The sequence below is a fragment of the Myroides odoratimimus genome (assembly GCF_038039805.1).
Taxonomy (GTDB): Bacteria; Bacteroidota; Bacteroidia; order Flavobacteriales; family Flavobacteriaceae; genus Flavobacterium; species Flavobacterium odoratimimum_B.
The window spans coordinates 1-230,686 of record NZ_JBBPHK010000001.1 but is presented as its reverse complement, the minus strand read 5'-3'; the positions used below and the strand labels follow the sequence as shown (position 1 = coordinate 230,686).

205 protein-coding genes and 2 tRNA genes (1 of these 207 cut by a window edge) are annotated in these 230,686 nt (G+C 35.7%); 98 read left to right on the top strand and 109 right to left on the bottom strand.

Features of this window, described 5'->3' with window-relative positions; translation table 11 throughout:
• Positions 1-406: the 3' end of an AI-2E family transporter gene (locus AABL85_RS01035; RefSeq protein ID WP_341308862.1), read on the top strand. Its footprint begins 686 nt before the window's first position; the window shows 406 of its 1,092 coding nt (coding positions 687-1,092); its start codon lies beyond the left edge, outside the window; its stop codon occupies positions 404-406.
• A gap of 52 nt (positions 407-458) precedes the next feature.
• On the opposite strand, the gene AABL85_RS01030 is transcribed toward AABL85_RS01035, so the two are convergent.
• Positions 459-1,298, bottom strand: a complete 840-nt coding sequence (locus AABL85_RS01030; protein ID WP_341308861.1) for a universal stress protein — start codon at positions 1,296-1,298, stop codon at positions 459-461.
• 142 nt (positions 1,299-1,440) lie between these two features.
• Positions 1,441-2,232 (bottom strand): NAD-dependent epimerase/dehydratase family protein, encoded by a 792-nt coding sequence (locus AABL85_RS01025; protein ID WP_341308860.1) that lies wholly within the window; start codon positions 2,230-2,232, stop codon positions 1,441-1,443.
• A gap of 98 nt (positions 2,233-2,330) precedes the next feature.
• On the opposite strand from AABL85_RS01025, the gene AABL85_RS01020 reads away from it, so the two are divergent.
• Entirely contained in the window at positions 2,331-3,602 is a 1,272-nt protein-coding gene (locus AABL85_RS01020) for an ectonucleotide pyrophosphatase/phosphodiesterase (RefSeq protein WP_341308859.1), read from the top strand.
• Positions 3,603-3,686: 84 nt separating this feature from the next.
• Here AABL85_RS01020 and AABL85_RS01015 read toward each other — a convergent pair whose 3' ends face one another.
• From AABL85_RS01015 to AABL85_RS00995, 5 genes are all read right to left on the bottom strand, one after another.
• Complete coding sequence (locus AABL85_RS01015) at positions 3,687-4,481, bottom strand: porin family protein (protein ID WP_341308858.1); 795 nt, start codon at positions 4,479-4,481, stop codon at positions 3,687-3,689.
• A gap of 28 nt (positions 4,482-4,509) precedes the next feature.
• Complete coding sequence (locus AABL85_RS01010; RefSeq protein WP_341308857.1) at positions 4,510-5,649, bottom strand: PCMD domain-containing protein; 1,140 nt, start codon at positions 5,647-5,649, stop codon at positions 4,510-4,512.
• A 318-nt stretch (positions 5,650-5,967) separates the two neighbouring features.
• Positions 5,968-6,756 carry a porin family protein gene (locus tag AABL85_RS01005; protein WP_341308938.1) on the bottom strand — a complete coding sequence of 263 codons (789 nt, stop codon included), beginning with the start codon at positions 6,754-6,756 and terminating at the stop codon, positions 5,968-5,970.
• 1 nt (position 6,757) lies between these two features.
• Positions 6,758-7,852, bottom strand: a complete 1,095-nt coding sequence (locus tag AABL85_RS01000; RefSeq protein WP_286414895.1) for a PCMD domain-containing protein — start codon at positions 7,850-7,852, stop codon at positions 6,758-6,760.
• A 232-nt stretch (positions 7,853-8,084) separates the two neighbouring features.
• Positions 8,085-9,611 carry a bifunctional GNAT family N-acetyltransferase/carbon-nitrogen hydrolase family protein gene (locus AABL85_RS00995; protein WP_006257814.1) on the bottom strand — a complete coding sequence of 509 codons (1,527 nt, stop codon included), beginning with the start codon at positions 9,609-9,611 and terminating at the stop codon, positions 8,085-8,087.
• A 162-nt stretch (positions 9,612-9,773) separates the two neighbouring features.
• Here AABL85_RS00995 and AABL85_RS00990 point away from each other — a divergent pair, with 162 nt between their 5' ends.
• From AABL85_RS00990 to AABL85_RS00950, 9 genes are all read left to right on the top strand, one after another.
• Complete coding sequence (locus AABL85_RS00990; RefSeq protein ID WP_006262518.1) at positions 9,774-10,109, top strand: single-stranded DNA-binding protein; 336 nt, start codon at positions 9,774-9,776, stop codon at positions 10,107-10,109.
• A 170-nt stretch (positions 10,110-10,279) separates the two neighbouring features.
• On the top strand, positions 10,280-10,999 hold the full coding sequence (locus tag AABL85_RS00985; RefSeq protein ID WP_131540437.1) for a response regulator transcription factor: 720 nt from the start codon (positions 10,280-10,282) through the stop codon (positions 10,997-10,999).
• Positions 10,989-12,347 carry a HAMP domain-containing sensor histidine kinase gene (locus tag AABL85_RS00980; protein ID WP_131540438.1) on the top strand — a complete coding sequence of 453 codons (1,359 nt, stop codon included), beginning with the start codon at positions 10,989-10,991 and terminating at the stop codon, positions 12,345-12,347. Before AABL85_RS00985 ends, AABL85_RS00980 begins: the two co-directional genes overlap by 11 nt.
• Positions 12,348-12,852: 505 nt before the next feature.
• Positions 12,853-13,548, top strand: a complete 696-nt coding sequence (locus tag AABL85_RS00975) for an MgtC/SapB family protein (RefSeq protein WP_006257810.1) — start codon at positions 12,853-12,855, stop codon at positions 13,546-13,548.
• 21 nt (positions 13,549-13,569) lie between these two features.
• Positions 13,570-14,967 carry a magnesium transporter gene (mgtE, locus tag AABL85_RS00970; protein WP_006262522.1) on the top strand — a complete coding sequence of 466 codons (1,398 nt, stop codon included), beginning with the start codon at positions 13,570-13,572 and terminating at the stop codon, positions 14,965-14,967.
• A gap of 214 nt (positions 14,968-15,181) precedes the next feature.
• On the top strand, positions 15,182-16,300 hold the full coding sequence (locus AABL85_RS00965) for an efflux RND transporter periplasmic adaptor subunit (RefSeq protein ID WP_341308856.1): 1,119 nt from the start codon (positions 15,182-15,184) through the stop codon (positions 16,298-16,300).
• Between the two features lie 17 nt (positions 16,301-16,317).
• Positions 16,318-19,428: a CusA/CzcA family heavy metal efflux RND transporter gene (locus tag AABL85_RS00960; protein WP_341308855.1), complete on the top strand. Its 3,111-nt coding sequence runs from the start codon at positions 16,318-16,320 to the stop codon at positions 19,426-19,428.
• Between the two features lie 8 nt (positions 19,429-19,436).
• Complete coding sequence (locus tag AABL85_RS00955) at positions 19,437-20,732, top strand: TolC family protein (RefSeq protein ID WP_341308854.1); 1,296 nt, start codon at positions 19,437-19,439, stop codon at positions 20,730-20,732.
• Between the two features lie 11 nt (positions 20,733-20,743).
• Positions 20,744-21,454, top strand: coding sequence for an outer membrane beta-barrel protein (locus AABL85_RS00950; protein ID WP_006262525.1), 711 nt, complete (start codon positions 20,744-20,746; stop codon positions 21,452-21,454).
• Between the two features lie 66 nt (positions 21,455-21,520).
• Here AABL85_RS00950 and AABL85_RS00945 read toward each other — a convergent pair whose 3' ends face one another.
• Positions 21,521-22,213, bottom strand: coding sequence for an HAD family hydrolase (locus AABL85_RS00945; protein ID WP_341308853.1), 693 nt, complete (start codon positions 22,211-22,213; stop codon positions 21,521-21,523).
• A gap of 276 nt (positions 22,214-22,489) precedes the next feature.
• Between AABL85_RS00945 and pafA the strand changes: the two genes are divergently transcribed.
• Together pafA and AABL85_RS00935 are read left to right on the top strand one after the other, a co-directional pair.
• Positions 22,490-24,139, top strand: a complete 1,650-nt coding sequence (gene pafA, locus AABL85_RS00940) for an alkaline phosphatase PafA (protein ID WP_341308852.1) — start codon at positions 22,490-22,492, stop codon at positions 24,137-24,139.
• Positions 24,140-24,281: 142 nt separating this feature from the next.
• The gene (locus AABL85_RS00935) at positions 24,282-27,206 is read left to right on the top strand and encodes a M16 family metallopeptidase (RefSeq protein WP_286414880.1); all 2,925 of its coding nucleotides are present in this window, start codon (positions 24,282-24,284) and stop codon (positions 27,204-27,206) included.
• Between the two features lie 205 nt (positions 27,207-27,411).
• On the opposite strand, the gene mfd is transcribed toward AABL85_RS00935, so the two are convergent.
• Complete coding sequence (gene mfd / locus AABL85_RS00930; RefSeq protein ID WP_341308851.1) at positions 27,412-30,774, bottom strand: transcription-repair coupling factor; 3,363 nt, start codon at positions 30,772-30,774, stop codon at positions 27,412-27,414.
• 3 nt (positions 30,775-30,777) lie between these two features.
• Positions 30,778-31,377, bottom strand: coding sequence for a hypothetical protein (locus AABL85_RS00925; RefSeq protein ID WP_131540447.1), 600 nt, complete (start codon positions 31,375-31,377; stop codon positions 30,778-30,780).
• Positions 31,378-31,542: 165 nt separating this feature from the next.
• Between AABL85_RS00925 and AABL85_RS00920 the strand changes: the two genes are divergently transcribed.
• Both AABL85_RS00920 and AABL85_RS00915 read left to right on the top strand, forming a co-directional pair.
• Positions 31,543-32,496, top strand: coding sequence for an NAD-dependent epimerase/dehydratase family protein (locus AABL85_RS00920; protein WP_073143943.1), 954 nt, complete (start codon positions 31,543-31,545; stop codon positions 32,494-32,496).
• Between the two features lie 111 nt (positions 32,497-32,607).
• On the top strand, positions 32,608-32,805 hold the full coding sequence (locus AABL85_RS00915) for a PLD nuclease N-terminal domain-containing protein (protein ID WP_286436589.1): 198 nt from the start codon (positions 32,608-32,610) through the stop codon (positions 32,803-32,805).
• 10 nt (positions 32,806-32,815) lie between these two features.
• On the opposite strand, the gene AABL85_RS00910 is transcribed toward AABL85_RS00915, so the two are convergent.
• Complete coding sequence (locus AABL85_RS00910; protein ID WP_006257795.1) at positions 32,816-32,989, bottom strand: hypothetical protein; 174 nt, start codon at positions 32,987-32,989, stop codon at positions 32,816-32,818.
• Positions 32,990-33,017: 28 nt separating this feature from the next.
• Positions 33,018-33,188 (bottom strand): hypothetical protein, encoded by a 171-nt coding sequence (locus AABL85_RS00905; RefSeq protein WP_165868443.1) that lies wholly within the window; start codon positions 33,186-33,188, stop codon positions 33,018-33,020.
• 124 nt (positions 33,189-33,312) lie between these two features.
• Here AABL85_RS00905 and AABL85_RS00900 point away from each other — a divergent pair, with 124 nt between their 5' ends.
• The 4 genes from AABL85_RS00900 (at position 33,313) to AABL85_RS00885 (ending at position 35,881) form a co-directional block, all read left to right on the top strand.
• Positions 33,313-34,605, top strand: a complete 1,293-nt coding sequence (locus AABL85_RS00900; RefSeq protein WP_341308850.1) for an aldehyde dehydrogenase family protein — start codon at positions 33,313-33,315, stop codon at positions 34,603-34,605.
• A 29-nt stretch (positions 34,606-34,634) separates the two neighbouring features.
• Positions 34,635-35,276 (top strand): trimeric intracellular cation channel family protein, encoded by a 642-nt coding sequence (locus AABL85_RS00895; RefSeq protein ID WP_131540449.1) that lies wholly within the window; start codon positions 34,635-34,637, stop codon positions 35,274-35,276.
• A gap of 85 nt (positions 35,277-35,361) precedes the next feature.
• Positions 35,362-35,435, top strand: a tRNA-Asn gene (locus tag AABL85_RS00890).
• Between the two features lie 372 nt (positions 35,436-35,807).
• Positions 35,808-35,881, top strand: a tRNA-Asn gene (locus AABL85_RS00885).
• A 614-nt stretch (positions 35,882-36,495) separates the two neighbouring features.
• Here the strand turns inward: AABL85_RS00885 and AABL85_RS00880 are convergent.
• The gene (locus AABL85_RS00880) at positions 36,496-36,930 is read right to left on the bottom strand and encodes a VOC family protein (protein ID WP_341308849.1); all 435 of its coding nucleotides are present in this window, start codon (positions 36,928-36,930) and stop codon (positions 36,496-36,498) included.
• 288 nt (positions 36,931-37,218) lie between these two features.
• Between AABL85_RS00880 and AABL85_RS00875 the strand changes: the two genes are divergently transcribed.
• Positions 37,219-37,635, top strand: a complete 417-nt coding sequence (locus AABL85_RS00875; protein ID WP_006257790.1) for a CBS domain-containing protein — start codon at positions 37,219-37,221, stop codon at positions 37,633-37,635.
• Between the two features lie 164 nt (positions 37,636-37,799).
• Here the strand turns inward: AABL85_RS00875 and AABL85_RS00870 are convergent, their stop codons facing one another.
• Genes AABL85_RS00870 through panC form a run of 3 tightly spaced genes read right to left on the bottom strand, consistent with a single transcriptional unit; the run spans position 37,800 to position 39,987 of the window.
• The gene (locus AABL85_RS00870; RefSeq protein WP_341308848.1) at positions 37,800-38,768 is read right to left on the bottom strand and encodes a lysylphosphatidylglycerol synthase transmembrane domain-containing protein; all 969 of its coding nucleotides are present in this window, start codon (positions 38,766-38,768) and stop codon (positions 37,800-37,802) included.
• 7 nt (positions 38,769-38,775) lie between these two features.
• Positions 38,776-39,126: an aspartate 1-decarboxylase gene (gene panD, locus AABL85_RS00865; protein ID WP_006257788.1), complete on the bottom strand. Its 351-nt coding sequence runs from the start codon at positions 39,124-39,126 to the stop codon at positions 38,776-38,778.
• A gap of 12 nt (positions 39,127-39,138) precedes the next feature.
• Positions 39,139-39,987, bottom strand: coding sequence for a pantoate--beta-alanine ligase (gene panC, locus AABL85_RS00860; protein ID WP_286436586.1), 849 nt, complete (start codon positions 39,985-39,987; stop codon positions 39,139-39,141).
• Between the two features lie 110 nt (positions 39,988-40,097).
• Here panC and AABL85_RS00855 point away from each other — a divergent pair, with 110 nt between their 5' ends.
• The 5 genes from AABL85_RS00855 to AABL85_RS00835 all read left to right on the top strand — a co-directional run bounded on the left by AABL85_RS00855 (position 40,098) and on the right by AABL85_RS00835 (position 46,420).
• Positions 40,098-40,901, top strand: coding sequence for a glycogen/starch synthase (locus AABL85_RS00855; protein ID WP_341308847.1), 804 nt, complete (start codon positions 40,098-40,100; stop codon positions 40,899-40,901).
• Positions 40,902-40,952: 51 nt separating this feature from the next.
• A complete protein-coding gene (locus AABL85_RS00850) occupies positions 40,953-42,596 on the top strand; it encodes a DUF4270 domain-containing protein (protein ID WP_341308846.1) in 1,644 nt (547 codons plus the stop codon).
• 6 nt (positions 42,597-42,602) lie between these two features.
• A complete protein-coding gene (gene glmS / locus AABL85_RS00845) occupies positions 42,603-44,447 on the top strand; it encodes a glutamine--fructose-6-phosphate transaminase (isomerizing) (RefSeq protein ID WP_041888359.1) in 1,845 nt (614 codons plus the stop codon).
• A gap of 153 nt (positions 44,448-44,600) precedes the next feature.
• Positions 44,601-46,112 carry a F0F1 ATP synthase subunit beta gene (atpD, locus tag AABL85_RS00840; RefSeq protein WP_006257781.1) on the top strand — a complete coding sequence of 504 codons (1,512 nt, stop codon included), beginning with the start codon at positions 44,601-44,603 and terminating at the stop codon, positions 46,110-46,112.
• A 26-nt stretch (positions 46,113-46,138) separates the two neighbouring features.
• Positions 46,139-46,420, top strand: coding sequence for a F0F1 ATP synthase subunit epsilon (locus AABL85_RS00835; RefSeq protein ID WP_006266097.1), 282 nt, complete (start codon positions 46,139-46,141; stop codon positions 46,418-46,420).
• 62 nt (positions 46,421-46,482) lie between these two features.
• On the opposite strand, the gene AABL85_RS00830 is transcribed toward AABL85_RS00835, so the two are convergent.
• Positions 46,483-47,043 (bottom strand): hypothetical protein, encoded by a 561-nt coding sequence (locus AABL85_RS00830; protein WP_341308845.1) that lies wholly within the window; start codon positions 47,041-47,043, stop codon positions 46,483-46,485.
• Between the two features lie 188 nt (positions 47,044-47,231).
• Here AABL85_RS00830 and radA point away from each other — a divergent pair, with 188 nt between their 5' ends.
• Positions 47,232-48,602, top strand: coding sequence for a DNA repair protein RadA (gene radA / locus AABL85_RS00825; RefSeq protein WP_006257778.1), 1,371 nt, complete (start codon positions 47,232-47,234; stop codon positions 48,600-48,602).
• Between the two features lie 16 nt (positions 48,603-48,618).
• On the top strand, positions 48,619-50,259 hold the full coding sequence (locus AABL85_RS00820; RefSeq protein ID WP_341308844.1) for a DUF4139 domain-containing protein: 1,641 nt from the start codon (positions 48,619-48,621) through the stop codon (positions 50,257-50,259).
• A gap of 68 nt (positions 50,260-50,327) precedes the next feature.
• Here the strand turns inward: AABL85_RS00820 and AABL85_RS00815 are convergent, their stop codons facing one another.
• Both AABL85_RS00815 and AABL85_RS00810 read right to left on the bottom strand, forming a co-directional pair.
• Complete coding sequence (locus tag AABL85_RS00815; protein ID WP_341308843.1) at positions 50,328-50,747, bottom strand: hypothetical protein; 420 nt, start codon at positions 50,745-50,747, stop codon at positions 50,328-50,330.
• A gap of 28 nt (positions 50,748-50,775) precedes the next feature.
• Positions 50,776-51,207 carry a hypothetical protein gene (locus AABL85_RS00810; RefSeq protein ID WP_341308842.1) on the bottom strand — a complete coding sequence of 144 codons (432 nt, stop codon included), beginning with the start codon at positions 51,205-51,207 and terminating at the stop codon, positions 50,776-50,778.
• 350 nt (positions 51,208-51,557) lie between these two features.
• On the opposite strand from AABL85_RS00810, the gene AABL85_RS00805 reads away from it, so the two are divergent.
• Both AABL85_RS00805 and AABL85_RS00800 read left to right on the top strand, forming a co-directional pair.
• The gene (locus AABL85_RS00805; RefSeq protein WP_341308841.1) at positions 51,558-53,306 is read left to right on the top strand and encodes an alkaline phosphatase D family protein; all 1,749 of its coding nucleotides are present in this window, start codon (positions 51,558-51,560) and stop codon (positions 53,304-53,306) included.
• A 243-nt stretch (positions 53,307-53,549) separates the two neighbouring features.
• Entirely contained in the window at positions 53,550-54,347 is a 798-nt protein-coding gene (locus AABL85_RS00800; protein ID WP_131540462.1) for a M48 family metallopeptidase, read from the top strand.
• A 1,002-nt stretch (positions 54,348-55,349) separates the two neighbouring features.
• Here AABL85_RS00800 and AABL85_RS00795 read toward each other — a convergent pair.
• The 3 genes from AABL85_RS00795 to AABL85_RS00785 all read right to left on the bottom strand — a co-directional run bounded on the left by AABL85_RS00795 (position 55,350) and on the right by AABL85_RS00785 (position 58,385).
• Positions 55,350-56,033 carry a hypothetical protein gene (locus tag AABL85_RS00795; protein WP_341308840.1) on the bottom strand — a complete coding sequence of 228 codons (684 nt, stop codon included), beginning with the start codon at positions 56,031-56,033 and terminating at the stop codon, positions 55,350-55,352.
• An 85-nt stretch (positions 56,034-56,118) separates the two neighbouring features.
• Positions 56,119-57,576 (bottom strand): oligosaccharide flippase family protein, encoded by a 1,458-nt coding sequence (locus AABL85_RS00790; RefSeq protein WP_131540464.1) that lies wholly within the window; start codon positions 57,574-57,576, stop codon positions 56,119-56,121.
• A 29-nt stretch (positions 57,577-57,605) separates the two neighbouring features.
• Complete coding sequence (locus AABL85_RS00785; RefSeq protein WP_131540465.1) at positions 57,606-58,385, bottom strand: PdaC/SigV domain-containing protein; 780 nt, start codon at positions 58,383-58,385, stop codon at positions 57,606-57,608.
• 238 nt (positions 58,386-58,623) lie between these two features.
• Between AABL85_RS00785 and recO the strand changes: the two genes are divergently transcribed.
• The 4 genes from recO to AABL85_RS00765 all read left to right on the top strand — a co-directional run bounded on the left by recO (position 58,624) and on the right by AABL85_RS00765 (position 63,915).
• Positions 58,624-59,340: a DNA repair protein RecO gene (recO, locus tag AABL85_RS00780; protein WP_286414829.1), complete on the top strand. Its 717-nt coding sequence runs from the start codon at positions 58,624-58,626 to the stop codon at positions 59,338-59,340.
• Between the two features lie 95 nt (positions 59,341-59,435).
• A complete protein-coding gene (ileS, locus tag AABL85_RS00775) occupies positions 59,436-62,837 on the top strand; it encodes an isoleucine--tRNA ligase (protein WP_341308839.1) in 3,402 nt (1,133 codons plus the stop codon).
• Between the two features lie 8 nt (positions 62,838-62,845).
• Positions 62,846-63,232: a TraR/DksA family transcriptional regulator gene (locus AABL85_RS00770; RefSeq protein ID WP_006257765.1), complete on the top strand. Its 387-nt coding sequence runs from the start codon at positions 62,846-62,848 to the stop codon at positions 63,230-63,232.
• A gap of 86 nt (positions 63,233-63,318) precedes the next feature.
• Positions 63,319-63,915 carry a lipoprotein signal peptidase gene (locus AABL85_RS00765; protein ID WP_006257764.1) on the top strand — a complete coding sequence of 199 codons (597 nt, stop codon included), beginning with the start codon at positions 63,319-63,321 and terminating at the stop codon, positions 63,913-63,915.
• Positions 63,916-64,079: 164 nt separating this feature from the next.
• Here the strand turns inward: AABL85_RS00765 and AABL85_RS00760 are convergent, their stop codons facing one another.
• The 3 genes from AABL85_RS00760 to AABL85_RS00750 all read right to left on the bottom strand — a co-directional run bounded on the left by AABL85_RS00760 (position 64,080) and on the right by AABL85_RS00750 (position 68,893).
• A complete protein-coding gene (locus AABL85_RS00760) occupies positions 64,080-67,223 on the bottom strand; it encodes a S41 family peptidase (protein ID WP_341308838.1) in 3,144 nt (1,047 codons plus the stop codon).
• A 159-nt stretch (positions 67,224-67,382) separates the two neighbouring features.
• Entirely contained in the window at positions 67,383-67,946 is a 564-nt protein-coding gene (locus AABL85_RS00755; protein WP_131540469.1) for a 5-formyltetrahydrofolate cyclo-ligase, read from the bottom strand.
• Positions 67,943-68,893, bottom strand: coding sequence for a succinylglutamate desuccinylase/aspartoacylase family protein (locus tag AABL85_RS00750; RefSeq protein ID WP_006257760.1), 951 nt, complete (start codon positions 68,891-68,893; stop codon positions 67,943-67,945). The genes AABL85_RS00755 and AABL85_RS00750 overlap by 4 nt, the downstream gene beginning before the upstream one ends.
• Positions 68,894-69,609: 716 nt before the next feature.
• Between AABL85_RS00750 and AABL85_RS00745 the strand changes: the two genes are divergently transcribed.
• From AABL85_RS00745 to AABL85_RS00695, 11 genes are all read left to right on the top strand, one after another.
• On the top strand, positions 69,610-70,161 hold the full coding sequence (locus tag AABL85_RS00745; RefSeq protein ID WP_341308837.1) for an REP-associated tyrosine transposase: 552 nt from the start codon (positions 69,610-69,612) through the stop codon (positions 70,159-70,161).
• 241 nt (positions 70,162-70,402) lie between these two features.
• Entirely contained in the window at positions 70,403-72,199 is a 1,797-nt protein-coding gene (gene uvrC / locus AABL85_RS00740) for an excinuclease ABC subunit UvrC (RefSeq protein WP_341308836.1), read from the top strand.
• Positions 72,200-72,218: 19 nt separating this feature from the next.
• Entirely contained in the window at positions 72,219-74,456 is a 2,238-nt protein-coding gene (locus AABL85_RS00735; protein ID WP_341308835.1) for a patatin-like phospholipase family protein, read from the top strand.
• Positions 74,457-74,960: 504 nt separating this feature from the next.
• The gene (locus AABL85_RS00730) at positions 74,961-76,127 is read left to right on the top strand and encodes a homogentisate 1,2-dioxygenase (protein ID WP_286414816.1); all 1,167 of its coding nucleotides are present in this window, start codon (positions 74,961-74,963) and stop codon (positions 76,125-76,127) included.
• A 33-nt stretch (positions 76,128-76,160) separates the two neighbouring features.
• Positions 76,161-77,321, top strand: coding sequence for a 4-hydroxyphenylpyruvate dioxygenase (gene hppD, locus AABL85_RS00725; RefSeq protein WP_286414815.1), 1,161 nt, complete (start codon positions 76,161-76,163; stop codon positions 77,319-77,321).
• A 258-nt stretch (positions 77,322-77,579) separates the two neighbouring features.
• A complete protein-coding gene (locus AABL85_RS00720) occupies positions 77,580-78,359 on the top strand; it encodes a DUF3108 domain-containing protein (RefSeq protein WP_286414814.1) in 780 nt (259 codons plus the stop codon).
• A 15-nt stretch (positions 78,360-78,374) separates the two neighbouring features.
• Entirely contained in the window at positions 78,375-79,295 is a 921-nt protein-coding gene (locus AABL85_RS00715) for a tryptophan 2,3-dioxygenase family protein (RefSeq protein WP_341308834.1), read from the top strand.
• Between the two features lie 39 nt (positions 79,296-79,334).
• The gene (locus AABL85_RS00710) at positions 79,335-80,576 is read left to right on the top strand and encodes a M23 family metallopeptidase (protein WP_286414808.1); all 1,242 of its coding nucleotides are present in this window, start codon (positions 79,335-79,337) and stop codon (positions 80,574-80,576) included.
• 19 nt (positions 80,577-80,595) lie between these two features.
• Positions 80,596-82,221, top strand: a complete 1,626-nt coding sequence (gene pgi, locus AABL85_RS00705; protein WP_341308833.1) for a glucose-6-phosphate isomerase — start codon at positions 80,596-80,598, stop codon at positions 82,219-82,221.
• A 104-nt stretch (positions 82,222-82,325) separates the two neighbouring features.
• Positions 82,326-85,100 (top strand): TonB-dependent receptor, encoded by a 2,775-nt coding sequence (locus AABL85_RS00700; RefSeq protein WP_341308832.1) that lies wholly within the window; start codon positions 82,326-82,328, stop codon positions 85,098-85,100.
• A 94-nt stretch (positions 85,101-85,194) separates the two neighbouring features.
• Positions 85,195-86,145: an aldo/keto reductase gene (locus AABL85_RS00695; protein ID WP_341308831.1), complete on the top strand. Its 951-nt coding sequence runs from the start codon at positions 85,195-85,197 to the stop codon at positions 86,143-86,145.
• A gap of 72 nt (positions 86,146-86,217) precedes the next feature.
• On the opposite strand, the gene metG is transcribed toward AABL85_RS00695, so the two are convergent.
• The 5 genes from metG to AABL85_RS00670 all read right to left on the bottom strand — a co-directional run bounded on the left by metG (position 86,218) and on the right by AABL85_RS00670 (position 91,357).
• Positions 86,218-88,278 carry a methionine--tRNA ligase gene (gene metG / locus AABL85_RS00690; protein WP_286414799.1) on the bottom strand — a complete coding sequence of 687 codons (2,061 nt, stop codon included), beginning with the start codon at positions 88,276-88,278 and terminating at the stop codon, positions 86,218-86,220.
• Between the two features lie 194 nt (positions 88,279-88,472).
• Entirely contained in the window at positions 88,473-88,721 is a 249-nt protein-coding gene (locus tag AABL85_RS00685) for a hypothetical protein (protein ID WP_341308830.1), read from the bottom strand.
• Positions 88,722-88,752: 31 nt separating this feature from the next.
• Entirely contained in the window at positions 88,753-89,223 is a 471-nt protein-coding gene (locus tag AABL85_RS00680) for a cytochrome d ubiquinol oxidase subunit II (RefSeq protein WP_341308829.1), read from the bottom strand.
• Between the two features lie 5 nt (positions 89,224-89,228).
• Entirely contained in the window at positions 89,229-89,792 is a 564-nt protein-coding gene (locus AABL85_RS00675) for a hypothetical protein (RefSeq protein ID WP_341308828.1), read from the bottom strand.
• Positions 89,793-89,938: 146 nt separating this feature from the next.
• Positions 89,939-91,357: a DUF5074 domain-containing protein gene (locus tag AABL85_RS00670; RefSeq protein ID WP_341308827.1), complete on the bottom strand. Its 1,419-nt coding sequence runs from the start codon at positions 91,355-91,357 to the stop codon at positions 89,939-89,941.
• A 140-nt stretch (positions 91,358-91,497) separates the two neighbouring features.
• On the opposite strand from AABL85_RS00670, the gene AABL85_RS00665 reads away from it, so the two are divergent.
• Together AABL85_RS00665 and AABL85_RS00660 are read left to right on the top strand one after the other, a co-directional pair.
• Positions 91,498-92,601 carry a DUF2891 domain-containing protein gene (locus AABL85_RS00665; protein ID WP_341308826.1) on the top strand — a complete coding sequence of 368 codons (1,104 nt, stop codon included), beginning with the start codon at positions 91,498-91,500 and terminating at the stop codon, positions 92,599-92,601.
• Between the two features lie 39 nt (positions 92,602-92,640).
• Entirely contained in the window at positions 92,641-94,302 is a 1,662-nt protein-coding gene (locus tag AABL85_RS00660) for a hypothetical protein (RefSeq protein WP_286414784.1), read from the top strand.
• A 236-nt stretch (positions 94,303-94,538) separates the two neighbouring features.
• Here AABL85_RS00660 and AABL85_RS00655 read toward each other — a convergent pair whose 3' ends face one another.
• The 3 genes from AABL85_RS00655 to AABL85_RS00645 all read right to left on the bottom strand — a co-directional run bounded on the left by AABL85_RS00655 (position 94,539) and on the right by AABL85_RS00645 (position 96,149).
• Complete coding sequence (locus AABL85_RS00655; RefSeq protein ID WP_006262569.1) at positions 94,539-94,886, bottom strand: tRNA-binding protein; 348 nt, start codon at positions 94,884-94,886, stop codon at positions 94,539-94,541.
• A gap of 81 nt (positions 94,887-94,967) precedes the next feature.
• The gene (locus AABL85_RS00650) at positions 94,968-95,528 is read right to left on the bottom strand and encodes a 2'-5' RNA ligase family protein (protein WP_341308825.1); all 561 of its coding nucleotides are present in this window, start codon (positions 95,526-95,528) and stop codon (positions 94,968-94,970) included.
• A gap of 402 nt (positions 95,529-95,930) precedes the next feature.
• Positions 95,931-96,149, bottom strand: a complete 219-nt coding sequence (locus AABL85_RS00645) for a hypothetical protein (RefSeq protein WP_006257734.1) — start codon at positions 96,147-96,149, stop codon at positions 95,931-95,933.
• Positions 96,150-96,252: 103 nt separating this feature from the next.
• On the opposite strand from AABL85_RS00645, the gene AABL85_RS00640 reads away from it, so the two are divergent.
• Complete coding sequence (locus AABL85_RS00640; RefSeq protein ID WP_341308824.1) at positions 96,253-96,453, top strand: hypothetical protein; 201 nt, start codon at positions 96,253-96,255, stop codon at positions 96,451-96,453.
• A 314-nt stretch (positions 96,454-96,767) separates the two neighbouring features.
• Here the strand turns inward: AABL85_RS00640 and AABL85_RS00635 are convergent, their stop codons facing one another.
• Positions 96,768-97,217 (bottom strand): GNAT family N-acetyltransferase, encoded by a 450-nt coding sequence (locus AABL85_RS00635; RefSeq protein WP_341308823.1) that lies wholly within the window; start codon positions 97,215-97,217, stop codon positions 96,768-96,770.
• A gap of 122 nt (positions 97,218-97,339) precedes the next feature.
• Between AABL85_RS00635 and AABL85_RS00630 the strand changes: the two genes are divergently transcribed.
• Both AABL85_RS00630 and AABL85_RS00625 read left to right on the top strand, forming a co-directional pair.
• Positions 97,340-97,543: a hypothetical protein gene (locus tag AABL85_RS00630; RefSeq protein ID WP_341308822.1), complete on the top strand. Its 204-nt coding sequence runs from the start codon at positions 97,340-97,342 to the stop codon at positions 97,541-97,543.
• A 27-nt stretch (positions 97,544-97,570) separates the two neighbouring features.
• On the top strand, positions 97,571-97,702 hold the full coding sequence (locus AABL85_RS00625) for a hypothetical protein (protein WP_341308821.1): 132 nt from the start codon (positions 97,571-97,573) through the stop codon (positions 97,700-97,702).
• 80 nt (positions 97,703-97,782) lie between these two features.
• On the opposite strand, the gene AABL85_RS00620 is transcribed toward AABL85_RS00625, so the two are convergent.
• Positions 97,783-99,036, bottom strand: a complete 1,254-nt coding sequence (locus tag AABL85_RS00620) for an aspartate kinase (RefSeq protein WP_341308820.1) — start codon at positions 99,034-99,036, stop codon at positions 97,783-97,785.
• On the bottom strand, positions 99,037-99,510 hold the full coding sequence (locus tag AABL85_RS00615) for a GNAT family N-acetyltransferase (RefSeq protein ID WP_286414769.1): 474 nt from the start codon (positions 99,508-99,510) through the stop codon (positions 99,037-99,039).
• 96 nt (positions 99,511-99,606) lie between these two features.
• Here AABL85_RS00615 and fbp point away from each other — a divergent pair, with 96 nt between their 5' ends.
• The gene (gene fbp, locus AABL85_RS00610) at positions 99,607-100,611 is read left to right on the top strand and encodes a class 1 fructose-bisphosphatase (RefSeq protein ID WP_286414766.1); all 1,005 of its coding nucleotides are present in this window, start codon (positions 99,607-99,609) and stop codon (positions 100,609-100,611) included.
• Between the two features lie 55 nt (positions 100,612-100,666).
• Here fbp and AABL85_RS00605 read toward each other — a convergent pair whose 3' ends face one another.
• Positions 100,667-101,095, bottom strand: coding sequence for a TerB family tellurite resistance protein (locus AABL85_RS00605; RefSeq protein WP_286414763.1), 429 nt, complete (start codon positions 101,093-101,095; stop codon positions 100,667-100,669).
• Between the two features lie 266 nt (positions 101,096-101,361).
• Between AABL85_RS00605 and AABL85_RS00600 the strand changes: the two genes are divergently transcribed.
• Both AABL85_RS00600 and AABL85_RS00595 read left to right on the top strand, forming a co-directional pair.
• The gene (locus AABL85_RS00600) at positions 101,362-101,790 is read left to right on the top strand and encodes a deoxycytidylate deaminase (protein WP_006257722.1); all 429 of its coding nucleotides are present in this window, start codon (positions 101,362-101,364) and stop codon (positions 101,788-101,790) included.
• 12 nt (positions 101,791-101,802) lie between these two features.
• Positions 101,803-103,380, top strand: coding sequence for a S41 family peptidase (locus tag AABL85_RS00595; protein WP_341308819.1), 1,578 nt, complete (start codon positions 101,803-101,805; stop codon positions 103,378-103,380).
• A gap of 344 nt (positions 103,381-103,724) precedes the next feature.
• Here the strand turns inward: AABL85_RS00595 and AABL85_RS00590 are convergent, their stop codons facing one another.
• Positions 103,725-105,791, bottom strand: a complete 2,067-nt coding sequence (locus AABL85_RS00590; RefSeq protein WP_341308818.1) for a M13 family metallopeptidase — start codon at positions 105,789-105,791, stop codon at positions 103,725-103,727.
• Positions 105,792-105,952: 161 nt separating this feature from the next.
• On the opposite strand from AABL85_RS00590, the gene AABL85_RS00585 reads away from it, so the two are divergent.
• From AABL85_RS00585 to AABL85_RS00570, 4 genes are all read left to right on the top strand, one after another.
• A complete protein-coding gene (locus AABL85_RS00585) occupies positions 105,953-106,663 on the top strand; it encodes an SCO family protein (RefSeq protein ID WP_286414756.1) in 711 nt (236 codons plus the stop codon).
• Positions 106,664-106,872: 209 nt separating this feature from the next.
• Positions 106,873-107,103 carry a FeoA family protein gene (locus tag AABL85_RS00580; RefSeq protein ID WP_006260493.1) on the top strand — a complete coding sequence of 77 codons (231 nt, stop codon included), beginning with the start codon at positions 106,873-106,875 and terminating at the stop codon, positions 107,101-107,103.
• A 26-nt stretch (positions 107,104-107,129) separates the two neighbouring features.
• Positions 107,130-109,238, top strand: a complete 2,109-nt coding sequence (feoB, locus tag AABL85_RS00575; protein ID WP_341308817.1) for a ferrous iron transport protein B — start codon at positions 107,130-107,132, stop codon at positions 109,236-109,238.
• A gap of 7 nt (positions 109,239-109,245) precedes the next feature.
• Positions 109,246-109,377, top strand: coding sequence for a FeoB-associated Cys-rich membrane protein (locus AABL85_RS00570; RefSeq protein ID WP_006257716.1), 132 nt, complete (start codon positions 109,246-109,248; stop codon positions 109,375-109,377).
• A gap of 88 nt (positions 109,378-109,465) precedes the next feature.
• Here the strand turns inward: AABL85_RS00570 and trpA are convergent, their stop codons facing one another.
• The 30 genes from trpA to pdxA form a co-directional block, all read right to left on the bottom strand.
• Positions 109,466-110,236: a tryptophan synthase subunit alpha gene (gene trpA, locus AABL85_RS00565; RefSeq protein WP_341308816.1), complete on the bottom strand. Its 771-nt coding sequence runs from the start codon at positions 110,234-110,236 to the stop codon at positions 109,466-109,468.
• On the bottom strand, positions 110,229-111,416 hold the full coding sequence (trpB, locus tag AABL85_RS00560; protein WP_341308815.1) for a tryptophan synthase subunit beta: 1,188 nt from the start codon (positions 111,414-111,416) through the stop codon (positions 110,229-110,231). The genes trpA and trpB overlap by 8 nt, the downstream gene beginning before the upstream one ends.
• Entirely contained in the window at positions 111,403-112,038 is a 636-nt protein-coding gene (locus AABL85_RS00555; RefSeq protein WP_341308814.1) for a phosphoribosylanthranilate isomerase, read from the bottom strand. Before AABL85_RS00555 ends, trpB begins: the two co-directional genes overlap by 14 nt.
• Before the next feature lie 6 nt (positions 112,039-112,044).
• On the bottom strand, positions 112,045-112,833 hold the full coding sequence (gene trpC / locus AABL85_RS00550; RefSeq protein WP_341308813.1) for an indole-3-glycerol phosphate synthase TrpC: 789 nt from the start codon (positions 112,831-112,833) through the stop codon (positions 112,045-112,047).
• Positions 112,830-113,822: an anthranilate phosphoribosyltransferase gene (gene trpD / locus AABL85_RS00545; RefSeq protein ID WP_341308812.1), complete on the bottom strand. Its 993-nt coding sequence runs from the start codon at positions 113,820-113,822 to the stop codon at positions 112,830-112,832. The genes trpC and trpD overlap by 4 nt, the downstream gene beginning before the upstream one ends.
• Positions 113,823-113,826: 4 nt before the next feature.
• The gene (locus AABL85_RS00540; protein WP_341308811.1) at positions 113,827-114,387 is read right to left on the bottom strand and encodes an aminodeoxychorismate/anthranilate synthase component II; all 561 of its coding nucleotides are present in this window, start codon (positions 114,385-114,387) and stop codon (positions 113,827-113,829) included.
• Between the two features lie 3 nt (positions 114,388-114,390).
• A complete protein-coding gene (locus tag AABL85_RS00535; protein ID WP_341308810.1) occupies positions 114,391-115,776 on the bottom strand; it encodes an anthranilate synthase component I family protein in 1,386 nt (461 codons plus the stop codon).
• A gap of 268 nt (positions 115,777-116,044) precedes the next feature.
• The gene (locus AABL85_RS00530; RefSeq protein WP_341308809.1) at positions 116,045-117,010 is read right to left on the bottom strand and encodes a carbohydrate kinase; all 966 of its coding nucleotides are present in this window, start codon (positions 117,008-117,010) and stop codon (positions 116,045-116,047) included.
• 436 nt (positions 117,011-117,446) lie between these two features.
• Positions 117,447-118,232, bottom strand: coding sequence for a lipopolysaccharide kinase InaA family protein (locus AABL85_RS00525; RefSeq protein WP_286414733.1), 786 nt, complete (start codon positions 118,230-118,232; stop codon positions 117,447-117,449).
• Between the two features lie 493 nt (positions 118,233-118,725).
• Positions 118,726-120,099: an NADH-quinone oxidoreductase subunit N gene (locus tag AABL85_RS00520; protein ID WP_341308808.1), complete on the bottom strand. Its 1,374-nt coding sequence runs from the start codon at positions 120,097-120,099 to the stop codon at positions 118,726-118,728.
• A 54-nt stretch (positions 120,100-120,153) separates the two neighbouring features.
• A complete protein-coding gene (locus AABL85_RS00515; RefSeq protein WP_016650019.1) occupies positions 120,154-121,587 on the bottom strand; it encodes a complex I subunit 4 family protein in 1,434 nt (477 codons plus the stop codon).
• 9 nt (positions 121,588-121,596) lie between these two features.
• The gene (gene nuoL / locus AABL85_RS00510) at positions 121,597-123,489 is read right to left on the bottom strand and encodes an NADH-quinone oxidoreductase subunit L (RefSeq protein WP_259638005.1); all 1,893 of its coding nucleotides are present in this window, start codon (positions 123,487-123,489) and stop codon (positions 121,597-121,599) included.
• 6 nt (positions 123,490-123,495) lie between these two features.
• On the bottom strand, positions 123,496-123,816 hold the full coding sequence (gene nuoK, locus AABL85_RS00505; protein WP_006257701.1) for an NADH-quinone oxidoreductase subunit NuoK: 321 nt from the start codon (positions 123,814-123,816) through the stop codon (positions 123,496-123,498).
• A 2-nt stretch (positions 123,817-123,818) separates the two neighbouring features.
• Entirely contained in the window at positions 123,819-124,334 is a 516-nt protein-coding gene (locus AABL85_RS00500; RefSeq protein ID WP_286414728.1) for an NADH-quinone oxidoreductase subunit J family protein, read from the bottom strand.
• A 2-nt stretch (positions 124,335-124,336) separates the two neighbouring features.
• Complete coding sequence (locus tag AABL85_RS00495; RefSeq protein ID WP_006257699.1) at positions 124,337-124,882, bottom strand: NuoI/complex I 23 kDa subunit family protein; 546 nt, start codon at positions 124,880-124,882, stop codon at positions 124,337-124,339.
• Positions 124,883-124,884: 2 nt separating this feature from the next.
• Positions 124,885-125,919 carry an NADH-quinone oxidoreductase subunit NuoH gene (nuoH, locus tag AABL85_RS00490; protein WP_006257697.1) on the bottom strand — a complete coding sequence of 345 codons (1,035 nt, stop codon included), beginning with the start codon at positions 125,917-125,919 and terminating at the stop codon, positions 124,885-124,887.
• A gap of 12 nt (positions 125,920-125,931) precedes the next feature.
• The gene (locus AABL85_RS00485; protein ID WP_341308807.1) at positions 125,932-126,957 is read right to left on the bottom strand and encodes a 2Fe-2S iron-sulfur cluster-binding protein; all 1,026 of its coding nucleotides are present in this window, start codon (positions 126,955-126,957) and stop codon (positions 125,932-125,934) included.
• A gap of 41 nt (positions 126,958-126,998) precedes the next feature.
• Positions 126,999-128,357 carry an NADH-quinone oxidoreductase subunit NuoF gene (nuoF, locus tag AABL85_RS00480; protein ID WP_341308806.1) on the bottom strand — a complete coding sequence of 453 codons (1,359 nt, stop codon included), beginning with the start codon at positions 128,355-128,357 and terminating at the stop codon, positions 126,999-127,001.
• Between the two features lie 4 nt (positions 128,358-128,361).
• A complete protein-coding gene (gene nuoE / locus AABL85_RS00475) occupies positions 128,362-128,892 on the bottom strand; it encodes a complex I 24 kDa subunit family protein (protein WP_016650023.1) in 531 nt (176 codons plus the stop codon).
• Between the two features lie 4 nt (positions 128,893-128,896).
• Entirely contained in the window at positions 128,897-130,132 is a 1,236-nt protein-coding gene (locus AABL85_RS00470; protein WP_041888482.1) for an NADH-quinone oxidoreductase subunit D, read from the bottom strand.
• 19 nt (positions 130,133-130,151) lie between these two features.
• Positions 130,152-130,673 carry an NADH-quinone oxidoreductase subunit C gene (locus AABL85_RS00465; RefSeq protein ID WP_286414721.1) on the bottom strand — a complete coding sequence of 174 codons (522 nt, stop codon included), beginning with the start codon at positions 130,671-130,673 and terminating at the stop codon, positions 130,152-130,154.
• Between the two features lies 1 nt (position 130,674).
• On the bottom strand, positions 130,675-131,226 hold the full coding sequence (locus AABL85_RS00460) for an NADH-quinone oxidoreductase subunit B (protein ID WP_006257691.1): 552 nt from the start codon (positions 131,224-131,226) through the stop codon (positions 130,675-130,677).
• Between the two features lie 14 nt (positions 131,227-131,240).
• Positions 131,241-131,606: an NADH-quinone oxidoreductase subunit A gene (locus AABL85_RS00455; RefSeq protein WP_006257690.1), complete on the bottom strand. Its 366-nt coding sequence runs from the start codon at positions 131,604-131,606 to the stop codon at positions 131,241-131,243.
• 209 nt (positions 131,607-131,815) lie between these two features.
• On the bottom strand, positions 131,816-132,016 hold the full coding sequence (locus AABL85_RS00450) for a cold-shock protein (protein WP_006257689.1): 201 nt from the start codon (positions 132,014-132,016) through the stop codon (positions 131,816-131,818).
• A gap of 255 nt (positions 132,017-132,271) precedes the next feature.
• Positions 132,272-133,621, bottom strand: a complete 1,350-nt coding sequence (accC, locus tag AABL85_RS00445) for an acetyl-CoA carboxylase biotin carboxylase subunit (protein WP_286414719.1) — start codon at positions 133,619-133,621, stop codon at positions 132,272-132,274.
• 72 nt (positions 133,622-133,693) lie between these two features.
• Positions 133,694-134,179, bottom strand: a complete 486-nt coding sequence (gene accB, locus AABL85_RS00440; protein ID WP_286414718.1) for an acetyl-CoA carboxylase biotin carboxyl carrier protein — start codon at positions 134,177-134,179, stop codon at positions 133,694-133,696.
• A gap of 24 nt (positions 134,180-134,203) precedes the next feature.
• Positions 134,204-135,202, bottom strand: coding sequence for a beta-ketoacyl-ACP synthase III (locus AABL85_RS00435; protein WP_341308805.1), 999 nt, complete (start codon positions 135,200-135,202; stop codon positions 134,204-134,206).
• A 161-nt stretch (positions 135,203-135,363) separates the two neighbouring features.
• Entirely contained in the window at positions 135,364-135,561 is a 198-nt protein-coding gene (gene rpmF / locus AABL85_RS00430) for a 50S ribosomal protein L32 (RefSeq protein WP_006257684.1), read from the bottom strand.
• 9 nt (positions 135,562-135,570) lie between these two features.
• Positions 135,571-136,194 (bottom strand): DUF177 domain-containing protein, encoded by a 624-nt coding sequence (locus AABL85_RS00425; protein WP_341308804.1) that lies wholly within the window; start codon positions 136,192-136,194, stop codon positions 135,571-135,573.
• A 50-nt stretch (positions 136,195-136,244) separates the two neighbouring features.
• Positions 136,245-137,315 (bottom strand): 4-hydroxythreonine-4-phosphate dehydrogenase PdxA, encoded by a 1,071-nt coding sequence (gene pdxA, locus AABL85_RS00420; RefSeq protein ID WP_341308803.1) that lies wholly within the window; start codon positions 137,313-137,315, stop codon positions 136,245-136,247.
• A gap of 57 nt (positions 137,316-137,372) precedes the next feature.
• On the opposite strand from pdxA, the gene AABL85_RS00415 reads away from it, so the two are divergent.
• The 5 genes from AABL85_RS00415 to AABL85_RS00395 all read left to right on the top strand — a co-directional run bounded on the left by AABL85_RS00415 (position 137,373) and on the right by AABL85_RS00395 (position 141,037).
• The gene (locus AABL85_RS00415; RefSeq protein WP_286414713.1) at positions 137,373-137,966 is read left to right on the top strand and encodes a riboflavin synthase; all 594 of its coding nucleotides are present in this window, start codon (positions 137,373-137,375) and stop codon (positions 137,964-137,966) included.
• A gap of 68 nt (positions 137,967-138,034) precedes the next feature.
• Complete coding sequence (locus AABL85_RS00410) at positions 138,035-138,616, top strand: RNA polymerase sigma factor (RefSeq protein ID WP_286414711.1); 582 nt, start codon at positions 138,035-138,037, stop codon at positions 138,614-138,616.
• 2 nt (positions 138,617-138,618) lie between these two features.
• Entirely contained in the window at positions 138,619-138,846 is a 228-nt protein-coding gene (locus AABL85_RS00405; protein WP_286414708.1) for a hypothetical protein, read from the top strand.
• Positions 138,830-139,654, top strand: coding sequence for a mechanosensitive ion channel family protein (locus tag AABL85_RS00400; protein ID WP_286414705.1), 825 nt, complete (start codon positions 138,830-138,832; stop codon positions 139,652-139,654). The genes AABL85_RS00405 and AABL85_RS00400 overlap by 17 nt, the downstream gene beginning before the upstream one ends.
• A 372-nt stretch (positions 139,655-140,026) precedes the next feature.
• Complete coding sequence (locus tag AABL85_RS00395; RefSeq protein ID WP_341308802.1) at positions 140,027-141,037, top strand: hypothetical protein; 1,011 nt, start codon at positions 140,027-140,029, stop codon at positions 141,035-141,037.
• 393 nt (positions 141,038-141,430) lie between these two features.
• Here the strand turns inward: AABL85_RS00395 and AABL85_RS00390 are convergent, their stop codons facing one another.
• Positions 141,431-142,258, bottom strand: coding sequence for a universal stress protein (locus AABL85_RS00390; protein WP_286414696.1), 828 nt, complete (start codon positions 142,256-142,258; stop codon positions 141,431-141,433).
• Positions 142,259-142,428: 170 nt separating this feature from the next.
• Between AABL85_RS00390 and rimP the strand changes: the two genes are divergently transcribed.
• From rimP to AABL85_RS00370, 4 genes are all read left to right on the top strand, one after another.
• Entirely contained in the window at positions 142,429-142,896 is a 468-nt protein-coding gene (rimP, locus tag AABL85_RS00385; protein WP_286414694.1) for a ribosome assembly cofactor RimP, read from the top strand.
• Between the two features lie 14 nt (positions 142,897-142,910).
• On the top strand, positions 142,911-144,149 hold the full coding sequence (gene nusA / locus AABL85_RS00380) for a transcription termination factor NusA (RefSeq protein ID WP_006257671.1): 1,239 nt from the start codon (positions 142,911-142,913) through the stop codon (positions 144,147-144,149).
• Positions 144,150-144,194: 45 nt separating this feature from the next.
• On the top strand, positions 144,195-147,191 hold the full coding sequence (gene infB / locus AABL85_RS00375) for a translation initiation factor IF-2 (protein WP_286414693.1): 2,997 nt from the start codon (positions 144,195-144,197) through the stop codon (positions 147,189-147,191).
• A 123-nt stretch (positions 147,192-147,314) separates the two neighbouring features.
• Positions 147,315-147,986 carry a zinc metallopeptidase gene (locus AABL85_RS00370; protein WP_286414692.1) on the top strand — a complete coding sequence of 224 codons (672 nt, stop codon included), beginning with the start codon at positions 147,315-147,317 and terminating at the stop codon, positions 147,984-147,986.
• A gap of 33 nt (positions 147,987-148,019) precedes the next feature.
• Here AABL85_RS00370 and AABL85_RS00365 read toward each other — a convergent pair whose 3' ends face one another.
• A complete protein-coding gene (locus tag AABL85_RS00365; protein WP_341308801.1) occupies positions 148,020-148,847 on the bottom strand; it encodes an endonuclease/exonuclease/phosphatase family protein in 828 nt (275 codons plus the stop codon).
• Between the two features lie 152 nt (positions 148,848-148,999).
• Here AABL85_RS00365 and AABL85_RS00360 point away from each other — a divergent pair, with 152 nt between their 5' ends.
• Together AABL85_RS00360 and AABL85_RS00355 are read left to right on the top strand one after the other, a co-directional pair.
• Positions 149,000-149,959, top strand: coding sequence for a bifunctional riboflavin kinase/FAD synthetase (locus AABL85_RS00360; RefSeq protein ID WP_341308800.1), 960 nt, complete (start codon positions 149,000-149,002; stop codon positions 149,957-149,959).
• Positions 149,928-151,250, top strand: a complete 1,323-nt coding sequence (locus AABL85_RS00355; protein ID WP_341308799.1) for an HTTM domain-containing protein — start codon at positions 149,928-149,930, stop codon at positions 151,248-151,250. Before AABL85_RS00360 ends, AABL85_RS00355 begins: the two co-directional genes overlap by 32 nt.
• Positions 151,251-151,295: 45 nt before the next feature.
• Here the strand turns inward: AABL85_RS00355 and AABL85_RS00350 are convergent, their stop codons facing one another.
• The 5 genes from AABL85_RS00350 to AABL85_RS00330 all read right to left on the bottom strand — a co-directional run bounded on the left by AABL85_RS00350 (position 151,296) and on the right by AABL85_RS00330 (position 155,395).
• On the bottom strand, positions 151,296-152,078 hold the full coding sequence (locus tag AABL85_RS00350) for a UDP-2,3-diacylglucosamine diphosphatase (RefSeq protein WP_041888502.1): 783 nt from the start codon (positions 152,076-152,078) through the stop codon (positions 151,296-151,298).
• A 3-nt stretch (positions 152,079-152,081) separates the two neighbouring features.
• Positions 152,082-152,534: a 6-pyruvoyl trahydropterin synthase family protein gene (locus AABL85_RS00345; RefSeq protein WP_286414685.1), complete on the bottom strand. Its 453-nt coding sequence runs from the start codon at positions 152,532-152,534 to the stop codon at positions 152,082-152,084.
• Positions 152,535-152,627: 93 nt separating this feature from the next.
• Positions 152,628-153,602, bottom strand: a complete 975-nt coding sequence (locus tag AABL85_RS00340; protein WP_341308798.1) for a hypothetical protein — start codon at positions 153,600-153,602, stop codon at positions 152,628-152,630.
• Positions 153,603-153,608: 6 nt separating this feature from the next.
• Positions 153,609-154,418: a hypothetical protein gene (locus tag AABL85_RS00335; protein WP_286414681.1), complete on the bottom strand. Its 810-nt coding sequence runs from the start codon at positions 154,416-154,418 to the stop codon at positions 153,609-153,611.
• Positions 154,419-154,624: 206 nt separating this feature from the next.
• Positions 154,625-155,395: an enoyl-CoA hydratase/isomerase family protein gene (locus tag AABL85_RS00330; protein WP_286414680.1), complete on the bottom strand. Its 771-nt coding sequence runs from the start codon at positions 155,393-155,395 to the stop codon at positions 154,625-154,627.
• Between the two features lie 727 nt (positions 155,396-156,122).
• Between AABL85_RS00330 and AABL85_RS00325 the strand changes: the two genes are divergently transcribed.
• The 4 genes from AABL85_RS00325 to AABL85_RS00310 all read left to right on the top strand — a co-directional run bounded on the left by AABL85_RS00325 (position 156,123) and on the right by AABL85_RS00310 (position 163,592).
• The gene (locus tag AABL85_RS00325; protein WP_341308797.1) at positions 156,123-159,869 is read left to right on the top strand and encodes a lectin-like domain-containing protein; all 3,747 of its coding nucleotides are present in this window, start codon (positions 156,123-156,125) and stop codon (positions 159,867-159,869) included.
• Between the two features lie 35 nt (positions 159,870-159,904).
• A complete protein-coding gene (locus AABL85_RS00320; protein WP_341308796.1) occupies positions 159,905-161,602 on the top strand; it encodes a hypothetical protein in 1,698 nt (565 codons plus the stop codon).
• A gap of 107 nt (positions 161,603-161,709) precedes the next feature.
• On the top strand, positions 161,710-162,327 hold the full coding sequence (locus AABL85_RS00315) for a hypothetical protein (protein WP_286414676.1): 618 nt from the start codon (positions 161,710-161,712) through the stop codon (positions 162,325-162,327).
• A gap of 17 nt (positions 162,328-162,344) precedes the next feature.
• Positions 162,345-163,592 carry a gliding motility-associated C-terminal domain-containing protein gene (locus AABL85_RS00310; RefSeq protein WP_341308795.1) on the top strand — a complete coding sequence of 416 codons (1,248 nt, stop codon included), beginning with the start codon at positions 162,345-162,347 and terminating at the stop codon, positions 163,590-163,592.
• Positions 163,593-163,862: 270 nt separating this feature from the next.
• Here the strand turns inward: AABL85_RS00310 and AABL85_RS00305 are convergent, their stop codons facing one another.
• Complete coding sequence (locus AABL85_RS00305; protein WP_286414672.1) at positions 163,863-164,225, bottom strand: hypothetical protein; 363 nt, start codon at positions 164,223-164,225, stop codon at positions 163,863-163,865.
• A gap of 81 nt (positions 164,226-164,306) precedes the next feature.
• On the opposite strand from AABL85_RS00305, the gene AABL85_RS00300 reads away from it, so the two are divergent.
• The gene (locus tag AABL85_RS00300; RefSeq protein WP_341308794.1) at positions 164,307-164,786 is read left to right on the top strand and encodes a GNAT family N-acetyltransferase; all 480 of its coding nucleotides are present in this window, start codon (positions 164,307-164,309) and stop codon (positions 164,784-164,786) included.
• A gap of 3 nt (positions 164,787-164,789) precedes the next feature.
• Here the strand turns inward: AABL85_RS00300 and AABL85_RS00295 are convergent, their stop codons facing one another.
• Together AABL85_RS00295 and AABL85_RS00290 are read right to left on the bottom strand one after the other, a co-directional pair.
• Positions 164,790-166,016 carry an MDR family MFS transporter gene (locus AABL85_RS00295; protein WP_286414668.1) on the bottom strand — a complete coding sequence of 409 codons (1,227 nt, stop codon included), beginning with the start codon at positions 166,014-166,016 and terminating at the stop codon, positions 164,790-164,792.
• A 22-nt stretch (positions 166,017-166,038) separates the two neighbouring features.
• The gene (locus tag AABL85_RS00290) at positions 166,039-166,671 is read right to left on the bottom strand and encodes a thymidine kinase (protein ID WP_341308793.1); all 633 of its coding nucleotides are present in this window, start codon (positions 166,669-166,671) and stop codon (positions 166,039-166,041) included.
• Between the two features lie 102 nt (positions 166,672-166,773).
• Here AABL85_RS00290 and AABL85_RS00285 point away from each other — a divergent pair, with 102 nt between their 5' ends.
• From AABL85_RS00285 to AABL85_RS00245, 9 genes are all read left to right on the top strand, one after another.
• Positions 166,774-168,162 carry a hypothetical protein gene (locus AABL85_RS00285; RefSeq protein ID WP_341308792.1) on the top strand — a complete coding sequence of 463 codons (1,389 nt, stop codon included), beginning with the start codon at positions 166,774-166,776 and terminating at the stop codon, positions 168,160-168,162.
• 2 nt (positions 168,163-168,164) lie between these two features.
• Positions 168,165-168,839, top strand: coding sequence for a 16S rRNA (cytidine(1402)-2'-O)-methyltransferase (gene rsmI / locus AABL85_RS00280; protein ID WP_286414664.1), 675 nt, complete (start codon positions 168,165-168,167; stop codon positions 168,837-168,839).
• Positions 168,840-169,619: 780 nt separating this feature from the next.
• Positions 169,620-170,042 (top strand): OsmC family protein, encoded by a 423-nt coding sequence (locus tag AABL85_RS00275; RefSeq protein WP_341308791.1) that lies wholly within the window; start codon positions 169,620-169,622, stop codon positions 170,040-170,042.
• 3 nt (positions 170,043-170,045) lie between these two features.
• Positions 170,046-171,749 (top strand): single-stranded-DNA-specific exonuclease RecJ, encoded by a 1,704-nt coding sequence (gene recJ / locus AABL85_RS00270; RefSeq protein ID WP_341308790.1) that lies wholly within the window; start codon positions 170,046-170,048, stop codon positions 171,747-171,749.
• Positions 171,750-171,811: 62 nt separating this feature from the next.
• Complete coding sequence (locus AABL85_RS00265; RefSeq protein ID WP_286414658.1) at positions 171,812-172,801, top strand: aspartate-semialdehyde dehydrogenase; 990 nt, start codon at positions 171,812-171,814, stop codon at positions 172,799-172,801.
• A 195-nt stretch (positions 172,802-172,996) separates the two neighbouring features.
• Positions 172,997-173,656, top strand: a complete 660-nt coding sequence (locus AABL85_RS00260; RefSeq protein WP_286414656.1) for a response regulator — start codon at positions 172,997-172,999, stop codon at positions 173,654-173,656.
• Between the two features lie 148 nt (positions 173,657-173,804).
• The gene (locus AABL85_RS00255) at positions 173,805-175,223 is read left to right on the top strand and encodes an MBL fold metallo-hydrolase (protein ID WP_341308789.1); all 1,419 of its coding nucleotides are present in this window, start codon (positions 173,805-173,807) and stop codon (positions 175,221-175,223) included.
• Positions 175,224-175,385: 162 nt separating this feature from the next.
• Positions 175,386-176,237 carry a prephenate dehydrogenase gene (locus tag AABL85_RS00250; RefSeq protein WP_286414653.1) on the top strand — a complete coding sequence of 284 codons (852 nt, stop codon included), beginning with the start codon at positions 175,386-175,388 and terminating at the stop codon, positions 176,235-176,237.
• Positions 176,238-176,300: 63 nt separating this feature from the next.
• Positions 176,301-176,588: a Dabb family protein gene (locus AABL85_RS00245; protein WP_286414652.1), complete on the top strand. Its 288-nt coding sequence runs from the start codon at positions 176,301-176,303 to the stop codon at positions 176,586-176,588.
• A 182-nt stretch (positions 176,589-176,770) separates the two neighbouring features.
• Here AABL85_RS00245 and AABL85_RS00240 read toward each other — a convergent pair whose 3' ends face one another.
• From AABL85_RS00240 to AABL85_RS00230, 3 genes are read right to left on the bottom strand one after another with little or no spacing between them, the layout of a single operon-like run.
• Positions 176,771-177,799: an asparaginase gene (locus tag AABL85_RS00240; protein WP_286414650.1), complete on the bottom strand. Its 1,029-nt coding sequence runs from the start codon at positions 177,797-177,799 to the stop codon at positions 176,771-176,773.
• Positions 177,789-178,925 carry a 1-acyl-sn-glycerol-3-phosphate acyltransferase gene (locus AABL85_RS00235; RefSeq protein WP_286414649.1) on the bottom strand — a complete coding sequence of 379 codons (1,137 nt, stop codon included), beginning with the start codon at positions 178,923-178,925 and terminating at the stop codon, positions 177,789-177,791. The genes AABL85_RS00240 and AABL85_RS00235 overlap by 11 nt, the downstream gene beginning before the upstream one ends.
• Before the next feature lie 44 nt (positions 178,926-178,969).
• Entirely contained in the window at positions 178,970-179,740 is a 771-nt protein-coding gene (locus AABL85_RS00230) for a TatD family hydrolase (RefSeq protein WP_286414648.1), read from the bottom strand.
• An 80-nt stretch (positions 179,741-179,820) separates the two neighbouring features.
• On the opposite strand from AABL85_RS00230, the gene AABL85_RS00225 reads away from it, so the two are divergent.
• Positions 179,821-180,258, top strand: coding sequence for a retropepsin-like aspartic protease (locus AABL85_RS00225; protein WP_341308788.1), 438 nt, complete (start codon positions 179,821-179,823; stop codon positions 180,256-180,258).
• Positions 180,259-180,260: 2 nt separating this feature from the next.
• Here AABL85_RS00225 and AABL85_RS00220 read toward each other — a convergent pair whose 3' ends face one another.
• The gene (locus tag AABL85_RS00220) at positions 180,261-180,836 is read right to left on the bottom strand and encodes a DUF3109 family protein (protein WP_286414645.1); all 576 of its coding nucleotides are present in this window, start codon (positions 180,834-180,836) and stop codon (positions 180,261-180,263) included.
• Positions 180,837-181,220: 384 nt separating this feature from the next.
• Here AABL85_RS00220 and AABL85_RS00215 point away from each other — a divergent pair, with 384 nt between their 5' ends.
• Both AABL85_RS00215 and AABL85_RS00210 read left to right on the top strand, forming a co-directional pair.
• Positions 181,221-181,415 carry a hypothetical protein gene (locus AABL85_RS00215; RefSeq protein WP_286414644.1) on the top strand — a complete coding sequence of 65 codons (195 nt, stop codon included), beginning with the start codon at positions 181,221-181,223 and terminating at the stop codon, positions 181,413-181,415.
• A gap of 5 nt (positions 181,416-181,420) precedes the next feature.
• A complete protein-coding gene (locus AABL85_RS00210; protein ID WP_286414642.1) occupies positions 181,421-182,035 on the top strand; it encodes an FAD-dependent oxidoreductase in 615 nt (204 codons plus the stop codon).
• Between the two features lie 64 nt (positions 182,036-182,099).
• Here the strand turns inward: AABL85_RS00210 and AABL85_RS00205 are convergent, their stop codons facing one another.
• The 4 genes from AABL85_RS00205 to AABL85_RS00190 all read right to left on the bottom strand — a co-directional run bounded on the left by AABL85_RS00205 (position 182,100) and on the right by AABL85_RS00190 (position 187,296).
• Positions 182,100-183,065, bottom strand: coding sequence for a PCMD domain-containing protein (locus tag AABL85_RS00205; RefSeq protein ID WP_341308787.1), 966 nt, complete (start codon positions 183,063-183,065; stop codon positions 182,100-182,102).
• Between the two features lie 11 nt (positions 183,066-183,076).
• The gene (locus AABL85_RS00200) at positions 183,077-184,801 is read right to left on the bottom strand and encodes a phosphoethanolamine transferase (RefSeq protein ID WP_341308786.1); all 1,725 of its coding nucleotides are present in this window, start codon (positions 184,799-184,801) and stop codon (positions 183,077-183,079) included.
• An 8-nt stretch (positions 184,802-184,809) separates the two neighbouring features.
• Positions 184,810-185,982, bottom strand: a complete 1,173-nt coding sequence (locus AABL85_RS00195) for a BamA/TamA family outer membrane protein (protein ID WP_341308785.1) — start codon at positions 185,980-185,982, stop codon at positions 184,810-184,812.
• Positions 185,983-186,105: 123 nt separating this feature from the next.
• On the bottom strand, positions 186,106-187,296 hold the full coding sequence (locus AABL85_RS00190) for an aromatic amino acid transporter (RefSeq protein WP_341308784.1): 1,191 nt from the start codon (positions 187,294-187,296) through the stop codon (positions 186,106-186,108).
• Between the two features lie 544 nt (positions 187,297-187,840).
• Here AABL85_RS00190 and AABL85_RS00185 point away from each other — a divergent pair.
• The 6 genes from AABL85_RS00185 to AABL85_RS00160 all read left to right on the top strand — a co-directional run bounded on the left by AABL85_RS00185 (position 187,841) and on the right by AABL85_RS00160 (position 194,571).
• Positions 187,841-188,215 carry a hypothetical protein gene (locus AABL85_RS00185; protein ID WP_341308783.1) on the top strand — a complete coding sequence of 125 codons (375 nt, stop codon included), beginning with the start codon at positions 187,841-187,843 and terminating at the stop codon, positions 188,213-188,215.
• 74 nt (positions 188,216-188,289) lie between these two features.
• A complete protein-coding gene (locus AABL85_RS00180) occupies positions 188,290-190,656 on the top strand; it encodes a TonB-dependent receptor (RefSeq protein ID WP_286414630.1) in 2,367 nt (788 codons plus the stop codon).
• A 1-nt stretch (position 190,657) separates the two neighbouring features.
• On the top strand, positions 190,658-191,020 hold the full coding sequence (locus AABL85_RS00175) for a hypothetical protein (protein ID WP_341308782.1): 363 nt from the start codon (positions 190,658-190,660) through the stop codon (positions 191,018-191,020).
• A gap of 65 nt (positions 191,021-191,085) precedes the next feature.
• Complete coding sequence (locus tag AABL85_RS00170) at positions 191,086-191,622, top strand: DUF4625 domain-containing protein (protein ID WP_341308781.1); 537 nt, start codon at positions 191,086-191,088, stop codon at positions 191,620-191,622.
• A 133-nt stretch (positions 191,623-191,755) separates the two neighbouring features.
• Entirely contained in the window at positions 191,756-193,861 is a 2,106-nt protein-coding gene (locus tag AABL85_RS00165) for a prolyl oligopeptidase family serine peptidase (protein WP_341308937.1), read from the top strand.
• A 350-nt stretch (positions 193,862-194,211) separates the two neighbouring features.
• Entirely contained in the window at positions 194,212-194,571 is a 360-nt protein-coding gene (locus tag AABL85_RS00160; protein WP_341308780.1) for a hypothetical protein, read from the top strand.
• Between the two features lie 255 nt (positions 194,572-194,826).
• Here the strand turns inward: AABL85_RS00160 and AABL85_RS00155 are convergent, their stop codons facing one another.
• The 8 genes from AABL85_RS00155 to AABL85_RS00120 form a co-directional block, all read right to left on the bottom strand.
• Entirely contained in the window at positions 194,827-195,582 is a 756-nt protein-coding gene (locus AABL85_RS00155) for an SDR family oxidoreductase (RefSeq protein WP_341308779.1), read from the bottom strand.
• A 70-nt stretch (positions 195,583-195,652) separates the two neighbouring features.
• Complete coding sequence (locus AABL85_RS00150) at positions 195,653-196,243, bottom strand: DUF1684 domain-containing protein (RefSeq protein WP_341308936.1); 591 nt, start codon at positions 196,241-196,243, stop codon at positions 195,653-195,655.
• A gap of 98 nt (positions 196,244-196,341) precedes the next feature.
• A complete protein-coding gene (locus tag AABL85_RS00145) occupies positions 196,342-196,815 on the bottom strand; it encodes a Dps family protein (protein ID WP_006257622.1) in 474 nt (157 codons plus the stop codon).
• Between the two features lie 177 nt (positions 196,816-196,992).
• Positions 196,993-197,469, bottom strand: a complete 477-nt coding sequence (locus AABL85_RS00140; RefSeq protein ID WP_341308778.1) for a hypothetical protein — start codon at positions 197,467-197,469, stop codon at positions 196,993-196,995.
• A gap of 75 nt (positions 197,470-197,544) precedes the next feature.
• Positions 197,545-198,264, bottom strand: coding sequence for a monofunctional biosynthetic peptidoglycan transglycosylase (mtgA, locus tag AABL85_RS00135; protein WP_341308777.1), 720 nt, complete (start codon positions 198,262-198,264; stop codon positions 197,545-197,547).
• A 155-nt stretch (positions 198,265-198,419) separates the two neighbouring features.
• Positions 198,420-199,136 (bottom strand): 3-ketoacyl-ACP reductase, encoded by a 717-nt coding sequence (locus tag AABL85_RS00130; protein WP_006257619.1) that lies wholly within the window; start codon positions 199,134-199,136, stop codon positions 198,420-198,422.
• 66 nt (positions 199,137-199,202) lie between these two features.
• Complete coding sequence (locus AABL85_RS00125) at positions 199,203-199,973, bottom strand: DUF3050 domain-containing protein (protein WP_286414618.1); 771 nt, start codon at positions 199,971-199,973, stop codon at positions 199,203-199,205.
• A gap of 84 nt (positions 199,974-200,057) precedes the next feature.
• Positions 200,058-201,236, bottom strand: a complete 1,179-nt coding sequence (locus tag AABL85_RS00120) for an acyl-CoA dehydrogenase family protein (protein ID WP_006262638.1) — start codon at positions 201,234-201,236, stop codon at positions 200,058-200,060.
• A 446-nt stretch (positions 201,237-201,682) separates the two neighbouring features.
• Between AABL85_RS00120 and AABL85_RS00115 the strand changes: the two genes are divergently transcribed.
• From AABL85_RS00115 to AABL85_RS00095, 5 genes are all read left to right on the top strand, one after another.
• Positions 201,683-202,777, top strand: coding sequence for a redoxin family protein (locus tag AABL85_RS00115; protein WP_286414616.1), 1,095 nt, complete (start codon positions 201,683-201,685; stop codon positions 202,775-202,777).
• A 90-nt stretch (positions 202,778-202,867) separates the two neighbouring features.
• Positions 202,868-203,989: a TlpA family protein disulfide reductase gene (locus AABL85_RS00110; RefSeq protein WP_286414614.1), complete on the top strand. Its 1,122-nt coding sequence runs from the start codon at positions 202,868-202,870 to the stop codon at positions 203,987-203,989.
• 96 nt (positions 203,990-204,085) lie between these two features.
• Positions 204,086-204,712: a chloramphenicol acetyltransferase gene (locus AABL85_RS00105; protein ID WP_341308776.1), complete on the top strand. Its 627-nt coding sequence runs from the start codon at positions 204,086-204,088 to the stop codon at positions 204,710-204,712.
• Position 204,713: 1 nt separating this feature from the next.
• Positions 204,714-205,217, top strand: coding sequence for an NUDIX hydrolase (locus tag AABL85_RS00100; protein ID WP_286413287.1), 504 nt, complete (start codon positions 204,714-204,716; stop codon positions 205,215-205,217).
• Between the two features lie 196 nt (positions 205,218-205,413).
• Positions 205,414-205,965 (top strand): hypothetical protein, encoded by a 552-nt coding sequence (locus tag AABL85_RS00095; RefSeq protein ID WP_341308775.1) that lies wholly within the window; start codon positions 205,414-205,416, stop codon positions 205,963-205,965.
• 195 nt (positions 205,966-206,160) lie between these two features.
• On the opposite strand, the gene AABL85_RS00090 is transcribed toward AABL85_RS00095, so the two are convergent.
• The 15 genes from AABL85_RS00090 to AABL85_RS00020 form a co-directional block, all read right to left on the bottom strand.
• Complete coding sequence (locus AABL85_RS00090; RefSeq protein WP_341308774.1) at positions 206,161-207,000, bottom strand: DUF4349 domain-containing protein; 840 nt, start codon at positions 206,998-207,000, stop codon at positions 206,161-206,163.
• Positions 207,001-207,527: 527 nt separating this feature from the next.
• Entirely contained in the window at positions 207,528-208,487 is a 960-nt protein-coding gene (metF, locus tag AABL85_RS00085) for a methylenetetrahydrofolate reductase [NAD(P)H] (RefSeq protein WP_341308773.1), read from the bottom strand.
• On the bottom strand, positions 208,484-212,215 hold the full coding sequence (metH, locus tag AABL85_RS00080; RefSeq protein ID WP_341308772.1) for a methionine synthase: 3,732 nt from the start codon (positions 212,213-212,215) through the stop codon (positions 208,484-208,486). Before metH ends, metF begins: the two co-directional genes overlap by 4 nt.
• 45 nt (positions 212,216-212,260) lie before the next feature.
• Entirely contained in the window at positions 212,261-213,457 is a 1,197-nt protein-coding gene (locus AABL85_RS00075) for a trans-sulfuration enzyme family protein (RefSeq protein ID WP_341308771.1), read from the bottom strand.
• Positions 213,458-213,743: 286 nt separating this feature from the next.
• Positions 213,744-216,146 (bottom strand): bifunctional aspartate kinase/homoserine dehydrogenase I, encoded by a 2,403-nt coding sequence (thrA, locus tag AABL85_RS00070; protein ID WP_341308770.1) that lies wholly within the window; start codon positions 216,144-216,146, stop codon positions 213,744-213,746.
• 12 nt (positions 216,147-216,158) lie between these two features.
• Positions 216,159-217,124 (bottom strand): alpha/beta fold hydrolase, encoded by a 966-nt coding sequence (locus AABL85_RS00065; protein WP_341308769.1) that lies wholly within the window; start codon positions 217,122-217,124, stop codon positions 216,159-216,161.
• A 16-nt stretch (positions 217,125-217,140) separates the two neighbouring features.
• A complete protein-coding gene (locus tag AABL85_RS00060) occupies positions 217,141-218,280 on the bottom strand; it encodes a trans-sulfuration enzyme family protein (RefSeq protein ID WP_286413293.1) in 1,140 nt (379 codons plus the stop codon).
• Position 218,281: 1 nt separating this feature from the next.
• The gene (locus AABL85_RS00055) at positions 218,282-219,556 is read right to left on the bottom strand and encodes an O-acetylhomoserine aminocarboxypropyltransferase/cysteine synthase family protein (protein WP_155090840.1); all 1,275 of its coding nucleotides are present in this window, start codon (positions 219,554-219,556) and stop codon (positions 218,282-218,284) included.
• A 468-nt stretch (positions 219,557-220,024) separates the two neighbouring features.
• Complete coding sequence (locus AABL85_RS00050; RefSeq protein WP_006266183.1) at positions 220,025-220,732, bottom strand: tRNA1(Val) (adenine(37)-N6)-methyltransferase; 708 nt, start codon at positions 220,730-220,732, stop codon at positions 220,025-220,027.
• Between the two features lie 92 nt (positions 220,733-220,824).
• Positions 220,825-221,154 (bottom strand): GLPGLI family protein, encoded by a 330-nt coding sequence (locus AABL85_RS00045; protein WP_341308768.1) that lies wholly within the window; start codon positions 221,152-221,154, stop codon positions 220,825-220,827.
• Positions 221,085-221,567 (bottom strand): hypothetical protein, encoded by a 483-nt coding sequence (locus AABL85_RS00040; RefSeq protein ID WP_341308767.1) that lies wholly within the window; start codon positions 221,565-221,567, stop codon positions 221,085-221,087. The genes AABL85_RS00045 and AABL85_RS00040 overlap by 70 nt, the downstream gene beginning before the upstream one ends.
• A gap of 279 nt (positions 221,568-221,846) precedes the next feature.
• Entirely contained in the window at positions 221,847-221,990 is a 144-nt protein-coding gene (locus AABL85_RS00035) for a hypothetical protein (protein WP_341308766.1), read from the bottom strand.
• Positions 221,991-222,095: 105 nt separating this feature from the next.
• Positions 222,096-222,377 carry a hypothetical protein gene (locus tag AABL85_RS00030; protein ID WP_341308765.1) on the bottom strand — a complete coding sequence of 94 codons (282 nt, stop codon included), beginning with the start codon at positions 222,375-222,377 and terminating at the stop codon, positions 222,096-222,098.
• Positions 222,378-222,441: 64 nt separating this feature from the next.
• A complete protein-coding gene (rimM, locus tag AABL85_RS00025) occupies positions 222,442-222,972 on the bottom strand; it encodes a ribosome maturation factor RimM (RefSeq protein WP_006257597.1) in 531 nt (176 codons plus the stop codon).
• Positions 222,973-222,984: 12 nt separating this feature from the next.
• Positions 222,985-223,512: a 30S ribosomal protein S16 gene (locus AABL85_RS00020; protein ID WP_286413300.1), complete on the bottom strand. Its 528-nt coding sequence runs from the start codon at positions 223,510-223,512 to the stop codon at positions 222,985-222,987.
• A 581-nt stretch (positions 223,513-224,093) separates the two neighbouring features.
• Between AABL85_RS00020 and AABL85_RS00015 the strand changes: the two genes are divergently transcribed.
• From AABL85_RS00015 to trxA, 3 genes are all read left to right on the top strand, one after another.
• Positions 224,094-224,699 (top strand): hypothetical protein, encoded by a 606-nt coding sequence (locus tag AABL85_RS00015; protein WP_341308764.1) that lies wholly within the window; start codon positions 224,094-224,096, stop codon positions 224,697-224,699.
• Between the two features lie 323 nt (positions 224,700-225,022).
• The gene (gene dnaE, locus AABL85_RS00010) at positions 225,023-229,549 is read left to right on the top strand and encodes a DNA polymerase III subunit alpha (RefSeq protein WP_341308763.1); all 4,527 of its coding nucleotides are present in this window, start codon (positions 225,023-225,025) and stop codon (positions 229,547-229,549) included.
• Between the two features lie 111 nt (positions 229,550-229,660).
• Positions 229,661-229,978, top strand: coding sequence for a thioredoxin (trxA, locus tag AABL85_RS00005; protein WP_006257591.1), 318 nt, complete (start codon positions 229,661-229,663; stop codon positions 229,976-229,978).
• The last annotated feature ends 708 nt before the right edge of the window (positions 229,979-230,686 follow it).

Genomic DNA, 230,686 nt, shown 5'->3' with positions numbered 1-230,686 from the left:
GTATTCATTTATGCTAGCATTGATTACGGGGGTACTGAATGTATTACCTTATATCGGTATTCTAATAGCTTTAATTATTACTATTCTAGTCACATTTGCATCTGCTTCTGGAGCCAAGGTATTATTTGTATTAATTGCCTTTGTAGTTATCCATGCTATTGATGGTAATATTGTGATGCCGAGAATAGTTGGATCTAAAGTTAAAGTCAATTCCTTAGCCGTGATAGTAGGGCTTATTTTAGGAGAGATGGCATGGGGTATATCTGGGATGTTATTAGCTATACCTACTTTAGCAATTATCAAGATTATATGTGATCGTGTAGATAGTTTAAGACCTTGGGGTTATTTACTGGGAGAAGAAACTTATCCTGAGAAGATTAGTATAGAAGAAGAAAATAAAGAATAAGTATAAAAGTAAAGAGGTTAGCCATTGGCTAACCTCTTTTATATTAAGCTATCTATTTCTTAGACTTATAAACAAAGAAAGGAACTTTTAAGCGTTTAGCTAAGTGCTGTGTAACGCTCTTAGATAAGATATTCTCTATAAAAGTTTTATTTCTTTTGATTGTTGCTACCATATCTACAGGTTCGTGTTCTATAAAGTCAAGTAGTGTCTTTTCTATATTTTCTGCATTGAAGATATGGAAACTTACAGGAGCATCTTTATACTTCTCTTTCCATTTATTATAAACTTCTTCACATGAGATACATCCTTTTGATTTAACATGTACTATTTTTAAATGTGCTTTATTAGTTTTGACACCTTGAATAATATCATCCAATGTAGCTTCTTCTTCCTCTTCAAAGCGTGAAGTAAAGATGATATTGTTTAGATCTCTAAAACGAGCTTCTTTAGGTATGCTTAGTACAGGGATATCTACTTTAGTAATCGTATTTATCGTATTAGAGCCTAATAACTTCTTGTGAAAACTGGCATTAGCACCATCAGTACCCATTACTAGAAAATCAATATGATTTTCTTCAATAGCATTCAGTATTTCAGGAATAAGCAATCCCTCTTTTACTTTAAAGAATACAGGCACGTGTTCTAAGTTTAGTTCAGCTCTCATGTCTATAAGAGCAGGACTATTAGCATGTAATTGCTCTAGTTTCTCGAAGTCATTTTTCTTAATGACGTTTTCTACTAGATGTGGACTAATCCCTCCTGATATGATAGGCGGATCATAAACATGTAATACATAGAGCTCGGCTTCTCTATAGTTAGCTAACTGCAATGCGTATTTAAAAGCATTGTTTGCAGTCTCTGAATAATCTGTCGGGAATAATATCTTTTTCATAATAGAAGACTTTCTTGTAGCATACAAGGTACTAAAAAAAACGATGATAAATTATTTTTACATCAATAGAGTTTATGATACAATTCTATTGATTAACTTGAAATATCTAGGATATATCTTTGAATAATTATTCTTTTTTTACCTAAAATTTATATGATAAATCAGTGGTTATAGCTATCTTATTTCCACTAATTTTTTTGTAAAAATCGCTATTATTCTCTCCTAGTGGAGGTAAAGTCAGACTGTGTTTAGTCGCCTCTTGTGTGTAATAATCTAGTCTGTTTTTATATTTAGGAGATACGATATTGTAGATGTGCTTACCTGTGAATCCCTTTTCTATAATAGCAGTAGATAACGTGATGATATCATTAAGGTGAATCATATTGATAGGTAACTCAGGGTTCTCTAATATATTTCTCCTAATGATATAGTCTATAGGTTTTCTTTCTTCACTGAATAAGCCTCCTAGGCGTAGGATACAAGTGTTTATACCTTCTTCATTTAATAGAACATCTTCAGCTTCTCTAATTTGTACTGCTGTAGGTTCATTTGAGAATAGTTGATTGTCTTCTGTAATCTCTTCCCTTTGTGGTGCATATACAGACACAGAACTCATCATGATGACATTCTTGATATTGTGTTTGCGAATATAAGGAAGGAGTTTTTTAAAGTTCTCAGCATACGTTGGTTGAGGCTCATCTCTAATAGGAGGGATAGTAATGATAAGAAGTTCAGCATTGCCAATGAATGAATCTAAAAACTGAACATTATCTTCATATAGATTGATATGATAAGGCTTGATTTGATGTTCCTCTAAGATATTCATTTTAGCTAGAGTTGTCGTCGAGCCCTTGACGTGATAGCCTTTTTCTATTAAATTTTCGGCTAATGGTGTACCTAACCATCCACTGCCGAGTATGCTTATATGTTTCATATTAAGTGGTGTAATTTTTAAAATAGTTATAAAAATAAGAATTTACTTTGTAAGGATAAATTTATCTACGGATATTTGGTCGAGAAAAACAAAACAACATGAAGAAAATACTATTCCCCCTATTAACTTTCGGGTTGTGTTTGACAATGTCTAGCACTGTTTCTGCTCAAGAAGTACAAAAACAAATCGTAGTAGAAAATCGAGTAAACGATAGTAAACAAGTTGATAAGCCTTATGTTATCTTAATCTCTATCGATGGTTTCCGTTACGATTATATTGAGAAGTTTGGAACTAAGTTTTTAGAGAAGTTTGGAAAAGAAGGTGTGAGAGCAGAGTCTATGCAACCATCTTATCCATCAGTTACTTTCCCTAACCATTATACGATAGCAACAGGACTTTATCCTTCGCACCATGGTTTAGTTGGGAACAATATGTATGACCCAAAGATAGAAGAGAGATACTCACTTAGAAATGCTAAAGCAGTACACGATCCAGCTTGGTATGGAGGTACACCATTATGGGTATTAGCAGAACAACAAGGAATGTTGAGTGCATGTTACTATTGGCCAGGCTCAGAAGCACCTATTAAAGGAACTTTACCATCATATTACTATGCTTACTCTGAGAAGTTTGACATGGATGGACGTATTAATGAAGTAGTGAATTGGTTGACATTACCAGAAGAGAAAAGACCTCACTTCATTACCTTCTATTTACCAGAAGTAGATCATGCAGGTCATGGATTCGGACCAGATGCAGAAGAGACAAAAGAAGCAGTTCATTATGCTGACCAATCTATAGAGAAACTTGTAACAGCAGTAGATAAGCTAAACTTACCTGTGAACTATGTGATTGTCTCTGATCACGGAATGCTAGCACTTGACCAAGAAACGTTATTGAGCTTTCCTTTAAAGTTAAAAGGAGATGAGATGAAACTAGCGAGTAATGGTACTTATATAAGCGCTTTTATCAATGATAAGACTCAGATAGACAAGTACTATAAGAAGATTAAAAAAGCGAGTAACCCTAAGCACATGAAAGTGTATAAGGCTGAAGATCTACCTAAAGAGTTTCATTTTAGCAAAGAGCATGATCGTTTTGGTAGAATAGGAGATATCGTTGTGACAGCAGAAGCTCCATACTATTTTACTAACAGAAAATTAGCAGGTAGTCACGGTTTTGATCCTATTGCTGTGAAAGAAATGCACGCTATATTCTTAGCTAAAGGACCACAGTTCCAATCAGGGAAGACGATAGGAACATTTGAGAACATTGATGTATATCCTGTTATCGCTAAAATACTTGGATTAGAGATTACAGAAGAAATAGATGGTACAGATAAAGTAGCTAAAGAAGTATTAGTAAAATAATCAGAATAATCTATTCTATTGAAATAAGAAAAGGCTTGTAGAAAACTCTACAAGCCTTTTTATTTGCGTTTTAAGACACTTCAATTAGAATTGGTACCCAAATCCTAAGTTTAAGTATATATTGTGCATAGAGAATGATATAGCGTCAAAATCACTATTTAATACTCCATTAAATCCATAAGATAATTCTCCTAGTAAAAAGAAGTGTTTATTCATCTTCCACTCAGCACCTACTTGAGTACCCCATTGGAATTTACGTACTTCATCAGAGAAGTCATAAGGAGCACTACTATCATCTTCGAAAGTTAATTTAATACCGTTAGGATCAGTTTGTCTTAGATGACCATTCGATACATATCCATCAAATGTTTTGTCTATTAAAGCTGAGAAGTATAAACCTCCATAGATATTCCAGTTATCATTGATAGAGTACACCACATTTACAGGAACTGTTAGATAAGTATTTCTTACCTTCGTTTTTACATCTCCTGTGAAGTAACCTCTTACTTTAGAGTTGTCTTGTATAATCTCTGTTAAGTAACCTTTTACATTGGCCTTTGTTGTCATCCCTTTACTTTCAAAGCGAAGACCTAAACGAACTCCCCATTGTTTGTCATCAGTTAACCATTTTGTAGCATTAGCTTCTAATCCTAACTGTAGACCTGGGTTATAACTATTGATTTTTCTTATTTCTTTTGGAAGACCTAGAGGAGAAGAACCACCTATACTAAAGTGTGCTCTTACTTGGTAGTCCATATTTTCTGTAAAGAATTTTTCAAAAGAATTTTTGTCTGATGCTTTTGGTTCTTCTTGATTTTGTGCAGAAGTAGCAGTCAGTACTCCTAATGATAATACTAACGTATATAATATTTTTTTCATTGTCTCTTAATTATCTATTGTACTAATATTACTTATCGAAGTCTAATTCAACTTCATCAATTTGTAGAGTACTACCAACAGCTCCATTGAAGATATCTCCTTCCACACTTGCAGAGAATACGATAGCAATCATATAGTTAGCCTTCGGATCAAAAGTTTTTCCCTCTACCATTTGGAATGGGATTTCAAATTTTGTCCATTCATCAGTTTCAACTCTGTTCTTATCGTCTAATCTTGCGATAGCAACCATCCTAGGATCTAAGAATTTGTGATCACCTGCTAAGAATTCTTTTTTAGGATTATCTCCTTTTTCAAAGATAATAGCATACGCATCCCATGCATCTTTAGTTAGTGCAGATCCTTCTTTGCTTGTGATTGTAAAGTCTTTTCCTGCTTTATATTTATAGTATCCTTTTAATGTTTTAGGCATATTAATTCCTGTACTATATGGAATACCAAATCTTGTAGATTTAATAGCTGGGAATGTGAAGTTAAAAGTACCTAAGTATAAGTTTCCTGCCGCGATAGGAGACCCCATCATACTACCAAGAGGTCCAGTACTTCTAGTTACCATTTTTACTCCTTTACCTTTGTACCCATCATTAATAGAGAAAGTCGGGTACACTGCTGGAGATAATTCTTGGTCGTCTTCTAGTAGTGTTTCAGCTAGCATATTATAACCTTGGTTACCACTAGCCCAGTCGTATTTTATCATACCATCAGGAAGTACTTCGAAGAATTCGTGGTATTGTCCATCAGGCCCTTCAGTTACTTCTGTGTGTACATTCTCAAAATCATAATGTGTGATAAACGTATTTGTCAAGAAGCTTACATTGTATGCTTTTTTCCATTTACCATCTTGTGATGTAATAACGTATTGTATTGGTCCTTTAGAGAAGTTTTGTTTTGATCCATTTTCAGGAGTAATAGTTGCTCCGTCCGATAATTTAAATAGTGGTGCGAACTCTCTTTCGTCTACGTCAGGAAGAAGTCTAAAGAATACATTATTATTAGTAATTGTTGGAGTAGTAAGTAAGAACTTATTTGCATCTTCAATTGTTGCAGAAGTAATGTCTGATTCCATTGTGTCTGCCTCATCTTTTATACAAGACGAGAACGTGATCCCTATGGTTGTTAATAGGGCGAATAATAAGTAGTTTATTCTCATAAGTATTGTATTATTTATGTTATATAAAATTATTGCTTGCTATTTAATGATAACTTAATGTTTAATTAACGGTCAAATAACAAATGAACGTACAAAGATAAGGATTATCACTCCAATAGCCGTTTCCTTTAAATACGTTAAGGATATGAGAACAACTGTCTTTTTTGATATTAATATAATCAATTCGTTTTTTTGTAGTCTTAAAGTTTACCTATTCATTGAGAAAACGAAAGACACTATGAGAATGTTTCAAATGGTTTTTAAATAATAAAGGTCAATCTATACGATTGACCTTCATAGTTTAATGTTTTTTTAACGTTAGAACGTATACCCAAAACCGAGATTTAAGTAAATATTATACATTTTAAAGGAGATAGCATCAAAGTCTTTTTTAAATACACCATTCAACCCCCAGTTTAGATCTGAGAATATGCGGAAATGGGTATTTAGTTTGTATTCACCTCCTACTTGTACTCCATATTGAAATCTGTTGAGGTTCTCCGAGAAGTCATAGTCTCCTTTAGCATCTCCTTCAAATTCTACAGGTGTACCGATAGGCGTACCTTCTCTTAATACTCCATCATACACATATCCTGTAAAGTCCTTGTCTATTAAGCCTGATAGATACAGTCCTCCATAGGCATTCCAGTTATCAGACGCATTATAGGCTACTAATACAGGGAAGGTGATATAAGAGTTTTTCATAGTAGTTTTTACATTTCCTGTGAAGTACCCTTTGGTTTGTTTCCCATCACCACCATCTATCTGAGTATAATAGTTCTTTACACGAGCATCTGTTTTCATACCTCTACCTTCCATGCGCAGTCCTGTACGGACTCCCCATTTATGGTCATTACTCAGCCATTTAGTTACATTTAGTTCTAGTCCTAATTGCAATGTAGGGTTATAACTATTGATCTCTCGTATCTCAGCAGGCATACCGAGTGGAGTACTTCCTCCTATGCTGAATTGTCCTCTTAGTTGATATTCTATATTTTCCTTAAAGAAAGCTTTAAATCCTGTTGTGTCTTTTGTTTGAGCGAAAGACACTGTGTTTAATCCTATCAATAGGATTAAACAAATACTATATCTCTGTAGTAATCCCATCTTATTCCTTATTATCTTTTTCATAAACTAACTCTATCTCGTCTACTAGCAGTGTACTGCCTACTGCGCCCTTAAAGTCCGCTCCATCTATACTAGATGTCATCACGATAGCGAGTATATAATCTTTCTGTGGATCATAGGTCTTACCAGGTACTAGCACAAACGGAACATTAAACTCCGTCCACAAGTTCGTCTCTATTCTATCTTTAGCTTCTATTCTAGCGATAGCTACATTTCTAGGGTCTTTAAAAGCGTGATCACCTGCTAGGAAGTTGTTTTTCTTTTGTGTCTCAAATAAGATTGCATAGATATCAAAAGTGTCTTTAGCACCTGGTATCTCGTTATAATTACTATCTGTCACGATCTTACCAGCAGTGTATTTAAACGAACCTCTTAGACTAGTAGGTAGCTCACCTGTGTAGGGCAGCCCAAACTTGGTAGACTTAATAGGAAATAGAGGATTGAGCTTAAAGGTTCCAAGGAATAAGTTACCCGCAGCTATAGGGTTACCAGCTATCTGACCCGTTTTAGAAGTATAGACCGTCTGCATCTTTACAGACAGACCACCTCTTCTACCAGGCGCTATTGTAGTAGGGTATCCTTCTGGAGGAGTGTTTCCAGCCACAGTAGAGTATCCCTCATTACCACTATCCCAGTCGTGTATTTTATCTCCATTAGAGCCTATTTCGTAGAATCTATAATACCTGTTTTTATTTGTAAGCTCTGCATTGTTAAAGGTGTATAATGTACTTAGCTCATCACTCGTGAAACTAACGATATACTTCTTTTTCCAACTTTGATCTTGTGCAGTTATGATGACTTCCTGACTATTTCTGAAATCCCTTGTTGTGCCATTAGGTGGATCCATAGTAGCATTAGGCGAAATGATAAAGAATGGCGTTTGTTTTTCTAAATCAACATTCGCTTTTACTCTAAACTCTACAGACGTATTCGTGATAATAGGATCTGTCTTTAGATACTCAGAAGGAATATATGCCTCTAGAATGTCTGCATTCGTATCTAGTTCCTCATCCTTGATACATGATGAGAAGATTAGTGGGGTTAGCAGTAAGAAGGCTTTAATGTACTGATTCATATAAGTCTTTTTTTATTGGGATAACAATATTCTTGCCACAGTTAGTTTTAGTATGATGTCTTCTTCATTTAGATACCCTATATTCTCTGTCATAATCGAGATAAAAATAAATATATTGTTCTGATTATTTATCTAAAAGATGATTTTTTAGTGGTTTGATTATTAGTTTTTTGTACAATAAAAAAGGGATGACCATTCAGATCATCCCTTAGTTAGTATATATTGGATTGTATTATTTCAGAGCTCTAGTTTGATATAGATCCGTACGTCTATCTTTTTTGATACGTACACTACCGTGCTCGTGTAGTTCTTTTAGTAAGTCTACATCCACATCTACGATAAGTGTCATTTCTGTATTAGGTGTTGCTTCTGCTTTTACTCCATTTGTTGGGAAGGCAAAGTCAGAAGGAGTAAGTACAGCTGCCTGAGCGAACTGAATATCCATATTATTCACCTTCGGTAGGTTACCCACACATCCAGCTATCGCTACATAACACTCATTCTCGATCGCTCTAGCAGCAGCACAGTTTCTCACACGAGTATATCCATTCTGCGTATCTGTAAGGAATGGAACGAATAAGATATCCATCCCTTGATCTGCTAGTAATCTAGACAATTCTGGGAACTCCACATCATAACATATCATGATACCAATCTTACCACAGTCTGTATCGAAGGTCTGTATCTTAGATCCTCCTCTCATACCCCAGTAGTGTACTTCGTTAGGAGTGATATGAATCTTAGAATACATCTCATATGTACCATCTCGCTTACATAAGAATCCTACGTTATATAAGATACCATCTACTAGGTACGGCATACTTCCTGTGATGATATTGATATTATACGAGATAGCAAACTCCTGAAACTTTTTGCGTATAGAGTCAGTATATCTCGCTAATTCACGTATTGCATCTGCCTCAGATAAGTGGTTATAGTCAGCCATAAGTGGTGCTGTGAATAACTCTGGGAACATAGCGAAGTCACTCTCATAGTCAGATACTGCATTGATAAAGAATTCTGCCTGATCGAAGAACTCTTGTAGATCGTTTAGCGGTCTCATTTGCCACTGTATCAGACCTAGTCTGATCACACTTTTTTTAGCATTGATCAGCTGTACATCTTTCTCATAGTAGATATTATTCCACTCTAGAAGCACTGCATATTCCTTAGAGCTCGTGTCTCCCTCTAGGTAATTGCGCATTAGGCGTACCATGTGGAAGTCGTTAGCCATCTGGAATGACATCACTGGATCGTGTATTTCTTTTGTTTTTACTTTTTCTAGATATTGCTTAGGCGTTAGCTCATCTGCATATTTAGAGTATTTAGGGATACGCCCTGCGAATACGATAGATTTTAGGTTTAATTGTTCACACATTTCTTTACGTGCATCATATAACCTTCTTCCTAATCTAAGTCCTCTATACTTAGGATGGATGAATACGTCTATACCGTATAGTACATTTCCTTCCGGATTATGTGTGCTAAAAGTAGAATATCCTGTAATCTGCTCATAGGTATGTGCAGACATTGCCTGTTTTTCATCTATAATAAGTGACAAAGCTGACCCTACTACAACACCATCTACTAAAACGACAAGCTGTCCTTCTGGAAAGACTTCTAATAATTGTTCGATTTCATCTTTGTTCCAGTACGAATCTTCTAGCCCTTGGTATGATTCGAGCATTGATTTTTTTAGCTCTAAATAATCGTCAATTAATAAATTTCTTAATTCTACTTTATTGATAGTAGTTTCCATAATGAATTTTTTTGTTTGCAATTTACGAATAAAAGAAAACAAAGTAAATGAGAAGTTTGGTTAAATATTCAAATAAGTGTTAAAAAATGGGGCTATTTTTGATATTGTTTTTATTGAATAAAGCTATATGTAATAAAATATTAACTATTAAAAAAAACAGTTATGAGTTCAATAAAAAACAAAGTGCAATTAATTGGCAGGGTTGGACAAGATCCAGAAGTGAAAATGTATGAATCAAATAAAAAGCGTGCTACCTTCTCACTTGCTATAAATGATGTGTATTATAACGATGCAGGAGAACGAGTAGAATCTTGTAATTGGCATAATATTACTGTGTGGGGGAAGCTAGCTGACATTGTTGAAAAGTTTGTTAATAAAGGAAAAGAAATTGCTGTCGAAGGTAAGTTAGTTAATCGTAGCTTTGAAGATAAAGATGGTAATCAGCGCTATGTTACCGAAATTGCTGTTTCAGAATTAGTTTTTCTAGGCAGTAAGTAAAGTTTTATTATTTCTGTTGTCGCTCAAAATTCTTGTGAATATTGAGCGACTTTTTTTGGTATTAATCCTTTGTAGATAGCTCTTAGAAAGGAATTGAATAACTATTTAGTACAGTGTTATTTAACTTTATAATTAAAGTCTTACATCTCATTTTTTAAAAAAGCCTTACCTTGCTACAGGATAATTTAAGTAGTAATACAGTGGATAAAATATTAGTTATCGAAGATGATATTCGCGTAGCAGAATTACTTCAGCGCAGTCTAGAGGAACAAAACTTTGAAGTAGATGTAGCTTATGACGGATACTTAGGGAAAAAACTTGCCTTTCAGAAACCGTATGCTCTAATCATAACAGACGTAATCTTACCTAAAATAAATGGTATAGATCTGTGTAAGGACATTAAGGCTACCTTACCTCATATCCCTATCATTATGCTGACAGCACTAGGTACTACAGATGATAAGGTAGAGGGATTCGATGCAGGGGCAGATGATTATTTAGTCAAACCATTTGAGCTAAGAGAACTTTATGTACGTATACGTGCATTGCTTAAGCGCTTCGAACATATACAGTCTACTGACGCTCATCTTTTAAAATATGCAGATTTAGAATTAGACCTAAACGAAAAGGTATTTAAGAGAAACGGACAAGAGATACATCTGACTCCTAAAGAGTTTAACCTACTGCAGTATATGATGGAGAATCCTGAACGTGTACTATCTAGAACAGAGATTTCTGAGAAAGTATGGGATACACATTTCGATACAGGTACTAATTTTATCGATGTATACATCAACTATCTGCGCAAAAAGATAGAAATAGACCCTTCTAAGAAAGTGATTCATACCAAATCTGGTATGGGATTTATACTAAAGAGTAATGAGAATTAAGACTAGACTTACCTTATTGTTTACCTTACTAGTGGCATCTATATTATTAGTATTTGCTGTAGTAGTGTATTGGTCTTCGTCTAAGAATAGGGAAGTGGAGTTCTTTGAAGAGTTAGAGAAGGAAGCTATCACTAAGGCTAAGCTATATCTAGAGACAGAGGTAAAGTCATCTACACTACATAAGATATACAGATATAATAATGAAGTCATCAATGAGGTGCAGGTAGCTGTATATGATTTTGACTTTAATCTATTATATCACGATGCAGAAGAGATCGATAGTGTCAAGGAGACTAAAGAGATGATCGATCAGATCGCTTCACAAGGGCGTGTACACCTATTCCAAGATGACTGGCAGGTGATCGGTATAGTGTATAACAGTGGAGGTAAGGACTATGTAATCACAGCCATCGCTCTAGATCAGTACGGATATACGAAGTTGCACAATCTTTTTCTGACGATACTAGTGTTGAGTATTGTGTCCTTGATTGTTATTTTCTTTGTGGGAAGTTTCTTTGCAGAGCGTGTCCTACGTCCATTGAAGCTAATGAACGAAGAGATTAATAATATCACTGCTACTAATCTAGATTTGCGTGTGAGTACTAAGGCTAATCAGGATGAGCTGAGTCGATTAGGAAATACATTTAATACGATGCTAGACCGACTAGAACAGTCTTTTGATTCGCAGAAGCAGTTCGTGTCGAATATCTCACATGAGCTACGCACTCCACTAGCAGCAGTGATAGCAGAGTTAGAATTATCACTGTCTAAAGAACAAGACACCGCTAGCTATATCAGAACGATAGAGAACGCCTTATCAGATGCGAAGAAATTGGTTAGATTATCAAATAGTTTACTAGACTTTGCGAAGGCGAGTTATGATCCTACCGAGATTGTATTCAAGCCTACTAGAATAGATGAAGTAATATTAGATGCCTGCCAGAAGATACAGAGGGGTAATGCTGGATATACCTTCAGCTTTATGATAGATGAAGAGATAGACAGCGAAGAGTTAGTGACGGTACGAGCAAACCCTTACTTACTCGAAGTAGCTATTATTAACTTACTAGAGAATGCGTGTAAGTACTCTGATAATCATCACGGTAAGGTGAGTATTTCTAATCTGAATAATGCAGTAGTGATCAAGATAGCAGATGAAGGGTTAGGGATGAGTGCAGAGGATCTAGATGGGATCTTTAAGCCATTCTTTAGAGGTGAGAACGGAAAGCACTTAGACGGAAATGGTATCGGACTCTCCTTGACCAAGAAAGTTATTGACTTACATAAAGGTACTATTACAGTCACTTCAGAGATAAATAAAGGTACAGAGTTTACTATAACCTTATAGTATAACCAAATAATAGTAGAAAGCACTCCTAGTAGGGGTGCTTTTTTTTGTGGTGTTGTTTTCCATTTTTATTAGTAATTAGAAGGTATTCTATTCTTGATAAATATTTTTTCTGCTCTTTTTGGGTAGGGACGATCGGCATGTGGTCGGCTAGTGATACCATAGTGATTGCATTAAAATAGGCTAAAATTATGCGACCACTATCCCATCACTATGCGACCACTATGCGATCAGTCAATTTAGGACTGGTCAAAGCGAGAGTATCAAAGGGAGTGATGATTTTATTGTTTTTGGGATACTATATGTGGGTATTCTAATAGGATTCTAATTTTTTTCTAAAAGCTTTCTAATAGCCTCTAGGAAGGGTAATACCTACTTTTGCCAAGTCAAAAAAAAATAAGAGATGGAAACAGAATCCACATTAGTCAAACGGGAATGTTAAACCTTCTTTCTGAATATGCATGATAACAATGTAGCTCAGAAAGAGCAAAAAAAAATAGTTATCATGTTAATTACAGTATTTATAGGAAGATTAGCTCTTGCTTTTATTTTAGGAGCTCTTATCGGGGCAGAGAGACAAGTGAGACAAAAAAGTGCAGGTCTAAGAACCAATACGTTAGTGAGTATCGGTGCAGCAGGCTTTGTGTTGATGGCATATACCATCGGTGATATGGCTGTGGGTAGAGTAGCCTCTTATGTAGTGAGTGGTATCGGATTCTTAGGAGCTGGAGTGATTATGAAAGACGGATTCAGTATCCGTGGACTAAATACTGCTGCAACGATCTGGTGTTCGGCTTCAGTAGGGTCTATGTGTGCAGTAGGCTTATGGATGGAAGCGATAGCGATGACAGTATTGATTTTATTAGCACATATTTCGCTTAGACCTATTGGTAATATGATTAATAAACTCTCTTTTGAGAGTGAGACAGACTCAGCTGAGGTTCATTACGAGATTATCGTAGGATGTAAAGAACAAGTAGAGAATCACATCAGAGTAATGGTCTTAGAGAATCTGCGCGCTCAGAAAGACCTTCAGTTGCGTTCGTTAAAAAGTACAGATAATGGCAATCCTGCTTTTTCGTATCTGAAGTTTGAGATACTATGCATCGGTAAGAAAGATGATATTCTAGAACAGATTACTAGTAAAGTTTCTTTAGAATATGGAGTATCAGAAGTGACATGGGAATTGACAGCGTATTAATCTATTAAAAACTGAGGTATTATGAGAATGCATAACAGAGATTTAAAAAATCTACAGAAGATAGCAACTGATATGAACAGTATGGAGAAGATAACGATGATGCTGCCTGTGATCAAGAAGATGCCTATTATCGACATCAGCGAGCTACTGAGCAGAGTGGCTAATGATGATTTGGTTCTTGTGTTTAATGAGTTTACAATAGCAGAGCAAGGGGAGATTTTTGCAGAATTTCCATTGGTGAAGCAGTTAGGATTCTTTCAGAGAGTGAGTAAGAAGCTATTCGCTAGGATATTCGAAGAGATGCCATCAGATGCTAGAGCAGATCTGTTTCAGCTGATGACACAGCAGGAGCAGGTAGACTTACTGCCTTATCTGACGAAGAATATACGTGAGAATGTACTAGCACTTAGTTCGTATCCTGCGCATACAGCAGGTGGTATTATGATTACAGATTTCGCTACAGTGTCTAAAGATATGACGTGCTTCGAAGCGATACAACAAGTGCGCAAAGACTCTCCTTCTAAAAAGACGATATACTATGTATATGTAGTGAATGAGGATAAGACTTTAGTAGGTTTTATTACTTTAAAAGATTTAATCATAGCTGAGCCTGATGTATTAGTTAAGGACGAATTACATACAGAGTTTGTATTTGGTTTTTTAAGTGATAGTAGTGAGTCGGTAGCAAAGAAAATAGATAAGTATCAGCTAGTAGCCTTGCCGATACTAAACGATAAGAAACAGCTAGTAGGAATAGTGACACATGATGAGGCGCTAGATGTGATACAAGCAGAACATACAGAAGATATGGAACGCTTCATGGGAATCATCGGTACGAATGAGGAGTCTGATTATAATCAGACGAGTATATTCAACCATTTTAAGAAGAGAGTGTTTTGGCTTGTGACACTAGCAGTGATTGGGATAGGTGCTGGGATGATCATCTACAGTTATGAAGCGACATTAATGCAACTGATGATTCTAGCCTTATACATGCCGATGATTGCCTCTACAGGAGGTAATGCAGGAAGTCAATCTGCGACAGTAGTGATCAGATCACTGGCATTAGGGCAGATTACAGTAAAGTCATGGCTAAAGGTATTGTGGAAAGAGCTAAGGATAGCGTTGATGTTATCTTGTTTTCTTGGTTTAGTCGCTTTTGGTATCGTAGTGTTTCTAAACTGGGGGACAGAGATTCCGACAGGTTATACACTAGCGTCCATAGGAGGAGTGATCGCGTTAGCCCTGTCGCTACAGGTGATTACCTCTACGATAATAGGAGCTTTGTTACCGATGTTGGTTCGCAGGTTTAATGGAGACCCTGCAGTAGCAGCTAGCCCAGCTATCACTACGATTGTAGACATCTCAGGGCTATTGATTTACTTTAGTATAGCAGCTCATTTTTTTAACTTAAAGTAGCACGGTTATTGTAGATTATACTTAACATAAATTATATAAAAAATAATGCAAAAATTACGCTCTCGATGCGATCTGTCAGCAGAAGGATAATAAAAATTCATAAAATGCTTCGTTATTTAATATGGAATCTCCGTATTATGAAGTAACTTTAAAGTGTTTTTAAGATAAAAACTTAGTGAAATAATAAATAAGGTATTAATTAAAAATAAACATAATGGCTAAAACATTAAAACTAGCAGGTATTTTAGGAGTTAGCATATTATTGAGCTATTGTTCTGAAAAGAAAGAGCAGGCAGCAGATAGTGCTCAGTTTACAGTAGAAAATAAGATCATCACTCTAACTGAAACTTCAAATCTAAAAGACAGAATAAAAACAAGTAAGGTATCAGAAGAGGACTTTACTTTCGATCTAGTTACTGCTGGGGTAGTGAAAGCTATTCCCAACCATTATGCAGAAATAGCATCTCCTTTCTCAGGGAGAATAGTCAAATCATTTATCAAACTTGGTCAAAAAGTGAGTGAGAACACTCCTTTATTTGAAGTGTCTTCACCTGACTACTTCGAGGCTCAAAAGGATTACTTCGATTCAAAACAAGAGTTTAAACAAGCAGCTCTAAACCTTAAAAGACAAGAAGACTTACTGAACAACGGTGTTGGGGTAAGACAGGAGTTCGAAGAGGCAGAGACAGAATACTCTATCGCTAAGGCGGCTTATGATAACGCTCGTGCAGCATTAAATATATATAGTGTAGATGCTAGCTCACTAGTACTAGGACAGGCATTGACAGTGCGTTCTCCTATAGCAGGAGAGGTCTTAGAGAACAACCTAGTGATAGGACAGTTCATTAACGATGAGGCTGACCCAGTAGTGAAGATCGCTTCACTAGGTAAAATATGGATAGTAGGTAAAGTGAAAGAAAAAGATATCAATCACTTAGCTAAACTAAATAAAGTACAAGTGGAACTTGCAGCATATCCTGATGCTCCACTATCTGGTACTATCTATCATATCAACGAGATCGTGGATGAGGAGACTAGAAGTATAGATGTACTGATAGAGGTGGATAATGAGAAGAGAATTCTAAAACCAGGTATGTATGTGAGTGTTCGTTTTATCGATCAACCAGAACCAGTAATCTTAGTGCCTTCTAGAGCAGTATTACAAGGAGAGGATAACTCATTCGTATTCGTGAAGGTAGGAGAGAATAAGTATGCTAAGAAGAGCATCGTGATCGGAGGAGTGTCTGGAGATAAGACTGTTATTCTATCAGGATTAGATAAACAAGATGAGGTAGTAAGTGAAGGAGGAATCTACTTGCCACAAGCTATTTAATAATAAACAATAATACAATGAAGAAAGGTATAATAGATACAGCTATTCACAAAAGATGGCTTGTAGCAGCGTTGTTTGCTTTGCTGTGTATATTTGGATATTATTCTTGGAAACAATTATCAATAGAAGCTTATCCAGATATAGCAGATACTACTTCTCAGGTAGTAACACAAGTGCCAGGGCTGGCAGCAGAAGAGATAGAATTACAGATTACCATTCCGATAGAGCGCGCTCTTAATGGTATGCCTGGAATGCACGTGATGCGTAGTAACAGTACATTCGGACTGTCTATGATCACGATAGTATTCGCTGATGGAGTAGATGACTACTTCGCTCGTCAACGAATCCAAGAGCGATTAAACGATGTAGAGTTGCCTTATGATGCGACTCCTGAGTTAGATCCGCTAACATCGCCTATCGGTGAGGTATATAGATATATCATAGAGGGAGATGGGTATAGTCTTAGAGAATTAACGGATTTACAAAACTTCGTGATTATCCCTAAGCTTAATCAAGTGCCTGGTGTAGCTGAGGTAACTAACTTCGGTGGAATCACTACTCAGTTTCAAATCGAACTAGATCCACATAAATTAGAACAATATGGTCTATCGCTAAGCGATGTGACAGAGACGATAGAAGAAAATAACGTTAATGCAGGAGGAAGTGTTCTAACTAGAGGAGACCTTGGGTATGTAGTGAGAGGTATCGGGTTGATTAAAGATTTAGAGGATTTAGGTAAAATTGTTGTTAAGGCAGAAGATGGTATACCTGTATTCTTAAACGATTTAGGTCGCTTAAAATATGGAAATGTAGAACGCAAAGGTATTCTTGGTTTTACAGATAGAGAAAGGGATTATTCTGATAGTATTGAGGGTATTGTACTGTTGTTAAAGCACGAAAACCCATCTGTAGTATTAGACAAGATACACCAATATGTAGATGAACTGAACAATGGTTTATTGCCAGAAGGTGTTAGAATACATACTTTCTTAGATCGTACAGATTTAGTAGATACGACATTACATACTGTGTCTACTACGCTAATCGAAGGAATTAGTTTAGTAGTGATTGTGTTGATTGTATTCTTAGGAAGTTGGAGAGGAGCGCTATTAGTAGCGATTACAATCCCTGTATCTCTGTTGTTTGCATTTATCATGATGCATTTCACAGATATACCTGCTAACTTACTTTCGTTAGGAGCGATAGACTTCGGTATTATAGTGGATGGTGCCATCGTGATGATGGAGTCCATACTGAAGAAGAGGGAGGATAATCCTGATGAGGAACTAAAAGAGAAGTCTATAGCACAGCGTACAAAAGAGGTGGCTAAGCCTATCTTCTTCGCAACAATCATTATTATCACAGCATACTTACCACTATTCGCTTTTGAACGTGTAGAGAAGAAGTTGTTTACACCGATGGCGTTTACAGTAGGATATGCCTTGATAGGTGCGTTATTAGTAGCCTTGATTTTGATACCAGGTCTTGCGTATGCGGTGTATAGAAAACCAAGAAAGATCTACCACAATAAGTGGTTAGAGAAATTAACGAATGTATATCACAATAGAATTATCAAGATTGTCAATAAGCCAAAGCAAGTATTCGTACCGCTATTAGTGGTATTAGCAATCACGGTAGGGCTTACGATGAAGGTAGGTAAGGACTTCTTACCCCCACTAGATGAAGGTTCTATCTGGCTTCAAGTAACCTTACCTCCTGGTATTTCATTAGAGAAATCAAAAGAGATGAGTGATACACTACGTGCTAGAACTATGAAGTATGATGAGGTAACGTATATCATGGTACAGTCAGGTCGTAATGATGATGGAACAGATCCATTTACTACTTCTCATTTCGAGTGTTCTATAGGCATCAAGCCTTATAAAGAATGGCCTCGTGGTAAGACTAAAGATGACTTAATCGAAGAATTAGCAGCAGAGTATGAGTCATTACCTGGATTTACAGTTGGGTTCGCTCAGCCGATGATCGATGGGGTAATGGATAAGATATCTGGAGCACATAGTGAATTAGTAGTGAAGGTATATGGAGAAGATTTTCACGAGACTAGACGTATAGCGAATGAGGTATTGGGTACGCTGCGTACAGTAGATGGAGCGGTAGATTTAGCGATAGATCAAGAGCCACCATTACCACAGCTACAGATTCACGCGAATAGAGATAAGATAGCTCAATATGGACTAAACGTATCTGATGTTGCAGAACTTATCGAGGTAGCTATAGGTGGTAAGGCTATATCACAGATATTCATCGGAAATAAAGTATATGACATCAGTGCTAGATATACTGAAGAGAGTAGAAATACACCAGAGAAGATCGCTAACTTAATGTTGACGTCTAGTACAGGTGCTAAGATTCCGCTTTCTCAGGTAGCAGATGTTAAGACGAGTACAGGAGAGAGTACGATCACTCGTGAGATGAATAGACGTCACTTAACTGTAAAACTAAACGTGCGTAATAGAGACTTAGCGTCACTATTAAAAGAAGCGCAACAAAAGATAGAAAGCAATATCACGTATGATCATGAGAAGTTCCACATCGAATGGGGTGGACAGTTCGAGAATCAGAATAGAGCGTATAGCCGTCTGGCAGTAATTGTTCCTTTGACCTTGTGTTTAATGTTTGTATTGCTATACGGAGCTTTTGGACAGTTTAGACAAGCTGGATTATTGATGATCGTTGTGCCGTTAGCTTTATTTGGAGGGATGTTAGCCTTAAACATTAGAGGGATGTCATTGAACGTATCTTCAGCAGTAGGATTTATTGCGTTGTTTGGGGTTGCGATACAGAATGGGGTGATTATGATCTCCCATATCAATGATCTCCGCAGAAGAGGTATAGCATTAAAAGAAGCAGTACTAACAGGTGCAGAAGAGCGTTTCAGACCTGTATTAATGACAGCTACAGTGGCGGTATTGGGGTTATTCCCTGCTTCGTTAGCTACAGGTATCGGTTCGGATGTACAGAGACCTCTAGCAACTGTGATCGTTTATGGTCTATTATTCGCTACTGTTCTTACACTGTTTGTATTACCTGCCTTGTATTATATGGTGGAGCGCAAATGGGGTAGTGATAGCGACTTCGTAAAAAGTGAAACAGACGAAAATTAGGATTAGGTATGAAGGTTATTAGAAAATATATACTAGTAGGATTATTAGCATTGTTCTGTAATGAAGTTGTGATAGCACAACTTCATACAGAGAATGTAAGTGATAAGACAGCATTGACATATAAGGAGTATCTTCATAAGATGTCAATGAACAACTTAGGATATGCTGCAGCAAAGTATAATATCGATATTGCAGAAGCTGAGGTACAAGCAGCTAAGATGTTCCCGGATCCTGAACTGAGCTTTGGTTGGTTTGATAATCAACAGAAGCGTATGCAGATGGGATATGGTTTTGAGGCTGAGTTGTCATGGGATTTAGAATTAGGTGGTAAGCGCAAGGCAAGAAAGAATTTAGCTGCAGATCAGAAGACATTAGCAGAATTAGAGTTGCAAGAGTTCTTCCAGACTTTACGTGCAGAGTCTACTATCTTATATTTAGAAGCATTGCAGAATAAGATGTTGTTCGATATACAACGCGATTCTTATGAGTCTATGAAGCAAGTGGCTAAATCTGATAGTATCCGTTATACATTAGGACAGATCAGTAAAGTAGATGCTATCCAAAGTAATTTAGAAGCTAAAGGGATGTATAATGAGTTACAAGATGCAGATGATGCTTGGGAGAATAGCTTGATAGAGATTAGAAACGTAATCAGTAAACAGAGAAACGATACAATCTATTTACCTCAGGGAGACTTCAATAAGTTTGATAGATTATTCTCATTAGATGACTTGATCGTGACTGCTCAGAACAATAGAGCTGACTTCCTTGTCGCTAGACAGAATAAGGTGGTAGCGAGTAAACAAGTCTCTTTAGCTAAAGCAGAACGTGCGATAGATTTAGGACTTAACTTTGGGGTAGAGAACAACTCTTTTGTAAAGAATGCAATCGCTCCTACACCTGGTAATACGGTGGTGAAAGCAGGTTTTTCTATTCCACTGAAGTTCTCTAATAGAAAAGAATCAGGATTAAAAACTGCATTATACGAGGAACGTCAAGCTCATCTAGAATACGACTTTATAGAGCTAGAGTTAGAGAAAGAGATCACTCAAGCATATCGTAACTATCTAACGAAACAAAAGCAGATCAATAGGTTTGAAAAAGGAATGTTAGAAGAGGCTAAACAGGTATATGAAGGTATCAAATATAGCTATCAGAGAGGGGCGAGTAGTCTATTAGAAGTGTTGGATGCACAACGTACTTATAACGAAACACAACAAGCTTATGCAGAGACGCTATTTGGTTATGCATCTGCTCTAGTGGAGTTAGAGAACGCAGTGGGTATTTGGGATATTGATTTTTAAGAATGAGAGGTATGAAAAACTTATTACTAAGTGTATGCTCTGTGTTAGCAGTATCTGGTACAGCGATAGCACAAGATGTAAATCACGATTTAAAAGGGAATACTACTTTTAGTGTAAAAGGAGGTTGGATACAGTCTACGCTTAAAGGAGATGATCTAGAGTATTTAGCTATAGACGGTAAAGTGAGTAACCGCAATAACTTCTTCGTGGGAGTGAGTGTGGATAATAGCTTAGGAAAATATTTTGGTCTGAAACACGAGTTGTTTTATCAACAGTATGGTGGTCGCTTTGATAGAGAGACTGAGGATGGAGTAACACTAGATGCTAAATTGCAAATGCATAGTCTACGTCTTAATCCAATCAGTGCTGTATTTAAAGTAGGAGGGCTACAGGTATATGCTGGTCCTTATGTGAATATGTTATTATATTCTTCTATTACAGCAGTAGATGAAGAGGGAAATACATATAAGGATCACGGTATTTTCGGTAGTATAGAAGATGATCAAGAAGATGGACAATATCTACAGAAGATGGACTACGGTATCGTAGTGGGTGCTGAGTACCAGTTTAACTGTGGGTTCTTAGTAGGAGCTAACTACAGTAGAGGATTTGCTAGTATTTTCGACAACTCGAATACATTTGGGTTAGAAGAAAATCCTGGTGTGAAGGATCTGAAGATATATAATCAGAGTTTTAATGTATTCGTAGGATATAGATTCTAATCAAAGAATACATTGTTTATAAGTTTAAGTGAGAGGCTAGTTGATCATCAACTAGCCTCTTTTTATTTATAGTAGAATCTCTTTGATCTCTGATAGTTTTTTAATAGAAGTAAAGTTCGGATGTACTATTTCGTGATCGACATGCTCGTGTAACCATGTAGTATGGAAAGGGACGTGTACTGCGTGACCACCTAGTTCTAATACAGGGAGTACATCAGATCTTAGAGAATTGCCTATCATAATAAACTCTTCAGGCTTGATATCTAAACGACCTAATAACTTCTGATAGTCTATTTCTTCTTTATCTGTCATGACTTCTATATGATGGAAGTATGTTCCTAAACCAGACTTGTGCAGTTTGCGGTGTTGGTCTTTTAAGTCCCCTTTGGTTGCGACTACTAGTTTATATTTTCCTTGAAGTTCTTTTAGCACTTGCTCTACGTCATCTAATAGTTCCACAGGTTTAGTTAGTAAGTCCTTTCCTATAGCGATTACTCTATTGATTACTTTTGGGCTTACAGTCTCCTTTGAGATTATGTTAGCCGCTTCTACCATGGATAGGGTAAAGCCTTTTATTCCATATCCGTATAGTGGTAGGTTGTCTATTTGTGTTTTGAATAGTATCTGTGAGATACTTTGATGTGTTAGGTAATCTTCCATTAAGATACAGAAGGCTTTCTCAGCTTCATTAAAGAAAGGTTCATTCACCCATAGGGTATCATCCGCATCAAAAGCAACAACTTTAAATGGTTTTGTCATGTTGTTTATTTTAGTATGTTATGTAAAGGTACGGGATAATGCTTGGTTTTAATACTATTAATAGTATTTTGTAAAGATACCTGTATTGTGTGTTTGAATTATTAATTAAAATAATAACACTCTCTTAATCTTGGAATTAAGAAGTAAGTTTACTTTTGAGAGAAATAACTTTAAATGTTAATATTGAAGTTTTTTGTCTATTAAATGTTTGTGAAGTCTCATAGTTTAATAGTTTTGTAGACAGAGACCTTATTAAACAAAACTAATCTTAGATAAATGAAATTTAAAACAACCTTATTTGCAGCAGTAGGCTGTATGTTTTCACTTTCTGCCTTAGCAGGTGAAACATTACCAAAACCAAAGTTAGTAGTAGGAGTAGTGGTAGACCAGATGAGATGGGATTACCTTTATAAATACTACGATCGCTATTCAGATAATGGATTTAAACGCTTATTAAACGAAGGTTTTTCAAGTGAAAACACGCTTATAGATTATATCCCAACTTATACAGCTATAGGACACAGTACTATTTATACAGGAAGTGTACCTGCTGTACATGGAATAGCGGGTAATGATTTTATCATTCAGGCAACAGGGGAAAGTATGTACTGTACTCAAGATGATAGTGTAGAAGCGGTAGGAGGAGTAGGTAAAGTAGGAAAACAATCTCCTAAGAATTTATTAGTATCTACTGTGACAGATCAGTTAAAACTAGCTACTAATTTTCAATCTAAAGTAGTAGGTATCGCTATAAAAGATAGAGGAGGTATACTGCCTGCAGGTCATTTCGCTAATGCTGCTTATTGGTTAGATGGAGCATCAGGTGACTGGATAACAAGTACTTTTTATATGAATGATTTACCAAAATGGGTGAAGTCATTTAATAAAGAGAAGTTAGCTGACAAATACTTTAAGAAAGGATGGAATACTATGTATCCTATAGATACGTACGTATTAAGTACTGCTGATGACAATGAGTATGAAGAAACATATAAAGGTGAAGCAAAGCCTGTATTCCCTCGTGATTTAGTTAAACTAAAGAAAGACAATGGGTATGATTTAATTAAAGCTACACCATTTGGTAATTCATTAACTCTAGACTTTGCAAAAGTTGCGATTGATAGTGAATCATTAGGAGCTAATCCGGCTGGAGTTACAGATTTCTTAGCAGTAAGTTTATCTTCTACGGATTATGTAGGACACCAATTCGCTATTAATTCAATAGAAATAGAAGATACATATTTAAGACTTGATGCTGATTTAGCAGAGTTCTTAACTTATTTAGATAAGAAAGTTGGAAAAGGTAACTATACTTTCTTTTTAACTGCAGACCATGGAGCTGCTCATAATCCTAAGTATTTTGCTGATCAAAAAGGTAACTCAGGTTACTTTAATACTGCAGAAGCGAAGAAAGTATTGAACGAAAAGTTAGAGAAAAAGTTCGGTGAGAAAGAAATCATCAGGAGCTTAACGAACTACCAAGTTCACCTAAACAATACTTTGGTACAAGAGAAAGATTTAGAAGAAGATGATATCCGTGAGTTTATCGTTAAAGAGATGAGGAAGCTAGAAGGTATTGCTTTTGTAACTGATATGGATAAAGCTGCTACAGCAGCTATTCCTGCTAAGATACGTGAGCGTATAGTTAATGGATATAATATCAAGAGAAGTGGAGTGATTCAGTATATATTAGAACCACAATGGTATAGTGGAAGAAAAGATGCTAAAGGAACAACTCATGGAACTTGGGGGTCTTATGATGCTCATATACCAGCTGTATTTATGGGATGGGGAGTTAAGCCAGGTAAGACTATCCGCGAGACTCATATGACTGATATAGCACCAACTATTGCAGAGATCTTAAAAATAGAAGCACCTAATGGAAATATAGGTACACCTATTCACGAAGCAGTAGATGTAAAATAAACATATTTTTAAAATATATATAGAGGTCAGTTGTGATATTACAGCTGACCTTTTTTTGTGTTTATAATTTAGATTGAATTTTAATAAAGGAGTGTGAAATTTATTTTATAGCTTTGGGAAATAGACACAAAAACACCGACAAATGAAAAAAAGGTATTTACTGTTCGGTTTTATTTTCTCTGTAAGTGCTTCAATGCATGCGCAGTATAAAACTGTTACTACAAAAGATGCTAATGGATTCACTTACGAATATGTAGAGAATGATCCAGCTAAGGCAAGAGTGTATACTTTAGGAAATGGGTTAAAAGTATATTTAGCTCAGAACCATGATGAACCACGTATACAAACGTATATTCCTGTTCGTACAGGATCTAATAATGATCCAGAGGATAGTACAGGACTAGCTCATTATCTTGAGCATATGGTGTTTAAAGGAACTTCTAAATTGGGAACTGTTAATTGGGCTAAGGAAAAAGAGCTAATTAAACAAATCTCTGATCTATATGAACAACATAAAGCTGAGAAAGACGTAGAGAAAAAGAAAGCTATTTATAAAAAAATAGACGAAATCTCTAAAGTTGCATCTCAGTACGCTGTTGCAAATGAGTATGATAAAGCTGTTGCTTCTATCGGAGCTACAGGAACTAATGCGCATACTTGGTTTGATGAGACAGTTTATAAGAATGTAATTCCTTCTAATGAGTTAGAGAAATTCTTATTGATAGAAAGCGAGCGTTTCTCAGAATTAGTATTGCGTCTATTCCATACCGAGTTAGAAGCAGTATATGAAGAGTTTAATAGAGGGCAGGATAATGACTATTGGGCTTCCCATGAAGCAATGATGAAGTTACTTTTCCCAACTACTCACTATGGAACTCAGACTACGATAGGTACTTCAGATCACTTGAAGAACCCTTCTATGGTAGCTATTAATAATTACTTCAATGAATACTATGTACCAAATAATATAGCAGTTGTATTAGTTGGTGATTTAGAGTTTGAACCTACTATTAAGTTAGTTAACGCTTACTTCGGTTCAATGAAGAAAGCGAATCAACCTAAAGAATATATTGCTCAAGAAGCACCTCTAACTAAGATACAAGTTAAGGACATTTATAGCCCACAAGCAGAGCGTGTAGAAATAGGTTTCCGTTTAGGAGGGGTTAAGACAAAAGATGCTATTTATCTTAACTTGATCGATATGTTGTTAAGCAATGGCCAGGCAGGTATTATAGATCTAGATGTAAATCAACAACAAAAAGCGTTGTATGCAGCTAGTTCTCCTATGGTAATGAAAGACTATTCTGTACACCAATTGACTGGTATGCCTAATGAAGGACAAACTGTTGAGGAAGTTAAAGATCTATTACTAGCTCAAATAGAGAAGCTTAAAAAAGGCGAATTTGATGAGTGGTTATTAAACGCAGTTGTCAATGAATTCCGTAAAAACTCTATGGAAGCTTTAGAAAGTAATGATGCAATGGCTACAGAAATGTATGAAGCGTTTATTCATGGGCGTACTTGGGAACAGGCTGTTTCTGATTTAGAGCGCATGTCTAAAGTGACTAAGCAAGAGTTAATCGACTTCGTGAACGCAAATTATAAAGATAATTATGTTGTTATTTATAAACGTCAAGGAGAGAATAAAGACTTAGTACGTGTAGAGAATCCTGGTATTACACCTATCGACATCAATAGAGATAGCGAATCAGAATTCTATAAACGTTTAAAAGGAATAGAAGTTGAAGAAATTGCTCCTGTATTTGTTGATTTCAATAGCGCTATTCAAAAAGAAAAAATCGGTAAAGGAAATAGCCAATTATATTCTATTAACAATACGACTAATGATTTAGCAACTGTAACTTATATTACAGAGGTAGGTTCTGATAACGACAATAAATTATCTTTGGCTATCAGTTATTTAGATTATTTAGGAACTAGTAAATACTCTGCTGCTGATATTAAGAAAGAGTTCTATAAGTTAGGTATTTCTTATGGTATTAGTACAGGTACAGATAAGACTTATATCACTGTAAAAGGACTGAAAGAAAACATCCCTGCAGGTATCAAATTATTAGAACACTTAGTAACAGATGCTAAGGCAGATGATACTGCTTATGCTAATATGGTAGATCAGATATTAAAAGGACGTTTAGATGCTAAATCAAGCAAGGGAGGAATTCAAAGAGCATTGAATAGTTATATCGTTTCTAATGGAGAGTTAAGCCGTTTTAAAGACATCTTAAGTGAGAATGAATTAAAGACTATTAAACCAACAGAATTAGTTGGATTAATTCATAATTTTTTCGATTATAATAATGATGTTTTCTACTATGGTAATGATAAGGAAACAGCAAAGAAAGCAATCGTAGAGCACCATAACTTAGGAAAAGGTAAGAAAATACCTGCTGCTAAAGTATATCCAGAACCAGCTACTGATGGAACATTGTACTTTGCTCCTTATGATATGGTTCAAGCAGAAATTACGTATAGAGCAAGAGAAGGTAAGTTTAATAAAGACTTATTAGCGACTAGTTCTGTATTTAATAACTACTTTGGAGGAGGAATGGCTTCAGTGGTGTTCCAAGAAATTCGCGAGTCTAAATCATTAGCATACTCAGCTTATGCATACTATATGAATGCTGCAAAAGCAGATAAGCATAACTATGTAATGGCTTATGTAGGTACACAAGCGAATAAATTACCACAAGCTGTAGAAGCAATGATGGAATTAATGAATGCTATGCCTCAAGGAGAAAGTCAATTCCAAAATGCTAAAAATACTGTTCTTAAGAATATCGCTACACAACGTTATACTAAAGCACAGATATTCTCTTACTGGTTAAGCTTAAAAGAGAAAGGAATTGACTATGATATTAATAAAGATATCTACTCTCAAGTACAAAATATGCAGATGACTGACTTAGTTAACTATTTCGATAAATACGTAAAAGGAAAAACTTTCAACGTAGGATTATTAGGTAAGAAAGAGAACTTAGATTGGGAAGCTGTTAAGAAAATGGGTAAAGTAAAAGAACTTAGCCTAGAAGACTTATTCGGTTATTAATAGTAAGTTTTAAATTATATACTAAAGGAGCTTTGCACATAGTGCAAAGCTCCTTTTTCTTTTATTACAGAGAGAATTAGCTGTGTGCAGTAACTTATTGTATCAGAATAAGATTAATGACTGTAAATGTCTCTATTTGAGTTTTGATTATAGATTATATAGGAACGCCTGATATTAATACAATATCAGGCGTTATAAGTTTATGTTAAGCCTCAGCTGAATCTAAAAGTTCAATGTATTCTAAACCTTGTTTGATAGACTTTACATTTTTAAAAGTAAGTAATAGTCTCAGTCCATTCTTTGTCTGTTTCTCTTTCATTTCACAGATATTAGAACGGTGTTGAACAAAGATTAGTACCTTTCTAAACTTAGCTGATTGATAGAAGTCAGACTGTTGATCTCCTAAGAAGTAACAAATCATCTTTCCTTGTTTCATCACGATCTTTTCTATTCCCATATTAGCTGCATGCCATTTGATGCGCAAGCTATTTAATAAAGCAATAGCCTGACGTGGCAGTGCGCCGAATCGATCTATTAATCGTTGTTCATACTGTTGCAAGACTTCTTCATTTGTTATCAAGCTCAGTTCGTTATACAAGTTTAGTCGCTCTGTGATATTATTGATATACTCATCAGGGAACAATATTTCGAAGTCAGTATCTATCTGAGTATCTTTTACGAATACCTTATTTTCTTCTTTATTCTCTTCTTCGTATAAGTCTTTAAACTCGTTTGCCTTAAGTTCTTCGATAGCCTCTTGCATGATCTTTTGATACGTCTCGAATCCTATTTCATTGATGAAACCACTCTGTTCACCTCCTAAGATATCACCAGCCCCTCTGATCTCTAAGTCTTTCATAGCGATGTTTAGACCACTACCTAAGTCGCTAAACTGTTCTAGTGCCTGTATTCTCTTTCTCGCTTCTTCTGTCATAACAGAATAAGGAGGACAAATAAAGTAACAGAATGCTTTTTTATTACTTCGACCTACACGACCTCTCATCTGATGTAAGTCAGATAGCCCGAAGTTATTAGCGTTATTAATTAATATGGTATTGGCATTAGGTACATCTAATCCACTCTCGATAATGGTAGTAGCAACGAGTACATCGAACTCCCCATTCATAAACGCAAGCATAAGTTCTTCTAGCTTTTTACCATCCATCTGACCATGGCCGATACCCACTTTAGCATCAGGGACTAGACGTTGTATCATACCTGCTACTTCTCTAATATTCTCTATACGATTATTGATGAAGTAGACCTGACCACCTCGCTCTATCTCATAAGACACAGCATCTCTAATCACCTCTTCATTAAATCCTACCACATTCGTCTCGATAGGATATCTATTAGGAGGCGGAGTACTTATCACAGATAAGTCACGTGCTGCCATCAGAGAGAACTGTAGTGTACGTGGGATAGGTGTAGCAGTAAGTGTCAGCGTATCTACATTCTCTGATATCGTTTTCAACTTATCTTTTACAGCTACTCCGAATTTTTGTTCTTCATCTATAATTAATAACCCTAGGTCTTTAAACACAATGCCTTTATTCACTAACTGATGTGTACCGATAAGGATATCTATCTTTCCAGCTTCTAGGTCTTTAAGTATCTCTGCTTTTTGTTTAGCAGTTCTAAACCTGTTGATATAAGACACGCGTACAGGCATGTCTTTTAGACGTTCTGTGAAAGTCTGATAATGCTGGAAGGCTAGGATAGTCGTAGGGACTAGTACAGCTACTTGTTTGCCATTATCGACCATTTTAAAGGCTGCTCTAATAGCTACTTCAGTCTTCCCAAAACCAACATCCCCACATACCAAGCGATCCATTGGTCTTTCTTGTTCCATATCCGCCTTTACCTCTTGTGTCGCTTTTAGCTGATCAGGAGTGTCTTCATAGATAAACGAACTTTCTAGCTCATGTTGTAAATAGCTATCAGGAGCACATTGGAACCCTTTCTGTAAACGGCGTTTTGCATATAGTTGAATAAGGTTAAAGGCAATGTGCTTTACACGAGCCTTTGTTTTATTCTTCAAGGTTTTCCATGCAGCCGAACCTAATTTATGGATCTTAGGTACAGCCCCATCTTTACCATTGTATTTTGATATTTTGTGTAGAGAGTGAATACTTACATAGACGATATCATTATCAGCATATACTAGCTTGATAGCCTCTTGTGTTTTTCCTTCTACTTGTATTTTTTGTAACCCTCCGAACTTACCGATACCATGATCTATGTGCGTTACGTAATCACCTACCGAAAGAGAGTTTAGCTCTTTTAGTGTGATCGTTTGCTTTTTAGTATACCCATTCTTGATACTAAACTTGTGATAGCGTTCGAAGATTTGATGGTCAGTATAACAGACGATTTGCTTCTCCTCATCGATAAACCCTTCGAAGATTGGCATTACGATCGTCTTGAATGATTGTACTACCTTGTGATTGTCATCTTCTTTAAGAGATTCAAATATATCTTTGAAACGCTTAGCCTGATTCTCATTAGAGCAGAATAGGTAGTTATAGAACCCATTGTCTGTATTGTCATTCAGGTTACGAGCTAGTAAGTCAAACTGTTTGTTAAACGAAGGCTGAGGTTTGATGTGAAACTCAACGGTCTTATTGACATCCATCAGTTTGGTATCATTTAGCTCCAGTAGCGTAAATAGCGCTAACTTATGTAAGAAAGATTGTCCGTCTAAGAACATATCTTTTGGTTCCTTGTGCTTTAAATCTTTATTTAGCTTAGAGAAGGTATCTACAGCCCTATCGAATTGACGGTCTAGCTGTTCTACTGTCATAGCAGTATGCTGCGTTAGTACAATAGTCTTCTCAGAGATATAGTCTAAGAAACTCTCTCTTACCTCTGCAGAGAACTTGTTCTCTACGTTGGGAATGATAGTGATTTTCTTTTGTTTATCTACAGATAACTGAGTTTCTACGTCGAAGGTACGGATACTATCTATTTCGTCTCCAAAGAACTCTATACGGTACGGATTGTCATTAGAGAAAGAGAATACGTCTATAATCCCTCCTCTAACAGAGAACTCTCCCGGTTCAGCTACGAAATCAACTCGTTTAAAATTGTATTCAAACAAAACCTCATTGATGTAGTCTATAGATAGTTTATCTCCTTGTTGTACTTTAAGTGTATTCTTTTCTAATACCTTTTTAGTAACCACTTTTTCGAATATAGCCTCTGTATAAGATACAATGATAGCTGGCTTCTTACGAGAACTAATCCTATTCAATACCTCTGCGCGTAGTAGTACATTAGCATTATCCGTTTCTTCTATCTGATAAGGCCTTCTATAAGAACCTGGATAAAAGAGAACATCAGTTTTATTTACTAGTGTTTCTAAATCGTTTAGGTAATAAGCAGCTTCTTCTTTATCATTAAAGATTAATAGAAAAGGAGCATCAGCATCTAGGAATAAGGCTTCTATCTGAAATGAGATAGCCGAACCTATTAATCCTTTTAGATATATTTTATTACCTCTAGATTGTAGGTCTTGGAGGAGTTGTTTTGTTTTTGAAGACTCTTGAAAGCGTTGTTTAATATCCATGCTCTATTCGTTTTCTGGTGTTGGGTTAGCCCTTCTTTCTTCGTTAATAGCCTCTAGCATTTCAGCCTCACCTTCTTCTTGTGGTAATTTTGCTTTGACAATGTTTTCATCCATCTGTGCTAGAAGTAATCTTAGCGCAGTGTTGGTATGTTTCAGATTTTGATCCAACTTTTCTATACTTATCGGCGTCACTTCTAAGAACATATTTAAGTTATTTAGAGAAGTTTGTAACAGTGCCATTCTAGATTTGATATCCGGCAAATCTAATTCTTTTGGATACTGTTGATAAGTAAGGCTTTGCAGCAATTCTGATAGTCTATTAGCTCTCTTCTGAAAAGCCCCTATAGTAGATACAGGTTTTAAACTTACCTCTTGCACAAATTCTTGCCAAGGTTTCCAGTCTTTTAGGATAACGCCTAACTCTGCAGAAGCTGCAGGAACACGTAGATTCCAGTTCTTCGTTAGATAATCATACACACTATCATTGTGTTGCGCTATTTTTAATTCTTGTTCTTTCACAAATTTCTCTTCGTCTTTACATGAGAATGATATGATAGATACTAAGAATAAAAGAGGTAAAAGTATATATAAATTGCTTTTCATTGTTCTTAAGTTTTAGAGGTCAAATTTACAAAGTTCTGTGCTATTTTATACCACTTAGATTGTCAGATTGTTATATAAGTTATAAAGTTATTGGAATGTTGATGATGAAAATTGATTTGTAAAGGGACTTAAACTATATTTGTGTACTTTTTAAATACACAAACAATGGGAACCAAAATTCTTATAATCGGAGCTTGCGGACAGATAGGTTCTGAGCTAACGCTTAAATTAAGAGATGTTTATGGAAGTGAGAATGTTATCGCTTCTGATATTAGAGAAGGAAATGAAGCTCTTATGAGTTCTGGACCTTTCGAGACATTAAATGCTATGGAGTTTGACGCTGTTGCGGCAGTTATAGAAAAACATCAAGTAGAGGAAGTTTATTTAATGGCTGCATTGTTATCAGCAACTGCAGAGAAAAACCCAGCTTTTGCTTGGGACTTAAATATGAACTCGTTGTTCCACGTATTAAACCTTGCTAAAGAAGGTAAAATTAAAAAGATATTCTGGCCATCATCAATAGCTGTTTTTGGCCCTACTACACCTAGACATAACACACCTCAGTATACTGTGATGGAGCCAAGTACAGTATATGGTATTTCTAAGCAGACTGGAGAGCGCTGGTGTGAGTACTACTATAACAAATTTGGAGTAGATGTACGCAGTATCCGTTACCCTGGGTTAATCTCTTGGACTACACCTCCAGGTGGTGGTACTACAGATTACGCAGTTGACATTTTCTATAAGGCAATCGAAGATAAACATTATAACTGTTTCTTATCTGAGGGATCAGCTCTTCCGATGATGTATATGGAAGACGCACTGAATGCAACTGTAGGTATTATGCAAGCGAAGAAAGAAGATGTGAAGATTCGTTCTTCTTATAATTTAGGAGGTATCTCATTCACGCCAGAAGAGATAGCAGCTGAGATTACGAAGCATATCCCTGACTTTACGATAGAGTATAATCCAGACTTTAGACAGGCTATCGCTGATAGCTGGCCAGCGAGTATAGATGATACTTCTGCACAGCAAGACTGGGGATGGAATCATAAGTATGACTTATCTTCTATGACAGAAGTAATGTTAGAAAACTTGACAAGAGAATTAAAGAAATAGAACTTTAAATATTCTGAGGAGCCAGCTTATAGCTGGCTTTTTTTGTACTTTAGCTTTTAGTATAGAAAGAAAAGTTCTTTGTGATATATAACTAAACTACATAATAATAAAATGATTCTTTATGTTTGGCAGTTTTTCTTACTTTCACTTATTGGGCTAATAATTTATAGCTTGTATAAAGTAGGAAGATCAACGTTAGAATATAATTATAAGGTGATATGGTGCCTCATCATTATATTCGCTCCAGTATTAGGCGCTATAGCCTATCTGTTAGTAGGAAATAAAGATAAAAAAGTAAGCCAGCTATAAACTGGCTTTTTTATTTGCGTAGTTTTTTAAAGACTAGTTTATACAGTGGTACTACTACGATGACTAGCGATATTATAGCTAATGCTAAGATAACGCTACTACTGATAGCTGTCATAGAACGAAGTACTATAGTGATTATAAAAAGGAAAGCCCCTAAGAGCAATAACTTTACATTTTTATCCATCTTTGTTTTTTTTGACAAAAGTAAAACTTTAGTTTAACTTATTAAATAGATAGATCACTAATGGGCTAATGATCATAACAAAAGATATCAGAAGCACAAAGTAAGCTAACTGAGCGCCTATTACATTTAAGTAAAACAAGGTAAATGACAGGGCAAATAATGCGATGCCGATTAGAAAAATTAGTTGATTTCTACTCATGGTCATTTCATTTTAGGATGATACTAATTTAGTTATTTTAACCGAGTTGTCAAATTTTATCTCGATGCTGAAGGAGGATTGTAAAACAATTATTAATTTTAGAGAAAATGTAAACATTCAAACTATGGACAAAGTAGTAACAGATATTTTAGACAATGCAAACAATGCATTTCTAAATTGGAAGAAACTTAAAGTGAGTGACAGAGTAACTTATCTTCAGAAAGTTAAGCAGAACTTACTTACTAATGTAGAGGAGTATGGAAAATGTATGACATTGGATATGCATAAACCTATTAAGCAAGCTGTAGCTGAAGCAGAGAAGAGTGCGAGGTTAATAGATTATTATATAGAGCATGGAGAAGAGATTCTAAAAGGGAGAACTATACAGACAGACTGGACAGAGACTTATACGGTGAATGATCCTTTAGGTGTCATTTTAGGAGTGATGCCTTGGAATTTCCCTTTCTGGCAAGTGTTTAGATTTGCTATTCCGACTTTATTAGCGGGTAATACTGTAGTCGTGAAGCATGCAAGTAATGTACCTCTTAGTGCCAAGGCATTAGAAGACTGCTTTAGAGTAGAGGGGTATGAGCAAGTGTACTTTAATATAACTGTACCAGGTAGAGAAGTAGATGCGATCATAGAATCACCTATTATTAAGGGTGTATCGCTTACAGGGAGTGAATCAGCAGGTAGTTCTGTAGGGAAGAAAGCAGGAGAATTAATTAAACCTACTGTATTAGAACTAGGAGGAAGTAATGCCTTTATCGTAAGAGAAGATGTGGATATAGACGCTCTTATTCCCACGGCTATCAATGCTAGATTTCAGAATACTGGGCAGAGCTGTATAGCAGGAAAGCGATTTTTGATCCACAATGCTATTATTAAAGAATTTACAGATAAGTTTGTAGCAGCAGTTAGAGAGATCAGATTCGGTGATTTAATGGATCATAATACAGGTATCGGATTGATGGCTAGAGAAGATTTAGCGATAGAACTAGAGACTATTATGAATGATTCTGTACAGATGGGAGCGAAGATAGTAGTAGGCGGTAAGCGCGATGGAGCAAAGTTCGAGCCAACTGTGATTACAGATGTCACATCAGATATGCCTGCATTTAAGCTAGAGACTTTTGGACCACTAGCGGTTATCGTAGGATATGATACATTCAATGAAGCAATAGAGATGAGTAACGATTCTCGCTTCGGACTAGGCGTAGCGATGTTTAGTAAAGATGTAGAATTCTTAAAATCTAAAATTCACGAGTTTGATGAAGGTGCTGTTTTTATTAATGAAATGGTCATTTCTGATCCTAGAGTACCATTCGGAGGCAATAAATTCTCTGGTATAGGGAGAGAAATGGCAGAAGAAGGATTATTATCATTCGTAAATAAGAAGTCAGTGGTAATTAAATAGGGCGGTTTTTATACATATATTGTCGTGTTATGCTAGATAAATTTATTGATTTTTGGACTACAATACACTTTGTAGATATTATTGAATTCTTTGGAACTTGTGCATTTGCTATTTCAGGTATTCGTATGGCATCAGCGAAGAGCCTAGATTGGTTTGGTGCTTTAGTAGTAGGATTTGTCACTGCTACAGGTGGTGGTACTCTGCGTGATTTACTACTGGGAGTTACGCCATTCTGGATGTTGAATAGTGTGTATGTATGGTGTACTGTACTAGCATTATTCTTTGTGGTAGTCTTTAGAAAACAATTAGTGCATCTAAACAATACCTTCTTATGGTTTGACAGTATAGGTCTAGGCTTATTTGTTGTTGTAGGTACAGAGAAGACCATGTCTCTGGGGTATCCGTTTTGGGTAGTAGTGATTATGGCTACTATTACAGGAGTAGTAGGAGGTATCGTTAGAGATATCATGATTAATGAGATTCCAGCTATTTTTAAACAAGAGTGGTATGCACTGACCTGTATATTCGGGGTGATGATATACTATTTGCTAGATTATTTCAGTGTGGGTATCATTTTTTCACAAATATTCTGTGCTGCATCTGTATTTGTAATACGCTTAATAGCAAACCGTTATAAACTGGGGCTTCCCACCTTAAAAAGTGAAGAATAAAAAAGTTTTATTTTTTTAAATTAATTATTTGCAGATACTAAAAATCGTTATATATTTGCACCGCAATAAAGGTAAAATATAACCTTCCTCCTTAGCTCAGTTGGTTAGAGCATCTGACTGTTAATCAGAGGGTCCTTGGTTCGAGCCCAAGAGGGGGAGCAAAACAAAAGCCAGTCATAAGACTGGCTTTTTTATTTTGAATCTATTTATATTTTTACTGTCTACTATTAGTATGTTTTTTAATTAGATTTAGTACCTGAATTTTTTAGCGATATCAGAATAGTCTAATCAATTTGTTCTGAGATTACGTTAGAGGCTTTTTACAAGCTATAAAAAGAGTGATAAGTAGTATTTAGAATCAGTAGCGTTATTTTTTTTTAAAAAAAGTAATACTACTTCTATCTCATAATCAGATAGTTTTAATTATAGGCTAATTTTTTTTGACATAAAATGCTCAAAAAGCCTATAAACATTGAGATATTTGATTAAAAATATATATATTTGCAGTGCAATAAAGGTAAAATATAACCTTCCTCCTTAGCTCAGTTGGTTAGAGCATCTGACTGTTAATCAGAGGGTCCTTGGTTCGAGCCCAAGAGGGGGAGCAAAACAAAAGCCAGTCTTATGACTGGCTTTTTTATTTGATATCTCTCTCATTTGTGTCTTGAGGGGTGTTACATACATGTATTCTTTTATCTGTTCGTATTCTAGGACATGACCTTCTCTTTGTTTTGTATTTTATTGATATAAAACTTATTATCTCTTGACTTCCAAATTTTTCAAACAATTAATAATTGCTTACTATAAGCTAGAGCTAGTATATTTTGTTCTTTTTACAGAAGTGATCGCATAGTGGTCGCATAGTGATTGGATAGTGATCGCATAAAAAAAGGCAAAAAGTATGCGACCACTATGCTATTAGTTTTCTATCACAAGCTGACCATCTAAAAAATGAATTAAAAATCAGCAATAAAAAGGGCGATATGCTTGGTCTTAGTTGACTAGAGGAGGATATAAGGTGTCTAAGGTGGATAAAAAGAAAATCCCCTTATAAATCTGCTTACTAGGGGATTGATAGTTGTGTAGTGTCTACAACAGCAACGCTGGATAACAATAGTTAGTTATATTGTAGGTTAGTCTTCTATGAGCTGGGGTAATTAAAAAAAAATCCCAATAGAAGGTTAGTATTGATAAGGTGTAGTCCTAGTTAAAGATTGCATTAGTACTGCGCGTCTTTACTGAAGTTGACCATCCATTGGATGCCAAATTTGTCTAATACCATTCCGAAATAGTCACCCCAAAACATGTCTTCTATCGGCATAATTACCGTGCCTCCTGCTGCTATCTTAACGAATAGATCATCAGCTTCTGCTTGGCTATCTGTGGATATTGATATAGAGAAATTGTTCCCTTGTACTACAGGTGTTGGATCGGCAGATGAAGTATCACTACCCATTAGTATAGACTTGCCGATAGGAAGTGAGACGTGCATGATTTTATTTTTATCTTCTTCGGATACTACAAATTCTGGACTATCGGGGATACTATCGAATCTAACGAGGTAAGTATATTCTCCTCCAAATACAGATTTATAAAAATTAAATGCTTCTTCACAATTGCCATCGAAGGTTAGATAAGTGTTCGTTGTTGCCATAGATATATTGTTTAAGTGGTTGATTATGAAGCAATTTAGGTAAAAATCAGGTTTTTGGATAAACTGATTTGAGATAAATTATCACAATTTTCATTTTTTGAGTATTGGCAAGGGATTGAAGAATTTTTGGGATATGATATATTCACTAATGGTGAATAATGTGTTCTAAAAATACGATTATGCTATATAAATTACGACATTATTATTTAGTAAAACCTGCTTTTTATCATGTATTATGAGGTATGTAAGTGCAATCTTTGTATTAGAACAATAAAACACTATAGCACTATGAAACAAAGAGTACCAGTATCTCAGATTATGTCTAAAGCACTTATAGCTGTGCCAACGAATAAAAAGTTAAGTGAAGTAAATCAGTTATTAGTAGAATATAATATTAGACATATCCCTGTTATAGAAGCAGAGAATGTAGTGGGAATCATCAGTAGCAACGATATCCTAAAAATAGGATATGGTGCAAATGATTTAGACCAAAGTGCATTAGACGCTATTTATGACGCTTATAAGTTAGAGGATGTAATGACGAAGAACCCAATCGTGGTGATGGATGATACTAATATCAAAGATGTGGCAGAGATCTTCTCTAAACAACAGTTTCACTCTCTTCCGGTAGTAGATAAGGATAATGTACTACAAGGAATAGTGACAACTACAGATATGATCAATTACTTGATAGCACAATATTAAAACAACAAAACAGATCCCCACAAAGTAACCTATAAAGAGATAATGATTTATAACTGATAGCGCTGTTTATACCGTCATTATACCAATTTACTGGTTTGTACTATTAAAGAGTGCCTGTCTAATTTTTTAGATAGGTACTTTTTTTATGATGAGGTAGTGTGAGATTAGTTCTTCTTTTGGTTATAGTACAGGGGTAATACTAAAAATGATAGTGCTCCAAATATGACCACAATCGCTGTCTGAGTAGTCCATAATATCCATCCAAAGGCTGTTCCTGCAACAGTGGAGATGCTATAGATAGACAATAGTTCTGCGATAATCAAGGGAAATGCTCCAAATCCGCCATTGGTAAAAGATACAGCAAAACTACCTGCTACAAAGGCTGACATAACGATAGGTATGCTGAGCGAACTAGTGGCTTCTATGGCATGTGTACCGAAGTAGAATGTGGCGATATAACCAAACCAAATAAGAAAAGTGTGAAATAAGAAGCCAACTTTATAAGGCATCTTAAAAATGCTACTGACTCCCTCTGTAAGTCCTTTGATTTTATTTTTAATAAATAGAATCACTTTCCATTTACTGTAATAGAACAGGGCTATCGTAGCTATTAGCCCAATCACAGCGATGATGACTAATATACTAAGTTTCTCTACTGGAACCTTGGCTAATAAAAAGTCTTTTAGTACTTCATACTGTAAAATTAAAGCTAAAAATACGCAAAGCAATAAACATACAAGATCAATGATGCGTTCTGAAACGATAGATCCAAAGCCTTTGTCAAAAGGGACTTTCTCATATTTTTGTAATACGATTGCTCTAGATACTTCTCCTGATCTAGGAACCGTTAGGTTTAGAAGATAACCGATAGAGATAGCCATAAAGTTAGTGAAAGTGGATACAGGATATCCCATATAACGCAAGGCATACTTCCATCTATAAGCACGTGCCCATAGACTTAAAATAGAAAAGAAAGAGGAGATGATAATGTAATTATAATTAGCATCTCTAAACTGAGATTTCATCTCCTTTATCTGATCTTCAGTAAATTGATTATAGGCGTAATAAACCAAAAAAACTCCCAACGCAAGTGGGAGTAATATATTCAATAATTTACTGATATTTTTTTTCAATAAGAGGCTATGTTAAGGTGTTGGTCTCTTCATTAGGGAACACGATAGAAGGCTTGAATGTCTTCGCTTCTTCGAAATCCATAATTCCATAAGTAATAATGATAATGATATCCCCCTTGTGTACTTTACGTGCAGCAGGACCATTTAAGCAGATTTCTCCGCTGTTACGAGGGCCAGGGATAGCATAAGTTTCAAAACGTTCTCCATTGTTAATATTAACAATCGAAACTTTTTCTCCTTCTATGATGTTAGAAGCTTCCATTAAAACTTCGTCAATCGTAATACTTCCGATGTAGTGTAGGTCTGCTCCAGTTACAGTTACACGGTGAATTTTTGATTTTACTACTTCAACTTGCATTTCGCGTGAGTTTTAGTTAAAAGATATATTGTCAATTAGTCGAATGCCTTCAATATGAGCTACTAAGAAACCTCTGTATCTACGACCTTCATCTTTAGATGTGGCTGTTTTTAAAGTGTCCTCTTCGGCTATAGTGAAGTATTCGAGTTCAAAGTTAGGATTATTTTTAAATTCATTCTCAACAAAAGCGTTAACTTTAGAAATACTTTCACTTTTGAATAAATCCTTGGCTTTCAACAGTACTTGATATAAGAAAGTTGATTTTTTTAATCCTTCTGTAGATACTCGTTCGTTACGAGAGCTCATGGCTAATCCGTCCGTAGCTCTGAAGATAGGCACTCCGATAACCTGTACAGGTATATGAAGTTTGTCTACCATCTTGCGGATGATCTGTAATTGTTGGAAATCTTTTTCTCCAAAATAAGCTTTGTTAGGCGTAACAAGCTCAAAAAGTTTACTCACGATAGTTCCTACTCCATCAAAATGGCCAGGGCGCGAAGCACCTTCCATTTCGTTTTCTAGTCCATCAAAATCAAATGATTGGGCTACAGTATTTCCACCGTAAATCTCATCAACAGACGGTGCAAATATTACAATTTTTTCAGAAAGAGACTTTATAATCTCCTGATCTCTTTCTAAAGTACGAGGGTATTTTTCTAAATCCTCCGCATTGTTAAATTGCGTAGGATTAACGAAAATACTGACTACAGTACATTCATTTTCATTTAATGATTGTTCCATTAATGAAAGGTGCCCATTGTGTATGGCCCCCATTGTTGGTACAAGACCAATTGCCTTATTAGCGTCGCGAAATGGTTTTAAATACGCTTGTAATTCGGCTTTTGTACTAAAAAGAAACATTAGCTTCGTGTTTAAAATAATGGCAAAATTAGTTATTTAGAAAATAACTGCATAAATTTTTGTAAATTTGCAATGTTTATTTGTTTCAAACACAGAAATTATAATTGAAGATGAAAGAAAAGAGGATATTATATGTATCATCTGAAGTGGTACCTTATTTAGCAGAAAATGAAGTTTCATTAATGTCTTATGATGCTCCAAAAATGATTAACGATCAAGGAGGACAGATAAGAATTTTTATGCCTAGATACGGTAGCATAAATGAAAGAAGACATCAATTACACGAAGTTATTAGATTGTCAGGTATGAATCTAGTCGTAAATGATATGGATATGCCATTAATCATTAAGGTAGCTTCTATCCCGAAAGAGCGTATCCAAGTTTACTTTATAGATAATGACGAGTATTTTAAAAGAAAATCTACTTTCTCAGATGAGGATGGAACACTATATCCTGATAATGATGAAAGAGCTATCTTCTTTACAAAGGGTGTAATCGAAACCGTTAAGAAACTTAACTGGGTTCCTGATGTTATACATGTACAAGGTTGGATGGCATCATTGTTACCAACTTATTTAAAACATTATTATAAAGACGAAGCTATTTTCTCAGATACAAAAGTAGTTACTTCTATTTTTGGTGAAGGCTTTAGTGGTGTTTTAGATGCTACTATGAAAGAAAAGATTGCATTCGATGGCTTGCCAGAAGACGTAGTGAATGACTTCGAGAATCCTACTTATGAGAATATAATGATTAATGCTATCAAGAATTCGGATGGTGTTATCGTTGCTTCAGAAGAGGTAAGTTTAAATTTAACAAAATTTATAGAGTCTTCTGAAAAACCTTTTTTACCTTTCGTAGCTAAAGATGAGTTTGCTAAAGCTTATACTGAATTTTATCAGAAGTTTTTTTAATAACTATATCAGAATAGAATAGTAATAACCCAAATAGATTGGATTGACTAGATGAACCAAAAGAATATATTAAAAGGAATATCTCTTGTATTAGGCTTTATGGCCTTACAAGCTTGTGAAAGTGATTTTACAGAAACGGGAAGCGATATAATAGGAGGAGGAAACTTCGATATCGAATCGTATAACGTAAAGGATATAAAAGCTTATAACCAAGCTTATGGTGCAGTAGATGGAAGTAGATTAGGAGAAGTCCCTTTTGGGTATTTAGACAATGGATTATTTGGTGCTACTAGTAGTGATTTAGTTGTTCAGTTAGCTAATGCTACATCAACTGTAGGAGATATTGGCGAAAATGTAAAGGTAGACTCTGTATATGTGTATATACCATACTTTTCTCAATTTGATAAAGTTGACGATAAAGTTAATTACTATAAACTTAAGAACGTATACGGTGAGGGATCTCTAGACTTAAAAGTATATCAGAATAACTATCACCTAATGGATGTGGACTTAACAGATGGTTCTGCATCAAAATATTATACTGACCAGACTGCTGCTTTAATCGATAAGAACAAGATTAATACACAGTTAAACACTTCAGGACTATCTTCTCAGAATACTAATTTTGTCTTTGCAAATAGAGAAATTGTTATCTATAAAACAGATGAAAATGGTAATCCACTTAAAGATCCAAATACAGGAGATAATGAAATAAAAGAACGTCTTATCCCTGGGATGTGGTTAGACCTAGATAAGCAATACTTTGAAAAATTCATTAATGATAATAAAACTAAGTTATCAGAGACTAATGGATTCAGTGAGTTGTTTAAAGGACTGTATTTCAAAACTGAAGGAAACGGGAGTAAAGGTGCTGCTGGATTATTAGATATTGCTAAAGGTAAAATAGTAGTTATATTCAAAGTTGATAAGAAGACAACAGGTGAGGATGGGAAAGAAGAGACTACACGCGAAAGAAAAGAAATCACTCTTGCCTTAAGTGGTAATACTGTAGGGACTAAGAAATTCAGTGTGAATATGTTTAGTACACTTATGGATGGAACGTATCAATCAGAAGTAGCTAACGCGAATAAAGTGCAAGGTGATCAAAGTCTTTATCTAAAAGGAGGACAAGGTAGCTTAGCAGTTATTGATTTTCTAAAATCTAATAATCTTGAAGAGTTAAAAGCTCTTAAGGAGAAAGATGCATTATTGAATGAAGCATATTTAACTATCTATGTGGATAAGGAACGTATGCAAGGGCAACCTATTCCTGAGCGTCTATTCTTATATGATTATGATAATAGTATTGCACTGTCAGACTTTGCAAATGATGCTGTAAGTACATCTCAGTATATTAAACAAGGGTATAATGGTATCTTCGTAAAAGAGGACAAAGAGAATAATAAAGAAGGGTATTACTATAAGTTCAAAATCACTGACCACATTAGAGGTCTTCTGAAAAGTAAAAATGATGTGAGCCCTAAATTAGCGTTGACTGTTGCAAATAATTTTGCTGTAGGAGGATACACTAATCAAAAATTGAAAAACGAAATAAACAACGAACCTACTAACGTGAATGTTGTGCCTGCTTACGCTGTTAGCTGTCCATTAGGAGTTGTACTTCATGGAGCTAATACTACACAGGACAATAAGAAGATGAAGTTAGAGATTTTTTATACTAAAGCTAAAAAGTAAACAAGTATGTGTGGAATAGTTGGATACATAGGTCATCGCGATGCGTTTCCTGTTATTATTAAAGGTTTAACGAGATTAGAATATAGAGGCTATGACTCTGCTGGTCTTGCTATATTTGATGGAGAGACAATCAATCTTTGTAAAACGAAAGGTAAAGTTGTTGATTTAGAAGAAAAAAGTACAGATACAATAAAAAAAGGAACAGTAGGTATAGGACATACTAGATGGGCTACACACGGTGTTCCAAATGATGTGAACTCACACCCTCACTTTTCTAACTCTGGTGAATTAGTTTTAATTCACAATGGTATTATAGAGAACTACGATTCTCTTAAGCAAGAGTTAATTAAAAGAGGATATACATTTAAGTCAGAAACAGATACTGAGGTATTAATTAACTTAATAGAGGATGTACAGAAGACTCAAGGTGTTAAGTTAGGGAAAGCTGTTCAGATTGCTTTAAATCAAGTAGTGGGAGCATATGCTATCGCTGTAATGGATATCAAAAAACCAGACGAAATAATAGCTGCTAGACTTGGTAGCCCATTAGCTATCGGAATCGGTGAGAATGAATACTTCATTACATCTGATGCTTCACCTTTTATCGAATACACGAATAATGCTATTTATCTTGAAGATGAAGAGATGGCTATTATTAGACTGCACAAGCCATTGCGCATTCGCAAGATTAAGGATGATTCATTAGTTACACACTACGTTCAAGAGTTACAATTAAACTTAGAGCAGATCGAGAAAAATGGTTATGACCATTTTATGCTAAAAGAGATTTACGAGCAACCAGAAGTAATTAAAGATACTTTTAGAGGTCGTTTATTAGCTGATCAAGGTCTGATCAGAATGGCAGGTATCGAAGATAATATCGATAAGTTCCTGAATGCGAAGAGAATTATTATAGCTGCTTGTGGTACATCTTGGCATGCTGCTTTAGTCGCTGAATATGTAATCGAAGAGTTTGCAAGAATACCAGTAGAAGTAGAGTACGCTTCTGAATTTAGATATAGAAACCCAATTATTGACTCTAGTGACGTTCTGATTGCTATTTCTCAATCTGGAGAGACTGCAGATACTCTTGCTGCTATTAAATTAGCAAAAGAAAAAGGAGCATTCGTATTCGGAGTTTGTAATGTGGTGGGATCTTCTATTTCTAGAGAGACACATGCAGGAGCTTATACACATGCAGGACCTGAGATCGGTGTTGCTTCTACAAAAGCATTTACAACTCAGATTACAGTATTGACTTTAATCGCTCTTCGTTTAGCAAAAGCAAAAGGAACATTAGCTAATTCTGAATATTTAAAATATTTGCACGAATTAGAGCTTGTACCTGAGCGCGTAGAAGAAGCGTTAACTCAAAATGAAGAAATATTAAAAATCTCTCAGGTTTATAAAGACTCGACAAACTGTTTATATTTAGGTAGAGGATATAACTACCCAGTGGCACTAGAAGGAGCTCTAAAACTGAAAGAAATTTCTTATATACATGCAGAAGGGTATCCTGCTGCAGAGATGAAGCACGGCCCAATTGCTTTAATTGACGAACACATGCCAGTTATTGTAATTGCACCTAATCAAGATCACTACGATAAAGTAGTGAGTAATATCCAAGAGATTAAAGCAAGAAATGGAAAAATCATAGCTGTGGTAACGAAAGGAGATAAGCAAGTAAGAGAGCTAGCTGATCACGTTATCGAAGTGCCAGGTATTTCTGAGGCTCTAACTCCAATATTAACGACAATTCCATTACAACTATTGTCTTATCACATCGCTGTTTTAAGAGAGTGTAATGTTGACCAACCGAGAAACTTGGCTAAGTCAGTGACGGTTGAATAATAGTAGAAAAGTGAGTCTTTTTAAGACTCGCTTTTTTTTTATTTAAAATAAAATTTCAAAGTTTTAATATTCAGAGAAAAAAACTATCTTTGCACTCTGAAAAAGTAGAATTTTTCGATAAACGTAAATAGCTGTTAAATAAATACATAAGCAATGTCTAAAGTTACAGGAAAAGTTGCGCAAGTTATCGGGCCAGTAGTTGACGTAGTATTCAACACTGCAAATGCCGAGCTTCCAAAGATTTATGATTCATTAGAAATCACAAAACCAGATGGTACTAAATTAATCCTAGAGGTACAATCTCATATTGGAGAAGATACAGTAAGAACAATTTCAATGGACTCTACAGACGGTTTAAGTAGAGGATATGAAGTAGCATCTACAGGATCTCCAATCCAAGTACCAATTGGTAAAGATGTATTTGGTAGATTGTTTAATGTTGTAGGAGACGCTATTGATGGTCTTGGAAACTTACCAAAAGAAGGTTCAAATGGTTTGCCAATTCACCGTTCTGCTCCAAAATTTGAGGATTTATCTACTTCAACTGAAGTATTATTCACAGGTATCAAAGTAATTGACTTAATTGAGCCTTACGCAAAAGGGGGTAAAATTGGTTTATTCGGAGGTGCTGGAGTAGGAAAAACAGTATTGATTCAGGAATTAATTAATAATATCGCTAAAGGACACGGTGGACTTTCAGTATTCGCTGGAGTTGGAGAGCGTACTCGTGAGGGTAATGACTTACTACGTGAGATGTTAGAGTCAGGTATTATTAAATATGGAGATGACTTCATGCACTCTATGGAAAATGGAGGATGGGATTTATCTAAAGTAGATAAACCAGGTATGAAAGAATCTAAAGCTACATTCGTATTCGGTCAGATGAATGAGCCACCAGGAGCACGTGCACGTGTTGCATTATCAGGATTAACTATTGCTGAGTTCTTCCGTGATGGAGCTGGTGATGACCAAGGAAAAGACGTATTATTCTTCGTAGATAATATCTTCCGTTTTACTCAAGCTGGTTCTGAGGTATCTGCATTATTAGGACGTATGCCTTCAGCAGTAGGATACCAACCAACATTAGCTACTGAGATGGGAGCTATGCAAGAGCGTATTACTTCGACTAAAAAAGGATCTATTACTTCTGTACAGGCGGTTTACGTTCCTGCGGATGACTTAACTGACCCTGCACCAGCAACAACGTTTGCTCACTTAGATGCTACTACAGTATTATCTCGTAAGATTGCAGAGTTAGGTATTTATCCAGCAGTTGATCCACTAGAGTCTTCTTCTCGTATTTTGACTCCAGAGATCTTAGGAAAAGACCACTATGCTTGTGCTCAAAGAGTAAAAGAGATCTTACAGAAATATAAACAATTACAAGATATCATTGCGATCTTAGGTATGGAAGAGTTGTCTGAAGAGGATAAACAAGCTGTATACAGAGCTCGTCGTGTTCAACGTTTCTTATCTCAACCATTCCACGTAGCTGAGCAGTTTACTGGTATCCCAGGTGTATTAGTTGATATTAAAGATACTATCAAAGGATTTAATATGATTATAGATGGTGAGTTAGACCACTTACCAGAGGCAGCTTTCAACTTAAAAGGTTCAATCGAAGAAGCGATTGCAGCTGGAGAGAAAATGCTTGCAGAAATATAATCTAATTAATATTTAAAGAGATCAACATGAGATTAGAAATTGTATCACCTGAGGCTACTTTATTTTCTGGAGAAGTTACTTCAGTTTCAGTTCCAGGAGCAAATGGAGAGTTTCAGATGTTAAATAATCACGCTCCTATTGTTTCTATCCTAACAAAAGGAAGTGTAAAGTTCACAGGGCAAAACATTTCTATTGCACCAGAGTTTAGTTCTAAATTCGAGAAAGTAAGTAATGATACTTATCATTTACCTATCAATCTTGGAACTATCGAATTAAGCGATAATAAGATTATTATATTAGCTAACTAATTAGCTGATTAGAAATATAAAAAGACCTACTCAGTGAGTAGGTCTTTTTTTGTTATAAGTGGTTAAAAGTTGTAACCAATACTTAATCTTAACGCTAGGCCTGTTTCTTTTTCAGTTGGTCTATAGTCATAATGTATTCTATAGAAATCAAGACCTATACCAGCTTCGTAAGTAAAATTAGATTGACCTATATTCCGTCTTATATTCCACATAGGAGATAGATGAGATGATTTTTCTACTTTAATGTTGTCTTTCGAATCTGTACTTGTAAGTGCATCTGGCATATAATCAAAGCCTAAAGAAAGAAAGTTAGCTGAGTTATTTTTTGTGTTTTTACCTTTTCTAACTCTTTTATTATAGTTGTAGTAGTATCTAGATTCTACTCCTAAGGACAAGGAAGCAATGTAATCTACATAGTCAGAGTTGCCAAAGAAGCCAACATTGTATTGTACTTTTCCTAGTATAGTTAATTGATCCACTATTGGGTATTCATAATTAACTCCAACTCCTAATAAGTGTATTCCTGCTTCAAAACGTTTCTCTAGTTTTTGTTCTTGTGCATGCACAGCGTTAAAGCTTAATGTTAGTGTAGCTATTAAAGCTGTGTAAATTAATTTTTTCATGTGTTAATAGTGTGTTTTATTAAAGTAAATGTAATTGTTATTTAACAATATATTTTCTACTTCGGTTTAAATTGTTTGATTATTGTTGTTTTTTTTTATTCTTATTTGTTTTTATAATAGTTCTTTTGATATTATTATTGTCTAATGATAACATCGTATCTTCGTAAGAAGATTTTAAAGAGAAAGTAATGGCAAAGGTAAAGACGGCTTTTTTCTGTCAGAGTTGTGGTACACAATACGCTAAATGGCAAGGACAATGTAATGCTTGTAAAGAATGGAATACACTTGTAGAAGAGGTGATCCAAAAAGAAGAAAAGACAGCGTGGAAAGCAGTAAGTAGTTCTCCTAATACCATGAAGAAGGTAGCGAAGCCTCTAAAGGTACGAGAGATTGACAGTACAGAGGAGATTCGTATGAATACTATGGATGGTGAACTTAATCGCGTTTTAGGTGGTGGATTAGTTCCTGGCTCTATGGTGCTTTTGGGTGGTGAGCCTGGGATAGGAAAAAGTACATTATTATTACAGATATCTTTGCGCTTACCTTTTAAAACTCTATATGTATCAGGAGAGGAGAGTCAGAAACAGATAAAGATGAGAGCAGAGCGTATTAATCCTGCTAATGACAACTGTTATATCCTCACAGAAACCAATACACAGAATATCTTTCGTCAAATAGAGGAGATACAACCTGATGTGTTAATCATTGACTCTATTCAAACTTTGCATACCGAGTATATTGAATCTTCTGCTGGGACAGTGTCTCAGATAAAAGAGTGTACTGCAGAACTTACCAAATTTGCTAAAGAAACTGGAACTCCAGTGTTGATTATTGGACATATTACAAAGGATGGAAGTATAGCAGGGCCAAAAATGCTAGAGCATATGGTAGATACTGTACTACAGTTTGAAGGAGATAGAAATCATGTGTATAGAATACTAAGAGCGAATAAGAATCGTTTTGGTTCTACAGCAGAACTTGGTATTTATGAGATGCAAGGAAGTGGTCTTAGAGAGGTGTCTAATCCTTCTGAAATACTAATATCGCATAAGGAAGAAGAGTTGTCAGGTACAGCCATCGCAGCTACTTTAGAAGGAATGCGTCCACTGATGGTAGAGGTGCAGGCTTTAGTGAGTACTGCTGTATATGGTACTCCGCAGCGTAGCGCAACAGGATATAATCTGAAACGACTGAATATGATCTTAGCAGTATTAGAAAAAAGAGCTGGATTTAGATTAGGGCAGAAAGACGTATTCTTAAATATCACAGGTGGTATTACTGTAGATGATCCTGCTATTGACTTAGGGGTAGTAGCTGCTATTCTATCTTCTGATCAAGATATGTCTATTGGTAAGGACTTCACATTCGCTGGAGAGGTAGGACTGTCTGGTGAGATAAGACCTGTAAATAGAGTAGATCAACGCATACAAGAAGCAGAGAAGCTTGGTTTCTCTACTATTTTTGTTTCAAAATATAATAAGATTAGTCATACAGGAAGAGGAATTAAGGTTGTTCTAGTGACTAAGATTGAAGATGTAGTCGAATACCTCTTCGGATAACTTAAAATTGAATACTATGAAAAAGAACTTAACGATTGTTGCATTAGCTTTGACTACGGTTATGACATGGGCACAGAAGCCTGTATTTACTCCTGCTAAGCTAGAGAGTGCTCGAGTGTACTTTAACAGTGCAGAATTAACACATAAGGCTAAAGTGAAGCTGCCTAAGGGAACTTCAGAAGTGGTGATCACCAATGTAGCTGATTATCTAAACGAATCTACTATACAGATCGGATCTATATCTGAGGTTACAGTAATGGCTATACAGTATAGTAATCGCTATGTAGAAGAATATGATAGTGCAGTAGACTCTCCATTGTTGAAGCCTGTAAGAGATAGTATTAAATTAGTTCAAACTGAATTAAAGAAGGTGAATAATGCTATTGATGTAGAAAGTAGAACAATTGCTCTATTAGATTTTAACCAAAAAGTAGGCGGAGAACAAGGAACGACTACTGCAGAAGTAATGAAGATGGTAGACTATTATAGAACGAAGAGATTACAGCTGAGTACAGAGTTAGATAAGTTAAACGAGAAGAAGGAAGACCTTAATACTCGACTAACCAATTTACAAGATAAGCTTGCTTTTAACGAAGGGAAAAGTGAGAAATCTAGTAAGGGGAAGCTGATTGTACAAGTAATGAATGACAGAGAGGGTGAAGTGCCTTTTCAGATTAAGTATTTAACTAATGCCGCGTCATGGAAGCCTTTTTATGACCTAAGAGTAGAGAAGATTAACGCTCCTGTAAAAGTAGTGTATAAAGCAGATGTAAAACAGAGTTCTGGTATTGACTGGAGAGGTGTGAATCTTAGCTTGACAAGTGGTGTAGCGAATCAGAGTAATGTTATCCCTACTTGGAGAACGTGGTTCCTTGATTATAATACTTATGTAACGACTTCAGGATATAATAGAAATGCAAATAAAAAATTAAATGTAATGGCAGATATGTCTGCTAAAATGAGTTATGAAGCAGAGTCATCTTCTATGCTAAAGGATGCTGTAGTATATGAAGAGAGTACAATGAGTACTTTTACCCAAGTCAATGAATCACAGTTAAACGTATCATTTGATATAAATATTCCATACACGGTGATGTCTAATAATAAGTCACATAGTGTTACACTTAACGACTTTTCTATTCCTGCGGAGTATAAATATTATGTAGCTCCTAAGCTTGACCTAAATGCTTATTTAGTAGCAACGATTAAGGATTATGGTAATTATAACTTATTAGCAGGGGAGGCAAACGTAATCTTTGATGGAGTATATGTTGGTAAGACAACCTTGAACCCTGCAAACACAGAAGAGGAAATGAAACTAAACATGGGTAAAGACCCTAAAGTAGCAGTTACTCGTATCTTATTAAAAGATAAATCAGGTACTAAGATGTTATCTTCTAAAAAGTCTCAAAACTTCGTATACGATATTACTGTCCGCAACAACAAAGCTGAGCAGATAGATATACAAGTAGAAGACCAATACCCTATCAGTTCTAATAAAGACATAGAAGTAGAATTAACAGAGACTTCATCAGGAAAGCTTAATGAAGAGAAAGGACTTGTGAAGTGGGATCTTAGATTGAAAGGAAATGACAGTAAATCACTTCGTTTTGGATACCAAGTGAGATATGATAAGAGTCAAAATTTAAACTTATAAGATTATAGCAAGTGAATAAAAAGCAGGAGTGATAGATTCTATCACTCCTGCTTTTTTATAAGGCTATTCTAATGCCTATATCTAAGTGAGCGGTCTTTAGCTGTCCATATATCTTCTAGGTAATCTATTGTTAGCACAGTGTCTTTCTTGATAATTTCTAGTCTTGTAGAATTTTGTTTAGTGATTAGCGTATCTCCTATCTCTATTACCTTATGGAGGTATTCTCTCTCATAGAACCGCATATCATTGTCTAGTATGTAATAAGACCCTGCTCTAGATCCTTTATTAGCTTCTTGACTGATGACAACAGCCTTAAACTCTTTAAGTGTATTTTCTTTTAGTTGTCTATCATTCTCTGTGTAGGCATTTTCTCCTCCGCATTTATAAGCGATTAAGACGATAAGACATAATACAGCTAGCATAGGTATAAATGGGTTTATACTTATGTTTTCGAAGTCAAGACCATCTTTAAACCAATTGTTTTTCATAGAAGTGTAGAGTAGTGATGGTAAGCTGTTATTTATAAAAGTTAGAACTTCTCGGTAATCTTGCCCAAATATCTGTCTTATAGTCTACATAGATGATAGTATCTTGTTTTCTGATTTCTAATGTAGAAGAATCTTTCTTAGTGATCAGGTTATCTCCTACATCTATTAAGTTAAAGATAGGGTGATATTTATAGAACTTCATATTGTTATCTAGCTGATAGTACTCCGTATTTCTATTATTTTTTTCAATGCCTTTATAGATTACAGAAGCATTAAACTCTCTTTTTATGTTTTCTTCTAATTCTTTATCATTGAGAGTATACACATTTTCGTTGCTTTGTAAGTACATACCTACACCAAATATAGTCATTACTAGTAATGCCAATAACATAGGATATTTAGGAGTTTCTCCTTCGTTGAATAAATAATCAAACATTAGTCTAGTTGCTTTTGATAACATCTAAGGTACGTGTTATTGTTGAATTGGACTAATGATATTGTCTTTGAGGTCATCCTTCTATTTTAGTGTATAGAAGGATGAAATAGTCTAGAAGTTGTATTTTTTGTATTTAGCTTTTGTTTAAAAGCAAATAAAATTAGCAACATTAGAAATCAACGGAAGCATCAGTATCATCGCTAAAGCTAACACGGGGGGCAGTATAGAGAACCTTTTCATAAGTACAACGGAAAACACCAAACAGTCTAAGCACCATAAATTAACATATCGCGCTTAATGATTACGGATTGTTAACCTGGTTTTAATTCTCTGATAATGCGAGAAGAGTTGTTTTGTGATAAAGTTTTTAAAGTATGGATAATTCACAATTCAATAGAAGGAAGTTCTTGCGCACTTCTTTATTAGCATCAGGAAGTCTTTTTTTAGCACCTATAATTATTAGTTGTTCTAATGATGATTCTAGTATTCCAGACACAGATGGTGTGGATGGACAATTTCAGATCAAAAACTTTGACTATGGTGTAGCTAGTTTTGACCCAACTGCTACTAGTGTGATCATCTGGACTCGCTATGCTAATGCAAATACAGAAATAGTATGGGAAATAGCAAAAGACCTTCATTTTAAAGATATTGTTCGTCAAGGCAAGGTTACTGTTGCCTCTCTTTCAGATAATACGATCGCTATAGAGATACAAGACTTACCTTCTAATAGTAAGTTCTATTATAGATTTTATAATGCTTTAGCTAAAGATACCTCTGTGATAGGGGAGACTATCACACTACCTGCTACATCAGATCAGGTAAGTAATGTGAAGCTAGCCATAGCGTCGTGTTCTAATTATCCAGCGGGTCTATTTCACGTCTATGGTGAGATGGCTAAGTCAGACGCGGATGTCATTATCCACTTAGGAGATTACATCTATGAGTACGCTCCTGGGCAGTACGGTACTAATGCGAGTACTATTGCCTTTAATAGAGCTCATAAACCGAATAAAGAGATCGTTACTTTAGAGGATTATAGAGAACGATATAAACAGTACAGAAGTGATGCTAACCTTCAGTTGGCACATCAGAAGAAGCCTTTTATCTGCGTGTGGGATGATCACGAGATAGCTAATGATACCTATAAAGACGGTGCAGAGAATCATCAGCCAGATACAGAAGGTAGTTTTGAAACAAGAAAAAGAGCAGCATTACAGGCGTATAGTGAGTTTATACCACTAAAGACTGGTAAAGACGCTCGTATCTATAGAAGTTTTGACTTCGGTAATATTCTTTCCTTACACATGTTAGATACTCGTGTTATTGCTAGAGATAAACAGTTGAGTTACGGTAATTATATGACTGCTGAGGGCTTTGATCAAGCTAAGTTTATGCAAGATTATATGAATCCTAACCGTCAATTATTAGGGAAAGAACAGTTAGGGTGGTTAGCAGGTCAGATGAACTCTAGTGGGGCTACATGGCAGGTGTTAGGACAACAGATCTTAATGGCGAAGATGCTTGTTCCTGCTGAGTTTTTAATGATTGTTAATCAGATTATGGCTGAGATAGAGGCTGGAGGAAGCGCTTCTGCTAATTCGATGCTTGCGTTACAAAAGGCTGTAGGAGAATTAGTAGTGATTAAAACTCGTTTATTAAAAGGTGATCCTACGCTTACAGCACAAGAGAAGGCTAGAGTGACTACCGTGTTGCCATATAATTTAGATGCATGGGATGGGTATGCGGTGGAGCGAGAGATGCTGTATAGCTTGTGCAAAGGAAAAAAGGTGATGACCCTAGCAGGAGATACACATAATGCATGGTATAGTCAGATGAAGACACAGACTGGAGAGGTAGTAGGATATGAGTTAGCGACTAGTTCTGTTAGTTCTCCTGGTATGGAGACATATTTAGGGATATCGAATGATCCGAGTCAGGCTAGACAATTAGAACAAGTAATGCCATTGCTAATAGATGAGCTAGACTATGTAAATCTAACAGATAGAGGATATTTATATATTGACTATACTACATCTGGCGCGAAGGCAGAGTGGAGATTTGTAGATACCGTATTGAATGCTAATTATACAGTACAAACTAAAAAAACAGTTGTGATATAATAAGTTGTTGTGTGTCATAATATTTAAGAGCTCTTAGGAGCTCTTTTTTATTTGGTAAAAGCGTTTTCATAGTGAGATACAGAAAACTTTATTTTTAGCCTTTTAGTGGAATAATAAGAGATTTTTTAGCTCTTTCTGAGAATATAATATGCCTGTTAAGCGTTGAATATGAGTATTTAATGTTCGATTAGCGAATTTAAAATAAAATAGTACATTTGTTATTGTAAAAAAAATATTAACATTATGAAAAAAGTTTTATTATCTGCATGTTTAGTGTGTTTTGCAATAGGAACGGCTAATGCTCAGTTTGGTAAATTAAACCCAAAGAAGATCGAAGCTGGTCTAAAAGCAGCTCAGGCATTTACAGTAAGTGATGAAGAAGTAGCTCAGTCTGCTGCCGCTGCTGTTAAGTGGATGGATGAGAATAACCCTGTGTGTACAGTGAAGGATAAAGATCCTAAAATGAAGGCATACGCAGAGCGTTTAGAGCGTATCTTCGGACCATATAAGAACTATGATGGTCTAGATCTAAACTATAAAGTATACTACGTTACAGACGTGAACGCTTTTGCTTGTCCTGATGGAAGTGTACGTGTATTTTCTTCATTGATGGATATTATGACAGATGATGAGCTATTAGGTATCATCGGTCACGAGATCGGACACGTAAAATTAAAGCACTCTTTAAACGGATATAGAAAAGTACTTCTTGCAGAAGCTGCTGTACAATTTGCTGGTACTACACAAGGTACAGTAGGTGACTTAATGAAAGGTGACCTAGGGGCTTTAACAGAGAAACTTATTGGAGCTCAGTTCTCTCAAGGACAAGAGACTGACTCGGATGATTACTCTTATAAATTCTTAGTAGCGAATGGTAAGAACCCACAAGCATTAGCAGATGGATTCCAAAAGTTTGCTGATATGGAGAAAGAGTATGGAGCTGATAAATCTACTAAAGCTAAAATATTCTCTACTCACCCTGATAGTGAGAAACGTGTAAAGCGCATCGAAGGTAAAATCAAAAAAGACGCTAAGAAATAGTCGTCTAAATGTCAATATGAAGAGCCACTTCTGTATAGAAGTGGCTTTTTTTTGTTTCTATGTATAAGTATGTAATCCTATTTTGAAGGAATACTTATACTAGCTTTTCCGTATGTATTAAAAAACACACTTCACTTTTTTAAAAAAATGCTGTTTTAGGCGTATTGATCAGGTGTATTTTAGAGTTATTCTCTCACTTTTTTTAGAAAAACATTGGTTTTGGGTATTAATGAAGTTTTATTCTAAAAAAAAGGATATGTTTTTTTGAATAGGTAATTATTGTAAGCTATTGTTATTTAGTTGTTTATGTTGTTATTGTGTTTTTCCTCTTCTCGGTGTATCTGTCTCTATCCTAGAGTATATCTATCTTCATTTTGAGTTGCTCGACAATCGGTGGAGAATAGGTCGTAAATAGTGGACTAGAGAATTATTAGTCGAAGAATGCTTCTACTATTGATCATGTATTGTCCAAGAAGAAAGAATGGGGAAAGAAATGGCAGAGGTTCTATGCTATTTTAAGAAATAGATGGATGGGGTAGCATTTGATTATAGCAATACAGTTTGTAGCGCTTGATGTGAAGTGTTTAAGCAAATGGTGTTGGAGATCTGTTGCTTAGAGTTAAGTGCTAATCAGCAGAAAAATTTATGTTGTCTGGAGATTGAGAGTAGCTAAGAGAGAGCTTTGATATGCGGTTATTCTTATCTTTTCTTTTTTTTCCTCTTTTTCTTTTGATTGGGGTTTTTTACGATAAGGAGATGCTTTATATAAGCATTTAGTAAGATAAATATAAGTGCATCCACGAATATAAGGATGCTATACGCATTCCTAAGACTAATGTGATAGATAAACAGACCTACTAGCGCTATTTGGCATAGTGCTAGTATTCTCATTTGTGTGGTTATCTTATTATGAGGCTTTGTACTCATGGTGTATTTAGAGCTTAGATAATACTATATTCCCTTAGTGACAAGAGAGATGTGTTGTCGTTATCTAAGAAGGAATTATTGGTTTATAATGAATAAAATAGCTATGATTATAAGGGAGATGAAGAAGTAGACTATGTAAGAATTACTCTTTTGGTTCGAATTAGGATTTTGGACACGTTTATTTCTTTGTCTTCTATCATCCGCTTGTTTATAGCTGTCTAATTCTTTAAAATCAAGGTTATCTATCGAAGTAAAACCTGTGCCTCCATTGATTAAGTCTATTGGGGTTAAGTACTTTATACCCAAGAGATCTTGTTCTTGTATAGCAGTTATTTCTTTGTTTATACTGTTGATGAATTCTTGTGGAGTATCATATAGACAGATATATTCTAATAGTTCTATATTAATAACACCCCCTAGAGAAAGATGATTAGCTATACAAGCTATAAAATCATCATATAATGGCAATGCAGGATCGAGATGTTTCTCTATAAAAGTTCTTGCTAATGAGGCATTGGTATTAAAACTTTCGTTGGAGATAGTGATAACACATAAGGAATCATCTATGTCATTTTTGATATCTTCCTCCTCGTCCTTAAAGTCTATATTGATAAAAGAGGACTCCCAATAAGATTGTTTACTACTGATCATTTCATGATCTAGTAGACAAATCCAAAAGAAAGGGAGAGTGTTCTTTCCTTCAAATAAAAATGTATTTTCCTCATCTTTCTTAATGCTTAAGTAGGTGTAGTTAGCCATAACGTATTTTTTAAAGTATTAAATATAAGACAATTAAGTACATGTTAAAAAAAAATCCATTACTAACTAGTAATGGATTCTATATTTATCGTTTGATCATTTTTTTGATAACGGTATTTTCAAATTTGTATATAACACCTAAGAATACGAGTATAAAGGCAATTCCAACGAAATAGTTTTCTCTAAAACAGTAGAAGTATACAAAGCTTAGGAGTATAGATATGCCTAGATATCCTCCTATAGCCTTTTTGTCATAAGGGATAGGGTACTGTTTCTGTCCCATCACATAAGAGACTAGCATCATAGATGCATAGGCTATCAGCGTAGCTATCGCTGATCCCATATAACCCCATATAGGGATAAGTATAAAGTTAAAGATCAGTGTGAATACAGCTCCCATAATAGAGATATAGGCTCCTATGGCAGTCTTGTCCCTTAGTTTATACCATACGGATAAGTTTGTATAGATTCCCATACATAAGTTGGCTAAGATGATTAGTGGAACGACAATCATCGCATCCCAATAAGATTCATTTCTAATAAACAGGACTTTCAATACATCTGCAAATACGATAACGCCTAACATAATCATACTACCAAAAATGGTGAAGTACTTAGTAATGGTAGCGTATTTAGTAGGTGCGTCATCATTCTTGGCATAGTTAAAGAAGAACGGTTCTATACCTAGTGTATAAGCTTGTCTAAATAGAACCATAAATAGACCTAACTTATAACACGCTGCATACTTTCCTACCTCTGATAATGCGATATCAGCTGGTAATAGTCGTTCAAGAAGTATCTTGTCAAAACCTTCATTGATAGCAAATGCTAGCCCACCTACCATAATAGGAAAACTATATTTAAGCATCTGTTTATTCAGTTCTTTATTAAACTTAAATTTAATACTGAAGTAGTCTTTATAGAAGACTAAGAAAGTGAATAAACTAGCGACAAGGTTAGCAATGAATATGTAGACTACTTGATTTCCTTCTTTATAGATAGAATGAAAGAAACTATCAGGATAGGCGGTGCTCAGCTTAGGTAGGTAGTATAAGAAGAATATATTAAGTGCTGTATAAATACAGACATTGGCTATTCTGATAGCACTGTAGTATAGAGGTCTCTGATCTGCTCTAAGTTTAGCAAAAGGGACGATGACTAAGGCGTCTAGTACTAAGATAGAGAGTACATAATATAGTAGTTCTGCTGAGACATCTAATAAGGATGCCCAATAGTGTATCGTAAGTAGACTGAATACAGCAAAGAGCAGAGAAGTAAAGCCTAAGAATAATAAGCTATTATTAATAACCTCTTTCTTATCCTCTTGTTTATTATAGAATCTAAAAAAAGCTGTTTCCATCCCAAATGATAGAATAACATTTAGAAACATCATGATAGAGAAAATAACGCTATACTGTCCGTAAGCATTATTTTGCATTAAATCTGTATGGAAAGGAACCAGAAAAAATCCGATTACTTTTGGAAACACTGCTGCTAATCCGTAGATCGCTGTTTGTTTAAATATTTTTTTATAAATGCTCACTACTTCGAGATTCTATATTAATTGGATACTTACTTATTTGATTTGTTAGGGATCAGTAGGAAGTTTAAAAAAGGTTCTATTTCTTCCTTTGAAAAGGTAATGCGTACTGGTTCGTCAGAGAATGCTGTAATATCATAGCTGTTGTAATAGGCTATGACAGATTCTTCATAGAAGAAGATATTTTCGGGCATTTTAAATACATCTTCATCGAATAATAAACCATGCGAATTAATATTGTCTTCTTTGTCTATTCCTCTTTGTTCTCTCAGTTTAGATTCTAACAATTTAGAAAAACCTTCCCAATCTTTAAACAATTCTTGATTGTTGTACTGTTCTCCTGTTAGTGGATTATAGTGTACTGCTTTCTCTCCCTTGTATCCATGAGCCCCTCCTGTGAATGTATAGTATTCTATGGCAAAACTTAACAGGTGATTATTATAAAAGGTAACAGTATTCTGTGTAGTGCCTTTCCATGGGAATGAGTCTTTAGGGAACTTTTTAGCCATTTCTGTAAATGAGTTGATAAAAGAACTCACTATTTCGTCATAAGAACTCACATCATGAGGATTTTCGTCAAATGAAAGGATGTCGTTAATAATGACTAAGTTGTTTTGATTTATCTTAGTAGTGATGTCATTTACAGGGTCTATTATCTCTGCTGTATTTATCTTCACTTCTGTACAGTCATCTTCTATACAACTTTCCAGTAGAATCTTTTGGTAAACTTTTTCTTCAAAAGAGAATTCCTTATCCTTTTTACAACTTATAAAAGTGATGAAAAGGCATAAGAATAAAAGGCTTTTTTTCATAGTGGTTTTTTTCATAGGTCTTTGCAAAGCTATGAAAATTGTTATGATTATGATTAGTTTATGTTAGATTTAGTGTTTTAAGTTTACTACCTTTTTTGAGGTATAAGAGGTTGTAAAACAGATTTTAAATAAGCTTGGAAGTTCTTTTTTTAATCTGTAAAACATATTATTTTGATACTTTTGCCCTATGTCTAAACAGCAGTGTTTTAGAAAAGAGATTTTTAAAAAGAAGAGGATTATGCAGATCAAGAGTAAAGCTATTGTACTTAGTGCTTTAAAATATCAAGAGAAAAGCTTGATCGTAAAGTGTTTTACAGAGGAACAGGGTGTTGTTAGTTTCTTTGTTCGCAATGCTTTTGCTAAAGGTAAGTCTGCTCAGAAAATGGCTTATTTTCAACCATTGACAATATTAGAGATTGATTTTATTTATAAGAATAAAGGAGGTCTAGAGTACTTTAAGGAGGTTAAAACAGCTCATGTATATCAAGATATCTATTATAATTATAGTAAGAATTGTATTGCTATTTTTATAGGTGAAGTACTACATTCAGTATTTAGAGAACCTGTTGTGGATAAAGACTTCTTTACTTTTTTAGAAGCAGCTTTACTATGGTTTGACACACATGATGAGGTCGCTAATTTTCACTTGATTCTAATGATAGAATTGACGAAGTACTTTGGATTTTATCCTGCATTAGAGGGTAGAAGTAAGCTTTATTTTAACTGGGAAGAGGGAGTGTTTACAGATCATTTTTCTCCCTGTTGTTTTGATGAAGAACCGACATTTTTGTTTAGAAAATTGATAGAATTAGGCTTCTCTAGTGACCAAAAAGTCTTTAATAATAAGGATCGAAAGAGGCTGTTAACCATGTTGATTAGCTATTATGAGCAGCATTTAAGTGAGTTCAGAAAGCCGAATTCTCTAGAGGTTTTAAAAGAAGTATTCTCTAACTAAATATTTTAATGTTTTTCCTACCAATTAATTAGGGAGATATTGGAGTAATTTGTTTAAATTCGCAAAATTGATTAAAAAATATTATAATAATAACGATGAGCACTAAATTTACAGAATATAAGAATCTTGACATGTCAGGGGTAGCATCGGAGATGCTAGAGTTTTGGAAAGAACAATCAATATTCGAAAAAAGTATTAGTACTAGAGAGGATAATAAACCTTTCGTGTTTTTCGAAGGCCCACCTTCAGCTAATGGTAAACCAGGAATTCACCACGTGATGGCTCGTGCTATTAAGGATATTTTTTGTCGTTATAAAACTCAGAAGGGGTTCCAAGTAAAGCGTAAAGCTGGATGGGATACGCATGGACTACCTGTAGAGTTAGGTACAGAGAAAGAACTTGGAATCACGAAAGAGGATATCGGAACTAAAATTACAATAGAAGAATATAATCAAGCTTGTAAACGTACTGTAATGCGTTATACAGATCTATGGAATGACCTTACTGAAAAGATGGGTTATTGGGTAGATATGAACGATCCTTATGTGACTTACAAGTCTAAATATATGGAATCAGTATGGTGGTTGTTAAAACAGATCTATGATAAAGATTTGTTATACAAAGGATATACTATCCAACCTTATTCTCCTAAAGCTGGTACAGGTCTATCATCACATGAGATTAACCAGCCAGGAGCATATAAAGATATCACTGATACAACTATCGTAGCACAGTTTAAAGCTATTGATGAGACATTACCAGAGTTTTTAAAAGGATTTGGTACTATTCATTTCTTAGCTTGGACGACTACTCCATGGACGTTGCCATCAAATACGGCATTGACTGTAGGACCTAAGATTGACTATGTATTAGTGAAGTCGTTTAACCAATATACTGGTGAGGCGATTAATGTGGTATTAGGTAAACCACTAGTTGGTAAGCAGTTTGCAGGGAAGTTTGCAGCTGTAGAAACTGAAGAAGAATTAAACGCATATAAAGAAGGTGATAAAAAGATTCCTTACTTAGTAGTTAAGGAATTTAAAGGTGCTGACTTAGTAGGTACTAAATATGAGCAGTTATTGCCTTATGTATTGCCATACCAAAATCCTGAGAACGCATTCAGAGTGATCTCTGGAGACTTCGTAACTACAGAAGATGGTACTGGTATCGTACATACAGCTCCTACTTTTGGAGCAGATGATGCTAAGGTAGCTAAAGAAGCTACACCAGAAGTACCACCTATGCTTATCCTTGACGCTGATGAGAACCCAGTTCCATTAGTAGACTTACAAGGTCGTTTCGTTAAAGAGATGGGAGACTTAGGAGGTAAATATGTGAAGAATGAATATTACGATGAAGGGCAAGCGCCTGAGCGCTCTGTAGACGTAGAAATAGCTATTCGTTTAAAAGAAGAAAACAAAGCGTTCAAAGTAGAGAAGTATGTTCACAGTTACCCACATTGTTGGAGAACGAACAAGCCTGTATTGTACTACCCATTAGACTCTTGGTTTATCAAGATCACTGAGGTAAAAGAGCGTATGTTCGAATTAAACGAAGAAGTGAACTGGAAGCCTAAAGCGACTGGAGAGGGACGTTTTGGTAACTGGATTAAGAATGCAAATGACTGGAACTTATCTCGTTCTCGTTTCTGGGGTATTCCATTACCTATCTGGAGATCTGAGGATAAGACAGAAGAGCTTGTAGTAGGATCTGTAGAAGAGTTAATGAATGAGATTAATAAATCTATGGCTGCTGGTATCCAAACAGCTAATCCTTTTGAAGGATTCGTAGTAGGAGATATGAGTGAAGAGAACTATGATAAAGTTGACTTACATAAGAATGTAGTTGATAATATCGTATTAGTATCTCCTTCTGGTAAGCCTATGCTTCGTGAGTCAGACTTAATTGACGTTTGGTTTGATTCTGGATCTATGCCTTATGCACAATGGCATTATCCGTTTGAGAATAAAGACTTAATAGATAATAATAAATCATATCCAGCAGACTTTATCGCTGAGGGAGTTGACCAGACACGTGGATGGTTCTATACATTACATGCTATTGCTACATTAGTATTCGATACTAAAGCATATAAGAATGTAGTGTCTAACGGATTAGTGTTAGATAAGAACGGATTAAAGATGTCTAAGAGTTTAGGTAATACTGTAGATCCATTCGATACATTAGCTGAGCACGGACCAGATGCTACGCGTTGGTATATGATTTCGAATGCGAATCCATGGGATAACTTGAAGTTTGACCTTGATGGTATTACAGAAGTAAGAAGAAAGTTCTTCGGGACATTATATAATACTTATAACTTCTTTGCGTTATATGCTAATATTGATGGATTTAAATATGAAGAGAAAGACATTCCATTAGCAGAAAGACCTGAGATAGATAGATGGATCTTATCAGAGTTAAATACTTTAGTACAACGTGTAGACGAATTCTATGCAGAGTATGAGCCAACGAAAGCAGCTCGTGCGATTACAGATTTCGTTACAGAGAACTTGAGTAACTGGTATGTTCGTCTATGTAGAAGAAGATTCTGGAAAGGTGAATATGCACAAGATAAGATAGCAGCTTACCAAACATTGTATACCTGTTTATTAACAGTAGCTAAACTAGGATCTCCTATTGCTCCGTTCTTTATGGATAAACTTTACAGAGACTTAACTTTAGCTACACATGGAGAAAGTTTCGAATCTGTACATTTGGCTAATTTCCCAGAATTCAAGGAAGAGTTCGTTGATAAAGCATTAGAAAGCAGAATGCAAAAAGCTCAAATCATTTCTTCATTAGTGTTATCACTTCGTAAGAAAGAGATGATTAAGGTACGTCAACCATTACAGAGAGTTATGATTCCTGTACTTGATGAGAACCAAAGAAATGAGATATTAGCTATTGCTGATCTAATCAAAGCTGAGGTTAATGTGAAAGAAATCGAGTTGCTAGATGATGCTTCAGGTATCTTAGTAAAACAGATCAAGCCTAACTTTAAAACATTAGGGCCACGATTTGGAAAGGATATGGGGCTGATTGCGAATAAGATACAAGGTTTTGGACAAGAAGAAATCGCATTAATTGAAAGAAATGGTGAGATTACGCTAGAACTATCAGAAAAAAGTGTTACTTTAACAGTAGCAGATGTTGAGATTACTTCTCAAGATATTGAAGGATGGCTAGTTGCTAATGAAGCTGGACTAACAGTAGCATTAGACATCACTATCAGTCCTGAATTGAGAAAAGAAGGTATCTCAAGAGAGTTAGTAAATAGAATTCAGAACATCAGAAAAGACTCTGGATTTGAAGTTACAGACAAGATTGTAGTAAAAATACTAGAAGAAAAAGAAATAAAAGAGGCTGTTTTAGCGAATGAAGACTATATTAAGTCTGAAACACTAACACACACATTAGAATTCGTGACTGAGTTGAGCGAGGGTGTAGATGTAGAGTTTGATGAGCTAAAAACGCGAGTGTTAATTTTAAAATAATTAAAATTATGAAAGAAGTAGGTGAAATTGTACGTTATTCTGATGCAGATTTAGCTGAATTTAAGGTGTTAATATCGGCTAAGATTGAGAAAGCTCAAGCAGATTTAGAATTAATTAAAAGCGCCTATATGAATGATTTGAATAATGGTACAGATGATACATCACCTACATTCAAAGCGTTTGAAGAAGGAAGCGAAACAATGTCTAAAGAAGCGAATGCTCAGTTAGCAATACGTCAAGAGAAGTTTATTCGCGATTTAAAAAATGCATTAATCCGTATTGAAAACAAGACTTACGGTATATGTAAAGTAACAGGGAAACTAATCGATAAAGAAAGATTGAAATTAGTTCCGCATGCTACTATGAGTATCGAGGCAAAGAATCTGCAACGTTAATCTTTAATAAATTTAAAAACGCTCCATTAGGAGCGTTTTTTTTATGTGATAAAATAACTACATTTGTTCCTTGTAAATAAAGAAAAATGTCGTTAAAGAGAGCTTACCTACTTGTTTTGATAGTATTGATACTAGATCAGCTATTGAAGATATATATTAAAACTAATTTTTTATTAAATGATGAGATAGTCGTTTTTGATTGGTTTCGCATTCATTTTATAGAGAATGAGGGTATGGCCTGGGGGGTAGAGTTGCCTGGTGATTACGGTAAACTTGCTTTGACATTATTTAGAATAGTAGCTGTATGCGGTATCGCATGGTGGTTAAATGATTCTTTCAAGAAGAAAGCTTCTAATTATCTTATCGTAGCGATTGCTTTAATTATGGCAGGAGCTTTAGGTAATATTATTGATTCTATATTCTATGGAGTTATTTTTAATGAGAGTACACCAGGGCAGATAGCAACGATGTTCTCCGATCAACCTTATGGTAGTTGGTTTCACGGTAAGGTAGTAGATATGTTCTATTTCCCTATCTGGAAAGGATATCTACCTGAGTGGTTACCTATCTGGGGAGGAAACTACTTTACTTTCTTCAATGCTATTTTTAATATTGCGGATGTAGCTATATCAGTAGGAGTAGGTATCTTAATCGTATTTAGTAAAAAAGTTTTTAAAAACTAACAATATGGCTCTCTTTTAGGGAGCCTTTTTTTATATGTAGAGATTGGGCTAGATATAGATGATTCGTTGCTTAAATCACCTCGTATGAAGGTGGTGGAGTAGGAGGTGAATTATAGCCTAAGATATAAAAGTATAAAGGCTTCCTTCAGGAAGCCTTTACTGTATTATTTAATGTCATTCAAGATTTCTTGAACAGCTCTCTCTAGTTGAGGATCATTGTCATTTAATCTATCTACGAATGTGTTTTTAACATAGATATCAGGTGCAACACCTGTTTTCTCTAGGTTCTGCCCATCCAGTGTATAAGTACCCCATGATGGTAATCTATATGATGAGCCGTCTACTAAGCTCTTACCAGAAGTGAAGATAATCCATCTATAGGTCTCTTGACCGATGATTTTACCTAGTTTTAAAGCTTTAAATCCTGCGGCAGTCATCTCGGCATCACTCAGAGACGATTCATTGATAAGTAGGACTATTGGCTTACCACTAGGGGTGAAGTTACTCTGTACTGTTAGTTTACCTTCTCTATACTTCCATTGTAGATAGGGTCTTTGAGATAAGAAGTTCAGTACCTTATCATGTACATTCCCTCCTGTATTATAACGCAAGTCTAAGATCACACCTTCTTTATTAGCCTCTTGTTCTACCATATCGAGTAAGAATCTGTCTAACTCAGGTGAAGTCATATTCTTCATATATGTATATGCGATACGATTATCACTAAGCTTGTTTACGCGTTGTTTATTTGTATAAATCCATTCGTCATAGAGTAGTGACTTCATGTCTCCAAAAGAGATAGGATGTAGCTTCGTATTAATCTCTTTTCCTCCTCTATTGAATGTTAAGCTTATTTCTTCTTGACGATTAGGGAAAGCGAAATAAGTATCTCTATTCGCCTTCTCATCTACTTTCTGCCCATTCACTTTGGTTAATACATCCCCTGGTTTAATGTCTATGTCTGTTGCATAAGCAGGAGATTTACGTACGATGCGCTCTACTTGATAAGGCTTATCCGTATTGAATACGATACCAGTCTCATAAGATCTGTAGTTTAGTTTTGTCTTTTCTTCATTTCCAGACGAATTAAACCCTAAATGAGAAGAACCTAATTCTCCTAACATATCGTTCAGTAAGATACGCAGGTCATTTCTGCTATTAACATCAGGTAGATATTGAGCGAATTGCTCTTTCATATTATCCCAATCTATACCGTGGAAAGTTTCGTCATAAAAATTCTCCTCTACACCAGCCCATGTCTCATAATACATTTGGTTGAACTCATCTGCCAAGTTTTTAGTAAAGCTGTGTTTGATTTTAATCTGCTCAGGCTTACCTTTGCTTAACTCAAAGCTATAGATATTACCACTGATTAGTGCATATACTTTTTTGTCACGTTGAAGTAATTGATTCGCGCGTTTATCGAATACTTTCTCGCTTTTATTATCTTCGAAGTCTTCGTAAACTGTTTTGTATAAATTGCCTTTTCCGTTTTCTTGATTCGTGTTATAGAACACTACCTCTTTTTTATCATCAGCGAATACGATAGGATTATATTGGTTACCAAAACGGTCACTTACCTGTTCTATACGGTCAAGTAGTCCCTCTGTGTTTATCTTAATAGATTTCACTTTTGGGGTGTCGTCTTGTTTTTTCTTTTTGTCCTTTTTCTTAGTGTCTTTTGTATCCTCCTCTTTCTTCTCTACGAATAGTTTGTCAAACTGATCAGACTTAAATGCATCTGTCTGCCAATCCACAGAGAATCGGTAGATACTAGGATTTTGCATCCCTAGAGGATAAGAAGGATTAAGTCTATCACTCATAAAGTAGATATACTTCCCACTAGGAGACCAGTAAGGGCTAGACTCTGCTACACCTGTATTCGTTAAGTTAATGGTCTCATTCTTTGCGATATGATGAACAAAGATGTCCTCTTCGAAATTGCGCTTAGCGGTGAATAGTACATATTCGCCATTAGGAGAGAAAGAAGGTGTAGAGTTTTGGAATGCCCATATCTCGTCTTTCACTATTACTTTAGAAGTATAAGTTGTCAAGTCTAATAATCTCACTTCATCTCTACCACTTAGGTATACAGCTTTAGTCATTTCTTTATTTAAAGTAATGTCTCTGTTGTTGCGATTATCAGAAGTTAATTGAGTAACTGTTCCCTTGCCATCAGCAGATCTTTTAAACCAATTTTGGTATCCTTTATACGTCTGACTGTATAGTAGTGTCTTGTTGTCCTTTAACCATTTTACTTCCATTACACGTTCTTTACCATCCGATATCGCTTGTACGAATTTTCCTTCGATATCAGATACGAATAATATCCCACGACTAACGAATGCAATCTTCTTGGCATCGGGAGACACATCGAAGTATTCCATATTCTCTTCTACAACATAAGACTGCTCTTTCTCGATAGCTTTATTCGTGTTTACTGAAGTAGCTAGAGGTGTTATAGACTTAGTAGCTGTGTCAAGTACATAAATCATATAATCTTTCTCAAAAACGACTTTGCTACCATCTGCTGACACATAAGGTTTCTTGATAGAGGTATCGAAGTTCGTCAAGGCTACTTTCTTTCCATTGTCGAAGGTGTATAAGTTATAGTTACCATTGTTCTCGTCTGAGATGAAGTATATCTTTCCATTCTTATCTACTGTAGGGTTAAAATCCTTTCCTTCATAATCTGTATAAGATTTGAATGCCTTAGTCGTAGGATTATAACCTAGTATATCTGGGTTGTTCTCTCCTTTATAACGCTTACGAGTAGTCTGACTAGCACTCTCCATAGAGCTAGTGAATAAGTACTCACCAGCAGGAGTAACTACTAATCCATTTGTATTATTAAAGTAGTTTGTGAACAGTGGTTTAGGAGTACCACCATTGATATCTATAGCATAAGAACCAAAGTTATTATTCGCGTTAGAAGTGAAGTAAATCGTCTTACTATCCCAACTCCAGCTCTCTACATCTTCAGAAGCTTGGTGATAAGTAAGTTGTGTGATTTGTCCTCCTGTTAGAGGCATTAAGAATACATCTCTGTTGCCGTATTGGTCAGATGAGAATGCAAGCCATTTTCCATCAGGAGATACACGAGGGTTAGTCTCGTTGCCTTCTAAGGCAGTTATTCTTAGAGCTTCTCCACCAGCTGTTGGAGCTTGCCATATATCGCCATTATAGCTAAAGTAAGTAGTCTTTCCATCAGGGCTTAGTGATGGGGTAGAAGCAAATTTAGGTGATTGCTGTCCCCATGCTAAACTTACAAGAGAAAGTGTAAGTAAGGTGATAGTGTTTTTGATCATTGGTTAATATTTTTAATAAACATAAAAATATTTTCCCTAACTCACTAATCCTAATTTAGTTTTAACTGTTGACAGATGCCTAACAGCAAGGTGCCTGTATTCAAATAGATCTATAAAAAGAATGAGACAATACCTCAATATTGTCTCGTTCTATATGTATTAAAATCGATATACTTCTGTGGGTGTGATGCAATAGTCAAGAGGGATATCTCCCTCTCTTACATCACTGATATGGTCTTCTGGTGGGAAGAAACTTAGTCCTACTTTGATCACATCGGGCTTGCATTCTGCCAAGAATCTGTCGTAAAACCCCTTGCCATAGCCTATTCTATTTCCTTGTTTGTCATAAGCTAATAAGGGAATAAAGACTACATCAAGCTGTTTTTCGCTTACTTGAATGCCGTCTATAGGTTCAGGAATACCATAACTATTGACTTTAATCGTAGTGTTATCCGTCAAGAGGTAATGTGACAATGTCCCCTCCTTGAAGTCAGATTTAGATAAGATAGTATTCTTATCCTTACCCGCTAGTATCTGCAGTAGGTATTCTGTATCTATTTCTTTTTTATTTCGAATACTTAGAAACAGGTGGTAGTTCACCTTATCCCAGATCGGTAACTGTAGTGCTTGATTTGCGATTTCTAAACTGAGGTCATCTATTCTATCTAAGTCTAAGTTATCGCGAAGAGCTTTATATTTTAATCTTAATTCTTCTTTATTCATTTTTTTAATGTTTTTGAGATGTGAAATACTGCATCTCCTTGATAGACTATAGGAGCATCATTTACATTGATTACATAGCCTGCATTCGGTGCTTTGATTGTTGTGTTTTCTTTTCCATACGGGTCAGATACCTCTGCTAATACAGCTCCTTTCTCTACGTATGAACCTATTTTTACTTGATCGTGTAATAATCCAGAACGCTTAGCACGTACCCAAATAGAGTTGGTGATGATGGTCATATCTTCTTTAGGAGGGCAGATGCTAAACTCATCTTTCAACATATCAAAAGAGTGTAAGAATCGCTTCGTACCTTCTACTCCCATTTCAGATACATCAGAGTTAATATCTAAGGACTTTCCTCCTTCGAATAATAGCATTTTGATACCTTTCTTAGCACACGCATTTCTAAAAGAACCAGCTATCTGTGCTGAGTACAATAAGAAAGGTGGGTGAAAGATTGTCGCTAACTCTTCTAACTCTAGGTTTTCTGGAGCGATTCTGATTTGAGGAGCGTTAAATCTACTTGCACCTCCTGCGTGAAAGTCGATAGCATAATCTACATGAGGCAAGATATAGTTCACGAGATAATGGGCAAAGCGCCCTGCTAGTGAACCAGTCTTACTACCAGGGAATACCCTGTTCATATCTCTACCATCAGGGAACTCTCTAGATTGGTTAATAAAACCAAATATATTAATCACAGGGATACAAATAATCGTACCTCGCTTAGGAACATTCATCCCACGATGTACTATCTGACGTACGATATCCACCCCATTCAACTCATCACCATGTAGCCCAGCAGAGAGTAATACGGTAGGACCGTCTAGTCTAGCTCTAGATACGATAACAGGTATTTTAAGTTTAGTAGCTGTGTGTAATCTTGCGATTTCAAGGTTTAAAGTCTTGGTTTCGCCAGGATGGATTGTTTCATCTAGTATAGTCATCTTTCTAACAATTTTGGAACTGTGAAGATATTAAAAGTTTCGCATTAGTGTTTTACTCGAAAGAGACAAATCGTTACTAGTGGTATTTTTAGTGCGGAGTATGTAAGTATAGTGTTTAAGTAATGTAATGTCACGGATTGCAAATCCGCGACAACGCACTACGACAACAGGTATTGCGTCAGGTAGTTCGTTTAGTTTAGCAGTTCGCGCGGATTTGTAATCCGTGCGGAGTATGTAATTATAGTGCTTAAGTAATGTAATGTCACGGATTGCAAATCCGCGACAACGCACCACGACAACAAGTATTGCGTGAGGCAGTTCGTTTAGTTTAAAAGTTCGCGCGGATTTGCAATCCGTGCGAAGCATGTAAGTATAGCGTTTAAGTGATGTCACGGATTGCAAATCCGCGACAACGAATCCGAGATAGCAAGTATTGCGTGAGGTAGTTTGTTTAGTTTAGCAGTTTGCGCGGATTTGTAATCCGTGCGAAGCATGTAAGTATAGTGTTTAAGTAATGTCACGGATTGCAAATCCGCGACAACGAATCCGCGATAGTAAGTATTGCGTCAGTAGTTCGTTTAGTTTAGCAGTTCGCGCGGATTTGTAATCCGTGCGGAGTATTATAAACCATGAAAATTGCTTTGATTAGTATTATTCTTTTTTATTTCTAGTGTTTAACTTTAGGTGTTATTTCTAATTTTAAAAATAGTGCCATAATGTCTACGAAGTACAAAGCTCTTGAATTAGATAAAGCTTATTTTATAACTATTACTACTGTGGGATGGGTAGATGTGTTCACTCGTTTAAGTCAGAAATATGTTATTATTGATGCTTTGAGATACTGTCAAAAGAATAAAGGATTAGAGATTTATGCTTACGTTTTAATGCATAGCCATCTACATATGTTTTGTAGAAGTAATGGTAAACTTACAATTGCTGAAATAATGCGTGATTTTAAAAAATTCACAAGTAAGAAAATTATTGAAACGATAAATGAAGAGCCAGAGAGTAGACGCGAATGGTTATTAGGATATTTTGAACAGAGTTGTGTTTATCTTAAAAGAAACCAACAGTATAAAGTATGGCAAGATGGGTATCATGCTGAAGAGATATATTCAAACAAGTTTATAAGACAAAAGATTAATTATATACATCAGAATCCTGTGGAGGAAAAGATTGTGGTTAAAGCAGAGGATTATTATTTTAGTTCTGCTCGTAACTATAATAGATTAGAAAACGAATTGGATATTGTAGAGGTATTTATATAGTTTATAATGTCACGGATTGCAAATCCGCGAAAACGAATCCACGACAATAAGTATTGCGTGAGGTCGTTCGTTTAGTTTAGCAGTTCGCGCGGATTTGTAATCCGTGCGGAGTATAAATAGTGTTAGTATAATGTCACGGATTGCAAATCTGCGACAACGAAGCATAGCGTCTTGTATAAACTGAACAGTTTTTTTAGCAAAGGAAATAGTTTTAGTATTTTTGTGAGTATAATATTTACTTATGCAGGTTTCACCTTCTTTAGCGGTACAGATACAGACATTACCAGATCAGCCAGGAGTATATCAATACTATGATAAGGATGATAAGATACTGTATGTAGGTAAGGCTAAAAACTTAAAGAAAAGGGTTAGTTCGTACTTTAATAAAATACATGATAACGCCAAGACAAATGTGTTGGTGAAGAAGATTGTGACGATAAAGCATATCGTTGTGCCTACGGAGACAGATGCATTACTGCTAGAAAATAACTTGATTAAGCAGTTACAGCCACGTTATAATGTATTGCTAAAGGACGATAAGAGTTATCCATGGATATGTATTAAGAAAGAACCTTTTCCGAGAGTGTTTACTACACGTCGTATGGTGAAGGATGGGTCAGAGTACTTCGGGCCTTATACGAGTATCAAGACTGTGCATACATTGATTGATTTAATTAAAGAATTATATCCGTTGCGCACGTGTAATCTAGATTTGACGACTAGTAATGTGCGCAGTGGGAAGTATAAGGTGTGTCTAGAGTATCATATTGGCAACTGTGGTGGGCCATGTGAAGAGCGTGAGAGTGATAAGCAATACGACAATAAGATCAGAGCTATCCGAGACATCTTGAAAGGGAATTTTAAAGAGAGTCTAAAGGAGTTTAAGGATTATATGATGGAGTTGGCTTCTAATATGGAATTTGAAGAGGCACAAAAGGTAAAAGATAAAATAGATCTGTTAGAGAATTATCAGTCTAAGTCTACTATTGTTAGTTCTAAGATTAGCAATGTGGATGTGTTCTCTATCATCTCGGATGAAGGAGCTGCTTATGTTAACTTTCTACAAGTGTCTTATGGTGCGATCATTCGTTCGCATACGATGGAGTTGAAGAAGAAGTTAGACGAGACAGATGAGGAGTTATTAGAGCTTGCGATAACGGAATTAAGAGAGCGCTTTCACTTGAATTCTAAAGAGATTATTGTTCCTTTTGATGTTGAGGTGCAAGAAGGGATACATGTGACTGTTCCTAAGCTTGGAGACAAGAAGAAATTACTAGACTTATCAGAGCGCAATGCTAAGTATTATAGAATAGATCAGCTTAAACAGATTAAGATAGTGGATCCAGAGCGTCATGTGAACCGTATCATGACACAGATGAAGAAGGACTTGCGTATGCATGTAGAGCCACGCCATATAGAGTGTTTTGATAACTCGAATATACAGGGGACTAATCCCGTGTCTGCTTGTGTTGTCTTTAAAGACGGAAAACCTAGTAAGAAAGATTACCGCCACTTCAATGTGAAGACTGTAGAAGGACCTAATGACTATGATACGATGGAAGAGATCGTGTATAGACGTTATAAGCGTGTGATAGAAGAAGGACAACCATTACCTGATCTTATTGTGATAGATGGAGGTAAGGGACAGTTAGGTGTAGCAGTTAATTGCCTTGAGCGATTAGGGATTAGAGGGAAGGTGTCTATTATCAGTTTGGCAGAGCGATTAGAAGAAATCTTCTATCCAGGAGATAGTGTTCCCTTGTATTTAGATAAGCGATCTGAGACGATGAAGGTGATCATACACCTTAGAGATGAAGCACACCGATTTGGGTTGACATTTCATAGAAACCAACGCAGTAAGAACGCGATAACAAGTGAGCTTGATGGGATCAGTGGTGTTGGAGAGAAAACAAAAACGACACTGATGAATCATTTTAAATCAACGAAGAGAATCAAAGAAGCTAGCTTAGAAGACTTAGAAAAAGTAATAGGAAAGTCAAAAGGGAAGCTTGTATTTGATTTTTTTCAAGTAAATTAGAGGAAAAATTAACATAGTGATGTATAGAATAATATTACTAATATTTTGCTCTATCCTTTTAGTATCAAATAGTTATGCTTCAGAGGGAGAGAAAGATAGACCAAAAGTAGGTTTAGTACTGAGTGGAGGTGGTGCTAAGGGATTAGCTCATATCGGAGTGCTAAAAGTATTAGAAGAAGAAGGTGTGAAGGTGGATTATATAGCCGGTACGAGTATGGGAGCTATCGTAGGAGGGTTATACGCTTCAGGATATACTGCTACAGAGTTGGATTCTATTTTTAATAGTATTGATGTTTCGGCTTTGATTAAGGATTATATCCCTCGTATATCTAAATCGTTTTATGAGAAGAAGAATGATGAGATCTATGCACTGACATTGCCTTTCGATAAGTTTAGAATTGGGTTTCCTAAAGCTTTATCAAGAGGAATGTACAACTATAACTTGATGAATAAGCTATTAGCTCACGTTCGTCATGTTAGAGATTTTAGTGAGCTACAGATTCCGTTTTTATGTATAGCGACTGATTTAGAGACAGGAGAAGGAGTTGTTTTAAAAGAGGGGTATTTACCACAGGTTATTTTAGCTAGTGGGGCGTTTCCTTCATTATTTGCTCCAGTGAAGATAGATGGCAAGCATTTAATAGATGGTGGGGTGGTTAATAACTATCCAATTGATCAGTTAAGAGCTATGGGGGCTGATATCGTTATCGGGGTAGATGTACAAGATGACCTTAAAACAATAGAACAGATAGAAGGAGCGCCTGATTTACTATTGCAGATATCAAATTACTCTACGATTAATCAGATGAAGAGTAAACTTCCTAAGACAGATGTATACATTAAGCCTGATATTGTTGGTTATACTGTGGTATCATTTGACGAAGGAAAGCCGATTATAGAAAGAGGGGTAGATGCTGCGAATAAAGTTATCGTTGATTTAAAATTATTAGGAGGAAATAAGGATGTTGCTAAAGATCATTTCTTACCTAAACAATCGGATTCTATTGCGATAACAGACATTGATATTAAAGGGCTGAATAAGTATACAAGAAGATACGTACACGGTAAATTAGGGTTTAAGCCGAATAGTAAGATTTCTTTTGACCAGTTAGCAGAGGGTATTACACAGCTAAATGGTACTGAAAACTTTAGTAGTATGACCTATAAGTTCGAAGCTGATGGGGATAAGGATAAGATGAAGATGGAACTAGTAGAGAATCCTGTTAACCGTTATCTGAAACTAGGAGTGCACTATGATGGGTTATATAAGGCAGCAGCATTAGTCAACGTTACTCAGAAGCACCTTTTCACGAAGAGTGATGTGGCGTCATTAGATTTGGCATTAGGGGATAATGTACGTTATAACTTTAATTACTTTGTCGATAATGGATTTTACTGGAGTGTAGGTGTTTCTTCTAGGTATAATCAGTTTAGTCGAGATCTACCTTATGCAATGTTAGTAGGGACAAGTGGAGGCGAAATAAACATAGAGAATGCGCCTGCTAAGTTCGGAGTGGATTATGCAGATTTAGAAAACAAGTTATACTTCCAGACTTTTTATCAGCAGAAGTATTTGTTGAATATCGGTTTTGAACATCGTTTCTTAGATATTAGAAGTAAGACATTAAACTTGCCTAATTCAAGGTTTGATAGGAATCACTACTTAGGAGGATTTGCGAATGTGACGATGGATACTTATGATAACAGATATTTCCCACGCAAAGGATTCTTGTTTAAAGGAGAGTATAAGAACTATTTTTATTCAACAGAAAATGCGAATTATGTTCCACATGACTTTGATAACTTTTCGACACTGACAGGACAGATAGGATATGCTACGCGTATCACAGATAAGTTAGCAGTGGATATCAAATCTAGATTAGGAACTGTGATAGGAAGTACTCCAAGTCTTGGATTTGGATATGCTTTAGGAGGCTATGGATTTGCGGATAGAGATAATGTTATTCCTTTCTTTGGATATGAATTATTAGGTATCGGAGGAGACTCTTTCATTATGGGAGGTATTACTTTTGATTATGAAATATTTAAGAAGCACCATATTAATTTTACTGCTAATTATGCGAATGCTGGAGAGAAGATCTTCTCGAGCTCTGATTGGTTCACTAAGGCGAAGTATTCTGGATATGCAGTAGGATATGGGATGCAAACGATGATAGGGCCTATAGAAGCTAAGTTTACTTATTCTCCAGAGACAGGTAGTACTTATACTATATTCTCAGTAGGATTCTGGTTCTAGATGTATTAGATCATATCAAAGCGGGTATGTTAAAACGCACAGTTTTAATATACCCGCTTTTTATTCTTTACTATGTAGTAGTACTGCTATTTGCTGATATGTGTGTTTAATTTGTGTTTTGTTAGGGATATGTAAAATATTTTTGGACAAAAAATTGTATAATTCATTTTTATTTCGATATTTGTGTTATTATGAAAACACAATGGGACGGTTTATTGGCTTATTTAAAGTTTCTCATCAAGCGCAAGCCTGAATGAATACTTTTATTTTTATATTATTCCTAATTAAACATTAGCCAAATGTTATAATGTACCCTAGTGTATGTAAAGTAGTAGCTTATTATGACTTTTATAGCTACACCTTTCTATACATTTTGACCTGGCAGCTCTGTTGAGGTTGACTTCACAAGATATCTTTAGATGCATTGCCTTGTATGTTTGACGTTGTCTATTCTTTTATGTTTAATCAGGAATCTGAATCACCAACCAAAAATATTAAGTAATTATGCCTTTATATCATCACTTAGGGAGTATTCCCCCTAAACGTCACACCGTATTCCGAAAGGAAAATGGGGACTTATATTATGAGCAATTGTTTGGTACAATTGGCTTCGATGGTATGTATACCAATATGTATCACGAGCACCGACCTACTCAGGTAAAGAAGATTCTAGGACAGTATAGTGTTGCGCCTAAAATAGCAAAGTCTAATCATATTCAATCTTATCGTTTACGTGGTTTTCAGGTAGCTCCTGAGAATGATTATTTAGAAAGCCGAAAAGCAGTTTTGACCAATAGTGACTGTACCATTGTATTAGCGGCACCTAAACAATCATTAAGAGACTACTTTTATAAAAACACGGATTCTGATGAATTAATTTTTATTCATAAGGGGACAGGTACATTGCGTACGATGTTAGGTAACCTTACTTTTAAGTATGGAGATTATCTATTGATTCCTCGTGGTATTATTTATCAGATCGATTTTGATACAGAAGATAACAGACTATTTATCGTAGAGTCTAAACGTCCTATCTATACACCTAAGCGTTATCGCAACTGGTTTGGACAGTTATTAGAACATTCTCCATTCTGTGAGCGTGATATCAGACGTCCTGATGTATTAGAAACTTTTAATGAGACAGGAGATTTTCTTATTAAAGTAAGAAAGCAAGATGAGATATTTGAGATGGTCTATGCTACACATCCTTTTGATGTTGTAGGATATGATGGCTATAATTATCCTTATGCGTTCTCTATTCATGACTTCGAACCAATAACAGGTAGGATTCATCAACCACCACCAGTGCATCAAACATTTGAGACAGATGCATTCGTAGTGTGTTCTTTTGTACCTCGCTTATATGACTATCATCCAGATTCTATTCCAGCACCTTATAATCACAGCAATATTGACAGTGATGAGGTATTGTATTATGTAGATGGAGACTTTATGAGTCGTAATGATATTGCTCCAGGTCATATCTCTTTGCATCCTGCAGGTATACCTCATGGACCACATCCTGGTGCTGCAGAGCGTTCGATAGGTAAGACTGAGACACAAGAGTTAGCAGTGATGGTAGATACTTTTAAACCTCTTATGGTAACAGAGGAGGCGATGAAGATAGCAGATGAACAATATTATCAATCATGGTTAGAACCTGAGAAATAACAATCAAACAACAACCTATAAAAACTATATATTATGAGTAAAGAAGTAAAGTCAGTTGAATTTGGCTTAGAAAAAATATTTGAAGGAGCGCAAGATTTTTTGCCTCTATTAGGAACAGATTACGTAGAATTTATTGTTGGGAATGCTAAGCAAGCAGCTCACTTTTATAAAACAGCTTTTGGTTTTCAATCTTTAGCTTATGCAGGATTAGAGACAGGAGTAAGAGATAGAGCTTCTTATGTATTAGTACAGGATAAAATCAGAATAGTATTGACTACACCTTTAACGGCAGAGTCAGAATTAAATAACCATATCGTACAGCATGGTGATGGTGTAAAAGTGGTAGCGTTATGGGTAGAAGATGCTCGCAAAGCGTATGAAGAGACTACTAGTCGCGGTGCTAAGTCATTTATGGCACCTACTGTAGAGAAAGATGAGTACGGTGAAGTAGTACGTGCAGGTATCTATACGTATGGAGAGACAGTACATATGTTCGTAGAGCGCAAAAATTATACAGGTACATTCTTACCAGGGTTTAAAACATGGGAGAGCGATTATAACCCTACTCCTGTTGGATTAAAATACGTAGATCACATGGTAGGTAATGTGGGATGGAATGAGATGAATACTTGGGTAAAGTGGTATGAGGATGTGATGGGATTCGTAAACTTCTTATCTTTCGATGATAAACAAATCAATACGGAGTATTCTGCCTTAATGAGTAAGGTTATGTCTAACGGGAATGGTCGTATTAAATTCCCTATTAATGAGCCTGCGGAAGGAGCGAAAAGATCACAAGTAGAAGAATATTTAGATTTCTATAATGGTCCTGGAGTACAACATATCGCGGTAGCTACTGATGATATCATCAAGACTGTAGCTGCTATGAAAGAAAGAGGTGTTGAGTTTTTATCTGCTCCACCACAAGCATATTATGATATGATTCCTGCTCGACTAGGGGTACATATGGATATGATGAAAGAAGATATCAAAGAACTTCAGAAGCTCGGTATCATGATTGATGCAGATGAAGAAGGATATTTATTACAGATATTTACGAAGCCTGTAGAGGATAGGCCGACTTTATTCTTCGAAATTATTCAAAGAATGGGAGCTAGAGGATTTGGTGCAGGTAACTTTAAAGCCTTATTTGAGTCAATAGAACGTGAACAAGAGAAAAGAGGAACGCTTTAAGATTCAGTTAATTAAATATTAAAACAGGTCTTTTGGAGACTTGTTTGGTTAAATAAAAGTTAAAAACCAATCAAGGTAGTAATAGTCCGTAAAAAGCTATACATTTGCACTCGCAAAAATAAGGTCGTCATAAGCTTTATTTGAGTGTAATAAATTTTTCATAATTTATAGTTTTTTGGTTGGTTAATAGCATAAAAACTCAGTCATTTCTTTGGCTGGGTTTTTTTGTTTGCTATTTTTGAATAAAAAACAACCAATATGAAAAAGAATCTTCTAATATTACTTGTGTTTATATTTTCCACAAGTTTTCTGTACTCACAATCTTCTGTGAGGGCTTTTGATAAAGGTGAATTCCTAAAATTTAGAATTAGTTATGGGTTGTTAAATGCTGGTATTGCTACTTTGCGTTTGACAGATACTGTGCATAATGGTATTCCTGTCTATCATGCTAAAGGGATAGGCTATACTACAGGTGTGCCTAAAATGTTTTTTAAAGTATATGATAACTACGAGAGTTATTTTGAAAAGAAAGAAGTAATTCCTCATCGTTTTATTCGAAAAATAGATGAAGGGGGGTATACGAAGGACCAAGAAGGGTGGTTTAACTACAAGAATATGAAAGTCACTGTAAAGGATTATGAAAAGAAGACAGAGAAGCAATATACAGTTACTAAAAGCGTGCAAGATATCGTATCTTCTTTCTATTATTTACGTAAGTATCCTGGGTTAAATGACCTTAAAGTAGGTGAGTCCGTAGAGATAGATATGTTCTTCGATGGAGAAATATTTAAATTTAAATTAAAATATCTAGGAGAGGAAGTTTTAAAGACAAATTTTGGTAAATTGAAAACTTTAAAATTTCGTCCTTATGTGATGGCTGGTCGTGTGTTTAAAGAAAAAGAAAGTTTGACAGTTTGGGTAAGTGCTGATGCTAATAAAGTGCCAGTACGTATCAAAGCTAGTCTAGCAGTAGGTTCTCTTAAAGCTGATTTAGAGGATTATAAGAATTTAGTGACGAAGCTAGAATTCGTAAAATAATTAGTTAATAAAAGTATGATCGATAAAAAATTCTCTGAGGTAGTGGATCGCTTTAATGATTTAGGAATTAAAGCAGAAACTCAAATAGAAGGCATGTTATATGCTAAACCTATTACGTATTGGGATTATATCCAAACAGATGCATTGCTAAATCTCCAGACTCAGAGAACCGTCTTGCCCGATGAGATGGTGTTTATTATGTATCATCAAGTAAATGAGCTATTATTTAAAATGATATTGTGGGAGCTGAATCAAGTAAGTGAGTGTAATGATGAGAGCTTAACGGTAGAGTTTTTTAAAGAACGGTTAGCTAGAATAAGTCGTTACTTTGATATGCTTACGTCTTCGTTTACGATTATGAAAGATGGTATGGAGGTAGAACAGTATTTGAAATTTAGAAATACTTTAGCTCCTGCAAGTGGATTTCAGAGTAGTCAGTATCGATTAATTGAGTTTGGTTGTACAGATTGGATTAATTTAATCGATAAGAGATTTGTAAATGATTTAGCACAAAATATTTCTGAAAAAGAGGCGTTAGAATATATGTATTGGCAGGCAGCAGGTAAAGACTATAAGACAGGAGAGAAGTCATATCTATTGAAGGAGTTCGAAAACAGATATTGTGAAATTTTTGTTAAAGCCATGAAAGATTATGAAAAAACAAATTTATGGCAGAAATTTGTGAAATTACCCCTAGAAGCCAAATCAGATAAGGGGTTGGTAGAAGCAATGCGTCATTTTGATAAAACAGTTAATGTTGTGTGGGTAATGGGGCATTATGAAGCTGCACTTAAGTATCTTGAAAGTAATCCAGGAGAAACAAAAGAAGCTACTGGAGGAAGCGATTGGAAAAAGTATATGTTGCCACAATATCAGAAGCGTATATTCTTTCCAGAGTTATGGAGTGAGGAAGAAAAAGCGAATTGGGGAAAATAGTAAAGGAGAAGAAGTTGAAAATAAAGATATTTTAGAGTTTTGAAGCAATTTATTTATAGTGTACTAATCGCTACAGCACTTATCTCATGTAAAAAAACGGAAGAGGTTACTATAGAAGCCCAACCAGAAAAAGAGCATGTAGAAGAGATTGTAGGAGAATTATATGGTTTTGATTTAAAAGATTACATTTTAGTAGAAGATACTATTCGAAGTGGAGATAATATTGGAAAGATCTTTGGAGATAATAATATTGGTTCTACTGAAGTCCACAATATAGTTACGCAAGTAAAAGATACATTCAATGTACGTAATATTCGTGTTGGTCAGCCTTATGCTCTAGTTAAGTATAGAAAGGAACAAGAGAAATTAGCGGCATTTATATACCATCCTAATATCTCTGGATATCAAGTGATAGATTTGCGTGACTCTGTGAGTGCATATACAATAACATATCCAGTAACTATAAAACGCAGAACAGTTGCGTCAGAGATAGAGGGATCCCTTTCGTTAAGCTTAAGTAAAGAAGGAGTAGATCAGTCATTAGCAACTAAAATGTCACAAATCTTTGCATGGTCTATTGACTTCTTTAAATTGCAACCAGAAGATAGATTTGCTTTTACAATAGAGGAGAAGTATATTAACGATACTATTTATTTAGGAGTGTCTAAGATAGACGCGGCTTATTTTAGATATCGAGGTAAGGATTTATATTCTTTTCCTTATAAAAGACAAGATTCTAAATCTACTGAATATTTTGATGAAGAAGGGCGACCAATGAAAGCTATGTTTTTGAAGGCGCCACTTAAATTTTTTAGAATCACATCTAAGTATTCTAAAAATCGTTTTCACCCTGTGCAAAAGAGATGGAAATCACATAACGGGACTGATTATGCTGCTCCTACAGGAACACCAATTATGACTACGGCATCTGGTGTCGTAGAAAGAGCTGGATATACGGCAGGAAATGGTAACTTTGTAAAAGTAAAACACAATGGGACATATTCTACTCAATATCTACATATGTCAAAGATACTTGTGAAAGTAGGACAAAGAGTAGATCAGGGACAGACAATTGGACTGGTAGGAAGTACAGGTCTAGCTACTGGGCCACACGTATGTTATCGCTTTTGGAAAAATGGGGTACAGGTTGATCCTTTGAGTCAATCTTTGCCTAACTCTGTGCCAATGGAAAAGAAAGATTTACCAGCATTTAAAGAATATATTACACCGCTTAAAGCTGAATTAGATAAAGCATTAAACGAAAAATTTAAAGGAGAATAAAAGTTAGTTAGTTGTAGAGATGTTAGAGAGTATAAATCCTTCTGGAACTTTAGCTTGGAAGAAGCTTAGGGAGCATTACGGTCAAATGGAGTTTGTTCAGATGCAAGAGTTGTTTGCCAAAGACCCTGAAAGAGCTAATAAAATGAATATTCAGTGGGAAGATTTTCTATTAGACTATTCAAAGAATAAGATTACAGAGGAAACAATAGAAATGTTGTTGGGACTTGCTAATGAATTGAATCTAAAAGATGCAATTCAGGCAATGTATAAGGGAGATATTATTAACGCAACTGAGAAAAGAGCTGTATTACATACAGCGCTTAGAGATTTGTCTGATAAATCCGCTGTTATAGTAAATGGTGAAAATGTTATAACAGAGATACAAGAGACACGTGAGCGTATTAAAGAGTTTACGGCTAAAGTATTGAACGGCAGTTATACATCTTATTCTGGTAAGAAATTTACGGATGTAATTAATGTAGGTATTGGGGGGTCTGACTTAGGACCTAAGATGGTCGTGCATGCATTGGCAAATTATCGTACAGAATTAGGAATGCATTATATTTCTAATGTTGATGATGATTATCTACAGTCTGTATTGAATAAACTTAATCCAGAAACTACTTTAGTTCTTATTGTTTCTAAGACATTTACTACTCAAGAAACTATAGAAAATGCAAAGAAAATTAAGTATTGGTTAGAGAGTAGTTTAGGCGATGTAGATTTAAGTTCACATTATGTTGGTGTATCTGTTGCTATTCAAGAAGCAATGAGTTTCGGTGTAAAGCGTGAGAATATTTATCCTATGTGGGACTTTGTAGGTGGAAGGTTTTCTCTGTGGAGTGCTGTTGGGATTTCGATTGCTTTAGCTGTCGGTTATGATCATTTTGAACAACTTCTACAAGGAGCTCATACAATGGATAGGCATTTTAAAGAAGCTGATTTTAAAGAGAACCTACCTGTGTTAATGGCTCTTCTAAGTATATGGTATAATAATTTTTATGGATATGAGACTGAAGCAGTCGTTCCTTATAGCCAGTTGCTTGGTAAATTACCAGCTCACTTACAGCAGATGATTATGGAAAGTAACGGAAAGAATAAAGACAGGAGTGGTAATCCTGTTAACTATCAAACTGGGACTTTAATTTGGGGAGAGGTAGGAGTTTCTGCTCAACATGCCTTTTTTCAATTGTTTCATCAAGGTACTAAAGTGATTCCTATTGATTTTATTGGTTTTGTAAATCCCCATTTTAAAGAGAGTACTAATCACGATATATTGATGTCTAACTTCTTTGGTCAAAGTGAGGCTTTATTGAATGGAAAGATAGGAGAAGAGTATGAAAGTGATGGAGGATCTTTTTTAAGTAACTTTAGAGAGTTTTGTGGTAATAAACCATCAAATACAATTTTAATAGACAAATTAACTCCTAAAAGTTTAGGTGAGTTAATTGCATTATATGAACATAAGACGTTCGTTCAAGGAGTAATTTGGAATATTTATAGCTTTGATCAATTCGGCGTAGAGTATGGAAAGATTTTGGCAAAGAATATACAAAATGAAATTAAATCTAAAAATATATGTGAACATGATAGTTCTACAGCTTTTTTATTGCATTATTTTGTAAAAAATAGAGTTGTAGAATAAGTCTAAATAGTGATAAAACGTTAATTTTAATGTTTTGGTAACATTGAGTATGGATGTTTTTGTACATTTGTTGCGAAAATAATTTTATCACTTACACTTACAAAATGAAAAACTTGAAGAACTGGATGCTGATGATGGCAATGGTATTTACCTCAGTATCTGCACTTTCACAAAACAAAATCACTGGTATAGTTGTGGATGGTGAATTCCAATCGGGATTACCTGGAGCAACAGTGATAGTAAAGGGGACTCAAAACGGTACGTCATCTGATATGGATGGTAAATTCGAATTGACGGTTTCTGGAGATAAAGGAGAGGTGGTTATCTCTTTTATTGGTTATCAATCTAAAACTGTAGCTTTCAAAGTTGGCGCTGATAAGAAAGCTGATCTTGGATCTGTAGTACTTGCTGCAGACGAAAACTTGTTAGATGACATCGTTATTATGGGTGTTGCTGACGTAGCGAAAGATCGTAAAACTCCAGTAGCAGTTTCTACAATTAAAGCTGCTGAAATTCAAGAAAAACTTGGTTCTCAAGAGTTTCCTGAAATTTTAAACACAACTCCATCTGTTTATGCTTCTCAAGGAGGAGGAGGATTTGGAGATTCTAAAATGAATATTCGTGGATTTGATCAAAAGAACATCGCTGTATTAGTTAACGGTATGCCTGTTAATGATATGGAAGGTGGTTCTGTGTATTGGTCAAACTGGGCTGGTGCACAAGACGTTGCTTCTGCTGTTCAAGTTCAAAGAGGTTTAGGATCTTCTAAAATCGCTATTTCTTCTGTAGGAGGAACTATGAACATCTTAACGAAAACTTCTGACATGAGAGAAGGAGGTTCGTTATCTGCTGGTGTTGGAAATAATGATTATTTTAAAGGATCGGCATCTTATAATACTGGTATTTTAGATAGCGGTTTATCTGCATCTTTATTAATGTCTTATACTAGAGGTAATGGGTATGTAGAAGGGACAGACTTCGAAAGTGTAGCTTATTTCTTAGGATTAGGTTACCGTTCAAAAGATAGTCGTCACAACGTACAGTTTACTTTTACAGGGGCTAATCAATGGCATAACCAAAGAAGTACTAATCCAACTATTGCTGACTACATGAAGTATAGCGAAGATGGTAAACCAAATAGAAAATACAATCCTGATTATGGAATGTATCAAGGTGAAGGTTACTCATGGGCTAGAAACTTCTATAATAAACCAATCGCTTCATTAAACTGGGATTATAAAATCAATGATATCTTCACATTAAACACAGTTGCTTACGGTTCTTGGGGACGTGGTGGTGGTAACGGTGCTCTTGGAAAGATTAATGGAAAAGACCAAAGACACGAAATGTTTAAAGACCAAAATGGTCACATTCGTTTTGATGATATAGCTGCTTGGAACTCAGGAAAACATGTTGCTGATTTTGGAGCAGATAAGAAAATGATAAATGGTGAGTACTATTCAGACAAGAATAGTGGATTTGTTCGTCGTGCAAGTATTAACTCACACGATTGGTATGGTACAGTAATGAACTTAAATGCTAAAGTTAATGAGAATTGGAACTTCGATATTGGAGTTGATGCTCGTACTTATGTAGGATACCATTTCCAAGTATTAGATGATTTATTAGGTGCTCCTGGATTTGTAGATGCTTCAAATAAAACTGCAGGTTCAAGAGTTATTACTCAAACTTATACTAGTAAAGCTCCTGCTAATCCATGGGCTGATTGGGGAGATCGTCAGAAAGTAGCTTACGATAATGATGGTAACGTAAAATGGTTAGGTGGATTCGGACAAGTTGAGTATTCTAAAAATGATTTAACTGTTTTCGTTCAAGGATCGATCTCTAATCAATGGTTCAGAAGAATTGATTATATGACTTATAATCGTAATACTGAAAGTGGCGCTGAAGAATATAAAACTTCTTGGAAGAGTTTATCAGGAGGAAGTATTAAAGGAGGTTTTAATTATAATATTAATGAGAACCACAATGTTTTTGTTAACTCTGGATATTTCTCTCGTCAACCATTCATGAATAATGGTGTATATATCAATAATAGAAATGATATTAACCCTAATCTTAAAAATGAAAAAATATTCGGATTAGAGTTAGGATATGGTTTACGCCTTGACAACTTTAGAGCAAACGTGAACTTATACCGTACTTCTTGGAAAGATAGAATTCAACGTATTTTCGAAAGAGATGTGTTTGGTGTAGGATCTAATGGAACACAAACTCCTGGTTATGCTAACTTATATGGAATTGAACAAATCCATATGGGATTAGAAATGGACTTTGTTTATAATCCTATTGATCGTTTAGACATTACAGGATCTTTATCATGGGGAGATTGGAATTATAAAGGAAATGTTACTGCTGATTTCTTAGATGAAGCAACTAATGCTCCAATTAATGACCCAAATACTAATAAGCCAATGCAAAAAACTTTATATTTAGATGGAGTTAAGGTTGGTGATGCGCCTCAGTTTATTGTTAACTTAGGAGCTGCTTATGAAGTATTGCCTGGATTAAAAGTTGATGGTAACTTCCGTTACAATGATAAGTTCTATGCTGCAATTAATCCAAATGATTTTGGAAAAGCAGATCATAATGGATCTATTTCATTACCTTCTTTCAACTTATTTGATGCTGGATTATCATACAAAATGCATGTTGGAAAAGAAAAGAAAAATAGTGTAACAATGCGTGCTAACGTTAATAACGTATTTGATACAACTTACATTTCTTATTCTAGAACTAATATCCACAACGGAGATAGTAAAGCTAATAATGTAAATTGGAAAGGTGTTGATACTGCAAACGAAGTTTACTTCGGAAACGGTAGAACTTGGAACTTTACATTGCGTTATAACTTCTAATAAGTTATTATAAAATATATCATAAAAAAGGAGATCATTACTGGTCTCCTTTTTTTATTGCTTAACTTTAGAGTTATAATAGAAATGTATAAATATGACAAAATATAAATTTGGAAAGTCGGAATTGTATGTTCCTGCTTTGTCTTTTGGAGGAAATGTCTTTGGATGGACTTTAGATGAGAAAGAATCATTTAAGATGTTGGATGAGCTGTATGATAATGGACTAACTTTTATAGATACAGCGAACAACTATTCTCATTGGGCACCAGGTAATGTAGGTGGTGAATCAGAAGCAATAATAGGGAAGTGGTTTAAAGAGAGTAAAAAGCGTCACGATATCGTTCTCTCTACTAAAGTTGGTGGTCGTATGGGAGATGGAACAAAAGGACTTAAGAGAGAATATATTGAAGGATGTGTGGATGCCTCACTGAAGAGATTGAATACAGATTATATTGATTTATACTTCTCTCACTATGATGACTTAGACACTTTGCAAGAAGAAACGATGGAGACTTTTAATAATTTAGTGAAGGCTGGTAAAGTAAGATATTTAGGAGCATCTAATTTAGAGGTTGAACGCATTGAATCAAGTAATGCTATCGCACGAGAAAAGGGATGGGCTCAGTATATAGCTATACAGCCTCTTTATAACCTATATGATAGAGAGAAGTATGAGCATGAGTACTTGCCTTTAGTAGAAGAAGAGAAGTTAGCTGTAATGAGTTATTTTGCTTTAGCAAGTGGCTTTTTAAGTGGTAAGTATAGAAACTTAGAAGATATAGAAGGTAGTTCTAGAAAGGATATGGTGAAAGGGTATATTAATGAAAGAGGAATGCGTATTATAGATCAACTAGAAATATTTGCGAAACAGCACAATGCTACTATTGCAGAGATTGCTATAGCATGGCAAGTGCACAAACCGTCTATTAGTACTCCTATCGTTAGTGCTACATCGAGCTCTCAGTTAAAAAGTTTAATACGTTCTACTGAGATTAAGTTATCAGTAGAAGAGATAGCTCTATTAGATAAAGTGAGCGAATATTAGAGGATAGTAAACTAAAAGCAAAAGGCAGACTCTTTTAAAGGTCTGCCTTTTCTGTTATTTTTAAAGCTTCGATTAATTAATCGTAGCTCCGTTTTTTACATTTTGTTCGTCTGGATTCACGAATACTAACTTACCATCTTGGTCTTCAGTCATTAGTATCATACCTTGACTCTCCACACCTCTTAGGGCACGAGGAGCAAGGTTCGCTAATACCGTCACTCTCTTGCCGATGATATCCTCAGGTTTGAAGTGTTCAGCAATACCTGATACGATAGTACGGACATCCATACCAGTATCTACTTTTAGTACTAAAAGCTTATTTGCTTTTGGCATTTTTTCAGCCTCTACGATAGTACCTACACGTAAGTCTAACTTAGCGAAGTCTTCATAAGTAGCTGTCTCTTTTTGAGGCTCTACTACTTTTGCAGCAGCAGCATTAGCTTTTTTAGAAGCTTCTAGACGGTCTAATTGTTTCTGTACTTCTTCGTCTTCTATCTTAGCAAATAGTAGTTCAGCTTGTCCGATAGTGTGTCCTGCAGGTAATAATACTTTATCTTCAGCTATAGTACTCCAGTTAATAGGATTCTCTAACTTAAGCATAGATTTAAGTTTATTCGCACTAAATGGCAAGAAAGGTTCAGCAAGAGTACTTAGTGCAGCAGCTATTTGTAGTGCTACATACATTTGTGTTTTCACTCTTTCTGGGTTCTCTTTGATTAGTTTCCAAGGTTCTTCATCAGCCAAGTACTTATTACCAAGACGAGCTACATTCATCATTTCTGACAATGCCTCTCTGAATCTATAGCGCTCTACAGAACTTTCAATAACACTAGGGTAAGCTCTTAACTCAGTTAATGTAGCGATATCAACATCAGAGAATTCATTAGGGTGAGGCACTACACCTTCATAATATTTATTAGTTAATACTACTACGCGGTTAATGAAGTTACCGAATATAGCTACTAACTCATTGTTATTTCTAGCTTGGAAGTCTTTCCAAGTAAAGTCGTTGTCTTTTGTCTCAGGAGCATTAGAAGTTAAGGCATAACGCAATACATCTTGTTTACCAGGGAAATCTTCTAAGTACTCGTGAAGCCATACTGCCCAATTTTTAGACGTAGATAGTTTGTTCCCTTCTAAGTTTAAGAACTCATTAGCAGGTACATTATCAGGTAAGATATAGCTTCCTTCTGCTTTTAACATTGCAGGGAATATCACACAGTGGAATACAATATTATCCTTACCGATGAAGTGTACTAACTTCGTATCATCAGACTTCCAATACGGTTCCCAGTCTTTACCTTCTCTTGCAGCCCATTCTTTAGTAGAAGAGATGTATCCGATAGGAGCATCAAACCACACATAAAGAACTTTTCCTTCCGCACCTTCTACAGGTACAGGGATACCCCAGTCTAAGTCACGAGTTACAGCACGAGGCTTTAATCCATCTTCTAACCAAGATTTAACTTGTCCGTATACATTAGGTTTCCAGTCATTTTTATGACCTTCTAAGATCCACTCACGTAAGAATGTATCATATTGGTCTAATGGTAAGAACCAATGTTTTGTTGACTTTAAGATTGGTTTAGTCCCAGTGATAGTAGATTTAGGATTGATTAAATCTGTTGCATTTAATGAAGTACCACATTTTTCACATTGGTCTCCATAAGCCTCTTCATTAGCACATTTAGGACAAGTACCTGTCACGAAACGGTCAGCTAAGAACTGATCAGCTTTCTCATCGTATAATTGTTCTGTAACTTCTTCTATGAATTTACCTTCATTGTATAGCTTCTTGAAGAATTCAGAAGCTGTCTGATGGTGAATAGAAGATGAAGTACGAGAGTAATTGTCTAAAGAGATACCGAAGTCCATAAAAGATTGCTTGATAATACCATTGTATTTATCAATTACTTGTTGAGGAGTAATTCCCTCTTTTTTAGCTTTCATAGAAATAGCTACTCCGTGCTCATCACTTCCACATATAAACGCTACGTCCTTTCCTTGCAAACGCAAGAATCTTGCATAAATATCAGCAGGTACATATACACCAGCTAAGTGCCCGATATGGATAGGTCCATTCGTGTAAGGCAATGCTGCTGTAATAGTATATCTTTTAGGTTCTTGTATCATATATCAATTACTGTTAATATCAAACGAATTTAATAAGAATGCAAAAATAAACAATAGTAACGGATTACGACTATTTATTTTTGAGCTTAATTCGCGATAGGTTATCTATTGCTCTATTTAAATTAAATAAAAAGACCTTAGAACTAGTCAAATAATTCTAAGGTCATACTAATTTATCAAATGAAGAAAGCTTTTTACTCCTGAGCTTTCTGTTCTTGAATATTTTTTTTCATACTCTCATCCATTTTGAAACTTCCATTAGTAGCAGAAGAACTATTCTCTCCAGTACCGTGCATAGGTATAGCCATTGTACCATTGTCATCATTTGTTTTCGTAGTAGAAGACTTTATAGATGTTGATTCGGCAGGAGTACTTGCTTTGTTTTCTTTGCAGCCTACGGTCATTATAGCCATAGCAGCCATTAGTATAATGTGTTTATTCATGGTGTGAGTAGTATTGTTGTTTTTATATAACCTAATCTATCTTAGGTTGAATGTCAGATTGATCTAATTCAGTTGTTGATAAAGGTAAGGCTTTTCTTTTACCTTTTAAACAAAAGAAGAATAGACAACTGAAGATCCAGTTAAACCAAAACATATAACCTCCTAGATGGAAGTAAAACTTCATGTGCTTATGAGAAGTTCTCGTAAAGTCGATATACGTATAGTAAGCGCCTATAACTCCTATGATAAGTAAAACTACTGTAACCATATTAGCAATCGGTCTTGAAGAGAAATACTTAAATAGAGCTAAGATGATAATTAGTGCTACCTGAATACCAAATATAATTAATGCAGTCTTCCAAGGCGTTTTAAATACAGTGTATTGTTTATACATTAGCGAAATACCTATTCTTCCTAAGAAAGACATCTTAGAGATAAGTACAGCAGATATTATCGCTAGACTAAGCTGTATAAATACTAAAATAGTAATATTCTTTCCCATTATTTCTAGTTAATAGACCATCCGTTTTCTTCACTATAGCGAAACTTGTACTTCTTAGTAATAAACTTTGTGTTCGGGTTTTTGTCTTTTGAGAACACAATAAAAGGAGTATACTGTTTAGATAGCATAACAGAGGCAGTAGCAGATTTTTTACTTCTGTTATTCAGTTGTAGATTATTGCTTTTATCTAATGCATACACTATTGTTTTGACAGTTACTTTATCGCTCTTTTGATTGATGACATAAGGATGTGCTTTCTCAGTTAGCTTTACCGTTACATTCCAGATAGAATCTTTAGACAACCATTTTTTCTTAGCAGACTCATTCTCAAATTCTATATAACCTTCTTTTTCCAATACTTTGTATTGATTGATCTGTAGGCTGTCTTTTTTCTTTCTAAATTTCTTAGTTCCTAGTTGAATTGTTGTACTCTCAAACTCAGGTTTATCTTCTAAGTGAGCTTCTATAGTATCAAGAGCTTTAGAAGAAGTAATATCCTTATTGTTACAACTACTCAATAATACCACTAAAAATAGTGATAATGTAGTAAGCATTGTTCTTGTTTTCATAGCTTAAATTTTAACCAAAAGTACAAAAAAAGAGATTATATGGATAACTATTTTTAAAATGTTTACAACTTGAATATTAGGTATTTATGTATATTGAAAGAGGTCGCTGTATAGCGACCTCTAGTTTATTTATACTTAAGTAATATTTAGTTTCTTACCCAGATTTCAACATCTTTTTGAAGTTTCTTTCCATTAGAACTAACCTTCATATTCATTGATGTTTTTCCTGTTTTTTCATTTGTTTTGATGACTAATTCATCTCCTTCTATAGTAGCATAACCAAACTCATTTTCTAAGTTCTTTACAGACTTTTCGATTAAGTTATATGGGCTATCTTGATCTACTACGATATCTTTAAGCGCTACTCTGAACTCTTTGTTTGGTTTTAATACTATTTGGTTCACTAAGATTTCAGGAGCATTATTATCTTGGAAGAAAGGTACAGAAGGGAACCAAAAATAACCATTAACGTCATTATAAGAAGAAGATTCTTGATTTCCACCTTCCATGAAGGCTTGACCTTTTAGAGCACCTGTATTAGATACTATTCTAGTCCAGTTATAACTTCCATTACTCCCCCATCCTGGTCTTTTTATTAGTAATACTAAATCATCTTTGATAGGATCTACTCTAAGTCCAGCTCCATAGAAGGCTAACTTATTGTTCATATCATCTAGACCTAGTTCATAGAACTCATCATTAAGTTCTCCAGTCTTGGTATTAAACTTTACAACCTTATTCCCTTTTGTCCAATAAATAGCATCCTCTTTCATACTTGGAGACATAGAACCAGGATTCCATGCACCCCATGAACCATTTATTGGAGCAGCTGCAATATTATAAGCTTTAGTGTCTTGTGTGTCTTTAGGGTTGATACGTTCTATTTCACTGCCTTTACCTGCCCATACGATACCATTTTTGTCTAGAGTTACTTGTGTGTATCCTCCTGCCTTTGTATCAATTACAGTATCCGTATCTGTATTGATGATAACTAAGCCTTTCCCTTGAACGACAGCATATACTTTGCTATCTACATACACCATATTACCCGTTTGTCCATTGATACCATCTACTTTAGTACCGATAGTTTGAGAGTTAATATGATAGATGGTGATACCGTTTCCCGTTGAGATATATCCTTTAGTATCTGATACTCCAACGAATGATCTACCATCTCCTTGAATATCTTCAAAAGTCTTGATTATCTTAAAATCTTTATCAGTTACAGCAAATCTATTATCTTGTTTTGAAACTAGATAATAATTCTCACCGAACGCTACCCCCATTGTAGTTGTTGCGCCTAATTTTTTACCATTATTAGCCTCTCTATAGATTCTATATTTTCTATTTAAACCATAGTCTAAGAAATTCACAGTTCCCTTATCTGTTCCATACCAGTCTTCATTAGCGATATAGAAACCACTAGGTTGTATCAGAGGAGTAGGAGCAGAAGGCGGGATGATTCTAAAACCATCTTCATTTTGATTATTATCGTCAGAGCTACAAGCAAAGGTTAATGCCAGAAGCGAAAGCGTTAAAGAACGTGTAATAAATTTAGTATTCATAAATGTTTTTTGTGTTTTTTATGTTGCTTACAAAAATAGGACTTCGCAAATTGAATCAAAGCTATTTTAGATTTCTTTTTTAAAGAACACTTATAGATTGGAGTATTTTACTATTTTAGAGGAATAAAGAATAGAGTAATATGAGAAAAATAGGAAGTTTGTTATTTGCGAGTGTATTGTTGTTTTCGTGTACAGAGAAACAACAGCCTTCAAATAATCCCATCAATACAGAAGACCAACCAGCATTAACACTTACAGTAGCTGAGGCGAAGAAGATTATAGAGTTGCCCTTGCACTGTATAGAATTAGAATATCCTAACCGATTAGGACAAACACTAGGCAGTAATGACGATCTAAAGAATCCTAAGGCATTGCGTCCTATATTTTATGGATGTTTTGACTGGCATTCTTCAGTACATGGCTTTTGGTCTATTGTTACTTTATTACAGAAGTTCCCTGAGTTAGATGCAGATGGGCAGATACGCACTAGACTAAATAATCTGATTACAGATGAGAATGTAGCAGTGGAGTTAGCTTTTTTCCATGACCCTAATAATAAAAACTTTGAACGTACGTATGGTTGGGCATGGCTGTTTCAGCTTCATGGAGCTTTATCCCAATGGCAAGATGCTGATGCACAACGTTGGGCAAAGACGATAGAGCCATTAGCGAAGATTATGGAAGAACGTTATGCAGAATATTTGCCTAAACTATTATACCCAATACGCACAGGTACACATGACAATACTGCTTTTGGGCTATCACTATCACTAGACTATGCACGTCAGATGGGGAATAAAGCATTTGAGCAATTAATAGTAAGCAACGCTAAACGCCTGTATGGTGAGGATAAGGGGTGTAATATTGCCTTCGAACCTAGTGGACATGACTTTTTATCACCATGTCTAGAAGAAGCTCGCCTGATGAGTAAAGTAATGAATCAAGATGAGTATCGCACGTGGACCAAGGCGTTCTTACCACAACTATTTGATCAGAACTTTACCATAGAAGTAGCTAAGGTATCTGATCGATCAGACGGACATTTAGTACACTTAGATGGATTGAACTTTAGTAGAGCTACTTGTTTTAAAGAAATAGGGAAGGCATTACCAGAGTTAGCACCTAATCTGAATGCTTTGTCAGTTCAACACTTTAATAATTCGTTTGGCAATATTACAGGAGACGATTATATGGGTAGCCACTGGTTAGGTACTTTTGCCTTGTACACATTAATACACCAGTAACCCTAAATCAGGTAAATAAGAAAACACAATAGAAGTAGTATGACATTAAGAGAAATGTTTAGCATCGAGGATAAGGATAGAGACCTATCCGTAGAGGCAGTAAGGAATATATTCAGCTTATCTATTGTACAGAGTTTATATTATAATAGATGGCTTTTATTAAGAGATGATGAGAATGTAGGAGATTTTTTAGAAGCTTTTGATGTACTAGGCAAGGATAAGGAAACGAGTAATCAGTTTGCTATATATTTTCAAGAAGACGAGTTTAATACTCGCATTGTTATCTCACGAGATTATATTAATAGGGAAGGAGAGAAGGATGCAGAGATGTATCACTACTTTATTCGTAGAGTAGGGATGGATGTAAGTGATGTACTTGTATTCTATCAAGAGCACAATGCTTATAATGATCAGTTATCATTGCTCACCCCTAAAAATGAGATGCATAAGAGTAGAGCAGTAGATTGGTTTAGTAGTGTATGTGATCTATTGTATTCTGTTAATCACTTTTTTGAGTTTGATGACAAGATTGCTAATATGGTAGAGCACGCACAGATGTTTAGCATAGAGGCTATTAATCAAGAGCCAGAGATAGAATCCATATTCTACAATGGGATTATGTATCGCGTAGTCAGTATACGCAATGGACTAGATCTACTTAAAGGGCTAAAAGGAGTACATGATCAGAACGAAGAGTTATTTACATTAGACAATTTAGTGTATGACTTAAGCGATGAGAGTTCTTTCTTCTTAGTAGTAGATAATGATGCAGAAATAGAAGAACTAGAAGTGCTTAACTTTATAGAAGATTATGAGATAGATATACAGGGATATATATTCTTAGGAGATCTAAAGGTAACGGATTCTTTGTTCTGTCAGGAGCTAGACTTTTCACCGATGTTGGTAGTGATGGGGGACTTAGTTGTGAAGAATGCCTATTTCTGTGGAAACACACATTATATAGGCGGGAGTGTCTATGGAGAGGTGGTGTATGCTAAGTATAACCATGGTGAACTGCACGTGAAGGGAACTTTAGATGTGAGATGTATTGTCTCTATGGATATGCCATGTTATATTAATAAGATTCGTATTACTAGCATTATTTCAGACAACTCAGTTCACGCTCTAGATCAAGTAAAGGGCGAAGACGGACTGCCTTTCTTTATGCTTAATGTATATCCGACTACACACCGTACACGAGATGTGTTTATAGACGAGATAAAAGAAGAATATACATGGGGTGAATATTTTCCAGATGACGATGATATCATAGAAGCGATGCGCATGGGAAAAACGTTACTAAAAGAGACTGTGTTCTCTGTCTATAAAGACTTCAGTGATACTGTAGCAGAGCGCTTTAATAGACTGTTTATAGAATTAATAGATAGTAATGGAATGGCTTCAAAGCGTATAGATGGAGGATATGTGAGTGATTATTTCTTTAATGTATATATGTATAATGATCAGAAGTATAGAGAACTCGGTAGAAAAGATAAGACGAGTAACTATCAAGCACGTATTCTACATAATATAGATACTGGTGAATATACGGCTATAGTTGATTTTTTTAAAGAAGATGGTAAGACACAGTATAGTGCTTTTAGATCTAAGCTGACGGATAACTTTACCTCTACTCACTCAGCTATGTATGCTTTTAATCTAGCAGAAGAAGCCTTTTTAAAGAAATTAGGTAAGATATAATGAAGTTAATATTTGACGGTTTACAGTTCACAGACTGTAAACCGTTATTTTTTATTGTTATAGGATTGAGGGATGCAAAACATTGATATCTCTGAAAAACCGTCAACTGTCCATATTCAATATATGATATATCATAGGTAAATACTGTCAACTACTAACTGTTAACCATAAACTGTCAATTATTCGCCATCAATATACTGTAGGTAAATACTGTCAACTGTAAACCGTTAACTAAATTATCCTATTCTTAAGCCATTTTTAGTAGGCTTATCCATTGTCATTAACGTAACCTCTTTTCCTTCTACAGCTCCCATTACTAGGCATTCACTCATTAGATTAGCTATCTGTTTAGGGGGGAAGTTTACTACAGCTACTACTTGTTTACCGATCAGCTCTTCAGGTGTATATAGTTTAGTAATCTGAGCAGAAGACTTTCTCTTTCCGATCTCTTCTCCGAAGTCCACTACTAACTTATAAGCAGGGTTTCTCACTTCAGCGAATACTTCCGCTTCAACGATAGTACCTACTCTCATTTCTACTTTAGAAAACTCATCCCAAGTCAATGTATTGTTGTTATTTTCCATGTTTTAGGTTTGTGATTAATTCCAAAAATAGGGAAAATAAAATAAAATCGATTGGCTCATCTGTCTTTAACATGAATAGTTTTAAAACAACGACAATTGCTCTGGTTCATTAGATGGCAAGCCTAAGAAAGGGAAGGTAGCGATGATGTCGTATTGTCTTCTGTCAGGGTTAAACTGGCGTAGGGCGATATGATTACACAGACAAGAGATAGCAGGTTTCTGAAAATAAACTAATGCACGCTCTAATCGCTCAGGGTCTAGCTTGCGCGCGATAGACATATGAGGTTCATTACTCTTATAGATTTCGGGCAAAACGACTTTGCGCATTACCTTTTTTGCATATTCTTGAAGAATAGGTTTAGAGAACTCATCTACTGCTAAGAAGAACGCTCCGTTAGGATATTGACCATAGTCGTTAAATAGTACTTGTACAGGAGTGAATGTACTACATTGTGCTCTGACTAATTCGGCTATTTTTTTGATACCATTCAGGTCAGTTTTAAACTTAGAGATAGTGATATGTGCTAAGGAATTCTTACTGTTATACCACCCTATCTCATCGGCTAGCTTTAGCTTCATTTGCTTTACTAGTTCAAGTGTAGCATCATCAGGTTGAAAACAAAGGGAGTATTTAGAAATCATAGCATAAGTTTTAAAGAGTAAAAATAAACAATATCAAGCGTATTTATCTCTTTTTATGTTATGAATACTGTGTTATTTCACTACTCATATTGCCTTATTCTGCCTCTATTTGGAGATATTGATCAGATATGGTCTTTTTGATTTAATATGGAGTGTCTTATTTATTGTAAGTGATTGTTGTCTAGTTTATTGTGTTTTTTTGATTTGATTTTGTGTGGGAGTTATTCGGAAATAACCTGTGTTTACTAGGGATTAGAGGTTGTTTTGCGAATGAGATTTAGACTGTATCCGAAGGATCTCTAATGAAGGATTGTATGGAGAAAGTAAGATGTATCTAATAAAACAAGGAGACCTTCTCTTGATAGGTCTCCTTGCTTTATAGAAGTATAAATAACATTCTAATTATCGTATAACCACTCTTCCTCTAAATGGAACATCGGTAGCTATATCTATATTATGAGCTTTAGAGATAAATATCTTACAAGGCTTCACTTGATAGACAAATTCATCTATAATCTCAGATACCTGTACAATAGGGTTCTCTATTTGGTGGTCTTTAAAGTCAACAACTAGTATGTCATTGTCAAAATCTAAGGCTGAAAATTCTTTTACGTATTTCATGATTGTGTTGTTTTTGAAATTATATATTAAGTTACGGATAATAAAGTAGATAGAAAAATAGAGTTGATAAAATATTTTATATCAGTGCTTTATTTCCCTTAACATGATCTTGTTTGATGGAGCTATGATATGGGCATTATTTGATGTTAAGGACAAACCGCTTTGGGTTAATACACTCTTAGTGTTTTTTAGTTTGGTACTGACATTAGCTATTTGGAGTTATCTAAAGAATATGGGGATGAATAGAAAGGGAATAAGAAGAGTAGATAACGCTAGGTTTGGGAATACAACGAGAAGGAGATAAGTAGGTGTCTAGGTGTGAATTAGATGTTTGGTTTTTAATGCTTTCTTTTTATAAAGTATCTTTTTTCTATTAGATAGTATATTCCTAATGCTAGAAATATAAATAGACTATACTGCAAAGAGCTAATAAGGCCTTTTCTGTCAATTAGCAAAGACCAAAGTAGGTTAATAACTAGCAAAACCCATAAAAAGTAATATATCTTTTTATTCATAATTATTTGTTTTATACTAAGTTATGGTTTTTGTGCTACATAGAGTTGTTAATTTCAAAGAGAAGAAAGAGATAAGTATAATTATCAAATAAATGCGTTGGAGTTACAACACCTTCTCAAAACACAGGCTACTCTCTACACCTTTATACTGACCGTAGTTAGGGATAATAGTATAGTTATTCTTTCTATATAATATCTCTGCTTGTGTCTGTAGCTTACCCATCTCTAAGATACAGCGTGTATAACCTAGCTCTAGACTCCACTTTTCTAATTCAGCTAGTACAATAGAGGCGACGCCCTTACCTCTAGCGATAGGGGAAGTGTACATACGCTTAACTTCCATAGTATGTGAGTCATATTCTTTGATAGCTCCACAGGCTATAGCACGACTATTTTCGTAGATAACCACAACGTGGTTGATATGATCTACTTTATTGTATTGGTCAAAGAAGTCATGTTCATCACCATCAGTTGTTTTGAGGTATTTGTCTAGTTCTATGATGAGGTTTAAAAAGTCTTTATTGTCAGAATTGGTTCTTGTGATGGTCAGCATAGTTTGATGTTTTGTGGGTTAAAAATACTGTTTTTTAAAGAGCTATTTATGGACTGAAGAAAAACTATTCGTTAAAGTTTACGTATCTTTATAGAACGTGATTATTAAAAGCAAGTGTAGATATGGACTTAGATTATGAAAGTAGATTTTATATGGTATGGATACTATCGAGTATTGTGATAGGTGTCTTTGGCGCTATATTGTATAAAGTGATACAGGATATTAAAAAGAAAGAAGTAACTAAAGTGCAGTATATCATGGCTTTTATAGGTAGCTTTATCATCGCTTTAGCCTTTGAGTGGGTGTTATTCTATCTTGCTTTATAGCTAATATCTGGTCTTAATGAATAGCTTATGAAGAAAGTCTTAATGGGTATAGTCTATATACATGGGTTGTTATTATGGGGTATCTATATCCTGATTTATGCAGTGGCTAAGTTCTTTTTAAACACCTGTAGATTAGGTAAAAAGAAGATTAGACAATGAATATTAGGGCAATGATCAATATATAGTTGTTTAGTATAGAGTATTAAAAAGGCCGTCTTCGTGAGACAGCCTTTGTGATGTTATTCTTTAGTGACAATCTGCATTGTCTCTCTATTCACTTGTTTTAATAATAATGTTTTATCGCCAAGTATCTTCTGTGCAGAGTGATCGTCGAAGTGTCTTATGGTATATAGAGACACATTCTCATTATAGCTCACCTTAAACTTATCTGTAAGCAATAGTCTTACATCTTCGAAGTGATTAAACTTATCTTCTACACATACAGAGAAGCTAATAGCAGAGTTCTGTATTACATTCACCTTAATATTATACTCTCCGAAGAGTTTAAAAATATCACTGATATTTTGTTCCATGATAAAAGAGAAATCCTTAGAAGAAAGTGATATTAATAATTGGTTCTTCTTCACAATAAAACAAGGAACATGAGGAGTCAATGGTGCTCCTTTAGATACATTCGTTCCTGGTAATAATGGATTTAAGAATGACTTTACATATAGTGGTATTTCTTTTTGACGCAACGGTTGTAAGGTCTTTGGGTGGATGACTGACGCACCGTAGAACGCTAGTTCTATTGCTTCTTGATAAGAAATATGTTGTAGTAGAGTAGTATCTTCAAAATAACGTGGATCAGCATTCAGTACCCCTGGTACGTCTTTCCATATCGTTACACTCTCTGCGTCTAAGGCATAAGCAAAGATAGCAGCAGAGTAGTCAGACCCCTCTCGTCCTAATGTGGTAGAGAAACCGTTATAGTCAGACCCAATAAATCCTTGTACAATGAATAATTGCTTAGTACAAATCTCTTTTTTGATATTCTCTATCGTGATATCCCAGTTCACATCAGCGTCTCTATAGACTGTATCTGTTTTGATTAAGTTTCTTGAGTCTAGCCAAGTGTTGTCTATATCTGACTCTAGTAGGTAATAGTGTAAGATAGTCGTAGAGATAATCTCTCCATAGCTTACGATTTGGTCATAAACGAAGTTATAATTAGGAGATTTATTGTTCAGTAAGAAGTAAGTAATAGAATCAAATAGCTCTTTTAGCGCTGCATAGATATCGTGATCTTCATTAGGGAATAATTCTCTAACGATCGTGTAGTGATAATCTTTAACTACATCAACAGACTCTGCTAAGTCAAATCTATTCTGAAAATAGTTGTGTACGACTACCTCTAAGGCATTCGTCGTTTTACCCATTGCAGAAGCAATGATTAGGCTATCTTCATAGCCTACTGTTTTTAATACGTTACAAACGTTTTTTACATTTTCTGCGTCTCTTACTGAGGCTCCTCCAAATTTGAATACTCTCATTTACTTAGATTGACTAAATTGTTCTATTCCGTTTTGATCCATTTGTACAGTATACCAATCTTCTAATACTGTCGCTCCGGATTTTTTATAAAAGTTAATAGCCGGTTCATTCCAGTTCAGAACTACCCATTCTACTCTTCGCACACCTTCTTTCTTTGCGATATTCATAACCTCTGCATACAGTGCATATCCTGCTCCTGTACCTCTAGCTGCTTCTGTGACGATAAGATCTTCTAAGTGAATCGTCTTACCCTTCCAGGTAGAATATCTATTGTAGAATAAAGCCATGCCGATGATTTTAGTGTCTAGCTCAGCAACAATAACATGAAATAAAGGATTTGCTCCAAAACCATCTCTGATTAGGTCTTCAGCAGTAACTACGACAGCATCAGGTTCTTTTTCGAAAGTTGCTAGTTCTTGTATTAATGCTAATACATCAGGCATGTCTTGAGGGGTTGCAGGTCTAATATTCATTTTAGTTATTGATTTAATGGTTAATGTCTTCGGTTAGACAACAAAATTAACGATATTTGCACTGTAAAATACACAACTTAAGAATCATTTTTGAAAATGACAACAGAAAGATCTCAAACTTTAGGAGAGTTTATCATTGAAAAACAAGAAGACTTTAAATACTCTTCTGGTGAGTTATCAAGATTAATTAACTCTCTTAGACTAGCTGCTAAAGTAGTAAGTCACCAAGTTAACCAAGCAGGTTTAGTTGACATCGTAGGTGCTTTTGGAAAACAAAATGTACAAGGTGAGCAACAGCAGAAACTTGATGTTTTTGCAAACGAAGTATTCATTAAAACACTTATCAATAGAGAAATCGTATGTGGTATCGCTTCTGAAGAAGAGGATGATTTTATTTCTATCCACGGTAGAGATAACAGCAACGAGAATAAGTATGTAGTGCTAATGGATCCACTAGACGGTTCGTCTAATATCGATGTGAATGTATCAGTAGGTACTATCTTTTCTATCTATAGACGTGTGACTCCTATCGGAACTCCTGTAACAAAAGAAGACTTCTTACAAAAAGGAGAGAATCAAGTAGCAGCAGGATATATTGTATACGGTTCTTCTACGATGTTAGTTTACACTACAGGTAATGGAGTACACGGGTTTACATTAAATCCAGCGATCGGTACATTCTTCTTATCTCACCCGAATATGAAGATTAATGAGGATGGGCATATCTACTCTATCAATGAGGGGAACTATGTACACTTCCCTCAAGGGGTAAAAGATTACTTAAAGTACTGTCAAGCAGAAGAGAATGATAGACCATATACTTCTAGATACATCGGTAGTTTAGTATCTGATATTCATCGTAATATTCTAAAAGGAGGTATCTACATCTACCCTACTAGTACGAAAGCTCCGAAAGGAAAACTAAGATTGTTATATGAGTGTAATCCTATTGCATTCATCATTGAGCAAGCTGGAGGTAAAGCATCTGATGGATATACTCGTATCATGGAGATAGAGCCAACGGAGTTACACCAACGTGTTCCTTTCTTCTGTGGTAGTAAAAACATGGTAGAAAAGGCTGAAGAGTTTATGAAGAAATAAGAAGTATTTCTATAAAATAACAAGTGAGCTAATCTGTATGATTAGCTCACTTTTTTTATTTTTTAAGGTTGTGAATTTCTTCTATGAAGGTATCTATATCAACATTTAGGACTAGTAACGATAGAGATTTATCTACTAGATAATCGATATTATTAGTGAAACCTAATGCAACAGCAAATTTCTTTAATATCTCTTTTTGTTTTGGTCCTAATACGTGATTTACATATACCATTCTTGCCAGATCATATAATCGTTCTATACGATTGGTCTCTAAATAGGGAGGGTTGACAGGATAGCTCTCAGGGTTTTTTAATATACTTGCATAGTCCTCATCACTGATTTCTAAGCGAACAGCTAGTTCATCTAAGAAAGCTTTTTCTTCTGTGCTATAATGTCCATTCGCTAACGCCACACGTACTATCGAAGCAAAGTGGCCTTTGTTTCTCTCTCTAAATCCTAAATCAAATAATTCTGAGTATGACATTTTTGTTTGTTTTTTGGTTAGTAAATTGGTTCAGTTTATTATCTCTAATATAATGATAAATTATGGAGTCCGTAGTTTTTTTATGATATTTTTATGCTTATCATAATGATGTGTGTTTTTAGTAGTGGGTTTATAATAGATTATTCGTTTAGATAGTAAATTAGATAAACGAAATAAGTTCCTATTCTAAGATTGGTGAATTAACAAAAAGGTTTGTGTATTTTTGTTAGATCAAAGGGATAGAGAACTTTGTAAATATTTCTGATATGAATGAATCAAAAATAACTAAATATGATAAGGCTTATTTGCGCATGGCACGCGAATGGGGACAACTATCGTATTGTAAACGAAAAAAGGTAGGGGCTATTATTGTAAAAGATAGGATGATTATTTCTGACGGATATAATGGTACACCCACCGGTTTTGAGAACTGTTGTGAAGACGAAAACGACACTACGCATTGGTATGTGCTACATGCTGAGGCTAACGCTATCTTGAAGGTTGCTAGCTCTACACAGAGTTGTCAAGGGGCTACACTTTATATCACGATGTCTCCATGTAGAGACTGTAGTAAGCTTATCCATCAGGCAGGTATTACTAGAGTGGTGTACAGTGAAGGTTATCGTGACACAGAAGGAGTAGACTTCTTAGAAAAAGCAGGGGTGGATGTCGTATTTCTTCCTGACCTTGATTAATATCCACTGTAGATGAAAAAGTTTTTTTGGCCTCTGATTATATCGATTTCTTTATCCTTAGGTATCTTACTAGGGGGCTTTCTTGTATCTGCTTCTTATCGTGGAAAAACTGGTTTTTATACCAATCACAATAAGCTTAAATTAAATAGGCTAATTGATTTTATAGAGAAGGAGTATGTAGATAATGTAGATACTGACTCTATCGTAGATAGAACGGTGACTACTATTTTAGAACAACTAGATCCTCATTCTATCTATATCGGCAAGAGTGAGCTACAGTCTGTGACAGAGTCTATGCAAGGTAGTTTCGTAGGAATAGGAGTGAACTACTATTACTATAAAGATAGTGTCGCTGTAATCAAAGATATCGTAGATGGACCCGCTTTTAAAGCTGGAATACAGCCAGGTGACCGTATCATAAGTGCTGATGGACAACATCTGTATGGAAAGGAGATGACCTCTGATAGTATCGCTAAATACTTAAGAGGAGAAAAAGATACTGATGTAAAGTTAGAAGTCTATCGAAAGACTATAGGTAAGAAGCTAAACATCGTAGTCAATAGACAGCCTATTCCTATCAAGAGTGTAGATGCCGCATTTAAGTTGTCAGACGGGAGAGGATATATTAAGCTCAATAGATTCTCTAGTACGACTTACGAAGAGTTTAAAAAGGCGTTAGAGGATCTGATCACACAAGATATTTCTAGCCTAGTCCTTGATTTGAGAGATAATGGGGGAGGGTATATGGATCAGGCAGTAAATATGCTAAATGATTTATTAAAGAAAGATCAGGTAATTGTAAAAACTGTAAATAAGGGCGGTCAAGAGAGAGTCACGAAGTCTAAAGGAAGTGGTCTCTTTACAGATAAGCCTCTTTATGTGCTGATTAATGAGAATTCTGCTTCTGCTAGTGAAATTATAGCTGGAGCAATACAAGATAATGACAGAGGAACTATCGTAGGGCGTAGAAGCTTCGGTAAAGGACTTGTACAACGAGAATTGATGCTTGGTGATGGTTCTGCTATTAGATTGACTACAGCGCGTTATTTCACTCCATCTGGACGATCTATACAGAAGCCTTATACGATGGGTGTAGAAGAGTATAATAACGATTTTAGAACGAGATACGCACACGGTGAGTTATATGCTGCTGATAGTATAAAAGTAGCCGATAGCCTACAGTATAAGACCTTAAAAGGGCGTGTAGTCTATGGAGGTGGTGGTATAGTACCAGATATCTTTGTTCCGATAGGGAATAAGCATGGAGATGACACTGTGGTACTTCTGATGAAATCGGGTATTGTGAGTTTCTTTGTATTCCAAGAGATCGATAAAGAAAGAGCGAAGTTTACTAATATGTCTAAAGAAGAGGTGATAGACTATGTGATGTCTTCTGATAAAGTATTTAAAGCTTATATTAAACATCTAGAAGGTAATAAGCTATTCTTTAAACTAGATAAGCGAAAGCAGATCGTGAAGCGATTCTTAGTCGGGGAGTTTTTAAGTCAATTATACACTAGTGAGGATTACTATCTATGGATGTTAGAAGTAGATCCTATGATTAAGAAGATAGATGAGAAAACTTTATAGTTAAGAAGTGCTCAATATAATAATAGTAAAGCATTGTGATTACCACAATGCTTTTTTTTGTGTGATATAGCATTTCTATCGCTTATGATAGAGTAGTGAAAGGATAATAATAGGATAGTGGTCGCATAATTTTCATAGTTAATTATGCGAGCAGTATCCGATAACTATGCGACCACTATGCGACCAGTCAATTTAGGGTTGATATGGTGAAGTGCTTTTTGTGTATTTATCATATTGAAAATGAGGTTTTTGTTTGGGTTTTGTGTAGGATTGGTCTTATCGGATGTATAAAAAAATAAAGGAGCCTCATCGAGACTCCTTTATCGTTATTTATTGTGTTCTGATTACCAGATTTTAACTCTTTCTTCAGGTTTGATGTATAATTTATCACCTTCTTTAATATCAAATGCTTTGTAGAAAGCATCTACGTTTTGAAGAGGTACATACGCTCTGTAGTGTCCAGGAGCGTGAGGGTCAGTTTTCACTTGGTTTTTAATCGCCTCATCACGAGCTTTAGTTCTCCAGATAGTTCCCCAAGAGATAAAGAAACGTTGCTCAGGTGTGAATCCGTCGATTAGACCTGGATCACCATTTTCTTTTAAATAGATTTGTAATCCGTCATAAGCAGCATTAACACCACCTAAGTCTCCGATATTCTCACCTAAAGTGAATTTACCGTCTACGAATACACCTGGTAGAGGCTCTAATGCGCTGTACTGAGCAGCTAAAGCATCTCCTAATTTAGTAAAACTAGTTAAGTCAGCGTCAGTCCACCAGTTGTTTAAGTTTCCGTTTTTATCATAACGAGCTCCTGAGTCATCAAAACTGTGAGAGATCTCGTGTCCGATTACAGCTCCGATACCACCATAGTTAATCGCTTCGTCAGCTTTATAATCATAGAATGGAGGTTGTAAGATAGCAGCAGGGAATACGATTTCGTTATAGATAGGGTTGAAGTATGCGTTCACTGTCTGTGGAGCCATTCCCCAACGAGATTTATCTACAGGTTTACCGAAGTCTTCTATGTTTTTAGCAAAGTTCCATTTAGTAGCATTTTTCATGTTTTCGAAGTGATTACCACCATCTTTAGGAGCTTTAATATCCATAGCAGAGTAATCTTCCCATTTGTCAGGGTAACCGATTTTCACTGTTGTAGTTGCTAATTTTTCTAAAGCACCTTTTTTAGTCTCTTCAGCCATCCATGGTAATGCTTTGATACGATCACCGAAAGCTGTAAGTACGTTTTTAATCATCGCCTGAGCTTTTGCTTTCGCTTCAGCAGGGAATTTTTTAGCAACGTATAATTGTCCTAAAGCTTCTCCTACAGTACCGTTAACTACAGCTAATGCTCTTTCGTCAACAGGTCTTTGTTCTTTAGCACCTTCTAATGTTTTAGAGTAGAACTCCCAGTTCGCTTTCTCCATTTCAGTAGATAAGTAACTAGCATTTTTGTTCACTAAAGTCCATTTCATATATGCTTTGATATCCTCGATATTTTTAGCAGAAAGGATTTCGTTAAGCGCTTTCATGTATTTCGGTTGAGATACAATTAGCTTTTCAACGTTCTTTAATCCTGTAGCAGCGATATAAGCATTCCAATCAACAGCAGGTGTTAATTTTTGAAGCTCAGCTACTGTCATAGGGTTATAAGTAAGACGGCTATCTCTACGCTCTACTCTAGTAAGACGAGGTTCAGCCATTTTAGTTTCGATCGCTAATACACGTTTAGAATCTGTAGTAGCCTCTTCTTTAGGCTCACCAGCTAATTCTAACATACGTGCTACGTGTGCTACGTATTGGTCACGTTTTTCAGTGATGTCTTTATCTTTTAATACATAATAGTCACGATCAGGTAAACCTAAAGAACCTAAACTGATGTATACTGTATTCTCCTGAGAGCTTTTTGCATCTGCATATACGTAGATAGAATATAATCCTAATCCTCCTTCAGCTACTAATTCGTTGATTAGTTTAGTCGCATCTTCTGGAGTTTTGATTGCATTGATTTTATCTAAGTAAGGTTTAAGAGGAGCTACTCCTAATTCATTTCTCTTAGCTTCATCTAAGTAAGTTTGGAATACAGCTACAGCTTTAGCTTGATCAGATTTAGGATCAAGTTTAGAGTCTTCAGCAGCCTCTCTAAGGATCGCAAGGGCATCCTTATCTGTGTTTTGTCTTAATTCATCAAAACTTCCCCAACGTGTTCTGTCATTTGGAATTTCTGTTTTGTCATACCAAGCACCGTTTACATAACGGAAAAAGTCATCACCAGGCTTTACATTTTTATCCATGTATTCTAGGTTGATTCCATGAGCTACTTGATCTTCTTGCTCTGTTGTATTTTTAGCATCTTTACAAGCTACTAATGATACTACAGCGAAGGCAGAGGTTAATAAAACTCTTTTGTTCATAGTATATAATTAATTTTGTTCCTATTGATATTCTAACAAAAATAGAAAATATCTTTTATAATCGTATTTTTCTATACTTTAAATAAGACATCTTGTATTTATCATGTCTTTAACCTTCAGGTTAAAAGGGATTTTGTAAGTTTGTCGAAACTCTATTTAAAATGTTACACTTTTTCAAGAAATATAAATACTTTTTTATTTTCTTCTTCCTTTTATGTGCAGGAATCATGGTGATGTTCTACAATGCACTGAAGTATAGAAAATCACTACCAGTATATACACCAGCGATGGTGAATCCTGAGATGGTAGATAGTTTAATCCAACATGAGGCCAATAAACAGAAGCACAAGATAGCTGCTTTTAAGTTCTTAAACCAGAATGGTGATACAATAACGAATAAAGATTATGAAGGACATATTTATGTCGCTGATTTCTTCTTTACGACATGTACTACTATTTGTCCTATCATGAGTGATAATATGGTTTGGCTTCAAGATAAGATTAAGACTCTGCCAGGCGTTAAATTATTATCACACTCAGTGACTCCAGATATTGATAGCGTACCTGTGCTAAAAGAATATGCACTACGCAAAGGCGCTGATGATAAGATATGGAACTTAGTAACGGGGGATAAAAGAGATATCTATTATATCGCTCGTAACTCTTACTTAGCTGTGAAGACAGGGTCTCCAGAAGAGATGTACGATATGGTACACACCGAAAACTTTATTCTAGTAGATGGCAATGGCCGTATCCGTGGGTTCTATGATGGTACTAATCTAGATACTCCTGATAAAGAAGCTAAGAATATGCAACAGCTATGGGAAGACATCCAATGGCTGTATGAACATGAGAAGAATAAGACTGAATAGTCAAGTTATTACATAGTAAAATCCCTCTACATTTGTTAGATAATGTAGAGGGATTTTTGGTATTAGCGTATTTGTATATTATTGTGAATTCGTTAAATGGACTAGTAATGAAAAGGTTGTAGTAGTATTTATACTGATATTTATTAGGAATATAGTTCTATAATCTTTTTAATTGACTAAATTTGCAATATGAATTAAATCTAAATAAGGTGAGTACAACTTTAGACTTATTAAAAAGAAATGAAAAAGGAGTGATAGCAGATTTTGATATGCACAAGGTTCCTTTAAAACTATTAGAAATGGGATGTCTACCAGGTAATGCTGTAGAACTTTTAGAGGTAGCCCCTCTAGGTGACCCCATATATCTGTGTATTAATGATACACATTTATCTATTCGAAAAGAATTAGCTAAAGAGATACAAGTAGAATTAATTGGCTAATTAGATTAAGATATTACATATAGTTGATGAAAAAAGATATAAAAGTTGCCCTAATAGGTAATCCTAATGTAGGGAAAACCTCTGTATTCAATGCCCTGACAGGCCTTAACCATAAGATAGGAAATTATCCTGGTATTACTGTAGATAAAAAGTCTGGAGTAGCGAAGTTAGATGATAAAGTAAACGCTACTATTATCGACTTACCAGGAACATATAGTATTAATGCGAGTTCTGAAGATGAGCGCATTGTATTAGACTTATTATTTGATCCTACTAATGATGACTTTCCAGATGTTACTGTTGTAGTAGCTGATATAGAAAATCTAAAGCGTAACTTATTACTATTTACTCAAGTAAAAGAACTTGGTGTTCCTGCGATATTGGCTGTTAATATGGCTGATCATATGGAGGAGAAGGGGATTAGTCTTAAGATAGCCGAATTAGAAAAGAAATTAAATACAAAGATTGTTTTAATTAGTGCGAAGAAAAAACTTGGTATTCAAGAGTTAAAACAAGCAATATTAAATTATAGAACGTATTCTATAGAACCATGTGTGAATGCTACTGCAGTAGACACAGAGTTCTTTAGTAAACTTGCTTTGACGTTCCCTAACCTTTCTGTATTCAAATTGTGGATGATCTATTCACAAGACATCAAAATCGGGAATATAGGAAAGAAAGAGATAGAGGCGAAGGGAGTTCATTTGTCAGAGAGTGAAATCAAAAAGCTTCAACACAAAAAGACAATCAAGAGGTATCAGTTTATTAACGAGGTACTAAAAGAAACGTACTCACGTGATGTCAATAAAGCTAAGGATCTTCGTTCTAAAGTAGATAGAATACTTACACATAAAGTGTATGGATATCTAATCTTCTTTGCGATTATGATGTTGGTCTTCCAGGCTATCTTTGAGTGGTCAAGTATTCCGATGGATTGGATAGATGAGCAGTTTGCTAATCTTAGTTCTTGGGTACACGATACGATGGAGCCAGGTAAGCTTACAGATTTGATAGCGGATGGTATCGTACCAGGTATCGGAGGGGTTATGCCTTTCATTCCTCAGATTGCTATTCTATTTATGTTTATTTCTATCTTAGAAGAGACAGGGTATATGAGTAGAGTGGTGTTCTTAATGGATAGGTTAATGCGTCCATTCGGATTAAGTGGTAAATCAGTAGTGCCACTTATCTCTGGTAATGCATGTGCTATTCCGGCGATTATGTCTGCTCGTAATATCGAGAACCCTAAAGAAAGATTGATTACAATACTTGTAACACCGTTTACTACATGTTCTGCTCGTATCCCAGTATATATTATCATTATTGCTTTAGTAATTCCTGATACACGCATATTTGGATTCTTAAGTATACAAGGATTAACATTGACGTTATTCTATCTAGTAGGATTCTTAGCAGCTTTGTTATCCTCTTGGGCATTGAGTAAATACATCAAGAGCGAGCGCAAGTCATACTTCGTAATCGAGATGCCGAACTACCGTACTCCGATTATTAAGAACGTAGTGGTGAATATGTATGAGAAGACTAAAGCATTCGTAGTAGGTGCAGGTAAGATTATATTCGTATTATCAATTATCATTTGGTTCTTAGGTGCTCATGGACCTGGAGAACGCTTTGAGAACGCTGAGAAACATATTACAGAAGTATATCAAGATAAAGAAGTAAGTGAAGAAGAGTTAAGCGAGCATATCGCTAGTTATAAACTAGAGAATTCTTATATCGGTATTCTAGGTAAAACAATAGAGCCTGTAATCAAACCTCTAGGGTATGACTGGAAAGTAGGTATTGCCGTATTGTCTTCTTTCGTAGGACGTGAAATCTTTGTCGGAGTACTTGGAACTATTTATAATGTAGGATCTGGGGATGAGAATGATGAAGATGGACGTATTAAACAAAAAATGGCAGCTGAGATATGGCCTGATACAGGACAACCAGTCTTCACGCTAGCCAGTGGGGTTTCACTAATGTTCTTTTATGCTTTTGCGATGCAGTGTACAGCTACAGTAGCAATCGTGAAAAGAGAGACTAAGTCTTGGAAATGGACTATCTACCAATTAGTGTTTATGACTGTTCTTGCGTATGTCGCAGCTTTAATAGCATATCAACTTTTAAAATAAAGTAATTATGGGTTACCAAGAAATAATTGCCTATGCAATTGTAATTATTGCATTGGGGTACATCATTAAAAAAGGCTTTTGGAAGAATAAAACGAATAAGAAAGGTTCTTGTGGCGGAGGTAGCTGCGGATGTTCTTAATCACCATTCTTTAAAATAACAAAATAGGCAACTCATGCGAGTTGCCTATTTTGTTTAGTATATATTGTCAAAAGTATTAGGGCTATACTTACCTAATGCTCTTGACGAAGTTAAGAATGCTATCCTCACTAATACCATGTTCATTAATATGCTTCATAAAGGCTGTACCTATAATCGCCCCTGAGCTGTATTGATTCGTGAGATTATACGTGTGTTTATCTCTTACCCCAAAGCCGATAAGAGCAGGGTTTTTAAGTTTTAAATCTTGAATGTGTTTATAGTATGCTTGTTGTTCTTCTAAAGACTTGTTAGAGCCTGTAGTTCCGTTAGAAGAGACTAGATAGATAAAACTATCTGTCTGCTCATCTATATGGCGCACGCGTTCTGTTGAAGTATCATTACTTATCAACATAATATTACAGACGTTGTGTTGATCACAGTGTTTCTTGAAATGAGATAAGTAATAGTCCATAGGTAAGTCTGGTAGGATAATACCATCTACACCTACTTCTGCGCATTTCACTATGAATGCCTCTACACCATATCTTAGTACTGGATTTAGATACCCCATTAAGACAACAGGGATAGTAATGTGCTGTCTCATTTCTTTTAATTGTTCGAATAGCTTAGAGATTGTGATGCCATTTAGTAACGCCTGTTCACTGCTATGCTGTATAACTGGCCCGTCTGCTAGTGGATCTGAGAATGGCATGCCTATTTCTACTAAATCCACACCTGCGTTATCTAGGTTTTTTAAGATGGTCATCGTGTCTTCTATAGCAGGATAGCCTGCTGTGAAGTAGATCGAAAGTATATTGGATTTCTTCTCTGTGAAGAGTGTGTTGATTCTGTTATTCATGGTTGAAGTATTTAGAGTAAGTAATCATGTCTTTATCGCCTCGTCCTGATAAGTTTACCACTACGATATCGCTTTCTTTTAGCTCCATTTTATTTAGGTAAGCTAAGGCGTGTGCTGATTCTAGAGCAGTTATAATCCCATCGATACGCGTTAATTCAAAAGCAGCTTTGATAGCCTCGTCATCAGTGATACTACCCACCGTGATCTTACCAGTATCACTTAGATAAGCGTGTGCAGGCCCTATACCAGGATAATCTAATCCGGCAGAGATAGAATAAGGCTCTATAATCTGTCCATCCTCCGTCTGTATAAGGTAAGTCTTGCTACCGTGGATAATACCTTGTTTTCCTAAGGCGATAGTAGCCGCAGTCTGTCCAGTTTCTACTCCTAAACCTGCCGCTTCTACTGCGATTAACTTTGTATGTCCATTATCTATAAAGTGGTAGAAAGCTCCCATCGCATTACTTCCTCCACCTACACATGCTACTACATAGTCTGGATTAGGAGTATTCTCTTGCTCTATGAGCTGTGCTTTTATTTCTTTACTGATGATAGATTGAAACTTCGCTACCATATCAGGATAAGGATGAGGGCCTACTACAGAGCCGATCACATAATAGGTCTCTTGTGGATTATTGATCCATTCACGTATGGCTTCATTTGTAGCGTCTTTTAAAGTCTTGCTCCCACTCTCAGCAGCTACTACTTTTGCCCCTAGCATACGCATGCGTTCTACGTTTGGCTTCTGACGTTCGATATCATGTGCTCCCATAAATACAGTACACTCTAGGTTTAACAGTGCGCAAGTAGTAGCAGTAGCTACCCCGTGCTGACCTGCACCTGTCTCAGCTATAATTCTCTTTTTGCCTAGGCGTTTGGCTAAGAGTACTTGTCCTATCGTATTGTTGATTTTATGGGCTCCTGTGTGATTTAGATCTTCTCTTTTCAGATAAATCTTTGCTTTATATTTAGCAGATAAGTTAGCAGAATAGAATAGAGGAGTAGGTCTCCCCACATAATCTTTAAGTAGCTTATTTAGTTCTTGTTGAAAATCTTCTGTCTGTATGATATCTAGGTAGCTCTCTTGTAAGTCTGATACATTCTTATACAGCATCTCAGGGATAAATGAACCTCCGTACTCTCCGTAATATCCTTGTTCGTTTGGGTTAAATTCTTTCATAGTCTCTTATTTTTTTGACTAGCTCTTTGACTAGTGTTATGTCTTTATGATGTTGGTTGTTTTCTAATTTACTGTTGAGGTCAAACCCCACTAATTTATTGTCTCGTAATAGCAAAGCGGACTGTATGTTGTGTAATCCTAATCCTCCACTTAGCAGATAAGGGGTACTACCTTGATAATGCTGTAATACATCCCAGTCAAATGATAATCCACTACCTCCATACTCTGGAGTAGGCGTGTCAAATACAAATAAGTCACAGTATGCTTCGTATTGTTCTAATTGACTTAAGTCCTCTGCTGTTCCTATAGAGAAAGCCTTGATTACTTTTATGCCTTGCTCTTTATGGTAAGCACAATCTTCTGGGCTTTCGTTACCGTGAAGTTGTATATAGTCTAGCTTATACTGCTTTATGCGTTGCGTTATTTCTTCTCTTGTAGCATTGACGAATACACCTACTTTCTGAATATGATGAGGTAGGTTATCAACAGCCTTGTTAATATCTCTACTTACATAGCGCTTTGACTTCGGATAAAAGATAAATCCCATCATGTCAATCTGCTCTTGCCCAACAGAATTAATATTGTCTATATCAAACATCCCACAAATCTTTATCTTCTTCATCGCTGTTTACAGTTTAATCTCTTGTTGTAATAACCTTAGTTGTTCAGCAGGATTAGCAGTCTTCATAAAGTACTCACCCATTAAGAACCCTGAGAATCCATTGTCCGCTAATTCTAATAGCGTATTGGCATTCTGTATACCGCTTTCTGCTATCTTTACGGCTTGCTTTGGCAATAGATTAGCTAAGGCGATACTGTGCTGAATATTGACTTCAAAGGTGTTTAGATCTCTATTGTTTATCCCGATGAGGTCAAACTCAGTATGTAAATGGTCTCGTATTTCTTGTTCAGTATGCGTTTCTAGTAATATTTGTAAGCCAAGCTGATGTGCATAATCTGTCAATACTTTGACACGCTCTATAGGAAGCATTTTAGCGATCAATAGAATGGCGTCTGCACCTAGCGCTTTAGCTTCTTCTATCTGGTACTCGTCTAGGATAAAGTCTTTCTGTAATAAGGGCAAGTCTACTGAAGCACGTGCGTTAGCAAAGTCAGAGGGTAGAGCACCGAAGAATTGACTGTCGTTTAGAATTGATAAAGCCGCAGCTCCATTTGCTTCATACCCTTTTACTATCTCAGAGACATTCGCGTTGGGATGAATGATTCCTTTAGAAGGAGACTGTCTCTTAAACTCTGCGATGATCGCTCTGTTGTTCTTAGCAAGTATAGCAGACTTAAAATCAAGCGGTGTTCTGTTGTATAATGGAGTATTTCTTAGGTCAGTAATACTCTTTACAGTTTTGCGTTGTGCTACTTCTATTTGTTTATGTGCTTTTATTTGTTCTAATATCTTCATCTCAATTCTTTTAGTATTTCAAACTTCTCTTTTGCTTTTCCTCCTAGTAGAGATTCTTCTGCTCTTGCTTTTGCCTCTAAGATGCTTAGTTCAGGATAGTAGGTATTAATAGCTAATGCGCTATTGGCAAGGACTACATTATTCTGAGCAGAGGTACCTTTACCTTTAAGTATTTGCCAGAAGATATACGCCGACTCTTCTACTGTTTTACCTCCTTTTATTTCTTCTTCACGGATGGCAGGACTATTAAAGTAAGAAGCGTCTATTAGCTTCTCTTCTTTGTTATTGACTAGCTTAGCTGATTTAGTCAAGCTACATTCATCATAGCCATCTAAGGCGTGTATAATGCTGTACTGTGTATTCTCTGCCTGCAAGAAGTATTTATACATTCTCAATAGCTCAAGATTAAACAGACCTACTAGCTGTACCTTAGGCTGAGCAGGATTAGTCAACGGGCCAAGCATATTAAAGAACGTCTTCACACCAAGTGCTTTTCTCACAGGAGCGATTCGCTTCATGGCTGGGTGAAATAAAGGTGCGTGTAGGAAACAGATATTCGCTTCTGTCAATTGTTCTTTTAGCTCTGCTTCTGTGCTTTTAAAATGTATACCCAAGTTCTCCATCACACTTGATGATCCTGAGATAGAAGACACTCCGTAGTTACCATGCTTAGCTACTGGGATACCTGCTCCTGCGGTCACAAAGGATGACAGTGTAGATATATTAAAAGTGTCTTTACCATCTCCTCCTGTACCGCATAAGTCCATAGGGTTATAGTCGGATAGATCTACCTTATTAGCGAGCTGTAACATTCCTTCTCTGAATCCTCTTAACTCCTCTAATGTGATGGGTCTCATGATGAATGTAGTCAGTAGAGAAGCCATCTGTGCATCTGTATACTTGTCATTAGCCATATTGATGACTATCTCTTTGGCTTGTTCTGTAGTAAGTGTCCTGTGTTGTATTAAGTGATTTAATATCTCTTTCATAGCATTAGTTTTTAATCCAATTTTTAATAATCTCTTTTCCATACGTAGTCAATATTGACTCTGGGTGAAACTGTACTCCTCTGACATTATGTGTTCGATGCTTCACAGCCATGATATTCTGTTGCTCGTCATAGGCTGTGACTGTTAGCTCACTGTCCTTGTCTTCTATTACCCATGAGTGATAATGTGCGATAGGGGAGTGATCTGGCATAGACTGGAACAGTTCATCAGGTGCAGCTAGCTGTATAGGTGATGATATGCCGTGTAGTGGAGTTTCTAGCCTTTTTAATTGGTGACCATAGTACTCACCTATAGCCTGATGCCCTAAGCAGATACCTAATATGTCTTTATGGTTAGCAGCATAGGCTATCACTTCCATTAGTCTGCCAGCTTCTGATGGTATACCCGGTCCTGGCGAAAGAATAATCTTATCGTACTGATCTATTTGCTCTAGTGCTATCTTATCATTCTTAATGATATCTATTGTTTCTATCCCTAGTTCTTTTAGGATGTGTATCACATTGTAGATAAAAGAATCATAATTGTCGATTACTAATACTTTCATAACTTATATGTTTTGGGCTTCACGGATAGCTAGTGTGATAGCACTTAGTTTGTTTTCTATTTCTTTTAATTCTGACAAGTCATTTGACTTCGTCACGATACCACATCCTGCCTGATAGTGTAACTCGTTCTGATAACTCAGAGCAGATCGGATAAAGATGGCATGGTTAATCTCTCCATCTAAGGTGATAAAACCTATCGTACCTCCATAGAATCCTCTGCTCTCTGGTTCGTATTGATTGATTAGTTCCATCGCTCTGTGCTTAGGTGCTCCTGATAGTGTCCCTGCTGGGAAGGTATTAGCGAATACATTAAGGCTATCTTTCTGCATATCTATGCTAGCACTAACTTTAGACACTAGATGGATGACATGAGAGTATTGCTCTACCGTTTTATACTCTTCTACTGTGACCTCTGTCCCTGTGATGCTTAGGTCATTTCTAGCAAGGTCTACAAGCATGATATGTTCTGCATTCTCTTTAGGGTCATTTAGCAGTTGTTGTGTTAGTATCTCGTTCTGAGCCTTGTCCTCTGTTTTTCTAAATGTGCCTGCTATTGGATTGACATACGCCTTATTCTCCTTAACGACTACTTGTGCTTCAGGAGAAGAACCGAATATCTTAAATGCTCCGTAGTCAAAATAGAATAGGTAAGGAGAAGGGTTAATAGAACGGAGTGCTCTATATACATTAAACTCATCTCCGGTAAACTGCTGCTTATACTTGCGTGAGAGTACTAGCTGGAATACATCTCCTCTATAGCAGTGTTCTTTTCCTTTTTTGATAATCTCAAGAAACTCTTCATCTGTATAAGGAGTCTTCGGAGTGTCTACCGTTTTGAAAGGGTAGGGAGTGATGCTATTGGTGTTTAGATAGGTATGTATCTTATTTAATTGACTTTCTTCTCCTGTAAGTGCGTATTCTACTAAGTGCATTTCATTTTTATAGTGATCATATACAATGATATACTTAAAGAAGTGGTACTGCATTAATGGAAGGCTGTTATCACTTGGTTTAAACTGTATATCATGTACTAGTGGTATGCTGTCATAACTCGTATATCCATAGATACCTGCCTTTAAGTAATCATATTGATTGGCATTTTCTACGTTGATTTCTTTGATGAACAGTTGTAGTTGATCTAGAACATTGATATCAGCTGTAGGATATGTCGTGGTGTTCTCTAAGGTCTGGACTGTAGTCGTATCTGCAGTAACGATATAAGACATCATTGGCTCAAAGCAGATGTAAGAACAACTGTTCTCTCTCGAGTGGTTGCTAGAATTCTCTAATAAAAAACTATTAGAGAACTTATCTCTTAGTTTGAGGTAGATTTCGATAGGAGTGTATAGGTCTCCAAGTATTTTTTTGTGATTGATGTGTAGTTTCATTTCTTGTAAATATTTGAGTTTAAAGCAAAAAAAAGCCTGCTAGGGGTTCCTAGCAGGCTTCATCTATATAAAATGTGTATATAATTCTATCTATAACTAATCACAATTTAAATACATAGTACGACCAACCGAACCCTGATAGGATTTAGCTAGCCACCACCAATTAGTATTTAAAAATTGTGTATTCATTTTTTGTCTTTGTTATGAATGCTAAATTATACTTTTTTTTAATATCAAAGCAGTTTTTTTAAAAAAAGCTCTTTTTTTCTTATTTTTCAGGTGTTTTCGGTTCTTCTAAGATGTTTTTACTCGTAATTAATTCATCTTTGAAGATCGTTTCATAGTAAAAAATGTCAAAATCTTCTCTTTCGTACTCTGGATTAGCTCCTGTATGAGAGGTAACAAAGGCCCCTAATGAAGCAGCTGTTTTTATAATCTGAATAGGATCATACCCGTTCAACTTAGCTGATAAGAAACCTGAAAGGTAAGAGTCTCCACTGCCTACTGTATCTCTAATCACGATATCTACTGCAGGATAACTATAAAGCATCTCCTTATTTAAATAAAGTCCTCCCTTATCTCCTTTAGAAATGATAATCTCATCACAGTCAAAGTGTTTTTGTACAAACTTAATGGCATTTTCTTCTGATGTATAGGGTTCTTCTAGATACTCTAGGATCTCTTTTAGTTCGAATTTATTCATCTTTAGTAAATCTGCTTTATGCATCAGTTCTACTACGAATTCTAATTCGTAATGAGGCGGTCTAAGGTTGACGTCGTAGACTTTATACTTTGCAGCATCTAGCAGTTTATGTAGCGTCTCTCTAGTATGAGGCGTTCTACTCGCTAAGGTACCGAATACAAAGGCATCTGACTTAGCTACTAAATCAAAATCTTCTTGTTTGAAATCAATAAAATCCCAAGCACTATTCTTTAAGAATTCATAACTAGCTTCGTTGTGATCATCGAAAGTAGCGAATACCGTTCCTGTCTTTTTTGTAGAGTCTGTTTGGATGTAAGATGTGCATGCACCTACTTCTTTTAGTCTTGAAACAATCTTTTGACCAGCATCATCAGTACCAACTTTGGTAATAATGTGTGAGGCTATACCCATCTTGTGTAGGTGATAAGCGACATTTAATGGTGCTCCACCAATCTTCTTATACGTTGGGAATATGTCCCAAAGTACTTCACCAAAACATACTACTCTAGGAGATTGTGTATTATCAGACATAAAGGATAGTTCTTATATTAAATTTAACTTTACTAAGGTACAAAAATCTTTGTTGATGTTAAATAACGTTAGTTATATTCTATTTGGTATATGTTTGATGAGAATGTTTTTGAGTTGAGGTAAAAAATGTTGTTTTTATACGTTTTAAGCGATGAGGTTTTGGGTAGTAGATGGTTCGGGTAGTGATAGGGTATGCTTTTGAAAAATGGCCTTTAACCCGTGTAGATATTGGTTGTTTCCGAATGGCTCCCGAATGATTTGTATTCTATGTGTTTTAATAGATTGATAAATAGTTGTTTATGTTTTTTTAGATGATGCAGTCTTGGGCAAAAAGAGCAAAGAAGATCAATAAAGGCATACTGAGGCATTATGAGTCAAATAATGGCGTAAGGGATATAAAAAAACACCTCTAGATGATACTGAGGTGTTTTAAACGCTATTGATAATACATTTTTTTTACTTTATTTTTTATGGATTGCTTTTTATAAAACCTGTATTGAAACTTGATAGTCTCTAACCAAAGTTTTATAAACACATCACGTGAGCTCTTACCAACAAGCTCAGCATAATGGGTAGCCATCTTCTCGATATCTTGAATGTTTGTAGTCAAGTGTGACAAGTTTTTCATTCGATGTGAGAAACTCATTTCTTGATCAAACTTCATTCTGTTGATATCTACTAGATAAAATTCATGCGAACCATCTTCTCTTACTTTTATCAAAGTGTTACCTGGTGAATGGTCTAAGAAATTAATACCATTCTCGTGTAATTTAAAAGAGAATTCAACGAACTCCTCAAGGACTCTCTCCCTGTTAGGACAATCTAGGTTCTGTGCTAGATCCCTATAAGTGATATCTGTATCAATAAATTCTGATATGTAGTATGAGTTTCTTAATGCACCTTTAGAGATGTATTCAAAATAAGCAATCGAATGTGGTGCATTGATTCCTAAATTGTTTAATCTTTCAGCGTTTTCAAATGATCTCAGACCTTTAGACTTACGTATATTTCGGTATACGTATCTATTGATAAGATTGGGTTTCTTAAAGGATTTAATAGCAACCTTCTGCCCCGTAGATAAGACTACAAGTTTGATACTATTTCTAGTTCCTTTAGCGATATAAGTATCTATTTCGTCATAGGCTTCAATGATTTCCGTTAGTTCCTTTTTAAGGTTTTGATATTGAGTGTGTATTATCGCATTTACTTTCAACTTCTTCATATAAAAAGTAATTACAATTAAGCACTAAAGATAAAGAATGCTTAGGAAACGAAATTATTGAACTAAAGATAGTAATTAATTGTAATCCAGTTGTTTGTGTTGTATTTGTGTTTGTTTTATGAAGGATTTAGCATTTGTTTTTTTTATGCTTTTTAACTGATTTAGTGCTTATAATGAGATATTGGCATAGATAAGTTTTATTAAGTCTAGCTAATTGTCACAAGTGCTGATTTAGAATAAAATAAACGTGATGAAATGCGAGTTTTTTTAGTTTTTTGAAGTTATGTGGAATTAGATAGAAATGTCTTAAAAAGATGTGCTTTTTAAAATTAAATGTCTTTTAAATGAAAATTAAGCAAAAGAATAACCACCTGTATTTTTGTAGTTTTTGGTTGTACTATTTTGATGATGATATAGGTGATAAAAAAAGGTGACGTTTTATTAATAAAACGCCACCTTTAGTGTAATCTATCGAGTTGTTATTTATTTTGTTCTAATTGAATAGGTTTAAAAGAATCGATGGACATAGACCAATAACGATATTTATAACGATCGCAGTAACTCCTACAATCTTATATGTTAATGGTACTTGGATATGTTCTGTCTCTTCTTCAGTAGAAGCATACATTCCAATGATTACTTTTAGGTAGTAATAGATACTGATAAATGAGTTAATCACCCCGAAGATAACTAATGCTATAAATCCATTACTTATCGCCTGAGAGAATAAGAAGAACTTACCAAAGAATCCAGCAAAAATAGGTATACCTCCCATAGATAATAACGCTACAGAAAGGATAATAGCAAGAAGAGGGTTCTTCTTCGCTAATCCATTGAAGTTAGATATTTGTTCGTTTTCTTTATTCTTTGTTACAATGATTAATACAGTGAATGCTGCTATACCTGCTACTGCATATGCTGATGCGTAGTAGAATAGGTTAGCTGAGGCTGTACCCAATGCTGTAAGTGCCATCATCATGAATCCTGCATGCGAGATACCTGAATAAGCTAATAGACGCTTCATATTATCTTGACGGATAGCCATGATATTACCTACCGTCATCGTTAGAATAGCGATTACTACTATTATGTTGATATACTGACTAGGCATATCTACTAATAAGTACATGCTTAGTCTGTACAGCGTAGCTACTGCAGCCACTTTAACTAATGTACTCATCAGTGCTGTCGTAAGACTAGGTGCTCCTTGGTACACGTCTGGTGCCCAGAAGTGGAATGGAACAGCTGCTATCTTAAATAACATACCTATGATAATCATCGTAGTCCCTAAAGAATACCATATCGGTAATGCTCCTGCTAGTGCTACTTCTTTTATTCTAACTACGTCAAATGACCCTGTAGCTCCATAGATTAAAGCAATACCGAATAAAACTACTCCTGAAGCAAATGATCCTAAAAGGAAATACTTCATCGCAGCTTCGTTACTCTTAATGTTCTTGCGATCTGTACCACATAGAATGTATAATGTGATAGAAAGAATCTCAAGTCCTAGGAAGAACATAGCCATATTACCAAAGCTTACCATACATATCGCTCCCATTAAAAGGAAAAGCTTTAATGAGATGTAGTCTGATATCTTTGAGAATTCTGTTTTATAAAAATCTTTACTTAATGCTACTAAGAAAATAGTTAGGGCTATAAATAAAGATGAAAATGCGGTAGAAAATTTAGTGCTTACAAACATATTGTTATAATATGCCTGTACCACATCAATATTGCATACAGTATATCCCAAGATACCTAGTAATCCTAAAAGTGTCGCAGGAATGACTACTTTGCGCAAATTGATGATTTCTAGTACAAGTACTAAAACCGCTAATACTCCAATTGCTATTAATGTATTCATTTGTTTTATTTTGGAATTAAATTCATCAGTTATGTACTGACTCCTTACTATTTATTACTTAATATAAGACATTATTTCAACCAAACTAGGTGTGATCAAGTCAGATAATGGCTGTGGGAATATACCGAAGAATATAACAGCTACTGCTAATACGCCTAAGATCACTACTTCTTTAGTATTCACATCAGCGAATACTTTAGTGTTAGTCTCTCCTAACATCGACTTTTGGAACATTCTAAGCATATAGAATGCACCTAAGATAATAGAGGTACCCCCAATGATAGCATACCATATATTCACTTGTGATAATCCTAAAAGCAAGTTGAACTCTCCAATGAAACTGAATGTTCCTGGTAATCCTATTGAAGCAAACATTAAGATCATGAATAATGAAGCGAACTTAGGAGCTTGTTGTCTAATACCTCCCATCTCACCAATCATTCTAGTCTGGTAACGTTTGTAAATAATCTCAGCTACGTAGAATAAACCTACGATTACGAATCCGTGTGCTATCATTTGTAAAACAGCTCCTCTTAATCCGTCTAATGTCAATGAATATGCTCCTGCTGCAATAAGACCTACGTGAGCTAATGAAGAATATGCAAAGAATCTTTTGATATTCGACTGTTTTAATGCTACGATAGAACCATATACTACACCAATGATACACAGTACTAAGATAGTAGGCATTACTTCTTTTGCTGCTATTGGAGAGATAGGTAATTGCCAACGGATGATAGAGTATAACCCCATCTTAAGCATGATACCAGCTAATAACATTGTTCCTACTGTAGGTGCTTTCTCATAAGTAGAAGCCTGCCATGTGTGGAATGGGAATACAGGAATCTTAATCGCATAAGCAATAAAGAATGCTAAGAAGATCCAGTACTGTTCTGTAGCTGATAATTTAGCATTATACAGGTCTATTAGCATAAAGCTACCAGCACGTTGGTATAGATAGATAAATCCAACTAACATGAATAATGAACCTGCAAATGTGTAAATAAAGAACTTAAAGATTGCTTTCTTACGTGCTTCGAAACTGTCATTACCCCATAATAAAGCAATGAAGTAAATAGGTAGTAATGATAACTCCCAGAAGATGTAATATAAGAATCCATCAGATGCTAAGAATGTCCCTGTCATAGCGAATGACATAAACATTACTAATGCATAGAATGCATTAGATTTCTCTATGTGATCTCCTAATGATGATAATATAATCACAGGAGTTAATGCTGTCGTTAATAAAACTAAAGCTAATCCTAAACCATCTGCTTTAAAAGCTAAATGAATATTAGGGTTAGTCATCCATTGCGTTACATATCCTGTGTCAACCCCAGAATTATGTGAACAGATTAGAACTAAAGTTTCTACAAAAGCAACTAGTCCGAATAACAAGGCTACTTTAGCAGCTGATTGTTTACCTACTAAGTAGGTCGCTATAGCTCCGACTAATAACGTTAATAATAATATAGTTACGTTCATCTCTCTAAGTTATCTTGCAATGAATAAATAATATAAAATCAAACAGATTCCGAATACGAAGGCAAATAAGTACAATCCGATATTACCGTTTTGAGCTTTTTTACCTTGTAGAGATAATCCGTCTGCTATCTTTCCTAAACCAAATATAGTTCCTGATAAAGCTACTTCTACTACATCTCTTAGGAATGTAGCTAGTGTGTAGATGGGATTTACAATTACTTTTTGATAGATTTCATCAATGTAGTATTTGTTGTAAAGTACTTTATGGAAACCAACGATTTGTTCGTCTTCTTGAGGTACTTCATTTTTACTAATGTACTTAGAGTAAGCAAGACCTAGCCCGATTAAGAAACCAATAGTAGCAACTCCCATTAAGATATATTCTAATGTACCTAATTCATGACTGTGTTTAGTCACTGTATTTACGATAACAGGTTTAAGATATTCGTTTAACCAAGAGTTTCCATTACCAGGTAAGCTGATAAGTCCTCCAACTACAGAAAGTACAGCTAATACTACTAATGGTGTAGTCATAGCAGCAGGGCTTTCGTGTAAGTGGTTCTTTTGTTCTTGAGTTCCTCTAAAGTTCTTTTTGAATGTCAAGAAGAATAGACGGAACATATAGAAAGCGGTCATAATAGACGCTAATGAACCAATAATGTATAATACAGTATTGTGTTTAAACGCTGTTAATAAGATCTCATCTTTAGAGAAGAAACCTGAGAAGAATGGGAATCCTGAGATAGCTAATGTAGCGATTAAGAATGTTAAGTATGTTACTTTCATGAATGGCTGTAGACCACCCATTTTACGCATATCTTGTTCTCCACCCATAGCGTGTATAACTGATCCTGATCCAAGGAATAAACAAGCTTTAAAGAAAGCGTGCGTGATCACGTGGAATACTGCAATCTCATAAGCTCCAAAACCAATAGCCATAAACATTAATCCTAACTGTGATACTGTAGAGTAAGCAAGTACTTTTTTGATATCATTTTGTACAAGACCAATAGTTGCTGCGAATAGGGCAGTGAATGCTCCAACGATAGCGATTATGTTTTGAATATGAGGTACAAGATCAAATACAAAGTTTAATCTAGTGATTAAGAATATACCTGCAGTTACCATCGTAGCAGCGTGGATTAATGCTGATACAGGAGTTGGTCCTGCCATCGCATCTGGTAACCAAGTGTACAAAGGTATCTGTGCACTCTTACCAACTGCTCCAATGAAAAGAGCTAAAGCAGCATATCCAATCCAAGTATTTACTTGGTGGTTAGTTCCGCTTAGAATAGCTTCCTTAATCGTCATATAATCTAACGACTGGAATAAGAATGCTAAAATGAATACTCCTACTAGGAAACCTAAATCTCCTATACGGTTCATGATAAATGCTTTCTTAGCTGCGTCATTATATGATTGGTTCTTATGCCAGAATCCGATAAGTAAGTATGAACAAAGTCCTACACCTTCCCAACCAATAAATGTGATTAGTAAGTTGCTTCCTGTAACTAATAAAATCATGAAGAAGATAAATAAGTTAAGGTAAGCAAAGAACTTTCCATAGTTCTCATCACCTTTCATATAGCTAGTAGAGTACCAGTGTATCAGCGTACCAATACCTGTAACAAATAATAACCATAACAATGAAAGTTGATCTAATAAGAATCCGAAAGAGATATCAAATCTCGTTGTTGACATCCAATTAAATAAGTCAACTTGTATTGGTTCACCTGTACCGTTTACTTGTACAAATGCTATTACTGTAATAATGAATGAAATTAAAACTGCAAGGGTAGCAATCATTCCAGCACTATTACCTAATTTCTTTCCGAAGAAAATATTAACTAGTGACCCTAATAAAGGAGCCAATAATAAAAGTAAAATTACGTTCGTATCCATGCGGAATTATCCTTTTAAGTTTTTTAATTTATCAATATCAATTGATCCAATATTTCTGTATATCGTTACTAATATCGCTAGTCCTACTGCAACTTCTGCTGCTGCTACCGCCATAGTAAAGAATACGAATACCTGTCCCTGTGCATCTTGATGATAAGTAGAGAACGCTACTAATAGCATATTAGCAGAGTTCAACATAATCTCGATACACATAAACATTACAATTGCGTTACGTCTATATAAAATACCAAATACTCCGATACAGAATAAAATGATCGATAAGTAAATGTATCTGTCAATACCAATTATTTCAATTACATTCTCCATAATTATGCTTCTTTATCGGTTTTGTCCTTTTTAGAGATTAGTACTGCACCTATCATAGATAATAATAATAGAACAGCTACCATTTCGAAAGGCATTACGTATTCATTTAATAATACTTTACCTAGTACTTGTACTGATTGGAAGTCTTGTCCATGAGTTGCATATTGCAATTCATAAGTTTGAGCTCCACGCATAGTAATAGAAAGCAATAATAAACCTACTAAACAGAAAGCTATTGTAGCAACAACTTTAGTGATAAAAGGTTTAGAGATTTCATGGCTTATATTTAAGTTCATTAACATGATTGTAAATAGCATTAAAATCATGATAGCACCAGAGTAAACCATAATGTGTACCATTCCTAAAAACTGTGAGTTTAATAGAATGTAGTGTCCAGCTATTGAAAAGAAACTCACCACTAACCACAGAGCACTATGAATAGGGTTTTTGCTCAATAGGGTAAGTACTGCACTTCCGAGAGTTATAGTCGAAAGAATATAAAATAATATTTCTACCATGATTAAGCTTGATTCTGTTGTTTAGTATTTTCAATTGCTACATCTAGGGGCATAACTAATTTGTCTTTTCCAAAGATGAAGTTTTCACGTGTAACATCTGCTTTAGCGATTTGTTTAGATGTAGTCAAGTAAATTGCTTGTTTTGGACAAGCCTCTTCACATAAACCACAAAATATACAACGAAGCATATTGATCTCGTATATCTCAGCGTATTTTTCCTCGCGATAAAGATGTGCTTCTTCAGGTTTGCGTTCTGCTGCTTTCATTGAAATTGCCTCTGCAGGACATGATAATGCACATAATCCACAAGCTGTACAACGCTCTCTACCTTCGTCATCACGCATTAGCATATGTCTTCCGCGATATACATCACTGAAAGGTCTTTGTTGTTCTGGATAAGCGATAGTCACTTTTTTCTTAAACATGTGTTTTAAGGTAACCATCATTCCTTTGAAGATAGCTACTAAGTAGATCTTCTCTGTCCAAGTTAGTTTCTTATTAGAAACTTCCTTTTTTCTTCCTGATAATGAATAAGTATTTGTCGACATGCTTAACTTTTTACTAGTAAGATTACAATAGCTGTAATTACTAAATTCAACAATGCTAATGGAATTAATGACTTCCATCCTAAGTTCATCAATTGGTCATAACGGAAACGTGGTAAAGTCCAACGAACCCACATATAAACAAATATGAAGAAACATATTTTAACGAATAGAGCGAAAATACCTATTACGTTTGCAATATTTACTCCCCAGTTTTCTACAGCCCATGACATACCTGGATAGTTATACGCTCCAAAGTATAGTACAGAGATGATAGCTGATGAGATAAATAAGTTTGCATATTCAGCAAAAAGGAAGAATCCCATTTTCATAGAAGAATATTCTGTGTGGAATCCTCCAATTAATTCTTGTTCACATTCTGCTAAGTCAAAAGGTGCACGATTAGTTTCAGCAAACGAACAAATCAAGAATATTAAAAAACCAACTGGTTGGTAGAATACGTTCCAGTTCATTCCTTGTTGTTGTAATGCTATTTCTCGCATGCTTAATGACTGAGTCATTAATAGTAATGATATTAGTGAAAGTCCCATTGCAATCTCATACGAAATCATTTGTGACGCAGCACGAATACCACTCATTAAAGAGTATTTATTATTTGATGCCCAAGCTCCAATCATGATACCATATACTCCTACAGAAAGTACTGCGATGATATATAGTAAGCCAACATTTAAGTCAGCAGCTTGTAATATAATATCTCTTCCAAATAAATGAAACTTATCTCCCCAAGGAATAACAGCACTAGTCATTAATGCTAATGTCATCGCAAGGAAAGGACCAAACTTAAATAAGAACTTATTTGGTGTGTTTGGTTGTGTTTCTTCTTTAGCGAATAGTTTTAAACCATCTGCTAGTGGTTGTAATATACCTCCTTTACCAGCACGGTTAGGACCTAGACGGTCTTGTATCCAGGCAGCAATTTTACGTTCTGCTAACGTGGCATACATCGCCATAAGCATCGTAACTGCAAACACAACTACAATGATAACTGCCTTATCTATAATAATAGTTTTATCCATACTTATGCCGATTTATTCTTTAGATTCATTATCTGTAAAAGGAATCTCCTTCATACTAATTTTAACGCGGTCTTGGTCACGTCCTTCTAAGATATGTTTTTCTGTTTTCATTACTACTTTATCTAATTTCTTAGTGTAGTTGTTTTGATTGATAACAGAGAATTTCTCAAACTTACGCGGTCCTTCAACAACCCAATCTTTTGTGTCTTTATGGTCAAAACGACAACTGTTACAGATAAACTCTTCTACTTCGTGGAATTCATCTTTACGAGCTGTTACTCTTTGGATTTCCTCACCGAACATCCATAATGTTACCTTACCAGAACACGTAGGGCAGTCTCTATGAGCGTTGTAAGGTTTGTTAAACCATACACGAGATTTAAAGCGGAATGTTTTATCTGTTAATGCTCCTACAGGGCATACATCTATCATATTTCCAGAGAACTCATTATCAATTGCAGCTGATATATAAGTTGATATTTGTGCATGATCACCACGTCCACATACACCGTGTACACGTGCATCTGTTAGTTGTTCTGCTGTCTTAACACATCTATAGCAAAGGATACAACGATTCATGTGAAGCTGAATATTGTCTCCGATATTTTCAGGAGCGAATGTTCTTTTCTCTTCTTTGAAACGTTTTTGTTCTTTACCGTGATTGAAAGCTAAGTTTTGTAAATCACACTCACCTGCTTGGTCACATACTGGACAGTCAAGAGGGTGGTTGATTAATAAGAATTCAGTAACTGCTTTACGTGCTTCTAGTACTCTTGGAGAAGAAATACTTTTTACCTCCATACCGTCCATAACTCCTGTTTTACAAGAAGCCATTAGTTTAGGCATAGGACGTGGATCTGCTTCACTACCTTTAGATACTTCTACTAAACATGCTCTACATTTTCCTCCTGTACCTTCTAGTTTTGAATAATAGCACATTGCAGGAGGTACTGATTCGCCTCCTATCATTCTTGCTGCTTGTAGAATGGATGTCCCTGGTTCTACTTCTATTTCATGTCCGTCTATAGTAACTTTCATAAACTGTGCTTTGTTTAAGCTGAATATTTAGTCAGCGTATATTATTTATTGATCAAGTGTTTTACTGCAGTAAAAGGTTCATTAACAAAGTGGTCTCTGTTCTTAATCTTCTCTGGGTATAAAACGTGATATTCAAACTCTTCTCTAAAATGTCTTAAGGCAGCAGCTACAGGCCATGCAGCAGCATCTCCTAAAGGACATATTGTATTTCCTTCAATATTACTTTGGATGCTCCATAGTAAATCGATGTCATCCATCGTTCCGTTACCTGTCTCTATACGGTGCAATACTTTTTCAAGCCATCCTGTACCTTCACGACATGGAGAACATTGTCCACAGCTTTCGTGAGCATAGAAACGAGCGAAGTTCCAAGTGTTTCTAACGATACATGCTGTATCATTATAAACGATGAATCCTCCAGAACCCAACATAGATCCTGTTTCGAATCCTCCATCAGATAATGATTCATACGTCATTAGACGATCTTCACCATTAGCTGTTTTATAAATTAAATGCGCTGGTAAGATGGGTACTGAAGATCCTCCAGGAACTAATGCCTTGATAGGACGTTCATCTATCATACCACCACAGTATTCCTCTGAGTTAATAAATTCATGAACAGTGATACCCATTTCGATTTCGTATACTCCAGGTTTTTTGATATGCCCAGAAGCAGAAATAAGTTTTGTACCAGCAGATCTACCTAATCCTAATTTAGAATATGCCTCTCCAGAGTTGTTTACAATCCACGGAACGTTAGCGATAGACTCTACATTATTTACCACTGTAGGATTACCCCATAGTCCACTTACAGCAGGGAATGGTGGTTTTATACGAGGATTACCTCTTTTACCTTCTAGTGATTCAATAAGAGCAGTTTCTTCTCCACAGATATATGCTCCTGCACCACAGTGTACATGTAGATCTAGTGAGTAGTCTGATCCTAAGATATTTTTACCAAGCCATCCAGCAGCATAAGCTTCTTTTATAGCTCTTTCTAGTATTTTAAAAACCCACATATATTCTCCACGAATATAGATGTAAGATAGGTTAGCTCCTAAAGCGAAACTTGATGTAATCATTCCTTCTATTAACAAGTGAGGAATATGTTCCATTAAATAACGGTCTTTAAAAGTACCTGGTTCAGATTCATCAGCATTACAAACTAAGTGTCTTGGTTTGCCTGACTTTTTATCGATGAAACTCCATTTTAATCCTACTGGGAATCCAGCACCTCCACGACCTCTTAAACCAGAAGCTTTTACCTCTTCAGTGATTTCATCAGGAGTCATAGATTTTATAGCTTTTTCTACAGAAGCATAACCACCATTTTCACGGTATACTTCATAAGACTTAATCCCTGGGATATTGATTTTATCTAATAATATTTTTGTTGCCATATTACTATTTGTCGTGAAGAATTACTTTACCAGCTTTACAATCTTCTATGATTTGATCTATTTTTTCTTTTGTCAAGTGCTCTTTATAGAAATCTCCTAATTGCATCATTGGAGCATATCCACAAGCACCTAAACATTGAACACCTGCTATAGAGAACATTCCATCAGGAGTTGTTTCTCCTGGTTTTATGCCTAGTTTTTCACAAGCGTATTCCATCATATCATCAGCACCTCTAATTCCACAACAAGATGTTAAGCAGAATTCGAACATATACTTACCTACAGGTTTTTGGTTGTACATTGTATAGAATGTAACTACCTCGTATACTTCGATAGAAGTTATGTTTAGCATTTCAGCTACCTTATCCATTAACTCTGCACTTAACCAGTTATCATGAGCATCTTGTACTTCGTGTAAGACTGGTAATAGTGCTGACTTTCTTTTATCAGCAGGGTAGTGGCTAATCAACTCATCAATGCGTTGTTGCAACTCTGGTGTGATATTTATGTTTTGTTTGTATTTTTTAACTTCCATAATCTTAAGCGTCTAATTCTCCTGCGATAATATTTAAACTTGACAGTGTAATAATAGCATCTGATAGCATACCACCTCTTACGATGTCATTATATGCTTGATAGATGATAAAACAAGGTCTTCTAAAGTGTAAACGATAAGGAGTTCTACTACCATCAGTGATTAAGTAGAAACCTAATTCTCCATTACCACCTTCTACAGGATTGTATAGTTCTGTAACTGGTACAGGTACTTCTCCCATTATTATTTTAAAGTGGTAGATAAGCGCTTCCATATTAGTATATACATCTTCTTTAGGAGGAAGGTAATAATCTGGAACATCAGCATGGTATGGACCTTCTGGCATTTTATCTAATGCCTGTCTGATGATTTTTAAACTCTCCCATATTTCAGCGTTACGTACACAGAATCTGTCATAACAGTCCCCACTTGTACCTACTGGAATATCAAAATCAAAGTCTTCATAAGAACAGTAAGGTGAAGCGATACGCACATCATAGTCAACTCCTGCAGCTCTTAGATTAGGGCCTGTGAATCCGAAGTTTATAGCTTCTTCAGCAGAAATTCCTCCAACACCAATTGTTCTGTCCATAAAGATTCTGTTACGTGTAAGTAACCCTTCAAATTCAGACCAGATAGCAGGGAATTCTTTTAAGAACTCTTCGATTAGCTGGAATACTTTTGGAGACCATTCTCTTTCGAACCCTCCGATTCTTCCCATATTAGTAGTTAAACGTGCACCACTAATTTCTTCGAATATTTCGTATATTTTTTCTCTGTATTGGAATACATATAAGAACCCTGTAAGAGCCCCTGTATCTACACCCATTACTGAGCTACAGATAATGTGGTCAGCTATACGGGCTAACTCCATTACGATAACTCTTAAATATTGAACTCTTTTAGGGATTTCAATACCTAATGCTTTTTCTACAGTTAACCACCAAGCAGTATTGTTGATTGGTGAAGAACAATAGTTTAGACGATCTGTTAATACGTTGATTTGATAAAAAGGTCTGTTCTCAGCTATTTTCTCAAATGCTCTATGTATATATCCTACTGTTCCTTCTCCATCTAGTACTTTCTCTCCATCTAGTAAGATGATATTCTGAAAGATACCATGTGTAGCAGGGTGTGTAGGTCCTAAGTTTAATATCTGTAATTCTGTCCCGTCTTCTTGAAATTTTTCTTCAATAAGTTTAGCATATCGTTGCTCAGGAGGTAATAATAAATCTGACATAGTCTCGTTCCTTTAAGTATTAAGAATTATGAACCGTTCTACCAAAGAATCTATCATCTTTGTCTGTTCTACCAGCATCTTCCATTGGGAATTCTTTTCTTAATGGGAAGGATTCCATTTGGTCCATATTTAGTATTCTCTTCAATTGAGGATGATTTTTAAAGATAATTCCATAAAAATCATACGTTTCTCTTTCTTGCCAGTTTGCACTTTTAAACAAATCTGTAGCAGACTCCACAATTGGATTTTTGATATCTAAGAAAGTTTTAAAACGAACTCTGATATTATCTGTCCAATTGTGCATGTGGTATACCACTGCTAATTGACGTTCCGAAGGTAAGTCAGCATAATGAACTCCACAAATATCTGTAAGGAAGTTAAAGTTCATCTCACTATCTTCTTTTAAAAACTTAAGAACATCGTGTGAAGCATTAGTTGCAACTTCAAAAGACAACATTCCATGTTGTTCATGAAATTCACTAACTGACATACCGAATGTTTCAATTAGTCTTTTTTGTAATGTAGTATTATCTAATGCCATACTATTTGTTTATGTTGTAAGAATTTAATAATTCATCATATTCTTTCGTACCTCTGCGATTAACAGATTCAGATTTTACTATCTCTTGTAGTCTTAGTACCCCATCTAGAATTTGTTCTGGTCTTGGAGGGCACCCAGGTACATAGACATCTACTGGGATTACTTTATCTATTCCCTGTAGTACAGAGTAAGTATCAAAAATCCCGCCAGAACAAGCACAAGCTCCAACAGCAATAACCCATTTAGGTTCAGCCATCTGTTCATATACTTGTCTTAAGATAGGAGCCATTTTTTTAGAAATAGTTCCCATAACCATTAGCATATCTGCTTGTCTAGGAGAGAAACTCATACGCTCAGAACCAAAACGAGCTACGTCATACGTAGCTGCCATTGTTGCCATGAATTCAATTCCACAACAAGAAGTTGCAAAAGGTAGAGGCCACATCGAATTAGCACGTGCTAATCCAACTACTGAACTTAATTTAGTAGCGAAGAATCCTTCTCCTACATATCCTTCCGGAGCTTCTACTGTATTATATTTTTTATCGCTCATCTCTATCTATTTTATTAATCCCACTCTAGTCCTTTTTTCTTGAATTCATATAGCAATCCGATAATGATTAGGAATAAGAAAATTCCCATTTTCATTAAACCGTCCCAACCGAACTCTTGGAAGTTTACCGCCCAAGGGTATAAGAAGATTACTTCTACATCAAATAATACGAATAATATTGCTACAAGGAAGTACTTTACATTGAATGGAATACGTGCACTACCTAGTGATTCTAATCCACATTCCCATGTACTGTCTTTAATTTTAGAAGATTTTTTGGGACCTAATTTACTAGAGACCCAAATTGTCATAGACACAAAACCAGCAGCTAGTGCTATTTGCATTAAGATTGGGATGAAATCAAGTTGACTTGCCTGCATATCTAAAGTATTTATATTAATACAACATACAAATATACATTCGAGTTCTCGTTTTACAAAGCTTTGGTACTCTAGGTGTTGCCTAGTTTGTCTCTAATGGCTTAATATGTATTTAGATTAAGTATAAATAGAATATGAGGTAATAAAAAAAGCTATCCATTTTTGAAATGAATAGCTTCTTCGTAATTGAAAATTTATATTGTAAAAAATTAATTTCCTATCACTTCTACATCTACAGCGATTAAACCTTTTTTACCTTTTTCTTCAGTATAAGAAACGCGGTCACCTTGGTTAATGCTTTTAGTTTTTAAACCTGTGATGTGAACAAAAATGTCTTGTTTAGTAGCTTCATTTGTGATAAAGCCAAATCCTTTGTCTTCATTGAAGAACTTAATTACGCCTGTATGCATTGTATTGAAATAAATAAAATTATGTTCAAATATAATGTTTGTTTCGAACTAAGTTTAGTTTTTTTTGATTTTTTTTTAAAAATTAATGTTTATTTAATTGAAGAGGAGATTTTTATTTTCAATTCTATAATAGATTTCGAATAGTTTGTGTTACTTCCGGCTCTATTTGCTTTTTGTAGTAGTAGTGGGAGAGTACTATTAAAAACAAAAAGGGCTATTCGATTAAGAATAGCCCTTTGAGATATCTGATATAGATTAATCCTCTAAAGGTTTCATTGTGAAACTTTCCATAAATGCTGTTGTATAGTTACCAGCGATATAGTTTGGATCATCCATTAATTGTCTATGGAATGGAATAGTCGTTTTGATTCCTTCGATTACGAATTCGTCTAATGCTCTTCTCATCTTGTTAATTGCCTCTTCTCTTGTTTGAGCAGTTGTGATTAACTTAGCGATCATAGAGTCATAGTTCGGAGGAATAGAGTATCCAGAATACACGTGAGTGTCTAGACGTACACCGTGTCCACCAGGAGTGTGAAGAGTTGTAATCTTCCCTGGAGATGGGCGGAAGTCATTGAATGGATCTTCTGCATTGATACGACATTCTATTGAGTGCATTTTAGGTAAGTAGTTTTTACCAGAAATTGGTGTACCTGCTGCAACTAAAATTTGCTCTCTGATTAAGTCATAATCGATTACTTGTTCAGTGATAGGGTGTTCTACTTGGATACGAGTATTCATTTCCATGAAGTAGAAGTTTCTGTCTCTGTCTACTAAGAATTCGATAGTACCAGCACCTTCATATTTAATGAATTCAGCAGCTTTTACAGCAGCTTCACCCATTTTTTGTCTCAATTCATCTGTCATGAATGGAGAAGGTGTTTCTTCTGTTAACTTTTGGTGACGTCTTTGGATAGAACAGTCACGCTCAGAAAGGTGACATGCTTTACCATAAGAGTCTCCTACTACTTGAATCTCGATGTGACGTGGGTCAAGGATTAGTTTCTCCATGTACATACCATCGTTACCGAAAGCAGCAGAAGCTTCTTGACGTGCACTTTCCCATGCTCTGTCTAGCTCTTCTTCTTTGAAGATTTCTCGCATACCTTTACCACCACCACCAGCAGTAGCTTTCATCATTACTGGGTAACCGATAGCTTTAGCTGTTTTTTTAGCGTGTTCTAAAGATTCTAGTAATCCGTCAGAACCTGGAACAGTAGGTACTCCAGCTAATTTCATTGTTTCTTTAGCTGTAGCTTTATCTCCCATTTTTTCAATCATCTCTGGGCCAGCACCGATGAACTTCACACCGTGCTCTTGACAGATTTTAGAAAATTTAGCGTTTTCTGATAAGAAACCGTAACCAGGGTGTATAGCATCTGCGTTTGTAATCTCAGCAGCAGCTATTATGTTTGAAATCTTTAAATACGATAAGTTACTTGGAGCAGGTCCAATACAAACAGCTTCATCCGCAAAACGAACGTGTAAACTATCTGCATCCGCAGTAGAGTAAACTGCTACAGTTTTAATGCCCATTTCTTTACATGTTCTGATAACACGTAAGGCAATTTCACCTCTATTAGCGATTAATATTTTTTTAAACATCTCTTGAAACTTTAATTTAACTTTAGTGAGTTTACTTCGTTAGAAAGTAAAAATTGGTGTGTTATAAATTTCTTAAGATGGATCAACTAAGAATAATGGTTGATCAAATTCTACTGGAGAAGCATCGTCAACTAATACTTTAACGATTTTTCCTGAAATTTCAGATTCGATTTCGTTGAATAATTTCATTGCCTCAATTACACATACCACATCTCCTGCTTTTATAGTTTTTCCTACTTCAGCAAATGGTTCTTTGTCTGGAGCTGGTTTTCTGTAGAATGTACCGATGATTGGAGATTTTACAGTGATGTATTTAGAATCTTCGCTTGTTGCAGTTTCAGTTGCAGCAGCTGGTGCAGCTGGAGTTGCAGCTTGTTGAGCAACTGGCGTTTGAGATAAAGCAGAAGCTACTGGTACTTGTTGGATGTAAGTAGTTTCAGTATTACCTGTTTCAGTTGTTTTAATGGTGATTTTAAAATCATCCATTTCTAATTTTACTTCTGTAGCTCCTGATTTTGCTACGAATTTAATTAAGTTTTGAATCTCTTTAATGTCCATACCTAATGTATTGGTTAGTTGTTTTTATTTCGCTGTGTACGCCCACTTTAGATACATTGCACCCCACGTGAAACCGCCTCCAAAAGTAGCAAAAATTATATTATCACCCTTTTTAAGTTGTTTTTCATAATCGCAAAGTAGTAATGGTAAAGTGGCAGACGTTGTATTTCCGTATCTTTCGATATTCATTAATACCTTAGAATCATCTAAGCCCATTCTGTGAGCTGTAGCATCAATGATTCGTTTATTCGCTTGGTGTGCAGCTAACCAAGTCACATCTTCATGAGAAAGATTGTTGCGTTGCATAACTTTTTCACTCACATCAGCCATGTTCGATACAGCATATTTAAATACTGTTTTTCCATCTTGGAATACATAATGTTGTTTGTTTGCAACAGTTTCTGCACTTGCAGGTAATATAGATCCACCTGCTTCGATCTTTAAGAACTCGCGGCCTACACCGTCACTTCTTAAGTATTCATCTTGTACTCCATAACCTTCTGTGTTAGGTTCGAATAATACTGCTCCAGCAGCATCTCCGAAGATAATACAAGTTGCACGATCTGTATAATCGATTATTGAAGACATCTTATCTGACCCGATCAACAATACTTTTTTATATCTACCTGATTCTATATATGCAGAAGCTACTGACATACCATATAAAAAGCTAGAACAAGCTGCTTGTAAATCAAATGAAAATGCATTCGTTGCTCCAATTTTTGTTGCAACATAAACTCCTGTAGAAGCTACAGGCATATCAGGTGTCGCTGTTGATAAGATTATACAATCAATATCTTTAGGATCTGTACCTGATTTGCTTAATAGATCTTCTGCGGCTTTAATAGCCATGTAAGAAGCTCCTTCACCAGGTTCTTTAAGAATTCTTCTTTCTTTAATTCCTGTACGGCTAGTTATCCATTCGTCGTTTGTGTCTACCATTGTTTCTAAGTCCGCATTGGTTAACTTAGTCTCTGGTAGGTAGCATCCGATTGCTGTAATGGCTGCGTGTATTTTTGTCATATGGTGTTGCTTTACTTTATAAAAACATTCCAAAAAGAAGCGAAAATTACAAAAAAAAAACGAATTAACGGTTCTTTGGAGGCGTAAAGTACATCTTTTGGGTTATATACCAAAAAAAAACTCTCACACATTGTGAGAGTTGATTTGTACTTTGTCTAAAGTTATGCCTCTACTTCAGCTGTTTTGTCGATTACAACTTGCCCTCTGTAGTACATTTTTCCTTCATGCCAGTAAGCTCTGTGATATAAGTGAGCTTCTCCTGTTACAGGACATGTAGCGATTGTTGGAGCTACAGCTTTGTAATGAGTTCTTCTCTTATCTCTTCTTGTTTTCGAGGTTTTTCTCTTAGGATGTGCCATTTTACTATATTATTTATCCGTTAATAGTTTCTTTAATTCTGCCCATCTAGGGTCAATATCTTTATTCGTATTTTCTTCTTCCTCTTCTACATCATCGTCTTCTAGGTCGTCTATTAAATCAAAGATTTCTTCGTCTTCATCATCGAATAGATTGTCGAATTCGTCTTCATCTTCTTCATTGACATAGCCTAAATAGTCTAATGCTGCAGAATCTAATGTCCCATCTTTTACCCCAGGGTGTACCCTTTTTTGAGGTATAGCTAGAACAATCATTTCGTATATGTATTGAGCTACATTTATTTGATGTTCAGTATATGGGATAATTAATATCTCATCGTGATCATCGTTAAAAGAGTCCCCAAATTTAACTACCAAATCAATTTCACTCTCTACTGGCATGTCAAAGTCTTGGTTCGTCACATCACATGGTACATTTGCTATACCTTTTGCAGTGAAGTGTAACTCAAATAGATTAATTTTCTTGTCTAAAAGAACGTTTATGTCAGCATTAATATGATTGAAATCACTGTAGTTATAGTTCTCGAAAAAACTGTCATCTACCTTAAAATCAAACGAATGCTTCCCGTTTTTTAATCCTGTGAAAGGAATTAAAAAGTCTTTTTCAATATTCATGGAATACATGATTTGAGCGTGCAAAGATAAAAAATTATTATAATTACAAGCTAGTTATCAAATTTTTTTGTGCTAAAATCTTTTTCTTGAGGCTGTAAAGGGTTTGCTGCAGCTTCGATATTTCTACTTCTGTTGTTATAAATATCAATGGCTAGATACAATGCTTCTTTAAAAGATGTTTCATCTGCAATGCCTTTTCCAGCTATTTCATAAGCAGTTCCGTGATCTGGAGAAGTTCTAATTTTATCTAGACCAGCGGTATAGTTCACACCATGACTAAATGAAATTGCTTTGAAAGGAGCTAAACCTTGATCGTGGTAGCATGCTACTACAGCATCAAAGTGTTTATATGTTCCTGATCCGAAAAAACCATCAGCAGGAAACGGACCTGAGATTAGAATGCCTTTATCATTAAGTTTTTCTACTGTCGGTTTTATGATTGTTAATTCTTCATTGCCTATGACACCGCCGTCACCAGCGTGTGGATTTAATCCTAGGATAGCAATACGTGGTTTAAAGATATTGAAATCTTGAATTAAAGTATCGTTTATGGTCTTTACCTTTTGTTCTATTAATTCTGGAGTAATCGCCTTTGCTACATCTTGTATAGGCAAGTGGTCTGTGAGTAGTCCTATTTTTAGATCCTCGCTTACAAGTAGCATCAATGCTTGTCCTTCTAACTGATCATTTAGGTAATCAGTATGTCCAGGATATTTAAATTCTTCGTCTACACTATTGTATTTATTGATAGGAGCAGTTACCAGTACATCTATTTCTCCGTTTTTCAAAGCCTCTGTTGCAGCAACAAATGATTTTATAGCATATTTACCAATGATCGGGTCATTTTTACCAAAAGAAATATTGACATTTTCTTTCCATAGATTTAGTACGTTTAATCTATTTGGTACTATTTGACTTAGATTATCTATTCCTTGTATTGCGGTATTATTATCAATCGTTTTTTTTATATATGATAGAGGCTTTGAATTTCCGAATATAACAGGAGTGCAGATTTCTAGCATTCTACTGTCTTCGAAACATTTGAGTATAACTTCACTGCCTATCCCATTTAGGTCCCCTATGGAGATACCTACTTTTATAATTTCTTCTTTCTGGCTCATAGTTTCGTCTAAATTATTCCTACTTTTGAAAGCAAATTTAATAAAATAAATGGAGTTATGTTTACAGGTATAGTTGAAAACATCGGAAATATCAAAAGAATAGAGAAAGAGCAAGAAAACTTACATATCACAGTGGAATCTGCATTCGCTAGTGAATTGCAGATTGATCAGAGTGTTCTACATAACGGTATCTGTCTGACGGTAGTAGCGCTAGCTGATGGTGAGTATACAGTAACTGCTATTAAAGAAACAATAGATGTGACGAGTATAGCACAGTGGCAAGTAGGTCAAGAACTGAATCTAGAAAGAGCTATGCTGATGAATGGTCGTTTAGATGGGCATATCGTGCAGGGACATGTAGATCATATCGCCACTTGTGTAAGTATAGAAGAAGTGGGGGGTAGTACATATTTTGGATTTGAGTACAAGACTACATCACAGCATGTGACGATAGAGAAAGGATCTATTACTATAGATGGGACGAGTCTAACAGTTGTAGATTCGGGTATTAATACTTTTAAAGTTGCGATTATTCCATATACTTTAGAACATACTATTTTTAAACATTATCAAGTAGGGACAGTGGTTAATCTAGAGTTTGATGTAGTAGGTAAGTACGTTGCTAAGTTGGTGCAATTGAGAAGTTTGTAGTAAATATTTAGTATTTTTATAAAACTATTGGTGTAAAAGACTTTACTTTGCACCTGAAAAAAAAGTATATGAAGTTTAATTCGCAAAATAGTAATTTTGCTGCAATGACGGATGAAGAGTTAGTACAATTCATCGTTCAAAGTAGTAATACTAACTTGTTTGGGATACTTTATGATCGGTACGCACAGAAAGTTTATGCGAAGTGTATTGGTTTTGCAGAGTCTAGAGATGTAGCAGAAGACCTTACACAAGATATTTTTGTGAAGTTGTATTTAAACCTAAAGAACTTTAGAGGTGATTCTAAATTTTCTACTTGGTTGTATTCTTTTGCGTATAATCATTGTGTCAATTATTCTAGGTTAGTTCTTAAGAAGAAGAGAAATGAAGAAACATTGGATGATGAGAATCAATACGCATTATCTGTAGAAGACGAGATTTCGGATGAGGAGATATTCTCATTGAGTGTCGATAAGTTACAAGAGTCATTAGTTAGGTTAGATCCGGAGGATAAGATTGTTTTGTTGATGAAGTATCAGGATGACAAGTCTATTAAGGAGATTTCCTCCCTGTTGGATTTAGGAGAGAGTGCGGTGAAAATGCGACTCCATAGGGCTAAGAAAAAAATTGTTGAAATTTATAACTCGTTGTAATTATGGATAATCCGTTTAAAAAAATACTTCAAGACGAAAAATTACCAGATTACTTAAAAGATAGGGTAATAGATAATCTCAACTTTATTAAGTTATCACTAGATGTGTCAGAACTTTATACAGTTAAGGTTCCTCAGGCATTAGGTAGTCTGCTAGGGGAAAAAGATGTGAAAAAAGAAAATGAAATAATCAATAAAATTAAAAATAGTAAGGATGATGGAACGTTATAACTTTGAGTATCCTAGCCAAATGATAAACTCTGTAATGAGCTCGTTATTACAAGGATTGATAGGATTTGTTTTTTTAGTAGGCTATATTTTAATTTCTTGGTTAATAATTAAGGTATGTTCTTATGTGTTAAAGAAGCTGTTTAAAGTTATTCGCTTAGAGAAAATACAAAATCTATTAAGTGAAAATGACTTTTTGAATAAGGTGAATATTAAGATCAGTGTGTCTGATATTCTAATCTTCTTTGTAAAAGTGTTTTTAATCTTCTTAATGGTAGTAGTAGGAGCTGAGTTATTTGGTCTAGCTATTGTCTCTCGTGAGATTGGAAACCTGATGTCGTATATTCCTAAAGTGTTTGTAGCACTACTGATCTTCGTAGGAGGATTGTATTTTGCTACATGGGTAAAGAAAGCTATTGTAGAAGTGCTAAAGGCTGTTGACTTTAGTGGAGCACGTATGATAGGGAATATATTATTCTATCTAATCTTAGTTTTTGTGTTCATCACTACATTAAATCAGATGGGTATAAACACAGATATTATTACTAACAATATCTCTATTATCGTAGGAGCTATCCTATTGACTGTAGCATTATCATTAGGATTAGGAGCTAAAGATGTGGTGACTAGATTATTGTTCTCTTTTTACGCTCGTAAGAATCTAGAATTAGGACAGCTAGTACGTATCGACGGACTAGAAGGATATGTGATTTCTATAGATAATATCTACTTGTGTCTATTAGTAGAAGGGAAGAAACACTACTTGCCAATAGCTAAAGTATCAGAGAGTCATATCGAGATAATAAAATAAACTATAAGTAGCAGTAGAGCTATGTAGTTGTAAGAAAAGGCGAATGTTCTATAGAGCATTCGCCTTTTTTATACCCTTTAGTTGAGGAGTGTTATTTAGATATAAGTTATCTTATAATATAATTATCTGTCATACGTTGTGTTGATTTGTTTTTTAGGGAGTTGTATTTATGTTGAGACTGTTTGCTGAAAGCTAGTGGGGGATATATTTTTCATTATTTCAGTAGTTTTTTTTAATAGAATGTGTAGTGCTTATTTGTTATTTAGATAATATGTTAGTTTTACTATCCTTTTTGTTATTTATAATGTAATAATTGTATCGGGTGTGTTATATGTTGTGTTTGTTAATTAATTTTAACATAAAATTATTGCTATGAAAAAGTTTTTATTGTTTGCAGGTATTCTTGCATTTATGGGGTGTTCATCAGATGATTCTAATAGTGGAAATACTGATGGAGGACAGGCTGTGTTGCCTCCTACTACTAAAAATGTACTTTTAGTGGGACATGATTACATGTCGCAGATAGATATTCGTACTGGAGAGGTTCGTGATATAGATGTTAAAGGAGCTCACTTTGAATTCCCTTACTATGACGAGGGTAGTAAGAAGCTTTATGATTTGACACAAAATGAAATTTTGACATTGGACTTTAGTTCTAATTCCAATTCTAAGAATGTATTCAAGAGAGAGTTTACTCCTGGTTTTGTAGAGTATATGGAAGGGAATACATTATTAGACAACAGTGGTAACTTATGGACTTATTTTTATAGAGGGTATGAACATGGTGAATATAGTAGTTTCTATAAGATTAATCTGACTGAGGCGACTAATAGAATAGAGAATGGTAGTCAGCAGTTAAATAAACTACTAAGCACAGATAAGAAGAGCATTTTCTCATACACATTTAACAATAAGAAAGATAAATTGTATGCTTTGTTAAGAGAAATGACAGGGGAAAATACAGCTAAATATTCTCTGCTAGTCTTAAATCCGAATGATTTAGAGGATTATGATGAGAATACAGCGCAAAAGACAATTGCATTACCAACTTCATTTGGAAGTGATAAGAATGGGTATGGCTTTTTTGTAGATAAGAATGAGAATGTCGTATTTATTACTTCAAGTAATAAATTAGTTCAATTCGATCTTATGACTAGAAAAGAAACACTATTGTATCAGTTCTCAGATGCATTTATAGGGGATGTTGTTTACGAGAAGAAAACTCACAATATCTATTATTTAGAGTTAGATAAGGACAGAAAGAAATATGTTAGATTAGTGATTGTGAACTTGGATAATAAGGCATCTGTCGTAAAAGAATTAAAGTTTAAGAATCAAGAAGAAATAGAGCTTACTTCATTGTTAATGGTTGATCCATTTTAATATAAAGTAGGATTGTTATGATAGGTAAAGTAAGGAATAGTTAGGTGATTAATCGCCTAACTATTTTTTTATTCTTTTTCAGCTCTTTTTGACTAGATATGGAGTTTGTGACCTCGGTTGCGCTTTTTGTTTTATTATGAAGGGTTGAAGTTATTATAGTGTATTGATTTTTAATGATGTATTGTATCTGGGCTTGGGGTTCTTCGGGTATTCTAGGGGTTTTCTTCGAGTTTACTTGCCCAGAGAGGGGTTTTCTCGAAGGAAACTGCAAGGATACTCGAAGGGATGTACTAGGAACTAAAAGCAAAGAAGATAGTAAATGAGTAAAATAGGAGAAATAAAAAAGCTGATTGCTATTCGCAATCAGCTTTTTATATTATATAAGGATAGTGCTTAGTCTATCTTGATAGTCAATACTGAGATAGGAGAGTGATTTACTAGATCTTCACTGATACTTCCGTTGAAGAAATGAGCTAATCCTGTACGTCCATGTGTAGCGATCGTGATTAGGTCTGCATTTGTTTTCTTAGAGAAGTTAAGAATTCCTTTTTCTACTGTTAGATCATTATAGATAGACAAGTCGTATTCTGTGTCTGTGATGTCTTCTAAGAAGTCTTCTAATACTTGTTCTGCTACATGTGTAGGTTTAAAACTATTAGGGGTGTTTACCATCAGCAGGTGTAACTTCGTGTCGAACATCTGGTGTAGACGTAGAATCTTCTTAAAAGGCTCTTTCATATTATCAGTAAAGTCAGACGCGAAGACAAGATCATTTACATTGAAGTTATCACCTTCTCCTTTAATTACTAATACTGGCGCGTCAGATGTTCTTACTACTTTCTGGGTGTTAGAACCTACGAAGTACTCTTTCGCTCCACTCACTCCATGAGATCCCATTACGATAAGGTCTACTTTATTAGTCTCTGCAGTTTTGGTTACTCCATAGGCAGTTCTTTCTAAGATAAGACTAGTAGATACTTTTACGCCTTCGAATAGGTTAGATAAAGCTAACTCTCTAAGTTTTTCTTCAGCAGCGTTTTTAAAGAACATTACTTCGGGTGCAGGAGTACCTTTGTTGATACTATCATTTCCTTGTTGTGGCAAGTCCAAGATGTGTAATAGTAGTATTTCTGCATCTCCTTTTTTAGCTATACAAGCAGCTACCTTGATAGCGTTATAAGCTTGTGTAGAAAAATCTGTTGGGACTAGTATTTTTTTCATAGTGATATTTGTTGTTTTATTTCGATTTAATTACATGATTTAAAGTTAAGAATATAATTATCAATAGGCAAAAGTTTTATTTGTAATAAAAAAATTAATATCTTTGCACAGTTATTTATTAAAAAAGTTAAATAATGAGGGGACAAAGTAGTCCCCTCTTTTTATAGCATATGACATTAAAAAGTAAAGTACAAGAATTAATAGATAAGGCTTTAGAAGAGCATACATCTATATTTATTATAGATTTTACGGTGTCTGCTGACAATAAAATCACTCTAACTATAGATGGTGATGAAGGTGTGACATTACAAGATTGTATAAATTTTAGTAGAGCTATAGAGCATAATTTAGATAGAGAAGAGCAAGATTTCTCACTAGAGGTAGCATCAGCAGGTGCAACAGCGCCTTTAAAATTACTTCGTCAATACCATAAGAACATTGGTAGAAAACTGAAAGTAGTGACGCTAGATCAAGAGAAATACGAGGCTACTCTAGATAATGTGATCGATAATCAGATTGTCCTAAAGTGGAAGGCTAGAGAGCCTAAAGCTGTAGGAAAAGGGAAGGTAACAGTAGAAAAAGAAGCTGTGATTCCTTTTGAGAATATTAAAGAAGCGAATGTTATAATTTCATTTTAAAATAAAAAAAGCACATGGAGAATAGAGATTTAGTAGATTCATTCTCAGAATTTAAAGACGAAAAAGATATTGAGCGTGTAACGCTGATGGCCATCTTAGAAGATGTATTTAGAAATGCATTGAAAAAAAGATTTGGTAACGATGATAACTTTGATATCATTGTTAATCCAGATAAAGGAGATTGCCAGATATTCAGAAACCGTGTAGTAGTAAATGATGGAGAAGTAGAGAATGATAACTATGAAATTTCATTATCTCAAGCACGCAAGATCGAACCAGATTTTGAAGTAGGAGAAGAAGTTTCAGAAGAGGTTAAATTAGAGGAGTTAGGAAGACGTGCTATTTTAGCATTGCGCCAAAACTTAAACTCTAAAGTGACTGAGCACGATAATACTACTTTATACAAACAGTTCAAAGATATTATTGGAGAAGTTTATTCAGCAGAAGTGCACCACATCCGCCCAAAAGTTGTAATTTTGATGGATGAGGAAGGAAATGAAATCGTTTTACCAAAAGATAAACAGATTCCATCTGACTTCTTTAGAAAAGGTGATACTGTAAAAGGAATCATCGAAGCAGTAGAATTAAAAGGATCTAAACCTCAAATCATCATGTCTAGAACTGCTACTGAGTTCTTAGAAAGATTATTCGAGCAAGAAATTCCTGAGATCGCTGATGGACATATCACGATTAAGAAAGTGGTACGTATCCCTGGAGAAAAAGCAAAAGTGGCAGTAGATACTTTTGATGATCGTATCGATCCAGTAGGAGCGTGTGTAGGTATGAAAGGATCTCGTATCCATGGTATCGTTCGCGAATTAGGAAATGAGAATATAGATGTAATTAATTTTACTAATAATACAGAGTTATTCGTTAAGCGTGCTTTAGCACCTGCTAACGTAAATAAAGTAGTTCTGAATGAAGAGACTAAAAAAGCAAATGTTTATTTAGCTCTAGAAGAGGTATCACGTGCGATAGGACGTGGTGGACAAAACATCAAATTAGCTGGTATGTTAACTGGATATGATATTGATGTTATGCGTGAATTAAACCCAGAAGACGATGACGTAGAATTAAAAGAATTCAAAGACGAAATCGATGAGTGGGTAATTGAAGAATTTGCAAGAATCGGTTTAGATACGGCTAAGAGCGTTTTAAGCCTAAGTGTTGAAGAGTTAATGAAACGTACTGATCTTGAAGATGAAACAATTGAGAATGTACTTAGAATCTTGAAAGAAGAATTCGAGGATTAATTACAAGTTAACAACACAACACATTTAATACACTAAAAGGATAATATGTCTGAAGAAAGAGCAATAAGAATTAATAAAGTTTTAAGGGAATTGAATATTTCTCTCGATAGAGCCGTTGACTTTTTAAAAGGAAAAGGTTTCGATATCGACGCAACACCTAATGCTAAAATTTCTGATCAAGAATATAGTGTTTTGTGTAAACAATTTTCTGCTGATAAAGGTAAGAAAGAGGCATCTATTGAAGTAAGTGAAGAGAAAAAGAAAGAGAAAGAGGCCTTGAAAATTGAGCGTGATAAAGAATTAGAGGAGAAGAAAAAACAAGAGGAAGCACGTATTAAACGTGAACAAGAAATTATCCGAGCTAAAGCTGAAGAAATTGCAGCTATTAAAACTGTGGGTAAAATTGACCTTGAGCCTAAAAAAACTAAAGCTTCTTCAGACGATTCTAATAAAGAAAATAAATCTTTTGAAAAAGATGCCAAAGCTCCTGCTAAAGTGAGTAAGCAAAAACAAGCTAATGAGGTTATAGAGGATAAGAAAGAGACTGTCGCTAAACCTGTAGTTGATAAGGAAGCATCTAAAGTAACGAACTCAAATAAACAAGTGGAAGCTAAAAAAGAGGTGGAAAAACCAAAACAGAAAGAATCTGTAGCAGGAAGTAAGGATGCTTCATCTAACAAAGTGGATTCTAAAAAAGTAGAGTCTAACAATGCAGAAGAGGCTGCTAAAACAGAAGACAATGCAGGAGAGGAGATAATTAAAACTAATTATCAAAAACTGTCAGGAACTACTTTTACTGGACAGACTATCGATTTATCTCAATTCGATAAGCCTAAAAAGAAAAAAGAAGAGCCTAAAAAAGGTGGTAACAACGCTGGTAACAATGCGAAACCAGGTGCCGGTAATGCCGCTAATAAGAATAAGAGAAAACGTATAGCTAAACCAGGTACTGCTGAAGGTGGTAATACTACTAATAACAATAGCAATAATGCTAATGGTGGTAATAACAACAACAATAACAGAAACCAAGGTGGCGGGCAAAGAAATAACAACAATAATAACAATGCTGGTGGAAACAAATTTGGTAATAGAAACCAAAGACGTAACCAACAAGCTCCTGTAGTTAAGGCTGAGCCAACAGAAGAAGAAGTTAAAAACCAAATCAAGGAGACTCTAGAACGTCTTCAAGGTAAAGGTAATAAGTCTAAATCTGCTAAATACCGTCGTGATAAACGTGATGTACACCGTAAGAAAACGGATGACGAACAAAAAGCATTAGAAGCTGGAAGTAAAATATTAAAAGTTACTGAGTTCGTTACTGTAGGTGAGATCGCTACTATGATGGATGTGCCTATTACTAAAGTTATCGGTACATGTATGTCATTAGGTATCATGGTAACAATGAATCAACGTCTAGATGCTGAGACATTGACTATCGTGGCAGACGAGTTCGGATATGAAGTAGACTTTACTACTGCAGCTATTGAAGAGGCTATCGAAGAAACTCCAGATAGACCAGAAGATTTACAATCTCGTGCTCCTATCGTTACTGTAATGGGACACGTTGACCACGGTAAGACATCGTTACTTGACTACGTTCGTAAAGCTAACGTTATCGCTGGTGAGTCTGGAGGTATTACTCAGCACATCGGTGCTTATGGGGTAACTTTAGAAAATGGTCAAAAGATTACTTTCTTAGATACACCAGGTCACGAGGCGTTTACTGCGATGCGTGCACGTGGTGCGCAAGTAACGGATATCGTTATTATCGTAATCGCTGCGGATGATGACATCATGCCACAAACGAAAGAGGCTATTAGCCACGCTCAAGCGGCAGGTGTACCTATTATCTTCGCGATCAATAAGGTAGATAAGCCAACGGCTAACCCTGATAAAATTAAAGAAAAGTTAGCATCTATGAACTTGCTAGTAGAAGAGTGGGGTGGTACTTACCAATCTCAAGATATCTCTGCTAAACAAGGTATTGGTATGACTGAATTACTTGAGAAAGTATTATTAGAAGCTGAAATGTTAGAGCTGAAAGCTAACCCAGATAAGTTAGCAGTAGGTACTGTAGTAGAGGCATTCTTAGATAAAGGTAGAGGATATGTATCTACTGTATTAGTACAAGCTGGTACTCTTCGCGTAGGAGATTATTTATTAGCAGGATGTAACCATGGTAAAGTACGTGCTATGCACGATGAGCGTGGTAAGTCTATTAAAGTAGCTGGTCCTTCAACTCCAATCTCTGTATTAGGTCTTGATGGTGCGCCAACTGCGGGTGATAAATTCAACGTATTCGAAGAAGAAAAAGAAGCAAAACAAATTGCATCTAAACGTACTCAGCTGATCCGTGAACAATCTGTACGTGCTCAACGTCATATTACGTTAGCAGAGATTGGACGTCGTATTGCATTAGGAGATTTCAAAGAGTTGAACATTATCTTAAAAGGGGACGTGGATGGTTCTGTTGAGGCATTATCTGATTCATTCTCTAAATTATCTACAGAAGAAATTCAAATCAACATTATCCACAAAGGAGTTGGTGCGATTACAGAATCTGACGTATTGTTAGCATCTGCTTCTGACGCGATCATTATCGGATTTAACGTTCGTCCTATGGCATCTGCTAAAGTATTAGCTGATAAAGAAGAGATCGATATCCGTAACTATTCAATCATCTATGCTGCTATCGATGACCTTAAAGATGCAATGGAAGGTATGTTATCTCCAGAGCTTAAAGAAGAGGTTACTGGTACTGCTGAGATCCGTGAGTTGTTCAAAATCTCTAAAGTGGGAACTATCGCTGGATGTATGGTTACAGATGGTAAGATATTCCGTAGCTCTAGAATCCGCTTAATCCGTGAAGGTGTAGTAATCTACACTGGAGAGTTAACTGCTCTTAAACGTTTCAAAGATGACGTTAAAGAAGTTTCTAAAGGATATGATTGTGGTATTCAGATTAAAAACTACAACGACATTAAGGAGTATGACGTAATCGAAGCTTTCCAAGAAGTAGAGGTTAAAAAGAAACTTAAATAGTATAAAATATAGTTAATAAGAGAGGGTTACGGTTATGTAACCCTTTTTTTTATGTCAAAATGTCTTATTTTTAGTTTGGCTTATAATTTGTAGATTTAAGTAAAAAAAGAAAAACGTCTAAGTATGATTTGGATTTTTATGATTGCGATAATGGGTGCTAGTTGGTTAGTAGGTTATCGCTTAAAAAGTAAATTTGAGAAATATTCTAAAGTACAACTTCAGAATGGGATGAGTGGTGCTGAGATAGCACAGAAGATGTTGTTTGATCATGGGATCAGAGACGTAAGAGTTATTTCTACTCCTGGTAGACTTACCGATCACTATAATCCAATGGATAAAACAGTCAACTTAAGTGAGGCTGTGTATAACGAACGCAATGCTGCGGCTGCAGCTGTTGCTGCCCATGAGGTGGGACACGCAGTACAACACGCTGAGGCATATCACTGGCTGACTATGCGTTCTAAGTTAGTTCCTATTGTTAGTTTTTCGTCTAATATTGTGACATGGGTATTGTTAGGAGGGGTGTTAATGATTAATACATTTCCGCAGTTGTTATTAATAGGGATTATTTTGTTTGCGATGACTACTATATTCTCTTTTGTAACGTTGCCTGTAGAATACGATGCTAGTAATCGAGCATTAAAATGGTTACAAGCAAAGAATATAGTGACTCAAGGTGAATTCGCTGGAGCTAAGGACTCGCTGAAATGGGCTGCACGTACGTATGTAGTGGCTGCAATAAGTTCGCTAGGTACGTTACTGTATTATGTAATGATTTATATGAATAGAAGATAATAAAGAAGACCTCTGCTAAAGGGGTCTTTTTGGTTATAATATATTCAATGTGATAATTAGAGGGATGTGATCTGACACTTTTCTAGCCATATTTATTTCTTCAAAGTCTTCAAAGAAATAGATAGGTTTAGCACTGATTAGCTCATTCTTATCAGGGTGATAAAAGATGTTATCATACTCTGAAGCTAGACAGTCACCTTTAAGACATTTCTGTCTAAGGCTCGTCTTCTGTGTAGAGAAGCTAGGTAGATATCCTTGTTTTTTTAAAGGATTAAATACACTATGAGTTTCACTTAAATTAAAGTCTCCTAAGAAGATAAGGTTGTGCTCAGGATAGAGTTCTGGAAAGAATTTGAGGTACTTGATTTCTTTCTCAGGCTGATGTTTAGTGGGTAGTGCATGTAGGCTACTTATCGTTATTTCTTTTCCTTTATAAATAAATGTTGCCATATAAGGTTCTCTTTCTATTTCTTCTTGATAAGTTGGCTCTAGGAACGGTTTGCCTTTTAGCTTGACTTTACTAGTTTTCCATAGGTAAGCATAGCGTTCTGATCGGTATGGAGAGCTAACAGTAGGTTCGCTTATCGCATAGTCCCATTTGGCTCCTGAAGATCTGTTTAATTCTTCATGTATTTTTGCGATAGTTTGTGCTCCTGTAGGATTAGTAACTATTTCTTGTATGGCTACGATGTCAGTTTGTTTAATCGTTTTAGCGATGTATTCTATATTTTCTTGAGACTTACTCTTTCCTACGTTAAGTAAATTCCAAGTCATTATTTTGACTTGGGCATTCATTGAGAAAGGTATAAAAAGAATGATTATACATAAAGTTAAGGCTTTTAAAAATCTAGTGTTAGGCATATTGAATTTTGTTAAAAGGCGTTAGATTATAGTCATTTTATAAAGAGGCATTTATAAAAATGACGTATTTTTACGCAGTTTTATTATCTACCCATCCATTGACGGATAAAGGGGGACAAAAATAGTAATGTAACTGATATAAACTTTAAAAATTGAAAACATTTTCTTCTATAGCTGATTTTAATTGCGATAAAAAAGTAGTTGCTACATTAGGTACTTTTGATGGCGTACACGTAGGGCATCAGATGATTATCAAAAAGCTTGTTGATTCTGCTAAAGCTAATGGTGGCGAGAGTTTGGTGTTGACCTTCTTTCCTCATCCTCGCATGGTTTTAAAGCAGGATAACAGTATTCGATTACTGAATACTATAGAAGAGAAGAAAGAGCTTTTAAAAGGCTTAGGATTAGATAATCTAGTCATTCAAAAGTTTGACTTAGAGTTTGCTCAGTTATCAGCAGAAGAGTTTGTGAAACAGGTATTAGTAGATAAATTTAATATCTCTAAAATTATCATTGGTTATGACCATCGCTTCGGAAAGAATAGAACGGCTGATATTCATGATTTAAAAGCATTCGGTGAGAAATATGGCTTTGAAGTAGAAGAAATCTCTGCTCAAGAGATAGATCACGTGTCTATTAGTTCTACTAAGATACGCGTAGCTCTAGAAGAAGAAGGCAATATGATGCTGGCGAATGAGTTCTTAGGGTATGAGTATTATTTCTCTGGTACAGTAGTACACGGTAAGAAATTAGGTCGTAAGCTAGGTTTCCCAACAGCGAATATCGTTGTGGACGAAGATTATAAATTGATTCCTGAGAACGGCGTTTATGTGGTAGAATCTGAGTTAAATGGAGTGAAAGTAATGGGAATGATGAGTGTAGGTATTAATCCTACCTTTGCAGACCACCCTTATACGATAGAAGTAAATTATTTAGATTGGGATGGTGATTTATACGACCAAAAGTTAAAAGTTCGTATCTTAGACAGAATAAGAGATGAATTAAAATTTAGTGGACTTGATGAGTTAGTCGCAAAGTTAAAAGATGACGAACGCGTGACTCGAGAGTTCTTCAGTCGTTATGAAGGAAAAACTGTACCGTCAGATAGATAATTCTCCGTTAATTATCTTTCGTATATTCTTTGGTTTCTTGTTCGCTTGTGAGTCATTCGGTGCGATTGCTACAGGTTGGGTAAGAGATAATCTAGTAGATGTAAAGATTACATTTTCTCATATCTATATGGAGTTTCTACAATTGCTAGTAGGGCCTCAGATGTATGCCTATTTTTTTGTGATGGGTTGTGTGTCAGTGGCTGTCATGCTGGGATACCGATATAAGTGGACTATGCCACTATTAACGATATTATGGGCAGGTGCTTATTTTATACAGAAGACATCTTATAATAATCACTACTATATGCTATTAGTGATCTGTGTGTATATGTGCTTCGTACCTGCTAATCGATATGCCTCTCTTGATGTAAAAAGTAATAGAGTAGCAGAAGAATACTCCATGCCTTATTACATCTCTTGGCTATTTATCTTTCAGGTATTTATGCTTTATATTTATGGTACGGTAGCTAAGTTCTATCCTGATTGGTTAGATGGTACGTTTACAAAGTTGATGTATCAAGGAGCTAATATTCCTGAGGTATTTAAACAGGTATTTACACAGGATTGGTTCTATGTCTCTATTGCTTATTTAGGGATTATATTTGATGGGTTAGTAGTGTTCTTATTGTTGTATAAACGCACACGTACTTTAGCCGTTATAGCCTCATTGGTATTTCACTTGTTTAATTCTATAACCTTACATATCGGTATATTTCCTTATTTTGCTTTGAGTTTTGCTGTGTTCTTCTATGAACCAGAGCAAGTGAGAAGTTGGTTCTTTAAGAAGAAAACTTCTTTAGATGAGGATACTTTAAAAGAGGAACAAGTAGTAGCAAGACATTTCTCTCCTCAAGTGAAATATTTCTTATTGGTATTTATGTTTGTACAATTAGTACTTCCTTTGAGACATTATTTTATTAAGGGTGATGTATTGTGGACAGATGAAGGACATCGTCTTAGCTGGCGTATGATGCTTAGATCGAGGGGTGGTTATACGAATTATATCGTAGAGAATAAAAAGACAGGGGATAGAAAGTATTACGATATAGAGGATGTATTAACAAATAAACAGATGGCTCGCCTATCTTCTCCAGATATGATCTGGCAGATGGCACAATATATCAAAAAAGAATATGAAGCAAAAGGAGAGGACGTAGCAGTATATGCTGAAAGTTACGTGTCCATCAATCAACGTGACTTAAGTCAATTCGTAGATCCTAAAGTGGACTTAGGAGCTGTAGGTTGGAATTATTTTACGCACTGTGAGTGGATATTAGAAAAGCCTTTCTAGAATAAGAAATAGAAAAAACGCATACTGATCAGTATGCGTTTTTTGTTATTGTTTAGCTTCTGCAAGCTCTTTTTTATATTCTATTAAATGTAGACTAGTATCGTACTTACCATAGGTGAAGTAGTTAATCCAATCCCCTAAGTTAATATACTTAGACTGATCATTTAAATCAATAATCATGGGTAAATGACGGTGCCCAAAAACGAAGTAGTCGTAATGAGTGGTTTCTAATTTGCGTTTAGCATATAGGATTAACCATTCATTATCTTCTCCTAAGAATTTAATGTCTTCATCTCCTGATATCAGTTTATTCTTAACTGATAGGTAAGAGCCAAGTCTAACGCCGATGTCTGGATGTAACCATCTGAACAGCCATTTAGAGAAAGGATTGGTAAAGACTTTTTTCATTCTCTTATATCCCATATCTCCAGGGCCTAGTCCATCTCCATGTCCGATAAAGAACTTCTTACCATTAATGTCAAAGACTTTAGGCTCGTGATATACTGGTATTCCTAGTTCTGTTTGGAAGTAATCATCCATCCATAAGTCGTGGTTTCCTACAAAGAAGAAAACAGGAATGCCTCTATCTTTGATTTCAGCCAATTTACCAAGTATTCTTACAAAACCTTTAGGTACTACAGTCTTGTACTCAAACCAGAAGTCAAATAAATCTCCTAGTATGAATAAGGCGCCCATATCATCTTCTTTCTCGCGTAGCCACTGTAAGAATAATTCTTCCCTAGGAAGGCTTTTCTCTCGAGTGGGTGCTCCGAAGTGTTGATCAGAAGCAAAGTATATACTCTTATCTGTATTAATTGTAAAACTCAAGTCCTATAAATTATCTGATTGATGCCATTCAGCGTATGATGATTCTGTCTCTTGTAATCTTAATGAGTATAGTTCTATCCCTTTAGGTAATTTGCTTTTTATCTTCTGAGCGAAGTCAATAACCATGTTTTCGCTAGTTGGTTGATAATCGACAAGAATAACGTGGTGTCCGCGCTCTTCTAGTTCTTTTGCTAATTCTATATGAGGGGTATTTTTATTGAAAACAGTAGCGTGATCGAATACATCTACGATATCTCCTTTCACTATTTTTTTTAAGTCTCCAAAATCTATAACCATACCATACTTCACATTACTAGTATCCTCTATCGGAGTACCAATAACTGTAACAGCTAGCTTATAACTATGACCGTGTACGTTACGACATTTACCATCATAACCATATAAGGCATGTCCTGTTTCAAATGTGAATTGTTTTGTAATTCTAATCTTAGGCATAACTAAAAATTTTGGCAAAGGTACACAAAAATATAGTTGACCCCCTATATTTAGCGTAGCCTTTTCTCTTTATCCTTAAAGAGATGACCTTGTTTAGAACAATCGATATCTAACTTGGAAGGATACTTTAGGCCACCATTTAATTCGATTTAACCATTTCTCTCCTTTTTCGTTGTATTCAAAGTCGTTATCAAGATCGAAGAGTACTTTGCTTCCATCCTGTTTTAGTTCATAGTCCCCTTGGTACATCATCCCTAGTTCAAATGAGAAACCTAGTTTTTTATTCGTTACCACTCTTCCTATTCCTATCCCTAGATAAGGTTTGATAATACTACCAAGTGTAACATCAGCTTCCATATTTCCTTCATTTAACTTGATTTGGTTCCCTTGAAAGTCTAAATCAGGCCATTCGGCATATTGTTTTTTTAATTCTGCTCTATCACCAAAGATGTCAATTAAATATCCGTCTAACGCTGTTTTGTTTTGCCCAAAGTAGAAACCCCCTGAAAGGAAGAATAGACCATCAGGTACAGGATAAAAGTCAACTAAGGTGTGAGCATGTATCATGTGATTTTTACCTTTAATTCTTAAGTTAGGTTTACCTTTTTCTAGATATTGCCCTATGTTATTAGGGTCATCAATACCAACTTCATAATGCTTAGAATTATAGAAGAACAGGTCTATACCTCCTCTAAGTTTTAGATAGTTGTTGATAGGAGTTAATGCCTCTAGTGTTAGCCCCATCGTAGATACTCCTGCACTTAATGTCCATTCATAAAAGCGTTGGTCAGAGTAGTGCTTCGCTATATTATCTCTCACGAATTCGTCTTCACCTATATGTAATAAGTAAGCTGTTGAATTGTTGGGAGGTAAGGTAGGAGGTCCTGACTTCTTTTTCTTCTTTTTGTCTTCCTTAGGTTGTTGTTCATCTGTTGTTTTCTCTTGACTTACTTCTTCTACAGTATTCACTGCTGTACTCTCCATAGTTGGTTCTTCTTGTGCGTAAGAGTTTGTAGAGTAGATGAATAAGCACGATATAAGGATGGTTGATATATACTTTAATTTCATAATGTTTTAGAATATGCGGTAATTAAGTTGAAAGTTTACCATAGGCCATAGTTTTAGCCATTTGGTCACTTTATCTGCATCCTCTACTGAGGCATTTAGGTCACTCGTAGAAGCAACTGTTCTACCATTTTGTTTTAATGTATAATCTCCTTGATATAATACACCTAGTTCAAACTTAACACCTATACGTCTTTTAGAAACAGCCCGTCCTAATCCGATACCAACGTATGGCTTGATCACCTGACCTAATGTTAGTTCTGCGTCTATCTTACCATCTATTACTGCTAGTTCGTTACCATCGAAGTCTATTGTAGGCCATTCATAACCTGGTTTAAGTTCAGCAGGGGTACCATTACCATCTGTTAATAGTCCATTCGCTTTCAGTTTAGTACTACCTAAGTAGAAACCTGCTGTAAGATGAAATATTCCTTTTTTGAAAGGATAATAATCTACTAGTGCGTGTCCGTGAATAGCTTTAAGGCTACCATGCATCTCATAAGTAGGGGTGTAACCAAAGGCCTCATACAAGTATCCATCTTGATCATCAAAATCTACATCATACTTTTTAGAATTGAATTTAAAGTAATCTAATCCAGCTCTTAGTTTTAAACTTGAATTAATCGGAGTAGATGCCTCTAGAGTGAATCCTAATGTAGAAACTCCTGCCGAAATATTTAAATGACTTAGAAAGCCACCTTCATAATGTGAGGTGCTATACCTACCACTATCTCTATAGTCTGATACCTTTAGTGGCTCTGATGCAAGGGCTTTAAAGGAGATTAAAAGTATTGGTAGTAAGTACTTTAGTGATTTCATAGTTTTATATTTTTTAGCAAATATACCACAATGAGTTAATTTAAGTTAACATTAATATTAAATAGATGCTTATTCTGTGTAAATATTTTTTATACTGTTTAGTTTGACTAAATATGTCTTTGTTGTTTTATGTTTTTTAATAATAGTTGTAAGATATGTGTAATAAAATACCCCTTCTGAGTATGCGAGCTTAGAAGGGGTATATATTATTTTGCTTTAAATTGGTTAAGCGCATTTATTGTAAATTCTGATAATACTAGTCTACCTGATATTTCAGCACGTTGATGTAATAGTTCTGTCCAATGGTCTGTTCCTTCCCAGAATATTTTCTTCATTTCGCATAGAGCTTCTGGGTTATATGAACTTATCTTCGTAGCAAAGGTCTCTACTTCTAAGTCGAGTCTGTCTACAGTATCATATACCTCGCTATACAATCCGTGATTCTGTGCCCAAGTAGCCGTTTTCCATTCGTGAGCTGCAAGAGACATTTCTGTGAAGGCCGTTTTACCTATTTTACGAGATACAGCTGGTTCTATTACAAAAGGTCCAATACCTATAGCTAGTTCTGATAATTTAATAGATGCATTCGTTGTAGCAAAACAATAATCACATGCAGCAGCTAGTCCTACTCCTCCTCCTACAGTTTTGCCGTGGATACGACCAATAAATATCTTCGGACTTTTGCGCATTGCATTAATGACATTTGCAAAGCCAGAGAAAAAGGCTTGACCTGTAGCAGTATCTTTAATAGAAAGTAGTTCGTCAAAAGAAGCTCCTGCACAGAATGCGCCTGTTCCTTCACTTTTTAGAATTATTGTATTAATATGTGGGTGATCACTAAGTTTAGTAATTATACTAGTTAATTTTTCTAATTGCGAACTAGGAAAAGAGTTACTAGCTGGGCTATAGAATGATATAGTAGCTACTTTGTCTTGAATAGATTCAGTTATAAAAGGTTTATTATGGTCTTGATTCATGGTTAATAATTTTATTTTAAAAATAGTAAATAAAGATTAGAAAGCCTTGATTTTATAACTTTCCTTTCTTTGATATAACTTTAACAGTCACATTATGTGAAGATTAGGTGTTGTAATTTTGTATCAAAAACCGCTTATGGATAATGATACCTTGTTCACTTTCTTATTATTTAGTTATAAAATCATATTTTATCAAAAAATAGTATTTTTTCACTTCATTTTAAGGAATTATATTCTTCATTGTGTTGTAGTATGTGTTAGGATGATGAATTGTTTTGAGTAAATTTGCACAAAAATAGTTGGTTTTTTCACAGTATGTAATAAGCATTAATACAATTAGTTAGTGAGTTCTTGAGAAATTAATATATCACAATAGGTGATTTTTTTTAGTAAAAAAACAAACATGGCCTAATATTTGTTTTTAGTTATAATGAAGAGTTAATCATTACTTGTTTAGATGTCTTAAGTCTTCGAATTGAATAATGATTTTGAGTGTATGTTCTCAAATAAAAAGAGTAATAAAGGAAAAAGAGTAAGAGTATCATAAAAGTAGCAACTGTTTCTTAGTTGTAGATCACTAAAAAGTTTAATGGGATTTTAAACACCTTGTATTTGGTGTAGACTTCTATTTTCTAAATGTCTGATATCTCACATGATATGAGCAGAGGGATCTTTGTCTAAAATAAGTTAGAGGTTGTTTTTTTATAGTATTGTAAATGTGTTTGTTATGAAAGTTTTGATAAGTAAATATAGATATGTTTTAGCGTTTGTACTATGTGTTTTAGTAGGACAGTTATCTCCTTTATATGCACAGTTTACTATACAAGAAAGTTTTACTCATAGATCAGTGAATAGTAAAGTAGTATTAGGGGATAATGCTATACTAACGGCTTCACAAGGGCTAGATGATTATGGTACTGGGTGGTTAAGACTTACTTCTGATGGAATGAATCAAAAGGGGTATGCTATTATAGAAGAGAGTTTTCCTTCAGATAGAGGAGTATTGATTGACTTTGAATATAAAGCATGGCGTAAGAAAGATGGAAAGATTAGTGGTGGAGCTGATGGTATCTCTGTATTTCTATACGATGGAAGTATACCTAAAGGGAAGTTTAGACTAGGTAGTTATGGCGGGTCATTAGGATATGGACCAGGTGATAATACTTATGGTGTTACAGGTGGTTATATTGCCGTTGGACTTGATGAATATGGAAACTTTACTAGTGGAGCTGTAGGAAGACCTAATACAAGAGGTTCTTTTGCTCAGAGTGTTGTCTTAAGAGGAAAGGTTATAAATGACCTAAATAAGACTGCTAGATATCTAACACATGTAAAAGAACCAGGAGGTAAAACGATAGATTATGGATTTACTTATTCTAGGCCAGATGACTATAGTTTTTATAGGAGAGTGCAGATCGAGATGAAACCTATCTTAGAAGAAGATAGAAGTAAGAAGAAGCCTGATGGGACTTACGCTCTTAAAAAGAAGTTTCATATCAAAGTACGTATACAGCCTGTGTATAGTGGTCGATTCGTAGAAATATTAGACTATAAATACGATGAGTTACCTTACGAAACATTGAAGATTGGTTTTGCAGCTTCAACAGGGATGGCGGTTAATATTCACGAGATTAAAGATTTAAATGTCACAACTCCAGAAGGGTTAATGATTAATAAATCTGTCAACTTACTAGAAGCAAAAAAAGGAGATAAGTTAAGTTACACATTAGAGATGTCTAACCACTCATCTGATTTGTATAAAGACTTCAAACTAAACGATTATTTATCAACGATAAAAGAATTCTTTAGAGTAGACGAGATCTTTTTTGATAATAGAGGTAATAATAAAAACACATTGACACCTCCTTCTAATATTCCTAGTATATATAGTGCAAAGAGTATTGAGAATTGGAAAGTGAGTTTAGATGCTCACTCTTCTTCTAGAGTCATTATTAACGGAACAGTGATTGGCTACCCAGGTTTAGGAGTGTTATCTAATGAAGCTTATCTAGATGTAAGTAACCTAAAACTGCCGTATGTAGATCCTACGAAGATTCGTTCTATAGCACATACTAGCATTGTAGGTAAGCCACATCCTCAGCCTTCTATTTCATCAGATGTGAGTGTAATATGTGAAGGAGACGAGGCAATATTGACTGCTAAAAAGCCATTGACTACTATAGGTACTGTAGAATCTTACCGCTGGTTTAAAGACGGTAATTTATTTAAGGTACGCGAAGTAGGAGGTGATCTAGAAGATAGAGTAATCGAAGAACTATTACCTACAGAGAGTATTAGAGTAACAGAGCCAGGAGAATATAGTGTCGTTTATGTTATTAACGGTGTTAGTTCAGAAGAGTCCGCTAAGGTAAAGATTAATGTTAATCCTATTCCTAAGTTAAAATTGAAGAATACCTCTGATGCTTTAAGCTATACATTGAATGTAGGAGATTCTTTTGTACTGCCAGTTATGATAACAGATCGTGCTAGTGATATGATTACTTGGTATGGAGTGAATGGAGAAGAAATTATTGATAGGACGAGTCCTAAGGTCTTTAACCAAGCAGGAGTTTATAACTATACTGTAGTTGCTGAGAATGCTAATGGATGTTCGGATATCAAGAATATTCAAGTCAATGTATTTAATAATGAAGATTGTCCTCCAACTTATGAACGATATTGGGCAACGGACTATACAGCGTGGTATTCTGCTCTGACAGGAGGAGTATCTAATAAAGGTAATGCTATTGATGGACGACCAGACACATATTCTACTATAACAGTAGGATTAGGACTATTAGGATTAGGGACTACATGGCAGAATATTTACTTCAAAGAAGATCAAGCAGCAGGAACACCTGTGACAGTGAAGCTCGGTAAAGAATATAGTGGCTTAGTTGCATTGGGTGGTGTTACAGTAGTAGGCCTTGATGCTAATGGAAAGAAAATAGGAACGTTACAAGGTGTAGATGGAGGATTAGTAGATCTGTTAGCAGCAGACAATGTGTTGGAATATACATTCGTACCATCGAATAAGAAAGGACCACAGAAATATAGAGGAGTACAAGTAGTCTTAGGATCTACAGTAGGTGTAGCTCAGAATGCTAAGGTTTATGGGGCTTATGTGACTAAGCAAGTGGAGAATCCAAGTTGTGCAGCTGTACTACCTAATATTAATCCCAATGTGTTAGATGTACTCCATGGAGTAGAAGATGTGGGACTAGGAGCATTAAGTGCCACAGCATCTGTTAGTCTCCCTTGGAATGCTGTTGATGATGATCCTAATAGTTATGCAATAATAGCAAGAGGGGTAGCAGTAGCGAATATGGCAAGCCTAACCGTAGTGTTTAAACAAACTGCCCTACCAGGGGATGAGTTGCATATTACAGCAGAGAATAAGAACCCAGGAGTATTGAGTTTAGAATTAGTCAAAGGCTTTAAGATTCAACGCTATTTAGGTGATAAGAAAGTAGGAGAACCACTTACAGAATCTAATGGAGCACTTCGCTTGAGATTATTAGGGATAGGAGGTAGAGATAGATACAGAATTATAGTAGCGCCTTCTACAGAACCTTTTGATAGAGTGAAGATATCGTATGGTTCAGTTGTAGGAGTATTAGGAGATTTTACTCATATCTATAACGTTGATCTAGTTCCTAGAGTAGAAGTCGGTATGGAGATAGAGACAGATCAGTACGGTTATGAACTAGAACAAGTTCTTCAGTTATGTGAAGGAGAACCGTTGAGGATACAACCACAGAATAGCCATTGTACTAGTTATGAAGTGTACACTTCAGAGAAAGGAATGACTAGACTACCTGCTTTGGATGATATGTTTACGATAGACTTGTCTAAGCATTATAAGGTAGGAGATGAGTTTACAGTATATGTACAGGCTGTTAGAAATGGATGTACGATAGGCTCTAGAACGCCAATTAAGATTAAAATAAATAGTCTGCCTTCTGTAGAACGTGTAATCGCTAAGGATAGCAAAGGAAAGCAGACTACGGTAGTAGATCAAGTAAATATTAAAGGGGGACAGCCATTACAGCTTAGCCCTGTAGTGATAGGAGATATACAGCGATATGACTGGGAATATTTATTAGATATAGAGAATGAGTGGAAGGCGTTTCCTTTCGCTACTGTGGATAATCCAGAAGTAGAGATAAGAAAAACTATTGTAGAACGAGATAGCAAAGGCAATGTATTGTTTGATGCTAACGACAAACCGATTATTAGACAGCAGGGAGGAGTATTTATCATCAAGCCAGGAACAGGAGCGCTGACGATAACCTTTCCTAAAGATGCCAAAGTCAATGGAGAGAACTGGCATAATAAAAAAGGTAAAGTGAGATTAACCATAACTAATTTGACAGGATGTAGTACATCTGTAATCTATGATCTGGCTTTTCTAAGAGGATTTAGAGAAGGAATATTCTCTAACCCTATGTTACCAAGTAAAAAGACAAAATAACAAAACAATACAGATATTAAATAGAGTTTATAATCATGAAGAAAATTATCATTTTAGCCGCTTTCTTAGGAACTTTTTATACAGCATCAGCACAGGTAGGTATTGGTACTCCAGAACCTGAAACATCAGCTGAACTTGAAATTCTTTCTAATCACAGAGGGGTATTGATTCCACGTGTAAGTTTGTCAGACTTAAAAGTTTTTGCACCGATAGATGGAACACAAGTAGAGAGTTTATTGATTTATAACCTTAATGAGGATATTTCTAAAGAGATATTAAAAGGATTCTATTACTGGACATTAGAGAATGGAGGACAGTGGAATAGAATAGTAAGCAAAACGGAGCTAACTACTGTGATCAATGGATTACATAATAATGTAACTAAATTAGAAGGAGACGTAAAGAATATTCAGAATGTAATTAACTATATCGTACCGACTAATCCTGACAATAAAGATGCTGATAAAGAAGGGCATTCTACTATTGTGTTTGACCCAGTGAAGAATGAGTTTAAGTATGTGGTTTATAACACAGTTAGTAATAAATATGAGACAGCGAATGTAGACTTCGAAGATCTAGTATTAAAAGAAGAGACTAAGACCTTCTTCCGCATATTAGAAGCTTCTGGTGATAACAAAACAAAGAAATTCCTTTTCTTCTCAGAGACAACTATTCAGAATTGGTTAGCTCAGAAAGGAAATGAAGGGAAGACTGAGAACGATGTACCTAATGATGCAGAAGGTGTAGTAGTAATAGATGTAGTAGGAGAAATCGCTTCTAATGTATCTAACTTCTTTAATAGTAAAACGACTGTGCTAAAAGAAGGAAGTACTAGCGAGTACTATACTATAGAAGAGTTAATCAAGAATATCTCTACGAAGGTAGATGGTAACGTAATCTATAAGAATACTGGGGATGGTACGAATGCTAATTGGGAGTTCCAATTCTATAATAATGGCAAGTATGAGACCATTAACCTTAAAGATTTAGTAGCAGATACAGAGACGACTACAGTAGTAGTACCAGTAGTGAAAAATGGTAAGACTGTAGGATATAAATATTTCAATGAAGAAGCTGTAAAAGCATTCTTGGCAAACAATGCAGGTAAGACTGTTGCTGATATTACAGGAGGTACTACAGGAGGTACAGAAGTAAATGTAGTAGGTGATATCGTAAACAACTTTAGTGATATTCTAAACCAAGAGGTAAAAGAAGGTGATGTTACTTATAAAGTAGGGGATCTAATCTCTAAGTTTATTAATAAAGGAGGTAATGTGTATTACGGAAAGGTAGCAGACGATAAAGAAGAAGTATTCTATACGATAGAAGATAATGGAACGAAGAAAGAAATCAGCTTTGACTTTATCACGAATTATATTACTAATAATGTGGATAAGATCAAGAATATCTTAGGTGATCATATCGATGTTGCTAATAGTAAAGTAATCTTTACAGGGAATACGATTAATAATAAGAAGGTTTATAAGTTCATAGGGACTACTAATATCGCTAAAGTTAACTCAGCTAAAACATCAGGAGTAAGTATTCCTTCAGGCGCTACAGTAGGGTCAGTAGTAAGTATCCAAGTATTACAAGGAGAGATGCTGAAGACTACAGCTACTACTGACATTGAGGTAAAAGGAGGCAAACTTAACTTCAATATCGGATCAGGTAACCAGTACATCATGATTGGAGAAGGTGACTATAATGTAATCGTAGAGTTTACAGAATAGTTATGTAAAATATAGACAAGCAAACAAACAATAATCAAACAACTCACACCACACTGTGCGAGTCTTGTATTGAGACTCGCACTTTTTTTTCAATTACTTAAAGAGAAATGATGAAGCAATTATATTTCGCAATGCTTGCTGTGCTATTCAGCGCTCTAAGTTTTGCACAAACTAAGATTGGTACATCACCTGATATAAATGCAGATGCAATGTTTGAGGTAGAGTCTACAAACAAGGGGCTATTGTTGCCACGTGTAGAGCTTACATCAACTGACAAGTCTGCTCCAATGAGTGCCCACGTAGCTGGAATGACTGTGTACAACACTAAAGCGCAAAATGACGTGCTTGTAGGGTTTTATTACAATGACGGAAATAAGTGGCAACAGATGGTAACCAAAGATTATAAGGCAGTAAAGTTTTTCTATATGCCTTCTATTTTATTCGATACCTCAGAAGACCGCACAGGTGTAAAAATCAATTTATTTGAAGAATACAAAAAGCAATTCTCTTTGCAGAATAGTAATCACTTTGTCAGCGAAGGAGCTCCTACTACAGGTATTCCTTATTTTGAGAAGCCGACAGACTTATACTATTATGTGACGAGTTATGATAAAGATGTCTTTACGATAAAGTCAATATCTAAAGAAGGAGTGATGACTTATGATGTAAAGGCTGCAGCAACAGACTGTACGATTATGAATATCATATTCGTAGTGAAAGACTAATACTAACTATAGAAGGGATGAAGATATATTTGAGATTACTACTGTGTACAGTGATGCTGCCGACTATAATTTATAGTCAAGCAGTGAATAAGGGTATGTTTTATATCAAACCGGGTTCTATGGTCTCTGTGTATTATACGTTAGAGAATCAAGGAGAAGGTGATTTTAGAAATAACGGGGAGCTTTACTTACATCATGACCTTGTTAATAATGGTAAAATGTTTGATTATAAAGGCAATACTCCTCAAGGTAGTACATTTCTTATCGGAACTGCTAAACAAACCATAGAAGGACAGACAGAAACTCATTTCAATAATTTGATTTTAAATAATCCTGTACGCGATAGGGCCTTTGATATCAAGACTTCTGTGAGTATTGCAGGTGCAGTAGAATTTACTCAAGGTATCGCAAAGGTGGATTCTCTTCAGGGTGCTTTTACGTTCTTAAATAAATCTAATGTTCTTCACGTCAGTGATATCTCTCATATCGAAGGAGAAGTAGAAAAAGAAGGAAATGAAGATTTTACCTATCCAAAAGGGGATAAAGGATTCTATAGACAAGCTACTATCTCGGCTCCTAAGCATCAGAAAGATATTTTTGTAGGCAGGTATAGTTTAGACGATAAACAATTCTTTAAAGTCAGACAAGCAGGTTCTGGTGTTGTAGATAAGATTAATACAAGAGAATATTGGCTAATAGAGCGTGCACAGACTACAGCGAGTCCCATCGTTCTTACCTTGACTTGGGATGAGCGTACTACACCTAAAGAGATTTATGAACAAGCTTTAGATAATCTGCATATCCTCAGATGGGATGCTGTAGAACAGCTATGGGTAGATGAAGGGGGTATAGTAGACATTGAGAATAAGACTGTGACTACGCCTACTACATTAGAGAAGTACGGTTTCTTTACACTAGGTACAGTGAAAACTGATAAAATGCTGAAGGGAGATGTAGTGATCTATAACTTCGTCAGTGCGAATGGTGATGGAGATAATGATTTCTTCAGAATAGATAATATTCAGCGATATCCAAATAATCGTGTCGAAATATTTAATCGTTGGGGAGTTAAGGTGTATGAGACTGCTAATTATAACAGTAGTGGTAATGCATTTAGAGGTTACTCAGATGGTAGGGTAACAGTAAGGAAGAATGAACTATTACCGACAGGTACCTATTTCTATATTGTCTCTTATGAGTATAAAGATGATAGAGGATCTAGTATGATTAAGAAAACAGGATATCTACATTTAGAAACAAACTAGCTCAATGAAGAAGACTTTTCTTGTTGAGATTTTTATATACTTTACCGTAGTTAAAGAGAGCTAAGACAGTGTTTTGGCTCTTTTTTTTGTAGTATCAATAAGAGGATAGATATGTAACAAAACAAATAATATCAGAAAGGATACTATATGTTAAATATTTGAATATTGTACTAAATCATTAAGAAAAAGTATCTTTTTAATCTATTTATACAGGTCTATCTTTGTATAGTATATGATAGTGTAGTAAGCTAGATATAAGAATAAAGAACACTATACTATAGGAGGGGGATCTACTAAGGGTATATATGGTGTTGAATGGATGACATGTTTATAATAAAAAGGACTGTAATTATAAGTAACTTTTTGTTTCGTATAGATTGCTGATTCTATTTGATTGATAAAGAAAGTTTCACAAGCTATCGTAGTTACTTTATGTGTATCAGTATCCTTTGTATCAGGATTAGACGAACGCGAAGTGTTTTTATACACAGTATACACATACATATTAGCAGTAGGGCAATACATTAACTTTTTGTCACAGGTCTGTTCCACAGAGAAGTTAATCTTCTCTGCGCCAAATAAGGCAAAAATGATAATGAGTAGCCAGGCTATATGTCTGTTGTAATGATTCATCTAGTCACAAATATATTTGTTTCTATAGAACTTTATAGCGCAGTTGTTAAATAAGAAAGGTTTTTTAACATATTTTGAATAATGAAAGAGAAAGTTTTATTTTTTGAAGTCCTAACACAAGAGGAGGCCATAGAAATAGCTTATAATTGGAAGTATGAAGGAATATTAAGCTTTTATAATATGACTTCAGATTTAGAGGATTTACATGATTTTTTAGATGAGAACGTGAGAGGCCAGAATACCTTCAGTGTACGTACACCAAGAGAGAAGGATATTATAGCTTATTTTTATTACGATTTAGTAGACAATAATACAGCAGAAATCGTATTAGGAATTAACCCTATCCATCTTAATAAAGGGTATGGTAAGGAAATCATACAATATGCAGAAGAAGCTCTACACGAGCGAAAAGCTGTGGAGAAAATAACTGTAGCTGTAGCGAAGTTTAATACCTTAGGAGTTGACTTCTATCAAAATCTTGGGTATTCTAGTGTAGGTGAATTTGAGAACCATACTAATGGTGGACTGTACACATTCTTAAAAATGGAGAAGAAACTATAACGTTTATTCCTCAGCCATTTTTTTGACTGAGTAGTTCAGACCTAGTGCCGCTATGATGACTAAGGCAGCTGTGCCTAGCCATAAGATATCATACCCTAGAGTAGAAGCTACTTTTGTCCCCAGGATAGGTGAGATAATAAATCCGATAGCGAAGGTTAGCCCATTCACTCCCATATATGCACCTTTATTCTTACTACCAGCGCGCATAGCCGTCACTGTAGAGGTAAATGGCATCGCTAGCATCTCAGATACACATAAGATAGTCATCGATATATAGATAGCGATATAACTATAGTCAAAGGCAAGCATACCATACCCTAAAGCACTTATCATTACCCCGTAGAAGATAGTCTGTCTGATCGTAAAGTATTTCTCTGCTACATGCACTAATAGCATCTCTGTTAAGAAGATTAATAGACCACTGTATCCTAAGATAAGCCCTATCTCTACTTCATCTAGCCCTACAGCTTTCTCATAGAATATAGGTAGTGTACTTAATAGCTGTAAGAATGCGATAGAGTATAACGTACAGAATACACTGTATATTAAGAACATCTTATCCTTATATGGAGACTTATTAGACACATCCTCTACCTCGTTTAACTCAGTGATATCTTCTTGTTCTAATAATAATTCTTTGTTTGTCTTTCTATTTCTAAAGAAGTAGATGAACACGACAGCGGCTAGAAACGCAGCAGTAGCATTCACGTAGAATAATAACGCATACGAGATCGCAGCTAGAATACCTCCCATAGCTGGACCAATAGAGAATCCTAAGTTCACTGCCATTCTATTTAGAGAGAAGGCACGTGTGATATTCTCTGGTTTTGCATACATGGTGATGGCTACAGAGTTTGCCGGTCTAAACATTTCGCTGACAGCACTCTGTAATAACATCATCAGTGCTAGACTGACTACAGACGTGAAGTGTGGTAACATGATGAATACAGGTATGCTACCAAGTAAGCTTAAGTACTGTACTTTATAGTTACCTATCTTATCGGTCACCCATCCACCTACGGTAGTCCCTATAATAGAACCAACCCCAAAACAAGCTAATACATATCCTGTCTGTTCTTGACTAAAGTGAAGTTCTTTCGTCATATACACACCTAAGAATGGCAATACCATAGACCCCGATCTATTGATTAACATTACAATTGCTAGCATCCATGATGCTGATGATAAACCTTTGTAAGAGTCGATATAGATTTGAGCTATTTTTTTCATAAGTGTGGTGGTCGTTAAAGTATTATTCTATTTGTTCTGGTGGTATTGTATTTTGTTTTTCTGATTTTGATATATCTATACCTCTTAGCGCATTGAAGTAAGCTGCTCTACTCAGCGGCTCATATTCTTGTGTTTCTCCTAGCATGACGATATCCTCACTAGCAGCCTTTCTGAAGCTATAATTAGCTAGATTTCCTGATCTAGTACAGATAGCATGTACTTTAGTTACATACTCTGCAGTAGCCATTAAATAAGGCATTGGGCCAAAAGGATTTCCTTTAAAGTCCATATCTAATCCAGCTACGATCACTCTGATGCCTGAGTTGGCAAGGTCATTACACACCCTGACAATTTCTTCATCGAAGAATTGAGCTTCATCTATTCCTACCACATCACATCCATCAGCTAATAATCTGATATGTGCTGCAGAAGGCACAGGTGTAGACCTAATCTCATTAGAATCATGAGATACGACGAATTCATCGTGATATCTTGTATCGATAGCAGGTTTAAAAATTTCGACTTTTTGTTTGGCAAATTTGGCTCTTTTCAGTCTGCGAATCAGTTCTTCAGTCTTACCAGAGAACATAGAACCACAGATAACTTCGATCCAACCAAATTGTTCTTTGTTATTAACGGGATTTTCGAGAAACATTTTGTAAATTTCAAGCTGAAACCAGCGGTTTTTTCTGTTATTTTTGTATTGAGCAAATTTATCAAAAAAAGCTCGTCAATTTACTAATGCAAAATAAAAGTTATGAAGAAAGTCTTAGAAGGAGAGTTGTTAAGTCTGGCTCATCGTGTATTACAATTGAAAGACAAGGAAGTAGATAGTTTATATAGAGAAGCTAAAGAATTATATGAGAAGCTTACCATTTTAAAATTCTATCAAGATCATTTTGAAGCAGGATTAATGAAAGATGTTTCTCCTGAACAATTGGACAATGCTTTAAAAGCGATGGCTATTAACTATTCGAATTCAAATACTGTGGATGAGGTAGTTCGTCACCAGATGCCTATAGATCTAGTGGAAGAAGAATATCCTATCGTTGCAGAAACTGAAAAAGAAGCCATCAATACTATAGACGAAAGCCTTCTTGCAGATAAAGTGAGTAAAATAGCACCAGAAGTAGTAGAGGAAGCTCCTGTCGCTCAGAAAAAAGTCATGTATGACGAACCTTTTATTACAGAGGTTTATATAGATGATAGTGCAAATGAAGCTGATGATGCTCAGCTTCACCATTATCTGGATCAGCATGAGGCTATGCTAAAGCCGCTAGATGAACGTGAGGTAATAGCTAATACAGCAGTAGAAAATCCTGTGGTAGAACAAGAAGTAGTAGCGCATACCACAGCAGAAATACCAGTAGTAGAGGAAGAGGAAGAAGAGGATAACGATGATGTGGAGGTAACTACTTTCTACGAAGAAGAAGTTGTGGTAAAAGAGGAGGTAATAGAGACTCCTATACCTTCTACTGTAGAAGCTGCTAAAGAGGAGAGCATTGAGGAGGCATTAGTAAATATAAACGAACAATTCGCTCCTGCTAAAATAGAAGATACACTAGAAGAAACTACCATTACTGCTAACTATAAAGTAGAAGAGGAAGTAAAAACAGTAACAGAGAACAAACCGAATACAGATGATCCTTTCTTTGGATTCGACTTCAGTGATGTAGAATTTGTCAGAGTAGAGGATGTTGATAAACAAGAGGTACAGAAGTTTGACACAGAGTTTGTGCCTAAGGAACCTGTTGTAGAAGCTAGCTTTACACAGCCAGAACCTATCGCTCCTGTAGAACAACACATAGAGCCAACTGTGGAAACTCCTGTGCCACAGAGTACACTATTTAATGTAGAGCATACTTCTGTACGCGAACCAAAGATCAATAAGCCTAAGTCTATTAATGATATTTATAGTTCTACTATCGTAGTAGGCTTGAATGACCGTATAGCTTTCGAAAGACATTTGTTTAACGGAAGTGCAGAAGACTTTAATAGAGTATTGTCACAGTTAAATACCGTGAGCTCTTTTGATGAGGCAAATAGCTTAATAGACCATTTAGTAAAACCAGAATACAATAACTGGGAAGGAAAAGAAGAATACGAAGAACGCTTTATGACGTTAGTAGAAAAACGTTTTATATAATTATGGGGAAACTTTACTTGGTACCTACACCAATTGGAAATTTAGAAGATATGACGTATCGCGCAATAAAAGTATTGCAAGAAGTAGATTATATCTTAGCAGAAGACACACGTAATAGTGGAAAACTATTAAAGCATTTTGAAATCTCTACACCGATGTTTAGTCATCATATGCATAATGAGCATAAGACTGTAGAAGGATTAGTAAAGAGAATGCAAGCAGGAGAGACCTTCGCACTGATATCAGATGCAGGTACACCGGCTATCTCTGATCCAGGATTTTTATTGACACGTGCGTGTGTAGAGCAGGGTGTAGAAGTAGAGTGTCTACCAGGAGCAACAGCATTCGTCCCTGCATTAGTGAATAGTGGTTTGCCAAATGATAAGTTTGTTTTTGAAGGGTTTTTACCTGATAAGAAAGGAAGACAGACGAGATATTTAATTCTAGCAGAAGAGACCAGAACGATGATCCTTTATGTATCTCCTCATAAGTTAGTAAAGACTTTAGGAGAGTTTAAAGAATACTTCGGAGAAGATAGACAAGTTTCTGTCTCTAGAGAATTGTCTAAACTACATGAAGAGACCGTAAGAGGTACAGTGGTAGAAGTGTTAGCTCACTTCGAAGCGAAGCCTCCTAAAGGAGAGATCGTAGTGATCGTAGCTGGAAAAAATAAATAAGAAATAAATAGTTATCTTAGCCAGATAGGCTAGTACAGTATAGAGAGAAGCCCATAGCAGATTGTTATGGGCATTTTTTTACTTAAAATTGAGCGATCTGTTCTGTTGGACATTTAGTCTATTAGTACGTTTTTTGATTAGAAGGAGCGACTTCTTCAATACCTCTACAAGAGTACTTCAACAGTTCTTCAAGAAAGAGGCTTCTAAGTAGAGTAATCTTGGGGAAATGTTGAAGAAGTGTTGAAGAGAACGCTAATAACCCCCATGTTCAGTGGCTTAGCAGATAATAGGCTCTAGATGATCTTATGATTTAGTTTTGTAATAATGTGCTGATTATTAGTGTGATAATTGTTTTTATTCGCAATATGAGGTGTGAAAAAAGTGAGGTTTTTTTTACGACTTTTAACCTAAATACAGCTTTACAGTAAGTATTTTGATTAAAAATAGCGCAAAAAAGGTATTGTATTAAACGAAAAAGCTTCTTTCCAGATTGTAAAAGAGGATATTTAGTCAAATAAAGTGTTTTAGACTAAAAAAAGGAATGTACATATAAAGGACTGTTTATAGACTTATGTTTGATGTAGTTGTGTATATATCGTCCTGTTTTTAGAGAAGTGATGTATAGAGATTGTATGTTTAGCGAATATTTTTGTGATTAGGATAATAGTTAGGCTGTACAAGATGGTAAGAATAGGGTTGAGCATCAGATTCTCTTTTTGCATCTTCTTTAAATAGTGAACATTGATTTTTTTTTGATACATTTGATAAAAACAGAACATTATGTCACATAAAGTAACTACAAGTTGGATAGAAAACATGCAATTCGAATCAACTAATCCAAGTGGAGGAACGATTAGAATAGATGCAGGCCCTGAAAATGGAGGAGATAATAAAGGTCTAAGACCTAAAGCATTAATGTTGTCTGCTTTAGCAGGATGTTCAGGATTAGATGTAGCATCACTGATTAAGAAAATGAGATTAGAGGTTGCTGATTTTAAAATAGAGACAGAAGGATTACTTACAGATACAGATCCGGCGACCTATCATACTGTGATAGTAGAATATCACTTCTACGGTGCTAATCTAGATGAAGCGAAGCTAAAAAAAGCAGTAGATTTATCTATAGAGAAGTATTGCGGTGTAATGGATATGTTTAAAGAATTTGCTGAAGTTAAAACTAGTATTCATTATCATAAAGAGTAATTAATGCGCTGGTATTTAAAACAAGATCCAGATGAAAAAATAGTTGCTCATTTACAAGAAGTTTTAGGTGTAGATCCTATAGTAGGGAGATTATTAGCACAGCGTGGGATAGATACCTTCGAAGCTGCTAAGAAATTCTTTAGACCTTCTTTAGAAGATTTGCACGATCCCTTTCTGATGGCAGATATGACAGAGGCTGTCCATCGCATTCTAAACGCGATAAAGAATCGAGAATCTATCTTGGTTTTCGGAGATTATGATGTGGATGGAACTACTTCTGTTGCCTTAATGTATTCATATTTAAAGAGCTTAGGTGCTCAGGTAGATACTTATATACCAGATAGATATAATGAGGGGTATGGTATCTCTTATCAAGGGATAGACTATGCTATAACACAAGGTATTCACCTAATCATAGCTCTAGACTGTGGTATTAAATCTATTGAACATATTCAGTATGCTAAAGAGAAAGGTGTTGATTTTATAATATGTGATCATCACTTACCTGGTGAGACTATTCCTGATGCAGTAGCTGTATTAGACCCTAAACGAGTAGACTGCCTATATCCTTATAAAGAGTTATGTGGATGTGGTGTGGGGTTTAAGTTAATTCAGGCATTAAACACAGTTCAGGAACATCCTTTCTCTTCTATAGAACCTTATCTAGATCTAGTAGCTACTGCTATAGCTGCAGATGTAGTACCTATTACAGGAGAGAACAGAGTGCTAGCGTACTACGGACTTAAGGTGATTAATAAGACTCCTCGTCCAGGTATTAAGGCATTAATGAAATTATATGACTTAGAGACGTATACGATGAGTGATATTGTATTTAAGTTGGCTCCTAAAATCAATGCTGCAGGGAGAATAGAACACGGCAACTTTACCGTGTATTTATTGACAGAAGCAACAGAAGAAGGGGCAAATAAAACAGTCGAAAAAATCGTAAACATCAATGAAGAGCGAAAATCTCTAGATCAAGGAATTACGGAAGAAGCGCTTAAACAGATAATCGATCATAAATTAATAAACTCGAAGAGTACGGTGGTGTACAGTCCATCATGGCATAAGGGGGTGATCGGTATCGTGGCGTCTCGTCTTATAGATACCTATTACAGACCTACTATCGTATTTACAGATAGTGGAGATTACCTAGCTGCTTCTGCACGCTCTGTTAAGAACTTTGATATCTATCAGGCTCTAGAGGCGTGTTCTGAGTATCTTATTCAGTTCGGTGGGCATATGTATGCTGCGGGACTGACGATAAAAAGAGAAAATCTAGATGCCTTTAGACAGAAGTTTGAAGAAGTAGTGTCTAATACGATTCAAGAGACAGACCTTATACCCGAAATCGAGATCGATGCTAAGATCCAGTTTTCAGAGATAACAGATAAGTTTCTACGAATTTTAAAACAGTTTGAACCATTTGGTCCTGGTAATCCTAGTCCTTGTTTTTTGACGAAAGAAGTTTTTGATACAGGATATGCAAAATTAGCAGGAGCAAAAGGAGAACATCTAAAAGTAAGTTTTAAACAGAGAAGAAACCCAGGTTATAAGTTCAGTGCTATAGGTTTTAACCTAGGTGCTCAGTATGAGTATGTAAAAGATAAGCAACACGTAGACATCATTTATTCTATCGAAGAGAACAACTGGAGAAATAAAACTACTATTCAATTGCAAATAAAAGACCTACAGTTGTCTTGGTAATTGAATAAAGTGTTATTTTTATCCTTGATTAAAACTATTTATTAATCCTAATTTTATAAAAGATGAAAATCGCAGTAGTAGGCGCTACCGGTATGGTAGGTGAAATCATGCTAAAAGTATTAGCGGAGAGAAATTTTCCTGTAACAGAATTAATTCCTGTGGCTTCTGAGAAGTCTGTAGGTAAGGAAGTGGAATTTAAGGGTAAGAAGTACACCATAAAGTCCATGGAAGAGGCTGTTATGATGAAGCCGGATATTGCTTTATTTTCAGCAGGAGGAAGTATTTCCCTAGAGTGTGCACCGAAGTTCGCTGAGGTAGGTACTACAGTAATAGATAATTCTTCGGCATGGAGAATGGATCCCACTAAGAAATTAATCGTACCTGAGATTAATGCTGATTCTTTGACTAAAGAAGATAAAATTATTGCTAACCCTAACTGTTCTACTATTCAGTTAGTAATGGCATTATCTCCTTTACACAAACAATACGGGATTAAGAGGGTGGTAGTTTCTACGTATCAGTCTATTACTGGTACAGGAGTGAAAGCTGTAAGACAGTTAGAGAATGAGTATAAAGATGTGAAAGGGGATATGGCTTATAACTATCCTATACACCGCAATGCTATTCCTCACTGTGATGTGTTCGAAGATAATGGATACACGAAAGAGGAAATGAAATTAGTGAAAGAGACGAAGAAGATACTTAGAGATGATACTGTGCTAGTGACAGCTACTGCTGTGCGTATCCCTGTAGTGGGAGGACATAGTGAAACTGTGAATATAGAGTTCGAAAAGGATTTTGACTTAGGAGATGTTAGACAGATTCTTCACCAAACTCCAGGTATCACTGTACAAGATAATACAGATACGAATACTTATCCAATGCCGTTATACGCAGAAGGAAAAGATGATGTATTTGTAGGGCGTATCAGAAGAGACGAGAGTCAGAAGAATACAGTGAATATGTGGATCGTAGCTGATAACCTTAGAAAAGGAGCTGCTACTAATACGGTACAAATTGCGGAGTATTTAGTTGCGAATAAGCTGGTGTAGTCCATTAAAACATAGATATAGAAAGCACTGAGTAGTATACTTGGTGCTTTTTTTGTTTGTAAAGGCTTATTGTATTGTATTTTTATGTAAATTGTTGATAATTTGTGTATAAAAAGTTTTAACTTATCATAAATAAGTCTTTTTATACTAGTTTAATGTTTAAATTTGTAGTATGATTCCCAAAATTCGATTATTATGCGCAGAATACTGTTAGTAGATGACCATCCTCTTATAGTAGAAGGATACGTATTGGCTCTTTCTAAGGATAAATTAGAACTTGGAGAGGTTGTCTTTGAAAAAGCATTTGACTGTTTGACTGCTAAAGAAACAATAGATGCTGCTGTTGAACGCGCGGATTTATTTGACCTTGCTATTGTTGATTTTTCCTTACCGAGTAAGGAAGGGGCACTATTGCGAGATGGCGGGGATATAGTTGCTTATATAAAGAAAGTAATGCCTTACTGTAAGACTATCATTCTGACTGGTCATACAGAAGTGATTACAATATATAATATCGTTAAAAACATTAGACCAGATGGTCTAGTAAGTAAACATGAGATTACACCTGATAACTTATTAGATATTGTAAAACGGGTATTGATAGGAGATCGCTATCAAAGTGATATCGTGAAGCATTGTCTAAATGAGATAGTAAGAAAGGAAGTAATGTATGATGACTATAATAGAGAGATTCTAGTGTTGTTATCTAAAGGATATAAATTACAAGAATTAGAAAATCATATTCCTCTTTCTAATCCTGCAATTAAAAAAAGATTGGCAAAGATGAAGCATGTCTTCGAAGTATCAGATACCGCTAATCTAATACAGCTGGTATTAAAAGAAGGTTTCGTATAAGAAATAAAAAAGCACTCTATGGAGTGCTTTTTGTTTACTAAAGGATGTTGTTCTATTATTTTTATTTGTAATTGTTTGTAACTATGATATTTGTCATTTTTTTACTAAGTGATCAATAGTACTTTTAATCTCGAAAAAAAGTTTAGATATGAAAATAGAACAGATATATACAGGCTGTATTGCACATGCTGCTTATTATGTAGAGAGTAATGGTGAGGCGGCAATATTCGATCCTCTCCGAGATGTAGAACCTTATCTAGAAAGAGCTAAAAGTGATGATGCAGTCATTAAGTATGTATTCGAGACACACTTTCATGCAGATTTTGTGAGTGGGCATTTAGATATTATGGAGAAGACAGGAGCTAAGATAGTCTTCGGGCCTACTGCTGCGCCTAGTTATGAAGCTATTATAGCAGAAGATAATCAAGTGTTTAAGCTGGGGAACATTCAGATAAAAGTATTGCATACTCCTGGGCATACTATGGAGAGTAGTACTTATCTTATTATAGATGAAGAAGGAAAAGAGCATGCGATCATTAGTGGTGATACACTATTCATCGGAGATGTAGGTCGTCCAGATTTAGTACAATTAGTAAAATCTGAGATTACAGAAGAAATTTTGGCTAGGCATTTATTCCAATCTCTTCGTAACAAAATCATGGTATTACCTGATGATGTAATCGTGTATCCTAATCATGGTGCAGGATCTGCATGTGGTAAAAATATGAGTAAGGAGACTGTGGATACCTTAGGTAATCAGAAGAAGACTAACTATGCACTACGCGCTGATATGACAGAAGATGAGTTCGTAGTAGAACTATTGACAGGATTAGCAACACCACCTCAGTATTTTCCTAAGAATGTGCTGATGAACATTACAGGATATGAGCAACTAGATAGTATCTTAGATAGAGGTAAAAAACCGATGAGTGTAGATGATGTGAAGAAACAAATGATGAAGAAGGAAGTTATTCTATTAGATACACGTATGCCACAGGCGTTCTCAGAAGGCTTTGTACCTAGTAGTATTAATATCGGGCTAAATGGACAATTTGCTGTTTGGGTTGGCGAATTGATAAAAGATATAAAGGCACCTATTGTTCTAATCACTGAACCAGGCAAAGAAGAGGAGAGTATAATCCGTCTATCACGTGTGGGGTATGATAATGCTATAGGATACCTAGAAGGAGGAATCGAGGCATGGAAAAGAGCAAATGAACCTATTCAAACTATTACTCGTATAACGCCTCAAGAGATGGATAGACTCTATCTAGAGGATAAAGGAGTACTGTTAGATGTGCGTAAAATAAATGAGTTTAAGTCAGAACATCTAGAGGATTCATTAAGTATTCCTCTGAATGTATTAGAAGAAAAAATAGATGCGATATCAAGAGAAAAGAAGTATATCATCTACTGTGCTGGAGGATATAGAAGTATGATGGCAGCATCGATATTATATAAGTATGGAATTACTAATCTGGTGGATGTATTAGGGGGATATAATGCAATAAGCAAAGAAAGTACTTTAGATCATACAGATTTTGTGTGTCCTACATCTATGTTATAACGATAGTGATATTGTTCTCAGTGTTGGTTATAAAGATTAGTTAGTTTAGATGTTGATTAAACACAGATGAGAACAAAGGAACGAAAAGTTTAAAAAAAAGAGAAGAAATTATGCTGAAACAGAGTAGGTATTTATAGCTTTGTTTATCATAATAGACGTAATATGGCAAAAATAGTAGGGTTAGTAGGTGTAGGACTAATTGGAGGGTCTATCGTTTTAGATCTTAAAGAAAAAGGATTTGTGACTAAAGTATTGGCTTCAGATTTATCTGAGCGCAATGCTAGTAAGGCATTAGAACTGCGTATCGCAGATGAGATTGTAGAACTAGATGTATTAATAGAACAATCAGATATTATCATTATAGCAACGCCAGTGAACGCCAGTGTAAAACTGGTGTCGTATGTGTTAGACAGAGTAGGAGATGGACAGTATGTAATGGACGTAGGATCTACAAAGTCTTTGTTAGAAAAAGAGATAGAAGGGCATAGCAGAAGAGGACAATTTGTAGCAACTCATCCGATGGCTGGTACAGAGTTTAGTGGGCCTGAAGCTGCATTTAAAGGATTGTTTAAAGATAGGGTAGCGATCATCTGCAACCCTGAAAAGTCTAATCCTAAAGCATTAAATGCAATCTCTGAATTATATTATCACTTAGAGATGCGTATGATCTTAATGGATGCTGACTCGCATGATGAACATGTGGGATATGTCTCTCATCTGTCTCATGCTATATCTTACGCACTTGCAGTAGCGGTCTTAGACAAAGAGAAAGACGATACAGCTATCTTTAATTTAGCGGCAGGAGGATTTGCCTCTACAGTTCGATTGGCAAAGAGTTCTGTGGATATGTGGTTGCCTATTTTTGAACAGAATGCGGAGCATGTATTGCCTATTTTAGATACGTATTTAGAAAAGCTAACTCAGTTCAAAACATATTTAGAAGCAGGAGATACTAAGGGATTGGCTGGTTTTATAGCAGAGGCTAATCGCATCAAAGATAAATTGAAAAAATAAGTAGATCGTGCTTGAAATAAAGCAGTTTTGATTAACTTGTTAGTGCAATAAAAAATAGACATTATGATTACACATATAGTGATGTGGAGGCTGAAAGATGAAAATAAAGAAGCCAATAAATTAGAAATAAAACGACTATTAGAAGATTTAAAAGGAAAGATAGAGGTGCTAGAATCTATAGCTGTATCATTTAATGATCCTCAAGCAGATCCTAAAAACTTCGAAGTGATTTTACATACGACATTTAAGAACCTTCAAGATTTAGATGTTTATGCAAAACATCCTGAGCATCTAAAAGTAGTAGATTTTATTAAATCAGTAGTAACAGAGAGAGTAGCAATAGACTACTAGTAATGTATAATAGTACAACTTTTTTGTGTAAAAAGTTAGTTATTTAGTTATCGATTTTAGTTTAAAAGCAGTTTGTCCAATGTGATAAGCTGCTTTTTTTATTGGTGCAAATAATTCGGTTGAAGACTTAATGACGTAAAATAAAAAAGCTCTTAGAGTAGTTCCAAGAGCTTTTAGTATTGTTATTCTTCCATCTCTCCACAGATAGGAGTCTCGAAAGCAGTTTTAAAGTCTGTTAAGCCTTTTTGTTTGAGTAAGAACATCAGCTTAGTGATGGCAGCCTCTGTGGTGATATCTTTACCAGATATAACACCTATTTCTTTTAGCTCTGTACTTGTCTCATATTTCCCCATATGTACACTACCACTAGAACACTGAGTAACGTTAATCACTTTAAGTCCCTTTTTAATAGCTTGTCCTAATGTTGTTAAGAACCATGCTTCAGTAGGAGCATTACCAGCACCATAAGTCTCAAGTACGATTCCTTCTAGGTCTTTAATGTTTAGAATAGCCTCTAAGACATTCTGCTGTATACCAGGGAATATCTTTAGAATCATCACATTGCTAGACATCTCTTTGTGTACGAGTAATGGTTCTTGGGTATGTGTATAGTTGAGTAGAGGTTTGTTGATACGCAGGTTCACTCCTGATTCTGCTAAATGAGCAATATTAGGAGAGGTAAACGCATTAAATAACTCAGCACTTACTTTAGAAGTCCTATTTCCTCTGTATAGTTTGTATTCAAAGTATAAACATACCTCTTGAATAACAGGGGTATTGTTTTCTTGTACAGCAGCTACCTGAATAGCCGTTATAAGGTTTTCTTTTGCATCTGTACGCAAGTCTCCAATAGGAAGCTGAGAACCTGTTAGAACAACAGGTTTGCGCAAGTTCTGCAGCATAAAGCTTAGTGCAGATGCTGAGTATGACATCGTATCAGAACCGTGTAGAATAACGAATCCGTCAAACTTATCATAGTTCTCTTCTACTACACTTGCCATCTTCACCCATAAGGCAGGGCTCATATCAGAAGAGTCTATCGGTGTTTCGAATGAATAGGTCTCTATCGAACACTCAAGCATGTGTAACTCAGGTATACGCTCTACTAACTGATCAAAATTGAAAGCACGTAAAGCACCTGTTTTGAAGTCTTTTACCATACCGATAGTTCCACCAGTATAGATTAAAAGAATAGCAGGACTATTGTTCATTACTCAATTTTAATTTGTTAATAACAGGATTAGCATACATAGCTAAGAAGCCATCTACGATTATTTTGTTTTCTTTATCTACGCGTAGTTCAAGACGTCTTTCGAATAGTTGCCTCTCTTTTTCTGTATATTTATCAGCGAACTTATTGCTGTTATGCATGATGTCATAAGCAATATAGTTAGTTGGCCATAAGAAGTAGTTAGCGATAATCGACTTATCTATTTCTGTAGCTACAGCTTGCATCTGTTTATTAGTTTTCTCTACAGTGTTTTTAATATTATCTAATTCTTGGTCTAGAACATCTCCTACATGGATATGAATACCACGTTTTTGACCGATGATACCACTGTATAAGTTGATAAAGTCTTCATTCTTATCTTTGATATATACTTCATCATTCGCTTTAGCTAATAGCTGAGGCATCTTCAGTGCATCCGTAGGATCATACTCATACGAGATAGATACAGGTACTATCTTCACTTTTTTGAAGTAGTCCATTAAGTTAGCCTCATCAGAAGCCATTCCGATCATCTTTAGAACTCCCTGATGAGTTGCGTCATTACCATCCTTAGTACGTCCTTCCCTCTGTGCTATCCATACAGATCTGTTCTCCTCGAATAAAAGATGTTGTATATATTCAGACATTAGTTTAGAACTTTCTAATAGCTCTCTAGGTGGTAATCCACGTTTAACTAAGAAGTTTCTATTTACTTTAGCGAGTGCTAGTAAAAAAGACTTTTGTACTAGGTTATCCCCTATAGCAGAGGCTGTCATAACTAATTTGTTGTCTTTAAGGGCAACGTTGAGAAGAGAAGTATCCATAAGGATATCTCGATGGTTAGATACGTATAGATAAGCTGTGTCTTTATCTAATTTGTCAAACCCCGAAGTGGTCAAACCATTAGAGCTTTTCTCTAGGATTCGCTGAATAGAGTGGTAGGCAAAATCATCTTGAAATTGTTGAATAGATTTCACTTCCTTTAAGGCATTCATCCATTCCTCTTCCGTTTTATTAGGAAAAGTATATCCCATTAACGCTTTTATCATTGGGTGTTTAGAAATCTGTTGTAAGACTTCGTGTACCTCGTGATCGTGGTAGTGGCGTATAGAATCAAACTTAGACATTAGTGTAATGTATTATTATAAACAAGTTATGTTGTTTTCGTGTTTTAAACTCCAAATACAGCTACTGAATTCGCTGTAGTTTGTTTTGCTATCTCTTCTAGAGGCAGCGCGTAAATATCGGCTAATTTTTCTGCAATATTTACGATATATGCACTTTCATTTCTTTTTCCTCTAAATGGGACAGGTGCAAGGTACGGAGAATCAGTTTCTAATACGATATGCTCCAGCGGTATTTTGTTTAAAAATTGGTCTATTTTACCATTTTTAAACGTAGCTACCCCACCTATACCTAGCCTTAGGTTATAGGAAATAGCTTTTAGCGCTTGCTCTTCAGTACCTGTGAAGCAGTGGAATATTCCTCTTAGATCATCCCCTTTTTCTCGTTCTAGTACTTCAAACACCTCGTCAAAAGCATCTCGACAGTGAATATTAATAGGCAATTTATATTTTTTTGCCAATTGTATTTGGTATTGAAAGGCTTCTTGTTGTATGGCTAAAGTACTTTTATCCCAATACAAGTCAATGCCTATTTCTCCTACTGCGTAATAAGTACGACGTTCTAGTTCACGCTCTACATAAGCCAATTCCTCTTTATACGTCTCTGGTTTTACATCAGTAGGATGCAGTCCCATCATAAGAAATACATTATTAGGGAACTCTTGCTCTAGTTCAAACATTGCATTGCTATAGCTTGAATCTATCGCTGGTATAAAAAAACGCGTAACCCCACTAGATATTGCACGATTTATTGTTTCTTTACGATCATCTGCAAAAGCATCTGAGTATAAATGTGTATGCGTATCAGTAAATATCATTCTAATATTGTATTTTTCTATAATGTTAGATTAATGTTACAAAAGTACCTTTTAAAAAGAATTTAAACTACATTTGATTGATGGAAAACATGAAAGATATATTAAAAAAGGGAAGATATAAGAAAGTTAAGTTTAAAATATCTAAAACGAACCACCTTTTTGTCAAAGCTAAAATCAATGGAATACTAGGTGACTTTATCCTAGATACAGGTGCCTCTAATAGCTGTATTGATTTTAGTCATATAGATCATTTTAATATTATTCCTGAGAACTCGTCTACTAAAGCCTCAGGAGCAGGAGCTAATGGAATGCATACCCAAGTAGCCTATCATAATCATTTACAAATGAGCCGTTGGCAGAACAAGAGTTTTAACCTAGTAATTATAGATCTAACTCATGTCAATGTTGCCTTAATAGAGTATAACGTTAAGACTGTACACGGTATTATAGGCTCAGATGTATTACTACAAGGGAATGCAATTATTGACTATAAAGAACAAGTGCTCTATATTCAATAAATCTATTTTCTTGACTTACTCCATTCTTCTGCTACTAGCTCTAATTCTTTATACCAGTCTTCCCCATATTTTCTGATAAGAGGAGCTTTTAAGAACTTATATACAGGTACGCTTAACTCTTGTCCTAGAGTACAAGCATCGCTACAGATATGCCATTTGTGATAGTTCACAGCAGAGAAAGAAGAGAACTCTTTAATACGTATAGGATATAAATGACATGAGATCGGCTTTTTCCAGTCGATTAGACCTTCGTTATACGCCTTTTCTATTCCACATAGTGCCATTTCATTCTCGTAGATAACATAAGCACATTCTCCACCTTCTATTAGAGGGGTTTCGTACTCATCATCATCACCATATACAGATGTACCTTGTTCTTCTATTGCCTTAATACCTTCAGGACGTAAGAAAGGTTTTACTTTATCATATACAGCTTTAAGTATCTCTACTTCATCATCTTCTACAGGTGCTCCTGCATCTCCGTCTATACAGCACTCTCCCTTACAAGCCGAAAGGTTACATACGAATTCTTTCTCTAGAACTTCTTCTGATACGATTGTTTTTCCTATTTGAAACATCTGAATATTATAATTAATTGGCTGCAAAATTACAAATCTTTATGTAATAAAGAGACTTACCCTTTAGATTAACCTTTTTCACTAAGTAATTTAGGATGAATATAAAGTTCATAATATAAGATAGTTGTATCAGATCAGTAGAATAGTGTTAATTACGCTATTATTTTATCTGTTAATATTTTTTACATTATTTCATTGTAGCGCTTATATCTATGAGGTGAGATTCAACAATAGTGATGACTTCTTGATAAAAATAGTAAAAAAACACGACTTATGACTTTAATATCTCGTTGTTAAAATATATAGTGGTAATGTTAAAGGATTGTCCTAGTGGTGGTTTTTTTGTACTTTCGGATGGTAAAATCAAATTCTTTATCATTCGAAATGAAAATTTTTAGTTACATAGCTATAGTATTTGTAGTTGCATTGATTGTATTAAATATCACAATGTTAGACTTTAATAACCTATTCCAAGGGGATAGTCTAATCGCATTAATTGGTATCGTAGCCCTGCTTTGTGCTGTATGCATTTTATTGATTTACCGTACATCTAAAATGATAAACGATAAAACAAAATAAGACCTATGGAAGTATTCGATGTACTAATCATAGGGGGAGGTGTATCAGGAGTTTCTTGTGCACAAGTTATTGGTAGTGCCGTAAAGAAACCTTTTGTAGCAGATAAGAAAGTAGGTATTATTATGCATCAGAAGAGTTCAATGCTTCAAGATGCTATATTCTATAATGCTTACGGGATAAAACAAGGGACTTTAGGAAAAGACCTATTAGAACAGTCTATCGAAGACTTGAAGTACTACAAGCACATTGACCAAATCATTGGCGAGAAAGTTATTTCAGTACAGCAGAGAGATGGAGTATTTGAAGTTAAGACGAATAAGGAAGTATACTATACTTCACTTGTAGTAGTAGCTATTAATTCTAGTCCTACCTTTGAAGTAGAAGGACTAATGGAATATGTGATACCACATAAGAAATCATTAGCTGCTAAGAATAGAATACAGTTGAAAAACGAAGATCACTTAGTAACAGAAGGTGTTTATGTGGCAGGCACATTAGCAGGACATAGAAGTCAGCTAGCGATAGCTGCTGGTAGTGGAGCTGCTGTAGCTACAGACATTCTGACGTTGTGGAACGGAGGAATAGAAACTCATAGCCACGATAGTACTAGAGTGAAGTAATAAGATAAAAAAGAGAGGTAGTTTAATCCAGATTAAACTACCTCTCTTTTTGTATTGATATATTTTAATAAACCAACCCTACGTTATCTATCCATAAATGGCTATCCGTATTACCGATATACGCACCACCATTACTAGAAGAGAATTGTACGATTAGGTGAGTTACCTCGTCATCTGCAGTACCCCAACCTTCTTCTATGATCGGCACCATTTTACCTTTGCTATTTCTAGTGTAGTATGCATTGCTACCTGTTCTAAGTGCCATGTGAGCGCCATAGTAACTCTGCTTTGTGATATCGCCATAGTTTACAGTCAGACGGTGTTTATTTTGCCATGTTTTTACAGATTTATCCATCAGTTCCCATCCCGTACCTATACGTTTAGCATATACATTACCATCTTTGTCTTCCCATCTCTTTTGTAGCAGAATCTGTATCTCAGCCTTATCATTTCGCTTAGCATCAGTTCCGCTTCCCATACCATTCACACGTTTAGAAGGCCCACCAGTAGTTACTTTATAGTCGAACTGTAGTGCTTTAGGTTTTTTAGTAAAAGGAATACCTGTTACTAGTTTACTTTGAGGGTTTTTAGTATCTGTGATAGGTTCTATCATTTCTCCTAAGAAGATTGTCCCACTGGCTAGTACATTGATATTAATTACCCCTAGTACTTTCACTTTCTCTATACGTGTCTCTAGACGAGCAGCGTACCCATTATCTCTTTTTTCTGGGAATACTGTTACACTCCCTTTCGTTATACCACTTACAGTAGCTAGTACAGATGAGGTAGCCCATGGAGACTTTTTATTCTTGTAAGGCGTATTGTCCTTTAATGTATCTTTTGTTTCAGTGATCTCGTATAGGTATTGTGTATTACCCCCGATGATAAACGATTCTTTAATCTCGCGTACCATCCAGTGATCCATATTACCTAGTCTTATAGGTTCTACTTTTTCACTCTGTGCAGTAGCTAGCAGTGGCATAGCACACATGGCTAGGGCTAGTATTTTTAGTTTAGTTTTTTGTATCATTGTTTTGTTGTTTATTCTTTAATATTATTCTTTTTCAGCATTTCGAAATCTTCTTTCTTCAAGTTCATTTTAGTATAAGGAACAGCGATATCATGGTCATTTAAGTACATACGTGCTTCTGCATTAAAAGCTCTATTGACTAATGACAAGTCTTTTTCTAGATAAGAAGTACGGATATGTGCTGCATTAATCATCGTATGGAATACTGCATTCGTAGAGATAGGTTTGTTTTTATTCTCCTGCACTGCCGTCATTCTCTTTTCATTATTGGCGATATACTCATCTGAGAACCACATTAAGAATGGTATTCTTAGCTGATAGTAGGTAGGACTTGGCGATGCGTGTAAGAACCTATTTCTATCATCGTCGAATAAGTCCTCTCCGTGATCAGAAGTATATAGCATAGCTACTTCCTCATTAGTCTGTTTCAGGGCTTCTATCGTTTTAGCTAAGAAGTGATCTGTGTATAAGATAGAGTTGTCATACGCATTGACTAGATGTTCTTTCTCCGATTTCTTTACACCACCTATCTCATCAGGAGTGAACTGTCTGAAGTCCTTAGGGTAGCGCTCCATATACTTAAAGTGTGACCCATAGGTGTGTAATAAGATGAATAGATCTCCTGTAGTCTCCTGTATGTGTTTTTGCATTAAATCTACTAATTCTTCATCATAGTGATTCTCTGTCATACGTGTATGGCTATCAGTAGTGCGTATCGTCTTATAGATATCTGCTTCTTTAGTGAAGTATTCTATAAACGAAGAGTTCTCTGCCTGATTAGACAGTGATATAGTGGTAAAGCCAGCTTCTTTAAACGCGTGTACAATACCTTTTTTGACATAGATAGAATTATAGTTCTCTGCCTCTGCCTCTGATAAGATGATTGAGACACTCTTATGAGTCGTATTCGATTGTGTTAACGCATCTTTGAACACGACCAAGTTCTTCTCAGTCTTTAATTTCGGATTAGTTTCTCTATCATATCCATACAGAGACCAGTTGTCAGCTCTACTTGTCTCACCTATGATCAGTACGTATATCTGTCTTTTATTAGTAGAGATGCTGTCTCTAGTAGCTTTAAAGGTAAAGTCTTTAGAGGTCTCCGGGTATCGATTGACCTTATCCCATTTATTCACAGCGAATCCTAGGTTGTGTAACGCATTGATAGGATACACATCTTGGTTAAAAGCAAATGTACCTGTATTCTTATTCGCACTGAAGAATGATAATACTAGTGAGGCTATTAATAATAGCACAGCAGGTAATAGAGTTTGTCTTCTAAAGCTCCAGCCTAAGAAGTTCTTTCTCTTCCACTGAAGTATAGCGAATACGATAGGTGGAATGTATAAGAAACACACAAAGGCAATAGAAGGCAATAGACTACCGAGTAGTTCATTTATTTCAGAAGTATTCGTGGTTGCTACGTTTAGAAACATATCTGCTGCTATCACATCTTCTCCGAATAGATAGAATAATACAATCTGGAAAGCGTGTAAAAACAAGAATGGAAAACATAATAGTAACCATGCTCCTGAATTTTTAAAAGCAGAGAATATCGTCATGAATAGCCCCAATGGAAACAGTATGACTACAATCTTACCTAGTATATCGACTGGTTGCGTAAAGACAAAGTAAATACTCGGAACCATATTGACAGCAATATAGAACCAAAACAAGGCTATCGGGTTATTTATGACTCTACTAAAGAATCCTTTTTTGTTTAATTGTTCAGTCATTTTATCCTTTAAAACGATTCATAGATATTAAAATAGAAACCACTCTGACCTTTACCAAAACCATAGTCAAGACGTACGTTTACTCTATTTTTAAACTCCCATCTATATCCTATACCATAAGTAGGTAGTGTATGGCTCCAGTCAAACTTTTCCATATTCTTGAACACATTACCTGCACCACCCCATACTGCTACACCGTGTCGATTATGTATTTTTTGTCTTAGCTCTACCTGTGTATTGATCTGTTTTCTATCTCGATATTGCCCACTGTAGTACCCTCTCATCTGTCTAGCCCCACCTAGTTTAGAAAGCATTGTCCATGGCACTTCACCATTGTTAAACTCTCCATTTAAGTCGAAGGCTAGTAGACCACCCTTCCACACTTGTTGATATGCACGTGCTGTAAAGTTAATCTTTCCGAAGTGCTTATTGCTTCCCAGTGTTTTTGGGAAAAAAGTCTGCTCATATTGGATAAAGATTCCTTTACTCGGGTTAGGGATAAAGTCTCTACTGTCATATGACGCGATAAATCCTCCTCCGATAGCTGTATCTTTAGAGTCTGTATCAGGTCTCACTTCCGTATCTTTAAAGTTTCTACTCTGAATATTCTGAGCAGAAAAGACTAGTCCTACATACGTATTAGGCAACACTTTTCGCAATACATCAAATTTCAAGCCTAAGTGATATTCGTCGTATTTCACATAATCACCTTGATTACCTGCTTCATATCCTATGCCATAGTATTTACTAGGCATATATTTAAACGCCATATCGTAGTGAAATCGATAGTCATCATTAGGAAATATCGTTGTATTCTCTACTCCGATAGCAAAGAATCCACTTGTAGTGAAGTTAGTATAAATTGCGACATCAGAAGGGGGTAAATCAAGATTTTCTTTATCTACTCTATACAGTCCAGAAGCGACTATACCTAGTCCTAGTTTAGTATCTACAGAGTAGCTTGGCCCACCTATGAATGAGAGGTCAAATTTGCTCTGTGATTTATCTTTTTTAGCTTCTTCAAAATAAGAAACTACGCGTTCAAAAAATTTCTTTTTAGCAGCCGTGCTATCCCGTTGTTCTTCATTAGAGATTACATCTGCACTTTGTTGTGCAAAAGATACGGTGTTCGTTATCAGTGTGATAGCGAATATTGTTGTTAGTAAGTATTTGTTTATCATATAATAATATAAGCTTGCAAATTTACGCAATTTCTAGGTCTTTGAATCTGGTAAATTCCTAAATTAAAATGATACAAAACGTTTCTTAACTAACTTTTAGAAAGTTTATAAAACATTTAGGTTTTAGCTTTTGCTAACGACTAATAGTTGTGCAAATACTATTACTAAAGAAAGTATTAATATAAAACCAATAATGAGATATTGTAACAACGAAATTTTGATTTTGTGAAATCTCATTGCCTTTAAATATAATATCACGGGAATGACTAATGCAAGTATAACACCTGCTATCGCTGCATACCCCAATGCCAAAATAAAACCCTCTGGGTAGAAGAGTGCAAATAGTAATGGGGGTATGAATGTACAGATAGCCGCCAAAGGTTTGATTAATTTTTTAGACTTATTTTTAAACAGGTCTTTATAGTAATCTAATAGCCCGATGCTTACTCCTAAGAATGAAGTACCTAATGCCGCTGCTGCGAAGAAACTAAATAAAGTCTCTATATACGTAGAGTGCGACAGCTCTCTTATGCTAAGTAATAACCCTTTTACCTCAGAGTGCTCTTGTAATATCTGCATAAAGACGGTCTGATCTAAAGTTCCTAATATAACGATCTGCCAAACTAAATAAATCACTAAGGGTAGTAAGCTACCTAGTATAAAGGCTCTTTTTAATAGCCTCTTATTCCCCTCTAGATAATCAACGATACTCGGGATGCTTCCATGAAAACCAAAAGAGGTGAATATCGCTGGGATAGACATAATCACTAGACCTTGAGACATAGGCATGTGAAGTAGATTTGCCCCTTCTATCAGAGGAGTCATAACGATCACTAATAGCGCTAAGAAGATAAGCTTCCCCGTAAAAAGAATACGAGTGAACCAATCTACCCATCTCGTCCCAATAATAACAATAGTACTGAATATAGCAGAGAAGATAAGTACAGCTAAGCGATCATCTAGATTAGTATCTAGTAGCAGGTCTATATTTGTCTTTAGGATTGTCCCTCCACCAGACATATAAGCAGCTGTCAGCCCATAGATTAAGAACATCAGACTTAGCCCAGCTATTCGGTTCACAGTGAATCCTGCATACTTTCTAGTCAAGGTATCAAAGCCATCTTTAGGACTGTTAAAATCATAGATGCGAACCATCAACAATGCTGTGTAACACATCGCAAACCAAATGATAAATAGCAGTAAAGTAGCTCCTATAAAGCCTACGCCTGCTGATGTGATAGGCATAGCTAACATGCCTCCACCGATAGAAGAACCCGCTATGATTAATATACTACCTAATAGTCTGCTATTCATTATTAATGATTTTTTATGAAAAACAAAGGTAACAAAACACAAACGATAATTTTTGGTTTAACCTGAACACATTTGTACAGCTAAGAGTAAGATTATAATCAATAACTGTATAGCTATAGTAGGACGAGGCATTCAAAAATAGCAGTGGTCGCATAGTGATTGGATAATGATCGGATAGTGGTCGCATAGTTTTGGCTAATTTTTATGCGATCACTATGGGATCATTATACCAGCATTGCGCTATCATACTATTAAAGGACTGAAATAATTTAATATTGCTTACAGTGTTTCATAGTGGAGGATGTTTTACTGTTGTTAGAAGATTTTATGTTAGTTTATGATTTTGAATTAAACTATGTTATGTATAGAGAATGCTAGGTTTGCGAGAAGTATTGATTTAGAGTATGAAAATGAATTTACACCTTGCTAAGAGGGGATATTAGTGAAATAAAAATTAGAAGTGAAATGAGGTTCAATATGAAGTAATTATTAAATATTATCATTCATATTGTCTATTTCTAGCATTCTTGTCTATATTTGCAGTATGCAAGCAAAGAAAAACATAGCAAGAATATTGTTGGTGGTAGCCATTATGTTTACCATCGTTTTTCAATTTGTGCATAGTTTTGAGCATATTGTTTCTTCAGTAGAGTACGAAAGAGAACACAGTACGCATGCTCATTTTAATGAAAGTAGAGGAGACTTATCAGATCAACTTACTTTTAAAGAAGCACATGGTCAGCTAGACAAGTGTTTTGTCTGTGATACTATACTTAATCCTGCTATCACTTCAGATATATTATCTGTAGAGTTTATCATTTATGATGTAGCGAGATCTGTTCAGGATATTGTATCGCTATCTATTGTACCTCTTTCGCAGGTATTCTTTTCCCTTAGGGCACCCCCTGTATTAGCATAAATTATTGATTAGATCTCTTGCAATCTTTGCAAAGGGATAGATTATTTATGTACAATTAAATTATTAGCGATTAAATGAGAATATTTATTCTTATGCTTTCACTAGTGGCTTCTGTTGGAACTTACGCACAACAATATGTTGTAAAGGGTAAGGTATCAGACATATATGGAGAAGCATTAGTAGGGAGCAATATAACTTTTTCGGGATTACAGTCTGGAACTGACCTGAAAGGACAATTTATATCTACACCTGTATCTGCAGGTCAGCACCGTTTATTAGTAGAATACCTTGGTTATAAGACTGTTGATACCTTGCTTACAGTGAAGTCTGATATGTATTTAGATTTGCACCTTAAGGAAGACAATACACTGCTAGACCAAGTAGTTGTATCTACACATGGGCTAAAGACGATTGCGAATACTGAGGTAGTTAGTAATAAGAAGTTAGTAGAGAGTTTTTCGGGCTCATTTGCAAAAACTTTGACATCAGTACCAGGGGTTAATGCTATGGAGATTGGGGCAGGAGCTTCTAAACCTATCATCCGTGGACTTGGTTTTAACCGTGTAGCTGTCGCTGAGAATGGGGCCAAACAAGAAGGTCAACAGTGGGGAGCAGACCATGGATTAGAGATAGATGCTTTCAGCACTGAAGAAGTAGAAGTAATTAAGGGCGTAGGTACTATTGAGTATGGTAGTGATGCGATCGGAGGTGTGATTAAGATCAATAATGAGAAGGTACCAGAGGTTCACTCATTTAGCGGAAGTGCTACTATGTTTGGCAAGACAGTTAATGATTCGTATGGGGCTTCTGTACAGGTAAAGGGAAGAGATGAAAAGTTCTTCTATAAGTTTAAAGCAACAGGTCAAGATGCAGGGGACTATCGTGTACCCACGTCTGAGATAGACTATTTAAACACTGTGATCCCTATCTATGGCAATAGAATGAAGAATACTGCTTCTAAGAACTTTGCGCTATATGGACAGATAGGTTATGTGGATAATAACTTTAAAAATATCTTAAGCATTAGTAATGTTTATGACAAGAGTGGTTTCTTCCCAGGATCTCACGGATTGCCTAATGTGGCAGCTGTAGCAGATGATGGGAATCACCGCAATATAGAATACCCACGTCAGAACGTCAATCACTTTAAGGTGGTGAATACGACTACATGGGATAGTTCATTACAAGACAAGTGGACTTTTATGGTCGCTTATCAAAACAATAGAAGACAAGAGCACAGCTTGTTTCACTCTCACTTTGATGACCAAACGCCACCAAGTTCTAACCCTAATCTAGAGTTACAGTTTGTACTAAATACAGTAGATGCATCTGTGAAGTATGAACATCTATTTAATAACAACCATAAGTTGACATTAGGGGTACAACAGAATTTTCAGAATAATACCATTGATGGATACGGATTCTTATTGCCTAAGTTTAATAGACAGAGTACAGGTGTATTTGGAATGTATGAGTATTTCGTGAATGATAAATTGACTTTAGAAGGAGGAGCGCGCTTTGACTATGCAAGTGTACATGTTAAGCCGTTTTATGATCAATTCTTATTTGACTATCTAAAAGAACAGGGCTATGCAGATCAGCTAGCTAATAAATATGCACAGAGAAGTACGACTACAGATAGAGACTTTAATAGTGTGAATGGAATGGTAGGTGCAAAGTATACGCTAAACGACAACTTTAATTTTGGAGCTACCGTGGGTACTAACTTTAGATTCCCCACTGCTATAGAGTTAGCATCTAATGGTGTGCACCACGGAGCTTTTAGACATGAGAAAGGGAATCCTGATCTTGATCCAGAGAAAGGGATTGCATTAGACTTTAGAGCAGAGTTTAAGACTTCTACGTTTAATACGACATTTAGCCCTTATTTATATTATTTTTCTAATTACATCTACCTAAAGCCATCAGGTAAGTTCTCTATACTACCAGATAGTGGACAGATTTATGAATATACCCAATCAGAAGCTATCATTAGTGGTTTTGAATGGAAAGTAGAGAAACGCTTTTTTGATCGTCTAAATATATCAGCAGTACTTGAGTATATCTATAATCAGCAAGTGTCTAATGGACAGAACGGAGCTTATCCATTGCCATTCACTCCTCCGATGAATGTATTCGGAGAGGTTAGATATAGCTTTAGAGATACGGATTTGTTTAAAGAATCAGAAGTGTACTTTAACGGGAAGTGGTATGCTAAGCAAGAGCGTATAGCACAGGGAGAAGAAGTGACACCTAGTAGCCAGAGCTTCGGTGCTGGGGTGTCTTCTACAGTACAGTTCGGTAAGTTTAAGGCGCGTACTACGCTGTCTATCTCAAATATGTTTGATACGAAGATATTAAATCATACGAGCTTCTACAGACCATTAGGTATACCAGAGTTAGGACGTTCAATCCAATTGATGATACAAGTACCATTCTGATATGACTGATAAGAACATACGTGCTATAGTATGTTCTCTATGGTGTACTTTATTCTTAGTACCCATACTGAACAATACTCTTCACTATGTCATCATTGATCATCACTTTGGGCAGAAGTCAACTCAACTAGAATATGTAGATAGTAATACGATTCACTACTGTGAGCAGTATATATGTAAGCTCTCACCTGCTATAGAACATATAGTAGCGCCTATAGAATTTTGGGAAGAGAGAGTACACGATGAATTAGTAATCGAGGTAGTAGCCAGCTATAAAGAGTGTCTGTTTCCTTTTTATTGGTTAAGAGGGCCTCCTGTAAATGGGTTAACTCATTTTGCACTAGGTAAAAACAAAGACATTTAACTCATCTTCCAGATTGTGATAGATTAAATTAAACAGCACAATCTGGATTTTTAAACATTTAAAAAATGAAACAATTAAAATATATAGCAAGCGTAACTTTATTAAGTAGTATATTATTTACATCATGTCTGAAGAGTGATTCTGATATTGATACTCAAAAACCTGTGATCGTGTTAAATGCACCAGAAGAGGGAGCTAATTTAGAAGCAGGAGAGACTATCCACTTTGATATGGATGTATCAGATAATATAGCCTTAGGGTCTTATGATATTGACATTCACTCAGCAGAGGGACATACACATACGCACAGCGTATCTGTAAGACATGATGACCACGATCATGACCATGATTACGACGATGAAGAGAACGCACACCGCAAATCGTTTAAATATAAAAATAGCTGGGATGATATCTATGGGCAGCGAAATGCACATATACATCACCACGAAATCCTAATAGATAAAGAAGCAAAGAGAGGTGAATACCACTTTGTAGTAAAAGTATTAGATAAGGCAGGGAACCAAGCTATGGAATTTAGAACTGTGAATATTGTAAACCCAGGAGAGGGAGACCATGATCACGACCATGAACACAAGCATTAATAATAGGAAATAATGTTAATATATAGAGAGTAAGGGGGATTCCTCCTTGCTCTTTATTAATTTATGGATATATTTACTAACTTATTATTTAAGAAAACAATAACTAACTTAAACATTTATGAGAAAAACACTTATGACTTTACTAGTTGCTACAATCATAGTTTCTTGTAAGCAAGGAGCTACGGAAGAAGCAAATGTAGAACTAAAGTACCCAGACACTAAAAAAGGTGAAGTAGTAGATACTTACTTCGGTGTAGAAGTAGCTGACCCATATAGATGGTTAGAAGATGATAGATCAGAAGAAACTGCTGCTTGGGTAAAAGCAGAGAACCAAGTTACTTTTGATTATTTAGCTCAGATTCCATTTAGAGATGACCTAAAGAAACAAATGGAAGAGGCATGGAACTATGAGAAGATCGGTGCTCCATTTAAAGAAGGTAAATACACTTATTTCTTTAAAAATGACGGGTTGCAGAATCAGTCTATCTTATACCGCAAAGATGAAGCAGGTAAAGAAGAGGTATTCTTAGATCCTAATACATTCTCTAAAGATGGTACTACATCATTAGGAAGTATTGATTTCTCTGAGGATGGTTCTAAAGTAGCTTACGCTATCTCTGAAGGAGGAAGTGACTGGAGAAAGATTATCGTGCTAGATGCAGAAACAAAACAAGTGATAGGGGATACATTAGTAGACGTGAAGTTTAGTGGGGTTTCTTGGTTTGGTAATGAAGGGTTCTATTATTCTAGTTATGATAAGCCAACAGGAAGTGAATTATCTGCAAAGACAGATCAACATAAATTATATTACCACAAATTAGGTACGGCTCAGAAAGAGGATGCTCTAATCTTCGGTAAAGATCAGAAGAGACGTTATGTAGGTGGAGGAGTGACTAGTGATAATAAATATTTAGTTATTACGGCTGCTAACTCTACTTATGGTAACGAGCTTTATATTAAAGATTTGACTGTAGCGAATAGCCCTATTGTTACTTTAGTAAATAACTTCGACAGCAGTAATGGAGTATTAGATAGTAAAGATGGTAAATTATATATCGTAACAGATTATAAAGCACCTAACACAAGAGTAGTAACTGTAGATGCTAAGAATCCAGGACAAGCGAATTGGGTTGACTTTATCGCAGAGACAAAGAATGTATTGACACCTTCAAAAGGAGCTGGATATATCTTCGCTAACTACTTAAAAGATGCTGTAGCATATGTAGAGCAGTATGACTATACAGGTAAGAAAGTGAGAGTAGTAGAATTACCAGGAGTTGGAACTGTTGGTGGTTTTGGTGGTAAAAAATCAGATACTACATTATACTATTCTTTCACGAACTATATCACTGCAGGAAGTATCTATGCTTTCAATCCAGTAGATGGTACGTCTAAAGTATATGAGCAACCTAAAGTGAAGTTTGACTCTTCTCAATATGAGTCTAAACAAGTATTCTATACTTCTAAAGACGGAACTAAAGTACCGATGATCATTACACATAAAAAAAGTCTTAAGTTAGATGGTAAGAATCCTACTATGCTATATGCTTACGGAGGGTTTAATATTAGCTTGACTCCTTCATTTAGTATTGCTAATGCTATTTGGTTAGAGAATGGTGGTGTATATGCTGTACCAAACCTTAGAGGTGGTGGAGAGTATGGTAAAGAATGGCACGTAGCAGGTACTCAATTACAAAAACAAAATGTATTTGATGACTTTATCGCTGCAGGTCAGTACTTAATTGACAATAAATATACTTCATCTGATTTCTTAGCTATTAAAGGTGGATCTAATGGAGGGTTATTAGTAGGTGCTACTATGACTCAACGTCCTGACCTTATGAAAGTAGCTTTACCAGCAGTAGGAGTATTAGATATGTTGCGTTACCACACTTTCACAGCAGGTGCAGGATGGGCGTATGACTATGGTACTTCAGAAGATAGCAAAGAGATGTTCGAGTACTTAAAAGGATATTCTCCTCTACACAATGTGAAAGCTGTAGCATACCCAGCTACAATGGTAACTACTGGTGACCATGATGATAGAGTAGTACCAGCGCACAGCTTTAAGTTTGCAGCTGAGTTACAAGCTAAAAATACAGGTAATAACCCTATGTTAATTCGCATTGAAACGAATGCAGGACATGGTGCAGGTAAATCTATTGCTCAACAAATACAAGAGCACGTAGACTTACAAGCATTTACATTATACAATATGGGTATCAAGAAACTGAAATAGGAAACAACAGTTTTTAAATCCAATAAAGGCGAGTCAATATTTTGACTCGCCTTTTGTTTTTTTAAGAGACCTAGTTTTATTCGTTTAGTTATAGTTCAGTCCAGTATGTTATTGATTCAGTTTCTCTATTAGGATGAGGTACTAGTTTAGTGCCATCCCAGAAGATATAGATATCACAGTATCACAATATCAGATGTATACCTATAATTTATATTGTTCTCACTTTACCAATTTTGCAATCTTAAGGTGAAAAACGAAAGGGGAATTCTCAATTTGTAACAAACAAGACATATCTTGACACATATTTTAGACTTTTAAAATGTATGTTTGTGGAAATTATAAACAAAAACATGAAAAAATTATTAGCTATATTTATAGTATTAATGTGTGTTATGAGTTTTAATTCTTGTTCAAAAGACGAAGAGTTGAACCCTATTAGTACTTACAGATTAAAAGTAACAACAAACCCTAAAGAGACATATTTAATATTAACTTATGAAGGTGTGGGAGGTAATAATAGATATGAAATAAAAGGTAATAGTGAAATAGAAATTAAACAAAGAAAACATCACTCTACACAAATAAATGTTTTAGTTTCCAATAATCCTAATAATAAAGTTAAATCACCATATATAAAATTAGAGTTATTTAAAGGAAAGAAATTAATAGCTTCGAAAGAAGGTTCTTCTTTTGTTCAATTATCTCATTAATTTTTTTCTTGTTTTTTACAAAGTCTACATCAGTACTTTTACATTAAAGAAATAAAAGTGCAAAAAAGTCTTTGGGCTGACTTTAAAAAGTTAGACAAATTGAAGCAACTTTTTTAATACAAGAGAATGAGACTTACAAGAAGTTACATTATACAATATGGGTATCAAGAAACTGAAATAGGAAACAACAGTTTTTAAATCCAATAAAGGCGAGTCAACATTTTGACTCGCCTTTTTAATTTACATCCTTTTTCTTTATGATGTTTTTATCTTTGGAAAGCCTCCGTCTACACTTAGCTCTGTACCTACGATGAATGAAGCGGCATCAGAAGCTAAGAACATGACTGCTTCTGCTACTTCGGACGCTAGACCGAAGCGCTGTATAGGCACTTGTGGTGCGAAGGAAGTAGTGAATGAGTCTACTTGCTCTTTAGATAAGTTAGATCGGTCGAAGTAGTTCGTTTGGATAGGGCCTGGTGATACAGCATTAACGCGTATTCCTCTACTGATTAATTCTGATGCAAAGGTCTTAGTGAACGATTGCACAGCTGCTTTAGCAGCAGAATAGACACTAGAGTTTTGCATCCCTACTTCAGTGACGATAGAAGTGTTTAGCACGATAGCGCTATCACTAGACATAAGGGGTAAGACCTGCTGTACAGTGAATAGAGTTCCTTTGACAATAGTATTGAACATCTCTTCATAGTGCGTCTCGTCTATTAGTTCTAGTGGAGCATATTTGCCAAAACCAGCATTGACAAACACAATGTCTAAACGAGACGTATAGTGGCGTAATTCTTCCCCTAGACGCATCAGGTCTACCATATTACCTGCATCAGAGACGATACCTATAGCCTGATGACCTAGTTCTGCCACTGTACTGTCTACAGTATGTTTGTTCCTACCTGTGATGATGACCTGTGCACCGTGTTGGATAAATAAGAGTGCCGTTGCTTTACCGATACCACTAGTTCCACCAGTGATAAGCGCTATTTTACCTTTTAGTTTCATTTTACTGTATTTAGAATCCCAAAAGTATATTGACTCTTACTCACTCACAATCCGTTTCTTGCTACTCTGCTTATTCGTATTTATAATTTTTTACACCAGCATTTATTTCTACTTCTATGAAGTTTTGTTCAGGTGGTATAGGGCATGAGTATTTAGGGTTATAAACACAGAAGGGATTATAAGCCTGATTAAAGTTTAGAGTGATAAGGTCTCCTTCAGGTATCTCTAAATCTATATATCTACCTCCACCATAAGTAGTCACTCCAGAAGTAAGATCTGTAAAAGGTAAGAATAGGTGATTAGCATAGTCTTCTTTCTTTAGGATATCTAGATCCTGAAAGACATCCACTTTATGTTCTTTTTTGTCTAATATAAAGTGTAGTTCACCGTATTTGACATAATTCAGCTTATTCGAAGTTGTTGTAGGCATCGTAAAAGGCTTTTCGTCTGGTGTACGAACTAGTTTAGTTTCTACAACATAATCTTCTGTTATAGGGAAGAAATCAAGTCCTTTAAACTTCTTTAGCGCATCCTTAGGTAATGGAGATGTTTTAGAGTCGCTAAACTCCTTGTTGAGTTCTTTTTGGAATACCTCTGCTCTTTCTATATCTGTTTTAGGCTGAGAACACGATACTAGTAGGGATAATACTGCTCCCAACATAAATAGCTTTTTCATATTGGTTATTGTTGTTTGAGGTAAAAGTAACAAAAAAGGTTTGCCCAAAAAAGGCAAACCTTGATATAATGTTGTTTCACTGATTATCCTAAGTGAGAACGTAGCATCCAAGCTGTTTTCTCATGTGCTTCCATTAAGCCGATTAAGAAGTCAGCAGTACTCTTATCATTAGACTCTTCGATAGCATCTATATTCTGTCTGATGAAGGATACGATCACCTCATAGTCTATTAATAACTCTGCAATCCAAGACTTACTATCTGTATCTGTAGTTTTTCTCTCTTCTGTTAAGTGAGTTAGTTTTAAGTAATCTTTTAAAGAAGAAGGAGCGTAGTGTCCTAGTGTTTTAATACGTTCTGCCACAGCATCTACATTCACTGCTAGTTCTGTATACAGTTCTTCGAAGTATACGTGTTTAGAATGGAAGTCTACCCCCGTTACGTTATAATGAGCATTTCTCGCTTTAGTGTAAAGGATAAACTCATCTGCTAATAATTTAGATAGTACTTCTGCATTGAATTGACGTGCGTTGTCTGTAAGACCGATATTTGTTTTCATAGTATTTCTGATTTTTTATTACTATGTAAATGTACAAAATAATATAGGTAATACCATTGATACGTAATTGTTTATATTTATGAAGATATTAAAAATATCTATAAAATTTATAGTGTCCTTATAAGAGTAAACAAAAAAAGGAGCTCATCATGAGCTCCTTTCCGTATTCTATAAATACTATTTTTTTAGTTTGTCAGCTGCATCTTTTAGTGCACCTTTTGCTTCGTCTACTTTTTTCTCAGTAGCTTCTTTCACTTCTTCTACTTTTTTCTCAGTAGCGTCTTTTACTTCTTCTACTTTTTCTTCAGTAGCATCTTTAGCGTTTTCTACTGCATCACCAGCTTTTTTGCTTACTTCTTCGAATTTAGCTTTAGCGTCATCCCAAGTTTTTTGTGCAGCTTCTAAAGCTTTGTTAGCTTCTTCTTGAGCTTTTTTGTCTCCTTTTTTAATAGCTTCTTCTACAGCTTTCTTTGCATCAGCTAGTTTAGTTTCAGCTTCTGCTTTAGCAGCTTCGAATTTAGTTAACTCAGGAGTTTCCTCAGTTGTAGCTTCTGTGTTTTCTACAGCTGGAGTTGTTTCTTCAGCCTTTGTGTCTTTACATGAAGTAGCGAATAATAATCCAACTACTGCGAATGATAACAATACTTTTTTCATAGTAATTTATTTTAGTTCCTAACAAAGTTATAAAAAAACAATGTTAATTCGGTAATTTAAATAGTTAAAATGGCATTACTTCTTCTTATTCTCTTTTTTATTAGCTTCTTTCTTATTAAAATCGAGAGGACCGAAGTTATTCACATAACGAGTGATTGTGTTCTTTCTTTTCGCGATATATGGTCCAGAGTTATTGGCTTTATATCTTCTCGGACTCGGTAGGATCACGGCGATACCTGCTGCTTGATTAGCAGTTAAGTTCTTTGCATCTTTATTATACCAGTGCTGTGCCGCAGCTTGTGCTCCATAGACACCATCTCCCATCTCTATACTATTTAGATAGACTTCTAGGATTCTCTCTTTAGGCCATAAGAACTCTATCAGTACTGTAAAGTAAGCTTCAAAGCCTTTGCGGATATAGCTACGCCCCGGCCATAAGAACACGTTCTTAGCAGTCTGCTGTGAGATGGTACTACCACCTTTGATCTTTTTGCCTTTTTCATTGTTCTTCATTGCTTTCTCGATGGCTTTAAAATCAAAGCCATTATGCGTCAAGAAGTGTCCATCCTCACTAGCGATCACGGCTTTCTGTAGATTGACATTGATATCTTCTAGTGGTACCCATTTGTGCTGTAGTGTCATTGGCTTGCCATCTTTTACCTGTTCGTACAGTCTGATAAACATCAGTGGGGTATAAGGCACAGGGACAAAACGAAAGACTAGTACTGAGAAAATACTCAGTCCAAAAAAGAGAAGTGCTAGCTTTAAAAAGAAGCGTGTTATTTTTCGTATCATGACGAAAGAATGAATATAAAACGGCGCAAAAGTAAATAAAAAAACGGTTGCTAAATAAAAAAATAATACAATAAAAAACTCGCCAAAATAGCGAGTTTAGGTTGTAATCATAATAAGTAATAAGAAAGAATAGGAGTCAAACCTCTCCTTCTATTTTATTGAGGATTAGTTGTCCACAGCGATGCTGTTTTAACCATGGCTCTTCTTGGTAATCTCAATGTAGCTACGATAAGCTCTGCGAAGTCCTCTGGCTGTAAGATATGATCAGGGTTACCATCTGTAAGCCCTAATTCTATAGACATATCTGATGCGATAGTACTTGGCGTTAGCGTACATACTCTAATGTTGTTTTTGCGCACTTCCTTCATTAGTGATTCAGACATCCCGATCACTGCAAATTTAGACGCAGAGTATGCAGACGTAGTTGCATTTCCGTTAAGACCAGCTGTAGAAGCTACGTTAAAGATATCTCCTTCATTCTGATCTATTAAGTGAGGTAGTACTTCTCTAGTCACATTATACACTCCCATCACGTTAGTAAGCAAGATCTCTTCCCAACGCTCAGCAGACATATCTGTGAATTTTCCGAATTCTGATATACCAGCATTGTTCACTAATATATCTACACCTCCTAATGTTTCTATTAATTTAGCTATTTCAGCTTTTACTTTTGCTTTATCCGTTACATCGAATACGGCATAAGTAGCTTTCACTCCTAATGCTTCTAACTCTGTAACAGTTGCTTGTAATGTTTTCTCGTTTCTACCAGTAATAGCAACGTTTATCCCTTCTTGAGCGAAAGCAATAGCGGTAGCTTTACCTAATCCTCTTCCACCTCCGGTGATAATTGCGTTTTTACCTTTCAATTTCATGTTTTTAATGCTTTTGTGTAAATATATGTAAATTAATGAGATATTAGTGTTTTGTAAACGTTAAACTTACTTGATATCTATAAATTTTTCGATAGAATTCCACAAGTTATAACGTTTTATAAGTGCTTGTTTAGAGATTGTGATGACGTCTTGCCACTTCTGTTGATCATCTCCACATAGCTCAGAGATCATCTTCATGGCCATCGGACCATGCTCATCTCCATCTAGTTCGATATGACGTTCGAAGTAATACACTAGCTTTGTCAAGTCTGTCTCAGGGAAGTTTTGTTGAAACCCTTTTAAGATCTCAGTAAACATATCTGGTATCAAATCTTCGCGACCAAATGTGAAGGCTGCTGCGATCTCATGTGCTTTACCCCCTTCGATAGTCTTGAAGGTGAAGTTTAAAAATTCTTTTACCCCTTCATCTAAGTCTGTCTGTGCTATCGCTTCGAAGATAGGTGTACCAGACTTAAGAGTGCGGATAAGTGCTTCGATAGCAGTAGTATCTGCTTTAGCCGTTATCATGGCATCTAAGTACATCTCGAAGTGGCTCAGACGCTGTCCATCATAGGCTAAGTCTGACTCTTCTGCTAATACAATTTCATTGATCAAATAGCGTGTCTGTGGAAACTCTGAGGCAAACCAAGGAGTCGTGGTACAAGTCAATTGTTGTTGTAAGGCTTTAAGCAATGACATAAAATCCCATACCGCATATACATGCCCTTCCATAAATGTACATAAGTGAGGGATAGTCTTTATTTTATTATAAAGAGGGTGTTGAAGTAACGCATTTCTTTCTTCAGCTATCTGTGCATTGATTTCTTGAATAGTCATATCTTCTAAAATTTAGTACAAAAGTAAAAAAGCTTCACCGAAAGGCGAAGCTCTTTGTATAAAGTTTATCTATAAAGATATTTATTACTTAAATGCAGGGAATCCTGTCACATCCATACCTGTTATTAGCAAGTGGATATCATGTGTCCCTTCATAGGTCACTACAGATTCTAAGTTCATCATGTGGCGCATGATAGAGTATTCTCCTGTGATACCCATACCTCCCAACATCTGACGCGCATCACGTGCGATGTCTAATGCCATAGCCACATTGTTTCGTTTGGCCATAGAGATCTGTGCAGAAGTAGCTCTTCCTTCGTCTCTCAGTACGCCTAATCTCCAGGTTAATAGCTGTGCTTTAGTGATCTCTGTGATCATCTCTGCTAATTTCTTTTGTTGTAACTGAGTCGCACCGATAGGTTTGTCGAACTGTATGCGCTCTTTCGAGTAGCGAAGTGCTGTGTCATAGCAGTCCATAGCGGCTCCGATAGCTCCCCATGCGATGCCATATCTAGCAGAATCTAAACACCCTAGAGGTGCTCCTAATCCTGATTTGTTTGGCAATAAGTTAGCTTTAGGTACTTTGACATTATCGAATATTAACTCCCCTGTAGCCGAAGCTCTCAGTGACCACTTATTATGTGTCTCCGGAGTAGTGAAGCCTTCCATACCACGCTCTACGATCAGCCCGTGTATACGCCCTTCTTCATTCTTAGCCCATACTACAGCGATGTCTGCGAATGGAGCATTAGAGATCCACATTTTAGCCCCATTTAGCAGGTAGTGGTCTCCCATATCTTTAAAGTTAGTCAGCATCCCACCTGGGTTAGAACCGTGATCTGGCTCTGTCAATCCGAAGCATCCGATATACTCTCCTGTCGCTAGCTTAGGTAGGTACTTCATGCGTTGCTCCTCATTACCGTACTTCCAGATAGGGTACATCACTAGTGAAGACTGTACTGATGAGGTAGAACGTATACCAGAATCTCCTCTCTCGATCTCCTGCATGATTAGTCCATACGAAATTTGGTCTAATCCTGCTCCTCCGTATTCTGTAGGGATATAAGGACCGAATCCACCTATCTCGGCTAATCCTGGTATTAATTGTTTTGGAAATTCTGCACGTTGAGCGAAGTCTTCTATAATAGGAGAAACTTCTTTCTTCACCCATGCTCTCGCTGTATCTCTAATTAACTTGTGTTCATCACTTAACAAGTCGTCTAATAAGTAATAATCAGGTGCCTGAAATAAATCTGGTCTCATATATCAATATCGTTTTTTGTGGTTGTATAACAAAAATAGACATTATTTCGAATTGACCAATTTTTACCTCTAAAAGAGAATATAAAAATTCAAATAAGCGTCATTTTTATACAAATAATGCTTTATTTCTATCTTTATCTATAGTAGATAGTTCGGGTACAACCTGAATACAGTTCGGTAAACTACCTCTTATCCCAAGTAAATACTGGGTATTACCGAATAGCTTCCGAATAAAAATAAATGAAATAAGCTTAAGGTTATGAATTATAGGTAACTATGTGTGATAAGAAAGCGCATATCTGTGCAAAAAGAGCTAATGAGGTCATTATCTCCATGAGGGGGCAGGGTTATTTGAAATCATAAAGAGGGAGAAGTTTATTCTTTGAATAATATTGTTCTGTATAAGTTGAATTACCTATCTTGTAGAGATTAAATAGTAAGCTATAATGAATAAATTAATGATGTTAATCGCATTATTCTTTTCTGTAGGAATAATGGCTCAAGATAAATTACATGTAACAGGTAAGATTACGGGGATACCTAATGGAGCTAAGCTAATGCTCTCTTATGATAAGAAAGAGATAGAGCTTAAAGCTATAGATGGGGTATTCGTAGTAGAAGCAGAGATTGTTAAAGCGCCTACGCCTGTGTATTTGTCTATCATGAAAGGGGATGATTATGAGTATACTTCTTTTTTCTTAGGAAATGAGACAGTGACTATAGATGGTCGCTTTGACGATTTAAAGAGTCTACAAGCTAAAGGTTCTAGGTATGATACTTTAAGATATGAGAGCGAGATACTAACTAGAGAATTAAGAACTGAACGCCAAATTATCGAAAGTAAGGTGTCTAAAGAAGTAGATAGTGGAATGTCTTATGATAATGCGATGGCACCATACAAGGAGGAATACTTACGTATAGAGCAAAAGATAAAAGACTTAGATTACGAGTTTTTAAAGAAAAATATCAATACGGATTATGGACGTTATTTGGTCGGATTTATAATGCATGATACTAATACCAATCATTATCAAGAATTGTATGACTTAGTAGATAGTCAATATCAAAATACTGATCCAATAGTATTTTTAAAAGCTCTAATAGATAATAAAGTGTTAGTGGAGGGAGATAGTTATTATGACTTTACGGCTTTAGATATGAATGAAAAGAAAGTAACGTTTAGTGATTATTTTAAAGGAAAGTATGTGTTACTTGATTTCTCTTCACCCTATTGCTATTTTTGTCAACAGGCTGTTCCAATAACTTCAAAGTTAGCAAAAGCGTTAGAGGATAAGTTAGTATATGTGACTTATTGTATAGAGAATGATTTACATAGTGTTGAAAAGTATAGAGGTCTAAAAGGAGATCACGGTGTAATAGTTTGGGATAAAAGAGGAATGCAAAGCCCGACAATTGCTAAATACAGAATGAGTGGTACTCCATATTATGCACTATTTAATTCGGAGGGGAGATTATTAAAGATTTTTGATCAAGGGTTAGAAGAGGATTTTGAAGAGCAGTTGAGAGCGTTGATGAAATAGGAGCTTAGTTATATTTATTTGAATGTTTATATTTAGTTGTTATTTAATTATTTATATTGCTGTTACTTAGCTTTAATCAATTTGTGAACTATGAAATATAAGATATTCTATACGCTTTTAATGCTGTGTTCTATAGGAGTATTAGGACAGGAGAAGTTACATATAACAGGAAAACTGGAAGGAATAAGCGATGAGGTAAAGATGATGTTATCGAGTGGTGGAAAAGAACAAGAATTTCGTCTAAAGAATGGTGAGGTAGATGTGTCTATGGTACTAGAAGATGTTCCTAATTATGTGAGATTAGATGCTTATGTAGGAAAAGAGACAAAGAGTACCTTCTTCTTTTTAGGCAATGAGTCTGTAACTATTAATGGTTCTATAAATGATTTTTCAGGTAATCTTAGAGCGATGAATTCTGTGAATGACAGCCTGAGATATGAAAATATGTTAGTTAATAAGCACTTAGTAGAAGAACGAAGTGTTTATATCAAAGAGTATTACCGTCTTTTAGAAGAAGGGAAAGATAAGGATAGTGTAGCGAAGGTGTATCTAAGTGATGAAGAACCTCTAGGTAAGATTAAGAAGTTGTCGAATCTTATTAACAAACAAAATAACGCTTTTATAAAAAAGAATATTAATACAGCTTATGCTCGATACCTACTGCAATATCAGGCTATAGATTATTCATCAGATTATTTAGACGAACTATATGCTCTTATAGATCCTAAGTATTATGATACTAAAGAAGTACAGATGCTTAAGATATTTATAGATCATAAGCTTCTGGAAGTAGGAGATAATTATTATGATTTTTATGCTGAAGATCTACAAACTAAGCAAGTAAAGCTTAGTGATTACTTTAAGGGGAAATATGTATTGTTAGATTTTTCGACTTACCACTGTGGCTATTGTGAAATGGCAGCTCCTAAGACAACTCAGATAGCTGATAACTTGAAGGATAAGCTTGTACATATCACATATTATGCAGGACATGATCAGAAAGATAAGTTTAAGTATTACTCTGAATTTAAAGGGAATAAGGGTATTTTATTAGGTAATAAAGAGGGAAGACTAAGTCCTGTTCTAGCAATGTATAGAAATAAGAGTACACCTGATTATTGGTTGTTTGATCAAGATGGAAAACTAGTGAGGAGATTCGAAGGAATGCAAGGAGAGAATTTTGAAGAGCAGTTGAGAGCGATGATGAAATAGGAGTAAACGATATTACATATAGTAGTCTAGGACAAAAGTCTTATACCATCAAGAAGATTACGTATATTTTCGCTGTGAATAAAACAACACAACAAAATGAGAACTAAAGTAGATTTATCTCAATGGAGTAGAAAAGAGCAGTATGCGTTCTTTTCACAGTTTACAGAACCTTTCTTTGGATTAACCGTACAAATGGATTGTACCACTGCTTACCAAAAAGCAAAAGAGAAAGGGCATTCTTTTTTCTTAACTTATTTATACGACGCACTAAAGGCTGCTAATGAGGTAGAGGCATTTCGATATAGAATAGAAGATAACGAGGTATATCTGTATGATGAGGTACACGCTTCGCCTACTATCAATAGACCGAATGGTACGTTTGGGTTTGCGTATATGGATTACTATAGTGATAAAGAAGTTTTTTTGATTAAGGCAAAAGAAGAGATCGATCGAGTACAGCAATCAACAGACTTCTTCCCAGCATCAAAAGGGGAGAATGTATTGCATATATCTGCTGTGCCTTGGCTTGATTTTACTTCTATGTCGCATGCACGTCACTATGATTTTCCTGATAGCTGCCCTAAGATTTCGTTTGGTAAAGTGATGGAAGAGAATGGTCGTAAGCGTATGGCGGTATCTATACATGGACATCATGCACTAATGGATGGTGCACATGTAGGGGAGTTTGTAAATCGTTTTCAACAACTTTTAAACGAGAAGTAAGATGAGTAAAGTAATCATCCCTGAGGGCATAAAGAAGATAGCGACATTATGTGTGCTTAGAAATGGTAGCAACTTAATGCTGCTAAAGCGTTTAAAAGAACCCAATAAAGATACGTATACTCCTGTAGGAGGTAAGATAGAACCTTTCGAAACTCCTGAGGAGGGTGTGATCCGTGAGACATTTGAAGAGACGGGTATAAAAGTAGAGAAGGTGAAGTTCTGCGGTATACTGACGGAGACTTCTCCTACTAAGTATAATTGGCTAAGCTATGTGTATGTAGCTGATATCGATGCTGTAACTCCTCCTGAGTGTAACGAGGGAACTTTAGAGTGGATAGCGTATGAGGACTTGCTGAATGTACCTACTCCGAAAACAGATTGGTTTATCTATAAATACATATTAGAGAGTAAGCCTTTTGTGTTTCACGCATTATACGATGGAGAGTTGAATTTGTTAGAGATGAAGGAGGAGATAACAGGTTTACAGTTGTCAGTTAACGGTTAACAGTTTTTGCCTATGGTATTAGGTATAGGTTTACTGTAGAGACGCAATATTTTGCGTGTCACATAAAGCAGGTAGATACATAATTAAAGAAATGTAAAATGTATTAAATCAGTGTAATTGTTTGAATACTAATGTTTTTTTTTTGTTTGTATTGAGTTTTAAAATGTAATTTTGTTTTAGGTATCAAACATCTGAAATGGGAAAAAGAAAGCGGATTATAACAAAGAAACTCAATCAGAATTTAGAAAGTGATTCATATGCTTATGTTGTTAATAATGCATCTGTCCAAACAAGAAAGTTAAAAGTAGGAGATGTTGGTTTTTTTGTCACAATCTATGGGGATAAACATTATATTTTGCGTTTTTCAAGTGAGGATGATTCAGGAAAAAGAAGAGAAGGTATATCTATTCAAGAAACTGTAAGTCTTGTTTTTAAGTCAATTAAGCATATTATTTACTATATTTTTAAAGAGAATAGTTTTAATCCTATAAATTTTCCAACTTCTTCTGATCGAAAAAAACGTATTGTATTGATAAATAAGTTCGATACAGAAAAAGATTTAAATGTTGTAGTTGAGATTCATTTTGATAGTATCGATGTTTATGAGTTTACTATTATTACTGCAATGAAGGTAGATGATTTTAATATTGCTGACGGACAGTTTTACATAGAGTTTTGTGAAGAAAATTCTATACTCAAGCAGTTTGTACGTAAATCAGAAAAAATAATCGATTGTTATAATAATTAAAAACTATAGCAGAAGATAATAATTATAAATACTAAGTATCAGTGAATTATATTTGATTGATTTAAATTTTATATATTTGTAATCAGAAAAAGATAATTGAATAGGACGATAATCTGGACAGTAGAAATACAGGATTTGACTCTGGACAATTCAATATAAAAAGCCCTACTATGACAGTAGGGCTTTTGCTTTATATTAGTTTATTTTATTCTGTTTTCTGCGTTTTCTGATACGTCTGATGATAAAGATTAGTCCGATTGAGATTAGGATAAATGGCCAGATATAGAATAGTCCTATCACAAATGATAAGAGATTACTCCATCCAGAACCAAAGGCAGATGATACTTCGTATCCAAAGCCTGTTGTTGACTCTCCTTTTTCATAGAAAGTTACCGTAAGGGTACTTAGCGATATTCTACTCTTTAGATATTTTAATCGCCCTTCAAAAGATTCTATATCCGCACGTAGAGCCCCCAGTTCTCTTTCTATTCTTAGAATGTCATCTATTGTATTGGCGCGTTTAAGTAATTCTTTATAGCGCTCTTCTATTTCTTTCTTCGTCTTGATTCTCGCTTCTACATCGATGAATTCTTCGGTTACATCTAAGGCATTGATGTTTTTGCTGTCTACTTTAGTGGCAGTCTGTGTAACTCCTTCTAACAAGGTTTCGAAGTTCTTCGCAGGTACGCGAATCACAATGGTATGTTCAGTGCGATTGCCGTAGACATTTGATGTGTCTTGTGATAGATATCCGTTGAGTTTTTTGCTACTTGCTACGATGTTAGCCCGAGTTTCTTGTGCATTCGAAGTTTCGAAACGTATATTTCCCTCTTTGACTATCATGCGTTCAGGTACAGTGATGTCTTGAGTAGAATCTGTAGATTGTGGTGCTTCAGTAGTGGTTTCTGCAGCAGCATCTGTTGTGCTGATATCTTCTAAAGCAACAGCAGAGGCTTCTCCGTATTCTGCTGATTTAGAGCAAGAGGCTAATGTTATGAATAACATTAGAGTTAATAGTTTGAGTGTCTTTTTCATGTTTTTTATTAACAAATGTACACTATGATTTGATATATAGCCTATTAGAGGTTGAAAATATTGTTTTAAATCACTGATTATAGGGAGGAGTTTAATTGAGGATAGACAATTAGGAATGTTTTATATTGCCCTATTAGATATAGTGTCCCACTTTCTGCTACTAAAAGTGACTAAATGATATCATTCATAATCAAAATAGTCAGTATTAAAAAGAACATTTGATAAGAGAAGTACTTTTGGAGGGTGATTGATAGTGTATCAGTTACCCTTTAAGTTCACTTAGAGGATGTTCTTTGAAATATTGTTTTATGGTTAATAGTGGATTGTGGTTACTGTGTGGAGTTACGTGTGAGATGCTTCATTCTTCAGCATGACAAGGATGGTGGATGTACGTTGTGGAAATAGGGCTTGTATATGAAACTAAAAAAACCTCTTGCCTAAAGACAAGAGGTTTATCACAACCAAAAAATTATAAATAACGAGCTTATTAGTTTACGGTCTACAAATGGTCAACCGTTCACTGTTCTCTAAACTGTTGCAAGCTTAATGATCTTCTTGATATTGTCAGATTTACCCATAGAGTAGTAGTGTACGATAGGGATACCTGCGTTTATCAATTCTTTTGACTGCTGTGCACACCATTCAATACCGATCTCGCGGATAGCAGCATTGTCTTTTGCTTTGAGTACCTCAGCAACCAAATCATCTGGTAAGTCAACTTTAAAACGTTGAGGTAGCAGATTCAATTGGCTTAGGGTAGCTAATGGTTTTAGCCCTGGGATAATCGGCACATCAATACCGATAGCTCTACATTTCTCTACAAAGGCGAAGAACTTACTGTTGTCAAAAAACATCTGTGTAACGATGTATTCTGCTCCGTTGTCTATCTTCTGCTTTAGGTATTTTAAGTCTGTATCAAAGTTAGGTGCTTCCATGTGTTTCTCAGGATAGCCTGCTACTCCGATGCAGAAGTCAGTCTTACTGGTATTCTCAAGCTCTGGGTCTAAATAGATACCTTGGTTAAGTTCACTGATTTGAGTAACTAATTCAGAGGCATATTTGTTTCCTTTCGGTTCGGGTTTAAAGTAAGTCTCGTTCTTCACAGCATCCCCTCTAAGGGCTACAACATTATCTATCCCTAAGAAATCAAGGTCTATGAGGAAGTTTTCAGTGTCTTCTTTGGTGAAGCCTCCACACAAGATGTGTGGTATAGCATCCAACTTGAATCTATGTTGGATAGCTGAACAAATACCGACAGTTCCTGGTCTTTTTCTGACAACTCTTTTTTCCCACAGTCCGTTGCCTGCTTCTTTGTACTCATATTCTTCTCGATGATACGTTACGTCTATGAAAGGAGGGTCAAACTCCATTAGCGGTTCGATAGAGTCAAATATTCCTTGAATATTTTGCCCTTTTAAGGGAGGTAATATCTCAAAAGAGAATTGTGTTTTACCGTTTGCTTTTTGGATGTGTTCTATTACTTTCATGATTCGTTCGTCGTTAATTTATTATTTTGTGCTAAGTTGGGTGACAGCCAACGTTCAGCTTCTTCTATTGTTATGTTTCTTCTCTTAGCATAGTCTGCTAATTGATCTTGTTCTATTTTACCTAATCCAAAGTATCTACTCTGTGGGTGGGCAAAATAATAACCCGATACTGCGGCGGCAGGGAACATGGCATAGCTCTCTGTTAAACTAACACCAATGCGTTCTTCAACTTGTAGGAGTTTCCATATTGTTCCTTTTTCTAAGTGATCAGGACAAGCTGGATAACCTGGTGCTGGTCGAATCCCTTGGTAAGCTTCTTTTATCAGTTCTTCATTACTAAGGCGTTCAGCAGAAGCATATCCCCAAATTTCTTTACGAACTGCGTGGTGAAGGTATTCTGCAAAAGCTTCTACTAAACGGTCTGCTAATGCTTTGACCATAATAGCATTATAGTCATCAAGGTCATCTTCATATTGTTTGGCTATTTCATCTACTCCAAAACCTGTTGAGACTGCGAATAAACCAATGTAGTCTTCTAATCCACTTTCTTTTGGAGCAACGAAGTCGGCTAAGGCAATATTCGGAGCCTTGATGTTCTTCAGCGATTGTTGACGCAGCGTTAATAACTTATCTAATGTTTCTCCTTGTTCGTTGTACACTTCGATATCGTCATCATTAACTTGATTTGCAGGAAAAATGCCTAAGACACCTCGTGCTTCGAACCAACGTTCAGTGATGATTTTGTCTAACATTACTAAAGCATCGTCATATACTTGTGTTGCTGTCTGTCCTACTATCTCATCTGTCAAGATCTCAGGAAACTTGCCAAACAACTGCCAAGAACGAAAGAACGGTGCCCAATCTATAAATGGCAATAGTTCGTCCAGCTCTACTGTTACGGTCTTCGTACCGATGAAGTTGGGTTTGACAATGTCTTTAGCATCCCATTCTATCTTGACTTTGTTTGCTCTTGCTTGTTCGATTGTGATATAGCTTTTGTCTCTTGCTCTACCTAAGTAATCGCGTCTAAGCTGATCGTATTCTGCTTTGATGTTTTCTTTAAAGCTTGCTTCAACTTCTTTTTGTAACAACTGATTGGCAATGGTCACTGAACGTGAGGCATCGTGTACATGTACAACGCAATTCTTGTATTCTGGTGCAATCTTCACAGCTGTATGAACACGGGAAGTAGTTGCTCCACCAATCATGATTGGAATATTGCTATTGGCCTTGTCAAGCTCTTTAGCCAAGTGTACCATCTCATCTAAGGATGGAGTGATTAATCCACTTAGTCCGATAATATCCACTTGCTCTTTTATCGCTGTTTCAATAATCTTTTCAGGTGGGACCATTACCCCAAGGTCGATGATCTCATAGTTATTGCAAGCCAATACCACTGCTACGATATTCTTACCGATGTCATGTACATCTCCTCTCACAGTAGCCATAAGTATCTTACCTGCATTACCTACAGAGGCTTCTGCGTTCTGTTTTTTACTTTCTTCAATAAACGGAAGTAGATAGGCGACCGCTTTCTTCATCACACGTGCAGACTTTACTACCTGTGGTAAGAACATTTTACCTGCTCCGAAAAGGTCTCCGACTACATTCATTCCATTCATTAGATATTGTTCAATCACTTGAATCGGCTGAGGTACGCTTAGGCGAGCTTCTTCTGTATCTTGTTCGATATATGTTTCGATTCCTTTGACTAAGGCATGTGTTAGTCGGTCTTGGATACTACCTGAACGCCATTCTTCTACTTTAACTTCGGTTGATTGAATAGCACTTTCATTTTTAATACTTTCGGCAAAGTCGAGTAGGCGTTCAGTCGCATCAGCCCGTCTATTTAGCAACACGTCTTCTACGTGTTCCATTAAATCCTTGTCTACCTCATCGTAAACTTCTAACATCTCAGGATTCACTATACCCATGTTCATACCGTGCTGTATCGCATGGTATAAGAAGGCAGCATGCATTGCTTCTCTTACCTTGTTGTTTCCTCTGAAAGAGAAAGAAACATTACTTACACCACCACTTACATTGGCATAAGGAAGGTTCTCTCTGATCCATTTGGTAGCATTAAAGAAGTCCAAAGCATTGTTGTTGTGCTCTTCCATCCCTGTCGCTACAGGAAATATGTTAGGGTCAAAGATGATGTCCTGAGGTGCGAAGTTCACTTGGTTGACTAATATATCATAAGAACGTTGGCAGATCTCTATACGTCTTTCTAAGGAGTCTGCCTGTCCTTTTTCGTCGAATGCCATTACTACAGAGGCAGCTCCGTAGCGTTTGATTAATTTAGCGTGTTCGATAAACAACTCTTCTCCCTCTTTTAGGCTGATAGAGTTCACAATTGCTTTACCTTGTACTACGCGTAGTCCTGCTTCGATAATCTCCCATTTAGAACTATCAATCATAATAGGAACTTTCGCAATATCTGGTTCAGAAGCGATGAGGTTAAGGAAGTTAGTCATGCAATGCACACCGTCTAACAATCCTTCATCCATATTGATGTCAATAATCTGAGCACCTCCCTCTACTTGTTCTCTCGCTACAGCTAAGGCTTCGTCAAATTTCTCTTCTTTGATCAAGCGAAGAAACTTACGTGATCCTGTAACATTTGTGCGTTCTCCTACGTTGATGAAGTTCGCTTCTGCAGTCACATATAAAGGTTCTAATCCCGATAGGGCAAGTACTGGTTTTAGGTTGTTTTCTTTTGGTTTTCTGTCCTTACTGTGTTCTGCTACTGCCTGAGCAATTAGCTTAATATGTTCTGGAGTTGTACCACAGCATCCTCCGATGATTTGCACTAAGTTTTGACTTAAGAAACTGTCGATTAGTTCCTTCATCTCTGTTGGTGTTTGATCATATTCTCCAAAGGCATTTGGCAAACCAGCATTCGGGTGAGCTGATATATTCACAGCAGCATGTTGACTTAATTGCTTTACATAAGGTTCTAATTGCTCCGCTCCTAAAGCACAGTTAAACCCTATACTCAACAGAGGAATATGTGCTATAGAAATCAGAAATGCCTCAACAGTCTGTCCTGATAAAGTACGTCCTGAAGCATCAGTTATCGTACCCGAAATCATGATCGGAATATCAATACCTCGTTCTGCCTGTATCTCGTCTATAGCAAATAAAGCTGCTTTAGCATTTAGTGTGTCAAATATGGTTTCTACTAATAGTAAGTCACATCCTCCATCTAATAGGGCTTCAGCCTGTTGCTTATAAGCTACTCTCAGCTCTTCAAAAGTAATGGCACGATATCCTGGGTTATTAACATCAGGAGATAAACTCGCTGTTTTATTCGTCGGTCCGATAGCCCCTGCTACATAGCGAGGTCTGTCAGGATCTAAAGCTTCTACTTCGTCTGCTACTTCTCGGGCTATCTTAGCCGATTGGTAGTTTAGTTCGTATACTATATCTTCCAGGTGGTAATCTGCCATCGCAATGGTAGTCCCTGAAAAAGTGTTTGTAGATAAGATATCAGCTCCTGCCAAAAGATATTGTCTGTGTACTTCTTTAACAGCTTCAGGTTGAGTAATAGACAACAAGTCATTATTTCCCTTCAGGGGGTGAGCAAAATCAGCAAAGCGCTCCCCTCTGAAATCTTCTTCTGTAAATCGGTAAGCCTGAAGCATCGTACCCATTGCTCCATCGAGTACTAAAGTGCGTTCTTTTAATAGGCTTCTGATATCAGTATGTATAAGTGTTGTTGACATAATTTTCTCTTTTAATCAATGTTTTTTGAAGTGTCTTGATTTACATTATTTATTTGCAGTAGATAATGCTTGTTCTAAGTCACGGATAATATCTTTTGTGTTTTCTAAACCAACAGATAGACGTATCAGGTTGTCTGTAATTCCTGTGGCTATTTTTTCTTCTGCAGGAACCTTACTATGTGTGGTTGAAGCAGGGTGGGTAACGATTGTTCTACTATCTCCAAGATTAGCAGAGCGGCTACATAACTGTAAAGCATTTAAGAATGCTTTACCAGCATCCAGTCCTCCTTTAATCCCAAAGGCGATGATGTTTCCTCCTTGTTTCATTTGTTTTTTTGCTATTTCATATTGTGGATGACTTGGCAAGAACGGATACTTGATAAACTCCACTGCTGGATGTCTTTCTAAATACTCTGCTATAGTCAAGGCATTCTCACAATGTCTATCTACTCGTACAGCTAATGTTTCTAAGCTCTTAGACAAGACCCATGCATTAAATGGTGAAATGCTTGAGCCAATGGTACGAGCGAAGACATATATTTTCTGAATATAGTCTTGATAGCCAACAGTCACACCTCCACAAGCTCTTCCTTGTCCGTCTATTAACTTAGTTGCCGAGTGTATGACTATATGTGCACCTAATGAAATCGGGTTCTGCAAGTAAGGAGTGGCAAAAGTGTTGTCTACAATAAAGATCAAGTTGTGTTTCTTTGCAATCTCTCCTAAAAAAGCTAAGTCTAATACATCCACTCCTGGGTTAGTAGGACTTTCTGCAAATAGTATCTTCGTGTTAGGTCGAATCAATTGCTCTACATCGTAAACTTGGTTTAGGTCGAAGTAACTCGTCTCAACTCCCCATTCTGGAAACATATTACTGAATAAACTTCTCGTAGAACCAAAGATGTTAGAACAAGAAACAATGTGATCACCTGCTTTTAATAATGGGAACAAGCTGCAGTACACAGCCGCCATACCTGTGGCAAAGGCATAACCTGCTTCTGCTTTCTCGAATAGCCTGATCTTTTCTACCAACTCAGTTTGATTAGGGTTAGTAAAACGTGAGTAAGAATATTGTTCAACTTCTTCTGCGAATACGGCACGCATATTTTCAGCATCGTCAAAGACAAAGCTTGAGGTTAGGTATAGTGGTGTAGAGTGCTCATTGTATTGGGAGCGCTCTGTCTGTGTTCTTATGGCTTGTGTCTCAAAACAACAGCCTTCTTCATTGTTAATTGTACTCATCTTTTTTTAGTTTACGGTTAACGGTTTACAGTTAACAGTGGTTAGTTTTTGGTATTCACTTGTAAATCAAAAGTAATTGCTTAATCAAAGCCTCTTTAAATACTTGACTATTATGGTCTCATATGATTATTTTAGTATTAAATGGTAGCATAAAGTGGGACACTATGTTGATTTACAGCTTATGGTTAACGGTTTACAGTTAACAGTGTTTGACACAAGATTCTGTGTCACTTTTACAGTTACGTTGGTTAGTCCGTTAACTGTAAACTGTCCACTGTTAACCAATTTATTTATCAGCTAATCTTAAAATATCTCCAAATACTCCTCTGGCAGTTACAGATGCTCCAGCTCCAGCTCCTTGGATAATGATAGGGTTGTCGCCATAGCTCTCAGTGTATATCTCGAATATACTGTCTGAACCTTTTAATTGTCCTAAAGCAGAACTTGTTGGTACTTCGATTAACTTCGTTTCTAATACTCCTTTGTCTTCTTGTAGATCGCCTGATAGCTCTCCTACATAGCGAAGTACTGTATCTGGCGCTAAGCCTTGTTTTATCTTGTCGAAATAAGGGTTTAGTTTCTCTAAACTGTTTAAGAACGTTGGAGTATCCACAGCTTGTAAGTCTGTTGGAATTAAGTTCTGAATGTTTATCTCTTCGAATTCGTTTTGTAAGTCTAACTCTCTTGCTAAGATTAGCAACTTACGTCCTACGTCATTACCTGATAAGTCTTCACGTGGGTCTGGTTCTGTATATCCTTTGTCGATTGCTTCTTTCAGCACTTCACTAAATGGTCTATCTTGGATAGAGTAGTTGTTGAAGATGTAACTTAAACTTCCTGAGAATACTCCTTTTATCTTCGTGATATTCTCTCCTGATAAGTGAAGTAATTTAATCGTATCAATCAATGGTAATCCTGCACCTACATTTGTTTCGTATAGATACTCTTTGTGGTTTGCTTTTAATGTCTGGCGTAACTCTCTGTAGAAACTATACGATATAGTGTTGGCAATCTTATTTGATGAGATTAAATCAAAGCCATTCTCTACTAATGGGATGTAATTTTTGATAAATTCTCCTGATGCTGTATTATCTATTGCGATTAAGTTTTCTAAGTGGTTAGCATTCGCATAGTCGATGACCTCTTGAATATTATAGGCAACACTTTTATCTTTTAAATCTTCTCTCCAGTTGCAGTTAATCCCCCCATCGTTTAGCAATACTTTTTTAGAGTTACCAATGGCGAAGATGTTAAGGGCAATATTCTTTTTGTCTTCGATAGATTGAGCAGAGTGTAAGATTTGGTCTATCAATGTTCCGCCAACTAAACCATGACCGAATACAGCGATATTGATTTTCTTAGCGATACCAAATATTTGTCCGTGGATCACATTTAGCGCTTTCTTCGCTTCTTCTTTGCGTACTACTAAACTTACGTTCTTTCCTGTCACTGTATTGTTGAATAGGATAGGAACGATCTTATTCTTTACTAACGCAGCATAAGGCTTGTCAAATGTGCTTAGGTCTTGTCCGATGATTGAAATAACTGCTATATCACGGATAATAGAAATGCTATTCACATCACGTGTATAGAAGTCATTAGAGAACTCGCGGTTTAAGGCATCCTTTGCTTTATCTGCGTCTTTTTCTTCCACGATAAATCCTAAACCACGCTCTGAAGAACCTTGTGAAATTACCCCAACGCTTATTCCTTCGTTAGCCAATGCTGTAAATACACGTGCGTCAACTCCAACGATCCCTAATAGTCCACGTCCTTCGAATTGGATTAAGGCTACGTTAGACTGTACAGATAAAGACTTGATTCCCTTTACTGTTTGTCTATTAGAGATGAGTGTACCTTTGCTATTAGGGTTCAATGTATTTAAGATACGCAGCGGAATGTTATTCTCTACCAAAGGCAATATTGTTTTGGCGTGTAGAATAGATGCTCCGAAGTTTGCCAACTCATTTGCTTCATCGAAGTGAAGTTCTTCTATCTTCTGTGCATTCTTAACCCAATCAGGGTTAGCAGTATAAATACCATCTACATGAGTATAATTTTGCAATTCATCTGCTTGGATAAAATTAGCCAATAGTGCTGCAGAGTAATTACTACCATTGCGTCCAAGAGTAGTCGTTTCTCCTTTTTCGGTAGCTCCTATGAATCCTGTAACGATAGCGATAGTGTCTTTGTCTAATTGGTTAAAGAAAGCTTTAGTCTTTTCTTTTGATAGCTCATCTATAGCTTGTGCACTACCAAAGTTGTTATCTGTGATAAAGAATTGACGGCTATCTACAGAGGTAGCTCTTATCCCTTTTGCATTTAATTGAGCAGCTAATATCTTACTTGATATTAATTCTCCTTGTGCTAATACTTGGTCTTTAATCTTTAGCCCGTAGTCTTCGATTAGAGATACTCCTTCGTATAATTTGCTCAATACTCCTATTTCTGTATCTATATCTGCTTCTTGGTGGTAAGGTCTGTTCTTAAAAGCTTCAAAGGCAGTTGTATAATCTTGTTTAGTCTTTGCTAAGTCTAATATATGTTCAAGGGTATCTGTAGTGTCTCCTATGGCAGAAACCACAATAGCGATAGGTCCTTCGTTTACTTTTGTTTTGATAATGTTTATAACGTTGTCAAAAGCTTGTCCTGATGCAAGGGATTTCCCTCCAAACTTTAATACTTTCATAATGTGCTGATTTTAAAATAATGGTTTTAATAAATTGTTTAATTGTTCGTATTCAATCAAAAAGGCATCGTGGCCGTGTATGGACTGAATCTCTTGGTATGTAATGTGTTTGCAACAGTCTTTTAGTAATTCTACTGTTTGCTCTTGCTCTTCTTTGGTGAACATATAATCTGTATCTACTGCTATACAGTGTATGTGTGCACTAGTTTGTTGAGCAAAAGTTTTTAAACTGTCTTGTGTTTGCTCTTGGCCTATGGTTCTCAGAAGGTGATTCATCAATTTATAGGCTTGGAGTTTAAAGCGACTTTCTAAAGCCTGTCCGTGATATTTAAGCCAGCTCTCTATCGCATATTGGTTTTCGCTTTCTTTATATCCGTTAGCGAACTTCTGCTGGAGCGATGCAGGAGTGCGGTAGAGTAACATAGCATGCATACGGGCGTCTTCTATCGGTTGAGAAGAGTTGTTCAGAATACTGTCTTGTACTAAAGCATTTCCTATTAACCAATCAGATGCTTTACAGCTTGTCGCAATGGGGATTAAGTGGTCTATCGCTTTTGGCCTTAAAAAAGCTAATTCCCAAGCAATGCTTCCTCCTAAGCTTCCTCCGATAACAGCGTATAGTCTATTAATCTGTAATCGGTCTAACGCTTTCCAAAATACTTCTGCAATTACTTTAGTCGTTAGTGCTTTATAATCTTGGATGAGGTGAGCCTCCTGTTGGTTAAAACCATTACCAGGTATGTCAAAGGCAAGGACTGTGTATCGGTTGAGGTCGATTACTTTGTCATAACCCACTAAGCTATTCCACCATCCGTCATCGCCTGCTACTTGACTATTTCCTGTCAAAGCGTGGTTGACCAATACAATTGGAGCACTGTGTAAAGGCTGTCCCGCCACCTGATAGGTGAAGTGAAAAGTATGTGTACTTCCGTTTGGTAGTGTATGATTAGTGATTGTTATTTCTTGTAAGCGACTCATGGTATTCTGTTGTTATTTATTGTGCTAATGCCTGTTTGATATCTTCTATTAAATCCTCTGTTTCTTCTAATCCTATGGATAGTCGTATTAGACTTTCTGTTATCCCTGCTTGTACTTTAGTCTCTTTAGGTACGGAGCCATGAGACATCTCAAAGGGATAGTTGCTCAAGCTCTTTATTCCTCCTAATCCCTCAGTCAGTGTAAAGAGTTTTAGACTTTGTATAATCTTAAGAGCTGCCTCTTTGCTGTTGTCCTTTAGATCAAAGCTGATGACTCCTCCGAAATACTTTTGTTGCTTCTTAGCAAGTTCATGTCCTTCATGACTTTTTAATCCTGGATAGTATATCTTGTTTATCTTCGGATGTGTGCTGAGGTACTCTGCTATCTTTAGGGCATTCTCTGAATATCCTTTATATCTGAGCAAGAGTGTTTCAATTCCTCTGATGGTTAAGAAGCTATCGAAAGGACTTAGTATAGCTCCTGTAGAGTTTTGGTGAAATTTAATGATCTTGCCTAACTCTTCTGTTTTCGTGATGACCAATCCTGCTACTACATCTGAGTGTCCTGCTATGTACTTCGTAGCACTGTGTACCACGATATCAGCTCCTAAGTCTAAAGGTTTTTGAGCTATTGGGGTAGCGAAAGTGTTATCTACGCATAACCAAACCTTGTGTTTCTTAGCAATGTCTGCTATAGCTTGTATATCTGATATACGCAGTGTAGGGTTAGTAGGACTTTCTATCCATATCAACTTAGTTTTGTCATTGATTGCTTTCTCTACATTAGCTGCTACTGTTGTATCTACATAATGAGTTTTGATCCCAAACTTTGCATATACCTCATTCAACAGTCTGTATGTACCACCGTAGATATTGGCTACTGCTATTACTTCATCTCCTTGACTCAATGTTTTAAATACAGCATCTATAGCTGCCAGTCCACTCCCAAAGGCAAACCCCTTTGCACCGTTTTCTAAAGAGGCAACTAATTCTTCAAGGGCTTGACGAGTAGGATTGTTGGTACGTGTGTAGTCAAATCCTTTGTTTACTCCTGGTGCTTCTTGAGCGAATGTCGTTGTCTGATAGATCGGTACTGCGATGGCTCCTGTGTGTGGGTCTATCGGAATGTGTTTTAGTATATCTGTTTGGGTACTCATCTTATAATGTTTTAAATACGTTAGCTAAATCAGCTTTTAAATCTTCAATGTTTTCTATTCCTACTGATAGTCTGATTAAGTCAGGTGCTACTCCAGTTGCTTTTTGTTCAGCCACACTTAACTGTTGATGTGTAGTAGAAGCAGGGTGGATGATTAATGACTTGGTATCTCCGATGTTGGCAAGTAGTGAGAATAGTTTTGTCTCGTTCGCTACTGTCTTCGCTGCTTCAAATCCTTTTTTCAATCCGAATGTTACCACTCCACTTTGTCCTTTAGGTAAGTACTCTTTTGCTAAGTCGTGGTAAGGGCTTGACTTCAGACCTGGATAGTTTACCCATGCTACAGCATCTTGTTTCTCTAACCATTCTGCTAATGCAAGAGCATTCTCACTGTGCTTTTGGATACGGATAGGCAATGTCTCTAATCCTTGGATGATTTGGAAAGCATTGAATGGGCTAAGTGCTGCACCTAAATCTCTTAATCCTTCTACTCTGATTTTGGCAATGAAAGCCGCATTACCTAATGCTTGGTGATATATTAGTCCGTGGTATCCTGGTGATGGTTCTGTGAACTCAGGGAATCTACCACTTGACCAATCAAATGTCCCTGCATCGATAATCGCTCCACCTAATGAAGTACCGTTCCCTGTGATGTACTTAGTCAGTGAGTGTACTACGATATTAGCTCCATATTCGATCGGGTTAAGTAGAGCAGGAGAGGCAACAGTGTTATCTACGATGAAAGGTATCTTAAATTCTTGTGCGATCTTCGCTACTGCTTTTAGGTTAATGATGTCTAACTTAGGATTACCTAAACTCTCTACGAATATTGCTTTTGTGTTCTCTTGAATATTTGTTCTGAAGTTCTCTACATTAGATGGATCTACGAAAGTGGTGTTGATACCAAATCTTGGAAGAGTAACATTAAATAAGTTATAAGTCCCTCCGTATAAGCTATTAGAGGATACGATGTGGTCTCCTGCTTTTAATAATGTTAAGAACGTTGTAGAGATAGCAGATGCTCCTGATGCTGTTACTACAGCTCCGATACCTCCCTCAAGTGCAGCTAAGCGTTGTTCTAAGATATCGTTAGTAGGGTTGTTTAATCTTGTATAGATGTACGCTGGGATAGACAGGTTAAAAGCTCCTGCTGCATGATCAGCATTTTCGAATACATACGATGATGTCTGATAGATAGGCACTGCTCTTGTTCCTGCTGTAGATTGTACATTGTGTCCTGCGTGTAATGCTTGTGTTGAAAAATTTAGATTGCTCATGGTTATATTTTTTAATGTTTTAGTTTTTTATTTTCTCAGTACTTAACCCTGCTGAGTAAAGGGCATAAAAAAAGTCCTTTCGGCATTGCCAAAAGGACTTCAAGTATTTTAATCTCTTTGTTTAGATTATAACTAACTCGTTGACTTTAGGCAATAGGGCGTCGTGAACATCATCATGTTCATCATCATCATTGCCATCATCATTGTGTTAGTATTGAAAATCATGGTATTTATATTTATCTAATTATATACTGTTTGGTTTAGTGTAAAAAAAAAGCCCTCGCTATCGCAAGGGCTTTATATATGTTATTTAGAATTTAAGTTTATGCAAATAACAAGCCCTGCGGATTTCTCCACATCATCATTGTCATCATCATTGTATAAACTGTATTCATTTTTCTTCTTTGTTTTTGTTGGTACAAATATCATTAAATTATTTCGGAATAAACAAAATAATTTTAACTTTTTTTATAATTTTAAATAAAAATCTCTCACAAGTGCCTCAAATGCTGGGGTGTACTGATGTCTCTCTACTTCGATAGTTAGCTCATCTAAGGGGATTTTCTCTACTAATTGACGTGAAAAAGCAATTAAACTACGTTTGATTTCGGCTTGTTCGTTCCCTCGAACGCGAGTTACCTTGAATGGATAGATACCAAACTCGGCTGCCAATCGCATCAGTGTCTCTTCTTCTTTGGCTGGAATAATTACACTAAAGACACCTTTCTCAGACAAGAAATATTCTACTGCCTCAATTAATAAATCAAAAGGCATCGCATCCTGAAAGCGAGCAGTATCTCTCTGCTTATCATTCGTGTGATAATCTTCACTATAGAAAGGAGGATTAGAGATAATTAGATCATATTCTTCTTCCATCTCATTAGCGAAGGTCTCTAAGTCGGCATGGTAGCAGAATAGTCTATCACCCCAAGGACTGTTCTCAAAGTTCTCTACAGCTTGCTCATGTGCGTTTTCGTCTATTTCTACTCCATCTATCTGCTCTGCACCTGTACGCTGTGCCATCATTAAGGCTAGCAGTCCTGTGCCAGATCCTATGTCTAATACATTGTAAGGATTATTGTCTATCGGTGTCCATGCTCCTAATAGTACTCCATCCGTACCTACCTTCATCGCACATTTATCCTGCTGTATCGTAAACTGTTTAAATTGAAACATCTTGCTTAGTCTTTTTGCAAAAGTACAAAAAGGAGGTTTAGTGACCTAATGTATAGCTGTACAGAAGTGTAAGGTAGAATAAAAGACTTAAGTTAAAAATCACGTTCAATAGGGTTCTCACTGTCACCTACTTTTCTATTGAAATATTCAGCAGTAACTTTGTCCAGGACAGTGCCTTTTTCTTCTAATAGTTGAGCATACGTTTTACTAGCGGCTACTTTACGTGCTTTATTCGTCTGGTCTTTCGAATACTTTGCATACTTATCATCAGTGACAATATCCCATGAAGTAGATACTTTCTGACTGTCAAGAAGTTCAAAAACAAAGTGATTCTCACTATCCCAAGCCTTCACTACGAAGCCTGGTAGATTAATGAATTTATAAGGGCCACTCTGTACAGGTATATCTTGGGTGAATAGCACTGTCCATTCTCTACCACCATAAGTTGTACCTTATAGTTATTCCAATCTTTAACCTCTGGAAGTATAGTCCACTTTATACTATTCTTATCTTCCTCATAATAGCTCAGGTCTAATCCTATCTTATCATAAAACGAAGTAGTAGTTCCATCAGCATATACAGTCCATTTAAAGGTTGATTGATTGTTTTTTTCAGGATTGTCTGTTTTCTGAGAGGTTATAAAACTATAGTTCATCAGATCTGTAAATCTAGATTCTTTGTCTTTTATATCAAGTATAGCATTACCATCGCGGACAAGCTTCTTAGACCCATTGGCAATACTCGTTTTATAGCTGTATCTTATCACTTCTACTTCAGAGGTATTCTGAGCAAAAGAAGAGGTCATAATCAATAATAAGAATAGATACTTTTTCATAATTGTGGTTTTTATAAATCTAATATAATTCTTTTATTTAACTTATATATAGATTATTAATTATGTATAGGTGTCTTTTGTTTGTTCTGTTGATAAAAAATTAGAATATTTTTTTAAACTAATTAAGCGTAATTTATAGTCAAGGAATAACCGTAAGGGGAGGTAGAGGCTTGAAAGAATCTTGGAAAGAATAAAGAGATGATGTGGAAAGTAAGATATAGGTATTGTAAAGGGTATTAATGAATTTTAATCAACTTAACAACTATCATAATAGATTATTTACAACTCCCACACTCTATACCACTTCATTAGTTCTTTAAAACTTCTGATATGGATGAAGGTAGCAGGGCTATTATTAATCAGTTCTACATACTTAGGGCTTTTTTTAGGAGCTTCGAATAAGATATAGTTGACCATCTTCATACTGAATTGGCTCTTAGCACCATCTAAGTTGCCAGGGCGAGTATCTCTATGCGTGATACTGCGCTTTATGTATCTGTACAGTGCTCCGATAGGAGAGAAGTCTAGTCAGATAACACAGGTAGCGTCTTTAAACCGCTCAGGCATTAAAAAGCTATAGTTGCCTTCTATCACCCAGTCTGTATGATCGGTTAAGAATCTCTCATGATCTGCTGTCATAAGTGCTTTGTCACGAGGTATCCAGTCTGTATTAGGTATATGCGCTATCTGATCTAAATGCAGGATATTTAGATTCAGTTTCTTGCCTAAGGCTTGAGCTAGAGTAGACTTGCCAGAAGAGCTAAGCCCAATGATGCAGATGCGATTACCCAAGTGATGTAGTGCTACCATAATCGACAAATATAAAAACAAAAAACCTCGAAACAAGTGTCTCGAGGCTGTATGATGTGATGTATTATCTTCCTAGATAAATATCTAATAACCCAACAGGTACATTAAGATATAACTTCTTATTCTCACGATCTACTTTATGGATAAGTTCATCTATCATCGGAACTAATATTTCGGTTCCGTTAAAGTCTATCTCGAATAGAGGTTGATAATTACTATCGTTTACTCTTTTTAGTTGACCTATTTCACCTTCGTTAGTATCTATTACGTCAAAACCAGTGATTTCGTGGTAGTAGAATTTGTTTCCTTCTAGTTTAGGAAGCATCGTCAGTGGTAGGTATATCTCTGATCCGACTAATCGGTCAGCATCTTCTTCAGAGTTAGACTCCTCGAATTTAACTCTTAAAAAATCGCTTTTATGTAATGAAGCTTGTTCCATAAAAAAAGGAACCAGTTGTCCGTCGAAGTCGACGAACACTGATTCCAAGTTTTCGTATAACTCAGGTTCATCGGTGTCTAAATAAATAAGTACCTCCCCTTTAAAGCTAAATTTCTTTGCGATTTTGCCTAAATAGAAACAATCCTTTTTACGCATATCGCTAGTAAATTATGCTTGAGTTTCTTCGTTGCTTTCTTCAGTTGCTTCAGCAGTTTCTTCTGCAGGAGCAGCTTGTGCTTCAGCAGCTTTAGCTTGAGCAGCAGCAGCACGCTTAGCGTTTACTTCTTTCTCAGCAGCTAATCTAGCAGCTTTGTCAGCAGCTTTAGAAGAAGATAATCCTTCTTTCTTAGCGTTGATTTTAGCAGCTTTTTCTTCTAACCAAGCAGCGAATTTCGCGTCAGCTTGCTCTTGAGTTAAAGCTCCTTTGTTAACTCCACCTTGTAAGTGGTGTTTTAACATTGCTCCTTTGTAAGAAAGTAATGTTCTAGCAGTATCTGTAGGTTGAGCACCGTTGAATAACCATTTAACAGCAGCATCAACATTTAATTCTACAGTTGCAGGGTTAGTGTTAGGATTGTAAGTTCCGATTTTCTCTAAGAATTTACCATCTCTTTTAGCGCGTGCATCAGCAGCTACTACCCAGTAAAAAGGTTTTCCTTTTTTACCGTGTCTTTGTAATCTAATTTTTACAGACATAATTAATTTAATTAGTTGAGGTACCCGACCTCGGTTCAAAATTGAGGTGCAAAGATAATATTTATTTTGAAGTGATTCGTTAATATATTGATTTTTTTTATTTTATATCTGTCTGACACACTGTGCGTTCTGTGGTGTAAGTAAATCCATTCTCTTCTATTATTCTAAACTGAGCTACTCTGTAGATCATTCGGGTAGAGAATTAGTACAGTTCGGTAAAACCTTCTTTAACCCAAGTAAACACTGGTTCTACCCGAATAGTATCCGAAAGAATTAGTATTGAATTAGCTCTGATTATTGATAATGAGGTGGTTAGTTTAGGGATGTGCCATCATTATTGTGCAAAAAGGGAATATTGAGGCATTAGTGTCATAAGGGGGCAAAGGGGTATGGTTGTGAAGAAGGGATATTATGATGAAGTATTAATGAAACTATTAGGGTAAACTAACTTTAAAGGCAATTATTTTCAGTAAATTACATTGAGAATGTAAAAGTTAATATTATATTAAAATAAAGCTTTTTTGTGTGGTCTAAATACTATATTTTTGTATTTGCTGTTATTAAAGAAGATAGTTAAAAATATGAAAAAGGTTATAGGGATAGTTTTGATGGTATTAGGGTTTGGATTCATCGCATGTGAGAATGAGACGAAGACAGCTGATCCGAGTATTATTGCGATGGTTAATAATGAAGAATTTACAACTGGAGTAAAATTCGAAACATGGAGACCTCAGTATACTGACTTAAGAGTAGCTAATGAAAATATACTGTATCTAAAAGCTGAAACGGATACAACGATGTTTACCCTGAGAGTTCCTTATGCTTTCTCTAATGAAGAAGTAGATAGAACATTCGCTTTTGGGGATGTAGTGCCAGTAGATGTGTCAGATTTAAAGACAGCTTTTGCGCAATATATCGTCTATGATAAAGTAACGAAAGCACCTATCGCTATCTATAAGACAGCTGAGAATATCACTAATACTGGGGAATTTAAGTTTGCGGATAAGGATAGTCAAGTGCCTGGAACGATAACTGCTGAATTCTTTGCGAATATGAAGAAAGATACTATGCCAGGGTTCTATAAATTAACTACGAAGCAGAAAGAGTATTATAAGTATACACTTAGGGATATGAAGTCTTTCCAAGATGGTGTGGTGTATAAAATGCCTGTGAGCGCAGGGAATTAATTTAATTAAGAATTAGGAATTAGGAATGTTTGCCTTCGGCATGAAAAATATATAAGACTGCTCTTTATGAGTGGTCTTTTTTTTATGTTACAGAGTGTCCGTAAAAATTTCTACATTGCTCTTTATGAGTGGTCTTTTTTATATACTTTATGTATTCAAGTCTATGGCAATGTACAGAACAACATAAATACAACATCACAACTCCACAACCTCACAAAAGAACAACCTCACAAAAGAACAACTCCACAACTTCACAAAAGTTTTGTAACTTTGTTTTTTACACTATTCTACCTTGTTTAAGGTTAAAACTCTTATAATCACGTATGTATTTAATTTTTGATACCGAAACTACAGGTCTTCCTAAAAGTTGGCAGGCACCCATTACCGATACTGATAACTGGCCTCGATGTATACAGATCGCTTGGCAGTTACACGATGAGTATGGTAAGCTGATAGAGCATCAAGATTATCTGATTAAACCAGAAGGATTTAATATTCCTTATGATGCAGAGCGCATACATGGTATCTCAACAGAATTAGCAGAACAAGAGGGTATCTCTCTAATGGAGGCATTGGAGAAGTTTAATATTGCGCTGTCTAAGACTAAGTTTATCGTCGGTCAGAATGCTGGGTTTGACGTGAATATTATGGGGTGTGAGTTTTATCGTAAGGGAGTGAATAGTATTATGTCAGAGCTGCCTGTACTAGATACCTGTACAGAGGTGACGGCTGAGATGCTGAAACTACCGGGAGGTAGGGGAGGTAGATATAAACTTCCTACACTGACTGAGCTGCATACATTCTTATTTGGTGAGAAATTCGCTGAGGCGCATAATGCTACTGCCGATGTGGAAGCGACTACTCGATGTTTCTTAGAATTGATAAAGCATGGAACATTCTCTACGCAGGAGTTACAACAGGATGAGGAGTACATCGTGCGTTATCGCGAGGCTAACCCTCAGCCATTTCAGCTGATCGGCCTTAAACATATCAATTTAAAGAAAGCGTCTGAAGAGATTCGCAAGCGACTGGCTAAACTAGAAGGTGGAGCATCTGAGGAAGTATCTGATCATGAGAAAGAATTATTAGATCAGGCTAACTTCGCACATCTACACGTGCATACACAGTTCTCTATCTTACAGTCTACGATAGCGATTAATAATCTAGTGAAGAAGGCTGGTGACTGTGATATGTCTGCTGTAGCGATGACGGATCACGGTAATATGATGGGGGCATTCCACTTCGTGATGGCGGTGAATAACCATAATAAGGGGATAGAGGCTAAGAATAAAGAGCGCGCTGAGAATGGGGAGGAACCACTACAGACGCTAACTCCTATCGTGGGGTGTGAGTTCTTTATCTGTGAGAATCATACAGATAAGACTAAAAAAGACAATGGATATCAAGTAGTATTACTTGCCAAAAATAAAAATGGGTATCACAATCTAGCGAAGATGGCATCTATCGCTTATACAGACGGGTTCTACTATGTACCTCGTATCGATAAGCAGGTGGTAGAGCAGTATAAAGAAGATGTGATGGTACTGACGGGTAACTTATATGGTGAGGTGCCTGGTAAGATATTAAACGTAGGTGAACGCCAAGCTGAAGAAGCCCTACTATGGTGGAAAGAGCAGTTCGGCGATGATCTATACGTAGAGTTGATGCGACATAATCAAGAAGATGAGAATCGCGTGAACAAGGCATTAGTGGAGCTAGCGCGTAAACACGATGTGAAACTAATAGCGACTAATAATGCTTATTATTTAGATAAAAAAGATGCAAATGCACACGACATTCTATTGTGTGTGAAGGATGGTGAGAAGCAGTCTACTCCTATCGGTAGAGGTAGAGGCTATAGATATGGTCTTCCTAATCAGGAATACTACTTTAAGTCTACTGAGGAGATGAAGGAACTGTTCTCAGACTTGCCTGATGCTATCTATAATATACAAGAGGTAGTGGATAAGGTGGAGCCATTCGTGCTACATCGAGATGTATTACTACCTAAGTTCGATATACCAGAGGAGTTCCAAGATGCGCGAGATTTAGAAGGAGATGGAAGTGGTAAACGCGGAGAGAATAACTTCTTAAAGCACCTTACTTATAAAGGAGCAGAAGCTAGGTATCCTGAGGTGACAGAGGAGATCCGAGAGCGACTAGACTTCGAACTAGCGACTATCGAGAGAACGGGGTATCCTGGTTATTTCTTGATCGTACAAGATTTTATCGCAGCAGCGAGAGAGATGGGAGTGTCTGTAGGACCAGGTCGTGGTTCGGCTGCGGGTTCGGCTGTGGCGTACTGTCTAGGAATTACGAATCTAGATCCTATCGAGTATGATTTGCTGTTTGAGCGTTTCCTTAACCCTGACCGTGTATCGATGCCTGATATCGATATTGACTTTGATGATGAAGGTCGTGGTCGTGTAATGGATTATGTAATCAATAAGTATGGAGCTAATCAGGTAGCACAGATTATCACGTATGGTAAGATGGCGACTAAGTCTGCGATTAGAGATACGGCTAGGGTGTTAGACTTGCCATTGTTTGAAGCAGATAGAATCGCGAAGCTTATCCCTGGTATGATGCCATCTAAGTGGAACTTACATCGATTCTTAACAGAGGATGAGAACGCTATAAAAGGAGTACTTCGATCAGAAGAATTTGATAAAGTAAAAGAATTAATAGCCTTAGCTCAAGAGGGGTCATTAGCTGCAGAGACTATACAGCAGGCTAAGATACTAGAGGGGTCAATGCGTAATACAGGTATTCACGCTTGTGGGGTAATTATCACTCCAGATGATATTACGAAGTTCGTTCCAGTAACGCTAGCTAAAGACTCTGACTTATATGTAACACAGTTTGACAACTCGGTAGCAGAGAGTGCTGGTCTATTAAAGATGGACTTCTTAGGGTTAAAAACTTTAACCCTTATTAAGGATACTATTAAACTAGTGAAGTATCGTACAGGTATAGATATAGATCCGGATAAGATACCTATCGATGATGTGAAGACGTATGAGCTGTTCCAGAGAGGTGAGACTATCGGGGTGTTTCAGTACGAGTCTGCAGGTATGCAGAAGTATATGCGTGAGCTGAAGCCTACCGTGTTTGCCGATCTGATAGCGATGAATGCCCTGTATAGACCGGGGCCACTAGAGTATATCCCTTCGTTTATTCGTCGTAAGAATGGGGAAGAACCTATCGTATATGACTTAGACGCATGTGAAGAATACTTACAAGAGACGTACGGTATTACGGTATATCAAGAGCAGGTGATGCTTCTGTCGCAGAAGTTGGCTGGATTCACTAAAGGTGAGGCCGATGTACTTCGTAAAGCGATGGGTAAGAAGCAAAAGGATGTACTAGATAAGATGAAGCCAAAGTTCGTAGAGCAGGCTTCTGCTAAAGGACATGATGCTACTACACTAGAGAAGATATGGAAAGACTGGGAAGCCTTTGCTTCTTATGCGTTTAACAAATCTCACTCGACTTGTTATGCATGGATAGCGTATCAGACAGCGTATCTGAAGGCACACTATCCTGCAGAGTATATGGCGGCTGTACTGTCTAATAATATGAATGACATCAAGTCGGTTACCTTCTTCATGGAAGAGTGTAAGCGCATGGGACTACAAGTATTAGGCCCTGATGTGAATGAATCCTTCTACAAGTTTACAGTAAATGATAACTATGAGATTCGCTTCGGTATGGGGGCAATCAAGGGAGTAGGTCAAGGGGCTGTAAACACTATCGTAGAGAATAGAAAAGATGGGTTATACACTTCTGTATTTGACCTAGCGAAGAGGATAGACCTGAGATCAGCAAATAAGAAAGCATTTGAAAACCTTGCTTTAGCAGGAGGTTTTGATTGTTTTAAAAATACGCATAGAGCACAGTACTTCCACACAGACCCAAGTGATAATATAGTGTTCTTAGAGAAAGCTATACGCTATGGGGCTAAGTCGCAGGAGAATGATAATTCTTCTCAGTTTAGTCTATTCGGTGAGAGTAGTGAAGTACAAATACCTGAGCCTCTATTACCTATCTGTGAGGAATGGAGTACGATGGAGAAATTGGCTAAGGAGAAAGAGGTAGTTGGTATCTATATCTCAGGACATCCATTAGATGACTTTAAGTTTGAGATGAGATATTTCTGTAATGTGAAGGTGGAGGAATTGACAGACCTGACTCCTTTCACGGGGCGCAATCTTATGTTCGGAGGAATGATTAGCGATGTACAGTTCCGTACCTCTGCTAAAGGGAAAGATTGGGCGATGTTTACCATAGAAGGATATGATGAGAGCTTTGAGTTCAGAATGTTCAATGAGGAGTTCTTGAAGTTTAGACATTTCTTATTAAACAATACATTCGTATATATTAAGATCCTAGTTAAAGAAGGCTGGGTGAATAAGGATACAGGAGAAAAGAGTGAACCTCGTATTCAGTTTGTAGAAATGAAGTTGCTACATGAAGTAATCCCTACTTATGCTAAGAAGCTTACAGTGGTGATGAATGTAAAAGATGTGGCTACTAGGCAAGCAGAGTTAATCAAAGATGCTTTTAGTAGATATCAAGGGGATAGTTTTGTGCATTTTGAAGTGTTGGAAGTAGAAAGAATAGTGAAAGAAGCTACTCCTATAGCTATACCACAGCTAGGAATGAATGAAGGAGATGAGGATGATGGGACGAGTGAAGGCTTTGATATGGATGAGCCTATAGCAGTAGATGTACCAGAGTTTAGAATAGTGAATAGATTAGAGTTTACTAGTCGCAATAGTAGAGTGAATATCACAGCAGAATTACTAGAAGAACTGGAGGCCTTACAAGTAGATTTTAAATTAAACTAGTAAAAGCAATATTATTTGATAATACTTTTATAGATAAAAAAAATTGTATGTAGGTCGATTACTATAATAATTTTATTAAGTTTGTTGATATAATATAAAAAGCAAAGAATAATGGCATTAGAAATAACAGATGCTACTTTCGAGGAAGTAGTATTAAAATCAGACAAACCCGTAGTGGTTGACTTTTGGGCAGTATGGTGTGGACCTTGTAAAATGTTAGGGCCAGTAATCGAAGAGATCAGCTCAGAATACGAAGGAAAAGCTGTAGTAGGTAAAGTAGATGTTGATGCAAATCAAGAATTCGCTGCTAAATTCGGTATTAGAAATATCCCTACTGTATTAGTATTCAAAGATGGTGAAGTAGTACAACGTCAAGTAGGTGTTGCACCTAAGAAAACTTATGTAGATTTCATTGAAGGATTATTATAATCCTCGATATATATAGTATTAAGGAAGACTCTCAGTAATGAGGGTCTTTTTTTTGCTTTATTTTAGAGAAGTGAATGTAGTGTCCCAATAGTTGCGACCATTATAGAGCAAAATAAGTCATTAGTAGCTATACTAAGCAGTATATAAGATAAAGAATGTATGAATGTATAGTTTTGTAACTGAATTATAGTTCATAGGTTCTTTGACATAGTGTATATATACAAGGAGAAATATTCTTGTGGTTAGCTCTTTTATTGAGGGGAAGCTCGATTTATTTATTGTTTTAGGAGTATAGCTGAGTGTTTTTGGGTATGAGATGTTTTATTTTATGCAGTAGGAGTGGTTGGTTATTGTTTTGTTTTTTGATTTGAAAGATCGTTTTTTTAGTAATTGCATTATTTTTTCTGAAAAAAATAGGTGATAATAAGAGGTGCTTATGCTAAGTAGTATGCGGAATCAGTGTGTTTTTTGTTGTTTATAAGAAGAACAGGGGATATGAAGTAAAAAAAATGAAAAAAAGTTTAAGTTTTATGTTGTTGATACTCAGTTTTATCAAAATTAATAAGGGAAAAAGTTTTATTTTTTTTAAAAGTACATTTGGAACTGTAGAAAATGGTTGTATATTTGCATCGCATTAAAGCAGTAACGACGAAGGTTTGGTAGTTCAGTTGGTTAGAATACATGCCTGTCACGCATGGGGTCGCGGGT

Bases quoted from the DNA above. Each gene is read 5' to 3' on its own strand.
- AABL85_RS00190 (WP_341308784.1), bottom strand. From the start codon at position 187,296: ATGAATAGCAGACTATTAGGTAGTATATTAATCATAGCGGGTTCTTCT.
- AABL85_RS00105 (WP_341308776.1), top strand. From the start codon at position 204,086: ATGAGAACTAAAGTAGATTTATCTCAATGGAGTAGAAAAGAGCAGTAT.
- accC (WP_286414719.1), bottom strand. From the start codon at position 133,621: ATGTTTAAAAAAATATTAATCGCTAATAGAGGTGAAATTGCCTTACGT.
- AABL85_RS01000 (WP_286414895.1), bottom strand. From the start codon at position 7,852: ATGAATCAGTACATTAAAGCCTTCTTACTGCTAACCCCACTAATCTTC.
- AABL85_RS00720 (WP_286414814.1), top strand. From the start codon at position 77,580: ATGAAAAAGAATCTTCTAATATTACTTGTGTTTATATTTTCCACAAGT.
- AABL85_RS00950 (WP_006262525.1), top strand. From the start codon at position 20,744: ATGAAAAACTTATTACTAAGTGTATGCTCTGTGTTAGCAGTATCTGGT.
- AABL85_RS00965 (WP_341308856.1), top strand. From the start codon at position 15,182: ATGGCTAAAACATTAAAACTAGCAGGTATTTTAGGAGTTAGCATATTA.
- trpD (WP_341308812.1), bottom strand. From the start codon at position 113,822: ATGAAAGAGATATTAAATCACTTAATACAACACAGGACACTTACTACA.
- AABL85_RS00275 (WP_341308791.1), top strand. From the start codon at position 169,620: ATGTCACATAAAGTAACTACAAGTTGGATAGAAAACATGCAATTCGAA.
- mtgA (WP_341308777.1), bottom strand. From the start codon at position 198,264: ATGATACGAAAAATAACACGCTTCTTTTTAAAGCTAGCACTTCTCTTT.
- AABL85_RS00655 (WP_006262569.1), bottom strand. From the start codon at position 94,886: ATGGAAAATAACAACAATACATTGACTTGGGATGAGTTTTCTAAAGTA.
- AABL85_RS00755 (WP_131540469.1), bottom strand. From the start codon at position 67,946: ATGAATAAAGAAGAATTAAGATTAAAATATAAAGCTCTTCGCGATAAC.
- AABL85_RS00695 (WP_341308831.1), top strand. From the start codon at position 85,195: ATGACAAAATATAAATTTGGAAAGTCGGAATTGTATGTTCCTGCTTTG.
- AABL85_RS00100 (WP_286413287.1), top strand. From the start codon at position 204,714: ATGAGTAAAGTAATCATCCCTGAGGGCATAAAGAAGATAGCGACATTA.
- rimP (WP_286414694.1), top strand. From the start codon at position 142,429: ATGACATTAAAAAGTAAAGTACAAGAATTAATAGATAAGGCTTTAGAA.
- AABL85_RS00030 (WP_341308765.1), bottom strand. From the start codon at position 222,377: ATGGTAGCACTACATCACTTGGGTAATCGCATCTGCATCATTGGGCTT.
- AABL85_RS00065 (WP_341308769.1), bottom strand. From the start codon at position 217,124: ATGAGTCGCTTACAAGAAATAACAATCACTAATCATACACTACCAAAC.
- recJ (WP_341308790.1), top strand. From the start codon at position 170,046: ATGCGCTGGTATTTAAAACAAGATCCAGATGAAAAAATAGTTGCTCAT.
- AABL85_RS00455 (WP_006257690.1), bottom strand. From the start codon at position 131,606: ATGCAGGCAAGTCAACTTGATTTCATCCCAATCTTAATGCAAATAGCA.
- AABL85_RS00130 (WP_006257619.1), bottom strand. From the start codon at position 199,136: ATGAAATTGAAAGGTAAAAACGCAATTATCACCGGAGGTGGAAGAGGA.
- AABL85_RS00990 (WP_006262518.1), top strand. From the start codon at position 9,774: ATGAGTTCAATAAAAAACAAAGTGCAATTAATTGGCAGGGTTGGACAA.
- pdxA (WP_341308803.1), bottom strand. From the start codon at position 137,315: ATGAGCCAGAAAGAAGAAATTATAAAAGTAGGTATCTCCATAGGGGAC.
- AABL85_RS00680 (WP_341308829.1), bottom strand. From the start codon at position 89,223: ATGGGAAAGAATATTACTATTTTAGTATTTATACAGCTTAGTCTAGCG.
- AABL85_RS00615 (WP_286414769.1), bottom strand. From the start codon at position 99,510: ATGAATATTAGACCTGCAACCCCTCAAGACATGCCTGATGTATTAGCA.
- AABL85_RS00595 (WP_341308819.1), top strand. From the start codon at position 101,803: ATGAAAAAGTTTTTTTGGCCTCTGATTATATCGATTTCTTTATCCTTA.
- nuoK (WP_006257701.1), bottom strand. From the start codon at position 123,816: ATGGAGAATGTAATTGAAATAATTGGTATTGACAGATACATTTACTTA.
- AABL85_RS00645 (WP_006257734.1), bottom strand. From the start codon at position 96,149: ATGAAATACGTAAAAGAATTTTCAGCCTTAGATTTTGACAATGACATA.
- AABL85_RS00670 (WP_341308827.1), bottom strand. From the start codon at position 91,357: ATGAATACTAAATTTATTACACGTTCTTTAACGCTTTCGCTTCTGGCA.
- AABL85_RS00750 (WP_006257760.1), bottom strand. From the start codon at position 68,893: ATGACTATACTAGATGAAACAATCCATCCTGGCGAAACCAAGACTTTA.
- AABL85_RS00340 (WP_341308798.1), bottom strand. From the start codon at position 153,602: ATGAAATTAAAGTATATATCAACCATCCTTATATCGTGCTTATTCATC.
- AABL85_RS00980 (WP_131540438.1), top strand. From the start codon at position 10,989: ATGAGAATTAAGACTAGACTTACCTTATTGTTTACCTTACTAGTGGCA.
- AABL85_RS00250 (WP_286414653.1), top strand. From the start codon at position 175,386: ATGGCAAAAATAGTAGGGTTAGTAGGTGTAGGACTAATTGGAGGGTCT.
- AABL85_RS01010 (WP_341308857.1), bottom strand. From the start codon at position 5,649: ATGAGAATAAACTACTTATTATTCGCCCTATTAACAACCATAGGGATC.
- AABL85_RS00830 (WP_341308845.1), bottom strand. From the start codon at position 47,043: ATGAAAAAATTAATTTACACAGCTTTAATAGCTACACTAACATTAAGC.
- AABL85_RS00665 (WP_341308826.1), top strand. From the start codon at position 91,498: ATGAGAAAAATAGGAAGTTTGTTATTTGCGAGTGTATTGTTGTTTTCG.
- AABL85_RS00630 (WP_341308822.1), top strand. From the start codon at position 97,340: ATGGACTTAGATTATGAAAGTAGATTTTATATGGTATGGATACTATCG.
- AABL85_RS00125 (WP_286414618.1), bottom strand. From the start codon at position 199,973: ATGACTATTCAAGAAATCAATGCACAGATAGCTGAAGAAAGAAATGCG.
- AABL85_RS00040 (WP_341308767.1), bottom strand. From the start codon at position 221,567: ATGAAAAAGTATCTATTCTTATTATTGATTATGACCTCTTCTTTTGCT.
- nuoE (WP_016650023.1), bottom strand. From the start codon at position 128,892: ATGGAAGTTAAAAAATACAAACAAAACATAAATATCACACCAGAGTTG.
- AABL85_RS00500 (WP_286414728.1), bottom strand. From the start codon at position 124,334: ATGGTAGAAATATTATTTTATATTCTTTCGACTATAACTCTCGGAAGT.
- AABL85_RS00800 (WP_131540462.1), top strand. From the start codon at position 53,550: ATGAAAAAAGTTTTATTATCTGCATGTTTAGTGTGTTTTGCAATAGGA.
- AABL85_RS00035 (WP_341308766.1), bottom strand. From the start codon at position 221,990: ATGAAGATGGTCAACTATATCTTATTCGAAGCTCCTAAAAAAAGCCCT.
- AABL85_RS00515 (WP_016650019.1), bottom strand. From the start codon at position 121,587: ATGAACGTAACTATATTATTATTAACGTTATTAGTCGGAGCTATAGCG.
- AABL85_RS00220 (WP_286414645.1), bottom strand. From the start codon at position 180,836: ATGTTTCAAATAGGAAAAACAATCGTATCAGAAGAAGTTCTAGAGAAA.
- AABL85_RS00495 (WP_006257699.1), bottom strand. From the start codon at position 124,882: ATGTCGACAAATACTTATTCATTATCAGGAAGAAAAAAGGAAGTTTCT.
- panC (WP_286436586.1), bottom strand. From the start codon at position 39,987: ATGTTTCTTTTTAGTACAAAAGCCGAATTACAAGCGTATTTAAAACCA.
- AABL85_RS00230 (WP_286414648.1), bottom strand. From the start codon at position 179,740: ATGATATTTACTGATACGCATACACATTTATACTCAGATGCTTTTGCA.
- AABL85_RS00265 (WP_286414658.1), top strand. From the start codon at position 171,812: ATGAAAATCGCAGTAGTAGGCGCTACCGGTATGGTAGGTGAAATCATG.
- AABL85_RS00735 (WP_341308835.1), top strand. From the start codon at position 72,219: ATGTATAGAATAATATTACTAATATTTTGCTCTATCCTTTTAGTATCA.
- AABL85_RS00895 (WP_131540449.1), top strand. From the start codon at position 34,635: ATGCTAGATAAATTTATTGATTTTTGGACTACAATACACTTTGTAGAT.
- AABL85_RS01005 (WP_341308938.1), bottom strand. From the start codon at position 6,756: ATGGGATTACTACAGAGATATAGTATTTGTTTAATCCTATTGATAGGA.
- AABL85_RS00260 (WP_286414656.1), top strand. From the start codon at position 172,997: ATGCGCAGAATACTGTTAGTAGATGACCATCCTCTTATAGTAGAAGGA.
- AABL85_RS00960 (WP_341308855.1), top strand. From the start codon at position 16,318: ATGAAGAAAGGTATAATAGATACAGCTATTCACAAAAGATGGCTTGTA.
- thrA (WP_341308770.1), bottom strand. From the start codon at position 216,146: ATGAAAGTATTAAAGTTTGGAGGGAAATCCCTTGCATCAGGACAAGCT.
- AABL85_RS00600 (WP_006257722.1), top strand. From the start codon at position 101,362: ATGAATGAATCAAAAATAACTAAATATGATAAGGCTTATTTGCGCATG.
- AABL85_RS00765 (WP_006257764.1), top strand. From the start codon at position 63,319: ATGTCGTTAAAGAGAGCTTACCTACTTGTTTTGATAGTATTGATACTA.
- AABL85_RS00540 (WP_341308811.1), bottom strand. From the start codon at position 114,387: ATGAAAGTATTAGTAATCGACAATTATGATTCTTTTATCTACAATGTG.
- AABL85_RS00110 (WP_286414614.1), top strand. From the start codon at position 202,868: ATGAAATATAAGATATTCTATACGCTTTTAATGCTGTGTTCTATAGGA.
- nuoL (WP_259638005.1), bottom strand. From the start codon at position 123,489: ATGGATACGAACGTAATTTTACTTTTATTATTGGCTCCTTTATTAGGG.
- rpmF (WP_006257684.1), bottom strand. From the start codon at position 135,561: ATGGCACATCCTAAGAGAAAAACCTCGAAAACAAGAAGAGATAAGAGA.
- AABL85_RS00405 (WP_286414708.1), top strand. From the start codon at position 138,619: ATGGATAATCCGTTTAAAAAAATACTTCAAGACGAAAAATTACCAGAT.
- AABL85_RS00810 (WP_341308842.1), bottom strand. From the start codon at position 51,207: ATGTTATCAAAAGCAACTAGACTAATGTTTGATTATTTATTCAACGAA.
- AABL85_RS00935 (WP_286414880.1), top strand. From the start codon at position 24,282: ATGAAAAAAAGGTATTTACTGTTCGGTTTTATTTTCTCTGTAAGTGCT.
- AABL85_RS00305 (WP_286414672.1), bottom strand. From the start codon at position 164,225: ATGAATCATTACAACAGACATATAGCCTGGCTACTCATTATCATTTTT.
- AABL85_RS00460 (WP_006257691.1), bottom strand. From the start codon at position 131,226: ATGAGCGATAAAAAATATAATACAGTAGAAGCTCCGGAAGGATATGTA.
- AABL85_RS00425 (WP_341308804.1), bottom strand. From the start codon at position 136,194: ATGAATATTGAAAAAGACTTTTTAATTCCTTTCACAGGATTAAAAAAC.
- AABL85_RS00255 (WP_341308789.1), top strand. From the start codon at position 173,805: ATGAAAATAGAACAGATATATACAGGCTGTATTGCACATGCTGCTTAT.
- AABL85_RS00770 (WP_006257765.1), top strand. From the start codon at position 62,846: ATGAAAGAAGTAGGTGAAATTGTACGTTATTCTGATGCAGATTTAGCT.
- AABL85_RS00200 (WP_341308786.1), bottom strand. From the start codon at position 184,801: ATGACTGAACAATTAAACAAAAAAGGATTCTTTAGTAGAGTCATAAAT.
- AABL85_RS01030 (WP_341308861.1), bottom strand. From the start codon at position 1,298: ATGAAAAAGATATTATTCCCGACAGATTATTCAGAGACTGCAAACAAT.
- AABL85_RS00905 (WP_165868443.1), bottom strand. From the start codon at position 33,188: ATGAGTAGAAATCAACTAATTTTTCTAATCGGCATCGCATTATTTGCC.
- AABL85_RS00245 (WP_286414652.1), top strand. From the start codon at position 176,301: ATGATTACACATATAGTGATGTGGAGGCTGAAAGATGAAAATAAAGAA.
- AABL85_RS00585 (WP_286414756.1), top strand. From the start codon at position 105,953: ATGTTACACTTTTTCAAGAAATATAAATACTTTTTTATTTTCTTCTTC.
- uvrC (WP_341308836.1), top strand. From the start codon at position 70,403: ATGCAGGTTTCACCTTCTTTAGCGGTACAGATACAGACATTACCAGAT.
- AABL85_RS00975 (WP_006257810.1), top strand. From the start codon at position 12,853: ATGTTAATTACAGTATTTATAGGAAGATTAGCTCTTGCTTTTATTTTA.
- AABL85_RS00170 (WP_341308781.1), top strand. From the start codon at position 191,086: ATGAAACAATTAAAATATATAGCAAGCGTAACTTTATTAAGTAGTATA.
- AABL85_RS00295 (WP_286414668.1), bottom strand. From the start codon at position 166,016: ATGAAAAAAATAGCTCAAATCTATATCGACTCTTACAAAGGTTTATCA.
- glmS (WP_041888359.1), top strand. From the start codon at position 42,603: ATGTGTGGAATAGTTGGATACATAGGTCATCGCGATGCGTTTCCTGTT.
- AABL85_RS00335 (WP_286414681.1), bottom strand. From the start codon at position 154,418: ATGAAATCACTAAAGTACTTACTACCAATACTTTTAATCTCCTTTAAA.
- trpC (WP_341308813.1), bottom strand. From the start codon at position 112,833: ATGAAGATATTAGAACAAATAAAAGCACATAAACAAATAGAAGTAGCA.
- trpA (WP_341308816.1), bottom strand. From the start codon at position 110,236: ATGAATAACAGAATCAACACACTCTTCACAGAGAAGAAATCCAATATA.
- AABL85_RS00315 (WP_286414676.1), top strand. From the start codon at position 161,710: ATGATGAAGCAATTATATTTCGCAATGCTTGCTGTGCTATTCAGCGCT.
- AABL85_RS00920 (WP_073143943.1), top strand. From the start codon at position 31,543: ATGGGAACCAAAATTCTTATAATCGGAGCTTGCGGACAGATAGGTTCT.
- AABL85_RS00785 (WP_131540465.1), bottom strand. From the start codon at position 58,385: ATGAAAAAAAGCCTTTTATTCTTATGCCTTTTCATCACTTTTATAAGT.
- AABL85_RS00925 (WP_131540447.1), bottom strand. From the start codon at position 31,377: ATGAAAAGCAATTTATATATACTTTTACCTCTTTTATTCTTAGTATCT.
- AABL85_RS00355 (WP_341308799.1), top strand. From the start codon at position 149,928: ATGAAGGAAAAACTGTACCGTCAGATAGATAATTCTCCGTTAATTATC.
- AABL85_RS00555 (WP_341308814.1), bottom strand. From the start codon at position 112,038: ATGAAGAAGATAAAGATTTGTGGGATGTTTGATATAGACAATATTAAT.
- AABL85_RS00320 (WP_341308796.1), top strand. From the start codon at position 159,905: ATGAAGAAAATTATCATTTTAGCCGCTTTCTTAGGAACTTTTTATACA.
- AABL85_RS00330 (WP_286414680.1), bottom strand. From the start codon at position 155,395: ATGAATCAAGACCATAATAAACCTTTTATAACTGAATCTATTCAAGAC.
- AABL85_RS00370 (WP_286414692.1), top strand. From the start codon at position 147,315: ATGATTTGGATTTTTATGATTGCGATAATGGGTGCTAGTTGGTTAGTA.
- AABL85_RS00530 (WP_341308809.1), bottom strand. From the start codon at position 117,010: ATGTCTGATAATACACAATCTCCTAGAGTAGTATGTTTTGGTGAAGTA.
- AABL85_RS00805 (WP_341308841.1), top strand. From the start codon at position 51,558: ATGGATAATTCACAATTCAATAGAAGGAAGTTCTTGCGCACTTCTTTA.
- AABL85_RS00435 (WP_341308805.1), bottom strand. From the start codon at position 135,202: ATGACAAAAATACACGCAGCCATTACAGCAATCGGATGCTACCTACCA.
- dnaE (WP_341308763.1), top strand. From the start codon at position 225,023: ATGTATTTAATTTTTGATACCGAAACTACAGGTCTTCCTAAAAGTTGG.
- AABL85_RS01015 (WP_341308858.1), bottom strand. From the start codon at position 4,481: ATGAAAAAAATATTATATACGTTAGTATTATCATTAGGAGTACTGACT.
- AABL85_RS00020 (WP_286413300.1), bottom strand. From the start codon at position 223,512: ATGTCTGTAAAAATTAGATTACAAAGACACGGTAAAAAAGGAAAACCT.
- AABL85_RS00410 (WP_286414711.1), top strand. From the start codon at position 138,035: ATGAAGTTTAATTCGCAAAATAGTAATTTTGCTGCAATGACGGATGAA.
- AABL85_RS00660 (WP_286414784.1), top strand. From the start codon at position 92,641: ATGACATTAAGAGAAATGTTTAGCATCGAGGATAAGGATAGAGACCTA.
- metG (WP_286414799.1), bottom strand. From the start codon at position 88,278: ATGATACAAGAACCTAAAAGATATACTATTACAGCAGCATTGCCTTAC.
- accB (WP_286414718.1), bottom strand. From the start codon at position 134,179: ATGGACATTAAAGAGATTCAAAACTTAATTAAATTCGTAGCAAAATCA.
- AABL85_RS00345 (WP_286414685.1), bottom strand. From the start codon at position 152,534: ATGCCTAAGATTAGAATTACAAAACAATTCACATTTGAAACAGGACAT.
- AABL85_RS00400 (WP_286414705.1), top strand. From the start codon at position 138,830: ATGATGGAACGTTATAACTTTGAGTATCCTAGCCAAATGATAAACTCT.
- AABL85_RS00300 (WP_341308794.1), top strand. From the start codon at position 164,307: ATGAAAGAGAAAGTTTTATTTTTTGAAGTCCTAACACAAGAGGAGGCC.
- atpD (WP_006257781.1), top strand. From the start codon at position 44,601: ATGTCTAAAGTTACAGGAAAAGTTGCGCAAGTTATCGGGCCAGTAGTT.
- AABL85_RS00390 (WP_286414696.1), bottom strand. From the start codon at position 142,258: ATGAAAAAAATACTAGTCCCAACAGATTTTTCTACACAAGCTTATAAC.
- AABL85_RS01020 (WP_341308859.1), top strand. From the start codon at position 2,331: ATGAAGAAAATACTATTCCCCCTATTAACTTTCGGGTTGTGTTTGACA.
- mgtE (WP_006262522.1), top strand. From the start codon at position 13,570: ATGAGAATGCATAACAGAGATTTAAAAAATCTACAGAAGATAGCAACT.
- recO (WP_286414829.1), top strand. From the start codon at position 58,624: ATGCAGATCAAGAGTAAAGCTATTGTACTTAGTGCTTTAAAATATCAA.
- fbp (WP_286414766.1), top strand. From the start codon at position 99,607: ATGACAACAGAAAGATCTCAAACTTTAGGAGAGTTTATCATTGAAAAA.
- AABL85_RS00485 (WP_341308807.1), bottom strand. From the start codon at position 126,957: ATGAAAGTTACTATAGACGGACATGAAATAGAAGTAGAACCAGGGACA.
- AABL85_RS00635 (WP_341308823.1), bottom strand. From the start codon at position 97,217: ATGCTGACCATCACAAGAACCAATTCTGACAATAAAGACTTTTTAAAC.
- AABL85_RS00055 (WP_155090840.1), bottom strand. From the start codon at position 219,556: ATGAGCAATCTAAATTTTTCAACACAAGCATTACACGCAGGACACAAT.
- AABL85_RS00640 (WP_341308824.1), top strand. From the start codon at position 96,253: ATGATCTTGTTTGATGGAGCTATGATATGGGCATTATTTGATGTTAAG.
- AABL85_RS00520 (WP_341308808.1), bottom strand. From the start codon at position 120,099: ATGAATACATTAATAGCAATTGGAGTATTAGCGGTTTTAGTACTTGTA.
- AABL85_RS00525 (WP_286414733.1), bottom strand. From the start codon at position 118,232: ATGAAGAAGTTGAAAGTAAATGCGATAATACACACTCAATATCAAAAC.
- feoB (WP_341308817.1), top strand. From the start codon at position 107,130: ATGAAAAAAGATATAAAAGTTGCCCTAATAGGTAATCCTAATGTAGGG.
- AABL85_RS00115 (WP_286414616.1), top strand. From the start codon at position 201,683: ATGAATAAATTAATGATGTTAATCGCATTATTCTTTTCTGTAGGAATA.
- AABL85_RS00820 (WP_341308844.1), top strand. From the start codon at position 48,619: ATGAAAAAGAACTTAACGATTGTTGCATTAGCTTTGACTACGGTTATG.
- AABL85_RS00605 (WP_286414763.1), bottom strand. From the start codon at position 101,095: ATGTCATACTCAGAATTATTTGATTTAGGATTTAGAGAGAGAAACAAA.
- AABL85_RS00465 (WP_286414721.1), bottom strand. From the start codon at position 130,673: ATGGCATTAGATAATACTACATTACAAAAAAGACTAATTGAAACATTC.
- AABL85_RS00835 (WP_006266097.1), top strand. From the start codon at position 46,139: ATGAGATTAGAAATTGTATCACCTGAGGCTACTTTATTTTCTGGAGAA.
- AABL85_RS00365 (WP_341308801.1), bottom strand. From the start codon at position 148,847: ATGCCTAACACTAGATTTTTAAAAGCCTTAACTTTATGTATAATCATT.
- panD (WP_006257788.1), bottom strand. From the start codon at position 39,126: ATGCAAGTTGAAGTAGTAAAATCAAAAATTCACCGTGTAACTGTAACT.
- AABL85_RS00150 (WP_341308936.1), bottom strand. From the start codon at position 196,243: ATGTTGGGAGCAGTATTATCCCTACTAGTATCGTGTTCTCAGCCTAAA.
- AABL85_RS00060 (WP_286413293.1), bottom strand. From the start codon at position 218,280: ATGAGTACCCAAACAGATATACTAAAACACATTCCGATAGACCCACAC.
- AABL85_RS00470 (WP_041888482.1), bottom strand. From the start codon at position 130,132: ATGTCAGATTTATTATTACCTCCTGAGCAACGATATGCTAAACTTATT.
- AABL85_RS00225 (WP_341308788.1), top strand. From the start codon at position 179,821: ATGGAAAACATGAAAGATATATTAAAAAAGGGAAGATATAAGAAAGTT.
- AABL85_RS00625 (WP_341308821.1), top strand. From the start codon at position 97,571: ATGAAGAAAGTCTTAATGGGTATAGTCTATATACATGGGTTGTTATTA.
- AABL85_RS00395 (WP_341308802.1), top strand. From the start codon at position 140,027: ATGAAAAAGTTTTTATTGTTTGCAGGTATTCTTGCATTTATGGGGTGT.
- nuoF (WP_341308806.1), bottom strand. From the start codon at position 128,357: ATGGCAACAAAAATATTATTAGATAAAATCAATATCCCAGGGATTAAG.
- pafA (WP_341308852.1), top strand. From the start codon at position 22,490: ATGAAATTTAAAACAACCTTATTTGCAGCAGTAGGCTGTATGTTTTCA.
- AABL85_RS00050 (WP_006266183.1), bottom strand. From the start codon at position 220,732: ATGTTTCAATTTAAACAGTTTACGATACAGCAGGATAAATGTGCGATG.
- AABL85_RS00700 (WP_341308832.1), top strand. From the start codon at position 82,326: ATGAAAAACTTGAAGAACTGGATGCTGATGATGGCAATGGTATTTACC.
- AABL85_RS00210 (WP_286414642.1), top strand. From the start codon at position 181,421: ATGGAAGTATTCGATGTACTAATCATAGGGGGAGGTGTATCAGGAGTT.
- AABL85_RS00415 (WP_286414713.1), top strand. From the start codon at position 137,373: ATGTTTACAGGTATAGTTGAAAACATCGGAAATATCAAAAGAATAGAG.
- AABL85_RS00685 (WP_341308830.1), bottom strand. From the start codon at position 88,721: ATGAATAAACACATTATACTAATGGCTGCTATGGCTATAATGACCGTA.
- trpB (WP_341308815.1), bottom strand. From the start codon at position 111,416: ATGAAAGAATTTAACCCAAACGAACAAGGATATTACGGAGAGTACGGA.
- AABL85_RS00855 (WP_341308847.1), top strand. From the start codon at position 40,098: ATGAAAGAAAAGAGGATATTATATGTATCATCTGAAGTGGTACCTTAT.
- AABL85_RS00880 (WP_341308849.1), bottom strand. From the start codon at position 36,930: ATGGCAACAACGAACACTTATCTAACCTTCGATGGCAATTGTGAAGAA.
- radA (WP_006257778.1), top strand. From the start codon at position 47,232: ATGGCAAAGGTAAAGACGGCTTTTTTCTGTCAGAGTTGTGGTACACAA.
- AABL85_RS00240 (WP_286414650.1), bottom strand. From the start codon at position 177,799: ATGAACAATAGTCCTGCTATTCTTTTAATCTATACTGGTGGAACTATC.
- AABL85_RS00155 (WP_341308779.1), bottom strand. From the start codon at position 195,582: ATGAAACTAAAAGGTAAAATAGCGCTTATCACTGGTGGAACTAGTGGT.
- mfd (WP_341308851.1), bottom strand. From the start codon at position 30,774: ATGGATATTAAACAACGCTTTCAAGAGTCTTCAAAAACAAAACAACTC.
- AABL85_RS00215 (WP_286414644.1), top strand. From the start codon at position 181,221: ATGAAAATTTTTAGTTACATAGCTATAGTATTTGTAGTTGCATTGATT.
- AABL85_RS00995 (WP_006257814.1), bottom strand. From the start codon at position 9,611: ATGGAAACTACTATCAATAAAGTAGAATTAAGAAATTTATTAATTGAC.
- nusA (WP_006257671.1), top strand. From the start codon at position 142,911: ATGGAGAATAGAGATTTAGTAGATTCATTCTCAGAATTTAAAGACGAA.
- rsmI (WP_286414664.1), top strand. From the start codon at position 168,165: ATGGGGAAACTTTACTTGGTACCTACACCAATTGGAAATTTAGAAGAT.
- AABL85_RS00285 (WP_341308792.1), top strand. From the start codon at position 166,774: ATGAAGAAAGTCTTAGAAGGAGAGTTGTTAAGTCTGGCTCATCGTGTA.
- AABL85_RS00120 (WP_006262638.1), bottom strand. From the start codon at position 201,236: ATGAGACCAGATTTATTTCAGGCACCTGATTATTACTTATTAGACGAC.
- infB (WP_286414693.1), top strand. From the start codon at position 144,195: ATGTCTGAAGAAAGAGCAATAAGAATTAATAAAGTTTTAAGGGAATTG.
- ileS (WP_341308839.1), top strand. From the start codon at position 59,436: ATGAGCACTAAATTTACAGAATATAAGAATCTTGACATGTCAGGGGTA.
- AABL85_RS00290 (WP_341308793.1), bottom strand. From the start codon at position 166,671: ATGTTTCTCGAAAATCCCGTTAATAACAAAGAACAATTTGGTTGGATC.
- hppD (WP_286414815.1), top strand. From the start codon at position 76,161: ATGAGTAAAGAAGTAAAGTCAGTTGAATTTGGCTTAGAAAAAATATTT.
- AABL85_RS00535 (WP_341308810.1), bottom strand. From the start codon at position 115,776: ATGAAACTACACATCAATCACAAAAAAATACTTGGAGACCTATACACT.
- AABL85_RS00090 (WP_341308774.1), bottom strand. From the start codon at position 207,000: ATGAAAAAGACACTCAAACTATTAACTCTAATGTTATTCATAACATTA.
- AABL85_RS00160 (WP_341308780.1), top strand. From the start codon at position 194,212: ATGAAAAAATTATTAGCTATATTTATAGTATTAATGTGTGTTATGAGT.
- nuoH (WP_006257697.1), bottom strand. From the start codon at position 125,919: ATGGATAAAACTATTATTATAGATAAGGCAGTTATCATTGTAGTTGTG.
- AABL85_RS00745 (WP_341308837.1), top strand. From the start codon at position 69,610: ATGTCTACGAAGTACAAAGCTCTTGAATTAGATAAAGCTTATTTTATA.
- AABL85_RS00795 (WP_341308840.1), bottom strand. From the start codon at position 56,033: ATGGCTAACTACACCTACTTAAGCATTAAGAAAGATGAGGAAAATACA.
- AABL85_RS00850 (WP_341308846.1), top strand. From the start codon at position 40,953: ATGAACCAAAAGAATATATTAAAAGGAATATCTCTTGTATTAGGCTTT.
- AABL85_RS00620 (WP_341308820.1), bottom strand. From the start codon at position 99,036: ATGAGAGTATTCAAATTTGGAGGAGCCTCAGTAAGAGACGCAGAAAAT.
- AABL85_RS00730 (WP_286414816.1), top strand. From the start codon at position 74,961: ATGCCTTTATATCATCACTTAGGGAGTATTCCCCCTAAACGTCACACC.
- AABL85_RS00180 (WP_286414630.1), top strand. From the start codon at position 188,290: ATGAGAATATTTATTCTTATGCTTTCACTAGTGGCTTCTGTTGGAACT.
- metF (WP_341308773.1), bottom strand. From the start codon at position 208,487: ATGAAAGTAATAGAACACATCCAAAAAGCAAACGGTAAAACACAATTC.
- AABL85_RS00325 (WP_341308797.1), top strand. From the start codon at position 156,123: ATGAAAGTTTTGATAAGTAAATATAGATATGTTTTAGCGTTTGTACTA.
- AABL85_RS00590 (WP_341308818.1), bottom strand. From the start codon at position 105,791: ATGAACAAAAGAGTTTTATTAACCTCTGCCTTCGCTGTAGTATCATTA.
- AABL85_RS00915 (WP_286436589.1), top strand. From the start codon at position 32,608: ATGATTCTTTATGTTTGGCAGTTTTTCTTACTTTCACTTATTGGGCTA.
- AABL85_RS00175 (WP_341308782.1), top strand. From the start codon at position 190,658: ATGACTGATAAGAACATACGTGCTATAGTATGTTCTCTATGGTGTACT.
- AABL85_RS00945 (WP_341308853.1), bottom strand. From the start codon at position 22,213: ATGACAAAACCATTTAAAGTTGTTGCTTTTGATGCGGATGATACCCTA.
- AABL85_RS00095 (WP_341308775.1), top strand. From the start codon at position 205,414: ATGGGAAAAAGAAAGCGGATTATAACAAAGAAACTCAATCAGAATTTA.
- AABL85_RS00650 (WP_341308825.1), bottom strand. From the start codon at position 95,528: ATGATTTCTAAATACTCCCTTTGTTTTCAACCTGATGATGCTACACTT.
- AABL85_RS00205 (WP_341308787.1), bottom strand. From the start codon at position 183,065: ATGATACAAAAAACTAAACTAAAAATACTAGCCCTAGCCATGTGTGCT.
- AABL85_RS00165 (WP_341308937.1), top strand. From the start codon at position 191,756: ATGACTTTACTAGTTGCTACAATCATAGTTTCTTGTAAGCAAGGAGCT.
- AABL85_RS00075 (WP_341308771.1), bottom strand. From the start codon at position 213,457: ATGAGTACAATTAACAATGAAGAAGGCTGTTGTTTTGAGACACAAGCC.
- AABL85_RS01025 (WP_341308860.1), bottom strand. From the start codon at position 2,232: ATGAAACATATAAGCATACTCGGCAGTGGATGGTTAGGTACACCATTA.
- AABL85_RS00570 (WP_006257716.1), top strand. From the start codon at position 109,246: ATGGGTTACCAAGAAATAATTGCCTATGCAATTGTAATTATTGCATTG.
- rimM (WP_006257597.1), bottom strand. From the start codon at position 222,972: ATGCGTAAAAAGGATTGTTTCTATTTAGGCAAAATCGCAAAGAAATTT.
- AABL85_RS00760 (WP_341308838.1), bottom strand. From the start codon at position 67,223: ATGATCAAAAACACTATCACCTTACTTACACTTTCTCTTGTAAGTTTA.
- AABL85_RS00145 (WP_006257622.1), bottom strand. From the start codon at position 196,815: ATGAAAACAAATATCGGTCTTACAGACAACGCACGTCAATTCAATGCA.
- AABL85_RS00675 (WP_341308828.1), bottom strand. From the start codon at position 89,792: ATGAAAACAAGAACAATGCTTACTACATTATCACTATTTTTAGTGGTA.
- AABL85_RS00715 (WP_341308834.1), top strand. From the start codon at position 78,375: ATGATCGATAAAAAATTCTCTGAGGTAGTGGATCGCTTTAATGATTTA.
- trxA (WP_006257591.1), top strand. From the start codon at position 229,661: ATGGCATTAGAAATAACAGATGCTACTTTCGAGGAAGTAGTATTAAAA.
- AABL85_RS00900 (WP_341308850.1), top strand. From the start codon at position 33,313: ATGGACAAAGTAGTAACAGATATTTTAGACAATGCAAACAATGCATTT.
- AABL85_RS00450 (WP_006257689.1), bottom strand. From the start codon at position 132,016: ATGCATACAGGCGTAATTAAGTTCTTCAATGAAGACAAAGGATTTGGC.
- AABL85_RS00235 (WP_286414649.1), bottom strand. From the start codon at position 178,925: ATGTCTAAGTTTGATTCTATACGCCACTACCACGATCACGAGGTACAC.
- AABL85_RS00015 (WP_341308764.1), top strand. From the start codon at position 224,094: ATGAAAAAGGTTATAGGGATAGTTTTGATGGTATTAGGGTTTGGATTC.
- AABL85_RS00815 (WP_341308843.1), bottom strand. From the start codon at position 50,747: ATGAAAAACAATTGGTTTAAAGATGGTCTTGACTTCGAAAACATAAGT.
- AABL85_RS00185 (WP_341308783.1), top strand. From the start codon at position 187,841: ATGCAAGCAAAGAAAAACATAGCAAGAATATTGTTGGTGGTAGCCATT.
- AABL85_RS00195 (WP_341308785.1), bottom strand. From the start codon at position 185,982: ATGATAAACAAATACTTACTAACAACAATATTCGCTATCACACTGATA.
- metH (WP_341308772.1), bottom strand. From the start codon at position 212,215: ATGTCAACAACACTTATACATACTGATATCAGAAGCCTATTAAAAGAA.
- AABL85_RS00310 (WP_341308795.1), top strand. From the start codon at position 162,345: ATGAAGATATATTTGAGATTACTACTGTGTACAGTGATGCTGCCGACT.
- AABL85_RS00910 (WP_006257795.1), bottom strand. From the start codon at position 32,989: ATGGATAAAAATGTAAAGTTATTGCTCTTAGGGGCTTTCCTTTTTATA.
- AABL85_RS00875 (WP_006257790.1), top strand. From the start codon at position 37,219: ATGAAACAAAGAGTACCAGTATCTCAGATTATGTCTAAAGCACTTATA.
- AABL85_RS00955 (WP_341308854.1), top strand. From the start codon at position 19,437: ATGAAGGTTATTAGAAAATATATACTAGTAGGATTATTAGCATTGTTC.
- pgi (WP_341308833.1), top strand. From the start codon at position 80,596: ATGTTAGAGAGTATAAATCCTTCTGGAACTTTAGCTTGGAAGAAGCTT.
- AABL85_RS00140 (WP_341308778.1), bottom strand. From the start codon at position 197,469: ATGAAAAAAGTATTGTTATCATTCGCAGTAGTTGGATTATTATTCGCT.